The sequence below is a fragment of the Clostridium carboxidivorans P7 genome, assembly GCF_001038625.1.
Classification (GTDB): domain Bacteria; phylum Bacillota; class Clostridia; order Clostridiales; family Clostridiaceae; genus Clostridium_AM; species Clostridium_AM carboxidivorans.
The window spans coordinates 2,249,190-2,479,875 of sequence record NZ_CP011803.1; the positions used below are offsets into that span (position 1 = coordinate 2,249,190).

Below are 230,686 nucleotides of genomic sequence, written 5' to 3' on the forward strand. Positions count from 1 at the left end.
ATATACAGTTATCTTTTTTGCCAAATCACTAATATCCACAAAAGACTGGTACATGAATATTTACTTATTTTTTAATATTATGCCTATGGCAAAATTAAAGGAGGAAAGTAATGAAATTTTATGGACTTACTTATAAGGATATAAAGCAAGAAACCACAATTAATCATGAATTTTGGACTAAAAAGGAATTGATTAGCAAAATTAATGAATGTGCTCAAAAGGGATTTCCTATTATTGACGTATTTGAAAAGAACTTATATAGAGAAATTTAAATCTAAATATGTACCTAATTTTAATTATAAAGACCTTGCGCTTCTTAAAGTACAAGGTCTTTGTTTTGTATTTATTAATTTTCTTTTATCAACTTATCCTTTTGTAATATATGCTCAATAATCCAGTTAAAAACAAAAGCAAGTAAGTCTTCAAGATACTTTTGTTGGTCATTATCTATCTTGTTCAAATCTACAGAATTTATCTTTTTTATAAAAGCATCATGTTCAATTTTCTGACTTTCATATTGTTTTGAACCTATTTTTAGCATATAACCTTCTTCAGCTTTAAAATGAAACTCCGTATATTCACATAATTCTTGAATTATTTCAATAATTTTATCATACTTGTCTATATAAAAATCATTTTTTAATAATTTAACTGCTTTATTCCCTATTTCAAAAAGATGCTTATGTTGTTCATCAATTAATTCTACACCAATAGAATATTTATCCTTCCAATCTAACATTTACTATTACCCCCATTATATTAATTATTATTATGAATTTATATATTCAATTATAACATGTTTTGATAAAGCTTCCTATCATTATATAATATTTTCACATGTAAAAAATCACCATCAAAATTTATTAGATTCCAATAAAATTGACAGTGATTTTCATAACTACTATATCAAATCTTATATTATATAACTATTTACTTAGCAAGTTCGTATATTGTATGAGCATATATTTTAGCATTCATTATAAGATCATCAATTTCAATATATTCATTAGCTTGGTGATCCAAATCTGGTTTTCCTGGGAATATTGGTCCAAATCCAACTATATTAGGAAGTTCCTTAGCATAAGTTCCTCCACCTATACCATAAGCCTTTCCTTCCTCACCTGTTTGCTCACTATAAACTTTAAGAAGAGTTGTAACCAATTTACTGTCTTCTGCATAATAAAGAGGATCTTGAGCTTCAACTCTTTCTATTTTAGCACCACACTTGCCAAATTCCTTAGAAAGGGTATTCATAATTTCTTCACCTTTAGCTGTAACAGGATATCTTATATCTATCCACATATCTGCTTTTCCTTCATTAATGTCCGCAACTCCAACATTTAATGATAGTTTTCCTGATGGTTTATCTTCACATGCTATTTTAAGTGAAGTACCTTCTGTTTCTAATGCAACATTTTTGTTAAAGAAATTAACATAATCTGCAAGGCCACAACCCCCTTTAAGGATTGTTCCTAAAAACTGAAATGTATGCATTACAGCATTTTTTCCAAGTTCAGGCATACTTCCATGTGCTGATACTCCAAATGTATGTAGAACTACATCTCCATTTACAATTTCAGATTTCATGTTATATCCCATTTTATCTGCAAATTCCTTTACAGCTTTAACAACAGCTTCAGTATCCTTTGCAGCTATTATAGTTTCACATTTATCTGGAACCATATTAGGTCTTATTCCACCTTTTAGTGATTTAATACTAATATCACAATTACAAGAATTTAAAGTCTTAACAACATGGAATCTTCTTATACCTTTTTCTGCATTTATAAGTGGATACATAGCATCTGGTGTAAATCCAGCTGCTGGAGCTTTTTCCTTTTTATTGTACACATGCATTTCAGAACTTCCTGTTTCTTCATTAGTTCCAAAAATAACTCTTACTTTCTTTGAAATTGGCATATTAAGATCTTTTATAGCCTTTAATCCAAAAAGTGCTGCCATTGTTGGAGCCTTATCGTCTAATGTACCTCTTCCAAACATTTTACCATCATGAATTTCTGCTCCATATGGTGGATGAATCCAGTTATCTCCTTCTGGAACAACGTCCATATGACCAAGAACTGCTACATAATCCTCGCCTTCACCATATTCTGCATATCCATAATAGCCTTCTTCTTCCTTATATGTACGAAATCCAAGAGAAGCTGAAATTTCAAGTGCCTTATCAAGTGCTTTTGATACACCTTCACCAAAAGGCATGCCTGGCTTTCCTTCTTCTTCAATACTTTTAATTTTTACTACTTCTTGACTTGCTTTAATAAGCTCTTCCTTTAAACCATCAATTTTTTCATTGAGATTCATATTAACTCCCCCTATTCTTTAATGTTATTCATAATATAGTCATATGAAATTTTTTAAATGCAACTACTTTTAATACAAAAGTAATCCATACTTTTTTTCATAAATTAATATTGCATTTAACATGATTATATTGTATACCGGTTATTATATTTTTTCAATAGTTATGAATTTTTTATTGAATTTATATTTCTATAATGATAATTTTCATTCAATTTTGTATCAAAATATTTTGTAGAAATTTTATTCTAAACAAAAAAATTGTAACATGTTTAAAATATTGTAGTATAATGTAAATGATATAAAAATATGTCATAATTAATATAAAATTGAATTATGTTAAATTCATAACTTGTACAATAACCTAGATTATTGTATAATTAATGTAATAAATTATGAAATTTCATATTATACTTAATTTTTCATTAATTTTATATTATCAGTATTGTCTAAAAATATTGTTTTTAACCGAAATATATACTAATACTGATAACGCTAAATTAGACTATGCTTGGAGGTTGATAACTATGGATTCTAAAAATGATTTTGATTTTACTATAAGTTCTCTTATTGATTTAAAATTATTACAACAATTTCAAGACAATTTTGCAAAAGCAATGGGTATGGCCAGTATTTCAGTAGATAATAAGGAAGGTAATGTTACATCTCCTAGTAATTTTTCAGACTTTTGTATGAAATATACCAGAGGATCAGTAGAAGGCAATAAAAGATGTATAAATTGTGATATTGAAGGTGGAAGAACAGCTTCAAAAACTAACAAACCTGCTATTTACAGCTGTCATGCTGGTTTAGTGGATTTTGCAGCACCTATTGTTGTAGATGGTGTGCAAATAGGCTCTATAGTGGGTGGACAAGTATTGGATGCTCCTCCTGAGGAAGAAAAATTTAGAAAAATAGCTAGAGAAATAGGTGTTAATGAAGATGAATACATAAATGCACTAAGAAAAATCCCAATTGTACCAAGGGATAAAATAGAATCTGCAGCAAACTTAATTTTTATATTTGCCAATGCTCTATCAAGAATGGGTTATGATAAAAAAATAAATATTATGAAATCAGACAAATTCAAAAATATAGCTAAAGATTTAATAAAAAACATAGAAGCATTATCTGATGGAATTCATAATTTATCATCACAAGTAAATTCTCTTGTAGAAACTTCTGGTTCCTTGCTTGAATCTTCTTCTAAATCAAAGGAAAAGGTTAACGAAACTGATGATATATTGAGTTTCATAAGAACTGTAGCAAACCAAACCAATTTACTTGGTTTAAATGCTGCCATAGAAGCAGCAAGAGCAGGTGAACAAGGTAAGGGATTTTCTGTAGTTGCTAACGAAGTAAGAAAATTAGCTTCAGTAAGTGTGGATTCTGCAAAAAAAATAGAAGTTATATTAAATAGTATAAGAAACGGAATGGAATCAGTAGAAGATGGCGTTAGTAAAACTGGTGTAGTAATAGAAAATCATAAACAATATATAGACGATATTATGAAAAAAATAGATGCATCATTAGAACTAGCTGAATCTTTGAACTCAAGTATATAATGTTCTTATAATTTCTTTGTAGTTCACTAAAAAAGAGCTTATCAAAATGCACATATGCATTATGACAAACTCTTTTTAATATATCTAAATCATAACTTTGTTTTTAAAGACATTATTTGAAAAAATACTGTATTATTTTACATTAATCATTGTGAGGTTTTCTTTTATTGCTGAAAATATAAAGCATTATTATAAAGATAACTACAGCAGCACTTATAAAGCCTCCAATTATAAGTCCAGGCGTAACAAAACTCATTTCTATATTATGAGAACCAGGCTCTAAAACTAGGCCCATAAGAACTCCATTCACCTTAATTAACTCTTGTTTTTTTCCATCTACCTTAGCTGACCAGCCTTTATTAAATGGTATATTAAAGGCCATTATTCCCTTTTCATTATTTTTTATTGTTCCTTTAACTTTTCCGCCGTCTACATATAGGTTTTCCATATTATACTTGTTTCTTGCATTTACCCAGTCTGTATAAGATTCATATGAATTAAACCATACATGTGAATTAGTAATTTTATATTTCCCTTTTGAAATACTTAATTTCAACATATCAGTATTTCCATCAAATGTGAAGGTATATTGATAAATGGGATATACATAAGGATATTGTTCTTCTGATTTAATTGTAATTTTATTATTAACCATTAATCTAAATTCCTGTCCATTTTCAGGTTTCAAATTCATTGAAAATAATATTTCACCATTAACATTCTGCTTATAATTTTTAATTGGAATATTCATAGTTGCATTATCTGAAGCTTCTATGACTCCATCTTTATACTTCATATTTTTAGTAGTTGCATTTTCCCAATCCAATTTGAGCTCATCTACTGAATTATCAATTGAAGAACTTTTTAACCCAGATACATTTTTATCAACCACAGCTGTTTGAAGAAGTACTGAATCTTTTTGTGCAACATTCATATTATTATAAGTATTTTTGTCCATGGTAGTGTTGTACCACAAATCAAAGCCCACATCGTTCTTATTTTCATACACATTATAATTATCTGTTTGTTTAACAAGCGAGTATCCATAAGGATTAAAGGGAGTATCATATTTATTGTCAACTATATACTTGCTTCCAAAAAAGGTTCCTAAAAATAATCTATCATCAAAATTTTTATATGCACTAGGAGTTACAAAGGTACTTAAAATATTATGATCAACCTTTAACCATTTATGAAGATTTCCATCAACCATGCTGTTATATGTACTTGTACCATAATAATCATAACTCATAGGTGCATTTTCTTGAGCTGCATTTCTAAAAATTGCTCTATAAAATTCATTTTTAGATGGAGTCAATTTGCTAAATATTCGCTGTTCTTCTTCATTGTCCATGCAAGAATTTTTTAATGCTTCACCTGTCATATCAGGTTTTGAAATACTTAAGTAACTATTACTATTGGTTATAAGACCAACCATTACGCACAAAACTATAATACAGTTTAAAATAAGCTTTACATATTTTTTTGAAACATACTTCTTTAAAGCTACTGCTAAAAGGCATATAAGCCCTACAGACAAAATTAGAATATTTATTTTATCAGTTATTTCTCTGCTTTGAATGTTAAAATCAAATCCCTTTAACTGTTTTGAATGATAAAGTACTATTGATAATACAGCAATAGCAGAAAAGAAAACTAAACCTACACTCTTAAATTTATCATTTTCCTCCAGCCAATCTGGAATTGCATAAGCTACTGCAAATATAAATAAATAAAACCATCTATCAGAAGAATATGAAAGTCCATTAAAAAACGCTCCAGAATAAGGAGTTAAAAACATAAGAAAAAATATACCTACAAGCACTGTTTTTCTTTTAGTCATCCACGAAAACTTTTTCCATGGCAGTGCAAAAATAATTAGCATAATTAGTGGAAATCCTAAAACACTAGCATAAAAAAAGAATCTATCAGGGATTGTGAGCATATAGTTAAGGGTATGAAACAAAGGAGTCTTAGTTTCAGTTGAAAAACGATCTGTTTTTAAAAATGCTAAAACAGAAGGAATAAATGCCACAGCTGATAATCCTACAGCCATTGCAGCAAATACAGCATATTTTAAAATACTACTAAAAAATGAACTTATTCTTTCTCTAATATTCTTTCCATGAATCTTAGTAAATACAATAATAAATATTATGTAAAAAATAAAACTAATAAATCCAAAGTAAAAGCTATTAGCTACAGTTAATGCTGCACTAATAACAAGAAGATACCACTTTTTAGTATTTTCATACATCCTCAATCCTAAAATAGTAAGAGGCAGCCATACATAGGAATCTGCCATAAAATCAAAGAAGAGAGAAAACCATATAAAACTAATGCATCCACCATATGTAGCAGCTCCTATTAAAGATGTATATGTACTTTTTTTCTCATACTTTAATAATAAATAAAAAATTGCCATAGCTAAAAATTGCCTGAATATACTAAAAATCAACCTCCAGTGAACAGTACCACCTAAAGTCAAGGTCCCAATACCTAATTTTCTAAATATGAGCATTAAATAAAAAAATGGACTTGTAGTATAGTAATAAGTAAATTCACCAAGAATATCTCCTCCAAGTCCATAACTCCATGACCAAAAATGCTGTCCGGAAATAAAAGACTTTTGCAGGAATGTAACAAAGTACATAAGCTGAGAAGCATTATCTAAGCCTATCTTTCCAAACAGCTTTCCATTTTGATAAATATATAAATGACATCCTAAAGAAAAAAGAAATAAAATAACAAGTGCAAACAAATTTTTAATTATATATATATGAAGTTTTTTTTCATTTCGTGCATCTGAATTCAATATTTTATGTGTCATTATAAATGTTATTGGTATTGGAAGTATGGACGCTAAAAGTGCCGCAATTGAAGGACTTACTTTTAAAATTCTAACCAACAAAACTAAAGAAAATGTAGAAATTAAATAATTAGCAAGTGTAGTTAGTGGATACTTAATAAACTTTTTTAAAGTTGGCTTTACCTTAAAGGTAAAGAAACAATTAAGAAAATATGATCCAATCATACTCAAAGTAAAGGCAATAGTATGGCTTACAACATATGGAACTGTCACCCATAATAAAAGAAGATACCATATATAATAATGAACTGTATTAATTACTCCAATTATACCAAATCGTAAAAAATTGCAAATATTGCTGTCTTTATTTACCAAATTCTTAAAGCATTGCTTTATCTTATGCCTCATATTTGTCCTCCCAGTAGCGCTTTTGTTTTACTCTTTCAATATTTGTTTCTTCTATAAGAAAATGTGGACGTTTTTTTACTTCATAATAAATTCTACCAATGTATTCACCTATTACACCAATTGATAAAAGCTGCGCACCTCCCATAATTAAAATTGCTGATATTATAGTAAAATATCCTGGAGTATCAATTCCAACTACTAAAACACGGATCAAGGAATACAGTATATACGCTATTCCTAAAACCACCATTATAAAACCTAAATACAATGTTGATCTCAAAGGTTTATTATTGAATGATAATATACCATCGATTCCATACTGAACAAGTTTTGTAAAACTCCACTTACTTGTCCCTGTAACTCTTTGTTGATTTTCGTATTCAATTACTTTTACATTAAAGCCGATCCACGAAAACATACCCTTTGAAAATCTATTGTATTCATGCATGGACAGTAAAGCTTTTACAGCTCTTCTACTTAAAAGACGAAAATCTCCTACGCCATCCTCAAGCTTTACATCCACTAAATGATTAACCATTTTGTAATATAATTTAGAGAAAAGTGTTTTTGATTTTGAATCTCCAGTTCTGTTTCGTTTTGCAACTACTTGATCATATCCCTCAATATAATACTCCAACATTTTAGGAATTAATTCTGGGGGATGCTGTAAATCTGCATCCATTAAAATCACTGCATCACCACTGGAATAAGCAAGCCCTGCTAAAATACCAGCTTCTTTGCCAAAATTTCTAGTAAAAGATATATATTTAACGTGAGTATCAAATCTTTGAAACTGCTTAATCACATTTAGAGTATCATCCCTGCTGCCATCATCAACAAAAATAAATTCATAATCATACTTTTGTGTTAAACAATAGCTCTTCAATATATCCTTTAATTTTTCATAAGTTAATCTTATAGCACTGCCTTCATTATAAGAAGGTACAACCACAGTTAATTTCATAACTTACCCTCCTCTTCTAATACATTTTATTACAAAAACATATTTAATTCATTGAAAAATAATTGACAAATTTAAGTTATACTTGTTTATTTAAATACATGCGATCCATATATTATATACTTACATTATACCATCTAAACTTCCATTATTGTAAATTTGCATACACATTATATCATATTCATCTACATTTTTTAAGCTTGTTGTCATTTTTAGTTTATTTATTAATTTTACAAGGTTAAAAAACAATTATATTTTTATAATGTGCAAAACTTATAAAAAGTAAAAGCATCTAAATTAAAAATATAACTTAGATGCTTTTATATAAATTTTAATCTTCCATCTTCAACTTTTAATATTTTAGTACTTGCCAAACTCCTTATCGCTTAGTGCAATCTTAGGTTTATTTGATGAAAACGCTGCTTCTTTAAAAGATAAATTCATTTGTCCACTTTGCGGCTGTCTATTTTTATGTGAATTTACTTCTTTTCTAAATAAATTCATATTGACACCTCTAAGTTTGAATTTAGAAACCATATCTTTAAGAATTTCTGCCTGGCTTGAAAGTTCTTCACTTGCTGCTGCACTTTCTTCTGCTGTTGCTGAATTGGTCTGAACCACCTGTGATACTTGTTCAAGTCCTAAATTTATCTGAGAAATACCAGTATCCTGCTCATTAGAAGATGCTGCTATTTCTGCTATTAGAGTGGTTACCTTTGATACACCATCTACTATTTCATACAGAGCTTTTGCTGTATCATTTGCAATTTCAGTTCCTTTTTCAGCCTTATCTATTGAACCTTCAATAAGTGCTGTAGTTTCCTTAGCTGCATTTGCACTTCTTGCTGCAAGATTTCTTACTTCTTCAGCAACTACAGCAAAGCCTTTACCATGCTGACCTGCCCTTGCTGCTTCTACTGCTGCATTAAGTGCTAATATATTAGTTTGGAAAGCTATTTCATCTATTACTTTTATTATTTTTGAAATATTAGCTGAAGATTCATTTATCTCTGCCATGGATTTAAGCATTTCAGACATTGCTACATTGCCTTGTTCTGCATTCTCTTTTACCTTTAGAGATAACTGATTTGCTTCATTTGCATTAATAGCATTTTCTTTAGTTTGTGATGCAATTTCAGTTACAGAAGAAGTTAACTCTTCAATAGCACTAGCTTGTTCTGTAGCTCCTTGTGATAATGCTTGACTGCCATCTGAAACCTGACTAGAACCTGTGGATACCTGTTCTGAAGCAGTATTCATTTCACCAATTACATCATTTAAAGAATCTAATATTGTATTTAATGAATTAGAAATACTTACATAATCTCCTTTAAATTCTCTTACATGATCAATAGCAAGATTGCCCTCAGCTATTTGTTCTATAATACCTGATATTTCTTCAATGACATGCCTCAAATCTACAGCTGTACTATTTACAGATTGTGCTAATAGTAAAAATTCTCCTTTGTAATCTCCATTAACAGAAACATCTAAATTACCCTTTGAAATTTCACTCATAACATTAGTAACTTCTTTAATAGGTTTTACTACAGCTTCAACTAGATGATTTATGCCATCTACTATTTTCTTGAAATCTCCTCCATGTTTTTCAGCATCTGCTCTAGTATCTAATTTACCTTCAAGAGCTGCATTAGATAACATTGAAGCATCAGATATAAGTTCATCAACTGCACTTTTAACATCTTTTAAACTGTTATTTATTCCTTCAAACTGTTTATTAACTTCTGCAGTATACTTATCTGCTTCTTCAATATTAAGATCAAAGCTAGTGTTTCCTTGTGACAGTAATTTTAAGTTTTCTTCAAGCCTATTGACTTCATTTTTTGTATAATTACTAACCCTTATAATAGGCGTTAAATCTGTTACAACTTCAACATATCCAACATTTTCACCTTTTTTATTTTTTAAGTATGAAGTATCTTGTTTATTATTCATGCCGCACCAGTCAAAGAAGCTTTCTGGATTGCCTCTAAGTAACTGCTTTATTCCACATTTTTCAGTATTACAAATAGTAGCACCTGCATGACTACATGCTAGTCCATAACCTGACTTACGATCCCTAACAACTCCTTGTTCAATCATTAGCTTTTCAAAAGCTCTATTCATGTATGTCCAGTTCATATCATTATCCGTTACATGAATTGGGAAAGGAATTGCATCTATAATAGCCTCATACCATACAACCTTATCAACTACTGTATCTAAAGTTCCATTTATACCATCTATGACTTTTTTGAAATCACCATGATGTTTCACTGCTTCTGCCCTTGTCTCAAATCTACCCTCTATAGCCTCTTCTGCCAACATATTTACATCTTTTAATAATAAAGTTACATTATCTATACAGTTATTTAAACTATTCTTTATTTCATTAAAATCTCCTGAATAATCATCTGTTATCTTGGATGGTACATCACCTTTACCTATTCTATCTACATAGGTTGCTGCAACATTTAATGGTCCTATTACTGAATCAAGAGTAGAATTTACTCCTTCTACTATTTTTTTAAAGTCTCCATGATGTTTTTCAGCATCTGCTCTAGTATTTAATTTACCTTGAAGAGCTGCATCAGATAACATTGACGCATCAGCTGCAAGTCCATCAACTGCACTCTTAACATCTTTTAAGCTGTTATTTATTCCTTCAAACTGTTTATTAACTTCTACAGTATATTTATCTGCTTCCTTGATGTTAAAATCAAAATTAGTATTTCCCTTTGATAACAATTTTAAATTTTCTTCAAGTCTCTTAACTTCATTTTTTGTATAATCAGAAACTTTAATAATAGGTGTTAAATCTGTTACAACTTCAACATATCCAACATTTTCGCCCTTTTTATTTTTTAAATATGAGGTATCTTGTTTATTATTCATGCCGCACCAGTCAAAGAAGCTTTCTGCTTTACCTCTAAGCAGCTGCTTTATTCCACAATTTTCTGTATTACAAATATTGGCACCTGCATGACTGCACGCTAATCCATAACCTGAGTTACGCTCCCTAATAACTCCTTGTTCAATCATAAGCTTTTCAAAAGACTTATTCATATATGTCCATTTCATATCATTATCCGTTACATGAATTGGGAAAGGAATAGCATCTATAATAGCCTCATACCATACAACCTTATCAATTACTGTGTCTAAGGTTCCATTTACCCCTTCTATAACTTTCTTATAATCTCCTTGATGTCTGGATTCATTTGCTCTTACCTCAAATTTACCTTCCAAAGAAGCCTGTGATAACATATTTACATCTTGTACTAAAGATTTTATAGATTCTACAGTTTTCTTTAAAGCTGGAGATATTTCATCCTTTTTATTTTTTTCAATTATGTCCATACTCATATCTCCTTGAGAGATACTATTCATTACTCCAATAACCTTTGTTTGTAATTCATCTGCAAAATTATCCATTGCTTTAGATATTTGTCCTATTTCATCATTGGAATCTATTTTCACTCTTTCACTAAGATGTCCCTGGTCCATTTCTTGAATTACATATAATATTTTTTTAAGTGGAATTGCAATTGATCTTGAAATAAAAAATCCAATTAGCATGGACATTATAATGACAAAGATAATCATTCCAATCATTGTCATCATGGTTCTATTGACATCAACAGCACCATGATTTGAAGAAGGACTTAATTGATTAATAGCATAAATCCCACTCATTGTATACATTAATGCTACTACTATAAAACCAAACATCAATTTTGTACTAATTTTTAAATTAGAAAACCATTTCATTACTATACCTCCCTAATTTTTGCAAAATTTATTTTGTACTGTATTTTCAAGTGGTATATTTATAATTTATCAAGTTCCTATCATTGTTAACACTTCCTATCTTTAACTATTAAAAATGTTTTATGGAATTCCAGAGTATAATCATGCTAAAAGTATAAATTATATATCCTTAACTGACTTACTCAAAATTAAAAATTGATATTTTATGCTTAACTGGTAGGATAAGCCCTGATATGCATATTCAAAAGCTGTAATAAGTTTGAGATGATTTAAATAACAAAATTATATTTAAATACAATATTTTTTATTATTTACTTATATAGTATTTTTTCGATGCCTTTTTCATTTACTTTACTATTGTTTTTAAAAGATTATTGCATGTATTGAAATTAACTATTCAATATTTCTTTATTACGCAATATTCTGAATTATAATTATCTACTTACTATTATACTAAATTACAACAAAATTTCAACATTTACATTTTTATGTATTATATTAAGTTATTTTATCATTAACTTTGACAAATAATTGCTAATTATATTATAAAAAGCTTCAATGGGTTGATGTCACTTAGATATTTAGTAACGCTTATTAAAAAGCTTATCTACCCATTGAAGCAAAATTTATAAAACATAACAGAGCCTTTCAAAAATTTCCAATTAAAAAATCATATTTGTCAACAATTAATTTAAATTTTATCCAAATGATTTTCCTAATACTTTTTCAATAAATACATTTATAAGCTTTGGATCAAATTGAGTGCCTGCATTGGATTTTAATTCATTTATGGCAATTTTCTCTGATAAAGCCTTTCTATAGCTTCTCTCACTTGTCATTGCATCATAAGAATCAGCTATAGCTATAATTCTTGACTGAAGTGGTATTGCTTCTTTCATTAATCCTTTAGGATACCCACTTCCATCCCATCTTTCATGATGGTGCAATACATATTCAGACATTTCCGACATATGATTTACTGTACTGAGTATTCTATATCCTACTTCTGAGTGTTTTTTTATTTGTTCCCATTCTTCATCTGTAAGTTTTCCTTTTTTATTCAGGATGCATTCTCCTATTGCTATTTTACCTATATCATGAAGTAATCCAGCTATTTTAAGTTCTTCCATATCTCCCTTAGGCATACCTATAGCTTCTCCAAGCTGCTTACATAGTTCTGAAACCCTACGCGAATGTTCTTGTTCTCTTTTATTTTTTTCATATAAGGTACTAATTATAGTATTTATTGTCTTACTTCTCATGCTAGGACTTTCAAAAAGCTTTTTCTTATACATACTGTCTTCTGCAATTTTAAGTATCTCATCAATGGTTTCTTCAGTACTTTTTCTAGTTGCATATCCAAAAGAAACAGATATGTCAACTGATTCTACCTTTTCTTTTAATGCCATATCATTAATACCATTAATAATCTGTTCTGCTTCATCCATTTCAGTATTTGGCATTAAAATAACAAATTCATCTCCCCCTAGTCTAATAACAGAATCCTTATCCCTGCATCCTTTTATCATTATTTCTGCTACCTTCTTTATGAGCTTATCTCCTACAGCATGTCCAAAAGAATCATTTACCAGCTTTAATCCATTCATATCGGCCATAGCAACAGTTAACGGAATACTATTTTCATTATCTATTCGATTTAATTCTTCATCAAAATATCGCCTGTTATATAGACCTGTCAATTGATCATGATAACTTAAATATATAATATCTTCTTCTGATTTCTTACGTTTAGTAATGTCCATAAAAGTTATTACTGCACCAATAATTTTACCCTCACGATACTGCGGATAGGAGTAATATTCCACAGGAAAGCAAGTTCCATCTGATCTCCAAAGCACTTCATCATCTACATGTGTACACTCACCTTTAGTAAATGCATTAAAAACCTTACACTCATCCACAGGGGAGTTTGTTCCATCTGAATTTTTAGCATGGACTAACAAGTGCATATTTTTCCCAATTAATTCTTCTTCATTTTCATATCCAAGCATTCTTAAACAGCTGACATTGCAAAAAGTACAATTTCCATTTGTATCAATACCATATATAGCTTCAGCAGTAGAATCCAAAAGAAGACGTATGCTTCTCTCCTTATCTTTCAATATAATATTTGTTTTTTCTAATTCTGTTGTTCTTTCTTTCACCTTTTCCTCAAGTTTGTTTATAAGTATATATAATTGTTCTGCCATATTATTAAATGAACTTGATAATCTTCCAATTTCATCATTTTTGTAAATCTTTGCTCTGTAAGAAAAATCTCCTTTTGAAAACTTTTCTGTAGCATCTATTAAATTATAAATTGGTTTAAGCACATTTCCTGTACTTTTAATATATATTAATATTGATAAAATAAGAATAATAGTTGACAATAACATGAAGGCATTAATATTTGTTGACATTACAGCTGTAAATTGACTTTCAGGAAGGGAAGTTATAATTATCCAATCTATACCTTCTTTTTTATAATCAGTAAATGTAACATGAAATTTATCCTTTTTAGTATTTATTAAAAAATCACTTTTTAAACCCTTTTTATAATTTGCATAGGATTCTGTTATTGGCTTGTTACTAATTTCTTCAACATTTATTCTTTTTATTTTGTTATCTCCTAAATTTTTAAAATTAGGTTGTTCAACTGAATTTGCAACTAATTGTCCTGTGCTTCTCTCTAAAATGTAAATATCTGCATTTTTATTCTTAGCAATTTCCCTCAAATGATTGTTTATTTCTGAAAGAATAATATGTGTTCCTAAAACTCCTTGTAAAATACCATCTTTATCATAAATAGGATATGCTGCCGAAATAGCTAAATCATTCATTACAAAATGCTTATAAATTGGTGAAAATACTGATTTTTGTTTTTCTTTTGCAGCTTTATACCAATCTCTTGTACGTGGATCAAATTTTTCAGTTTCATCTACTAGTTTTCCCGAAGTTAAATCATTTGTAACAGAATAGTATCGTGATTTACCATCTGTTTCAGAATTATTTTCAATGATTTCAATTTGATTTTTATTATTTCTTCGTGCTCCATAGTATTCTCCATCTTCTGTACCATAGCTAAAGCTATATACCTGGTCGTTGCTTGACTTAATTACTCCTGAAAAATACCTTTCACGTTCTTTTTTATCTTTAAGATTTACTGTACCGCTTTGAATTAAATTATGATTTGTTTCATTAATATATAATGGATTGTTTATAAAATTCTCTACATTATTTAGTATATCTTTATTTGTATCATTATTAATTTTGGTAAGAATATTTTCTTTAGCCGATTTCCAACTGGAACCACCAAAGTAAGCTATTAAACTAAAGGTAATTATTATAAGTATAATAAATGAAATATTAATAGCAAATCTCATTGAATATTTCTTCTTTTCCACGTTTACCACCACCTTACATAGTAATGAAATTATTACACTTTATTTTCATATAATGAGAGATAATCATAATAAAAATCTATCCATGCAAAGAAACTTTTCGAAATATTTATAATTTTACATATTTTCTAACTTATCTATATTATATAACTTATACTTACAAATATCTATTTAAAATTTAAATAATACGCATAATACGACACAACTTTTCAGAGGACAATTGACAGAGGACAGAGGACAATGAATGTGAGTTTTTCTCCTTGCGTCAAAAAACTAATATAAATTTAAAGCTTGTTCTGATAATGCAAAATAATCTTTAAATTTATATTAGTCAGCAATGTTTCGGTTTAGCGAAACGAGTCATCAAAAATCTAATTAAAGATTTTTTGTAGTGTAACGGAGAAAAATCATCCTTCACTGTCCTCTGTCAATTGTCATCTGTCCTCTGAAAAAGTTGTGTAGCATTGTGCTTATTACATTAACTTAAAATTTTGCACGTACTAAAGTTGAATACTTAGTAATCATACTTACATACTTGAAATAATAAATGTTAATTTTCCATTGATTTCAAAATTGTTATAGCCAAATGGCAATATAAAATTATCACCTTTTTCTATTTTTTCATTATCTAAAGTTCCACTTCCATCTAATACAGTAACTAATGCAAAGGAACTCTTATATTCTAAATGTGCACCTTCATCTACATGAAATTTTACAGTTTTAAAATATTTTGAATTTACATATTCAGTTCTTGTATATCCATCCTTCTCTTCAACTAATGGAATTATGCTGCCTTTACATTCATCAGGTACTTTTATTACATCTATAGCCTTTTCTATATGAAGCTGTCTCTTTTCACCAGTCTTCTTGTCTACTCTATCATAATCATAAACACGATAAGTTACATCTGAAGATTGTTGTATTTCATATATAAGTGTATTCTTGCATATTGCATGAACTGTACCTGAAGTTATATAGAAAAAGTCTCCTCTTTTTATTTTATGGAAATTTAATAATTCCTTCCACTTTCCATTATAAATATAATCATGCAATTGTTCTTTTGTCTTTGCATTATGTCCATATTCTAATAAAGTATCTTCATTACAATCTATAACATACCATGCCTCTGTTTTTCCCATCTCTCCATTTTCCATGGAATTTGCATATTTATCATCTGGATGTACCTGTATTGATAAATCATTAGATGCATCTATCAACTTTACTAAAAGAGGAAATTCTTTATCTTCAATACCACCAAAATACTCTCTATGATTTTCATATAACCATGACAAAGTTTTTCCTTTAAATTCCCCATTTTTTATAGTACAATCACCATTTTTATGACCTGAAATAGCCCAGCATTCCCCTATCTGATCTGTTGGTAAATCATATCCAAAATATTCTTTTAGCCTGGTGCCTCCCCATACTCTGTCTTTAAAAATAGAATTTAATTTTATAATTTCTTTCATCTTTACATCCTCCTTGTAGCGTCAAAACTTAATCTAAATCACTTGTAAAAATATTACAATCACATACTTTGCATTCCATTTCAGTATACAATTTGTATTTAAAAATATCTATCTAAAATCTAAGCATTGAAAAATAAACTACTTTACTTTTGTATTAAATTGTTACTTTACCCTTCAATTTTCTAATTTTTTTATCTCTATACATAAGCTTGTCTATATAACTAATATACTCATCAGCAGTCATATGTTTATTAAAATCATAAAGTTCATAACCACAACTTAAATTTAATTCATAATCTAAACCTGAATTTTTATTATACTTATCTAAAGAATCATAAATTTTATTAATTATTTCTTCTACTTCTTGTTCACTATCCACATTAAGAAATAGAACAAATTCATCTCCACCATATCGAGTAATAAAATCCTCTTTCTTCAATATATCTTTAATTATATGCACTACATTTATTAAAGCATTATCTCCTTCATTATGGCCAAAAGTATCATTTATCTTCTTAAAATCATTGAGATCTATAAATGCTATTGAAAAATTTTTCGGTTTTTTCTGCTTAATTCTATAGTTTAAATAATTATAAAATTTCTCACGTGTCCACGCTCCAGTCAAATGGTCAATATGTATCATCTGCTGTTGTATATACAAATAAAGAATAATCAAAGCAAAGGCAATTGAACTCCACATAAGCAAAGGTCCATAAAACATTATCTGAATAAGGCTAGCTATTGATGGAAATACTCCAAACAAAAATAAAGGTAAAAATTCTATTCTACTAAGCTTATTTCTATTAGCATAAATAATTATAAAACCACAAAACAAATAGAAATACGATATAACAGGAGGAACAAAAAACAAAAAACCTCTTTGATATACATTAAAATTATTAATATAAAATTCTAATTTAAAAAATGGACTTAAAATCGCTAGAAGAGTATTTATAGCTATAGGCAATAAAAAGATTATGTTATTTTTCCATTTATAGTTTGTGTTTTTATTTATCCACAAGTTAGCAAAGACATACCACATATATGTAACTATAGGTCCTAATATGTATAAAAAAATATGTAGTATGGAACTTATAGGTATCAGCCATGTATAGGGCTGTCTATTTATTATGCAGGTTAATGTTTCATCAATGAGTTGTATAGTATTTATCATAAAAATAGCAACAAAAATTCTATTTTTTGTCTCCTTTTTATCAAGAGAATTTGTTATATTTTTCAAAAATATAATAGATACAACAATTGCAACAATATTGTTGTCTATTCTTAAAAATAAATTCAATATAATTCCACTCCAATCAAGGGATCCTTAGACTCAGGTAGAATTTGCTTATGAGGAATGCTTCTTTCCAGAGCAGAAGTTTATAAAATGCTATTTAGAGACTTTATCCTCTGAGTCTTAGAAGACCTTATCCATATGCATACCAGCCATTATATAACAACACAAGAACTTTAAACTTCAAAATTCCTAATATCCGCCAATTAAATAATATAGCAATCTTACGAATGATAGTCATTGGATAAATAAACTTACACATTATGGTATTCAATGCTACACTATATATGTCTTATTTTATCATGTTTTTTTAATATTTCAATGTGTCATTTTGAATGAAAATAGTTTTATGGTTTATTTTGGATTAATCATTAGTAATATGGATAATTGGACGATAAAATAAATAACAGTAAAAAAATAAGGGGGTAATTATTAAATGGATATTACAGGAGTTAAAAGTATTAACACATCAATTTACACTGCTAAAAATGATACTAAAAAAACAGACAGCAAAAGTAGTGATTCTGAAAAAACTGAAGATAAGGCACAAAATTTAGGAACTGATAAGTTTGTTAAATCCACAGAAAGTAATACAGAACCTTCAACTTACAAACCAACAAAGCAAAAACTTTCTACAGATGAAATTGCAGCTCTAAAGGAAAATGAGCAAAATTCTAAAGCAGAGCTTATAAAAAAATTTATAAATGATACAATATCTAATCAAAATAAACTTCTTGGAAAATCTACTGAAAGTGGAGTCCCTGGAATGTCAAAGACAACTTCAGACCTGCTTACTAAAATATTTGGGTCTATAGAAAATGCATATCCACCACTAGCAACAACCCCAGAAGGTGCTCAAAAGGCAATATCAGAAGGAGGACCATATTCTGTAAATGCAGTAGCAGATCGTATTATGACTATGGCAAAAGCTCTAGCTGGAGATGATCCTAACAAACTACAGCAAATGAGAACTGCAGTGGAAAAAGGCTTTAAAGAAGCAGGATTTGATTTTAAAAAAGCAACAAATAGTGATTTACCTCAAATTTGCCAGGATACCTGCAAAGAAGTCATGAGAAGATTTGATGAATTACAAAGCAAAGCTAGTAGTACCAACGATACTACTAAATCTGATACTAAGGATAGTAAAGATTCCAAATAAGCATAATTCAAAGCAAGGTGCAGTGAAAGTTTGGATTTTAACTTTTATTCCGTGATATATGGTAAGTGGGTCATCACGGCTAAATGTATTAAGCAGAGAGCCAAAATCTACGATTTTGTGCGAATCGCTTACTCCTCTGAGGAAACGAAGAGGAGTTTCCAATTTAAAATAAAGCTCGAAGATTTGGAAAACCTAAGAACTTTGTCAAACTCGGTTCCCTCAAACAGGACTAAAGTTCTAAGGCTTTCCAAATCTTCGGGCTAAGAATAATATTAAAACAATTTAGCTAATGTGATGACCCACTTACCATATATCACTTCATAAAGGTTAAAATTCAAACTAGTAACTTCAAGCATACAAATGCAATTACATTGTCATAGCTAATTTTATTTTTAATGCAATGAATAATCAATAAGTTTGCTACGTTTTTTTATTGAGAGCTAAATAATAATGTACTATAAGCAATTTTTCATATTAGAATTACAATAGTTACTACACAACTTTTTAGGTGGAGGGAGCTTTGAATATATGGTGTATAAAAGCTTTTGAGAGAATTTAGGAGGTCTTATGTCTAAAATTCAAAAAATCTCGTAATTTGAATCAGGACGATTCAAGCCGCGAAAGTCCCAGGACGGGACATTTGAGCGGGTAGAGATTTTTTAAATTTTAGGCATTAGAGCTCCTTAATAAACGGTTGGCTTTTATACACCATATATTCAATGCGGACTCCACCTAAAAAGTTGTGTCGCAATATTTTTAAATTGCAAAATATAAGCTGCACTAAATTAGTATTCGCATTACCAAACTGCTATTTGCCCATCTGTTCTTCTCTCAGTTCCACCACATAACACATTATTATCATCCTTAAGTATTATTTCTCCTCTTCCAAACAAGCCACTTTGAAGTTCTATTTGTACATCGTGGCCTTTCCTTGCTAGCTCTTTTGCTAGATTCTTAGAACATTCATGTTCAAGCAGTATCTTCTTATCTAAAATCCACTGCCATCTTGGTGCATCAAGTGCTTCTTGAGGATTCATATGAAAATCTATCATATTCATAACTACTTGTACATGTCCTTGAGGCTGCATAAAACCTCCCATAACTCCAAATGGACCAACAGGCTTATGATTTCTTGTTATAAATCCTGGAATAATAGTGTTATATGGACGCTTTCTACTTCCAACACAATTGATATTCATAGGATCAGTTGAAAAACAATTACCACGGTTAGCTAGTGCTATTCCAGTATCTGGTACTACCAAACCAGAACCAAAGTCCATGTAATTACTTTGAATAAAGGAGACCATATTACCTTCCCCATCTGCTGTACATAAATAGACTGTGCCACCTTTTAAATTTCTCATTTTTTTATTAGGTTCAGGTATAATAGCAGCATCCTGTATAAGCTTTCTTCTTTCATTTCCATATTCATCTGACAAAAACTTTTCTATTTCTATATTAGCTTTATCCCCAACTATATCTTGAGCATCTGCAAAGGCTATTTTTATTGCCTCCAATTGTTTATGATAGGTTTCTGCACTTTCTCTTTCTTTAAATTCATATCCTTTTAATATGTTTAATGCCATTAAAGGTACAATGCCCTGTCCATTTGGAGGCAGTTCCCATATGTCATATCCTTTATAATTAATACTTATTGGCTGTACCCATTCAGGCTTAAAAAGCTGTAAATCTTCTTTTCTTATATAACCACCATATTTTCTTGAAAAAACATCTATTTTTTCTGCTATTTCTCCATTATAAAATTCATCTCCATTAGTTTCTGCAATACTCTTTAAAGTTTTTGCATGATATGGAAGCTTCATAATTTCACCAGCGTGAGGTGACCTACCATCTATTGTAAAAGTTTTAAACCAATATTTAAATTCATCTCCTTTACAAGCTGAATAGTTACCTACAGCATATTTCCAAAACTCAGATGTACCAGGTGCAACTGGATAACCATTTTCAGCATAATAAATGGCTGGTTTTAACACTTCTGTAAGTGGCAATTTTCCAAACCTTTTGGATAACTCACACCATGCTTTAGGAATACCCGGTACAGTAACAGGAAACCAGCCATATTTAGGAACTTTATCATATCCCCTTTTATTTAATTCATCTAATGATATTCCTTTAGGTGATGGACCACTTGAATTTAACCCATACATTTTGTTATCAATCCATACAATTGCAAATGCATCACCACCAAATCCATTTGCTGTAGGCTCCACCACTGTTAAACATGCAGCAGTAGCTATGGCAGCATCAACTGCATTTCCACCTTTTTTTAATATTTCAAGACCTGCCTGTGCAGCAAGCGGTTGTCCAGTAGCAACCATTCCTCTATTTCCATATATTACATTCCTGTTGGATGGATACCGATAACTTAGAGCATCATAATCCATTTTTTATTCCCCCTTTGTTAAACCAAATTTACATCATGTCTATTAAATGTAATTCTAATATATTTCATACTGTATAAATATAAACATTCTACATAAATGTCAGATTTCCTTGAAAATATTTGAAAAATTGTATTTTCATAATATAAATTGCTATTATCCTATACTAATATATATAGTCTATATTAAAATCGTATATTACAAAAACAAAGCATCTTTTAGGATGTCTTTTTTATACACTGTACCCACTTACAAATTACCTCTTGTAATATTTCACGCAAACCTTAAATTCCTTTATTTTAAATGCCTGACAGCTTATTTTTTTGAGTAAAAATTTTTTAAATTTCTAGTAAATTAAAAAGAAAGCTACATATTATTAAATATATATAGCTTTCTTAATTCGTTGTATAATGATATTTAAACTTAGCTTTGTTTCAAAAGGAAAAACATTAAGATTTATTAAGATTTTTCTTAGGTAATTCAATATTAAAACCAATTATATTACCACTACATTCTGCCCAAATTCTTCCTCCATGGAGCTCTATAATTTTCTTTGAAATAGGAAGTCCTAGCCCAGAGCCTTCAATTTCAGCATTTCTAGATTTATCAATTCTATACATTTCATCAAATATTTTCATCAAATCATCTTCACCTATATTATCACTTTCATTAATAAAAGAAAGTCTAATATTCTGATCTTCTTCCCACATTCTGATTATAAAAGTTGAATTTCTATAACTATATTTTTCAACATTTTTTATCAAATTCTCAATAACTCTAATAAACTTCTGCACATCAATTTCACACACTAATTCATTTTTAGTGCATTCAATTTTGGCCTCTATATTTTTTTCAGATAAAAATAAAATATGCTCCCCTAATATCTGATTTACTAAAACAGCTATATTAAATGGAACTTTATCTAATTTTATATAATTATTTGAAAGCTTTGTATATTCAAAAAGCTCATCAATTAATTTTTTTAAATCTTTACTTTTTTTATAAGCTACTTCTAAAAACTCCTGTTGATCTTTTTCTAAAGCCCCCTTTTTATCATTAAGAAGTTCTAAATACCCAATTATAGATGTTAAAGGCGTTTTTAAGTCATGTGAAACGGCCACAATTAATTCATTTTTAGCTTCTTCCTGCTTCTTCTCTTTTTCATAATTTTCTTTAAGCCTTTCAGACATGATATTTATGTCTTTAGCTAACTGAGCAATTTCATCACTGCCTTTTACATTTATAGGATTTAAATATTTTTGAGTTTTTATATTAGTCACACTTTTACTTATATATTTCAAATACCTCATTCTTCCATTAATTCCAATGAGAAAAATAGTTACAAAAATTATTAATTCTAGTATAAAAGCTGGAATTGCTATATAAGGTCCATATTTAGCAAAAAAATCGGGTTTTAAGTTATATATACCAACTATTTTGCCTAATATACTTGCAAAAAGCACGAGAGCAAGATAACTAAGTATCATATCAATAGGAATCAAAATCAATAGTTTGACTCCTATCTTATTCATTATTATTTTCTTCATATTTTATATCCAACTCCCCAAACAGTCTTTACATACTTTGGTCTTTTAGGATCTATCTCGATTTTTTGTCTAAGATTCGTTATATGAACCACAATGGAAGTGTCCGATACTACAAATTCTTCTTTCCAAATAATCTCATATAATTTCTGAACTGAAAATACCATGCCTCTGTTCCTAGCCAAACATTCTAATATATCAAATTCCTTTGGTGTAAGCTTAACTTTATCACCTCTCACTGTAACTTCGTGAGTATCAAAATTAATAGTTAAATCTTCAATAGTAACAATACTGCTATTTTGGGGTTCCACATTAAACTTTTTATACCTTCTAAGCTGAGCTTTTACTCTAGCTATAAGCTCCATAGAACCAAAAGGTTTAGAAACATAATCATCAGCACCTACTGTTAACCCTTGTATTTTATCAATTTCTTCGTCTTTTGCTGATAAAAATATTATGGGCATGGTATAGTTTTCTCTAATTTTTATACAGGCACTTATACCATCTAAAATTGGCATCATAACATCCAAAATAACTAAATCAAAGTCATTTTCATTAATCATAACTAATGCTTCAGCTCCATTAGAGGCCTCCAAAATATTATATCCTTCATTTTCAAGATAAACCTTGATTAAATTACGAATATTCTTATCATCATCTACAACTAAAATATTTATATTCATACACACATTCCTTTTCCATGATTAATTATCCTTTTTAAATAATCAACAAATTTTCCATCTAAAGACTATAGCTTTAATAGAAATATGTTTTGTTTATTCATTATAATATATCTGAATCTTACCATGCAAATACCACTAAACTCTCCTATTCTCAAAATTGAAAAAACAAAAATACTTTTGTCTAGTTTTTACACTTTAAAACATAAGCCGGTGGTAGATTTAAAAGTACCTTTTTTATTTTTATTTTATCAAAATATGTTCTAAAAAGCTTCATTTTAAATAAAGTATATTGAAAAGTTATAAACTCTCCTTTGTCTTTTAATATTTCTTTTGTAACTGATAATATTTTTCTGCTCATATCATGTGGTAAGCTTGCAAATGGAAGACCTGAAACTATATAGTCAACCTTATCAATACTATACTTATCTAAATATTCTTTCAAGTTCTCTGCTGAATCATTTATAAGTATGAAATTTGTCTTATCTTTAAACTTGTCTTTTAGAATTTTATAAAAATCCACATTATATTCTATAACTATAAATATGGTGCTATCCTTCTTTCTATTTAATATTTTTTCTGTAAAAACCCCTGTCCCTGGTCCATATTCAACAATGCAGGAAGCATTTAAAAAATCAATGTCCTCAACCATTCTATATGCTAATTTCTCCGAGCTCGGTGCTATGGCTCCCACTGTTTTTGGATTTCTTATATATTGTTTTATAAAATTACTAATTTCCATTTTATCTTCCCCCTATGTTAATATAAGACAAGTATAAAATGGAAATATTAAGCTTTTACACAAAAAAATATTAAGAATTCTTAAGAATTTTAAATTTCTACTAAATAAAAAAGAGACACTAACTATAAGTGTCTCTAAATAAACTTTTCTGTTTTTATTTGTATAAGCAGAGATATGCTGTTTCTTCTTCTACCTTTACTCCAAATTTTTTATTTGCTGCTACAGTAAAAGTTTCATTTTGTTTAAATTGCTTCCACTCTTCACTTTCTGGAAGCTTTATCATCATACTTCCACTGGTTACTGTCATAATTTCTATAGTTGAGGTCCCAAATTCATATTCCCCTATTGCCATAACTCCTATGGTTGCAGGACCTTCTGCTGTATTAAATGCTACAGACTTCACTTTTCCTTCAAAGTATTCATTTGTTTTAAACATAAGCTTTCTCCTCTACACACATCAAAATATTTAAAGTAGCTTTTTCAATTAATAATTAAACGTAATTTTACTTTGACATTTCCTTAGATTTTTTTGTGCAGCTCTTCATAGCAGCCATAACTGCAGCTCTTAAGCCTTTTTCCTCCAACACTTCTACTGCTTCTATAGTAGTTCCTCCTGGAGAACAAACCATATCTTTTAGTGCTCCTGGATGCATTCCTGTTTCTAAAACCATTTTTGCTGAACCAAGTACTGATTGTGCTGCAAATTTATAAGCTTGAGCTCTTGGCATGCCATCTAGTACAGCTGCATCTGCCATGGCTTCAATGAACATATATACATAAGCTGGTGATGAACCACTTACTGATGTTACAGCATCCATTAATTTTTCAGGTATTATTTCCGCTTTACCAAAGCTTTCAAAAATACTAACTATTTCTCCTATTTCTTCTTTAGTTACCACTTCATTTGGACACAATGCAGCCATTCCTTCTCCTACTAAAGCTGGAGTATTTGGCATTACTCTAACTACCTTTAGCTTTCTTCCAAAAGCTTCTTCAGTACCACTTATAACCTTTCCTGCTGCAATTGTCACTATTATTACATCTTCCTTTACCTTATCTTTTATTTGTTCAATTACCACTGGATATAAATTAGGCTTTATTGACAAAATTAAAATATCAGAAACTTTAGCTACTTCATTATTATCTGTAGTAGTTTTTATGCCATATTTTTCTGCACATGCTTCTAAACTCTTTTCATTCAAATCTCCTACTATTACACTATCTGGGGAAGATATATTTGCTTTAATTATTCCACCTATCATTGCTCCCCCCATATTTCCACAACCTATAAAACCTATAACTTTATTCATAACTTATTTTTAGTAAGAAAACATACTATAATGTCAATTTCCTACTAAAATTCACTTCCTTTCCCAATTATATTAAACTAGCAAACAGCACAACCATCAAATGATTGTTCAGTTCTTTCTATTATCTCTCCTTGTAATACCTTGTCAAGATTATTAAAATAATCACTGTATCCTGCAACACGAACTATAAGATCTCTATAGTCATCAGGATTTTTTTGAGCTGCCAAAAGGGTTTCTCTACTTACTATATTAAACTGAATATGATGTCCATCTAGTGTAAAATATGATCTTACCAAGCTTGCCAAATTATTTAATCCTTCTTCTCCTTGTACTACACTTGGATCAAATTTCTGATTTAATAAAGTTCCTCCAGTTCTCAAATGATCCATCTTGGATGCTGATTTAACTACTGCTGTAGGTCCATTTACATCTGCACCCTTTTCAGGTGAAATACCTTCTGAAACTGGAACATGAGCTTTTCTTCCATTAGCACTAGCTCCCATAACTGAACCAAAGTAAACATGACATGTGGTTGGAAGCATATCTATTCTATGAACTCCACCTCTTCCATTTTTTCTGCCATTTACTTCATTATAGTAAGCATCAAATATTGTTCTCATTACACCATCTGCATAATCATCATCATTGCCATATTTAGGAGTCTTATTCTTCACTAAATTTAAAATATCTTCATGTCCTTCAAAGTCATTCTTTAATGCTTCCATTAATTCCTTCATAGTTATATTCTTTTTATCAAACACCTGATATTTTATAGCTGATAAGCTGTCAGTAATAGTTCCTATACCAACTCCCTGAATGTAGCTGGTATTATATCTTGCACCGCCTGCATTATAATCCTTTCCCTTTGAAATACAATCATCTGTTATTATAGAAAGGAATGGAACTGGCATTAATGTAGCATATAGCTTTTCAATTACCCTGTTACCTTTAACTTTTATATCGATAAAGTGCTTAAGCTGTTTCTTAAAAGCATCAAATATTTGTTCATAACTTTCAAATTTTGTAACGTCTCCTGTTTCAATGCCAAGCTTTTTACCTGTCATTATATCAATACCATTATTTAATGTTATTTCAAGTATCTTTGGAAGATTAAAGTATCCAGTTAAAATATAAGCTTCTTTACCAAAGGCTCCTGCTTCAACACATCCGCTAGTTCCTCCGGATCTAGCATCCTCTATAGTTTTACCTGCTCTAACTAACTCTTGAACTACAGCATCAGCATTAAACATTGATGGTTGACCCCATCCTTTTCTTGAAACTTCGCAAGCTCTCTTCACAAATTTTTGTGGACTCTTCTTACTTATCTGTACATTAGAGCTTGGTTGTAATAATCTCATTTCATCTATTATATCAAGTAAAAGATAACTTACATCATTAACCCCGTCCAAGCCATCTGGTCTTACTCCACCTACATTAATGTTGGCAAAATCCGTATAGGTTCCACTTTCCTTTAAAGTTACTCCAACCTTAGGAGGTGCTGGTTGATTATTAAATTTAACCCAGAAGCACTGTAACAATTCTTCTGCCTTTTCACGAGTTAAAGTACCTTCTTCCACTTCCTTTTCATAAAATGGAATTAAATGTTGATCTAATCTTCCTGGATTATAAGCATCCCATGGATTTAATTCTGATATAACACATAAATGAGCAAACCAATACATCTGGAGAGCTTCTCTAAAGTTTTTTGGAGCATTTGCTGGTACATTACTACATATTTCTGAAATCTCCAAAAGTTCTTTTTTCCTTTGCTCATTCTTTTCATTTTGTGCTAATTCTTTAGCATACTCTGAATAGCGCTTACCTAAAATCATTATTGCATCACAAGCTATGCTCATAGCTTCCAATTGATTTTTCTTATCTAAAGCTTCATCATCCTCATAATAATCAAGCTTTGAAATAGCCTCTTCAATATCCTTTTTAAAATCTAAAAATCCCTTCTTATATATCTTTCCATCTCCTGCAGTATGGCCTGGACCCCTTTGTTCCATAAATTCTGTAAATAATCCTGCTGCATAGCAATCCTTCCATTCTTCAGACATACTGTTTAAAATTTTATATCTCATAGATCTTTCTTTCCAATATGGAATTATAACTTCTTCTTGTATCTTTTTAGCTTCTTCATCTACCTTGAAGGATATCTTTTCTCTCATGTCCATTATGTCAAAATCCTCTAGAGTATGACAACAAAGTTCTGGATAAGTTGAAGTTGCTGCAGGTTCTTCTCCTCTTTCTCCAACTATTAATTCTCCATCATTAATATAAAGTTTTTTCTTGCTCATTAGTTCTTTTAAAACCAATGCTCTAAGTACTGGAATAGACACTTTACCTTCATATTTTTTGTAAACTTCACTTTCAATTTGTGCTCTCTCCATAGAAATACGTGGAACTGCATTTAAACTCTGCTGTCTTAATTTTTTTACTCTTTCAGTGATCATAATTAATTATCCCCCTATCTTAATTTTTATTCCAGATTTTTTGAATTTATTTGATATTTCCTCCATAACTTTGTCAGATGGCTTTTCATTACCAGATAACTTATAAGTCATTTTAAGTCTTCTATATTTATCCATACCCATTTTATGATATGGTAATAAATTAACCTGTTCTGCATTTATATGTGATAAAAATTCAATAGCTGAATCTATATGATAGGCATCATCATTAACCCCTGCAACAATTGGCATTCTAACAAATATTCTACATCCCTTATCTGAAAGCTTTTTTAAGTTTTCAAGAATATTAGTATTTTCTGAGCCAATGTATTTAATATGTTTTTCATTGTCCATAAATTTTATATCATACAAAAATAAATCTACTTTATCTAATATCTTCTCCAAGCTTTCCCAAGGCACACAACCGCTGGTATCCACTGTAGTATGAATTCCTTTTTCCTTACACTTTTTTAAAACCTCATTTAAAAAATCTATATGAATCAGTGGTTCTCCTCCTGAAAATGTAACACCTCCACCAGATTCATCATAAAATACTTCATCTTTCATTATTTCCTTCATGAGTTCTGATACTGTAACATCCTTGCCTACATACTCTCTTGCAGTATTCGGACAAAAATCAGTACACTTTCCACAAAGAGCACACTTTTCTTCATCAACAACAGAATGACCTTCCTTGATTGAAATGGCATTTTGCGGACACCTTTTTGCACAAATACCACATCCTGTACACCTTTCTTCAAAGAACATTATTTCATGTTTGGGATTTTGAGTTTCAGGATTATGACACCACCAACATTTAAGTGGACATCCTTTAAAAAAAATTGTGGTTCTAATGCCTGGACCATCATGTATAGAGTATTTTTGAATATTTATTATAGTACTTGAGTTCACATCCATCCCCTCCCTTATATAATGCATTACTTTATAAAAAACTAATCCTCAGTCTCCTTTTTAAACATATTCGGAGTATGTACTGTAAGCAGCTTAACTGTTTTACTTGTGTAGTTTGCCCAATTATGAACAAGATTTGAATCATAATGAGCACTATCTCCAGGAAACAATTCTTGCTGCTCATTATTGATAAGTAATGTAAGAATTCCTTCTAAAACATAAACAAATTCTTCACCTTTGTGCTGATAGGAAGTTAAAGGTTCCTTACTACTAGTTGGAAGTATTTCTATTAATCTTGGTAGAAGATTTTTATTTTCTATATCATTAGTTAAATGATAATGTATGAATTGATTATTTTCCACTTGAAATACTTCTTTTTCGTAACTTCTAAGTATAATTTTTTTATTGTGATTTGCTTCATTAATGAAGTATGATAAATTAACATCTAAAGCCTTTGCAATATTGTTTAAAGAATCTATAGCTACTGCTGTCAGTCCTCTCTCCAATTGTGATAAAAATCCAATAGATAAATTAGTTTTCGTACTCAATTCCTTTAAGGTCAAATTTTTATTAGTTCTAAGTTCTTTTATTTTTTTACCTACATCTTCTGTCATAATATTGCCTCATTTCTTTTTAACCATAAAAAATAAAAATATTATTTAACTTTCTTATCCATCATAATTTTCTTAATATTTACAATAATATTATAATATATACTTGTTAAAAAGTCTACTCTATTTTTTAATATATTAAAAAAATTTTCATGCTTATAAATAAATAAAGTAGTATATAGCCTATGTATTCATTTACATCGAAAATTTCGTCTTAAAATTTCATATATATGAAACCAGAAAATAAAATTTTCACACAAAATAAGTCATATAAAAAAAGTGATGATAGTTATAACCATCATCACTTTTTCAGGCTGTTGATAAACATATTTTGTCAGCAGCCTTTTAAATTTTTAGCCCGATAGGGCTTTTTTTTAATTCAAAAAGGATTTTAAGATTTTGTGTAGAATTAATATAATATCAGATTTTTTAAGGAGTTAACTATTATGATTAAAGAAAATAATTCTGCACAGCAACAATTAGAGTTAGTATATATAGAAAATTTAGTTCCCAAAGATCATATCTTAAGGAAAATTGATAAATATATAGATTTTTCATTTATAAGAGATTTAACTAAGGACTTCTATTGTCCTGATAATGGACGACCAGCAATTCAGCCAGTAGTTTTATTCAAAATGTTATTTATAGGTTACTTATTTGCAATAAGATCAGAGCGACAGCTCGTGAAAGAAATTGAAGTAAATGTAGCTTATCGCTGGTTTTTAGGATTTTCATTAACAGATAAAATCCCAAGTCATTCTACTATAAGCCAAAATAGAATAACAAGATTTAAGGATACAAATATATACCAAGAAATCTTCGATAATATTGTATTTCAAGCAATAAATAAAAAATTGGTAGATGGTAAAATTCTATATACAGATTCTACACATTTGAAAGCTAACGCTAATAAAAACAAGTTTACAAAAGAACAAATTACACAATCAACCAAAGACTATTTTAATGAGTTAGAAGAAGACATTAATAAGGATAGAGTAGCTCATGGAAAACAACCTCTAAAAAAAAAGATAAAATAGAAAAAACTAAAGAAATTAAGACCAGTACTACAGACCCTGATAGTGGCTATATGCATAGGGATGGAAAACCAAAAGGATTTTTTTATTTAGATCATAGAACTGTAGATGGAAAGTATAACATAATAACAGATGTTTATGTAACGCCTGGTAACATAAATGATGTAGATCCTTATATAGAAAGACTAGATGTTCAAATTAAAAAGTTTAATTTGCAAACTAAATATGTTGGAGCCGATGCTGGTTATTCTACTAATAATATTTGTAAACAAATATTTGAACGAGAACTAAAAGCAGTTATGGGCTATAGACGTAGTCCTCATGTAAAAGGTAAATTTACTAAATTTAGATTCCAATATGTTAAAGAACAAGATGTATATTATTGTCCAGATTTAAGAGCATTAGAATATAGAACTACTAACCGTGATGGTTATAGAGAATATGTATGTAAAATCGAGTACTGCAGCCAATGCAATAAAAAAGAAAATTGCTTATCAGATAAAAGCAAAAGAAAAGTTGTTTATCGCCATGTCTGGGAAGATTACAAGGATGAAGTAATCAAATTTACTAAGACTGATAAAGGAAAATGGCTATATAAAAGAAGAAAAGAAACTATCGAGCGTAGCTTTGCAGATTCAAAAAATCTCCATGGTCTGCGCTATTGTCGCATGCGTGGAATTAAAAAAGTTTCTGAACAATGTTTGTTAACAGCAGCAGTTCAGAATATGAAAAAGATAGCCAGGGTGCTATCGCACCTATTTTTGCAATTTTTAAAGAATTCACTAACCAATTTATGGATAACATTCTCTTTTTATATGCTACCGCATAAATATTTAAGACAAAATTAAACCCAGCACTTTAAAAATGCTGGGTTTATGAACAATCTGAAAAAGTGATGATAGTTATAACCATCATCACTTTTTCTATTAAATTAAATCTTATTTTGCTAAATCAAATACTTCTAGCTTTTCATCTTTTATGCCTTTGATTTTGACATCTACCATTGCTTTAAGAGTATCTAACGCTGTTACTACTCCTATATTTCTTTCAATAGCAGCTCTTCTTATATGGAAACCATCCCTTTTTGAATCATTTCCTTTAGTTGGAGTATTTACTACTAAATCCACTTCTCCATTTTTGATAGCATCTATTATATTAGGATGTTCTTCTGAAAGCTTTCTAACTTCTTTAACCTTTAAACCTGCGTTTCTTAAAAGCTTTGCTGTATTTTTAGTTGCCACAAATTTAACTCCTAATTTGTGCATTTCTTTTGCTATGGCTAAGAATTCCTTCTTATCATGATCATTTATAGTAGCAAGTACAGTAATCTTTTCTTCTTTAGCAAGCATATTAGCTGCTTCAAACCCTTTGTATAGAGCCTCTTCTATTGTCCTTCCAACTCCTAAGACCTCTCCTGTAGATCTCATTTCAGGTCCTAAACAAACTTCAACATTTGGAAGCTTTTGAGTTGAGAATACTGGAACCTTTACAGATATAATTTCTGGTTCCTTATAAATATCCACACCATAACCTAAATCCTTTAATTGTTCTCCAAGCATTACTCTAGTTGCCAAATCCACTATAGGAACTTTACTTACTTTACTTATATATGGTACAGTTCTTGATGCTCTAGGGTTAACTTCTATTACATAAAGATTTCCTTCAAATTCTATGAACTGTATATTGATCATACCTTTAATACCTATTTCCAAAGCAATTTTTTTAGTATAATCAAGTATTTTTCCTTTCATTTCAGCACTTATATTCTGACTTGGATACATAGTTATACTATCTCCAGAATGCACTCCTGCTCTCTCCAAGTGCTCCATTATGCCTGGTATTAATACATCTTTTCCATCTGATATAGCATCTACTTCTATTTCTCTTCCCATTAAATATTTATCAATAAGTATTGGATTTTTCTTGTCTTTTTCAAAAGCATTTGATAAATAGTATATAAGCTCTTTTTCATCATGAGTAATTTCCATACCCTGACCTCCAATTACATAGGAAGGTCTTACAAGTACAGGGAAGCCTAATTTTTTAGCTTCTTCCAATCCTTCTTCCGTGTTCCAAATTCCTTTTCCTTTAGGTCTTGATATTCCTAACTTTTCAAGTAATTCATCAAATCTTTCTCTATCTTCTGCCATATCTATTTGATCTGCAGTAGTTCCAAGAGTTAGTATATTCTTTTCCTTTAAGAATTTGGCAAGCTTAATAGCTGTTTGTCCACCAAACTGTAGGATTACACCATTTGGCTTTTCCTTTTCTATTATATTTAAAACATCTTCTTCTGTAAGAGGTTCAAAGTATAACTTATCAGACACATTAAAATCTGTACTAACAGTTTCAGGATTATTATTCACTATTATTGTTTCTATGCCTAATTTTTTAAGTGCCATTACACAATGTACTGAAGCATAGTCAAATTCTATACCCTGTCCTATTCTTATTGGTCCTGATCCTATAACCATTACCTTCTTTTCATAGGAAACTTTTACTTCATCATAAGTGTCATAAGTTGAATAATAATATGGTGAGCGAGCTTCAAACTCTCCTCCACAAGTATCTACCATTTTATAAACTGGTTTTATTCCCCATACACTTCTAAGTTTATATATATCATCAGGACTTACCTTAAGCATATCTGCTATACCTTTATCAGAAAATCCCTTTTGCTTTAATTTGTGGAACCATTCTTTATCCAAATCGCCTATTTTACTAAGCTTTAATCTTTGTTCTTCTTCAACAATCCACTTAAATTTTTCAATAAAGAATTTATCTATACCTGTTATTTGAACAATCATATCTACTCTATACTCACGTCTAAGCATTTCTGCTAAAGCAAATATTCTTTCATCATCAGGAGACATAACTCTTTCCTTTAGTTCTGCCATACTAAATTCTTTAAATTTTTTATGATCTAATGAATATTTTCCTATTTCTAGAGATCTTATGCCTTTTAAAAATGCTGCTTCAAAATTGCTTCCTATAGCCATAATTTCACCAGTAGCCATCATTTTAGTTCCAAGTACTCTATCTGCTCCCTGGAATTTATCAAAAGGCCACTTTGGAATTTTAACTACTACATAATCCAATGATGGTTCAAAGCAAGCATATGTCATTTGAGTAACTGCATTCAATATTTCATCTAAACCATATCCTAAAGCTATCTTTGCTGCTACTTTAGCTATTGGATAACCAGTTGCCTTAGAAGCTAGTGCTGAAGAACGGCTTACTCTTGGATTTATTTCTATTACTGCATATTCAAAGGAATGTGGATTAAGTGCAAGCTGAACATTACATCCACCTTCTATACCTACAGCATTTATTATATCTATAGATGCAGATCGAAGCATCTGATATTCTTTATCTGATAAAGTTTGGCTTGGAGCTACTACTATACTGTCACCTGTATGAATACCTACTGGGTCTATATTTTCCATGTTACATACTGTGATACAATTTCCAAAGCTGTCTCTCATTACTTCATACTCTATTTCTTTCCATCCCTTAACACTTTTTTCAAGAAGTACTTGACCTATAGAGCTCAATTGAAGTCCAGATTCCAATATTTCTTCTAGTTCTTCTTCATTTTCTGCTATTCCACCGCCAGTACCGCCTAGAGTATAAGCTGGTCTAACTATAACTGGATATCCTATTTTACTTGCAAAAGCCATGCCGCTTTCCATATCAGTTATTATTTCACTTTCAATAACTGGCTGACCTATTCTATTCATCATATTTCTAAAGAGTTCTCTATCTTCACCCTCTTTTATTGATTCTATAGATGTACCAATTACCTTTACATTATATTTATCAAGTATTCCTTTATCATAAAGTTCTACTGCTAAATTTAATCCCGTCTGTCCTCCCATACCTGCAAGCAAGCTGTCTGGTCTTTCTTCTTTTATAACCTTTTCCACGAATTCCAATGTTAATGGCTCTAAATAAACTTTATCCGCTGTTTCCTTATCTGTCATTATCGTAGCTGGATTACTGTTTATTAATACAACCTCTATTCCTTCTTCTCTCAATGCTTCACAAGCTTGAGTTCCAGAATAATCAAATTCTGCTGCTTGTCCTATAACTATTGGACCTGAACCTATAACTAAAACTTTTTTTATATTTTTATTTAATGGCATATCTGCTACCTCCCAAAATTACGTATTTAAATACAACCTATACTTTTTACTCTGCGTACTTCATAAATCTATCAAATATATAATCGCTGTCCTTAGGTCCTGGACATGCTTCTGGATGGAATTGTACTGAGAATATAGGTAAACTTTTGTGTTTCATTCCTTCTATAGTTCCATCATTAACACTTACATGAGTTACTTCCATATCTTGTGGAAGCATGTCTACATAATACCCATGATTTTGAGAAGTTATATGAACTTTATTTTCTTCTAAATCTTTAACTGGATGATTACAGCCTCTATGTCCAAATTTAAGCTTGCCTGTTTTTCCACCAAAGCTTAAAGCTAAAAGCTGATGTCCTAAACATATTCCTACAATTGGCTTCTTGCCTACAAGCTGCTTTATATTTTCTATAACATCTTTTAAATCCTCAGGATCTCCAGGTCCATTAGATAGAAAAATCAAATCTGGATTTAATTTTAAAATTTCCTCTGCTTTTGTATTGGAAGGTAAAACAGTTACCTTACATCCTCTCTTTACAAAGGATCTTACTATATTTTGCTTTATTCCAAAATCCATAATAGCTACATGTTTGCCTTTTCCTTCTATTACATACTTTTCTTTAACAGTCACACTTTGAACTGCTCCCTTATTGGAAAAAGCTTTTATCTTACTTTTAATCTCACCATAATCAACATCTTCTAGTGTAATTATGCCTTTCATGGTTCCACTATCTCTTAAAATTTTAGTTAAAGCTCTTGTATCTATTCCTTCTAAACCTATAATATTATTTTGTTTTAAGTAATCTTCTAATTCTAATTCAGATCTAAAATTGCTTGAAGCATTACATTTTTCTCTAACTATAAACCCCTTAACCTTTGGTGTTTTAGATTCCATATCTTCTAGGTTTATGCCATAGTTACCTATAAGCGGGTATGTCATTGTTACAATTTGACCATAATAAGATGGGTCTGTAAGAATCTCTTGATATCCTGTCATTCCAGTGTTAAATACAACTTCTCCAACACTATCCTTTAAGCATCCAAATGCATTACCATAAAATGTTGTTCCATTTTCTAATATAAGTTTTGCTTTCATATAATAGACCTCCCTTAATTTTTGTCTCGTAAAAATACACTTTTGAATAAAATATTCTTTGATGAAGGCCTTGCAACCCCTTTTAAACGAAAAGGGTAATAAAAAGATTACACATTAAAATACAATCTCCCTATTACCCTTGTAAATACTATTAAAATATAAATTTATCCATTTTTTTTCTGCACAATAAAAACACATCATCATACCTCTTTCTGGCCTCTCTGGACCAATTTAAAGTGTATTTTTTTACTTTAATTCTTTTTCACTCATAATTCTAATTTATAATTTTAAATATGTCAAGGATAAAATTAAGCATTTCTAATCTTTCTACCAGCCTTTAGCTATTTCAAGTACTTCATCTGGAATATCACCTCTTAAATATTCAACTATTGAAGCTTCAATAATATTAAGTGCTTTATCCATTTGTTCCCTAGTTATTACAAGCGGTGGTTGAATACGCAGTACATTATTTGCAAAGAACGTAAGTAGCACACCTTTTTCCCAGCATCTATAACAAATCTTTGCTGCTGCTTCCTTATCCCTCTCTTTTGTACTTCTATCTTTAACTAAATCAACCCCAATACTTAAACCTACGCCTCTTACATCCCCGATTAATGGATATTTAGCTTTCATGTCATTAAAACGTTCTATAGTATATTTACCTAGCTTTCTGCTATATTCCAAAAGTCCCTCTTCTTTTATAACCTTAATTGTTGCAAGTGCTGCTTTGCAACATATTGGATTACCCATAGTTGTAAAAGCATGTGCAGGAGGTCCTAAGGTTTCCATAATTTCCGATCTTGCTATAATAGCACTCATTGGCATTCCAGATGCTATTGATTTTCCCACAACTATTATGTCAGGTTCCACATTAAAATTTTCTATACCAAACCACTTGCCTGTTCTTCCAAAGCCTTGCTGTACTTCATCAACAGCAAACAAAATCCCTTTATCCTTACATATACTATATAACTTTTTAACATACTTTTCAGGCGGCACAATAAGTCCTGCATCTCCTTGTATAGCCTCCATTACTACTGCTGCTACTTCTTCTTCAGGTATATAGTTTTTAAAGCTATCTTCTAATTCTTGAATACACTCTAAATTACAACTTTCTTCCTTCTTACCAAATTTGCAGCGATAACAATGAGGATAATTTATATAGTGAACATCAGGAACTAATGGTCCAATCTTACGGCGCATATTCAAACTTATAGCCGAAATTGAAAGGGAACCATAGGTAGAACCATGATATGCTCCAACAAAGGAAATTATTTTGCTTCTTCCTGTATAAGCTCTAGCCAATTTTATCATTCCATCATTGGAATCAGAACCTGTAAGACCAAATATCACTTTCTTTTTGAAATTTCCTGGTGTGATTTCTGTTAACTCTTTAGCCAACTCAACAAGAGACTCCTGATATGTGTAAACTGGTGTGTAATGTATAATTTCCTTAGCTTGTTCCGTTATAGCCTCTACAACCTTTGGATGACAATGTCCTATATTAGTTGCTGCTGCACTGGACAGCATATCTATATACTCATTGCCATCCTCATCTTCAATTATTGCTCCCCTGCCACGCTTTATAACCAATGGATAATAAGGAACTCTACAAGCAGCCCCAACTACTTCATTATCTTGTTTCACAATATTCTTACATCTTTTTATATTTGCCCCCACAATAACCCCTCCTAAAAAAATATTAATTATTTATTATTTTTTTAAGTATTACTTAATAGCTATTTACTAACTATTCTATTATATGCCAAGTATTTTTTCAAGTATTTATTAATTTTTTAAGTTATACTTATTTTTTGCAAAATAAAAAACTGTACTCTTTTTCAAGAATACAGCCTTTAATTAGTATATTGGTGGGCACATACTACTAATTCCTATAACCCTTTTAGACGTTGGATTATAAAATTTATGCGGTATATTTTCCTGTATATAAATACTATCACCTTTATTTAGAGTGTATTTTTCTTGTGCTAAATACAATTCTATGGTACCTTCGATTATGAATATACATTCATCTGCTGGATGTATCATAAATTCATCACTACTCCAGCTGCAAGGTTCCAATTGAAAGTGTATAATCTCCATTTTTGAATTTATTTCCTTATCCGATGCCATAGGTGTAATAAATTCATATACGATACTTGAATTAGGGAGCTCCAATTTTTTTCTTTTATCACTTTTAATAAGCACCTTTTGCTTTTTTTCATCAGTTAAAAATGTATAAATTGGTACTTCTAGTGACAAAGAAATCTTTCTTAAGGATGAAAGAGAAGGATCAATAATATTTCTTTCAATTTGAGAAAGATAGCTAGCTGTAAGTCCTGTTTTATCAGCTAATTCATTTAAGGTTAATCCTTTTTCTTGTCTTATTTCTCTAATTTTAGGTCCTAACAAAAGTAACTCCTCCCTGTCTATCCAACGTGTTGTTTTATAGTAATTAAACTTTTTAAGTGCTTTAACACACCAAGTTCATCATACTTTATTTTATATTATTTTTTTGTAATAGTAAATAAAATTAAGCTTTAACAATATTTAATTATTTTTCTATATATTTATTGCAAGTTTTTTTGCTATCAAAATATAAATTTAATACTCCAAAGACTAATAAACAAGCTGCCCATATACAAAGAATTGCCATTTTTACATTTGAGGAAAAGTCATCTGTTACTACAAGTATTCCTATTGTGCAAAAATCCAAAACAGCTATAGCTAAAACAAATTTGCTATTTCCTCCTATATAACTATAAGAAGCCATCCATAGAATAGTCAATGAAAATAAGAATAACACATAAGCAATTTGTTTAAATATAATATTAATTGAATTAGCTTTTGATTCTGTAAGTTTATATAAATTCTCCAAATTCTTTTCTCTTTGAGAATCTGTTTCTTTATAGTAAATTCCAATATCACCTTTGATCAATTTATCTTCATAATTATTTTTAATCATATTTTCAGATACATCTTTTTTATACTCATACTCTGTATTTTTCAATTTTTCTATTCTCAAATAATATAATCCATTATCATTTTTCTTATTAAACTCATCTAAATATTTGTCAATTTCATCTTTTTTGATATTATTCTTTTCATTTATTTCTTTAAATATAGCATTTATTGTATATTCTGAATTACTATTTACATATTTTTTATCATTATTTTTATAAAATACGCTTATAGCCATAAATAAGCATGCAATTATAAATGTAACAATGGCACCTTTCAAAATAAATATTGAAAATTCATTTTTCTTCTTCCAAATAGTATTCATTTCGTTTACCACATTGTTTTCTTTTCCAAAAGCATTTAATGCCTTTTCCATGCTTTCTTCTTCACTAAACCCTTGTTTTTTTAATTCTTCCACTTCTTCATATAAATGAGCTTTCATTTCTTCTTTAATATTCTCTATTTCTTCATCTGATTCATTAAAATTATCACAAATCTTATCAACATAGGCATCAATTTTACTCATTAAAATGCACCTCCATAAAATTATTTAATAATTTTTTTAATAAATTCCACTCATTTACCTTTTCTTTAAAAAATTCTTCACCCTCTTTTGTAATTCTATAGTACCGTCTTCTACCTCCACCAGTACCTTTATCATCATTCCAGTATCCTTCTAAATAATTTTTCTTTTCAAGTCTTTTTAAAGATACATATAATGTTGCTTCTTTCATTTCAAAGTTTTCATTTGTCTTTTCCTTTATTGTCTTTGCAATTTCATAACCATACATAGGCTTTTCCTGTAAAACTGATACTATAATTATGTCAATATATCCTTTCAGTATTTCCTTCTGAAATTCCACTATATTTTCTCCTTTCACAATATTTTATTTAACGAAGTACTTTATATTATTAAGTACACCTATATAATAACATAAATTACTTAATATTATCAAGTAGTTTATGTAAAATAATTCTATTTAATTTCCAAATAAAGTATTAATAAATTCCAATATGAATAACTAAAACCTGCAAATTGACTAAAAAATATTCATAAAATCTAATAATTATTTGTTTTTTTCAGATTAACTCATCTATATATAGAATTAATTCCATCATTACAATTTGAAATTTATACAAAATTTATAGAAGGATTTTCCACAATATTATATTTACTCCAAAGTTAATTTTTATAAAAACGTTTTTATAAAAATATATCAATTACCAACAACTACTATGTGAATAAAAATATTCATTAATTTACACTTTCCACAATAAATTTCATGTAAATATGTAATTATTTATATAAAATATACTTTTTTTAATAAAAATTGAATAATTTCATGATTAAATATGCATTTTTGAAATAATTAATTTTATTTTTATATTTTTGACATAATATAAAATCTTATTTCAAAAATCATGAATTTTTTAATATATAGATACAATAATAGCTTATTTTTATTCATTAAATTATTTTTATCGTATTTAACATTTAAAAATAATTTAATTTCCACTATTCTAACTTAAGCATGATTCTTGCTAATGTTATGTATACTATAAATAATTTATGAAAAATCGTTTGTTATTATGGGGCTTTAACATTCATTTTTATAAATCCTATCATTAGTAAAAAATACAAGCTTGTACTTTTGATATTAAATTAAAAATAAATAAGGGGGCAATTTAATGAAATTTAGCGTAATTGAATGTTTTTTTATCGTAATGTTAATTATGGTTATAGGACAAATAGCATCTAATAAAACAAAAGCTTTTGTTCCTTCCGTATTTGTATCCGCAGTTTTATTTATTATAGGTTTTTGGACAATCTTGCCTAAAGATATAGTTGCACAAGCATCTTTTGGTCCAAGCTTCGTTTCAGTAACTATGAGTTTACTGTTAGTTCATCTTGGAACATTAATGAGTTTAAGAAAGTTAATTGATCAATGGAAATCAGTTACAGTATCTATAGCCGGTGTGTGTGGAATAATGCTTCTAACTATGACTGTAGGTAAAGCTTTATTTGGATGGCATACTGTTGTAGCAGCAACTCCTCCGTTAACAGGTGGAATTGTAGCAGCTTTATTAATGTCAGAAGCTGTTAAAGCAAAAGGTTTGATGGATCTAGCTGTACTTCCTATAGCAATGTATATAATGCATGGTTTTGTAGGATATCCTCTCACTTCCTATTGTTTGAAAAAAGAAAGCAACAGGCTTTTAAATGACTTCAGAAAAAATGGGGCTAATGAAGATTTATTGAAAAGCAGTAATGAAGTTGCAGTTGCACATGAGGAAACTCAAAGGAAAAAACTTATCCCTCCACTACCTGAAAAATATCAGACAACATATATTATACTTTTAAAGGTTATGCTAGTTGGAATACTTGCAAATTTTGTTTCAAACTTAACTAATCAAGCTGTAAATCAGTATATAATATGCTTAATTTTTGGTGTTGTATTCTGTGAACTAGGCTTCTTAGAAGAAACTGCACTAGTTAAAGCTGGAGTTTTTGGATGGCTTATAACTGGATTAATGGCCTATATTTTCTCAGGACTTTCATCCGTTACTCCTCAGGCACTTGAAAAAATGATATTGCCTTTAATAACATTAATCATATTAGGTGTACTAGGAATGTTCATAATGTCAATGATTGTTGGAAAATTCATGGGTTTTACCAAAGAAATGGGCTTTGCCTGTGCTTTAACAGCATTGTTCGGCTTTCCTGCAGACTATATTTTAACTAATGAAGCATGTAAATCAGTATGTAAAACTGATGCTGAAAAAAATTATATACTAGATATCATTCTTCCTAGAATGTTAGTTGGTGGATTTACCACTGTATCTATAGCTTCAGTAGTTATAGCAGGTATATTTGTAAAGTTGTTGTAATATGATTATCTGAATTTTTTGATTATAAATATAGAGGAGGACTTTTGATGAATACATTAGAAAAAGCAAAAAATATACAGGATTGGGTTTTAAAATTTAGAAGGGATTTTCATAGACATCCTGAACCATCCTTTAAGGAATTTAGAACTTCTAAAATTATTGCAGAAGAATTAACTAACCTTGGAATAGAGGTATCTCATATAGGTGAAACCGGTGTTGTAGGTACATTAAAGGGAGAAAAAGAAGGAAAGGTTATAGCATTACGTGCTGACATGGATGGATTATCTGTTACTGAGGATACAGGTCTTCCATTTACTTCAGAAAATCCAGGCTTTATGCATGGATGTGGGCATGACTGTCATGTTTCAATGCTTCTTGGAGCAGCTAAACTTTTATCTGAAATGAGAGCTGAGTTAAAAGGAACTGTTAAATTTATATTTCAGCCTGCAGAAGAAGTAGCTGATGGAGCTAACCAAATGATTAAAGGTGGAGTTTTAAAAAATCCTGATGTAGATTTTATATTTGGAATGCATATATGGTCAGATGTACCTGTAGGAAAAGTTTCCATTAAGGAAGGTCCAATGATGGCTTCTGGAGACATATGGAATCTTACTATAAAAGGTAAATCATGTCACGGTTCATCTCCATGGCAGGGAGTAGATGCAGTAACTTGCGCTGCAGCTGTTATACAAGGTGTTCAAACCTTGGTAAGTAGAGTTAATGACGTTAGATCACCAATTGTAATCAACATTGGTACTATAAAAGGAGGAGAGCGTTTTAATGTAACTCCTGGTACTGTAGAAATGACTGGAATGAATAGGGCTTTTAGTGCTGATAACCGCAAAAAAATGCCTGAATGGATTGAAGATATGGTTAAGAACATATGCAAAGGCTATAATTGTGATTATGAATTTAGCTATGATTTTATCTGCGCACCTACAATAAATGATGTAAAATCGGCAAGGTTGGTTAAAAATTCTGTAACCAAATTAATAGGAGAAGAAAATATTCCTGAATTTGAAAAAGTTATGGGATCAGAAGATTTTTCCGCATACCTTGAACAAATTCCTGGAGCTCTATTACTTCTAGGATGCCGTAATGAAGCTAAGGATTGCTGTTATTCACATCATTCTAATCATTTTAAAATTGATGAAGATGCTTTGCCTATAGGTGTTGCTGCTTATGTTCAAGTAGCATTAGATTATTTAAAGTAAATTAAAAATAGCTCTGCACAAATGAGTTTAAGTGCAGAGCTATTTTTAATATAGTTCCTTTGATTTTTCGCCAATACATATATAATATTCGCTATTATCCTCAGTGTATATTGTATTAAATCCATGTTCATTCATAATTTTAGAAGTTTCATTTACTTCTACAAGATCATTAGAATGAATATGATCTTCTATATCATTATGTCTGCTGTTTATTTTTTGTCTGCTTTCAATATGAGCAATAACTGCTTTTCCACCTTTCTTAAGAAGAGAATTTGCTTTTTTAAAAAAAGCTTCTCTATCATTAAAATGAGGATAACATGAATAAGCTATTATACAATCATATTTTTCCAAAGGATTATAAAGATTAAAATCTCCCACATAAAAGTTCAAATTTTTATAATCATTCTTTTTCTTGGATACTTCTATCATTTTTTCGGACAAATCTAAAGCTACCAATTTTCCACTTTCACCAATTTCTTTTTCAATATAAGGTATAATTATACCTGTGCCACTTCCTATATCAAGGACATGGTTTCCTTTTTCTAATTCAATTTTGTCAAAAACATGATTAACTTTTTCTTCTGGATGACAACACATGCTGTCCCACTTTTCTGCTAGGTTATTGAAAAATTCCCTATTATCCATAACATCTTCTCCTTCTCAAGTGATTTTATCCATAGGTTTTTTTCATCCTTTTCAATATATTATAAAGCATAATACCTGAAATTAAAATCAAGATTAAATTTACAATAACATAATTTAAATTATTATACATTTGAATTACTTTTTCAAAATCTCCACTACTATAATTAATTTTCGAAAATCCTCTAAGCATTATGACATAAATAAACCAAACACTTACATTTGCTATAACACTATGAATTGTTCCTCTTTTATAGAAAAAGTAAAGTGCAATACAATAGGATATTAAAAGTGGAGAAAGCCAGGTTAAAATTAAAAAAGTCCACATGTTAACCTGCCACATTATATAATTAATAACCACCATAGTAGTTACAAAAGCTATGTTATATACAAGTATTATAACAGTTCTTGCTAATGTAATCTCATACAGTGAATATTTACAGGCCATTTCCATTTCAAGCACATTATAATAACTACCTCTGTACAAATAATATATAGATAACATAGAAACTATAGGTGCTATAAGCATAAAACTGAATCCTTCAGGATTTCTTAAAATTATATATCCTAATACCAATACAATAAATGAAGCTAGCCAAAATCTTTCATCGAAAAGTGAAATTTGATGTCTTATATTAAATAGCAATTTTTTTATGCTTATACATGCATTTTCCTTACTATATGTCTCTACTTGAATGTTTTCTTCTTCATACTTAAGCTCTACTGCCTCCATTATATTATTAAACAAGTTCTTTGGTGGTTCTATTTCAGTCTTTGTACTAAAAAAAGCTTCAATGTCCTCAATATCCTGTAAACTTATTTCTTCATCTATATTTTCATGCTCTATATCCTCTAAAATATCTTTATTGAGATTTTGCTTCATCTAAACCACCTCCTACTTTGTTCAGTCTGCTCTTTATTAACTTTACACCTTGATATAACCTGCTTTTTACTGTATTTATGTTACTATCAGTAATAATGGCAATATCCTCAATGGATAACTGCTCACAAAATCTAAGCTTAACTACTTCCTTTTGAGCATCACTAAGTCCTTCAAGCATATCATCTATATTGTTATTAAAAAGTTTATACTCAATAACATTAGTTTTTTCTTTCATATTCTCATCTAAAACCGTAACTTTATTTCTGTTCTTATAAGTTTTTCCTCTAGTATAATCAATAATGGAATTATATGCAATTTTATATAACCAAGGCTTAAATAAATATTCTCTTGAATAACTTTTTCTTTTTTCATAAATCTTGCAAAACACTTCCTGACACAAATCTTGTGCCATATGATAATCATTTATCTTATTGTATATATATCTAAAAATAATTTTGTAATAACGTGCTACAATAGATTCCATATTTTGATTTTTGCCTTCTTTAATTTCTTCAAATAGCTCTTCATCACTTATAGAATCCATAATTTATTTTTAGCGATGTAGCCAAGTACCAGACCTTCACTAAAATTCACTTCCTTTCTTTTCATGTTCTTTCTTATTTATATACTAATCCCCATTTAATTTAAACTCCATACGTGTACTTTTGGGTTTTAGTCCAATGGCTCCTTCATTAACTTCCACCTGATTCTATGCTTTTATAAATATGAAATCCTAACAAATATAAAATGACATTTTGAACTAAAAAAGTAGCTAGTCCAATTTTTATATTATAAGTAGGCTCTCCTCTTATGTACGACTCACTTACATAATAAAACGAAATAAAAAAATATTTGGAAAAACCTATTCCATTTTCTATGGTGAAATAAAAAGGAGCTGCATTAATTACCATTAATGCTCCTATTATATAGGAAGTTACAACATCTCTAGCAACTGTTGAAATAAAAATAAACATTACTGCTGCTGATGCACAAATTATAACTCCAAAAGCAATCTTTAATAATAATAATTCCTTTATACTTCTCTCTACCACTGCATCTCCATACTCTAGTATAGATCTCATAGAACCAGATAAATCCGAAAATCCCATTAAGCACCCACTAAAAATAAAGGAAAATAGTAAATTAGAAAGAAATATCAAACCCATTGCTGTGAACACAGCCATATATTTTGAATGATATAAAGTATGTTTGCCTACATATGAAGAAAACTGCATTTCTATAATGTTTCTTTTTCTTTCAATACATACAATATCACAGCAAAACAAAAGCATTATAGGAAGCCAATAATAATAATCGAAAATACACTTATATAAAACGCAAGAAAAATCTTTTTTAGGTGATGGAATTTTATGATTTTTATAAAATTGTAAATTAAACTCATTTATATACTTCTCCATTTTAAGTTCACTAGGCGTTCCTCTATTATAAAACTCCGAATAATAAACTCCACTATTTAACTGCTCTAAGTTTTTTTTACATTCATCAATTTTAGCACTATATGCCTTCTTATTAGCCTCATATATGAAGTTGTAATTTGGAAATTTTTTATATTCACTTAAAATATTATAGGATGATAAAATAAGTATTGCTATTAAAACCAGTTTGAATCTGTAGGATGTTATTATTTTATAAAGTTCAGCTTTATATACACTTAAAAACATTACATTTCTCCTAATTAAAACTATTATCTAATGGCTACCTTCTTTAACACTTTATTTGATAATAATAAGTATAAACATCTTCTAAATTTGGCTCCACCATTGTTGACTTTTCTTCTGGTTTATCACCTAATATCCTAACTGCTATACCATCTTTTTTGTTCATGCTGTGACTTACAATGTATTTCTTTTTTAGCTTAGGTACCATTTCCAAACTTGTCAATACTTCATAAACTTTATCTTCTAATTCTGATAAAGCTTCTTCAGGTGATATATATGAAATAACTTGTCCTTCCCTCATAAATACTATATCTGTAGCTGCTGCTTCTAAATCTGATACAATATGAGTTGATAAAATAACCAATCTGCTTTTGCTTATTGTAATTAAAAAATCCCTAAATTTTATCCTCTCATCTGGATCTAAAGAAGCTGTAGGTTCATCCAATATTAATACTTTAGGATCATTTAAAAGCGCTTGTGCAATTCCTATTCTCTTTTTCATACCTCCTGAAAATGTCTTTAATTTCTTTTTCTTTACATGTGAAAGAGATACAATGTCCAAAATTTCATCTATTTTATAATCTATTTTTTCTTTACTTATTCCTTTTAAAACAGCAAAATACCTCAAAAATTTCTCTGCAGTTTGATTAGGATATACCCCAAAATCCTGAGGTAAATATCCTATAATATCTCTATAACTTTTTCCCATTTCAAATATATCTTTTCCATTAAAATATATATTTCCACTGTCTGGAGTACTTATAGTAGCTAAAATTCTAAGAAGCGTAGTTTTACCAGCTCCATTAGGTGCTAAAATTCCTGTAATCCCATTTTTTAATGTTAAGGATATATTATTTAAAGCAGCCTTTTTACCATAATTCTTATTAAGATTTTTTATTTCAAGTTCCAACAATATCACTTCCTATACCTTTGTACACTTATTTGATTTATTTTTCTATACATAACTTTTTTGAGAGGACAATGAAGGTGAGTTTTCCTCCTTACGTCAGAAAACTAATTTATCTGATAGCTACGCCCCTAGATAATTCATCTAAACTTAGTGGGGTAAACAAAGCTCTAAAGAAAAAGCGATTCACTTTAAATCAAAGATTTAAGTTCTCTGCTTTTCCCACTAAGTAGGATTCATTGATTTTTAAAGCTTGTTTTGCTAATGCAAAACATCGCTTAAGCAGGCATATAAAATCTATGATTTTCAGATAATTGCTTGCTCAGAAAGTACTTCCTAGAAACAAAAAAACGTGAGTTTCTTTTAAATTAAAGATTTTTCGTAGTACAGCGGAGAAAAATCCTCCTTCACTGTCCTCTGTCAATTGTCCTCTGTCCTCTCAAAAAATTGCTTCGCATTATTTTTGAACTGCAAAAGTTGAGTTAACTAATTGTATTATTCACTTCTTATATTAATCCCCTTCTACTACTCCTCTGTTATTATAATACTTTTGATGATAAATTTTAACTTCATTGTAAATTTTCAAAACTTCATCTACAGAATTACTCTTATAATACTTCTTTATAATATTTTCTATATCATCATAAGAAACACTTTTTTCACTGTGCTGTACATCTTTTAGAAGTTTTATCATGTTTTCGTGATTTTCCTTATCTAGTTCATACAATAAAACCTTGGATATAGTATCTAAACTATAGAGACCATGTTTTTCTTTTTCATTTTCTTTAAAATTTTTCAAATCCTCTTCCATTTGTTTTTCATACTCTTCTTTAGTTAAATATATAGGTTGAACAATCATAGTATTTTCTTTCAGTTTACCTTCTATATTAGGACTTATATATAAACTATAAATATAATTTTCCCATGCATCTTTTAATATTTCATTTTCCTTAGTGTTTTTAACATTTCTAAATACTGGTTCCATTAAAATTTTACCTATACTTTCATACCAATACTCTCCTTCATAATCAACATTATTAAAGGACTTTAAAGATTTTATAGGCATTATATATGCATTATTCATATAACTTTTTTCCAACGAGTTTTTTTGTTTTACATTAAATGTATAAAAATCTCTAAAACATACCTCCTCATGAAAAACATTTTCAAGACTTGCTGCTTCTGCATTACATGTTCTTAATAATTCTTCTCCACGCTTGTTATCCAAATTTTTATAGTGCAGATTGATATTACCTCCCTGTAAAATTTTCCAGTTGTTATCCTTCCAAAACTCCATTTTTGAAAAAAAGTAATTATATGAAAATAAGCAAATTAAAGAGATTATAATTACTGCTGATGTACCTTTATATATAAGACTTTTTCTTAAATGCTCACCTTTACTTATAAGAAAAAGATTTAAAATCATAAATATAAGTATTAGTACAATCATAAATAATATATTGGACCAAACTTGAACTGACTTTTCCAATAAATTTATATTAAGTGCTAACAGCGGATGACTTTCGTGCCAGTTAATATTTAACAGCATCTCCAAATACCATAAGCTTAAAGCTGCACCATAACCAACTAAAGTTTTTCCTGTAATATTACTAAATAGAAGGGCTATTAAACTTAATATAGTTGAATATAATATTAAAGCCATAAGTCCAAAGAAAGATTTTTCAAAGCCCATAATCACAGCAGATACATATATAACAGCAAGTACAATTTCGGATACTACCCAAGTTGATATATATTTTTGTATCAATATCTTATATTTAGGAGTCCTTGATGTAAAAATGAGGAAATCTGTTCCATTTTCAATTTCACTAGAAAAAATATTTCCAGAAAAAAATACAGGTAAAAGAGCTATTATAGAATTCATCACATACCATTCTTTAACCATATTACACAGATTAAATACTAAAACTATTAGCATAAATGTTGCTGCAAGCCCAAACATAATCCTGGACTGCTGCTTTAAATGATATTTTAAAATCATAAAATCACCTTCTATTCATTAATTTTTCAGTAGAAAATTTTAATATGGAAATTATAATTAATACGAAAGCCAAAATTATTATAAAAATTCTGTTTGTCATAATGATATTTATAGTTTCTGGTGAAAGAGCCTTTCCTATATATAAATTATCCATATAAATTCCAGATATCATTAAACTAATTTTAGGAGTATTGTCACCGCTTAAAGATAAAAATAAAATCATGGGAATAAATATGGTTAAAGGCTTAATATTAAACATAATGTCAATGAAATACGCAAAAGCAACCATTGCCAAATACGAAGCTGCTGAATAAAGTATAAAATACTTAAAAAATGGAATTGGTGAATATGGTGTTTGCTTAAAATATAAAGGCATTAACATCCATATTACATTTTCTAAAATGCAGAAAAATAAGCAATAGCAGTAAGCCCCTAAAAACTTACCTACAGCATATATTTTTCCTGTAATATGCTGTGAAAAAATTATTACTGGCATTTCTGTTATTTCATCCTTATAGTAAATTGACATAACTATAATAGGTATAACCATAACACCTAAAATAACTAATGCATGATTACACTGATATGCCGCATATAGAACATTCCATTGTTCATTTCTTTCAATGGGACTATATACAAAAATAGGTGCTATTAATAATGCAATAATGCAAATAATTGTAATCCAATTTTTTAAAAGACTTTTGAATTCCTGTTTTGCTATTACAAAAATCTGTTTAAACATAATTCTTTTCTCCTTTTCCATATTTCATAAAATACATATAGGCGTCTTCTAGATTGGGCTCCATATCTATTCCATAACCCTCCTCTTGAAAATCCTCTCCTACAACCCTTAAAAATTTTCCAGAGGATGTCCTTTTTACAGAAATAACTTCATATTTATCCTTTAATTTTAGTATTTCTTCATCACTTAAAACTTTAAATTCTCTTACTTTTCCCTTAGCTTTTAAAATAAAATCTATTGGAGATCCTAAATATTCTATACTGCCTTTATTAAGAAGTCCTATTCTTTCACAAGAACTTGATATATCCTCAACAATATGAGTTGATAAAATAATACATTTTTGTTTACTCAGCTCCACAAGAAGCATTCTAAAACGAACTCTTTCTTCAGGGTCAAGACCTGCAGTTGGTTCATCTACAATCAAAATTTTAGGATCTTTTAATATAGCATTGGCAATACCAAGTCTTCTCTTCATTCCACCTGAAAAACCTCCAACCTTTTTATTTCTTGCCTCCCAAAGATTTACCTTATTCAATACTTCTTCTATCTTTCTGTTTCTAGTTTTCCTGCTGCCTATATTATTAATTTGACCCATATAATCTAAAAATTCCAATGCAGTTAAATTAGGATATATTGAAAAATCCTGCGGCAAGTATCCTACTATATCCCTAACCTCCAGCGAATGAGTTCTTGTGTCATAACCATCCACCATGACCCTGCCTTTATCTGGTATAATAAGTGTAATAAGACTTTTCATAAGTGTACTTTTTCCTGCACCATTAGGGCCTAAAAGTCCAAACATTCCTTCTCCAATTTTTAAATTTACATTATTTAATGCATAAAATTTCTTGTTGTATATTTTACATACATTTTCAAAAGCAATTATATCTTTCATTTACTATATCCTCCTAAATCAAATAATTTTTTGTATCTCAATTATTTAATACGAAAAAAATAAGCTAAAAGTTTTAAAAAAAATTTTTCTTTTTTTGCGAACATTTAGTATGTTTCATTCATCTAATAAGTGTAAAGTTCCTTATCTAAGGGAAACAGACAAAAGGAGGTAAAGACGTGGAATTAGTTTCAAAAATGGATTCTAGTAAAGATATAAAAACGTATATAAAACTGGCTAAAAATGGATCTTAATATAAAGAGTATAAAGATGCTTTCCAAAGATATTTCAGGAAACTGGGATTTTAAATTTAAAGTATCCAATGAAAAAATTAAGACTAATGTAAAATCCATAAAACCCAATATAGATTTATCTTCTTTAAGACCAGGACTAAAAGTAAATGAAATTTTAATAACCCCAATAAATACAGCTTTAAGAACTTCAGAAACAGAAGATAATGATTTTAACGACTGCTATCTGGTTTTTGATGACAAAGGTAGAGCTTTAACAAATAAAGGCAACAACACAAGTGGTTCAGCAAATACTCATACTTATTATTCACAAATTCTTTTTAGAAATGCATATGAGGACAGCAAAACTTTAACTTTTATTCCCTATGTTGTCAGTTCAAAAGAATTTTTAAAATGGAAAAATAGCCATAGCAAGGGAATGTTTCATTTTGTCACTAAAGAAACTCCATTAAATTTAAATGGCACTACTACTCTATCCGAAGGAAAAATAGGTGAATATAAAATAACTGGAGTAGAATTTTTAAATGACAAAACATTGCTTCATTATGAATGTACTAATCTTCTTTCTGCAATATCTCCTTATGGAATAGACTTAATAGATTCTAATGGTAAAGAGTATAATCTAACTAAGGATATTGTAAAAGAAGTAGATCCTTTAAATCATAAATATACAGCACAATTGCCTGTTTTGAATAAAAATGACCAATTTAAATTAAAAGCTGTTGATCTTGAAAAGAAATATACAATTAAGAAAGATATGAAATTTACTGTTAAAATTAAATAACATAAAAATTATGCGGCACAAGAATGCAGTAGAAGTTTGAATTTTAACTTTTACTGCATGATATATGATAAATGTGTTATTATATATAATTCTAGTAAATTGAAATTGTATTTAAAAAGCTATGAAATCAAGTTAACACCTTAATTTCATAGCTTTTAATTATATACATTATTTATCTTTTATATAATCCCTTTATTATTACCCCATATATATTTTTAAAACTATCCCTTTTTTATGATTACCCTACTTTTTATATTTACCCCATTTTTAATAATCCGCTTTTTAAACTATCCCATTTTCTATGATTATCCTACTTTTTTAAAATTACTTTATTCAACTTTCGCAATTTTAAAATAACACAGCATAATTTAGTTGGCAGTTAACAAATTGACAGTTGATAGTTAAATTTGATTTTTCCCAGCTAAACTGTGAGAAATCTAAAATAATATAAAGATCTATAAACTTAACTCAGTTTATCTTATATCCAAATTAAGATTCTTTTATGTCAGCACAAAATCTGCATTTACTGTCAGCTTTTCACTGCGAATTGTCAATTACTCTCATATTGTATTATTTTTATATAAAATTAAAATTTTGCATATGCGAAAGTTAAATTATTTATCCGTACTTTTTTATAATCTTCTCCGCCAGTACATCCATAGATATACAATAATCCATACTTTTTTTTCTTAAATATTTATAAGCTTCATTTTCTGAAACTCTCAATTTCTCCATGACTATTCCCTTAGCTTTATCTATCTTTTTTCTATTTACTAATTCAGTTTCCAAATGCTGAATTTTTTCTTGAAGACTATTGACCTTATCAATGTTATTTATACTAAATTCTACAGTTTGATATAATTGTTCTGGATTTATGGGTTTAACTATATATGCAAAAATATTCATTGTCTTCAATTTTTCATAAAACGCAGAATCAATATTATTTGCAGAAAATATAACACTAGATATTCTATCTTCTTCTATTATTTTAGCTGTTTTATATCCATTAATCCCCAATAAATTAATATCCATAATTACTAAATGCGGATATATTCTTCTACTAACTCTTAAAACTTCACCGCCATCGCCTGCTTGATAAACATTGTATCCTCTCTTTTTTAGGAGTTCACTAATAAGCTTTCTACATGTACTATCACTATCAGCAACTACTATCTTATAATTATTCATAACATCACTCCGAAAAGAACTAATCTATTATGATAGCCAATTTAAAATTTTCTTAAATATCTATCAAGCTCCCACTGAGATACATATTTAGAATATTCATTCCATTCGTATAATGCTGCCTCAGCAAATCTCTTGTAAGCATACTGTCCAAGTGAGGATTTTATTACTTCATCCTTAGACAAGGCTTTTATAGCTTCATGTAAATCAGTAGGCAACAATTCTATGCCTCTTTCTTTAATTTCTTCATTTTCCATTTCATAAGCATTGCTAGTAACTTGCTCTGGTGGCTCTATTTTATTTTTTATTCCATCTAATCCTGATTTCAAAGTAGCAGCTAAAGCTAAATATGGATTAGCACAAGGGTCAGGACTTCTAAGTTCAATTCTTGTACCTTCCCCTCTTTCTGCTGGTATTCTGATTAGTGGACTTCTATTGCTTGCAGACCAAGCAATTATTACTGGTGCTTCATACCCCGGAACCAATCTTTTATAGGAATTCACTGTAGGATTAGTTAAAGCCGTAAAAGCTTTAGCATGTTTCATTAATCCACCTAAGAAATAATAAGCACTATTTGAAAGTTCCAACTTATTCTTTTCATCATAAAAAGCATTTTTAGAATCCAGTGTAGATAGAGACATATTAAGATGCATACCTGAACCACTAATACCATACTTAGGCTTTGGCATAAATGTAGCATGAAGTCCATGTCTTTGAGCAATAATTCTAACCACCATTTTAAAGGTCATTATGTTATCTGCTGTTACTAGTGCATCATCATATTTAAAATCTATTTCATGCTGTCCTGGTGCTACCTCATGATGAGATGTTTCAATTTTAAACCCCATTTCTTGAAGTGCCATAGTAATCTCATTTCTTGCATTCCCCCCCAAATCTATAGGCGCAAGATCAAAGTACCCTGCATCATCATGAGTTTCAAGTGATGGATTCCCTTTTTCATCTGTATGAAATAAGAAAAACTCACATTCCGGTCCAACCTGCATTTTATATCCCATATCTTTAGCTTCTCTTATCAATTTCTTTAATACATTTCTAGGACATCCCTCAAAAGGAGTACCATCAATATTGTATATATCACATATTAATCGTGCTTCCTTATGGATATTAGTCCATGGAAAAACAGTAAAAGTTGATAAATCAGGACTCAGATACATATCTGACTCTTCAATTCTTACAAAACCATCTATTGAAGAGCCATCAAACATTACCTTATCATTCAATGCTTTTTCCAGTTGATCTGATGTAATAGATACATTTTTCATAGCCCCCATTATATCTGTAAATTGTAAATGTATAAATTTCACATCAAGTTCTTCAACTTTTCTTAAAAGTTCTTCTCTTTCAGATTGCTTATTCAAGGCTTTTTCTCCTTCTTTCATATTCCTAATCTTCATTATACTGTAGAGCATCTCTTCCTTCTGCTCCATTACTTATACGTATAACATTTGCTACATCATAAATAAATATTTTTCCATCCCCAAAATTACCTGTGTGAAGCACTTTTTTTGCAGTTTCAACTACAGTTTCCACTGGAACCTCACAAACTACAATTTCTATCTTTATTTTTTGTAGTAAATTGATATCTACAGTTCTTCCCCTGTAAAATTCTTTATGACCTTTTTGCATTCCACAGCCTAATACATTAGAAACCGTCATACCTGCAATACCTATTTTGCTTAATTCTTCTTTTAAATCTTCGAACTTGCTTGGAGAAGTAATAATATCAATTTTAGTTAATTTTTTATCCATTTATATTCCTCCTCTTTTTTTATTATTATACCATATACTTAAGCTAAAAATTAATGTATAAAAATTATAGAACTAAAATTGTGAACTTACAGAACCATAAGCTTCCTCTCCATGTATTGAAACATCTAAGCCGCTCTTTTCATCTTCTTCACTTACTCTTATCTTTAAGAACTTGTCTATTACTTTTAGTATTACAAATGTCATAACTGCAGCATATGCAATAGTTGCTGCAATAGCTATTACCTGAATTAATAGTAACTTTGGATTTCCATGTAATAATCCATTTGCTCCAGCTGGATTTATTCCTGTTGTAGCAAATATTCCAGTAGCTATTCCTCCCCAGATTCCTCCAACTCCATGACAACCAAAAGCATCTAATGAATCATCATATTTAAATTTCTGTTTAACAAATGTTACAGCACAGAAGCATATACATCCTCCTACTGCACCTATTACTATTGAAGCTAATGGAGTTACAAAACCTGCTCCTGGTGTTATAGCTACAAGTCCTGCTACAGCTCCACTTACAAGTCCAAGTGATGTTATCTTCTTTCTGTATAAGTATTCACAAAGACTCCAGCATATAGCTGATGCTGCTGCAGAAGTATTAGTAGTTACAAAAGCATTTAATGCTATATCATTAACTGCTAATGCACTTCCTACATTAAATCCAAACCAACCAAACCAAAGAAGTGCTGCTCCTAAAATGGTCATTGGTATATGATGAGGTGTAATACTATCCAATTTTCTTCTCTTTCCAAGCATTATGGCTGCAACTAATGCCGATATACCTGAACTAATGTGAACAACATCTCCTCCTGCAAAATCTAAAGCACCTAAGTTTCTTATCCAACCACCAACTCCCCATACCCAGTGTGCAAGTGGATCATAAACTAATGTTGACCATGCTAAGAGGAATATTACAAATGCAGAAAATTTCATTCTTTCAGCAATTGATCCTGATATTAAAGCAGGTGTTATTATTGCAAACATAAGCTGAAACAACATAAATAATTGATGAGGTATAGTAGCTGAATAATCTGCATTAGGACTAAAGCCTACTCCCTTTAATCCTGCCCATTGGAAATTTCCTAAAAGTCCTCCAATGTCACCTCCAAAGCTCAAGCTATATCCAATTAATATCCATTGTATTGATATTACTGCTATTGCTATATAGCTTTGCATTGTTGTACTCAAAACATTCTTTCGTCTAACCATCCCCCCGTAAAATAAAGCTAGCCCTGGTGTCATTAACATAACTAATGTAGTTGCAAAAATCATAAAACCTGTATCTGCTGCGTTTATATTGTTCATTGCCAAGCCCCCTTTAAATTTTTATTTTGAAATCAATTTAAATCTTGTAAAAGTCAAATAACAAATAAAACTAAAAGGCGTCTATAAATAAGAGAAATTAAAATTCCCATTATTTAAGACGCCATTGCCTTTCAAAACTATTAACTTTTACTTTTATAATTTAAGATTATATTACCTTTATTGATAAATGTCAATATGATTTTTTGATAATTTTTCATTTAAACCATTACAAAAATAACAAATTCGTAAAATTCTAAAAAAATCAATTTTTTTACTATAGTTAAATAACTGTAGCATTTTAATTAAGCTTGAATAAAATGTATTAGCAGTATAAAAATCCAACATCAAAATATGAAGATGATAAAAGGAGAAGCATATTATGAGTGATAAATTACATTTTAGTAAAAAGCGTGCTAAAGAAGTAGGTGAAATACTAAGAATAGACTGGAGAAAAATAGACTTTGAACAATTTTACATGGGAATAAATGTTGAATTGGAACACGGTTCAAGATTTGGATGTACAACTAATGTATCCAGCGATAGTGCTGTAATATCAGGAAGAATTGCTCTTGCTCATTTGTTTGAAATACCAGATTATTATACTAGATTAGATGCTATGGAAGAAAAAGCAAAGAAAGAAATGCGTAAGAATAAAAAAAGGCATAAATAACAAGTAACCCTTAGCAGATTGTGCGAAAATATAACCACTTGTAAATTACCATTCAAAGTATTTACAAGTGGTTTATTATATATATTATCAAAATCTTAAAATATGATAATTTTTTTACACAACAGGAAACACCACAAAATTCAAATTGAATAATGTGGTGCATTAATTTTACTTTGAACAATACTTTTCTCTGTACCAATCTATAATTTCTCTTGCTATACTCATTTTAGATGGCAATTCAATGGTATCAAGCTCCTTAAACCAGCCTGCTTTAGTTATTTCCTTACCATCAACGCATATTTCACCGCTTTCATATTCAGCCACAAAGCCTACCATTAAAGAATTTGGGAAAGGCCAAGGCTGGCTTGAAAAGTATTTTATATTTTTAACTTTTATTCCTACTTCTTCAGATATCTCTCTTCTAACACATTCTTCAAGGGTTTCACCAGGTTCTACAAAGCCAGCAATAATACTGTGTCTGTTCCCTGGAAAAGACTTGTTATGTGCCATAAGTATTTGTCCATCTTTTATTACTGCTGTTATTACTGCTGGTGAAATACGAGGATAACTTATAAAACCGCATTTAGGACAAACCTTGCCATATTCCCCTTCCATTGTATCTGTAAGACTTCCACATCTTCCACAGTATTTGTGAGTTTCATCCCATTTAATAATCTGCAGAGCTTTTCCTGATAATAAAAATATATCCTCATCTAAATAGTCATATAAGGATTTTAGTGGTTTAAAACTCATGCTATTATCCTGTAATTCAATAGAACTTGTATTTACAGCATAACAATTATGTTCATTTAAAGTTCCCATGTAATGTATACTTGTAAAAGGAATATTTAATTCTTCTACACTTATTGCAGTGGGTATAGCAACCTCATTATTGTCTATTGTCTTTACTAAAAGTTTATCAGAATTGAATATAAACCAATATGTATTATCATCATTTGCTATAACTTGTTGAAATTTAGGTATATATCTTTTGTAAATACTCTCTCTTTTCATTATTTATTGCACTTCCACCTTTCTTAAACTATTATTCATATGTAAAATAGTTATTAATATATGTCACTTAATTTCAATATTTTTCATTAATTGATTATTCTGCTCTTACTCTATAAAAATTACAACATATTTATTATATTAAACAAATTTTTCATAGAAAGCAAATATAACTAAATAATTAACAATTTAATGCGATAATTGAATAGCTTTCAATTTTAATTCATTGTAAAATTATCTTATAAAGTAAAAAAACGGAGGAATGTTGCTTATGAAAAAATGGAAATTAAATAATATTAAGCTGAGTGTAAAAATGATATTTAGTCTAATAGTTCCTATTGCTTCACTAATATTGATTTCATGTATTTCTATAAAATACATAAACCAAATTCACAATGGATTGATAAAAAATATATATGAAGAAACACACATGAGCGAATATTGGCTGCTTAATGCGGATAGAGATTTTTATCAAGCATTAACTGCTCAAATGGGAATGGAAAATACCTCAGACCCAAAAGCTTTAAAGGATGCAAAATCCTCTTATTTAGAAAATCAAAAACAAACTATTGATAGAGTCCATAAAGCACGAGACATAATATATAGTGACAAAACTAAGTTTGAAAATATGAAGCATAAAGATTCAAAGTTAACATTAATTCAATTATTTGATTCCTTCGATAAAGATTTTTCCAATTGGTCAAATCTTTTTGATCCTGATAAAAATGTATTAACCAACAAAGCAGAATATCTTAAAAATTTTGATATGGCAAGAGAAAGAATAAATCAAATTGAAGAAATAATGGATGATTACAATTCCAGAGTAATTAGTGAAAATCGCTCCCTAGTAAATTCTATTACAAATATAGTAATTATTGTTTCATTATGTACAATTTTTCTTTCAATTTTGCTAGGATTGTATTTAATTATCAACATAAAGAAAAGAACTAATGTATCCATAGCATTGATGAAAAAGACAGCAAAATTTGATTTGAAATATGATAAAAGTTATGAAAAATATTTATCAGAAAAAGATGAATTTGCAGAAATTATCAATGCAGAATCAAGTATCAGAAGGGAATTTAGCAGTATTATAAAGAAAGTTACTGAAGAAACTATAGTCTTAAACGATGCTATTAAAATAGTAAATGAAAATATATTTTCTCTTAAAGATGAAATAGAAGATATATCCTCCACCACAGAAGAACTGTCTGCTGTCATGGAAGAAACAGCCGCATCTACTCAAGAAACAACAGCTGCTAGTTCTGAAATAGAGAAACATATTGAAGATATTTCTAGCAAAGCTGTGTTAGGTTCAAAATCAGTTGAAAGTATAAATGAAAGAGCTTCTAAATTAAAAAATGATTTTTCAATATCTCACAATAATACTTTAGAAATGCTTAATATGGTAAAAGAAAAATTAAAGAAGTCTTTGACACAATCTAAATCTGTAAATCAAATTAATGAATTATCTAATTCCATACTAGAAATAACTTCGCAAACAAACCTATTAGCACTTAACGCTTCTATAGAAGCTGCAAGAGCTGGTGAAGCAGGAAAAGGTTTTGCTGTTGTTGCTGATGAAATAAGAAATCTTGCAGAAACTTCAAGAACATCAGTTAATCAGATTCAAGAAATAACAAAAGTAGTTATTGATTGTGTAGAAAGTTTAACCAATAATTCAAATGAACTGCTTAAATTTGTAGAAACCGATGTTACCTGTGACTACAAAACAATGTTAGATGCCACAGATCAATATAAACTTGATGCTGACCTAGTCAATGATTTAGTAGACAACTTTAGTTCAACCTCTAAAGAGTTAGTATCATCCGTTGAAAATATAGTAACAACTATGAGCGGTATAGCCGAAGCCACAAATGAAGGTGCACTTGGTACAAGCAATATTGCTGAAAAAGTATCCTCTGTAGTAAGTAAGGCAAATGAAATAAAAGAAAGTATTAATTCCACTGAAGAAGGTTTTAAAGCTCTCAATGATATGATTTCAAAATTCAATGTATAAGATAAATTTAATATAGTATTCTAATAAAGAAGGTTGCTTTAAATACACAAATCAGCCTTCTTGACATAATTAAACACATCAATCTAATTGAAGAGCTATAAATTTATACCCTTCCAATCCATTTAAAATTTCTGTCTTTCTGCCATCAGTTTCACCAAGTTTTACTTCTTTTAACTCAAAATCATCTCCTGTTTTAATTTCTGTCTGATTCTTCTTAGATACCCATATATATTTTTTCCCATCATTTCCGTTTTTAACACACTTGTTCTTTATGTAATAAGCATTATCATTGCCAGGTAGATAAATTGTAGCCTGCATGTTTGTGTCTTCAGTTACCTTTACACTAGAAATAGTTGAAGTACCCTGCTGTGTAGAAGAAGCATTTGTGTCACTTTTTGCATTAGTATTTGTTGAGGATGCCTGAAAATTATCAGCTTTTTCTTCCTCAAGAGCAACTTCTATACTGCAGATATCGCTATTTCCACTGTTTTTGGCATCAGGAATATTTTTTACTTTACCAGTTAGTGCAATTTGTTTTTCTGCATTTAATAATTTAACAGAATATCCTTCCTTAACTTTCGATAAGTCTTTAGTATCAATTTCCACTGTCATAGTATTTTTGTTAGGCTCAGCTTTTCCACTGCCATACACTCCAAGACCTGAGCCTTTTGAAATTGGAATAGGGCTGAAGCTTTTAGGTCTTTTAATACCATAAGTTTTGGTATTAGACTCACTTTGTGTTGAAGTATTAACTTGCTGTGGAGCTTTGCTTCTGCATCCTATACATACAGTGGAAATAAGTAATATGAACATTATAATTATAGATAATCTTAACTTTTTCATTTAAAATCCTCCCAATTATTTTATTTTTTATTTGATATGATACATAAATATGCAAATAGTAAGATCCCAATTGCTATAAAAGTCAATCTGCTTATTATCATGCTGCCAGGAATTAAAAATGGTACATCTCCTAATAGATTTATTTTAATTGAAAAGAGGTAATTCTCTATAAAATTATTGCAAAACAAATCTAACTCTAAGGGAATTTTATAATTCACATTTCCTATAAAATATACAACAGGCATTAGTATAAAAATTAGAAATTCATTTATGCTGCCAAGAACCATTGCCAATCCAAATATAAAGATGGCAGGTGGCAGGAGAAAAAGCAATATAGGTACAATAAAATCCTGAAAGCTATAAAATTTAAATACTAATGCATAAAATATTAAACTTAATCCAATTGTTACTGCAGCAGTAATAGCGTAGGCAAAAAATATTGATGCACCTTTAATCAGATAATATTTTGCAGTTGACATTGGTGTAGTCATAGTGATAGTTCTTACACGAAATTCCTTTTTTGAAAAAGTATAGGTACAGAAGAACAGGAGTATAATCAGCAAAAAAGGATTTATCTCACAAATAAATTTAGAATAGCTCCACTTGGAAAAGGGCGCTGTATCACCTGTACCAAGTATTACATTATTGGTCAATATGTGATATGTAAACAATATAGTTGTTATGAACATCAGTACATATATTTTAGAAAAAATAAGTCTTTGTATTTCATATTTTATCATTCTTATATTATTCAACAGATATCTCCTCCTTAGCAAGTCCACATTCTCTTAAAAAGTCATCATAACTTAAGTTTGCTTTATACCTTCGGAACAACTTTGCAAGAATTGATTCAAACTTTTTTTCTCCTACTATTTGTTCAGCTTTATAAATTTGTAGAGGCACCAAACTATAGCTTCTGGTAGAGTTTAGACTAGCAAGTACATTAAAAAGATATTTTTCTGGAATAACATCCATATAAGATGGATTACGATAGTAAAAATTTCTTTTTAAAGATTCTAATCCTTCCTTCCAATGTTTAACATCAGCAGTGTAAGCATATTTTGCACCATATTTATACTGTAAAAACTTATATGTGCTGTATACTGTAATCCCTTCTGGAGACCAGGAAGATTGTATTTCAACTGGAAGCTTTACATTTATTCCCCACCATTGGTGACATATTTCATGAACAAGAGTTTCTACACTATTTCCATTAAGACCATTTTCGATTTTTGAAGGATTAAAGAAACCATCCTTTTCAAAAGTATCTTCTGAAATATTGCATATATTTTTTATAGCATTTCCGCCTCCAACTCCAGCATTTATTACTATATTTAAAGGAATGTCCTTTGAGTACCCCAACTTACCATATTTATCTGTAAAATAGTCCATTGATTCTTTAATAATTTGTACTGCACCTATCTTGTCTATAACAGCTTTTTGCTTAGGACTATAGTAAAATTCAACATTTATACCACCTGCATCAATTTCTTTACATTCATATTTTCCTGCCAACACAACCTCTTTTTCTTTACCTAAAAAACTCCAGGATGCTAAATGTTTCTGAGAATTTTCAGATACTTTTACAGCTTTACTCCCGGCAGCTATTACTTTGAGATTTGCTGGTAAAGTAATATGTCCTGAAATAGTATTTTCTTCGCCATCACTTCCGCCTGAATGAACTATAGGTGATGGTATTAGTGCACAACCAGCAAGACTTATATAATCATCACTTATAATATTTGACTCACTAAGTGTATATTTAAATTGAAGAATACGATTTTGACGAATCTTACCTGAATAAATTATATCCATAAAAAGCTTTTTATCTTCAGGAAGATCAATTTTTATAAACTTTTCATTATTCTCTGTTTCCTTTGTATCTTTAAAAGAAACAGATTTTCCATTTATCTTAACTGATGTAATATTGTAACCTGGATTTATGGCTATAGTCATATCTTTTGATTTTTGCTCTAAATTTTCTAGATAATAAGATGCATTTCCTATAATTGATTCATTTTTAACATCAATATTTATATCACAAAAAGTTTTTAGCATATTTATTGAATTATCAGGATCCTTTTTTTTCAACACACTTATGGATATTGCTGATTTGGAATCCTTGTTGGCAATCATTTCCTGATTTATATCTGGTGTATTATCATAATAAGGTTCATACCTAAAAAACACATAGCACATTAATAATACTGCCATTGTACAAAATACAAGATATGGTCTTAAGAAATTCATAAGTAATGAAGAAAAAATGTTTTTTTCGTATCTTCTGGTACAGATAATTCCTAGTAACAAAAGTGCTATGGAGATTAAAAACCATAGAAGTCTGTTCCAAAGTATAATATTTATCTGAAAACTATTCTCAAAACAATCTGTATATGCCGGAACTGATGTTTGAATCCACACTGCAAGATATTTATCTGCGTTTAGACTAATAAATACTAAACCTATATACAATAAGAAACTTATATCCATACGTCTTGTTATCATATAGAATCCTGCAGAAATCATTATGCTGAATACTAAAGCAGGAAGCATAATAAAACAGTAACTTTTAAGATACAAAAGAAAATTAAATAAGTTTGATAATTTAAACATAGAGTATGGCAAATATAATATAAAAGCTAAGATTACTGAAATCACTGCAGCAGTAATTATAGAAATTACTTTTGCAGTATTTAATCTTTGCATATCTGCATATGCTTCAAAAAATCCAAGCATATTATACCTAATAATTCTATCCATTTCGTAAATTGTAAATATTGCAAAGAAAATAGCTCCCAAAAGGGCACCCATTTTAACTGGAGACAAGATAGTTAGTGTATTTGCTGTTCCTGAACTTACCAATATATCTGGATGATAATGAAAACCTAAAACTGGAGACATTGCTGCAAGTATTATGAAAATCCATGTAATGCAGGAGCTTTTTAACTTTTTTAGTTCATTCCATATAAGTCTTGAAAAATTCATGCCTTCACCTCTTCTTTTAGCATGAGAAACATATATGCATCTTCTAGGGAGGGAGAAACTAAATTAATACCATCAGGTAAAACTTCTCCTACTATTCTATAATTCAAACCTTTAGCAGTAGAAATTCTTGATGTAATTTTAAAGTTTTTTTCTACTAATATATCAGCCATGCTCTCACCAATGCAGGTGGCAACGTGACCTTCTGCATTTTTTATAAGTTTTTCTGGTGTTCCATCAAAAAGAATGGTTCCTTTATCAATAACTATTAACCTGTTACATATGGACTCCACATCATCTATAATATGAGTTGATAATATTACAATTTTATTACTGGAAGCTTTAGAAAACATATTACGAAAGTTGATTCTTTCTTCAGGATCTAAACCAACAGTGGGCTCATCTAGGATTAAAAGCTCAGGATTTCCAAGCATAGCTTGAGCTATTCCCACTCTTTGCTTTTGTCCACCAGACAGTGTACTTATTTTTGAATTTCTTTTATCCATAAGATTTGTATCTAAAATTATATTCTCAATAATATTTTTTTTATCCCCTTCTAATCCCTTTAGTGCTGCAATATAATCAAGAAAGTTATAAACTGTGAGTTCATCATACAACCCAAAATCCTGTGGAAGATAACCTAGCTTATTTTTTATATATTTTTCATTGCCATAAAGCTTTTGACCATCCACTGTAACAGTTCCTGATGTCTGCAGAAGCCTAGTTACTAAAATTTTCATGAGTGTGCTCTTACCGGCACCATTTGGACCTACAAGGCCAATAAGACTTGGACTTTTTAATTGTAAATTCACATTTTTTAATGCTTCTTTACCTGTCTTGTATACCATACATAAATTACTCATATGTATTTCCATAGAAAAACCTCCTTATGTTTTTGATTCATGAATTATAATAAAGTAAAAACTTGTGGTTAACGTGTTTTTTATGTGTGTTTTGTGTGTTTTTTTACAAAATAAAAAGGACTTACTTCCAAATTATATGGAAATAAATCCTATACTAAGTATATTTTATTATTCGAAATCAGCTTTAAGTTAATATTATCTAGTTGAATAAATTAATTGACTATATATTATATGTAGTAAAAATAGCATTGAATTTTACTCCATCATCCGTATTTTCAATTTTATATTTTATGTTATGTAATTCAAAAACCATTTTAACAATGTATAATCCTAAACCACTTCCACCTGTTTTTCTGCTTCGAGATTTATCCACCCGATAAAAGGCATCAAAAATTTTTAAAATTTCTTTTTCTTCAATACGAACATCTGAATTTTTCACTTCAAATATTATTGTACTATCTACTTTTTTAAGATTAACTTTAACAACTGAATTGTTTGGTGAATGTGTAATTGCATTACCTATAATGTTGGAAAATGCCTTATAGATAAGTTTTCCATTAACTTGTGCTATTACATTATCTTCAATATTAGAAATAAGCTTAATATTTTTTTGTTCTGCCATAAAAGATATGTTTTGAATACAGTTATTTACCATTTTATTTAAACAAATATCCTGAAGATCAATAGAATTTTTCATAAAGTTCATTGATTCCATTTTGCATATATTCAGAAACTCAATGACCAATTCACCCATATTATCAACAACCTGCAATGAATGTTTAAGGTATTTTTCCCTATCTTTATAAATTCCAACATTATAAATCATTCCTTCAAGTTGACCTTTAAGTACAGTAATAGGTGTTTTTAGTTCATGTGAAATAGTAGCAAGGAATTCACGTCGCCTACCTTCAATTTCACGTTCTCTATCTATATCACTTTTAAGTTTTTTATTACTTTCTTTTAAATCATTCATGGATTTCTCAAGATTAACTGTTAGCACGTTTAAGCTTTGAGCAAGCTCCCCAATCTCATCCTTGCTGCCAACCTTACATTTTAATGCAAAATTCATATTTACCATTTCTTTAGCTATCTTATTTATTTCAATCAAAGGTTTTGAAATAATTTTTGCATAAAGTACTGCACCAATCATTGCTATGAAAAATATACAAATCAAGATATATGGCAGCAGCTTTAGTAAAACCTTTGATGCTTCACTTACTGGTTGAAGGCTAGCACTTAGGCAGAGATAATAAGTTGATGAATCATTTTTAAATTTCACTTCTTTTTTGATACTAAAGGAAGTGAGATTATTATTCTCAGCTATTGTTGTAACTGCAGTATTGGTATTTGATTTGTTAGGCGTTTTTTCTTCTGATTTATAAGGACCAAAAATCACATTTGAATTTTTTATAGAAGCAAAGCTTTCTTTTTGGAAATCCGTAACCTGAATGTCAACATTATTTTTAACTGCAAAATCTTGAATAACCCCTAGAGAATCATTAAGTGGTACACTTTTTAATTGATCTACAAGTTGATTTAAACCTTTATTTATAGTATCTTTTTTATAACTAGTATAGTAAACTGGCATGATAAAAACAATAATTACATAAATTAGTAAAGTAGAAATAAGAAGCAAAGCACTCGTAATAGCAAAAATCTTCGTAATTATGCTGTTTTTTCTAATTACCTTCAAGTTTATACCCTACCTTTCGTATGGTTTGGATATAATCCACTCCTAATTTTCTTCGTAAATTTTTAATGTGGGTATCCACTACACGTTCATCCCCATAAAAATCATATCCCCATAACTTATTCAAAATTACCTCTCTTGTAAGCACTATTCCTTTATTTTCTATAAGCATATTCAAAAGTTCAAATTCCTTTGCAGTTAATTCTAATTCTTTTGAAGCTACAAAAGCTTTTGCAGCATTTTTATCCAATTTTATATCCTTGTAAGCAACAACTGTATTATCTAAATTTGCAAAGGATTCGTTGAATCTTCTAAGAACAGCCTCTACTCTTTTTAATAAAATTTGAGGAGAAAAAGGTTTGGAAATATAATCGTCAGCCATTAAATCAAATCCTTTTATTTGATTCTGATCATCATCAAGCGCTGTTAAAATAATTATAGGAACATGAGATTCCTTACGAATCATTTCACAAACAGCAAAACCACTTATTTTGGGAAGCATAATATCTAATATTATAAGATCATATGTTGAAAGTTTGAATTTTTCAAATCCTTCTATGCCATCATTGGATGTATCCACTTCATAGCAGGCATCTTCTAAAAATGCCTTAATAATGTTTTGAATATCTATTTCATCTTCAACTACTAAAATTTTCTTCATAATATCACCTAACTGAATTATACATGGAAATTGTGTATTTCTTGTGAAGTTTAATTAAATTTTCAACTTAGACATCATAGATTTACCTTTTTCACTATAGCTAGTATCATTTACAGATTCAACCTTGAAAGTTCCATTTTCATATACAACTTCAGATATACTAGAGTTATCCAAAGCTCGCAGAGCAAAACTCTTGTCAAGGTAATCAATAATCAATCTAATTACTCCTCCATGAGCTACTACAAGTACATTTCCTCCATTGTCCTTTGAATTTTCCTCACATATATCCTTTAAGCTATTCATTACCCTTTTTATTATAATGTCATAACTTTCAGCTTCTTCTGTTTCATCCAGAGCAGCGCATGCATTACAATATTCTTTTTGAAAGTCATATTTTGCTTCTGCTTCTTTAATTGAGCTTACATTAAGATACTTAAGTATGTCACTAAACATTATATTTTGAAATTCTCCTTCGTACTTTCCAAAATAAACCTCTCTTAAGCCTTCAAGTTCTTTCAATTTCAAATTTGTACTTGCCTTATTTTCACTTATAACAATTTTTGCAGTTTTTACCGCTCTGCCTAAATCACTACTGTAAGCTGCTTTAAAATTTACATTACTAAGTCCCAATCCAGTGTTTACAGCTACCTCTATACCTTCCTTAGTAAGAACACCATCACACCAGCCTTGAGTTCTCTCAGCTTTATTTAAAATAGTTTGTCCATGTCTCATTAAATATAAAATAACTTTTCCTTTATTTTTATCTGTCATATTTTCCTCCACAACTATACATGAAATTTATCCCAATATTCTACATCATGATTATTATAACCTATATTTAAAATCATTTCATTATATAGTGATATGAATTTAAAAATTTTACAAAGTATACATCTCATAGATTTTATAGGGTATTGACAGTATAATTAATATAAGGTATTTTAAATAATGGATTTTTACAATTGAGTTTGAAATTAATTTATAGTAAAGAAGGTGTAAAATGTTTAAAAAAAGCAAACAAAATTTATCTAATGGTAACTCTTTGTTAACCATATTAAAACAATCATTTCAAGTTAGAAAAGGACCTTTTCCCTGGACCAAAGCTATAGGTGCTGCCGTATGTGCAGGATTTCCAGTAATAATGGGATTGTTATTCGGTGAGCTGCATTTAGGTCTATTAGGTGCAATAGGAAGTTTTTCATATTTATATACTTTTAACGAACCCTATGCTCAGCGTGCAAAAAAAATATTTTTTGTTGCAGCTGGCATAAGTCTCTCAGTTGCTTTAGGAACATTAATGTCACCTTATCCTATGCTGGTCATATTCACTGTAGGTATAATTGGAGCTGCTGCAACTTTTATATTTGGTGTACTTAAAATACCAGGTCCAGCAGCAATATTTTTTGTATTAAGTTTTTTAATGACAACAGGAATGACTATTGATCCATCATCAGCACCTATACGTACTGCTGTAGTTTTTGCTAGTGGCTGTTTTTCATGGATAGTTAGTATGATAGGTTGGTTTCGTAATCCACATAATCCTGAAATAAAAGCACTTAAGGAATTATACTTATCTTTAGCAGAATTTAGTGAAGCCATTGGCAGTGATAATATCAATAACGCCAGGCAGCGTGCTGTTAATGCTTTAAAAGAATCAGAAGAAACCCTTTTAACAGGTTATATTCCATGGAAAAACTCATTCTTTTTTAATAGATTAGTTCTTCTAAATGAACAAGCCAACAAGTTATTTTTGGAAATGCTTGAATTGTGCTCTAATAAAAATACTAAATTGCCAAAAGAATTTAGTGAGCTCATAAGAAAACTATATACGGGAATTGAATTGGTAGATGGAGATGTAATTAAACTAGACCCAATATCTAATGAGATGGATAAAGATTATCATAACTTTTTAGAGACAATTTATGATATCGAAGCTATTATTAATATACCATTAGAATATATTGGACATAGTATCAAAATTTCAAAACCTTCGTTAAAAATGAAGCTTATTAAAGCCTGTAATAAAGATTCAATAGTATTTGTCAATGCAGTTAGATTTGGATTTATTCTTTCAATATCAACTATGATAGCTTTTAAATTTTCATTTACAAGACCTTATTGGATTACATTATCCTGTGCCTCTGTTATGCTTGGTTCAACTATTTTGTCTACCTTTCATAGGTCAATTCAACGTTCCTGTGGTACTATTGCTGGAATAATGATAGCCCTTGTTATTTTTAAGCTGCAGCCCCAAGGTTTCATGATAGTTATAATCAATATGTGTCTAACAGCATTGACAGAACTTTTTATTGCTAAAAATTATGCCTTAGCTGCAGTATTCATCACACCAAATGCACTGCTTATAGCAGAAACTTCAACCCAAATACATAATGTTTCTTATTTTGCAGCTGCACGTATTACAGATATACTTATTGGATCTGTAATTGGGCTTATCGGTACTTACATCATTGGACACCATTCAGCTTCCAGTAGACTGCCAGATTTAATGGTAAAGTTAATACGCAGTCAAGCTAGAGTACTAGTTCGTTTAGCATCTAAAGCTGCAGAAAACAGTGAGAATAATACAGAGTGGATAAAGGAAAAAATGAAAATAAATCTTATGAATTTTAAAATGGCCTATAACACAGCATTAGGTGAAATTCCTAACGATGAGGAAATGCTTCAAATGATGTGGCCTGCAGTTTTTTCATTAGAACATATCAGTTATATACTTGAATATGGCTCCATAGTAAATAGATCTTTGAAGATATCTGATGAAAATTTAGCACAATTGCTCCTTGTATTTGAAACAATGGCAACAGCTATTGAACAAAGACTACCTGTACAACCTAAAAAAGTTCCTATTATGGAGGAACTTCCAAAAATTTGTAAGGAAATTAATATACTTCAAGAAGCACTAAGTATCAAGTGATTCTTAGGTTAAAATAAAGGATGACTTTCATATTAAAAATTATGCTCTGTGTAAGAATGCAGTGGAAGTTTGGATTTTAACTTTTACTCCGTGATATATGATAAGTATTATGAAAGCTGCGATTTGTATCATAATGTATTATAAGCAATTCTTAATATTAGAATTACAATAATTACTACACAACTTTTTAGGTGAAGGGAGCTTTGAATATATGGTGGATAAAAGCTTTTGAGTGAATTTAAGAGCTCTTATGCCTAAAATTTAAAAAATTTCGTAATTTGAATCAGGACGATTCAAGCCGCGAAAGTCCCAGGAAGGGACATTTGAGCGGGTAGGAATTTTTTAAATTTTAGACATTAGAGCTCCTTAATGAACGGTTAGCTTTTATACATCATATATTCAATGCGGACTTCACCTAAAAAGTTGTGTCGCAATGTATTTATTTATGTAATTCATTATCCCAGGGCATAACATCGCCATCCTCTTTGAGATAGTCCAGTATTTGCCATACTCCTTCATTAGTATAGGAACTTACATAAAAGATTTTCTCACAACCAGCAAGCTTTAACCATTCTTCTGCTCGTTTGGGATTACCTTCAGGTTGATCTATTTGTGTTACTATACCTATGACTTCTCGTGTTACACAAGGTACAATGTTAGGCGCAAATAGTGAATAAGGTTCTATAGAACTAATTACTAAACCCACTACATCCGCTTCATAGGAATACAGTGCAAGAGCAGATGCTAAAGATCTATTTTCTGCATATTCTCCTGGTGTATCAATAATTACATCAAAATGATTAATATATTGAGTTTTATGATATGAAATTTTTTCACCTCGTAGCGCCTGCGTGAGAGTAGTCTTTCCACATTCACTTCTACCAAATAAGATTATTTTCTTCATATATTATCACCTACGTTCTTGTCAATTCACATACGGTAAAGAGAAGGTTGTCCCTACAATAATCTATAATAGATTTCATTGCAGATTCAACTTCAGAAAGACCACCTGTTATAATCAACGTTCCACTAAATCTATCTACAAATCCTAAATCTATATTAGCAGTCTTAGTAGCTATATCTCCTGCAATAATTGTAGTTTCGCTAGGACACATAGTCATAATGCCAATAGCTGCTCTTTTATAATCAACAGTAGGATTTAATCCCAATTTCTTATATATAATTTCATCAGGACTAGCAATTATATGTGCAATGGTAATTTGTTTTCCTGGAACCATTTCCTGAATAGCTCTTATTTTACCTTCTTGATCTAGAGCATTTTTGAAATCCATATTCTCATCTCCATTCGACTTAATTTTCTGTCAATAATTCAATGATACGTTATTGCCAAATGGCTGTCAACTTGATGTCTAATTCCACCTAAAACTCGTAAAAAAATTACTAAATTTATGAGCTATTTATTAAATTAAAGCTTAAGGCATCTTCAAATTTTACACTTTAAACTTTGAAACTGTATTTACTAAGGAATCAGATTTTTCTTTTGCCTTTTCAGTTAATTCCACAACATGTCCTGACATTCTAGTTATGTAAGAAGTTTCACCTGCAATATTTTGAGCTCCACTTGCTTGTTCATTTCCACTATCAGATATTTCCTCCATCAATTTTGATACATTTTGAACTGATGAAAGAAGCTCATGAGAAGTAGTACTAAAGTCTGTTACCATGTCACTTATATCTGAAAAATTCTTACTGGATTTTTCATGAGATACTACAATTTCATTATAATCAGGCAAAATCTTTTTATCTATAAATTCCAATATTTCATAAGCACCAGATGATAAATTTCCTACAGCTTCTAAAATATTTTTAGTAACCTCCTGTATTCTACCTACAGTGTCTTTGGAATCATCAGAAAGACTCCTTATTTCATCTGCTACAACTGCAAACCCCTTACCTGCTTCTCCTGCTCTTGCAGCTTCAATAGATGCATTTAATGCTAGTAAATTAGTATTTTCCATAATATCAAGAATTGCTGAAGATAATTCATTGATCTTGGAAACCTCTTTTGACTCTTTAATAGCATTTTCCAAACTTTCTTTTGTGTTTTTGTATATACTCATTATACTCTCTCTAGATTTTATGGCCTTTTGCTTCATTTCTTCTGACATATTACTTGCTTTTGAAACACTTTCAGAACTATGCTCAGCCTTTTGTGATATAGATTCTGCATTATTTTCTATTGTCTTTGATATGTCATTTATTTCTTCAGCAGATTCAGCAGTTTTCTCTGTTGTATCCGATAACTGTTCTGTAGTTGCTGATATCTCTTCTATACTTTTATTAAGATTCTCCATTTCCATATTGATTTGTTTCATATTTTCAGTTACATTTGAAGATTGTTCTATTATATTTTTAATTATGTTTCCCTGGCTTTCCTGCATATCCTTTACTGCAGTGGCAAGTATCCCGGATTCATCTTCCATTTTTAACAATTTTTCAGGTACTGGTATCGTAAAATCACCAGATGCTACTATTTTTAAATGCTTTGTAATTGCATTTATAGGTTTTGCTATAAGTGAAGTAATAAAAAATGCTATTAATACACCTATTAATACGAATATAATAGTAGTGGCTGTCTCCAGTATTTCATTTTTCGTAAGGCTTTCCATAACTTCAGATTTAGGTACAGATATTCCTAATGACCAATTGGTACCTTTTACAGGCGCATAACCAATATATTTTTTTGTTCCATCTCTATATGTATAACCAGCTGCACCACTCTTGCCTTCCATCATATAACCTTCAAATTTCATGAGCTCCTGCAAGCTTGGATCGCTTTTACTTTTCTCAATTACATTTTCCATTTTACGTACAAGGGATATATCATTATTTGCTACATTATGTCCACTTTTGCTTATCATAAAAGTTGTTCCAGTTTTACCATACTTAATATTTTGCGTTAATTTGCTCAATTCACTTCCATCACGAGTAGCAATTAAAACTCCTTTAACTTTTCCACCATCCTTAATTGGAACGGCATAAGACATAACAAGTCTATTATCAGCTTTACCCAAAACAGGATCTGAAACTGAGCTCTTACCTTGAAGTGCTTGTTTATAGTTTTCCCTATCATATAAATTTGCCTTTACTCCATCTGTAAAGATAACATTACCACTAACATCACCTATGCCCATGCTTATATGACCACTTCTCTGCACTTCATCTTTTAAAATATTTAGCTTTTGATCTACAGGCAAGGTATCACTCTTTATATAGTAATTTCCTGCCAATGCCTCCATTGCATCTAATTGTCCTTCAACTTTAGTCTCAACAAACTTTGCAGATTGCTCTGCCATTTGAAATAAAGACTCAGTAGCATTAGAAGCTAATGTGTTATAAGATTCTATAAAAGATACTGTTCCAAGTCCTATACAAATAATTAAAATCAACACTCCAAAGGATATAGCCATTTTTGTCTTAATACTCTTAAACTTCAATTTAATTCCTCCCATTCCTCTTGCTATCAATTTATTGAAATTATGTATCAAATGATAACTGTTGTTATTTATATTTTACACTATATTAATTATTTTTCAACATTAATTATTTTTTAACATACATTTTAAACATATAAATCTTTAATACAACCTGCATAAATAGTTTTTAATTTTTTATATTATATACAAAAATCACCAGAAACTATTTATTACTTCATATGTATTTATTTCTATGCTAAAAAAAGCAGAGTTGAAAACCAATAAAACTAGGTATACAATGTCATTTGCGTAACTAATTTTATTTATACATTACACATATTTAAAAAGGAGACAGTATAACTCATGAAAAGCATTAAACAAAACATAACATTAATTATCTCATCTATATGCATACTAAGTTTATTGGTATTAGCTTCAGTAAGTTATTTTATATCTTACAATTTAATAATGAATGAATCTAAAGGTAAAATTATTGCACAATCAGGTAAATATTCTGAAATGATTAATGGATGGATGGATGGTCAAGGAAAAATAGTTAAAGAAATTGGCGGAAGCATTGAAGAAATGGATGTAAATGATAATAATAAGATTTTAGAATATTTACAAAAAAAGACAAAGGATAATCCTAACACTGCAGGTGCATATATAGGTTTCAAAGACAAACGATATTTAGACGGATCTGGATGGGTACCTGACAAAGATTTTGATTGTACTCAAAGGGATTGGTATAAAGATGCTGTCAAGAAAAATGGACTAGTTTATTCCCAGCCTTATTTAGATGAACTTACAAAGAAAATAGTAGTTTCTATATCTAAACCTATAGTAAAAAATAATGAAATAATTGGAGTTGTAAGTTGTGATATTAAATTAGATACAATTACAAATACATTAGAAAAATCAAAAACTATAAATAACAGCTATGCATTTTTATTAGATAACAAAAATAATTTTATAGTTCACCCTAATAAAGATTTTCAACCTGCTAAAGACAAAAGTAAAAACATTAGCACAATTATGAATGGAAGATTTTCTAAAATATTAAACAATCAAATAACTTTATTAAAGGATTTTGATAACAAAGAGAAATATTTTGTCAATAGTAAAATTGATTCTTGTAATTGGATTGTTGGTATTGCAGTACCTAAAAGTGAATTAGAAAAACCCTTACACTCATTACTTATAGGATTTATTTTAGTAATAATTACAGTATTAGTACTTTCAATTTTATTTTCTTTATACATAGGAGGAAAAATTGCAAATCCAATAATATCTTTAACAAAATCGGTAAATAAAACTTCTAATCTGGATTTAACTTCTGATAATAGCTGCGATTATTTATTAGGAAGAAAAGATGAAATAGGACAACTTGCTAATGCTGCAATTTCAATGAAAAGTTCAATTATAGAATTAATAAAACAAGTAAAAGATGAATCATATATAATAGAAATTATAGTAAATAATATAAAAGAGAAAATGTCAAATTTAAATGAAGATGTAACCGAAGTATCCTCAAATACAGAAGAATTATCAGCAGGTATGGAAGAAACTACTGCCTCCGCTGAAGAAATGTCAGCTGCAGCACAAGAAATAGGTCAAGCTACTCATATTATAGCTGAAAAATCCCAACAAGGTGCAGTGCAAGCTGAAAAAATAAATGAAAGAGCAGCTAAAACTAAAGAAAATATACAAATATCTCAGAAAAAAGGTTTTGAAATATTTGCAAATACAACAAAAGAACTTGAAATTTCTATAAAAAATTCAAGTGTTGCAGAAGAAATAAACGTACTTTCAGATACTATTATGGAAATAACAGAACAAACAGGTCTTTTAGCTTTAAATGCATCCATTGAAGCTGCAAGAGCAGGAGAATCAGGAAAAGGATTTGCAGTAGTTGCTGAAGAAATTAAAGAACTTGCAGAAAAATCAAAAGATGCAGCTTCTAAAATACAAAATATAACTAATAAGGTAATTGAAGCAGTAAAAAACCTTTCTCAAAATTCCACTAATATTTTAAAGTTTATGGAGACTGATGTAATTAATGATTATAAATCAATGATTACGGTGGCAGATGAATATAGTAATGATGCTAAATTTGTAGAAAGTTTAGTAGTAGGTTTTAGTTCTACCTCACAGGAACTTTTAGCATCAATTAGTGATGTACTCAAAACTATAGATGGTGTAACACAGTCTGCAAGTGAAGGAACAAATGAAGTAGTAAATATTTCAGATAAAGTACTTGGAATTAACGATAATTCAAATTATATATTAGAACAAGTGCTTAAAGCAAAAGAGTGTTCTGATAAATTAAAAATCCAAATTTCTAAATTTAAAATTTAAGCAAATTTTTAAAAACAGCAATTATAAGATTTCTTCTAATCTAATTTTAAAAATGTGGCTGCTGCATTAAGAATAATTGTGTGTAAATTTCTTAGTGCAGCAGCCGCATTTTTTACATAATATAACATTGAACATATTATAAAATTGTTATTTCTTTATTCTTGTTTTTAGCAGGACAACAAATCTTTTATCTTATAAGTATCCCATAAAAAATAATATCTATTAATTCTTCAATTCCCTTATTCAAACTCATATTGTTTTCTTGAAGGAACTCATCACTTAATAAGGCTAATGTAACTTTATCAAGTACATAATTTATAATTTGCGGGTTTATCTTTTTTGACACTTCACCACTTTTTATTCCTTCATCTAATATATTCCTTACCATTTTAAGTTTAAAATTTCTCTGTTCCTCTAATGCACTCCATAATTCTGGATACATTTTTCTAATTTCCTCTAAAAGCTCTAAAGGTATATTATATTTATGGTATGAAATCATTGCAGCTGTTAGTTTTTCTTTAAGTTCATGAGCTTCTGCAACAGCCGCTTCAGTTAGATTTTTATTATCTTCTAAGCTGCTTCTTACAAGTTCTATCATTAATTCATCTTTACTTTTGAAATATGTGTATATAGTCTGTTTTCCTATATGGAGCTCTTTTGAAATATCATTCATAGTAAAGCCATTTATACCCTTAACTTTAACAAGCCTATAAACAGCATCAAGTATTCTTTCTTTCAAGCTATTCCCTCCTTATTTTACATTGATATTATAACATGAATAAGTTTTAATCATAATCCTAACTTTTTAAAATTCTGCTGCTACTATACCCTGTAAGAAGTTTATATATAGCATCTGTACCAAACTTAAGTGCTTTTATTGGTATTCTTTCATTTGCTGAATGTATAAGCTTAGAATAATCTACACCCTTTTCAAAATACATTGGTGTAAAACCATAAGTCTGTATTCCAAGTTTTGAAAAATGTCTTGCATCTGTTACCCCGCTTGCAAAATAAGGTATTGGTGCACCCTCATTATCCTTTTCCTTTAAAATGTCTCCTAAAAATTTATAAAGTCCCATATTAAGCTTATTGGGTCCTTTCACAAAGTTTGTAATTTCCATGTTAACTTCTTTTCCAAGTAATGTTTTTATTTCTTTCTTAAGATTATCTGAACCATACCCAGGCAGTATTCTACCATCAAACTCAAGAGTTATTTCTTGTGGTATAACATTAATTTTCTTTCCTCCCCTTACAATTGTAGGAGTAATTGTATTGTGAAGCAGTGGCTCGAAAAATCTCCCTTTACCCTTTAAAAGCTTAAGTGTCTTATTGCAGGTAATAGGATTCATCAGTGATTTAAAAATAATTTTATATGGAGATGGCAGTACGGCTGAAAGCTCAGATAACATCAGTTTTACTTCAGGTATAATGTGACAAGGCAAGTACTTTTTATCCATTGTATTCAGAACGTATCCAAGCTGCCCCATTGCTCCTCCCCTAACAGGCATAGAACCATGGCCGCCTTCACCCTTAAATGTCATTTTCACATCACATTTTTGCTTTTCTCCTATCATTATGGGATAAACTTTCCTTTCTCCAAAATACATAGTAAATCCACCAATTTCTCCAATAGCATATTTTACATCTTTAAAAAGTCCTGCATATTCATCACATACATATTTTGCCCCTTGTATTCCACCATTTTCTTCATCACACACAATCATTAAAATAATATCTCCAGAAGGCTTTTTTCCTTCCCTTTTCATTTTTATAAGCGCTGAACACATCATTGCAACTGCACCCTTCATATCCAGAGTACCTCTTCCCCAAATACATCCATCACTTATTTTTCCTGTAAACGGACCATGCTTCCAATTTTCACCTTCTGTTGTGACAACATCAACATGACCATACATAAGTAAAGGAGGTGCTTCGCTTTTTCCTTCATAACAAACATATAAATTAAGTCTCTCATCATTTTTGCCTATGATTTGAGTTTTAAATCCTTCACTCTTAAAAATGCCTTCAAGAAATAATATACATTCTCTCTCCTTTCCTGGAGGATTTGTAGTGTTAAAGCCTATAAGCCTTTGAAGTAAATTTATACTAAAATCATCAATATTAATCCCCATACTTATTCCCCCTATTTATTTCACAAGTAAATTACCATGTTCCTTTGGAAGCAGGCATTTATATAAATATTTTTTAAGTCTTTTTAATTCTTCAATTTCCTTATCATTAAAATCGTATAAATTTTCACCACTTTCAAGCTGCTTTAAAAGTTTTTCAAATCTTAAAAATTTAAATGTGTTACAGTAATTATTTTGAAATCCTGTGTAGATGTATATTGGTAAAACTTTAAGACCTGTAATCAAAGTAACCTGTTTTTCTTTTAAAATGCCTTTTGAAATTTCAAGACCAATTATCCAGGAAAGCTTTGTATTTTTCGTATATTTATGATAAGCTACAAAATCTCCAAGAGAATATATAATAAATCCATTCTTTGCTTCACCTGTAAAAGGATCTTTAAATTCATATTTTTCCATAGGCTGTACAACATGAGGATGACCACCAAGAATGATATCAATTCCACATTCCATAATTTTATGCCCCATATCAATTACATTTTGAATAGGATAGGTTTCAAATTCAATACTCCAATGAAGCACTGCCACAACAATATCTGCTCCCTTTTTCCTAGCACTAGCAGCATGTTTTTTTATAATTTCAATATCCGTATCAGGTTTATTTAATCTAATATAATTTGTAAGATATTCTTTTTCCTTTGTCGTTTCTCTTCCATTAAGACTATAAGTATAAGATAAAAAAGCAATTTTAATACCGTTCTTTTCTATTATAGGTGTATCATCCTGTTCTTCTTTTGATCTTGACGTACCAACATGTGGATATCCCTTAGAATCAAGGAAATCAAGATTTTCAATTAAACCATCCTCACCTTGGTCAAGACAATGATTATTAGCTGTAGAAAAAAAATTTATACCTTTTCCATTTAAGCAAAACCTTTCAAACATTTCAGGACTTGTATTTAAAGCAGGTGGGGATGTAAATTCTGTAGGCACACCCTTTGAAGAATGTTTAGGATTTAATGGTGCTTCCAAATTTGCCACAACAATATCTCCAGAAAAATAAAAATCACCTACATCTTCCCACATGTTTTTTGTATTATCTGGTCTTATATGAGCCGATGCATTTAAATCACCTGCAGCAGTTAAAAACAAGCTGCTCTTTTTAACAAAATCCTTTGGTGGATTGTAATTCAAATTTTGATATAAAAAATATTCTTCAATATTCTTTCCTCTTTCCCCCATATCAGGCTGTTTAATAAAAAATTTATATCCCCACCAAAGCTTTTCTCTCCAATCCATGTATTTGAAATTATCTTCATATTCCTGTGAATACTTATATTTTTTATAATTTATTAAACCAGCTGTTTTTAATACTGTTTTTATCATACCTGTTTTAATACTCAATACACTCCCACCCTTAAATCTTTTTAAAAACTATAAATACGTTTTGGGTTTTTATAGTCTTAAAGTTATTATAGGACTACAGAAAATTTCTGTCAATAACAAAATGGGAAAGTGCATGGACCATTCCAAATATGATCATAGTTAATACTGCCGGAATACAGTCAAGCCAAAATGCTGTACAAATAAGACAACATACAGGAAAAATGAAATAATCCTAAATATATTTTCAATAGTCCCTATAAATCTCATACTACTTCCAAGGGTATCAGGAATGTCTGTTGGTGGTGATATAAAATAAACAATGTTAGGCAGCATAAGCAATGTGAATATAATGACTGCTTTATAGGAAAAGGTAAACTTATAAGATCATTATTAGATTATATCAAATCGTAAAATTCGATTAAATTGATTAAAATAATCGACTTATCATTGTATATGTTTTATGATACACTGATGTAAAATACAATTTAAGTTAAAATTCAAACTTCCGCTGCATCTCGCAGTACATTATGCTTAATTGGTGTATTAATTAAAAAGAGAGGATTGAATAAATTTATGGATAGTAATTATATAAAAAAATTAGCTTACTCCTTTGGTGCTGATGTATGTGGAATTGGGAGTATAGATAGATTTAAAGATGCTCCAAAGGGTTTTCATCCACTGGATATTTATCCTGAAGCAAAATCAGTTATATCCATTGGTAAACACTTTCCAGCAAGCTTATTTGCTGCAAATACAAAAGCTCCTTATACTCTTGTAAAAAATAAATCAGTTCAATTATTAGATGACATTGCCATTAAACTGACTTTTCATATTGAAGATCAAGGTTACAAGGCAATTCCAATTCCATCTGACGAACCTTATGAATATTGGGATTCAGAAAACAAACATGGCAGGGGAATATTGTCACTAAAGCATGCAGCTCAAGCTTGTGGTGTAGGATGTATTGGAAAAAACACATTATTGGTAAATGAAAAATACGGCAACAGGCTTTATCTTGGAGCAGTGATTACAAATATAGAATTAGCTTCAGATGCTTTATCACGTAATTTATGTATTGAAAGCTGCAATCTTTGTTTAAAATCCTGTCCTCAATCTGCACTAGATGGCACTACAATAATTCAAAAGAAATGTAGACAATCCTGTATCTCCTCAACTCCTGGTGGTGGCTTTATATATTCCTGCTATACTTGTAGAGAAGTATGTCCTTTTTCAAAAATATCAAGTGATTCTTAAGTTCAGATGGAGTTTGCTTACAAGAATGACTTTCTCCTGAGCAAAGCTAGTTAAATGTCATTTAGACATTTAACCCAGCTGAACCTGAACTTAAGAAGAACTTATCCAGGCGCGTAGCAGTGATTATCCACCACTTTGATAGAAAAGCATATATCCCAAATCTTCGATTTGGTGATAGTCGCTTTCACTGTGTGCGATGGGGTGTTAGCAATGGTAGCGATCGGATAAAAATAAAGTTCCATTAAAGCTTATATTTTAAAGCTTTAATGGAACTTTATTTTTTAATTCATTTTTCTATTTGATAGTAAAGCTATCCATTATTTGAAAGTTCATTCTAAAACCTTTGAAAGAAGAGTTATCAGTACCATTTATTTTATTTGTTATAAAAATGTAATAATTTTGCCCAAGTTCATATGGTTTATATGGAGTTATACTTATAGATTTTTTATCTTCCAACAAACGTACTGCTGTTGGAATTATATTTCCATTGCTATCTGTCACATAAACATTTGAACCATTTACATTTTGTTCTTTAAGCTGTTGATTAAAGCATATTTTCCACTGCTTATTTTGAGAAACATTTGAGTAATTCTTTAAATCCTGCCAGTTTTTGTCCTTTAACCAATTGATATCTACAGGTAAATTTATTTTACTTAAAGGAAATGCGGATTTTTCATTATATTTTTGCGGAGTTCCCAGTGCATATTGTACACTTACATTACTATTTAATTTTAAATCCTTTATTTTGTTCTTCCATTGATCATTGTTATTAACATAAAACAGCTCTGATTCATTACTTTCATTTTGAATTTCTAAAAATATAAAATCATTTGTGGTATATATATTTTTTAACTGACCCAAAATGAAAGAGGAACCTATTATTGGATTATCATCATCTTTTTTAGCACCTAGCAAATCATAAACTTTTCCAGAAGAATTTTTTACGCTTATGTTTGGAGATGATACTTGAGTCTTTATTATAGTATAAGGATAAGTTACCATTTGATTTACTAATGAATTTTTATCTGGCTTTGTTTCTTCTACCAATATATTTGCTTTTCCATTTGCATCTTCTACAGAATCTACTTTAATACTGTAACCACCAGTAGGTTTTTCTCCTGACATAACAGCCACATATAAATTATTTGAAGTACTGTCTAAATAATAAACAAATCCTTCAGTATTCTTATAGGTATCTATTGCTTTTGTTAAAGCGTCTGGAGCATCATTATATGTTATCACCTGAAAGTTAACTTTATTATAAACTTCTGGCTGCTGGCTAACATAGTTTGTAACCTGAGTTACCCCAGCTCCCTTTGCTGAAATAGGTGCCCATATCACTCCTGCAGCTAGCACAATACATATAGGTATTAATTTTTTTCTAATCATTTATAAATCTCCCCCTAATTATATAGTTTCTACTATTTCACACATAATTCATTTTCACTACTTAGACGTATAAAAAACAAAATGCGCTCCATATTTTTTTGTAAATATTATTTTATGGATTTAGCTATATCTATCAAAGAGTTTTCAGGCAAATTACCACTTAAAGTATATTGTATATCACTGCTTATCCAGCTGATTTTTGTATCTGTGTCATTTTGACTTTCATATGCCTTATTGTTTCCAACTGATATAATTTTATCTTCTTTCAAATTGGATAAATTTTTGCTTTGCAATATTTCAAAATAGGAAGAATCAGAGCTATAACTCAATTTAACACATTTTTCATTATGATCTGGAATAGATATATTAGTAAGAGCAAACCCTTGTGGAACATAAGAAGGAAGTAAAATCTTACCTTCAAAATAATTTTCAGCAGTTTCTATGTCTAAAGGTCTTTCCGAACAACTTAAATTAGCTCTTTCAGGAACACTCCTATCAATATCCTTATCAACATCCTTTTTAGCATTCATTTGATCTTTAGAAGTATCTTTAGATGGATTTAATGGCTTATTATTAGTACCATTTGAACTTTGTGAAGTTGTGTCTGCTTTTTTAATTATTGTATTAGTATTAGTTGTTAAATTAGAATTTTCAGTTATTGTATTAGAATTTAAATTTTTATTTTGTGCTTCAGAATTATGCTTTTTTTCATTATTTAAAGCTAAATCTTTAGAATCATCTACTTTGTTGTTTTCTGCAATTTTAGGAAGATCCTTATTTTTCTTTATAGTACTTTTATCCTCATGTTTTACCGAATTATAAGCAACATTAGTATTATGTGAAAAATGATTATATATTCCAAAAGTAACTATTAAAGCAGCAGCTGAAACAGTAGAAACAATTAATGGGTTTAATTTAAAAAATCTTTTATTATTGCATTTTTCTAAAGTTTTTCTTTCTAATTCATCAGTTACATAAATATCTTCAAGAATTTCATCTGATATTTGTTTGAAATTTTCCAAATTATCTTTCATATTCAATCTTCCCACCTATATTAGATTTTAACACAGTTCTAGCACGAAAAAGCCGGCTGCGTACAGTTCCTTCTGGTATTTTCAACATGCTGCTTATATCACCAGTGGACAGTCCTTCATAATAATAAAGAATTATAAGTTCCTTATATTTACGGGGTAAATTCATAACTTCTTTTAACAATTTTTCATTTTCAATTTTATTTATAACTTTAGTATCTACATTTTCACAAGCATCTGGCAGTGAATCATCACTAATATCCTTAAACATGACAACTTTTTTAAACCAGGAAATTCTAAGCATATCCTTACAGGTATTCATAGTAATAGTTATAATCCAGGTTTTTTCACTACTCTGATTTTTGAATTTATCAAAATTTTTATAAACCTTGATAAATACCTCCTGAAAAGCATCTTCTGCTAAATACCTATCTTTTAAATATATATAAGCAATTCGCAGCACATCATTTCCATAGCTGCGTATTAACCTTTTTATTTCTTCATTCATATTTTAACAATATCTCATTCAAGATATTTTTCCCTCCATCAAGTAATTGTTAATACTAAATAAGCTTTCTAAAATTAGACGTATAGAATTTTAATTACGCTTCATAAATAAATAAAAAATATACTACTTTTCTTATAAACATAAGATCAGCATTTTGAAACTGATAATCTATTATTTACAAAATATGTTACAATTGTTTTATAATATTGAATTACGAATATTTTTCACAAAGAAAGTGAGGATTTTTATGAATATAATTGATTTGACACATACTATTTCAGAAAACATGCCAGTTTATCCAGGTACAGATGGACCTAAATTAGACGTTGCAAGTACCTATGAAAAAAATGGCTTTAAGGAAACTTTACTTACAATGTTTTCTCACACAGGAACTCATATGGACTCACCTGCACATTTATTTTCCAAAAGAACTACTCTGGACTCATTTTCTGCAGAACAATTTGTAGGAAAAGGTTTAGTTATTGATTGTAGTGATTTAAAAGAAGGCGAAAAAATCACCATAAAATATATTGAAGCTGTAAAGGAAAAGGCAGATAAAGCACAATTTATTCTTTTTCACACTGGCTGGGATAAATATTGGGGCACAAGCTCCTATTTTGGAGAATACCCTTATATCACAGAAGAAGTTGCTGAATACTTATTAGGAAGCAGTAAGAAAGGTGTAGGTTTGGATGTTATAGGTATTGATCCTATTTCAGATGAAAACTTAACAATTCACAAAAAACTTTTAGCAAAAAGTGATATAGTTATCATTGAAAACTTAACCTGTTTGGACAAGGTTGGAGATGATTTATTTACCTTTTGTGCACTTCCACTAAAATTTAAGAATTCTGATGGAGCACCTGTTAGAGCAATTGCCATTTTAGACGATAACAAACAAAACTTTAACTTAATATAATAAGCAAGGCTTGGCAAGTTAAGAATTAATAATGAAGAGTTAATAGTTGAAACATTAGTGTTGATAATAAGACATTTTTAAGGGAACTCTTAAAAAGAGTCCCCTTAAATCGTATTTTAAAAAAAATTACTCATTATCCTAATTTGTCACCTTTTTTAACAGGTTGCTGAGGTTGTATTAATACCACTCCTTGTTTAGCATAAATTCCTAATACTAATACCTCTGACATAAAATCAGCAATTTGTCTTGGTGGAAAGTTTACCACTCCTAAAACTTGCTTACCTATAAGTTCTTCTTTTTTATAACATTCAGTAATCTGAGCACTCGATTTTTTTATCCCAATTTCATTACCAAAATCAACCCATAATTTATAAGCAGGTTTTTTTGCTTTTTCAAAAAACTCCACCTCAGTAATTTCTCCAACTCTAATATCTAATTTCATAAAATCCTCAAAAGTAGCCAAACTAAATTCCTCCTTGCATAAAAATATTGTTAAAATTCAATTGCATATTTGTTCAATTATATATCAAGTGAATGAAAAATTACAAGTTTTTAACATAAACTATTAGTTCTTCACCCTTAGCTATTAACTAAAAATATTGCTTCTCAATATTTTTAAACTATGAAAATTAAATTCTTTATTATTTGAATTCTGTTATTTTAATTTAGATTCCTTTCACCTCAATTTTAGATTTTCCTAAAGCTATCCAGCCAACTAATGCAAGGAAGGTAGCTCCAATTAAAATAATTCCCATACCTACTACCACGTTACTCCAACCTAAAGTACCAAGCAGCATACCTCCACTTCCAAAAATCGTACCTACGGCATTTATTAGTGAGCTGGCAGAGCCTGTGTCTTTTTTTTGCTGCTCTAATAAAATACTAGTACTTAGTGGACGAATAGCACCTTCAATAAGAGTAAATGGTAAAAATGAAATTAAGAATAACCATGGTGAATATGTGCCTGCTGTTATTAAAGAAATTCCGCTTAGCAAAGTTAGCAAAAAGCATACATTAGAAAACTTTTTTACTGTAGTTTTGCATGCTATTTTTAAATAAACAACAGGTCCTAACATGGCAAAGAAAGAATTAGCAGCAAAGAAATAACTATAAATCTGTGCACTTAAATGAAAATATTTAACATATACATAGGATGATACTGATATATAAGCCATATATGGTGCCATATATAGAGAAAATATAATTAATACACTTGTAAAACCTGGATTTCTTCCTACCACAAGCAAACGAGTTATGGATCCTTTTATAGTACCCTCATATCGTTCCTCTTCTGGCAGAGTTTCTTCAAATAATATTGCTGCAATTAGATTTAAAATTCCTATAATCATCAATACCCAAAATGTATCTCTCCAGTTACCAAACTTCAATATAATTGCTCCCACTATAGGCGCAACCATTGGCGCTATAACAGACATACCTTGAACTACAGCTAATATAGTATCCCTGGTTTCTCCACTGAAACAATCTTTAATTAGTGCCATTGAAACTACTATAATACTGCCTGCACCTAAGGCTTGAATGATACGAAATGCGATTAATTGATAAATACTGGTTGATACAGCACAAAGTCCGCTGGCAATAGTGTAAATTAAAATTCCAATAATCAAAATAGGTTTACGTCCATATTTATCACTAAAAGGTCCAAAAATAAAAATTCCTACTGCAAAGAAAAAGAAAAAACAAACTAATGTTAAATTTACAATAGAAGATGATACCTTAAAATACTCCCCCATAGTAGGTAATGATGGTAAATATAAATCAATAGATAAAGGAATAAACATATTCATAACTGCAATAAATATAATAAGTCCGTTAACTCCCAAATACTTCTGCGTTCCACGAATAACTGTTTTCGTCATTTGTCTTCCCCCTTATATAAAAAAACCAGATAAGAAATCAAATCTCTTATCCAGTTACATAAACCCTCCGAGTTATTTTGAATATAACATTTTTATAAACAGTTGTCAATCTTTGCCTACCAATACTAATCATCTATTTTCTCAATGCGGAAAACATTTATTACATCCACATCAGAGCAACAAAAACGAAAATCTCCCTCTTTACATGGAGGCAAAGTTCCACCATAACGTAAAATATCAATATATGGGAATGCTACATGCATTGCCATTGGACAAAGCTTTCCCCTATCTTCATCATAATCAAAGACATCACCAATACGATGTCCTCTGTGACATGCACATGGACCTTTTCGATCCACTAATGTAATTTTTATTTTTGGCCTCTTGCTCATGTAACTTCCTCCTTAAGCTTTATAAAATCATAATTATATTATAATAGATATGAATTTTCTTCGATGTGTCCGTTATAACACTTTTCCAATTTTTTATAGCAGAAATACTTACTTTTAAGAAAACCATATTTGCTTTATACCAGTTAATATAGAAATTTTTCATATGTATTAAAATAATATTTCCAAAGACAACAGCATGTGAATATAGTAAAATATATCTATGGAATAACCATAGAATGTGGAGGTATTACTTATGAAAAACATGTTCTGCTATGAAACAAAAATCGGTAAAATAAGCATTGTTGAAAATGGCTCAGCTATTACTCACCTGCATCTTGGGGAAATTACTTTTCCTGACGCAAACATAGTTGAAACCCCATTAATAAAAGAAGCATTTAAACAGCTTCAGGAATATCTGAATGGAAATAGAAAAAATTTTGATTTGCCCCTGTCACCTGAAGGAACAGAATTTCAACAAAGAGTATGGAATGCATTGCAGCAAATTCCCTATGGTAAAACCTATAGTTACAAGGATATAGCCAAAAATATAGGTAATATAAAAGCTTGCCGTGCAGTTGGCATGGCAAATAACAGAAACCCCATTGCTATTTTTATTCCCTGCCATCGCGTTATTGGTGCTAATGGCAATTTAGTTGGTTATGCAGGTGGTTTAGAGATGAAAGAGCAGCTTTTAAACTTAGAAAAGCAAAATGTGGACAAGTAATCTAGAGCATAATTATATCATATTCCTAATTTTATTACATTATATTTCTTTACTATAACTATAAAAGCACTGTAAAATTCAATCGAATAGTACAGTGCCTTCTTATTATAAATATTACTATTTTTTCTTTGCATTTTAAAATATATATCTGGCCTTCAACATATAGAATACTTTATACCATCTTTTCAAAGCTATCTTTAGTTACTCCACAAATTGGACAAAACCAATTATCTGGTATATCTTCAAATAAAGTTCCTGGTAAGATGCCTGCATCAGGATCTCCAACAGATGGGTCATAAATATATCCGCATACTGTACATTTATATTTCGGAGTATCCTTTGATAGCTTTATAGGCTCAGTTTTATTTTCATTCTGGGATACTGGAGTTTTAGATATTTTACCACGTTTTATATCTTGATAATATTGATATGTCATGGAATCTACATCCTTAAGTAATTCTGCATTTAACACTTTACAAATAAATATTGTATGAGTAAAAACATCTACTTCCTTTTCAACCTGCAATTCAAAATAAGATGCTGCAGTATCTTCAATTATTGGTACACCACTTTCCCCTAATTTATATGATATACCTTCAAATTTATCGGTATCTCTTCCTGACCTAAATCCAAATCTTGCTACTTGATCCATAGGTGTTTCCACTGATAAGGCAGAAACTCCTATCAATTTACTTTTTTGTATATATTCATGAGTAAGATTTTGTTTATTAATACTCACTGCAACCATAGCTGGATCTGATGTTATTTGAAAAACTGAATTAGCAATTTGTGCATTTAATTTACCATCCGAAATAGAACTTACTATATATAATCCATAGCTTAATTTATAAAATGCTTTATTATCAATCATATACTTATTTATGCTTACATATCAAAAATGATTTTATAAGCATGTCCCCCTTCCTTAATGCAATATCATTATAAAAAGTTCACTTATATGTTACTTCATCTTTAACTTACATGTATTATCCACGGAGCATTTCCGTACAAAACCACATTTGTAAGTTTGGCTCACTTTTATTACCCCCTTGCATAATTTTGTAACGTTGAATAAATTATAACATTAACTGCCCCAAAAATAAATATAATTTTCCAAAAATAATATGTTTTATTATTAAATATTAATTATTCATTTTTTTATTTCTCATGTCCATCAAAGTGAGTAATTGTCATAAACTTATATTGAATATATGTCTGAAAATTCAACGTTTATCATTTGAATTTTATTGTTTATTTGCTTATTTTTTTCAATAGCCTTTGAGCTTTTTATAATTCGTGCAGGAAGCTCTACTTTAAATATGCTGCCTTTTCCAACTTCACTAGCAACACTTATTTTCCCACCATGCATTTCAACAATTGATTTTACCAATGATAGTCCAATTCCACTTCCTTCAACATTACGAGAAAGAGATTTATCAACTTGTTGAAATCTTCCAAAAATATTATCCAAATACTTTTTTTCAATGCCTATACCTGTATCTTCTACAGATATTTCAACAATGCCACCTTTATCAAGTACATTGACAAATATGCTTCCTCCTGAATTAGAAAACTTAATTGCATTAGAAATAAGGTTTAAAATAATTCTTTCAATCTTTTCAGGATCACAAGCAATAATCTTTTCTTCTGTATTTGTATCAAAAATAATATTTATTTCTTTTCTTTTAATATATTCTGAGACTGACTGAACAATATTCTCGGTAACTTCAACTATGTTTTCATTGGATAAGTTTAATTTAAAAAATCCAGATTCTATCTTTGATAAATCCACTATATTATTTATAAGCTTTGTTAATCTGTAACAATTTTGTTTAATAATATCAACATCTCTAAAAACCTTTTCTTTATTAACTTCTACTAATCCTTTTTTTAAATATAATTCCATTAACTGATTTGTACTAAAAATTACATTCAAAGGAGTTTTTAGTTCATGTGATACATTTGCAAATAATTCTTCATGAATTTGAAAGATTTTTTTCATTTCATTTTTTGCTTTTACTTCATCTGTAATATCTGTTGAAATATCAATTATTTCAACAGCTTTACCATTAATTCCAACTAAAGGTTGATGTATTAATTTTAAAAATCTTTCTTCTCCTGATAAATAAAATTTATGATAATTAAAATTAGAATTAACCTTTTTATCTACTATATTTTGAATGTTCTTTCTAAATTCAGCTTCTTCATCCTTAGTAAAATTAAATGCACTAAACAAATTTTTCCCTATTATAGATAATACATTACCCACACCAGGATTAATTTGCTTTAAATCATCATAGGTCTTATTGTTAATTTCTATGATTTTATATTCTGGATATGAATATCTTACAAAGCCTACCTTAAGATTAGCTATCATATTATTAAAAAAATTTAATTGAGTTTTTAATAATCTGTTTTCTTCAGCTTTTATTTTATCTGTAACATTCCGTACAATTATTATGCCTGAATCAAAATCACCCTTATTATCATAAATAGGACTTCCACTAATATCAAAATTGTGCATTTCATCTTTCATACCACATGTAATTCTAAATTCCTTTACCTTTTCACCTTTTAATACCTTAGTTATAGGTAATTCTTTGACTGGTATTAAGTTACCAAGCGAATCATAATATTTGATATAACTAAGTGAATCTCCTACACTTTTCAAAGGATGAAAATTGAACATAAATTCTCTGGCACTGTTATTCAACAGAGTATACTTATAATGTTTATCTATCACAAATAATCCATCAAACATATTCTCCATGATTATTTCTAATTTTTCTTTCTGCTTATTAATGATTTTAGCTTGTTCCTGACTACTTTTTCTTAATAATACTTTTTCCGTTACATCTTCTCCAATTAGAACAATGTATTTTACTTTACCTTTTTCTATAACAGGTATTATGTTACCGTCTATATAAAGTTCTTTCCAATTTTGATTGTATTCTTTCATTTCTTTTCTCAAAAAAGATTGTCCTGTATTTATAACATTTGTTACTATCTCTTTCCATTCACTATTTTCCCATAGGTATATAAAATCACTTGCCTTTTTACCAATAGCAGTTTCTTTTGTATTATAAGGCTTACCTAATAAATTTAAATAGTATTGATTTGCTTTAAGAAGTGTCAAATTAGGTACATTATAAATTGCCACACCAACATTATTATCAAGCAGAAGCTTATTAATGATTGAAAATTTATTTTCAATACGTAAGTTTGTTTTCTCTTTAAAAAAATAAACTTTTTCATTTTCTATCTCTAATGTTTTACAAGTTATTGATACCCATCTTTCATCATATTCCTTAGTAAATATATAAAAGCCACATCCATTTTTAATATTTTCAAGAGAAAATTTAGAATCAATTCTAAGCATATAACCTATTTTTAAAAGTGATTTACCTATCAACTCATCTCTTGAATAGCCAGTAAAATTTATAAATTCATTATTCATTTCAATAATCACACTATTTTTAGTATAAAAAAATGGTTCTTCAGTCCCCTCATTTAACGCATAATACATTATTTAATCCTCCGTTACCAATTCATAATATATTTACTATTTTATCACATTATGTATTTTTTTTGAATATTTGCCACAAATACAAATAAACACACCATAGAATTCAAAATGAACAATACAGTGTGTTTTATTATTATAATTGCCATACTATTTAATTTTCAGTCATTCTGTCACATATTTAATTTCAATAACTCCATATCTAAATTTTAAATTGAACTAAAAAAATACTCCCCTTTCCACTATCAGATTTTCAATCTGTATACTTTATGGGGAGAATTTTTTAATAAAATAAAATAATAGGGTATTTATATTTTAATTGGATTTTACTAAATTAAAAACTGTCATTAAAATCAGCTATTGCTTCCTGATCACAATAGACTTACATCAAATATCTATTTTCATCTCTTATATTTACTTTACGACATATTCTACCATAAAACAATTCACATTATAGATAAATTTGTTATATTAATTTATTCATGATGTGTATATTGTTTGCTAATTGAATTAAAAAGCATCATTTATTTTCCACAATGAATCAATTATGCTATAATATGTTTGAAATGATTTTAAATAAACTTGATGGGTTAGAATTTGAGGTAATTAAAATAACCCTTATTTGCAATAAAAGCAGTTTTATAAAAAGAGTATCAAAAGATATAAAAAATAATTTAAGAGAAAAAGAAGCTTTGGATGCTGGTTTAAACCGCATCCCCCTATATGAAAACATGAATACCATAAAAATTGATACAAGCGATATTTCCATTTCAGAAACAGCCGATAAAATTATTGAAATTATAAAAAATGACACTATCAAATAGATTGCGTCTTTTCTATTTTGAAGGAAGCATAACTTTCCCTCACATTACCTAATATACTATGAACCAGGTTAATGCAGATAGCAATACAAATATCAATATCTCTCCTAAATAATATTTGATATCTGATGGTTCAATTATTCTTTGTTCCATTACTTTCTTCCTCCTTTACAAAATGAAATAACCTTACACTAAGCAGCATATTCGTTTTGTCGAATTTTATATATTTTTTTCGACAATTTATTTGTATTTCTATAATACACTGTATTGTAGAAAAATGCAAAGGAAGAAAATAATAGAAATCGATTCATTTTGTTAACAAACAATTAATAAAGTTCCACATTAAATTTAAAGGTTAGGAAAACCTAACCTTTGAATGACTATTTTTCTTCATTATGTATTATTCTCATTAGATTATCTTTATGTCTAAATATCATTAAAATACACGCAAATAATGCAGAAACTGCTATAGAAATAGACAGATTCATAATAATACACATAACAGGTATTGTAACACCTATTGCAATTGATCTAATAGACACTATTTTCGTAAATAAGCGCAATATAAAATGAACTACTACTCCAATTAACGTTGGAAGTGGTGCTACAAAAATAAATGCACCAACAGTTGTATTTACTCCTTTACCACCTTTAAATTTAAGAAAAGGAGTAAAATCATGTCCTAAAACTACTACTATTGCAATAATAGAAAGATATTCATTTGTGGGTATTGGTAATTTTGTAGTTTTTGCCAAATACATAGCTAAAATTATAGGAATTATTCCTTTAGTTATATCTACTATTTGAGTAAGGATTGATAATTTAGTTCCTACAATTCTTTTTACATTTGTGGAGCCTATATTTCCACTACCTTTAGTTCTTATATCAACTCCACGAAATTTTTTAGTAATTAAATATCCTGTTGGGATTGAACCACATAAAAAGGAAATTATAATTGTAATTATCATCATCATTTACTTCACCTTAAAATCATTCCTGTTTAATTTCGTAATCTATTTTATATAAATCTGTTCTCCTATGCTTAAGCAAAGGTAGTGATTCTCTAACTTCATCTATATAATCTAAATTTATACTTTGTACTAGTATTCCTTCCTTTTCATCCAGCTTATTTATTATTTTCCCCCAAGGATCAACTACTAAGGAATTTCCATATGCTACATAAGAATAATTCACATTTCTAGCTGGTGATACTCCTACCATATAAATTTGATTATCTAAAGCTCTAGCTCTAAATGAAAGATCCCAATGTACAGGACCTGTAGTCATATTAAATGCAGCAGGTATAAATACTACCTTAGCACCTTCAAGTGCCATAATTCTTATAAGTTCTGGAAATCTTATATCGTAACAAATAGCCACACCCATTTTTCCCCACTTAGTGTCTATAATTGTGGCCTTATTCCCTGGTGTTAATACTTCTGATTCTTTAAATTTGACGCCATTCTTAATATCTATATCAAATAGATGCATTTTTCTATGCTTACCAATCAATTTTCCTTCATTATTAAATATAAAAGATGAATTGTATACTTTATCTTCGTAAAGCTCAGGAATAGAGCCACCTACTAAATATATATTTTTCTCCTTAGAAACTTCTGAAAGCATACTTATAGTTTCATCCTTTAAGGAACTTTCTCCATATTCCCTAAAATGTTTGTTGTTATATGGACAGTTAAACATCTCTGGAAGCACTACAATCTCAGCGCCTTGATCTACTGCACTATTTATCATATTTCTAGCCTTTTTAACATTATCTTGTTTAGAAGTCTTCTCTACCATCATCTGACACAAACCTATTTTAACTTCATTCATTGTTTAACTTTAGTGAGAGAGTGTATAATAAGTACTAAACTCTCACTAAAACTCACCTCTTTCCTTTTTATACTCTTTTCTGTATATAATATATTAATAACTTTGTTAGATTCATATACCAAACGTGATTTATCTCTATTTGAGTTTAGAGTCATCATGGCTTAATAATTGCTTAGATTCTCCATTAGCCCCTTTAAAGTTATACTCCTTACCATCTATTATAATTTTTTCTTCTATAAATAAAACTCTTTATTATTAGTAAAGTAAATTGTATTGTTATAGGTAATTTTAGTAAGCCAAAATTATATTTATCTATATCTATAATACATTATGTGTGAATGTAATGTACTAAGAAGTAACTTTGGTATACATAAAATTTATTTTAATAATTTAATTATAATTTATTGGATTATGAAAATAAATCCTATTTAAAAATTAACTAAAAATATTTTGACTAAATAGTGAGTTGTATTATTGACATTTATTCATAGTATTATATACTATCAAGTGAAACTGAATTCACATATGTTCAAATATAACATGAATATTAGTTTAGTTAACTTATACCCCATGCCGTAATCTATAATCAAAGGAGCTTAAATAAAATGAAACAACATTCACTTTCAAGAACAGAATTATTAATAGGACGTGATTCTTTAGAAAAGCTAAAAAATAGTACTGTAGTTATTTTAGGATTAGGTGGAGTAGGAAGCTTTTCTTTTGAAGCCTTGGTAAGAGGTGGCATCGGACATCTTATATTAGTAGATGATGATACTGTTTGTCTAACTAATTTAAATAGACAAATACATGCCAATTTTGATACCATAGGTAAACCTAAAGTTGAAGTTATAAAAGAAAGAGCTTTAAAGATAAATCCAGAATGCAAAGTAGAAATCCATCAAACTTTTATAAAAGAGGATAATATAGAAGACATAATACCTTTAGATGCAGATTATGTAGTTGATGCTATTGACACAGTTTCATCAAAATTATCCTTAATAGTATGGTGTAAAAATCATAACATAGATATAATAAGCTGCATGGGTACAGGAAACAAATTAGATCCTACCCAATTTAAAATAGCTGATATATATGATACAAAAATATGTCCTTTAGCAAAGGTTATGAGATATGAACTTAGGAAAAGAGGTATTAAGGACTTAAAAGTTCTTTATTCAGAAGAAGTTCCTATAAAACCTAATTATGAAGAAGTTGTAACTTGCAAAGAAGGCTGTGTTTGCACTGGAGGCACAAAAAAATGTGCAGCCAAAAGACAAATACCAGGAAGCATTTCTTTTGTTCCACCAGTAGCAGGTATGATAATAGGTGGAGAAGTTATTAAGGATATGCTAAATATAAATTCTAAATAGTTAAATTAATGTAAGCATAATGCAAAGCAGATACAGTTGAAGTTTGAATTTTAACTTTTACTACGTGATATAGGGTAAGTGTGGCATCACGGCTAAATGTTTTAATTATTCTAAAGCTCGAAGTTTTTGAAAGCCTAAGAACTTTGTCAAACTCGGTTCCCTCAAACAAGACTAAAGTTCTAAGGCTTTCAAAAACTTCGGGCTAAGAATAATATTAAAACAATTTAGCTAATGTGATACCACACTTACCCTATATCACTACATAAAAGTTAAAATTCAAACTAGTAACTTTATGTGTACACATTTAGCTATCATTGTTAAAGATAGGTCTATTAAATTGAAATTGTTTTAACATATTGTTTAACGCTTAAAAATTAAGGCAGAACCTGATAATACCTTGAGATATTAAATTGGGAAAATCAATTCTTTTCTACTTTATAGAAGCATATCAAAAGACTGATGATTTAGATTATTAAAGATTCTAACCTCCACACACACGAATATTCTAGATACAATTAATAATCAATAAATTTACTATTTTTACGAAGCGCTATATCATAATAAATTATAAGCAGTTCATTATAATTAGAAGTCTTAAATTTACTACACAACTTTTTAGGAGGAGGTAGCATACTAGATTTTTCAACAATGCAAATGCTCAATCTCCTTTCGAGATATTTCTATAAAATAGAAAGCAACTGATTTTAAACTTAATTATTAATATAACAGCAGGCTTCGCCTTTATGATTAAACATAATTTTGAATCACTAAAATAAACTATGACAATTTAATTATATGTGTACACTTGAAGTTACTAGTTTTTATTTTAACTTTTGCGTAGGGATATAAGATAAGTGTTCCATCACATTAGCTAAATTGTTTTTTCATTATTCTTAGTGAAAATTTTAGGAAAGTCTTAGAACTTTAGCCCTGTTTGAGCCAAAGCGAGTTTGGCAAAGTTCTTAGGCTTTCCTAAAATTTGAGCTTAGAATAATTAAAAACATTTAGCCGTGATGGAACACTTATCTTATATCTCGTAGTAAAAGTTAAAATCAAAACTACCACTGCACTTTACATCGCATAATTTTAAACTTCAAAGTTTCGATTAACTAGGAAGCTCCTTGTTTTTCACATTATCTTCAAAAAGCTTGCTCACCTTTTCCTTTTCAAAATTCAAAACAGTCCATTCCTTATTTAACACCATTTTTTCCTTTTGAATTTTAATTAAAAGTGAATTTTGCTTTTCTTTGGACCACTGCCAATCTATAATTTCACTCCATTTAGTAAAATTATAATAGGAATTACTATAAAAACTTTTCTGTCCTATCCCCTTAGAAGTTATAATTTTCATTTTACTAAAATCATATATACTTAAAAGAAAATACATTACTATAAGTATTCCTAATACTGAAAAATTATTTTTTATAATAACATAGACAAAATAAATACATATACCAATAAGTAATGCTGCTAAAAACTTTCTTTTAAACATATCCATATTCAATTTAAGCAGCATATCCCCATAGTTGTCTTCTCTGCTTCTTCCTTTAATAAAAGATAAATAAAATTGAATGATAGATGCAAAAATTAAAGCTATTGTTAAAATATTTTCAAACTTCAAATGTATACCTCCTCTACAGTTACATACTACTTATTATAATATACAGTAAATGTTTTTTCATTATAAATTTTAAAAAATAACATTTTCCACTGTCATGTGAAAAATATTGCGTCTCATTATTTTCAAATTGTGAAAGTTAAGTTACATATTTAACAATATTTTATTTGTCGATTTTTGCACATATTACATTTGAATTCCTTTTCATTTGCGTTTTTTGTATAATTTAATACTTTTTTTGAAAAATTTTATATAGTTTTTTAAAAAAATCTCTTTATTTTTTTAAAAAGTTTGATATAATTTAAACATATAGAAAAAATATATACATTCAGAGGGGGTATACCTTAGTGTGTTGTGATAATTTAGAAAAGCAATATTTTAACGAACTCGAACAATTCATAGATAACCTTGAAGAAAAAAAAGGATCATTAATCTCAGTTCTCCATAAAGCTCAAAATCTATTTGGATATTTATCAAAAGATGTACAAAAATTTGTAGCTAAAAAACTAGATATACCTGTTTCCAAGGTTAATGGTGTTGTTACATTTTATTCTTACTTCACCGAAGAACCAACTGGAAAATACGTTATAAATATATGTATGGGAACTGCATGCTTTGTTAAAGGCTCAGGGGATGTACTTGAAGAATTTGAAAGAAAATTAGACATTGAAGTTGGCGAAACCACATCAGATGGAAAATTTACTATCCAGGTTTTAAGATGTGTAGGTGCTTGTGGACTTGCTCCTGTAGTAACTGTTAATGATAAAGTTTACGGTCATTTTACTAAACAAATGGTAGATAAAATTTTAGATGAATATAAGGAATAGGGGGAAGGGACATTGAATAAAATCAATTCTTATGAAGAACTCCAAAAAGCATGTTTAAAGTATTCAGAAAATTTAAAAATAAGAGAATCATCTGAAGAAGAAGAAGCTGCTGTTGAAAATAAAAGGTGTAAACGTTACATTACTGTTTGCGGCGGAACAGGCTGTAAATCTGCAGAAGGTGATGTGATTGTATCCAATTTAAAAGCAGAAGTTGAAAAAGCTGGTCTTTCAGAAGAAGTTACTGTTGAAATTGCAGGATGCTTTGGTTTCTGTGAAAAAGGACCTATTGTTAAAATAAGCCCTGACAATGTATTTTATGTTCATGTTACACCTGAAGACACTCAGGATATAGTTAATGAACATTTATTAAAAGGAAAAATACTAGAAAATCTTTTATATGAAGAACCATCTGTAAAAGAAAAAGTAAAAAGACAAGATGAAATGTCCTTCTATAAAAAGCAGCACAGAATTGCACTTAGAAATTGTGGATTTATAAATCCTGAAGATATAACTGAAAGTATTGCAACTAAAGGATATTTAGCACTTGGAAAATGTATCACAGAAATGAGTGCTGATGATGTTGTAAAATTAATTATAGATTCAGGCTTAAGAGGTAGAGGAGGCGGTGGTTTCCCTACAGGTAAAAAATGGTCTTTTGCTAAAGCATATGATGCTGATCAAAAGTATATAATTTGTAATGCTGATGAAGGAGATCCTGGTGCATTTATGGATCGTTCCATATTAGAAGGCGACCCTCATAGTGTATTAGAAGCTATGGCTATTGCAGGATATGCTATAGGTGCTTCAAAGGGAGTTATATATATAAGAGCAGAATATCCTCTTGCAGTTAGCAGACTTAAAACAGCTATCGACCAAGCTCTTGAATGCGGTGTTTTAGGTAATAATATTTTAGGATCAGAATTCAGTTTCAATATAGATATAAGATATGGAGCTGGAGCTTTTGTGTGCGGTGAAGAAACAGCCTTAATTCATTCTGTAGAAGGCTGCCGTGGTGAACCTACAAATAAACCACCATTCCCTGCTGAAAGCGGACTTTGGGATAAGCCAACTTGCGTAAACAATGTTGAAACCTTAGCAAATATTCCAGCTATAATAAATAATGGTGCTGAGTGGTACAGTTCTATAGGTACTGCAACTTCTAAAGGAACAAAGGTTTTTGCACTAGCTGGTAAGATAAATAATGTAGGTCTTGTAGAAGTTCCTATGGGTACAACTCTAAGAGAAATAATTTATGACATAGGCGGCGGCATTAAAAATGGACGTAAATTTAAATCAGTACAAACTGGAGGACCTTCTGGCGGATGTATACCTGCTTCAAATTTAGATATTCCTATAGATTATGAATCCTTAACCTCCATAGGCTCTATGATGGGTTCTGGTGGAATGATTGTTATGGATGAAGATAACTGTATGGTTGATATAGCTAAATTCTATTTGGAATTTACTGTAGAAGAATCCTGTGGAAAATGTACACCTTGCAGAATTGGAAATAAACGTTTATTAGAAATATTGACAAAGATAACTAACGGACAAGGTACTGAAGATGACTTAGAAAAGTTAAAAGAGTTAGCACAAACTATAAAAGATACTTCTCTTTGTGGTCTTGGACAAACTGCACCTAACCCTATATTAAGTACAATGAAATACTTTGCTGACGAATATGAAGCTCACGTAAAAGAAAAATCTTGTCCAGCAGGAGTTTGTAAGAACTTACTTAAATATGAAATTACAGATAAATGTATCGGATGTACTAAGTGCTTAAGAAACTGTCCTGTAAATTGTATTAATGGAAAGGTTAAACAAGTTCACACTATAGATCAAAGCAAGTGTATAAAATGTGGAGCTTGCTGTAGTGGATGTCCTGTAGATGCTATAGTAAAAAAATAATTGTGCAAAAATTTTGAGAAAGAGGTGGAAGTTTTGAGTTTGATTACTCTTACTATAAATAATAAACAAGTGCAAGTGGAAAAAGGCGCTACTATACTACAAGCTGCAAAACTGCTTGAAATAGAAATACCTACTTTGTGCCATTTAAAACTTCACGACGGATTTGAAAACAAGCCTGGTTCCTGTAGAGTTTGTGTGGTAGAAGTAGAAGGCAGAAGAAATCTTGCCCCTGCATGTACTACTCCTGTAACTGAAGGTATGGTAGTAAAAACTAATTCCATAAAAGCAATAAAGGCTCGTAGAAATGTAGTAGAACTTATTCTTTCAGACCACCCACAAAACTGCTTGCTTTGTGAAAAGAGCACTAACTGTGAACTTCAAGCTTTAGCAGCTGATATGGGAATACATGAAATTAAGTATAAGGGTGAAATGTCAACTTATGCAAAGGATACTTCTAGTCCTTCCATAGTTCGTGATTTAGATAAATGTATACTATGTAGAAGATGTGAAACTGTATGCAGCGAAATCCAAACTGTTTCTGCATTATCTGCAGTAAGCAGAGGTTTTGACACTATTGTATCTCCTGCTTTTGGTACTGCAATGGTAGAAACGAACTGTACCTTCTGTGGTCAATGTGTGGCAGTGTGTCCAACAGGTGCTTTAGCAGAAGTTAATAACACAACTAAAGTTTGGGATGCATTAAACACTGAAGGTAAGCTTGTTATAGTACAAACTGCACCAGCTGTAAGAGCAGCTCTTGGAGAAGAATTTGGTTTAGAATATGGAAAACCAGTTACAGGTAAAATGGTTGCAGCACTTCGTTCTTTAGGCTTTGATAAAGTTTTTGATACAGATTTTGCTGCTGATTTAACTATAATGGAAGAAGCAACAGAGCTTATGGGTAGAATCACAAATGGAGGCAAGCTTCCAATGCTTACAAGCTGCTGTCCTGGATGGATAAACTTTATTGAACATGAATTTAGTGATTTACTTGATTCTCCATCCAGCTGTAAGTCACCTCAACAAATGTTTGGTGCTGTAGCTAAGACTTATTTTGCTGAAAAAATGAATATGGACCCTAAGGACATCATATTGGTTTCAGTTATGCCTTGCCTTGCTAAAAAATATGAAGCTGCAAGACCTGAAATGAATAGTGATGTGGATATTGTTATAAGTACTAGAGAGCTTGCAAAAATGATTAAAGAAGCAGGCATAAACTTTGAAAAGCTTCAAGATGAAGATTTTGACAGTCTTCTTGGTGAATCAACTGGTGCTGCTGTTATATTTGGAGTAACAGGTGGTGTTATGGAAGCTGCTCTTCGTACAGCTTATGAATGGATTACTGGAGAAACTTTAGATAATGTAGATTTTGAAGTTGTTCGTGGTTTAGATGGAATAAAGGAAGCTTCAATAAAAATAAAAGACTTAGAAGTAAAAGCTGCTATTGTAAGTGGTCTTGGAAATGCACGTAAACTTCTAAACAAGATTAGAGAAGGAAAAGCTGATTATCAAATAATCGAAATAATGGCTTGCCCTGGTGGATGTATTGATGGTGGCGGTCAACCATATATCCATGGAAAATACGAAATTTTAAAAGACAGAATGAATGCTTTATATGAAGAAGATAAAAATAAAACTTTAAGAAAATCTCATGAAAATCCAGCTATAATTAAGCTGTATGAGGAATTCTTAGGTAAACCAAATAGTGAAAAAGCACACAAATTACTTCATACTAAATATACTAATAAAGAGTGCTAAAATATTAAATTGCTACCCTAAACCCTAAAGATTTATATAAAAGTCAAGGATACATTAAATTCCCCAATTTAATGTATCCTTGCTTTTTTATTTTAAATTAAAGCAAAAGGACAAATCACATATTTATGGCAAGAAGAATAGCCTATTAATAAAGTGTTTTTATTAATGGAGGTATTTCCATGGAATATTATGTTCTAGTAGAGCCAAATGTAAAAATTTATGTACAGGATCTTAATCCCGAGGGCAAGAAAACAATTTTATTTCTACACGGTTGGCCTGGAAGTCATAAGCTGTTTGAATATCAGTTTGATAAGCTTCCTAAGATGGGCTTCAGATGCATCGGAATAGATACTAGAGGATTTGGCAATTCAGATAAACCTTATGGAGGTTACGACTACAATAGGTTGTCAGACGATGTTAGATGTGTGGTTAATGCATTAAATTTAAATGATTTTACACTAGCAGGACATTCAACTGGTGGAGCTATAGCTATTCGATACATGTCTCGTTATAAAGGATACGGAGTATCTAAACTTGCTCTTTTTGCCGCAGCAGCTCCTAGTCTTATCAAACGCCCAAATTTCCCATATGGTTTAGAAAAGGAGTCCGTAACTAAAATTATTGAGGGAACATACACAGATCGTCCTAAAATGCTCAGTGATTTCGGTGATATTTTTTTCTTTAAACATATAACCAAATCATTCTCTGATTGGTTCTTTCAATTAGGTTTACAGGCAGCAGGTTGGGCAACTGCATCCATTGCAAATACTTGGATAAAAGAAGTACTATTTTCTGACCTATCAGCAATAAATGTTCCAACCTTAATTATTCATGGCATTCATGACAAAGTCGTTCCATTTTCACTAGCTAAAATACAAAACCAAAACATTAAAAATTCAAAACTTGTGCCCTTTGAATTCAGTGGTCATGGGTCGTTCTATGATGAACAAGATAAATTTAACGAAGAATTGATGAAATTTATTGGAGAATGAAGTTTGAAAAAATCACTGTTTTATTAGAAAATGCATAAAAATAGCCGGTATTAACCGGCTAAAAATTGTAATTCTTAAATTCAAATTTATAAAAAACATTAACGTATGAAATTTGTCCAAACAGCTTTTTCTGTTTTAGGAATACCAATGCCATGTTTCTTACCTAGTTGAATACACTTAAGAAGCCATGCCATATTTTTGCCAATGTTACGCATAGTTTGCAATCCTTCCAAATCCTTCTTAACATCTTCAGGTGTAGATCCATGCACCATATTCCAATAAGTAGATGATACAACTGGCATTTCTGCAATAGTAAAATACTTATTAAGTACATCTATAGATGCTGTAGTTCCAGCACGTCTTGCTGATGCAATGGCAGCAGCCGGTTTGTGTCTAAATACACCTGAACCCGCATAAAACAATCTATCCAAAACAGATAGCAAACGTCCACTAGGATGTGCATAATAAACAGGTGTACCAAATATGAAACCATCTGCACTTTCTGCCTTCTTCAATAACTCATTTATACTATCATCCTCAAATACACAAGCATTGTGTAAATCTCCACATTTATTGCAACCAATACAATCACGAATTGGTTGATTACCAATATGCACAATCTCACATTCAATTTGTTCTTCTTTTAAAACTTTTGTAATTTCTTCTAATGCTGTATAAGTACATCCATTAGTTCTTGAACTACCATTTAATAATAAAACTTTCATTTTTATTTTTCCTCCTTATTCTATATGCTCATACTATCAGTGAAAAATAGTATATTGCTATATAATTATATTTTCCATGTTGAAATAGCCATATTCTAAGTAAATTGACATTCCTTCTTGCCTCAACTATAATTATATCGTAAATAAGCAACTTAGCAATAATGCACTTTTTTGTTATATAATATACTTTTAGTTATATACTATACTTTTTGATAGTAAGGAGATTTAATATGGATAGAGCTAAATTAGAAAGTTATCACTGTACAGTAGAAGCCGCAATGGATATTGTTGGTGGGAAGTATAAAGCCATTATAATATATGAACTCATTGATAAGACGCTTCGATATAATGAAATACAAAAACGTATTCCACAGGCAACGCCAAGAATGCTCAGTCGTCAGCTGAAAGAACTGGAAATCGATGGCATCGTCAATCGTGTTCTTTATCCTGTAGTTCCACCTAAGACAGAATACTCACTTACTGAGCTGGGCAATACATTTGTTCCTATAGTAAAGCTACTTTGTAAGTGGGGAGAAGACTATTTTAAATTAAATGATGTACCAACACCTTGTAATAAATCAGAATAACTTAAGAAAAGATAGGTGTTTAAAATTACTCAAAAAAGTAATTTTAAACACCTTCTCATATAAAAAACTCACCTTCATTGTCCCCTCAAAAAAGCTGTGCAGGCAATATGTCAAATAACACTTTAACAAAGAATATGGCTAATACAGTCATAATAATAGGTCGTACTATTCTTGCCCCTTTTTTGGTAAAATAACCAGCACCAATGTAATTTCCTGCAATATTAAATAAGCCTGCAACTAATCCTAAAATAAGAATTACCTTTCCATTTATCATAAAGGTAATTAATGCTGCCACATTTGAAGATAAGTTAATAGCTTTCGTGGTTCCTGTTGACAGGTTTAAACCCAAATGTGCAACACCTGTAAGTAACAATAGTAGAAATGTTCCTGCTCCAGGTCCATAAAAACCATCGTACATTCCTACCAAAAACGCTATAAGCATACAAATTAAATAGGTTTTAGCATTTGATAATGTTTTAATGTCTTCACTTTCTTCAAAATTACGTTTGCGCAAAACATAAAAAGCAGTGATTGGTAATATAGCTAGCATTAAAACTTTAAAGTAAAAATCATTAATTTTTAAAGCAATTGCAGCACCAATTGATGATCCCATCAATGCACAAACAGCACTACAGGCTGCCAATTTCAATTTGATATAGCCATTTTTAGCATAGCGATATGTAGCTATAGTTGTACCCATACTTGAACTCAATTTATTTGTACCAATAGCCAGATGAACTGGGACTCCAGAAATCATAAAGGCTGGAATGGATATAAGCCCTCCACCACCTGCAATTGCATCTACAAAACCGGCAAAAAAAACCAATGGACATACGATAATATACTCAATCATTTTCAATCTCCTTATAAGCTTTATTGATGAGTTGATATTATCATTGTTTTGTTATATAATCAAATTTATATATTTTACTATATATATAAATTTAATTTATACTGAGGTGATAAAATTGTTTCAAAACATGCATTATGTTTATGAAGTATACAAGTCTGGAAGCTTCTCAAAGGCAGCAGAAAACTTGCATATGACACAGCCAGCTTTAAGTATTGCAATTCGTAAATTGGAACAGGAAATTGGTCAACCTTTATTTGAACGAAGAACATCCCCACTAAAGTTAACAGCTGCGGGACACATATACATAGATAAAGTGGAAAAGATTGTATCAATAGAACAAGAATGTGCTGACTGCTTTGAAAACTTAAATGAAGTTAAAGTTGGAAAAATTACAATTGGTGGTGCTATCATATCTATGACCTATTTGCTTCCTGAACTTATTGTTGAATTTTCAAATCAGTATCCGGGAATAGAAATTGCTGCAAAGGAAGCACCTCTTCCTGTACTTAAAAATATGCTGACAGAAGGAAGCATTGACTTAATTTTAGATACTGATTGGTTTGAAGAAGAAGTCTTCCAATCTGTTCCTTTATTTGAAAATCAAATTTTACTGGGTATACCTTTGAATATTACTGTAGATGCAAAAATTTTTGCTTGCGGTATGACATCTGAGGAAATCAAAAAAAATAAGCATCTTTCTCAAAACCAACCCGCTATTGGACTATACGGTATGGAAAATTTGCCTTTCCTATTGCTAGAGCCCACAAATGAAATTTTTGGAAGATCAAAGGCTATTTTTGATTATTATCACATTAACCCATTAGTAAAGATGTCCTTTAATCAACAAATGACTTCTTTTGAGTTTGCTTCAAAAGGACTTGGAGCTGTTTTCATTTCCGACACCCTTATAAAATGTTCTCCTGATGCAGAAAATCTCCGTTTTTACAAATTGAAATGTCCTATGCCAAAGCGTGGAGTTGCTATTGCTTACAATAAAAAGAGATATGTTACTAAAGCCACTAAACGTTTTATTGATTACACTGCAGAATTTTATAAAAATAAACTTATTCCTTGAACTTGCTGAAAAATGTATAAAAAGGGAGCTGCTTAACTAGTCAATTTATCTACAATATGGTGTTTTATAAATTAAAAACTAACATGACATATTGTAGTATGTATTCCTAGTGTGACAGCTCCAAAAAGATTATTTTCTGTAACTATATTGCCATCTATTTACTTTTAATATATTCAATATATTTATCTCCCCAAATTCTGAACTCTTTTAACACTGGTCTAAATGCTTTTCCTAAATCAGTTAACGAATACTCCACTTTAGGTGGAATTTCCGAATAAACATGTCGGCTAACCAGTCCAAAGTCTTCCAACATCCTCAATTGCTTTGTTAATGTAGCTTGTGTGATATCATCCATTCTTCTTTGTAGTTCCCCATAACGCAGTGGCCCTTCATTTAAATGATACATAATTAAAATTGACCATTTTCCCGAAAATACTTTTTGTGCTGTAAAATATGGACATTTTCCAAAAAGACTATTGGTATTCTCCATTATATTTCCTCCCATAGTATCTTTTGTATACTTACATTACCGAAAAATCGTACTTGTTATTATTATTGTACATGGTATTATTATTGCATAATCAATTTTAACATACATATATGAGAGGAGCAATAACTATGAAAAAAGCATTAGAATTTTTAAAAGAAAGTGGTACTTTTTACCTAGCAACTAACGAAGGAGATCAACCAAGAGTAAGACCTTTTGGTGCTGTATTTGAATATGAAGGAAAACTATATATTGTCTCAAATAATACAAAAAAATGTTTTAAACAAATGATGGAAAACCCTAAGGTTGAAATCAGTGCTATGAACAAAAAAGGTCAATGGATTCGTATTACTGGAGAAATTGCAAATGATGATAGACGTGAAGTAAAAGAATTAGCACTTGAAGCTGTTCCATCTTTAAAATCCATGTACAGCGTTGATGATGGAATTTTTGCAACATTGTACTTTACTAAAGGAACAGCTACTATTTCTTCTTTCACTGCTGAACCTGAAACATTTTCACTATAATCCTAACTAAATTTCTATTTAATACTTAACTTTTGTAGTCTAAAAATTATACATTGTAAAAATGCAGTGGAAGTTTGGATTTTAACTTTTACTCCGTGATATATGATAAGTGTGTCATCACGGCTAAATGTTTTAATTATTCTAAAGCTCGAAATTTTTGAAAGCCTAAGAACTTTGTCAAACTCGGTTCCCTCAGACAGGACTAAAGTTCTAAGACTTTCAAAAATTTTAAGCTAAGAATAATACTAAAACAATTTAGCTAATGTGATGACACACTTATCATATATCACTGTATAAAAGTTAAAATCCAAACTAGTAACTTCAAACGTACCCATATAATTAAATTGTCATAAGTCATTTTAGTAATTCAAAATTATATTTATCAATACCTTTAAGGCAAATAGTTGGGTATTATGAAAGCTACGCTTTATATCATAGTGTATTATAAGCAATTTTTTATATTAAAATTACAATAGTTACTACACAGCTTTTTAGGTGGAGGGAGCTTTGAATATATGGTGCATAAAAGCTTTTGAGTAAATTTAGAAGCTCTTATGACTAAAATTTTAAAAATCCCGTAATTTGAATCAAGACGATTCAAGCCGCGAAAGTCCCAGGAAGGGACATTTGAGCGGGTAGGGATTTTTAAATTTTAGGCATTTAGAGCTCCTTAATGAACGGTTGGCTTTTATACACCATATATTCAACGCGGACTCCGCCTAAAAAGCTGTGTCGCAATGTACTTATTATATATTCTTACATTTTTCTTTCAGCCTTAACACTGCGAACTAAACTGTTGGCAGCTAATTTTCCGGTGGATAGAGCCCCCTGCATCCAACCATGGGTTGCAGAGGTATGTTCTCCTGCAAAGAACACCCTATTATCGTATTCTGGTTTTAAAATATTATGTGAAAAAATTCTTTTTTGTTCTGGTGTAAAAAATGCCACGGCTCCTCTAAACCATTCTTCATTATTCCAATGGATAAATTTTGACTGTGTTACTATAGAATCTAGATAATTTCTAGGAAGACCATGAACTTGCTCAACCTGTCTTTTAACTTGCTGGAAGTGTGCATCTCCCTTTATAGCCCCTATATGTGTAGCATATTTGTTTAAATTGTATGAACCTATTAATACTCCTGGTTCATTTGGGTTAGCTCCAGTCATAACATGATCTGAAGGATATAATATATTTGTTATAGATAGGTCAGTATTAGACACGCCACCTACAATCCTTCCGTAATCCGCATTTTCTTCCCAAAAACGCTTTTTGCATAGTAGTAGAGTTCTATGTCCATCCACATAATTTATTTCTCTTATTGCCTGCATTTTTCTATTACTAAAGAAAGGTGCAATATCCATAGTTGAAAGTGTTGTAAATGGGATGGCACAAATAACATAGTCAAATCCTTCTGTAGTTTCTCCTTTAATATTATTTCCTTGATATCTCAATACAACCTTTTTTTCATTTTCAGTTTTATATATTCCCAATACCTGACTGCCGCCTTTCCAGGTCACCTTTCCCAGTTCATTCTGAGGAATTCTATATTCTTTAGGTACTTTAGATGTTAGAGACTTGTAAAATGCAATTGGCAAGTTTACATTGCCACCAGCAACTCTGTAAAGATAAGAAAAATTTTCTGGATAATCTTCCTGCAGTACTTCATTGTAGGATAAATCAATTAGTGCACCTGTAAATGCATCAACACTTGCTATCATATCTATAGCATCAGGACTAAGCCCCAGCATTTCAAAATTTTGACGGATGCTAATATTAAGTAAAGTATTATAACTTGGATTATATTTAGGAAGAATTTTTAAAATTTCAGCTCTTATTTCTGGACGCAGCTTATTCATAAAAAAATGCACTGCATATTCATAAAGTTTGGGCCAGGTTGTATTTTTTTCTATTTGTCTTAAATTATATTTTGGATATATTTTTTTTTCAATGCTTTTAGGATCTCTTCTAGCTCTTGTTTCTTGTACATATACAAAGTTATTAGGATTGTTTTGAATAAATGGCTGCGTAGCAAGTCCAAAAAGATTAATATAATGCCAGGTAGTTTCATGTGCTACTGGAATTCTAATTGGACCAAGTTCCCCATAAAACTTTTTATCTTCATCAAAATAGTAAGTATATACTCTTCCACCCACTCTATCTTTTAGAGCATCAAACACTGTTATGTCAAACCCAAGTTTTCTAAGTTCAAAAGCTGCTGACATACCAGCAAGACCTCCACCTATAATACCTACCTTAATTTTCTTAAATTCACCTGGATATGCATAATTTAAAATATCCGGCGGAGGACCTAAAAGCTTAATAATGTTATTAAAGTCACCTAGTCTACCTGACTTGCGTAATGCATTTTTTAACAATGCATATCTTTGCTCATTAGATGGATTGAATGGTTGAATATCAGCTCTATATACTTCCATAAGTTACTACAACTCCTAAAAATATTCCTTAATAACATGTATATTCAATGTTATATATCTAATTCCAACTAAGTTAACTTTCTAATTGAATCTGTAAATTATATTTTTAATAGTATTCCTGGAAGCACCATAACTTAAATATCCTTCTGAAACATCAACTGCTTCAAACGCATTTTTAATAAAATCATCTACTGAAGTTTTCATTTTATTTGAATTATAGTAATAATCTATTTCTTCATCTAATTGATCTAAGCAGCTGATTGATATATTAACTTTATACTTTAAGCCTTTTGCATTTAACAAATCATTTTGTATTGTTTTTGCTAAAAGGTCAAGGTCTAGTAAACCAAATCTTAATGTGTCTTGATAAGGATTTGGCACATTAGTTAAATCCTCTATTTTTTCATAGGGTTTTGCTTCTAATTCAGTTGGAAATGGACCAACTCCATGCCTTGTCATATAAGCTCTTGTTGCATATACAATTTCTGTATTTTCCATACTATATCCAGCTTCTTTTATTAATTTACTTACATTTTTCATTCCTGTGTTAGATCGTGTAACATGAGGAAAAAATTCATGATTTTGGTCAAGCAAAAGCCCTTGAGCACCTTCAAATAATACACTATCATATGAATCCAACATTTTTAAATTTGTAATAGTTATGGTATTAATCATATTTTTAATGTCTAACAAATAATTTTCAACTATCTCTTTACTTGAAATGATATCTAAAAACATATCTGGAACATTATCTACTCCTAATTCCATCAATCTTTTTTCTAAATATAAGTCTTTAATATTTTTTAGCACTTTTCTAACTAGCGTTTCATTTTTCAAATCCTTAACTGTTAATTTGAAACAATTTTTAGATATGCTGCGTTGAATAGTTTCATTGAACCCTAATCCACAGCTTCCGTGTTTATTCCTGCCGCGAAACATTTCAGCTATTTGATTTATCATCATGTCATATGGTGTTGTAACATAACAATCCTTATCCATAAATATAACAGATTTTACATTTTTGCTCTTTAAGCTGTTAAGTTCTTTAATATAAGTTATAGGATTAACTACAAAGAATCTGCTTAAATAGGTTGGTAAGCCTAAAAACGAGCCTGAACCAAAATGTCCAAAAACATGCCTGTCTCCATTTGGAGTTACAACAGTATGACCTGCCTGAGCACCTCCATTAAATCTTACAACTATCCCATTATTTAAAGTAGATGAAAGATAATCCGTCATCAGCCCCTTACCTTCATCTCCAAAATTTGCACCAATAACAACTTTGATATTTTTCATTTACAACACCTTCTTTTTAAAAAATTAGAACCTTACAATACCATCATTTGATTTAGCATTATTGTCTAATGCTTTAATAGCTTTTTCCACTACAAGTGCTGTAGAGCCATCCCAACTTGATATTACAGTATCAGTATTTGCACCATTTACCACCTGTAAAGTTGAAACAATAACTTCACTCATTTTTTTATAATCTGAAAGTAATATAGCTCTCTGACCAAGGAGGTTTCTCCATTTTCTTATAACTTCCTCTCTGCCATAACGCATGTGGTGTCCTTCTTCTACAATCAAATGAAATACTTCATACTGTCTGCTTACCATAGTCAGTAATTGTTCTGCTGACAATTCTTTAAATTGAGGATTATATCCAAATACCCTTTCAATGTGAGAAGCCAATAAGTTAGGTGTTGGTTCTTCATCACCTATTGTAAACAAGAAACCTTTTTTCTTTCTTTTTTCAAAGCTGTCTATTCTCGTATGCATTGAAGCAAAATACCATGCGAGAATATACCCTTCAAAACTATTTCCTCCTCCTCTTCCTTCAAGATAAATTTTAGCTAATTGTTTTGCAATCCTAATATCTGCTTCAAATTGTGTAACCTGCAGTGGTGCCCTATCTCCTGCGTGTACATCGCCAATACCCATGAACATTATATGTGGATCAGGTACAGGCTTTCTATCATATATTTCTGTTGCAAGAGTAACTAACCCATCTCTTGCCATTGATTCAGCAATGCAGCCCATTGAACCTGTTTCATCCAAGCCTATGATTATAGGTGTTGAATTTGGATTACTTGGCGAATCACAAGATTCCCTCATCTTAATATTTTTAGGGTCTAATTCATCCACAATAGACCTAGATGTGTATATATCTGCTGCACTCTTTGCTTTTGATACAGTATCCTTTGCATAATTTTTCCAATCACTATAATTAAATCTACCAGTTCCCATAATTAATACCTCCTAAAATTTTTTTATTTTTTCATATAGCTGAGTATCATTTAAATTCATTATTGTAAATTTTCTTTCTCCAAAACTGTCATATAAACATTTCATCCAGTTTTCATAATCTTCCACTGCTTTTGGATAAGAAACGCCCCTAACCCAATTTATCATTGGAGCAGGTATAAAACTTTTGGAATTAAGATTAGTACCATTTTTATCACCTAAAAGCTCTCTTCCAATCAGCCTAATTGATTCTAAGTCTGTAGAAATATCACCAACTTTTGTATTTTTAACTTGTGGTGACATAATTGAATAAGTTTCTTCAGTAACTCCAAGCATTTTTTCTCCTTGAGGTACTGCATACCACCACCCCCCTAATAAAGCACCACTATGACATTCAGGTGAAACAAAATAGTTTTTTAATGATATTGAATTATGTGACAGCTTTGCATAGTCTAAGTAGCATACAAGGTTATATAAACTGCTTAATATCCAAGCTGTATGTTTTTCAGGAATATTCCCATCAAAGTAATCCAATACATCCTTTAATAAAAACAAATCAGATGTTTTTTGTATCACAATTCCCAGCTTATTATCTTTTGTTTCAAATTTACCAAGTATCATAGGTAAATACTTTGATACTTCTTCTTTCATTCCTAAATCAGCATAAGTAAAATTATCAATGATTTTAACAGCATTTTCATATAAATCTTTATTGTTTTCATCTACTAGATACAAAACAGCAGTGTTTCCTATATACATAGTACCTAATTCAAAATCATGAGAAATACGATATTTAAGTTCGTACACTTTATTATCTTTTCCAGATAGTCTTATGAAACCATCTGCTTTCCAGCTTCCATTTTTTATTAGGTCTAATCCTTTAAAATACAATTCATTAACTTTAGCCATAACATCCTGAGATTCTTTAGAATTGAAATTGAAGTCTGGATGCCAGTATTTTGTTAGTTTGTGATATTGTTCTTTTATTGTTTTACTGTTAGAAAACAAGTCTCCAGGTTCTTTCATTGTTAATATTTCATTTACAGTAAACATCAGTTACCCCTCCCCTCTTACAAAATTCATCTGTTTAGCAATGATACTATTTGATCACTCTAAGTTTTACAATTTATTACGATACATCCACAAGATTAATATTATTTATTTGTTATTATCAATTTGTTATTATCATTATATACATATTAAATTTTTATGTCAAAAAGCAAATAGCAGAGTATAACTTTGTATTTATTAGCAATAAGCATTTAATTCATTTTTAAAGCTAATAATTGGTATAAATCATAAATTTTTTGAGAATTTCTAAGAAAGCAATTTTTTTAGCTAATAGTTAAGGAAGAAAACTCACCTTCACTGTCCTCTAAAATAGCGAAATCAGATTAAATAAAAATGGAACTATATTAAGCTATAGCTCCATTTTCATTTCTACCTTTTTCTTTTTTGCTTATTGTTTCCTTTAATTTTTTTAATATCAACATGTGGTATTTCCTTTTTTAGTGTTTCAGTTATATGTTTTATCTCTTTATATTTATGCTTACTAACTGAAACATCCTCTAAAGTTACTGGTTCCTTGTGTATATCAATACGTTCTTTACTGATAGGTATTCTAATAGTCTCAGTGTGGGCCTTTGATTCATCATGGGATTGTGGATCAAAAACCTTTTTTTCAATAACTAGCTCTTCCTGTTTTACAGGTACAGTAATATTTTCCTCTTTGGTTAAAACTTCTTTGTGAATGGATACCTCTCCAGTTTGTATTTTGTCCTTGGATATTTTCATTTGCTCTTTACGAAGCTGCATTTTCACATCAGTGCTCACATCATGAGAAGTCTCCTTTAAAATGGTTTCATCTCTGTTCTTATATGTGCTGCTTTGAGCTATTAGTCCACCTATAACTATTCCAATAACAATACCTAATATAGTTCCAGTTATCATAGGATCAATTGCTGTAACTGCAAATATAGTTATAAATCCAGGTATAGCTAAAATAGAAAACTTGTACAAAATAGCAATTATAAAACCAATTATTCCACCAACGAAAGCACTTGTTAAATATTGAACATTTCTTTTATTAGGTACATCTTTATTTAACATACCTCATCCTCCTAAAAAACACCTCTTGAATTTGAGAGGTGTTTTTCTAATTTATTTTATCCCATCGCTGCCATTGCTAATACCCAACCTGAGTCTAAGAATAACTGGATAAATTTCTTAATGGAAACCATCATCTGAATTTTTATCTATTATCTCTGCATCACCATTTGTGTTTATACGAGCTTCTTCTCTTTTTAATTTCTCATCAACATGTTCTGTTTCTTCAACTTCACGCTTATGAGCAGACACTTCTCCAGTTATCACAGTGTGTTTATCTACATTGATCTTTTCTTCACTTACTGGAATACGTATTGTTTCTTCATCACTAATAGGCGTATCACTAGCTTCATTGTCTATTGATCTTCTTTCAATGACAACTTCTTCATGAGTCACTGGAACATCCACTGTTTTTTGCTCTTCAACAATTTCTTTGCTTAATTCAACTTCACCCTTTTGAACCCTACTTTTATTTATATCAAGCTCTTCCTTATGAAGTGTAAGTCTTCCTTCATCTTTATCCTTCTTCTTATCATCGTCATTGCCTAAAATATTATCAAATATCCCCATAATAAGTTACCTCCTACAAGTACATATTTTTGAATTCATTAATATTTTATCCTTGCTGAAGTAATATATCCTTTGGGAAATATGGAGTTAAAGTAAATGACTTACAACAAATAAGTGTTATTTTCATGTATCTATATACATTTTTAACATTTACCGTAAACTTTAATTTAGCTGACAAAATTTATTTCAATACCTCATTAATTTTGTCAATATATGCCTTGATGGAAGCATCCTCCTCATTAACTCCTTTGTACCATACTGATTTATCGCCATTAGCAAAATATTTAGCTTTTAAAATAATTTCTGGTCTGTATTCAAAATGTAAAATATCAAAATGTCCCCATTTTCCGCCCCATATAAAGTTGTTTTTTTCAAAGGCTTCAACTACTTCTCTAGAATATGAATTTAAGCGTTCTTCTCCTTGTTTAGGCGAGGACCATTTCCAATAATCTCTTTTATCACTTGCAAGATCTATAGCAATACCAAAAGAATGAGGACTTAATCGATTAGTGCCTGCAACTAATCTATAGTTAAAAGTACCCATACAAGGGAATAAACATCTTCTAACAGCTTCATTTTCCCTTGAAAGAGGTATGAGATTTTGCATAGTGCTTTCAAGTGCTTCAGCTGCTTTATTATTATTGTTAAAAAGAACATGTGTGTATTTTAAATTTACACTTTTCAAATTTCCTTCTATCTGCTGCTTAGAAGAACCATAAATTTCTTTTAATAATTCATAGGATCTATATCTTCCAGGATCATAATTTTTATCCATTAGTTTTGAAATATTAGTCAAAGGATAAATCTGCTCCATAGTATCCTGCAAATCTGCATTTTCAAGTTTTTCCTCAGGAGTTTTTACTTTTTTATCATCATATAAAATTTTTTTGCCAGATTTCATTATTAGATATACATAATTGTTGTCATCACAATTGATATCCTTTATATATTCTGGATAAGCCATCATCAAACATAATAAATCCTGCTTCATTTTAATATCATACTCATTGGCATTTAAACTTGCAGCATTAATATCAATATTAGACGCTTTAGCTATATATGTTGAGTTAATCAATAGAAAAAATGTTATTATATAAATAAATGTTTTCTTCATAACACACTCACCTTTCTTACTTATAATTTAATTTCTCTGATTTTCAATATAATTATTCACTGGACAATTCCATTTACATATATAACTTCACAGTATAATTTTCAATCAAAAAAATTTAAAGCTTGTTTTGGATTAGCAAAACAAGCTTTAAAATAAAATGGATACTTAATCATAACGTTCAACAAAGGTTTTTAACTGTTCTGTAATATTGTTTATATATTCTAAATTTGAAGATATTTCCTGTGTTGATGCAGCTTGCTCCTGGCTAATGCTTCCTGAACATTCTATTGATTTATTAATTTCAGAAACTGCATCATTCATTTCCTGTAGAATAGCTTGAATTTTTTTTGCCGATTGATTAGATTGTTCTGCAAGTTTTCTTATCTCATTAGCAACAACTGCAAAACCTCTACCATGTTCACCTGCTCTTGCAGCCTCAATTGAAGCATTTAATCCTAAAAGATTTGTTTGCGCTGCTACACTTTTAATAAATTCCAAAATCATAGAAGTATCTCGATGCTTATCTGTTAAATCATGTGCTAGGTTTATTGACTGCTGCCCAGATTCTGAAAGCTCCACTGCACTTTGTGCTATTTGTTCAACATTTATTGATACTTGATTTATAGAGGAAGATAACTGTTTAACACTTTCTACCAAATTATGATTATCGTTCAAATCAATACCTGAACTTAAAGTTCCTATAATCTTTTTATCAACTCCATAAATTGGTGTGAATACTGTCTTTATAGGTCGTCCATATACTTCGGTTGGAATATCATCAAAAGTATCCTTGCCTGTTTTGATACATTCCTCTATAGTACTTATTCCACTAATTGGCTTACCTGCAGGTAAATCAAGCTCAAACTCCCTTGCTCGATAATAGGATAAGTATTCTTTTAAATCGGTCAAACCAACAGCCATGTCTTCACGAACAATCCTATTAATATAGGGAAGGACTAATTTAAATGCTTCTAAAATCGACTCATTTGTTTGAAATTCATTTGATTTTAGCATTTTGAATTTTACCTCCTTATAGTACACATTTTATAACTACCGTTTATTTTTAATGATATTATATCATATTATTCTATTTTATATACAGTAATTTTTGTAATATTAACAATTTTCTAAATATTGTGTAACTATATTTTTAAGGACCATTCGTATATTTAAAATTCAAGCTGTGGATAATTACAATAAGTCTAACTTTGAATCTTTTTCTGTAATCATTCTTATTGGCTTACATGGATTACCATATGCAATATAGTTATCTGGTATATCTTTTGTAACAACACTACCTGCCCCTATAACTACATTGTTTCCAATATTGACACCTCCGCAAACTACAACATTACAAGCAATCCAAACATTATTTCCAATATGAATTTCCTTTGCGTACTCAGACACAGACACATGTCCATCCTCATACTTCATAGCAGTTCTCTCTTCTGCAATAAGTGGATGTGAACTTGCCATAAGGGAAACATTGGGGCCAATCATTACATTATCACCAATATAAATTTTACCATCATCTAAAATTGTGGTATTGAAATTGGCAGCAAAGTTTTCACCAATGAACGTATGACATCCATAGTTAAATTGTATAGGTCCTTGAAAGTGATATCTTTTTCCTATTTTTCCGATAAATTCTTTTATGATTGTTGGACGGCTTTCATCATACTCATCAAGCTGATTAAATTTCCTGCACAGCTCATGTGTCTTATGCTTAATATCTCTAAGTTCTTTCTTAGCAGCATCAAATAATCTACCTTCAAATATTCTTTCCTCTTCTTTCATAACTTAACCTCCTGAAATTTTACTCAAATAGTATTTGTACTATGTTTAAAGTGTAAAATATTAAAGTATTTAAAACAATTGTTAAAATATCAATGTGGGCTGGTACAGATTTATAGAAGAATTTATTTTGACAAGATATGAAGCAATAAAGGAATTAATACTTTCCTTAAAGTGCAGCACGAAAAAAACACTGTAAAATTCAAGTTTGAATAATACAGTGTTAAGGTAAATTGTTTATTTTTTTAATTGTTATATTATTTCAAATGACTTTTTTTAAGTTTCTTTAAAGCCTTCTTGGACCCTCTTTCTATATCCCTTTCAAGCTTTCTTTCCTTGAAACTAACAAATAGTTGATTTAAATCATACCCTTCTGGATATAGCTTAGAAGCCTTAATTTCCAATTTTAATCTTTTGCAATTTACATCAACAAATTCTTTATTAAATAAAATAGTTACATTATTGTATATATCTCTTTCTTTGTAAACAATGGCACTTTCATTCTTATCCATCCAAAGAACCTTATCTCCTACAACAAATTCATAACTTTCACCTTTGTCTTCTTGAATATCCTTTTTCTTCATAATTTTACTATCTCTTATTAATTCATAATTATAATTCTTACTTTCTATATATCTTCTAGTTCTTTCAATTATATTATCTGAAATACCCATTTTCTTTGATATATAAAGAGCATTACTATCCCCTGTCTTTCCTATATTAAGCTTATATAATGGGTCCAATGTGTCACATCTAAACTCCATAGCTGCATTTTCAAAGTCTGGATGCTGCTCTGAGAAGTTTTTAATCTCTCCATAATGGGTGGTTGCTACTGTTATACAGCCCTTATAATACACTTCTTCTAAAATAGCTATTGCTAAGGCTGCACCTTCATTGGGTTCTGTTCCACTTCCAATTTCATCAAATAACAATAATGTTGACTTATTACTTTCCTTTATTATATATGCTAAATTTTTCACGTGGGATGAAAAAGTACTTAAAGCATTTTCTACACTTTGATTATCACCTATATCTACAAATATTTTGTTAAATACAGCAATTTCTGTGCCTTGTTCAGCCTTTATATGAAACCCTGCTTGAACTGCAAGGGTTAACATTCCTAAAGTTTTTAATACTATAGTTTTTCCTCCCGCATTAGGTCCTGTAATTATTAACGACCTATAATCCTTTCCTATTTCAAAATCTAAGGGTACCCCATTTTTAATTAAAGGATAGCCTCCTTTAACTATTTTTATATAACCATGCTCATTTAGTTTAGGTTTTATTCCTTTTATGTCGCTGCTGTATTTTGCTTTTGCCCAAATCATATCATACTCAGCTATTACCTCAATATTTATTTTAATTTCTCTTATTCTTTCATATAGCATTTCCGTTAAAGTAGCTAATATTTTATATTCCTCTACAGATTCTTCAACTTTTAAAGTTGCTAGCTCAGAAGTGTATTTAACTATTACATTTGGCTCTATAAATACAGTACTGCCCTTTAATGAAGTTTCAACAATTTCACCCTGAACTTGATTTTTAAAGGCAGCTTTTATAGGTATTGTATACTTCCCATTTCTTTGACTTACAAAAAATTCTTGTATATACTCTTTATTTGAAGGGTTTTTCAGAAATTTTTCAAGCCTTCCTTTTATTTGACCTTCACATACATCAATTTGCCTTCTTATTTTTTTTAGCTCCTTTGAAGCATTGGAATCCACTCTATTTCCTGATATTGATATATTTATTTCTTCTTCTATATAACTTAAATCTGTTATATTTAAGCTATAGGAACTTAAAGTAGGAGCATAACCTTCCTTATCCTTCATGAATAATTTAAGTTTTCTACATCCTCTTAAAAAGTTTTCCATGGTACTTAATTCCTCTGGATCTAATGCTGCACCCTTTTCCATTTTCTCTATAAGTGGATTTACATTAAATATTCCATCAAAGGGTATATGATAAGAAGCATCTAAAAGTGCCCTTCCTTCAGAGGTTTCATCTAATCTTCTATTTACCACCTTTATATTTGTACTTGGCTCTAATTTATCTATTAAGGATTTACCCAAGCCACTTGCGCAATATCCTTTTACTATTTCTTTTAATTCATAATAATGTAATTTTTCTAATGTTGTATTATCCATTTTAAAATTCCTTCCTCAACTTTATTCAAGCCGACGAAACCTAGATAGATTTCTAGTATTAATTGTAAAATAAAAAAGCCATGGATACTCCACAGCTTCAATTGCAAACTTAATAAAGGTTATTAAACCCCAAAGTAGTTTCGTGGACTTGTATCTATAAATAGTAATTAATTCCATAACAATTAAAGGTATTGCACCTTCAATTTTAGAATCAATATTAAATTACCTATTTTAGATACTAAACACTCACAAAAATACCTCTCTTTTTTTGAAATCTATCTATATATTAAATATTATATACCAAAATATATGACTTATCAACTTTATTTAAAAGTTTCGACTTTTCTGTATAAAATGTTGACATTACCCTATATTACACCTCAATAATAGATGGTGTATGCTCCACAAATGGCAAAAAATCATTAATGATTTGTGTTGTTCTAAGCTTCATATAACCAGTAGTTGTACCATCACTACACCCATACCATTCTTCAGCCAAAACGTCTTTGTCAAAAATAATTTGTACATCATTATTTTTGTCAAGTATGGCACTGAAAACAGTTGCTGCTCCAATTTTAGCTCCCAGCATCTTTTCCATTAAATCTGCAGGAGCAAATGAAACGCGAGCTATCCCTAATGCATTGCTGAAGTTCTTTGACTTGAACGGTTTATCGCCTGTAGTAATGAACAGATAAAAAACTGTTTGCTGTCGATTACAAAGAAACAGAGTTTTTACCATCTTCATATCTAACTTTTTATTAATCTGAACACAATCTTCCATGGTAATCGCTTCATCTGTATCAACACGTTTAAATGGAATATGTAAGTTTTGTAATACCCTATACGTTTCCTTTTGTAATGGAGTATTAAACTTGTCTGGCGATGTTGTATAAATATCACTTACAAAAAACATTGTTTATTTCATCCTTTCTCTTGAAAACTCTATGGGCATAGTTTATCATAAATTTATAAATTACAAAAGCGAATATTAATCATAATAAAGATGACAAAATCAGATATATGTGAGGTGAACATAGTTATGGATATGAACATTCAAAAATATATGGCATTTGTTAAGACAGTTGAATATGGGAGTTTCACAAAGACCGCAGAGATTTTGAACTATTCTCAGTCTGGTATTGGCCGTATGATTAATGATTTAGAAAAAGAATGGGGTGTATCACTTCTTGAACGTGGACGCTCTGGTGTACGATTAACTTCCGACGGTTTGAAATTATTGCCACTTGCTAAAAATGTATGTAATGAATATGAAAAATTACAAACGCAAGTTGAAGAATTGAACGGATTGCAATCTGGACTTATCCGAATAGGTACCTTTTCAAGCGTAGCTACTCATTGGCTTCCAAATATCATTAAAGAATTTCAAAAGGATTATCCTAATATTGATTATGAGTTGCTATTGGGGGACTATATAGAAATAGAAAACTGGATTTTAGAAGGACGTGTAGATTGCGGCTTTCTTCGGCTTCCTACACTTCCAGAGTTTGAAACAATTTTTTTAGAACGGGATAAACTACTTGTGGTTTTACCCCAAAATCATCCGCTTGCAGATTTGAAATATTTTCCAATAGAGGCATTATGTGATTATCCTTTTATGCTCTTGGAAAAAGGTGCAAAAGCAGAGGTTTCAGAGATATTTGAACGATATAATATTTCCCCTAAAATTCATTTTACAACATGGGATGACTATGCCATCATGTCCATGGTAGAAAATGGGCTTGGAATCAGTATATTACCCGAATTGATTTTGCAGCGTATTCCTTATCAAATTGTAGTAAAAGAACTTGAAATTCCTTGCTTTAGAAATATTGGTGTTGCTATGAGAGATCAAAAATCAATTTCTCTTGCAACCAAGCGATTTTTAGAATACTTGCAATATAGAAAGAGAAAGTAAATTTTTACCTCAAGGCCCTTGATATCAACCTACTCTTCTCTATAAGTATAACTGTCTCCTGGTGTGCTGTTTTGGAAAAGCGAATAATAAACAATTAGTGTGCTATTCATACATACTATATCCTTTTTATTGGCCTATCTTATGTAAATAGCATGAATATTTATTAATTTATAATAATAAAATATAGTTATGAAAACAATTGGAAAGGTTAATAAAAAATGCCCAAAGAATATTCTAAATTATCCATTGTAAATTCACCAATTGGAAAAAAGAATATAGATTGTAGTGGATCAGCAATCTCTGGAGTTAGAATGAATCCATCAAAGGCTTATGGTGAAATACCCAGTTTGCTGCAGAAATTCATCAACGAAAAAGATAATACAGCTTGGAATAACCTAACAAGTAAAATAGACTATATTTATTATAATTTAGATTATACCTTATCAGGACTTAATAAAGAGACTTCCTTTGGAAATAAGGTGAAATCAGAGCTAAGACTTGGAAAGAAATTGTTATTCAAGCCAAACCTTGTATTTCCAGCCAACATAGATGAAAAAACACACGGTAGAGCAGTAGGAACTCCTATCCTTACTGAATGGGTCTTAATAGCTGCATTAATGAGATGGTTCCATGATAAACTAAAAATAAGCTATTATGAAATGTCCTTAGGCGAAGCTTCCACCAGCACCTTTATACTGGCAGCTATGTATAGTAAAACATCAGGTAAAAATATTACAACAGAGGCTGTCTTTGAAGGGCGAAGTGGTGATTTCTATGGCGGATGGGGCTTCTACTTTGTTAGAAAATACTTATCAGAGCGCCATGGTTCTTCACATAAGGACGATCCTATGAAGGGCTACGAGGATAGCATTAGAGGACAATTCATACCTCCAGGCAAAGCATCTGACAGACTAATGGTATATGATCTCAATAAAATTGAGGATGTTATAAATAAAGGAAGAACCATACCAGTTCCTGATGGAGCAGTCTTCAAGGAAATTACACTAAGCAAAGTAATAATAGGCGGCGATCCAAATGATAAGGATGACTTAGAAAATTATCCTGGCTGCATCCTAATAAATGTTCCAAAGCTTAAAATGCATGCTCAAGACTTGATTACTAATGCTATTAAAAATCTAGGTATAGGGCTTTATCCAAATCAGAAGTATGATTTTCCTCATACAGTTTACCCAAATCTAAAGGGAAAACTGCCGCATTCTCCTTGGGTTCTTGAAATGGATCCTGATACCCATCTACCAGTTATAGATAAAAACGGAAACTATAATGCTACAAAAACTGCAGGCTTTTCAGGAACTCAATCTGATGTTATAAAAGCAGTTCAGAATCAAAAGATATTCTTACTTCATGTAACCGATACTATAAATATTATTAATTTAAGTCACAATCCAGATGAGTGCTCGGTAAGTATTCCAGAAGGCTATATTTTTGCTTCATTAGATTGTGTAGCTCTAGATCTCTTTTGTGCTAGATACTGTTTTAAGACACTTCCAATGCTTCAGGCATCAAAACTTAAAGTACAATATAACTGGCCTACAGAGTTTGTTCATCATGTTCCCGTTGCAATAAGTCACGGAAGAAATATATCCACATCAACATGGTTTGATTCACCTCTATTTAGATATAACTTATATGGTTATGCCGAAGGAAGAGGCATAGGTCAACAGAAATATTATGTATTGGGTTATGATAGTACTACAAATTGCCCTTTGGCATCACTAAATGGTCATCTTGGCAGGATAGATAATGGAACCTTTATGGAACTTATAACAAAAACTTTGTATTATAATCCTAACACTATACTGCATGATTTGCAGCTCACCATTTTAAGTTATACAAAAGCTTGTGATACTCTAACGGGAACCTCCCTTTATAAGGAGTTTATGGATTACTTTGATGAAAATAAAGACGGTATAATAGATTATGATGAGAAAGGTAGAGGCTTTGAAACAGCAATATTCGGCATATCTTCTTATACTATTGATATTCTATTAATTGATGCTTATGGAGAAATTAAGAAAAACTTTCTTTATTCAGCCATGGTAATGAAAAATACTAATAAAAACTGGAATTCTAAAGGTCAGGATTTCGCAAAAGAAGCTTTGCTTGTAAGTTATGCTGCAACAGCTTATAAGCTCTCACAATTAGATACTGTTTATCCAGATAATTTTATTAAAGGAATGAAGTATGGTCGTGGAATGTGGCCTAGCTGGCATACAGTTATCTATTTACACACTAACGACACTATATATGGCTCTCAGTTTATTAATAATATAAGTCTTAGTTCTCTATATGGCAGCGCTTTTCAATATGCCGACAAAGTTTTAAATTCAGGCGGATACACTAAAAGTACTAATCCTATGACACTAAATTCTGGTACCATACAATATGGTGATAAAATTCTAGAACCAGTGGACCAAAAGGTAAGTGCTGCTGATTCTATAAAAAGATATTTTGAAGCTTTGTCTAAGAGCGCAGTTCCTTTGAAGTTTACTTTATATGTACCTAAGGGCTTTGGAAAATTGGAAGGCGTTAAAATACCTAATGTTGAAGAAACCAATGACCCAGAAAAGATTTTCACTGCTCACTTTCATCAAATTTGGTGATATATTTAAAGATTGTAGATGGAGGTAAAGATGTTTAAATTTGAAGAAGATAAAACCTATAGTATGCCACCATTCTTTGGAGGAACTGTATTTGATGCTAATTTCACCGCTACTGCCAATACTTTAGCGCTGAACTTCACTTTTAGCACTGACGGTAAAGAATTAGACAAATTTTTGCCTAAAGGCTTTGAACTTTTAAAGCCTGAACTCACTATCAGCTTGTCTCAGCTTAGAGGCTGCAACTGGTTTGTTGGCGGAGGCTATAATTTAATACAAGTTCAGGTTCCCGCTCGCTTCAATGGAAAACATGATAAATTAGAGGGTGTTTTTCCATTAGTTATCTGGGAAAATAATACCATTCCAATAACTGGAGGAAGGGAACAAAGTGGCCAGCCTAAAATTTTTGCTGATATAGAAGATCTTCATGCTTATGATGGCAGATATTTTACCAATGCCAGCATATTTGGAGAAACCTTTATACGTCTAGAGATGTCTGAGACAAAATTGTGGGAAAAAGGAAAGTTAGAAAAAACAAAAGCTGCAGGTCCTATACCTAATAATGTCTTTGGCTGGCGTTATATTCCTAACGTAAATGGTCCAGGAGCAGCTTTAAATGAACCTATACTTTATCCACAGTCAATTACTATTATGTCTGGATGGTACGGTAAAGGTGCTGTAGAATGGATAGCTAATGAGAAAAATGTATACAATCATATAATCAAGCAGCTGGCTGATTTACCTGTATATGGTAATGTATCTGTTAACAGTGTAAATGGTACAGTCTTTATGAATGCTTTGAAAGGGCGGATTCTTAGGTAGCAAACTACATCACAAAACCCTTGACACTTCCGTCAAGGGTTTAACTGCTTCATTACATTAACTGCATCAAATGCATCTATTGTAAATCCCCTACCAACAGGAAGAAGCAATATATCTAATTAAATTTATCTAGCTAAATAAGCTTTTGTATATAAGATAATGTATCTAAAAATTCTCTGAACTTTTCCTCACCAACTCCCTGTTCTATAACAAGTTGAGCATTGTTCCATAATGGTATAGCTTCTCTAAGTTTTACAAACCCACTCTCAGTTATAGATATATATCTCTTTCGTGAATCATCTTCTCCCTGTCTTACATCAACATACCCTTTTTTCTTTAATATTTCGATGTTTCGTGTTACAGTTGTTTGATCCATCAAAAAAATATCTGCTAACTCACCAACTGTACTACTTTCACGTGAAGAAATATCCGCCAACAGGGCAAATTGAGTGGCACGTAAACCCACTGGCTGGAAGGCTTTATCAAAATATTGCGTTACCACTCTTGTTGTCATCCTCAAATTTTTACATGCACAATCTTTCAGGTGTTCCTTGCTGCTTCTAATAGCCAAATCTAAACTACCTCCCATCTATATGTATATGCATATAATATCCTATAGCTGTTTCTGCTGTCAAGATAACATAAACCAATGCCTTGCTGCTCAGCTATTAAATTGATAACATCATAATTTACATATAGATCTCTTAAGCTGCTTTACCTAACACAGTCAAATAACTCTCTGCGAATTGAATAAGCCATTTCACGAATTTTTTCATTTTCATTTTTGCAAGCTCTCATAATATAAGGTTTATAACTATCTTTATAATTGTTACCCATAAAACACAAAACGTCAACCTTCCATTTCCAAAGGTCATCTGGGGATAAATAAAAAAACTTTGGCTGAACCTTTTCCCTATAAAAGCTTTCCTCCATATCCATGATATTTTCTGGTGTTAAAGAAGGAGCCAATTCTGACAATCCAGGAAATTCTTCAACCTCCTGCCATTTACCTTTATTCATTGGACATACATCCTGACAAATATCACATCCATAAATACATTGTCCAAAGCTTTTCCTTAAAGGTTCCTGTGGTAAATTACGCCCCCCAAAGGTTGTTAAAAAAGAAATACAGTCAGTAGGTGACATAGTATAAGGCGCAGATAGGGATTTAGTTGGACACGCTGCTACACAGGCACCACAATTCTTTGGACACTGTGGAACAGTTGGTATCTCCCTTAACTCCATTTCTCTATCTGTCAACCATGCTTCTAGATGAACCCATGACCCAGATTCTGTATAAAAGAAATTATTTCTTCTTACAATTCCAATGCCAGCTTGTAAAGCTGCCCAGCGTAACCCTACAACTCCAAACTTTTGGTTAGTAGCAACCTGAAGTCCTAGTTCTTGCATATATTTATCCATTACCTTGCTGTTCTGATATTCTTTCGTATTAGCATCCACACGTATATCGAACAAGTAGGACTTTCCTATATGACTTCTTACAGACTCTGGAACTTTATATTTGCCATATCTAGCTGCAACTACTACAATAGATTTTGCCCATGGATATTCTTCTAGTGGATTAACTAATCGCCTCTGTCTTTGGTAAAATGGCCCTGACTTTTGAACCTTTTGAATTCTCTCTTCAACCTTTTCACCATAACCATTCATAAAACTAATTGGAATAATCCCGCATTTTTCATAGCCTAATTCATAGGCCTTCTCCTGAATCTTTTGCTCTATTGTAAGCATAATCTTCTCACTCCTCTTTTATATGTATCTACATATAAATTATTAAAGTTATCTACCATCAAAATTAATCATTGTAACATCAATTAATTTAAATACAATTCAATATTATATGCATATACATATAATATTGAATTGTATAAGAAATGTCAATATTGTATTTTATATGAGCATTCATTCTAAGAACAATACACATGGAACTATTCTCTAAAATTAAACGTATTCTGCTATTATATGCTCAACCTAGAAACTTGACTCAGCTATTGGCACGTATCACCATTTACTATTGAGAATTTTGTTCTTTTTGATAACTTAATCTCAGTGATACATAAATTGAATTATTGGACCATTGAAAAACTTAGGGTTGTCAACTCATATTCAACTCGCGGGGGAAGTTCTGCATATACTATACGTTTAGATAATATCTAAACTACATTTAAAGTATAAAATATTAAAATACTTAAAACAATTTCTAAAATATTAATATGATCTAGTACAGATTTACAAGTAAAATCATTTTTACAAAATATTAAGCAATAAAAAATTCTCTACTATCTAAGTGAGCCACTTTCATTTATTTTAGCATCTACATTAACTATAAAATTAATTTTCGAAAATATTTTTTTAAGCCAATCTTCGGTAAATTCATAGGAGGGATCTATAGCCCAATATCTTGCCTGTATAGAAAATGGATCAACTCTAGATTGTTTAAACTTGTTAAATAAAGCTTCTATTTGGCCTTTTGCTAACACTTCAAGTTGTTTATGTAATTCAAAAAGATTGTTTTCCTTATAATCAGTCTCTTCAACAGCTCCCACAAGTTTTACATTTACTTGACAATCTATAGAGTTATCTTTATTTTTTATAAGCCTAATATCTGTTTTGGCATTTTTTATATTAAAGCCTATAGGATGGCTATTTTTTTCATGCTCCATTTTGAAAAAAAATGTTTTTATATGAGGCTTAATTATATTAAAAATCCTAGTTTCTTCAGGAGATAATACCATCTTCATTTTTCCTTGTTCAAATACAGCTATTTTATTTATAGAGAACTCATTGTCAACTATTTCAATTATAGGACAACAAGGTGAAAGTCCTGGTGTAATTAAATCTCTATAGGTTTCATATACTTTTACTCTTTGGATATATTGAGATTTCACACCTTGACCAAATTTAAGAAAAAGACTGTTTGATGCTATCTTTTCAGATGGAGGCTGTAATTCTAATATCTTTTTTGCACTAGGAAAACCTACTGTTGTCCAAGCTATAGTTTGAAGGTCACGTCTTCTTATAAAATAGTCAATAATCGGGTCTATAGGAGTTTCCTGTGCAAAATTCTTTCCAAAAATAATTATCTTTAAATGTGAAAAATCTGGTTCAAGAGAGGACTCCGCCTTAAATTTTCTTAAAGCATCTCCAATGGAATCAGTTTCTACAGTAAATAATTGATAATTTTTTTGATTTTCATTTCCTCCACTTCTACCTCCAATGGAGGTGGGGATTGCAGTTTTAATTATTACCTTCATTTGTTTTTGCTGCTCTCCGGAATCAATCCCCAATGCCACTACAAAAGTTCTTCTATCTATATCCTTAAAATCGCAGCTTGTCAAAGAAAGACTAAATATTAATATTAGCATTAATTTAACTATATATTTCATCTTTAAATTTTCCCCTTATCTTGGTAAATATAAAAAATATAAAACTTAGAATAAATTGAATCCAAAAGTATATTGAAATATACTTAATACCTGAATTTAAAAGGATCTTAGTATTGCTCATGAAATTAATCCAAAGGAAAAAAACTATACTGATTATAACAACAAAAAACATGTTAACATACTTGTTGTAATTTAAACTAATAAAAAGTCCCTTTGCAGTGAAAGCATAGTTTAATATATTTGAAAGCATATACAATATAAACAAAGGAAGCAACAAAAACAAAACACGTTCTATTACAAATAAATCCACTGCCATAGTATCTGCTGTTAACATATGCACAAGAAGAAGCTGTTTTACTGCTACAGGACCCCAAATTCCCACAGGAATCAATATAATCAAGGATGCTATGGGTAATCCTATAAATATAAAAACACAAACAGTCTTTATCCAGCTGATTCTTTTTAACAAAGGATTAAAAAGTGTTTGTGGATATAACCCACAGTAAATAAATGCTGATATCCCAATTAGCCACATTGTTGGAAACTTCATAGAATGTATTATACTTCCTTTAACATAGAACCAACTCATTTCTCGAAAACTTAACTCAAGCTGTAATATTGCCCATAAAGCCATAATAACAGTTATAAAGGATATGAAGTTTAAATAGGTATCATTAGAATTTTTAAATACCGTTATTATTAATAGAAGAAACACTGCACCTAAAGCTATAACTGAAGTATTGGGCAACATAAAGTTATTTATGATAACAAGCAAACCCCTGGACATAAATAAGCTCATGATAATATACAAGACTATATGAAAAAAAACAAAAATATGTCCTAAAACTTTTCCAAACAATCTAATTGAAATATCTGTAAGTGTGTAGCTCTTGAAATGGTTATACACATAAATTGTAAAATATGCATTTACTGAAGCAACCACTAATCCTATCAAAATAGCTATTGGAAAACCTTTTTCAATATTTTGAGTCAATGCGTATGGTACAAAGATCATGAACTGTGAAATGTTGGCGTTAATTATTAAAATGTAAAAATATCTAGCATTCACTATTTTTCTCCCTTTCTAAGATTAGCTTGCAATCCACTCAAACTAAAGTTGCCTATTGGATTGAAAAATGGTATTCCGAAGCATTTAATTGAGAATATGTAGGAACAGAAACCAATAAGGCCCATAAGTAATCCAAAGGTTCCAGCAGCTGATGCAAAAATAAGTACTATGTATTTCATAATTCTGATAGAAAAATTCATTGAGGCTATTGGAATCGTAAAGTTTGTTATTGCAACTACCGAAACAATTATAATCATGATATGACTTACTAAATTGGCCTGTGTAGCTGCCTGCCCAAGAATTAAACCTCCAACAGTAGTGGCTGTGGCACCTATAGTCTTGGGAAGTCTGATACTTGCTTCTATTAAAAATTCCATGACAAGAAGCATTATAATTACTTCGATAAATGCTGGATATGTTACTCCTGCCCTACTTCCTGCTATTGATAGAGCAAGCTGGACACGAAATAATTCTGGATTATATGCAGTAAAAGCAACATATAGACCTGGAAAGGCTACACTTATAAATAACCCCAAGTATCTAAGCCAAAGAAGAAATAAAGAAACTAATGGTGGTAACGAAAAGTCATCCATAGTTTGAAAAAACTCGTGAAACATTACTGGTGCAATTAAGCCTTCTGGAGTTCCTTCCATAAACAAGACAACTCTTCCATAAGCCAATGCCCGAATTGCTCTATCAGGCCTTTCAGTCACAATTAATTTAGGTATCAACCACTGCCTTTTCAACAGGTATTGCTGAAGTTCTTGCATTGTTTGTATTACAGGAACAGATATTTTGTTTATTTTATCTGAGATATTATTTACTACTTCTTCATTTGCTGTACTTGAATCATAAAGCAGTATTATTTTTTTATTAGCTTTCTTCCCCACATGAAGAGTATTTGCTATAAGTTCTGGTCGATGATATAATTGCCTGATAAGATTTATATTAACATTAATATTCTCAACAAAGCCTTCAATTGCACCATCTATGGATGCTTCTCTTTGAACCTCACCAACATTTCTACTTTCATATTTCACCGCTTCTTGAACTGAATAAATTTCCTTGTTGTAAAACGCTATAACATGACCTTTATACATTTTGTTAACAGCACTATCTATATCAATCTTACTACTTATAGTTGGAAAATACATAGGAAAGTTAACTGTTGAATTAAAATATGGCTTCTTTATATTTTCTGTAATGTATACTTCATTTACTAAGGTTTTTATATAATACAGTGTAAATTCGCTGTTAATTATTAATTTTTCTGTATCTTCGCTATTCTTTACAAGGGTATCAAGCTGTTCCTGAACATTCCTTGTTAAATCCATTAATCTCACATACCTTTCATTATTTTTTACTAATTCAATAGTTAGTTTGTTATAATTATAAAAAAATTATTCTATTAAAAAATAAATTCGAAAATCAAGGTAGCTACCCCCATATTATTTTCAATTTTACAAGTTATATCACTTCATGAAAAATATCACGCAATTACTGAATTTAAAAAGATAAGAGGCAAGTTATATACTCACCTCATTATGAAATACTTATATAGTTTTAAATAATTTTTATAGAAAATTATAACACATATTCAATATAATTACTTATATAAAATGCATCTACCTTTTGGTATCACATTATTCGATTTTCAAAGAACACTCATATCGTTAGATTAATTTATTAAATCTCAATATTTTTATATAGTGTTTCAAAACAAAAAAGTGCATACAAGTGTACTTGTCATTTTGCAAAGCATACTTGACATAACTATTGGTATATGATACCATTTAATTACTGGAGGTGTTTTCTTGGATGATAAAACTAATTTAAATAATAGACTAAAAGTTGCACGTGCTGAACTTAACATTTCGCAGCAGCAACTTGCGAATATGGCAGGAGTAAGTCGTCAAACAATAAGTTCTATAGAAACTGGTCAATACTGTCCAACTGCTAAATTAGCACTAATACTTGCAAAGTGTTTGCAAAAAAAGTTTGAAGATTTATTTTATTTAGAGGAGGAATAAAAATGTTTAAAAAAAGTAACACTCAAGGTAAAAGCACACCTATTTATGGCATTATAGATGAAAGGACAAAAGCTGTTGTATATCAAGGAGATGCTTACGCTTGTAGATTCATAATGTTTGCAATTCTCTTCGATATATTTATAAGAGGGCTGCACTTAAGTAATCCACTTATAGAATCAAACTTTGACCTAATGTTAATTGTAATAATTGGAGGTTTAATATCAACAGCTTATCAAATTAAAAGTAAGGTTATTTCTCATCATTCTGCTGCTCGTAGTTTTATTATTATTGCATTATTTTCAGCACTCGGTGCATTCTTAATAACATTTTTCTGCAAAAGATAATTATTCAAGTTAACTGGCAGCGGATATAATATCCTATATCTTACACATTCCAAGATAAAATTAACCTTAACATTTGTGACAATCTTAAAATAAACTTTAATTTGCTTAATATATATACAAAGGACTTATAGTACTAATTATAACTAGTACCATAAGTCCTCATTATAATATTTCTATAGTTTTTGCTAATTCATTAAGTTTACTTAACGTTTTCCAATTACGCACAGTTGTTGGTACATTTAATTTATAAAGATTATTAGCAAGTTTTATATGTTGTTTATTTATGGATTAATCGTATATTACATTTTTTCCTTCATCACTTAACTTTTTTAAAGATGAAAGCATATGATTTATTTCTTCATCAGAATGTCTTTCCCATGAACCTAATTCGGCTATTATTTTCAAAGGATATTTAGATCTATAAGAACGTGTTGGATTTCCAGGAAATCTTTTGTCAGTTAAGTTTGGGTCATTTTCAAATTCACCTAATGGTTCTACAATATAAATTCTTTCTTTTGATTTAGATGCCGCTAATTCAGCACCCCATTTAGCAGCATTTAATGTTGCAGTAAAATAAATATAGTTAGATTTTTTATTTTGGTAATTTGATAAGTACTTTGGTTCTAGTAAATCTCCAATTTTTAGTTCTGCTTTAGTGCCATGAAAAAAAGGACCATTATCTAAAACATCTTTTTTGTCATTCATGCTGATTCACTCCTTTTATATTTTTAAATTTAACATATCCTTTCTAGGTATAAGTGAAACAATTTTATATAAAATGATATCTACTAATCCCATAATACCCACAATAAGTGCAAATTATAAGCCTGTTATTTAACAAAACTCTTTCTTTTAATTAAAGAGATTTTTCACAGTGCAGCAGAGAAAAATCTTCCTTCACTGTCCTCTGTCAATTGTACTCTAACCTCACAAAAATACCTCTATTTTTTGAAATCTATCTATTATTGAATGTTAAACCCATAAGACATAGCATTTCTGAGTGTTTAATCACAACCTTTATATGCTTAGCATAAAATTAAATAGAGCCTTTGAAAGGGAAGAATAATATGTATAACACAAATTCTTATTACGTTAATGCTCCAATGTGTAGTTTATCCCATTGTGATAACTGCAAGAGGTTTTATTGTTCAAGATTTGTTTACATCCCCCAGGGATATTTATGAGAACAGCGAATTTGCTCATATTCCAATTGTAAACAAAATAAAAGAAGAAGACCCCGTATACTCTGCGGATTCTTCTTTATTATTTATAAAATATTTCTGTACCTTTTTCTCAAAATACAGTTCTATGCTTCTTAAATCTTTCTTCTTTTTATGGTTATCTTATTTATATATAGATAATTAATCTTTATTAGCTTATTTTTAAATACTGCCATGTTACACCATTATCTTTTGATTGGTACAAAGCTTTACAGCCTCCATTATAATCTCCATCAGATCCTTGTCCAACCAAAACATTAAGACTTCCATCTTTCTCATAAGGCATTCCAGGTAAATCAAAGGGATTATACGTTTTGCCATCATTTAATGTTACTTTCGTTTCTGGGAAATTTACCTTTTTATAAGATCCACCTCCATCCTCTGTGCGATATAATTGTCCCTTACTTCCACCGCTATAAGATAAACATAAAAATCCAAGCTTATTATTCAAAAATGTTATTCCTGCTGCAGATCCAAGGGAGCCTGAAAACGGATCTTCATTTATTGTCTTCCATGTTTGCCCACCATCGGTAGTACCAGCTAATGAATAAGATCTACTTCCCGCTGCAGCTGCCGTTACTTCTAAACGATATCCAACTTGCTTTGATAAATAAAATTGATCTGCAGCATTATTTGATTGATTAGAACTCTTTTTATTGTCTTTTGAAGGTTCTGATGTTTTAGCATTATTTAAACTATCTGTTAAGTTGTATCTAACAGGAGTATATTTGCTCTCCTTACCTGGTACAAATACAGAAACAGTATATCCTACTATTTCAGAATGGGCGTTAACAGCTGAATTTGTATTTCCCTTTGAATCAATATAAATAATACCATTTGTGTTATATCCAAAGCTTCGTTTACCAGAATAAAGAATACCATACTGTTCTTCATTCCAGTTCATCACTGTTTTCTTAAGTGGAATTACTTTCATTGTCTTAATTAATGGTTCTAAAAGTTTATCATCATTATAATTTGCATTTACATAACCTTTTAAATATACAGTTATATTCCCTGACTTTTTGCTGTTATAGCTAATTAAATAGCTTTCTAACTTACCTTTATCATTTTTTCCATAAAGATATGTATCAAAGGCTGTAATTTTTCCATTAGAATCAAAATTAAGACTAAAGTTATTTGCAACATATAATTTTTCAGGCATATGAACTTTTTTATTAATATCTGTAAATATCCCTTCTATACCACTTTCATATATATTATTAAGTTCAAACTTTACAGTTTTTTTATTTTTTAAATCACTTAAGTACCATGATAGCTTTCCATTATAATTTATTGCACTATGATATATTTTCACTCCATAAAAACATGTTATAAGAACTATAATTATTGCAACTACACAGCTCCATACAGTTTTATACCTTGAATATGATTCATATCTATCTACACTCTGCTCAGGTACAACTTCTGGCTTTTTCACAATTCTAATTATGAGAATTGTAAACCAAACCAAAAAGAATGCCATGCATCCCAATAATACAGTTATATTATTCTTGATTCTTCCAAACTTACATAAAGTATATAACTCATAAAATGAAATCCAATATACCAGTATGAATATTGAGCAGGTTACCATTGATAAAATTAATCCTCTTTTTGTAATTTGCTTGTACTTTCCCATTTTCCTCTACTCTCCATCTTGTTTTTATAGGGTTCATAATTTCTATATATTATACCGCAAATTTTCAGCTATTAGCATTATAAACTAAGATAATTAATAAAATAGTCAAATATACAAAAATGGGCCAAAATTAAACCTCAAAAAATTACAAAACTAATTTCCCATGTATTATCCTCTAGTAATTCCATAGTCTATAAATTTCTTATCGATCAAAAGCCTTTTCACTACTTATAATTTAGAAATAATTTTTTATCCTGCATTGTAAATAACTTCTCTATTAATTTTATTTCTCTTAATCATTTTCTTACTCTAACTATTTGGCCTTTATTTATCTGATGTAATACTTTTGTTGAAATTTTTGTTAATGAATAAGGTGATCCTCCACCAGTATAAATGAGCTCATTTTCCATAACTTTTGGGTCAATTAGAAATATCGCTTCATAGCCAAATGACGGTACCCCACCGCATATGTATCCAGTTTTATCCAGCACTTCTTCAGGAGTTGCAATTTGGGGAATTTCTATATTTAATGCTTTTGCTACCCTTGATGTACTTACCCTATCTTTCCCTCTAACAATAGCAACAATAAGATTGCCATCGTTATCTATTAAACATATGCTTTTTACAATATCATTTGGGGATACATGAGCAGCAGATGCAGCCTCTTCTACAGTGTGACAGGTATTCTCATAAGTATACTGTTCTGCATCTATGCTGTTTTCTATCATATACCCCCTCAATTTTTCCTCAAACTCTTTCAATTTTATCACTCCATTTCAATTTTAAATATATTTAAGATAGACACTTAAATTATACTCAGACATATGTTGAGTGTCTGGTTTGGATATCCATATTACAATCCCAATTTAGATTTCAACTAAATTGTACCACATTTTCAAAGATTCTCACAATTGTATAAAACAGTAGAAATTAAAAGCAAACAAAAAAGCACTCCATCCCAACAAGAATAGTTGTGCTTTTTATAATAATTTATACGAAATAAATTAAATCCAATAGCCCTAAAACAAAATGATACAATTAACGTACATTAAGCGGTGTTTTAGAGTTATAGCAAAATAAATTGTTAAGAATTTGTTTACGTCCCCCTGGGATATTTATGATCACAGCGAATTTGCTACTTCTTTTGGGCAATAATAGCAATCCATTCACTATCTTCTTTTAAAATTTCACCAGTAAGATTACCCAATATATTAATAATCTTAAATCCACTATTTTGAATTATCTCACTAATCGTTTTAACAGTATAATCATGAAACCAATTTCTATATACTTGAACTCCATTATTGTCTGCAACTATATATTGATCAAGCCAAATGTCGTTGTCATATTGGAACCCATTTTCTAAAACTAGATGTATCTTATCTCTCCAAAATCCACTGTTCCCAACATACCAGTTTTTCTTCAGTCCACATTTTTTTCTTAATGTAGGTGTAGAAACATCAAATATAAACAAACCATTAGGCTTTAAAGAATTCTTAACTATATTAAAAAATTTACTTCTTTCACTATCTGAAAAAGTATTTATCTCTCCATATATCTGCATAACAGTATCAAATTCTTCTGAGTAATTAAGCTCAAAAAAGTTATTGCACTTATACTTTATATTAAGTCCCTGTTTTTCTGCACTATTTTTAGCATAATTTATTGAATTTATTGAAAAATCTATGCCTGTTACTTTATATCCTCTCTGACATAACTTTTCATCATATAACCCTGGGCCACATCCTAAATCTAATATTGAACTGTTTTCTTTGAGAACATTCCTGGTAAGGAAATCTATCGTTTTGTTAATGATGACAGCTCTTCGTGATGCTCCATCAAAATTTGGATCAATATGTGCTTTAAGCATCTGATTGGCAATATATTCTTCAGTCCATATATTTCCGCATTTCTTATTAAATAAAGATGGTTTCTTACTAAATTCTTTTATTTGATTAATTATATTTTCATCAATCATAACTGAATTACTCCTTAAATTTTATTTGATTTCATATGTTAAAGCATAACTTACAACCTTTGAAATTTCCAAGATCATAGTCATTTACTATAATGTATCAATGCCTCATAAGGATTTTTATATTTAATTATTATGAATATTGTACCATATTATCCATATATTTTTGGTTGTAACTTAATTAGTATACCTTATATTTGATATAACCAAACCATAATTGGCATTGCAATATTTACTCTTAATGTAACAAACTTCTTTTATCTAATTTTGTAAGCATGCATTTTTACATTTGAGGAATAATATTATCAGTTATTTAGAAGGTACAGTATAGGAGGATAATATTATGGTAAAAAAGAATCAAGGATTGTCTTCAGGACATCTTACAATGATGGCATTAGGTTCTGTTATAGGAGGTTCATTTTTTCTGGGTACAGCTGTAGCTATTAATGCTGCTGGACCCTCTGTTATAATATCTTACATATTGGGAGGAATATTGGTTTATTTTATACTATATGCTCTATCAGAAATGACTGTGGCAAATCCTCATTCTGGTTCATTTCGTGCCTTTGCAGCACATTACTTTGGTCCAGGAACTGGATTTGTTGTTGGTTGGGTATATTGGCTTGGAATGATTCTGTCAATGTCCAGTGAAGCTACTGCTGTTTCAATCTTGATACGTAATTGGTTTCCTAAAATGTCTATTGCCTTAATGGGAAGTTTGATAATAATAATTATTACTTTACTCAATTTACTAGGAGCAAGAATGATAAGCAAATTGGCAGGTAGTCTTTCTGCTGTGAAGTTGGTAGCTATAGTCTTCTTCATTGTTATATCAGCTTTACTCATTATAGGAGCATTCCCTGGAATATCATCAGTTGGGATTGGCGAACTTGCAAGAGAATCATTTATGCCAGGAGGGATAAAGGGAATTGCAGGAAGTATGCTTATAGTTATGTTTGCCTATGCAGGTTTTGAAATAATTGGATTAGCCGCTTCTGAAACCTCTAACCCTGAAGAAACAATTCCTAAAGCAATTAGAAATACTGTCTTCGGTCTTGTAGGATTATATATACTTTCCGCTATTGCACTGCTTCCTTTAGTTCCAACATCTGCACTAAATGAAAATATAAGTCCTATGGTAGAAGCTCTTAATAGATGGGGAATGGGATGGGCTAGTACTGTTATGAACTTGGTACTTATGACAGCCATACTGTCTGCCTCTCTAGCATCCATGTTTGGAATTGGAAGAATGATGCGGTCAATTGCAGATGAAGGTCATGCACCAACATGGTTGAAGGACAAAAAAGATATACCTTACCGTGGAATGTTGTTTTCTGGATTTGTTATGCTATTAACATTATGGTTTGGATTTCTATTTCCAAGAGTGTATTTATTCCTAATAAGTGCCAGTGGATTTGCACTACTATCTACCTATGTAGTAATTCTAGCTAGCCATATAAGATTTCGTAAAATGTGTGGATGTCCCCCAAATGGGAAATGCCAAATGCCTGGATTTCCTTATGGCTCCTGGTTTACTTTAATAGGTATGGTTGTTGTTATATTCAGCATGCCCTTTATCCCTGGCCAAGAAGCAGGACTTATAGCTGGAATTGTAATGGTGGCATTTTTTTCATTAATTTATATAGTAATAAAATTTTTCAGCAAAGCTGAAGTAAAGGACACCACTGATAGAAGTATTGATATTAGAAAGCATCATGGTAGATTTACAACAGAATTCTCCAAGGAATTAGCAAGAAAAAATAAAAAGAAAGATAAATAAATATAAGAAGGAGAATCCCTATCAGCTGAGACTTCTCCCTCTTTATTATTTACGAAATATATATTTTTACATAATTACGGTACAATATTCAAGTATAATTTAATGACTGCAGGTTAAAAATATATATCTGAAAACTCTAAATTTATCATTTCAATATTTTTGCTTTTCTTGCAGGCATTAGACTCTTCTATTTTTGTATTATCAGTTTTGGCTTGTACATTTGGAAGTTCTATTATAAATTCACTACCTTCACCTAGCTCACTTACAACAGATATTTGTCCATTGTGCATTTCAACAAGTGACTTTACAAGGGATAATCCTATACCGCTGCCTTCAGTTCTTCTTGAAATAGATTTATCCACTTGAACAAATTTATCAAAAATAAGTTTTTGCATACTCTTATCTATTCCAATACCTGTATCTTTAATAGAAATTATTACTTTATCAGTAGAATCGTAAATATTTACATATATAGTTCCATTTTTAGGAGTAAACTTAACTGCATTTGAAAGTAAATTAAGCATTATTCTTTCAATTTTATCAGGATCACAGGCAATAATTTTTTCTTCTACTTCAGTATCAAAAATTAGCCTTATATTTTTATTTTCAACATATTCAACAACAGAAAGTGTAATATCTTCAGTGATTTTTACAATGTCATTATTAGATAAAGTAATTTCAAAATATCCAGCATCCATTTTTGTTATATCAATTAAGTTATTAATCAATCTAAGTAATCTATAGGAATTTTGTTTTATAGTGTGTAAATATTTATCAGTTTTAAATTGGTTATCATTATCAAGGCCAATGCGTTTAAAAATAATATCTAGCATTTGCTCAGCACAAAAAATTACATTTAAGGGTGTCCTTAGTTCATGAGAAATATTTGCAAAAAATTCTGTACGTAGTTTTTCATATTCCACAGCTTTATTTAATAGACGTTTCTTTTCCTCATATTTTATATTTGATTGTATAGCTTCAAGTTCTGCCTTATGACGAATATGTGTTTCTGCTAAAAGATTTGCATTAGCTTGTACTAAATCTGCTGTTCTTTCTTCAATAAGCTCTTCTAAGTGATTTTTATAAATTTCAAGTTCCTCTGCTTTATTTAAGATTTCACTTTTTTGAATAAAACTTTTTGCAAAGTTATAATAATTTATTATAGATAATAATATGGCAAATATCATTACCAAAAATGCATTATAAGTTTGAGGATGCAATTTGGAATTGGGGACATTTAAAAGGTATAATCCAATAATTAACAAAGCAAAATTAGTAAAAGAAATCAATATATTTTTATAGGGTTCTAATATTGAAATGATGGACAATATAAGCATGGTTGCAATGAAGGCTGTAATATCTCCTTTATATAGTTGAGCATTTACTGAAGTAAGTGTATTTAAAAATTGAATAGTAAATATAAAAATTACAAGAAAAAATTTATAAAGCTTTATCTTTCTAATTTGTTCTTTCAGACTTACCGAATTAATTATAATTAAATATAGAAGACATATAATTACTATAAGTATATTTATTAAAGTAAGATTTCTATAGGCTAAAGAAAGGTTATGGGAATGATGATGTTTGGGTCGATATAATAATATAAGCTGAAATAAAGTTAAGAATGTAAAAACAACACATATAATTGTTGCTCTTGTATTATTAGAAATTAGAACCTTTTCTGCAAGCTTTTTTTCATAATTTTTAGGAATACTATAATTTGACTTCTTCTTGCATAATGATACAAGCTTCAATACTTTAAAATTATCAATTTCCATTTCCAAATTCCACCTTATTCCATATTAAATATATTTATACAATAATTATACATGTTAATTTGCGATATTACCATATGTTATAAAAATAATAATATATTTTACAGAGAATATGTTAGAATTCTATACAAAAACTATAAGAGTCAATGGAAAATTCGCTGCACTTGTTTGGAAGACTATTAACAATTTTTTACGTCCTCCAGGGATATTTATGAACGCAGCGAATTTCTAAATGAGGTTTTTCCACTTTATTCCCCTAGGACTATTGGTGAATATTTCATCATAGTTAGGGGGTGGTATTGGATATACTAGATACACTTATAAAATGTGTTTCAATAGTTTATATTATTAGATTGGTTTTACAACATGTTATAAAAATAAACATATTTTTATAATTCACCTAGATTATGATAAGATTTAGAATACTTAAATTCTTATTAAAACTAGTCATATGAACAGTTTCAGATAAAATCTATGTTACTTATGATATTCTTCTCTGTAACAGGTATACCGCTTACTTTTTTCTATTATTAAACCATTGAATTGTTGCATTTTTGACTTCCTTAGGAAGTTTTTTATTATATACCTCATCATATAGCCATGCCAATGTCTTATTACTTAAATATTTTCTCATTTCATCTTCTGCTTCTAACATTACAACTTTTATTAAACAAGGACATTTGGTATGTGTATCAGGTAAATTATCTTTGTCTAACAATATATTATTTTGTCTAATTTCTGCACATTGAAAAAACGGTTCACTTCCTTCTACTGCTTCAACAATATTCCAAAAAGTTATATCTTCTGCATTACGAGCTAGTGCATAACCACCTTTTACACCTGGTATAGATTTTATAATTCCTGACTTACTTAATTTTGCATATACTTTTGATAAATAAGTCTCCGATATACCTTGAAATGTGGCTAAATCCCTTATTCCCACAGATTTACCTTCTTCTGAGTTTACCATATATAGCAAGCAATGAATTGCATACTCTACTCCTACTGAAAATTTCATTTTCGCACTCCTTTGATATATTATCGTTCTTTTATTAATAATATCCTATTATTAATTCTCATTCAAGATAATCGTACAGAATTAAATATATACTCTTTTACAAACTATTTTTATTGACAAAAGAAGAAAAAAATCATATTATAATTACAGACAGTATTTATCCACGATATTAATTATCCATAATTTACGAGAAAGAAGGAATATAGAATGTTTACAGAAAAATTTTTTGATGTATTAAATCATGAAGGAGTAGTTTCTATTGTAACTTGTTCAAATAATGAAGCTCACGTAGTTAATACATGGAACAGTTATTTAATTATTGTAGAAGGAAATAAAATCTTAATTCCTGCAGCTGCTATGATTAAAACAGAAGAAAATGTTAATGCTAATCCTAAAGTTAAATTAACTCTTGGTAGTAAGGAGGTAATGGGCTACCAATATCCCGGAACTGGATTTTTGCTTGAAGGAACTGCTAAATTTCTAAAAGATGGAGATAACTTCAAGATGATGAAAGAAAAGTGCCCATTTCTTACAAGAACATTAGAAGTCACAGTTACTTCATGCAAACAAACACTATAATTTTCTACATGTAAGGAGAGACTTATGCCTAGAAGAATTAATAAATCAGATTGTGTAGGTTGCGGAACTTGTGAGCGGGTATGCATTGTTGGGTCTATCGCAGAGGAGAAAGATAGAAAAAGAATAATCACTGAATCTGCTTGTGTTGACTGTGGAGCTTGCCAATTGGCTTGTCCTAGAAAATGTATTTCTGAAAAATAACTAATTTCTATAGATCTCATAGGTGATGTAAATTAGATCTAAATTTTATTTAGATCTAATTTAAGATTATTTTATATTTTATTTTTTGCCTTTGGAAAGTAACCATTCTTCATTTATATCTAACATTTTGTCTACTATTTCTCAATAACACTATTTATAAAATCTATCATTCCATCCTCAACTTCATCCCTAATGTCACGATAGTTATGGATTTCATGTCGTTTTCCAGGATAAACTTTTGTTTTTACCTTATGTCCTGTTTCTGCAAGCCAATTGGATACAGCATAAACACCTTCTCCATACTGACCAACTGGATCTTGATCTCCAGCCATATTGTAAACAGGAATTGATGTTGGTACTTTTTCTGCCCACTGTGTTCCAACAATACTGTCCATCATTTTAACAAAATGGTACAATGAACGTACATTAGGTGGTGTTTTAAAGTTATTGAATGGATCATTTGCATGGTCTGCCACCACATCAGGGTCACCACAAATCCAATCGTTTGCTGTAGTAGCATTTTCACAACGCTTTGTCATCCATCCCAAAAGCTTGTCCAAAGAGGCAAGATCAATTTCTTTACCCTTACCTTCATCTATTTCTTTTTCCAAAACAGGTACAAGTTCAGCTACATTTGGGAACACACCTGAAGTTCCGCATAAAATCAAACCATCCATTCCTTTTCCATAAGCAGCAGCATAACATCTAGCAATCATGGACCCCATACTGTGTCCATACATGAAATAAGGTAAATTAGGGTATTCTTCTTGTACAATTTTACGAAGAGTATGTTCATCTTCTGTCATTGTCATATAACCTTTATCGCCCCAATCACTCCAGTTGCCTGAATCACTGGCTGTCTTTCCATGTCCTACATGATCATCTGCTGCAACTACAAAACCTGCCTCATTCAGCTTTAATATCATATGTAAATATCTACGTGAATGTTCCCCAAAACCATGTACAAGTTGAACAATTCCACGTGGTTTACGAATTGGAGTATAAATCCATGCTTGCACTGTGTCTTGTTCATTAAATGATTTAAAACTTTTTTCTTGAAATGACATAATAACCCTCCCCTTAAATAAAGTTACATACTAATTATACCTTCTTTTTCCTATACATTCAATCGTTTACAATGTTATAAGTATTTACACATACATATTTTTAACTGGCTCAATGACAATAGTTCATAATTAATATTTTTTTAAAAGGCGCCATAGATGAGTACGGCTTATTCCAAGCTTCTGTGCAGCTAAAGTTTGATTTCCTTTACATTCTGATAAAACTTTTAAAATTTGATTTTGCTTTAAATATTCTAAAGAGCTTACCTTTTCATCTTTATAATGTATAAAATCTCCAAGCTCCTCTTTAACTAATTCATCGGTTATTTCATCTTCAGCAAGCACCACAAGTCTCTCTGTAATATTTTCCAGTTCTCTTATATTACCTGGCCAATTATATTCTTTTAATATATTTATTGCTTTTTCAGATATTTTAACTACCTTATTGAATCTGGAACACATGAGTTTTAAAAAATGCTTAAAAATAATTCCTATATCCTCTCTTCTTTCCATCAATGTAGGAACTCTCATACTTAAAATATTCAAACGATAATACAAGTCACTTCTAAAATTTCCCTTTTCAATTTCTTTAAGCAAATCTTTATTTGCAGCAGCAATTATACGAACATCAATGGGAATGACTTTGTTAGATCCTAATGGTCTAACCTCCCTTTCCTGAATGACTCTCAGTAGTCTTGCTTGAAATTCAATGGGCAGCTCTCCAATTTCATCTAAAAATATGGTTCCACCATGGGCTTCAGTAAATAATCCCATTTTACCTTTCCTGCTTGCACCAGTAAAAGCGCCTTCTTCATAACCAAATAGTTCACTTTCTATCAAGTTTCCAGGTATTGCACCGCAGTTTAAAGCTACAAAGGGGCCATTTTTTCTCTTACTAGATAAATGTATCCCTTGAGCAAACATTTCCTTACCCGTACCACTTTCACCAACAATTAACACTGTACTGTCAGTTACAGCATATTTTAAAGATTTCTTTTTAATATTTTGTATTATCTCACTTTCACCTATGATGTCTGAAAGATTGTATTTTGCTATATATCCCTTATCTCTAAGGTTACTGCGGATTTTTTGTTCATATTCTTGAATTTTCGCAGCAGCTTCAAAAGTAGATACTGCACCTACTACCTTATCATCTACAATTATGGGAATATCATTGGTAAGTATTTCAGTTTTACCTATATTGTGTAATTGACTTAGTATTGGCATTCCTGTTTTAACTACATCAATAAGCTTTGTATTTGACATAAAATTAATGATATCTTTTCCTAAAATATCTTTTTCAATAATACCAGTTATTTTCTCCGCTCCAGGATTGAAGGTAGTAACTTTACCTTCTTTATTTATGGAAATTACACCTTGATTAATGTGATTCAAAATAGCCTTGAATTGTTCAGCCTTTTCTTTTTCCTTTCGACTAACCTCAAGTATTCTTACTGCTTCCTTTATACTTTTTTCTATTGCCGCTTCCCCTGTCTCCAGATGCACAGTATGAATTCCAAACTTAGAAGCTATATTTTCAGCTACTGTTCCTCCCAAGATAGAATCTATCTTCTCCCCTGAAGCAATTATTTTTTTAATATATGACTCTCCTTCTTCTTCATGTTCAATATGGTAAGCTTTTAAGTTTATATCTAAAATAGGCCCTATTTGCTGAACTTCCTCTACTAAACTTTTAAAGCCTAAAACAACAATATTCTTTCCATATTTCTTAGCAAGAGCAATAGTACTAAATATATCATAGGAAGAAACTATCATTTCAACTAAAGCTACAGAAGGAACCTCTTCTTTTAAAATTTTAGCAGTTATTCCCCTTGATATTAAAACTTCCACACCCATATGCTCTGCTTTTTTTGCTACTTCAACAGCTTTATCTATTAATCCTAATTGAACACTAACCTCTTTATATTTTTTAGCAACTCTTTTAGATATTTTTAAAATGTCGCTGTTAGGAGCAACTATAAGAATAGGTTTCATACGTATTTCCTCCTGGATTAACAAAATCATTATTAATATATTATAGTAAAGATAATTATTTTGCAAAAAACTATTATCAATTTAACAATAACATATAAACGGGAATAACCAGTATACTAGATATAGTTGTTATAATGGTATTAATTGCAGCATAATCATAATCGGCATTATAGCTTTTTGAAACTATAGCAGTATTAGTCATAACTGGCATTGCAGCTTGAATTACAAATACTTTTTCCATAAGCAGAGGAATGTGTATAAAAATACACAACACATAAACCAGCATAGGTGAGACAAGGAATCTTCCTAAAAATATTGCCAGCATGTCAAGACTGAATTTAAATTGTTTTAAGTTGGCAAAATAAATAGTTATACCTATAAAAAGCATGGCCAAAGGTGTTGTTAAATTGCCAAAATATTTACAGGTATCTAAAATAAATTTAGGCAAATGAACATTTAATAACACAAGAGCGGCTGCTATTATAAAGCTTATCAGTGGTACGGACATAATTCTCTTTACTGTAGCAAGAGAAAAAATATCAGCTTTAACAGATTGTCCATCTTTACTAATTTCATATGCACCAATAGTCCAAAAGAAAGCAGTATTAGCTATATAATATAGAAGTACATAAGGTATACTTTTTTCTCCAAACAGGGCCATATTTACTGGAAGGCCAATAAACATTGTATTAGACACAAAAAACATTGATCTAAAAATGCCAATTCGCCCTTCTTTAACTTTAATGACCTTAGAAACCAATACAGCAACCAAATAGCAAAGTGCCATAGATGTAAATGGAACAATTAATCCTTTACTTAAACTAATCAATTTATCCTTATCAAAGTTTTCACTAAACTGAGAAATCATAAGGCAAGGAATAGCCAAATTACATACTAACTTTGAAAAAGCCTTAGAGATTTTTTCATCAAACCATCCTTTATGAGATAAAATCAATCCTGCTGAAATCATTAAAACAATGCTGAAAACACTGCCTAAGGCATTTAAAATTACCATTTTATATCCTCCTCTTTTGTAAAATATACATTATAAAAAACAGAGCAATAACTATGCCAATTGTATCTTCATACAAATATTTGCCTTCTGTGCTGTTATGTATTTGTATTATACATTGTGAAAATCAATGATATATAGCTCCTGCCGCAGAATTGTATTTGTAAAAATATTAAAACTCTCCTATAATACTTAAAAATAAAAATTGTTATATATAGTAACACAGTATTACTATATATAACAATTTATCAACTACAAATTAAATTAAAAAAGCTGCTTCTCAATGTATTGAATACTAAAATTCCTCGTTTTACAGGAAGGTCTTATAATCCTCATAATTCTTTTTCAAAAGCTCTGGAGTATTCAATCCATATGGACATTTACTCATGCATTGATTACAGTGAAGACAATCTTCAATTTTTCTCATTTTTTCCTGCCACTCTTTAGAAAGATTCATTTCCTGAGGAGCTCTACGAAGAAGAAGGCTCATCCTTGCACAGTTATTGATTTCAATTCCAACTGGACAAGGCATGCAGTAGCCGCAGCCACGGCAGAAATCTCCAGCAAGCTCTTTTCTGTCATGTTCAATTTTCTTTTTCATATCTTCAGTTAAAACAGGAGGAGTATCATTGTAGGACAAGAATTCGTCCAGTTCACTTTCCCTCTGCATTCCCCATATTGGTGCAACATTATCAAATTGTGCAAGATATGCATAAGCCGTAGCAGAATCTGTAATAAGTCCTCCTGATAAAGCTTTCATTGCAATAAAACCCATATTATTTTTCTTACAAGCTTTCACCAATTCTATGTCTGCATCACTTGCAAGATAAGAAAATGGAAATTGTAAAGTATCATATAAATTTGATTCTATAGCTTCCTTTGCTACTGATAGTCTATGATTTGTAATTCCAATAAATCTTATTTTCCCTTGTTTTTTTGCCTCTAGCATTGCATCATAAAGTCCGGATTCATCACCTGGTTTCGGACAAAAAGCTGGATTGTGGAACTGATATATATCTATGTAATCTGTCTGTAGATTCTCAAGACTCTGATTTAAATCCTTCCAAAAATCCTCTGCTGTTTGAGCTCCTGTCTTCGTACTAATAGTGATCTTGTCTCTGATGTAGCAAAAAGCAGCACCAAGCTTTTCCTCACTATCTGAATACCATCTGGCAGTATCAAAATAATTGATGCCGTTATAAAATGCTTTCTGCAGTAAATAAACAGCATCCTTCTTTGTAATACGCTGGATAGGAAGTGCTCCAAATCCATTTTTACTTACAACTAGTCCTGTTTTTCCTAATGTTACATTATCCATTTAATTTTTACCCCCTACTTAAGTTTTTTCTATTTTACATGAATAAAAAAAACTAATATATAATAATTCTAGTTTTCATTTTTGATATACTTAAGAAATCCATCTTCCATAATTAAATTGAGCTTTTCTATTTCATATAAATAATCCACATAAGATTTTAACATTCTTTCTATAACATAATATTTATATACATCATTTATACGGATATGAAATCTTTTAATGACAACCTTCATAATATCTTCTATAGTCATAGCTTCATCTATTGCTTCATATACTCTCATTGCTCTACTTTCATAAAAATCAATGTTATCGCTTATTAGTTTTTTAATATCATCATACATTCCTTTATGTGCCACCACATATTTACTGTAATTTAAGTCATAAAGCTTTGCCTTACTTTTCATATCTTCACTTAATATGTAAGCATAGGGCATCTTTGCTCCCTTCATCACTTCATAACTTATAAGAGCATCCCCCATATATGCAACATCATCAGGTGTTATAATACATATATGTGCAGGACTATGGCCAGGTGTATGGAGAATTTTAAAATTAACCCCACATATTGATACATTATCTTGATCTTCAGCTATGCTGATATCCGTTTTACAAACCATATGTCCAAAGTGTTCTTTTACTTCCTTCAAGGTTTGACTTCCATAAAAAACCTTAAGATTGACCTCAGAACTACAAATATTGGCTTCATAAGCAGCCATAGCAATTATACAATTGTATTTATTTTTTAAATATGTATTGTTTCCAATATGATCTATATGAGCATGACTGTTTAAAATAGCTCTAACCTTAAAATTATTTCTTTCCAAAACTTCCTCTATACCTTCACGTTCTCCATTTTTCCAACCCGTATCAAGCATAATAATTTCTTCATCATTAATTTTATAAAAGGGTATGTAAGTCATTCCAGTATCAATGCAGTATGTGTTTCCTTTAACTTTTAATATCTCCAATTAAATTTCTCCTTTGCAGCAAGTAATGTTATAGTTAGATTACCTCAAATTTTATTTATTTGCAATTTTTAATGCTATTTTCCATAACCTTTTCCATTAACTTTTGAAAAACATCACACTCTATATCACTTAAACCTTCTGTTATTTTACGATGCCACTGTTCTTTTATTTCCAATATTTTGGGATAGATAGTGAGTGCCTTATCTGTAGGAAAAACATTAAATGCACGCCTATCATTTGAATTTGTAATTTTAGTAATAAAGCCATTTGCTTCAAGCTGAGATAAAACCTTTGCTACAGTACTCTTATCTATAACCAATTGTTGAGATAATTCATCCTGGGTGTAACCTGGATTTTTACAAATACAAACTATATACATAAATTGCCCACTGCTAATTCCTATTTTTTCAAGTTGTTCTGTATAAAATATTTGTGAACGCCTGTGTGTCACAGAAATATATTTTGATAAATTTTTCATAATAGTTCTCCTAATTTCAGTTTTGTATGCAACTATAATTTTAAAGTAACAAAACTTTTATGTCAATTAATAGCCTAATAATAGGAGTATACCCTACTAAATATTGACACTAACATAATAGAACATTATAATAATAGTTGCATATGAAACTATTGTTAAGAATAAAATTTTCTAATTAGGAGGCATTATTAATGTTAAAGTTTAAAATAATTATAAGATATTTTATATTCATATCTGGTTTATTTTTTATGGGTTTAGGAATAAGCTTAACCTCAAAATCAGGTTTAGGAACCTCCCCCATTAACAGTTTGCCCTATGTACTTTCCATGATGTTTCCGCTTACTGTTGGACAATTTACTTTTTTATTGAGCATTTTATTTTTTCTTGTGGAAATAATTGTTTTAAGAAAAGATTTTCCCAAAGAACAATATCTTCAATTATTAGTAGGTCCATTTTTTGGTTTTTTCGTTGATTTAGGAATGAGCATTTTTGCCCTTGTAGCTCCTACTAATTATTTAGTAAAAGTACTTGTTTTACTTTCTGGCTGTTTTCTTCTTGCTTTAGGAGTGTATTTACAGGTTATTGCCAATGTAATTATAAATCCAGGAGAAGGTGTGGTAAAAGCTGTTTCTAATAAATTCAGAAAAAAATTTGGAAATATAAAAATTGCCCTTGATTCCACCCTATGTATAATTGCAATAATAATTTCACTTTTTACTTTTGGGAGTATAAAGGGAGTACGTGAAGGGACAATAATTTGTGCTGTACTTGTAGGAAATATCACAAAGATATATAGTGCTATTTTTGAATATTTTAAATCTAGAAATGCTATATGTATAAATGAAGATTCCAAAAGCAATCAGAGTGCATAATCTAATTGCTTTTAGCTCCTCTCAATTCATTTTTTAGTATAAATCTGATTTTAACTTTAGCTTTTCTTTATATTGTTCACCCCATGCCCACATGGAGTCAAGTATAGGCTTTAGGCTAAACCCGTCTTCTGTAAGTGAATATTCAACTCTTGGTGGGACTTCAGCATAAGCTTTTCGGCTAACTAATCCATCCTCTTCCATCTCTCTTAACTGCTGAGTTAACATCTTTTGACTTATGGTACCTATTGATTTCTTTAACTCACCAAAACGTTTAGTACCTTCAATAAGGTCTCTTAATATTAACACCTTCCACTTTTCACCAATGAGTAAAAGAGTAGTTTCAACAGGACAAGCAGGTAATTCTTTTTTCATAAAATTTCACTTCCTTTTTTCATATTAGGCAGCTTTACTTGCTACCTACTAATAATAAATTATGTTTTAAAGCCTTGTAATAACTAAATAGTTACCTACAGGTACTTATATTACTTGAAAGTGCTTACTTGCAAAAGTATACTATTGAATTTATTATATAATTGTAGCCGGCAAAAATCAATGAATTTAAAATTATTAACGTTAATACTAGTAATGCCTATATAAATAACTGAAATATAACGAGGAGATATTAAATATGAATGAAGTAGTAAAGTTTTTAAGTGAAAATCCAGTGCAGTATCTTGCAACAGTGGGCCGTGATGGAAAGGCAAAGTGTCGTCCTTTCATGTTTTGTTTTGAAAAGGATGGTAAACTGTGGTTCTGCACTAATAATACTAAAGATGTTTATAAAGATATGAAGGAAAACCCTTACATTGAAATTTCTGTTTCTAGTCCTTCCTATGCATGGATTCGTCTAAATGGTAAGGTTGTATTTGAAAACAATATGTCTGTAAAAGAAGGCTGCATGAACAATCCTATTGTAAAAGGTCAGTATCAAACTGCTGATAATCCAATATTTGAAGTATTCTATCTTGCAGATGCAAAAGCTGTTATAGCTGATTTTTCTGGTAATCCACCTGCAGAATATACTCTTTAATTTGGCAAAGTGGCTGTTGCATTAAGAAATTTACATACAATATATTGTAGTATTTATTCTTAGTACAACAGCCACTTTCTTAAATTCTGATGATTAGTGTAACTCTCATAATACTTAATTTATAGCTTTTAAAACTAAATCTTTTAAAATATAGTTATGTGTATCCATTGATTCTTTTATTACAGTTTCATTAATAAACTGTTTTTCATGCATATAATCATAGGCATCATATATACAAAGTAATGATGCATTTACATTACATAAAGCTTCAGTTAGGTTCTTTTCAAACTCCAAAAAATCTCTTTCTGAATTATTTCTAATGGCACATGATGGTTGTCCAATCCATCTTATTCCACTATATTCTTCAAGCTCACCACTTAAACCAATTTTTTGAATTTCTCTTTTTAACCCATCCAAACCACACTCTCTGTTTCCTTTAATCAATTCTTTTACATTTTTGAATTTAACATGTTCAATTAAAACATTATTACCTTTCAAAAACTCTAATAAGTCCTTATAAATACTTTCTTCCATGAAAAGATAAATAAGTTCATTATTTTTAAGACCTTCAAGTATATAAAAATACATATTCATAAATAGATGTTGATTTCCATAATAATAAAAAGTTGAGTGTGTTCCAAATATATTATTCAAACTTCTTTGATAATTAGATATTTCCTTTAATCTCATTTCACAAATAACACATTTATATATTAAATTATCAAGGAATTGGCTTAACTTAACAACTTCATTATCTAATAAACTGTATTTTTTTTGATTCATTACAGTTTCTAATTTTTCTCTATATTCTTCTACTTCATGACCTAAATTACAATTATCACATATAAACCTCATAATCTTCCCCCATTATGTTAAATATTAGTTTATTTATAACTATATATATATTAACATATTTCAGCTCATATTTTAGGATAAGAATCAAAATTGTCATTGTCATCAGTTAAATGTTTCTGTATAGTATCTATTACTATGGGAATACCTTTTTTAATTTTCTCCTCGTTTGTTTTACTTATGCTAATTCTAAAATAATTATCAGTTCTATATTCTCTTAAAAAACAAGTTCTTGTATCCAACAATTGTATATTTTTATTGGATAATGTACTTATTATTTTGTCATATTGCAGCTTACTATCCACATAAATACAAGCAAAATATCCTGATTTAGGCACATTGTATTTTATTTTAGATTGTTTAAGTGATGAAAGAGTATTTTTTAAACAGCTCATTCTATCTGAATACAACTTGCTTATTTTCTTTCTGTGTTTGTCAAGCATACCGCTCTTTAAATAAACTTCCAAAGCACCTTGAGACAATATTGGACTATTCATATCTAACCATTTTTTATATTCTAGAAAAGTATTTATGAGTAATTTAGGCAATATAGTTGCTGCAATTCTTAAACCAGGCATAAGAACTTTAGAATAACTTTTTAAATAAATTACCTTTGAAGAAGTGTCATAAGCAAATATTGGATCAGATTTCTTGTCTGTTTCTAAATCGGCCATAATATCATCTTCAAGAATATATACATTATATTTTTTAGCCATTTTTGCAATTGCCTCTTTTTCCTGTCTAGTATATGAATTTCCCGTTGGATTGTGAAATCTAGGAATGGTATAAAAAAATTTAATGTTACCATATTTAAACAGCTTTTCTAGTTCTTCAAGATTTATACCATTAAAACCTCTTTCAATTCCCACGCTGGGAATATTATTCAATTCCAGAGCTCTAATCATTCCATAGTAAGTTGGCTGTTCCACTAAAACCTTAGAGTTTCCATTGGGAAATGGCATATTTGTTAAAATGTTTAGTGCTTGTTGAGAACCTGTGGTTATAACAATATTTTCAGGCTTGGTAAACACTTGATATTCCTCTAGATGACTAGTCAAAATCTGTATCAATGAATTCAATCCCCTTGGATTAGAATATGTAAACAAATTTTCTTTATAAAGTTCTATGGCATTATTCAAGCAATGTTGAAATTTTTTATAAGGCAAAGACTCAATATCTGGCGATCCTGACGAGAAATCAATTAAAGGGTTATCCTGTGAATTGCTATTGGAAAGATCACTTTCTAATACATAATACCCACTTTTCGATAAAGAATAAACTATATGTTCCTTTTCAAGTTCAGTGTAAGCTTTCAAAACTGTACCAATACTGCACTGAAATAATTCAGATACCCTTCTCAGTGAAGGCAATTTTTTCTTTGCTTCTAAATTTCCGTTTGAAATTTCACTTTTAATATATTTAACAATTAGCTGATACTTTAGCAATTTAAACAGCCTCCTTGATTTTGTACTATAACAGATTGAAGTTTTATCAATTGATACTGCAATTATACTATAATATAATCAAAATATAAATCGTATAAAAATACAGAGGAGGCATTGTTATGAAACAATTAGAAAAGAATTGTAAAGTTGCTCTTGTACAAGCATCACCTGTTATGTTTAATAAAGATGCAACTATTGATAAAGTTGTTCAGGAAATTCTTGAAGCTGGAAAACAAGGTGCCAATTTAATTGTCTTTCCTGAATCTTTTATTCCTTGTTATCCATATGGAATGACCTTTGGATTTACTGTAGGCAGCCGTACTGAAGAAGGCAGAAAGGATTGGAAAGTTTATTATGATAATTCTGTCATTGTACCAAGTGCTGATACAGACTGCATTGCCAAAGCAGCTGGTGAGGCAAATGTTTATGTAAGTATTGGTATCACAGAAAGAGATATCAATACTTGCACTCTTTACTGCACTAATCTGATTTTCTCACCAGAAGGAAAACTTGTTAGCAAACATCGCAAATTAAAGCCAACTGGTGCAGAACGCTTCATTTGGGGAGATGGTTACGAAGGTGCCTTTCCTGTCATTGATACTCCATGGGGAAACATGGGCAGCTTGATTTGTTGGGAAAATTATATGCCTTTGGCACGTGCAGCTCTTTATATGAAGGGAGTCTCACTTTATCTTGCTCCTAATACAAATAACAATGAAGAATGGCAAACTACAATACGCCATATAGCAATAGAAGGACATTGTTATGTAATCAATGTAAATCAATATGTAACAAAAGATATGTATCCTGATATCTTCCATTGTCCAGATGAAATAGCAAAATTACCAGAGGGTGTTCTTACTGGGGGCAGCTGCATTGTGGACCCATTTGGACACTACGTTAAAGCCCCTGTATGGGATAAAGAAGAAATTATTTATGTAGACATCGATATGGATCAAGTTCCTCTTAGCCGTATGGAATTTGATGGCACAGGCCATTATTCACGCCCAGATATTCTAGAACTTATTATTCATGAAAACTAAAATAGTAGAAACAGGATGCATTAAGCCTCATTTAATGCATCCTCACTATTTTATTTACACATAATTTATATGCACTTTTTTTCCTAAAGCTTTCATCTGATTATACAATTCCCCTACTAATTTCAGCTTTATGCTTAAATCTGCAGGGAAATCAGGATTTTGGTGTGCTGGATTTACAGCCATTCCTATCCATAAATTTAAATGAGTACAATCTTCCATAAGAATTTTAACTAAGGAAGATACTCCATCCTTTCCATCACAATCTATATATCCCCTATCTTCAGAAGAAGGGTCCAAATATTTCTTTATTTTTTCTATAGCCATACTTAAGGTCAAAACACCTTCTGTTATTAAATCTATTCCCTCCATGGTAGCTGTAGGGGGAACATCCTTGTTAAAAAAATCCAAATTAACTTTAAGCTTTCCACCAAGTTCCCTTTCTGCAATGTTAGCAGCAGTTCCTCCACATATGACCTTTTTACCTGGACTATCCATAAAATTTTTTATGACAACACTATCCATTTCCTTATCTTTAGGAGGTCCTGTAAACACATTCACAAAAGATGGCTTTCTCACCTTAATGGAAACAACAGTAGTATCATCCCCTGGTTTGCGGCAGTATAAATCCCAGCATGCTTCCAGTAAATCTTTAGCTACAACTTGTACATTTAAATTGCTGCCAGTTCTCTTTTTCAAATAAGTTTCTACATCCTTCCACTGCCAGCCCAAGTTTAGTATTTCCCCAAGTCCTGCATGTATTACTCCATCACTTACTACAGTAAGCACATCATCTTCCTGTAAAATTAAATTACTTTCTTTTATAACTTTACCATTTATAATAGATTTCTTTTTACTTATTTCCATGCTTTCGCCATTTCTCATAGCAAAAAAAGGTGGATTATCATATTCTGCAATATATGCTTGTCCATTATTATAAATCTTGATTATTGTAAAAGTAGAATATGCAATATTTCTAACCTTACATACTGGAAGGGTATTAGCTATGGTATCTACTGTTTCATATATATTGGCACCTTCTTTAAGCATAGTACCTGCAATTTTAGAGGTTAAAGTGGCCAAAATATTAGCCTTAACACCGCTTCCAAGACCATCTGCCAGCACTATTATTGTACAATCCTCTAACCTTACCACATTCACCATATCCCCTGGCAGTTCTTCTCCATGTTTTATTAAAGTGCCGTGAGCTACTTCTATAAAAAAATCCATTAACTATCACACCCTTTTTCTTCTTCTACTACTTTTTTCAACTTAGTCAATGCAATTTTAGTTTCCGCTGTAGTCTCACCTAGTAAACTTGCTATTTCCTGTGCTACACGCATCTGTTTTTCTATTACTTCCTGTGCTGTATTTATAGTATTTTCTTTAAGCTCCACAAGCTTTCTCTTATTTTTTTCTTCTTCTGTAATATTCACCAAAGCTATCATCACTATATCCTGCTTTTCAATATATCTCACCGTTTCTATGAAATCCAGATTATAATTTGGAAAGGATACTTTTTTTCCTAATATGTCTTTTCCCGTTTCCTTTACACATCTAAAATCCTCATCGTCCATAATCAAGGATATTGGCTTATTTACTACATTTTCAGCCTTAACTGTAAATGCATTTTCTGCAGCAGGATTAATATCTTTAATTCTCATTTCTCCATCTAGAAGTATAATACAGTTTACGATATTTTCAAATATAACATTTCTTATACTTTCAGCTCTATTTCTCATATAGTGAAGACACATATTGGATTCTGCCATGCCTTCAAATATAGCTTGAGCCTTTTCCCTACAGGTATTGTAGCCACATACTCCACAATTCAATTCATCTTGAACACTGTATTTTCCCATTTCCATCATTATCTTTTCTATTTCTTTTTCTGAAGCTGCAATTTTTTCAATACTCTTATCTATAAAGGATCTGGAAAAGTCTATATCTTCATCTATGTCCAATTTTTGCTCACCCATAGAGGTATTTCTATTTATATAATTTTTAACCTTTTGAACTCTCTTGTAATAACCTTTTTCATTATTGACCATACCCGGTCCACCAATGCAGCTGCCCTTACAAGCACTAGCTTCAATAAAAGCATTAGTAACTTCTCCCTTTTCAATGCTCTTAAATAGCTCCATACATTCTTCTGTACCACTTATAGATATTACCTCTAGTTTTTTCTCCTGAATAACATCACTTACACAGCTCACTATACCTTTAAATAGCGGATATTTTCTTCCATCCTTAAAAGAATTTCTATCAAATTCACCTGGTTCTAAACCCTGTATATCCATATTTAAACCTTCTACCCAGTCTGTAAGTTCTTCAAAGGTTATTACTGCATCTAAAACATCCTTATTTATAAAGCTTTCAGACTCTATTTTTTTCCCCATACAAGGTCCAATAAATACTATGAAGCTGTCTTCTCCATAAATCTTTCTTAATACCTTTCCATGTGCAATCATAGGTGATACTGTTGGAATCATGTACTTAATCAATTGTGGAAAGTACTTTTCAATTATATAGTTAGCTGAAGGACATGCTGTTGATATATAGTTGTCCAACTTTTCTTCTTTCATATACTGCCTGTACAACTCTGAAACTACATCTGCTCCTGAAGCAGTTTCTTCTATATGAGAAAAGCCTAATTTTCTCAGTACACTTACAAACCTGCCTGGGTCTACATCAAAAACCCCTGCAAAGGAAGGTGCAATAGTTGCTATTACCTTTTTTCCTGAATTTATAGCCTCTTTAAGTCTTTCCAGATCACTTACTATATGTCTTGCCTTTTGAGGACATATTGCCATACAGTGACTGCATGCAATACATCTATCTTCTACAATTTCTGCTTGTTGATTTTTGAATTTTATAGCTTTCACAGGACATGATCGTAAACATTTGTAGCAATTTTTACAATTAGCGCTGGAAAAATTCATATATTTCATTGTTTTGTCCTCCTAATAACTTCTTCATCAAAAAACTGCTCCACATTTTTTTCATTAACTGAATATATTTTTTCTTCCTCATCAATTTTTACTGAAACCCCTTCCGTACAATGACCAAGGCAAAAGGCTCCCTTTAATTCAACTGAAGCTTCTAATTTATATTGTGAAATTAATTTTTGCAAACTATTTATAACCTTATAAGATCCTTTTAAATGACAAGCACTTCCTACACAAACACTAATAGTTACCACAATATCACTCTCCAAAAATTTTAAAATTTAATGTCGAAAATATTATACACTATAATTTTCGTCAATTATCAACTACATATGCAGGTGTATTTTTCGTTAAATTTTAATCATATTATAATACAATTTTACAACAAAAAATAAAAAAATCCTATGTTAATTTATATATAAAACCCTATTAGCTGTTAAAATTTTAATTTAAAAAACTAACATTATTGCAGCATATCCATAAAATTAATAAATTTTAATTTTTTTTAATTGCTGTTTAATTAATTTAGTATATAATTGTTACAATTCAACTTAGGAAGGATGAAAAATATGAAATCAAACAGATTATCAGCTTTAGCATTATCAACCATACTGAGCCTTTCAATAGTTTCAGGCTGTAATTTCAAAAATTCAAACAATGTTAAAGCAGCAGACGAAAATACACAATTAGAAGCTTATACTACCAATTTACCTTTTAATATGCCCAAGCTTAGTTTACCTACTTTTCAAAATAAAGACTTTAATATTACAGATTATGGTGCAGAATCAGGCAGCATAACCAAGAACACCGATGCTTTCAAAAAAGCAATTACAGAATGTAATAAAGTTGGCGGAGGAAGAGTAGTTGTACCTGCTGGTACCTGGCTTACAGGTCCTATTGAATTAAAAAGCAATGTTAATTTATATCTTGATTCCGGTGCTTTAGTAATTTTCAGCAGCAATCCTGAGGACTATAAGAAAACAGATGAAAAAAACTCCTCCTCTAATTCATATAAAAATTTAATTTCAGGCTCCAACTTAAGTAATATAGCAATAACAGGAGATGGAGTTTTAAATGGAAATGGAGCCTTCTGGAGACCTGTAAAAAAAGAAAAGGTTACTGATAGTATTTGGAAATCTTTTGTTTCAGCTGGTGGTGTCCTAGATAGTGCTGGAACAACAGTATGGCCAAATAAACAAGTAGTTAATGTAAAACGTCCAAACCTATTAAATTTGTCCAACTGTAAATCTGTACTATTAGATGGGCCTAGTTTTGAAAATTCACCCCAATTTAACATTGATATAAATTCTTCTGAAAATTTGATAGTTCGTAATACCAAAATTTTCAATGAATATTGGGCACAAAATACAGATGGAATAGATATTAGTGCTTGTAAAAACGTGCTTATATATAATGATACAGTAAATACAGGTGATGATGGTATTTGTATGAAATCTGGAAGCTCAAGTAAATCTAATAATGATGAACCAACTTTAGAAAATGTAGTAATTGAAAATTGTATAGTCAACCATGCACACGGTGGTTTTGTGGTTGGAAGCAATACAGATGGTGGTATGAAAAATATATATGTACACAATTGTAATTATATCGGAACTGACTCTGGTTTAAGATTTAAGAGTGATATTGGAAATGGCGGAAAGGTTGAAGATATATATATTGACGGAATTAACATGAAAAATATAGTCAATGATGCCATTGTTTTTGACACAAATTATGAAGCTAAAAACACTAATAATACAAGCAATAAAGTACCTAATTTTCAAAATATCCATATAAGCAATGTTTTTTGTGATGGAGCACAAGAAGCTGCTAATATTAAAGGACTGGATGCAGTACCTGTTAAAAACTTAGATTTAAAAAATATAACTATTAAATCTACAAATGGTTTTTCAGCAGAAAATACCTCTAATGTAAACTTGGACAATGTTAAAATTACTCCATCTCAAGGTTCAATTTTTACATTAAAAAACAGCAGCGGATACAATTTTAACAATGTATTATGCCCAACTGGCACAAGCACATTTATTTCTTTGGAGGGTTCTCAAACAAATAATATCAAGCTTACAAATACAAATATATCTAATGCTAAACAACCCTTTGCTTTAGATAAAAATGTAAATAGTTCTGCAATTACAATTAATAAGTAAATTTGAATTACTATTTGTATAAAAGGTTAATTTTTTATAAGCATTAAGCAGTTTAATCACACTTTACTATCATAAAACATATAATAATTTTATAAGTCTATGAAAGGAATGAATTATATGTATAATCCTTACAAAACATATCCATCTTCTTATTTTCTTAACCAACAAAGATATATGCTTAATGCTTATAGAATGTATCCATGCCCTTGTATGATGAATATGCCTATGTATGCTCAAGGCTTTTCAAATCAAGATGCTGACAGCAGATATGTTCCTTTTACTAATAATATGAATAGCAATTTAAAACCTAATTACCCAAATTCGCCTATAAACAGTAATTTAAAACCCAATTCTTTGAAACCTTCAAAGGATGAATCTCCAGCTCAGTCAAAGGATTATGGCCCAGAACCATTTGCAATTAATATTGAGGAAGCTACTAAGGAAAATAACTATTTTCGTTCTACTCTATGGACAGGAAAACATTATCAACTAACTTTAATGAGTATAGATCCAGGAGATGACATAGGATTGGAAATTCATCCTGATGTTGATCAATTCTTACGTATTGAAGAAGGTCAAGGAATTGTAAAAATGGGTAACAGTAAAAAACACTTGGATTTTCAGATGAAAGTTCATGATGGTTTTGCAATATTTGTGCCTGCTGGTACATGGCATAATTTAATCAATACAGGAAAGGGACCTATTAAATTATATTCTATTTATGCACCACCTCAACATCCACATGGTACACTTCATAAAACTAAAGCAGATGCTCAAGCTGCTGGAGATTAAGCTATTAAAATAATGGAGCTGCCGCACTAAGAGTAAATCACACAACATATTGTATGTAAATTTCTTAATGCCACAGCTCCATTTTTATATTATTTTTTTATTTTTTTATTTTTTTTATTTGCCTCAGCAATTTCCTCATCTGACAAATGATAAGGGAATGTAGACACAATTATATTATTGTTTTTAAGTAAAGTTTCTCTGATAAAGAAGCTTGTATGGTTATGTAAAACCTTACCAAAGTGTCCGTGAGTAATAAACTGCGGTACAATTACTGTCACTTTTTCATTTTCACCTGCTTTATCTGCAATTGACACTATATTTTGTAAAAGAGGAGTAATTACAGCTCTATAAGGTGAATATTTAGAAATAAGAGTAATATCTGTATCCAGCTCACTCCATCTTTGTTTTAATTTTTCCATTGCTTCCATATCTGTGGAAATATTAAGAGCAATAACATTATCACTTATACTTTGTGCATACTTAAGTGCACCAATTACAGCCTTGTTAAAACTGGCAATTGGAACTATTACAGTATGAGTATATTTTATTCTTAAATTTAACTTCTTTAAATTTAACTGACTTATACTTAAACCATTAGCAACCGTATTATAATGATGTTTAATTCTCATCTGAACTAAAATTATCATTGGAATTAGAATGGCAACTATAAATGCACCTTCACTAAATTTTTCAACTAAAATTATTATAGTTGTAAGTAATGTAACAGCAGCACCACATCCATTGATAATAGCACGTTTTATCCAACCTTTACCTCTTTCTTTTCTCCAGTGATTTACCATACCAAATTGGCCTAAAGTAAAGGATATAAATACGCCAATTGCATATAATGGAATCAGTCTATGGGTATCTGCTTTAAATATAGTAACTAAAACACAAGCTACAAATGACAAAGCACAAATTCCAACGGAAAAACTAAGTCTTTTACCCCTAATAGTAAATTGTCTTGGAGCAAAACCGTCTTTTCCAACTATATACATAAGCATTGGAAAACCTGTATATGCTGTGTTACATGCCATAAGTAAAATTACAGCAGTACTAAATTGTATTACATAATACATTATTCCATTATGGAAAACGCCAAAAGCTATTTGTGAAACAACTGTAGGACCATTGGCAATTGGTACAGCTGTGTAAAATATAGCAAGTACTGAAGTACCACCAAATATGAAAAATATTAAAGCTGCTAGTAATAACATAACAGTCTTGGCACTTTTTTGGCTAGGTTCCTGAAAATTTGGAACAGAGTTACTTACTGCTTCTACTCCTGTTAGTGCAGAACAACCTGAAGAAAAAGCTCTCAAAATAAGAAATATTGATAAATTTTCTGTGGTCCCTGCAGGAACAGCAAACATAGGTTGTGGATGTATATTTAGTACAAAATACTTAAATAAACCATAGACAATCATAAAAATCATACTAAATATAAAAATATAAGTAGGTATAGCAAAAATTTTTGAAGATTCACTTATTCCTCTTAAATTTAAAATAGTCAAAACTACAATTATAGCCACAACAAAGATAACTTTATATTCTGCTAAGCCTACAAATGCTGAAATAATAGCATCTGCCCCAGCACTAGCACTAACTGCAACAGTAAGTATATAACTGATTATAAGTCCTGCGCCTGCAGATAAGCCAGCCTTGTCTCCTATATTTTCTTTTGCTACCTTATAAGCTCCTCCACCTTGAGGATAAGCTCTTATAATTTGAATATATGCAATGGTAAGTATTATGAGCAATCCTATAATCATAAAGGAAGTCCATGTTAACCATTGATATGCAGATGCACCTAAAACTATTAATACGAAAAGAATTTCCTGTGCACCATAGGCAACAGATGATATAGCATCACTGGCCATAATTGCTAATCCAAAAGGAATATTATACTTTTCATGTTTTCCTTGCTCATTAGCTAAAGGTTCTCCAAATAAAACATCTAAAAATTTCTTATGCATTTAGTTTCTCTCCTTATGTTCTCTTTCGTTCAGTCTTTAAAAGAATGAATATAATTAATATATTAATATAATTAATATTTACACAAACATAAATTTCTCCACCGTCATGTTTTTTAGTTTTAACTTTTTATTACAATACATTACATTTTTACCTTTAAAACTAAAAAAAACGCTCACTTACAAATATACATCATAAAACATACTTTTTCAATGAAATAATTTGATAATCAGCTCTTATTTTTTTTCGGATATTCAAATGGTAATTCTAGTTAAACTTTAGCCACTCTTCATACTTGTAAATCTATTTATTCAATTACATATGTGCTAAAAAAAATACTGCATAACAAAAGAGGATTTCTTACACCAATGCTTTAGAAATCCCCTCTTAATTTAACCTATTACACCGACCCTTTGCTTATATGTTAAAAAGGCTTGAATATAATATTCTTTTTCTGTAACAATGATTTTATTTTATCTACTGCTAATTCCACAGTATCCTCTTTAGATACAAATAAATCCTCATCTATTTCAGATATTTCATTTTCTCCTACCCATACCTTTATGACTTCTTTAGAATTTACAGCAGCCTCCATTGTTTCTATATCATCCCTATTTAACTCTGATGCTGTTGCTATTAGTATACTTCCTGAATCCATCATAATATTTGATACTTCTGAAAGTCTTTTTATATGCTCTTTTTTATTATGATCTTCAGCATAAAGTGTATTATTTATACCTAAAAAGTACACCCTTCTTCCATCTGAAAATAATTTTCTTTCAAGTGCCCTTGCAATGGCCTTCTTTCTTGTATTCTCCTTACCTGTTATGCATATTAAAGCAGGTTTTTGACCAAACTTTTCTGCTCTTTCTTCTAATGTTATATAGCTTTTTTCCCATTTATAATTTTCCTTGTGAGCCTTATTTTCCTCATCTTCAAGTTCCTTTAATATAATACCTCCTCCAGCTATTTCATATTTATCAACTATTACAAATCTACTGGTTTGAGCTATTTCATGGGATAAATCAAAAGCAATAGGCTTATCTGTTTTCAAGATACACTCTGCCACTTCATGTCTATCTATCTGCTGTTTAACTTCATTATTCAAATTAGAGGCATCAATTACCTTTGTAATTTCTTCAATTTTAACTTCAACCTTGGAAGTTCCAACCTTTAGTATATACTCTTTTTCCTTTACCATTGGACTCCTGCCAAGCCAAAATAAATTAACCTTTATTCTGTTTGTAACTTTAGGTTTAATATCACCTGAAATTGCAGCCATTTCTCCTCTTTTAATATATATTTGTTCATTAAGAGTAAAACCTGCTGCATAGCCTGAGCCTATACTTTCTCTAGCTTCTCCATTAAATACTTCTATGGATTTAACTGTACTTTTCTTCCCTGAAGGGTAGAATATTACCTCATCCCCTACTTTTACTCTACCAGTTTCAATGGTTCCAGCCACAATTCTTCTGTTATCTCCATCTCTTGTAAACTTGTAAACTGCTTGCACCGGCATTCTAAAAGGCTTATCATCTGGAAGTTTCTCCTTTTCAAAGCTATCCAGCACCTCTAATACAGATTGTCCTTTATACCAAGACATTTTATTTGATGGGTCAACTATATTTTCTCCAAAGAATCCACTTACAGGTATAAAGCATTTTGGTTCTACATCTATCTTATTTAAAAACTCTGTATATTCCTTTGTAATATTTTCAAAAACTTTTTCATCATAATTCACTAAATCCATTTTATTAATAAGCACTACTACATTTTTTATTCCAAGCATTGATAACAAATATCCATGTCTTTTGGAATTTTCTTTTATTCCTTCTTCTGCATCTATAACAAGCAGTGCAACTTCAGCTCTTGAAGCTCCAGTTACCATATTCTTTAAAAATTCTATGTGGCCTGGTGCATCTATTATAATGTAGTCTCTTTTCTCAGTTTTAAAGAAACATCTAGCTGCATCTATGGTAATTCCCTGTTCTTGTTCATCCTTTAGTGCATCAAGTAAAAATGCATATTCAAAAGGCTTTGAATTTCTTCTGCATCTTTCTTTAACCTGCTCCAATTTACCTTCTGGTAAGGAATTTGTATCTGCTAATAATCTACCTATTATTGTACTTTTACCATGATCTACGTGTCCAACTATTACAATATTCATATCTTCTCTATTGAAATTCATTTAACTTCCTCCATTTCTTTAACCACTTTACATATAACCATTTTTTCTAAGCTCTTCAAGACCACCGCCATCTTCTTTATCTTGAGCTCTTCCTGCTCTTTCAGCAATATTTGCAAACTTACCGGTTTTAAGCTCTTCAACTATTTCTTCTACAGTTTTAGAAGTTGACTCTACTGGATTTGTGCAAGGCCAGCATCCAAGAGAACGGTATCTCTTTCCATTACCTTGATCAAAATATAAGGATACTATAGGAATATTTTCTCTCTGTATATATTCCCATATATCAAGCTCTGTCCAATCTAAAAGAGGATGAATTCTAACATGGGTTCCTGGTGCAAAATCTGTTTTATATTGGTTCCAAAATTCTGGAGGTTGTTCTGCAATATCCCAATCGTTATTTTTATCTCTAGGTGAAAAATATCTTTCTTTAGAACGACTTCCTTCTTCATCAGCTCTTACCCCTACAATAATTCCAGTAAAAGCCTCTGTATTTTTGTCTACTTCATACTTCCCTGTATCATGATTTAATCTATATCTTGGCCACTTACCATTTAAAGTGTTAGTTAAAGCATCTGTTTTAAGTCTCTTGCAGCACTGAAGTCTTGTAACATTACCATCTGGAAATGTTTCCTTCTTTTCAAGTGCTTCCTTATTTTCTCCATAAATCATATCAAGCTTCCATTTTAAAGCTAATCTATCCCTATATTCAATCATCTCTGCTATTTTGTAGTGTGTATCTACATGGACTAAAGGAATAGGAACATGGCCAAAAAATGCTTTTCTTGCAAGCCATAAAAGCACTGTACTATCCTTACCAATAGACCACAGCATTCCAAGGTTTTTAAATTCACTATATGCTTCTCTTAATATATGAATACTTTTATTTTCTAATTTATCTAAATGATTCAATGTAATCCCTCCACATCTTATTTCTATGTTTAAATATTGCTTAAACTATCATAAAAATTTGTCAACTTTATAAAAAGTTCTCTATACTTAAAATTTAAAAAATATTATTCCTGTATATTAAAAATGTTTTTTCCATTATTAACAATATAAAAACCCTTCTCATTTAAAGTATTTTCCCTATTATAAAGCATGTCACTAGAATCCAATTGTTTAAAGATTCCTCCTGCTTCTTCAACTATACACTGCATAGCTGCAGTATCCCATTCCGAAGTAAGTCCAAAGCGATAGTATACATCTGCCTCCCCTTTAGCTATCAAACAGCCTTTTAGAGAACTTCCTGCATTCTTTACCTCTTTAAACTTGTTCTTATTTTCTTCTATTAATTTAGACAACTGCTTAGAAGTATGTGATCTGCTTGCCACTAGGATCAAGTCATCCTTCTTATTTGAAACCTGCAGTTTGTTAAGTAAGTGTTCTGATTTCAAATAAGCACCAGAACCTTTAACAGCATAATAAAGCTCTTTTGTAACTGGAACATATATTACCCCTAAAACTGATTTATGTTTATAACTTAAGGCTATATTTACTGTAAACTCTCCATTTTTCTTAATGAATTCCTTAGTTCCATCTAAGGGGTCCACTATCCAGCACCAATCATTTTCCAATCTATCTTTAGTATCCTTTTTTTCTTCAGATAATATTGAGTATTTCGGAAAATTTTTCAATAAACTATCTACAATTATGTCATTAGCCTCTCTATCTGCTAAAGTTAAAGGGGTATTATTTTCTTTATACTCAACTTCTATAGAGCCGCTATATATCTCCATTATTTTTTCTCCTGCCCTTATAGCTGCATCTATAGACACATTTAATTCATTTATTAGTTCCATAACTTTCCTACTTCCTTAATATTTGTTTGATTCTTTTGTATTAATTTTTACCCAGTGAACTTTCCCATTACCATCTGTGATATTCCACTGCCAAAAATCTTTTCCCTTGTTTACCGTCATGGAGCCTCCTCTTCCACCTATGTCTTCTCCTAAAAAATATTTTATGGCAGAAACTCCACATTCCTTTAAGCAAGCAGTACAGCCCCAGCATTCATCCTCATATTTTATAAAAGCCTTCTTGTTTTCATCTGCATATATTAAGCTTCCTGGACAAACTTTAATGCATTTTCCGCACTTAATACATTTGTCTTTATCAATTTTAATGCTCATAAGTATCATACCTTCCAACTAAATCTCTAAAAACAATTTCCACCTTTCCATTTTTATAAATGGAATTTACATATTTAAGCCAGTTTGTATCATCCTTTTCTGGATAGTCTTCATTTTCTGCATAACATCTCCATCTTGTTTCTTTTCTTGCTTTAAGGTGTTCAATTAATACTCTGCAAACATCAAGTCTATCAATTATTTCATATATGAACATCAACTCATGCATGTTCTTTGCTTTCAATTTGTATACAGATGAGTTTAATTCCTGAATTTTTTCAAGGGCTGTTTCCAAACTCTTCATATTATATTTGTAAGCCTTAGAAATTCCTCCAGCATATTTATCCATAATGTTTTGCATAGCTTCTTCAATATCTTTTATGGAAAATGTACTTTTATTGTAGAAAAACATAGTCATTTCATGAATCTTCTGTCCAATCTCTTTATAATCTGATTTTTTTATTACCACACCTTTAACATTTTTAATAATTGATTCTGCAGCTATTTCTCCTTCAGCAAAACATCCTGTTACATATTTTTTAGGACTTCCACCTGCCGCATCACCTATTGCATATAGACGCCTTAAGGTAGTTCTTCTATCCACATCAACCCAATATCCACTAGCAGTATGTCCACCTACTATATAAGGTTCTGTACCATCTATTTCTACATTTTCTTTTGATGGTGATGTATTTTTTTCTATCCACTTTAATGTTTGAGCTGGCGCCATATTGAGATAAGCTTTAAACAAATCTTCACTTAACTCTTCAGGTATGCCCTTTGTATTTAAATAACAAGGCCCATTGCCCTTATAGTTTTCCATAACTGTTGCATACAATCTCATAGGTGTAGTAGGCTTTCCATACTTTTCAACATAAGTTTCACCATATTTATTTACCTGCTTAACCTTTACTCCCTGAGCAATGGTTCCAGTAGGAGCTATTGTATCCTTACACCTAAGTGCTATAAATCTCATTTCAAATGAGGTCATTTCTGCTCCTGCTCTTATTCCCATGGCATAACCTGCCCCTGTATTAAAGGGACTATACCACATTTTATGTTTTGAAAATCCAGGATTATTAGGTTTATATATTCCCGAAGTACCTCCAGTTGAACATACTACAAACTTGGAATGTATAACATAAATAGTGCTTTCTTCATTGGAAAATCCCATAGCACCATTGACTTCTCCATCTTTAATTAAGTAATCTATTATGTTAACCCTATTTATTACCTTAATGTTATCTCTTCTATTCACTTCATCTGCAAGTATGGGTTTAATATTCTCACCATTAATCTTTATACTTCTCTTACCTCTTTGAATATAATTACCCTTTTCCTCCTTCAGTATAGGAAGACCTAAAGCTTCAATTTTTTCTGTAACTTTATTAAGACGTTTTGCTATGCTGTATACTAAATCTTCCCTTATCACATTTTCTGAATCCTTTTTTACATAGTCAACAAAAGATTCTTCACTTTCCCCTTTGCCTATATATGCATTTAAAGCATTTACTCCTGCAGATAAGCAGCCGCTTCTTTTGATATTTGCTTTTTCTGCAATTATAACTTTCAAATTAGATTTTTCAGTAATAGAAAGAGCACTAAAACATCCTGCTGCCCCTCCTCCTATTATAAGTACATCTGCTTCTAATGTTTCTATTTTAAAGTCCAACTTGTATCTCCCTTTCATTTTTAAGTAAAACTTAAAGGCTTATAATTTAACTTCCAATCCCCACTTTTGCCTTATGCTTGCTTCTATTCTTCCAAATACCACATTATCTAAAAGTAGTCCTATGGCTATTATTACAATCATAACAGCTAAAACCTGGCTGATATCTGCTAAATCTCTTCCTATCATAAGCACTTGACCAAGCCCTTTTGTGGCCACAAGCATTTCTCCTGCCATTAAAGCCCTCCAGGCAAAGGACCAGCCCTGCTTCAAGCCTGCAATAATAGAAGGAAGAGAAGCTGGCATTACCACATTTAAATAGAGTTTAAAACCTTTAGCTCCCATTGTTTTAGCTGCTTTTATGTACAGCGGATATACATTATTAATAGCACCTTCTGTAGCTATGGAAATTGCAAAAATTGATCCCATGGCTATAACGAATATAATTGTCTTCTCACTTAATCCATACCAAAGTATTGCAAAAGGCAGCCAGCAAATACTTGGAAGAGTTTGAAGTCCTAGTATTATTGATTTGATATTTTCTCCAACATACTTATAACGAACAATTAATATTCCAAGGGGAATACCTATAATAACTGATAAAAGATAACCTATCATAAGTCTTTCCATACTGGCACCCACAGCAATTAAAAGTGTATTATCTATGGATAAAAAGTAAAGACTTTTAATTACATCAACTGGCGATGGAAATGTATAGGGCTTCCAAATTGAAAGTACATCTACACCTATCTTATATACCAATTCCCATATCATTATCAGAAGAATATAAAATGCTATTTTTTTCAATACTCCAATCGCTGTCGTACTCAGATTTTGCAACCTTCTCAACCTCCTCCTTAAGTTCCTTCATTACCTGTGCAGTAACATATGCCAAATCTACATTTTCTATATTTCTTGGCCTTCTAAGCTGTATTTTAAATTCTTTTTTAACCTTTCCTGGATTGGTGGACATTACAATTACTCTATCTCCTAAAAGAACAGCTTCTTCCACATTATGAGTAACAAATATAATGGTCTTCTTTGTCTCTATCCAAACCTTTTGAAGCTCTGTTTGAAGTATATTTTTAGTTTGACTATCCAATGCTGCAAAAGGCTCGTCCATTAAAAGTACCTCTGAATCCAAGGTAAGAGCTCTTGCAAGGGCAACTCTCTGTCTCATTCCACCTGAAAGCTCATGAACAAAAGAATTTTTGAATTTTGCCAAATGCACCATTTTAAGATAGTATAATGCTTTTTCTCTTCTTTCCTTTTTAGGAACACCTGCCATCTTCATGCCAAATTCCACATTGTCAATAACCTTTAACCATGGAAACAGTGCAGATTCCTGAAACATAACAGCTCTGTCAACTCCTACTCCGTTTATTTCTTTATCATTTAAGTAAATCTTGCCTTCACTTGGAGTTTCAAGACCAGCAATTATATTTAAAAGTGTAGATTTTCCACAACCTGAAGGTCCTAATAGGCATATAAATTCACCTTTTTTAAAGGAAAGATCTATGTTATCTAAAGTGTAAGTTTCTTTATGCTTTGATATAAATTTCTTATTAACACCTTTAATTATTAAACTCAAATTTATCACCTCTTTCTCATTTTCTAAAAATCACTTAATTTCCTGTTTTCCCTTTTCCTTAAGAACTTTATTTAATATATCTAGATTGAATAAATTCTTTAAATCCGGTCTTTCTCTTAAGAAACCAACACCAACAGATAAATCCGTCATTTCCTCTATGGACTGCTTTTCTGGATTGTTTGTTGAAGTAATTCTTTTAAAGGAACTGTTTAAAACACTCTTTTCAAGAGGTTTTTTAGTTAACTTGCCAATTTCATCATTTACAACATTTTTAGAAGCTTCTTTACTTTCATTAATATAATCCGTTATATCAACATGAGCCTTTAAAAAGTTTTCAACTACCTCTGGATGACTTTTTATAAAATCACTTCTTGCAACAATAACTGCCGTTGAATATTGTCCTTGTCTCCAAACCTCATTGTAATCAAGTACTACCCTTGCTCCTACTTCTTTTTCAAGCCTTGCTCCCCAAGGTTCTGGCACTAATGCAGCATCAATCCTATTTTGATCCAATAAGGTTTTTATATCCGGATTTTCTGCCCTAACTATTTCAACATTTCCATCCTTTGTTTTATCCTTAAGTCCATTTTCTTTTAATAATGCTCTTAAGGATAAATCCTGAGTATTTCCAAACTGAGGAATGGCCACTTTTTTACCTTGAAGGTCTTTAACCTCCTTAATACCTGCATCTTTCCTTGCAATCAGTACTGCTCCTGCATCTGATGCACCTGAAATAATTTGTATTTCTCCTTTAGACCTGGCATAACCATTTACTGCTGGACCAGGACCTACATATGCTATATCCAGCTCACCAGCAAGAAGTGCTTCAATTTCAGCTGGGCCTGCATTAAACTGTTTCCACTCAATAGGATATTTATCTCCTAACAGCTTTTGAAACTTTCCTTGATTTTTACCTATTAATGCTTGAGCATGAGTTATATTAGGGAAAAAACCAACTCTCACTTTATTATCATCACTGTTTTTATTTGAGGAACAGCCTAAAAAACCTGCTGCTGTAACAATGACCAGAAGTAAAGCTCCTATTTTTCTAAATTTCATTTCTAGCCCCCTGTATAATTTTAAGTAAAGTTCTTTAATATCTTTAAATTTGCTTTGCGATATTTCACTTTACTAAATATCCGTTATGCTCTAAAAATTTTATTATCTTTTCCACAGAATCATCTATAGACTCCTTATGGGATAATATTGTTATTTCTGGATTTTCAGGTTTTTCATAAGCTGAATCAATACCTGTAAAATCCTTTATTTTACCTTCTCTTGCTTTTTTATATAACCCTTTAGGATCTCTCTTTTCACATACTTCAATATCACAATCTATGAAAATCTCTACAAATCTGCTCTTTACTAGCTCCCTAACCTTTTGTCTATCCTCTTTAAAAGGTGATATGAAGGTAGTAATTGTTATAATACCCGCATCCACAAAAAGTTTTGATAGCTCCCTTACTCTTCTAATATTTTCTACTCTATCTTCATTTGAAAATCCTAAATCAGAATTCAAGCCATGCCTTAAATTATCTCCATCAAGCATATAAGTAAGATATTTTCTTTCATACAACTGTCTATTTAAAGCATCTGCAATGGTGGATTTTCCTGAACCAGACAATCCTGTAAACCAAAGCAGCAAGCCCTTTTGATTTATCAAATTTTCTCTATGTTCTTGTCCTATGCTCATGCTGTGCCATACTACATTATTTGATTTATTAGCTCCCATATACGACCTACCTTTTAACAATTATTTTTTAGATAAAAATTTTACATCTGAATTAAAATCATAATATGCATTTGAATCAATTCCTGTAGTTCTAAACTTCTCAATTAAAGCTTCAACTTCTGACCACTTTGCTTCTATAAATTTATCAAAATCCTCATATTTATTTTCATAAGCTAAAAGTGCCAACTCATATAAAAATTCTGGAATGTTCTTTGCTGGAATTTCTCCCTTTACTTCTCCGAATTTTGTTTGATAAACTTCTAAAGTGCCACCGTAATAAAGTGAATATGCCGGAATCATTCCTTCTTCACCTCTGATAGCCTTCCCTGAAAATGCTATCTTTCCAATTTGGTGCTGTCCACAAGAATTGTTACATCCTGATATAAATATCTTTGGTAATACTTTCTTTATCTCTTCTGGAACCTTTAAAAATCTTTCATATATAGCATTTGACAAACCTTGAGAATTACACAAACCAATTCCACAAACCTTTGCTCCTACACAGGATATAGTATTTTCAACAGGAAGCTTTGTTGTAAAGGAATCTACAATTTCAAAAAACTTATCTACATCTTTACCTTTTATATCCCTAACATAAAAACCTTGAGTATTGGTAAGTCTTATTGTAGTTTCATAATCTAAAGCTTTAAGATAATTCAATATTTTGTTTAAATCCTTTGTTTCAATATATCTGTCACTGGTGTGTATGAAAACTGAATAATATCCCTTTTGCTTTTGTTCTTTTATAATTAAACTATCTGTACTTGCTTTGCTTCCCTCATTTTCATATTCTCTATCTAGAGCTTTAATATTTAAATCCAAGTCTAAATTTTTCCTTGCTTTATTTACATAGTCTTTAAGAAGTTCTTTAAATTTATCATCACCTAATCTATATCTGATAAATCTTATTCTAGCCTTATTTCTATTTTCTCTGTCACCTTCAGCTTCAAAAAGCTCCTTCATAGCTTGTACATAGTAAAGTGCATCATTTTCATCTATGAAATCATCTATTTTTAATGATGTGGTAGATGCTCCTCCAAGTCCTCCTGCTGCATAGACTTCAAAGCCTTTTTTACCATTTTCTATTTTTGCAACAAATCCTAAATCTGCTATAGTGGCATAAGCTGTATCTAAATTATTATTAGAAAACGAAACCTTATACTTTCTTGGAAGTTTAACTGTTGATGGATCTTTTAACAAGTGATCAGCAGTTTTTACAGCATAAGGAGTAACATCAAAAATCTCATCCTTATCTACTCCTGAAAGTGGTGAACACGCTACATTTCTTGCTGAATTTCCACCTGCTCCCAAGGTATTTATACCAAATTCTAAAATTTCATTCATTATTTTCACAGTATCTTCTAGTTCTACTCCATGAAATTGAATATCCTGTCTAGTTGTAAAATGTATTCTGCCATGAGAATACTTATCAGCAATTTTGCTCACAGCTTCAAACTGCTCCAAAGTAATTATTCCTGCTGGTGTTTTCATCCTAGTCATGTACTTTTCTACCTCACGTTCTGCATAAACTCCCATAGCAGACCTTATTCCCTTAATATTAGGGTCCACATTTCCATTTTTGTAGTCAGTTATCTTGACTTTATAAAATTCAATTTCCTTTTTTATTCTTTCTAAAGTTTCCACGTTTAGTTCCTCCTCTAAAATAATTAAAACCCCTTCATGCTTTGTATGCATAAAGAGGTTTATTTAACATAATTAACCAATCTTTATCATCCAAAGCTTAAGCTTTGTTGGTATTAGCACCTTACATAAGTAGGTTGCTGTGGAGTCATAAAGCCAATCTCTCGTCCACTCTTGATAAATTCCAATTATTAAATTATATGAATATTAGTATAATTTAATAAAATTTATCTGTCAATACTTATTTTTAAATAACAAAAAACCTCCTGCCTCTGAAAAATTTCAGAGGCAGAAGGTTAACTTCCGCGGTTCCACTCTGATTAAGCAAAAATGCCCATCTTTATTCTGATACTGACATACCATATCTCTATAACGGGAGAACCCGTAAAAGCCTACTAAATTTCGGTTTTATGCTCACAGGGGCACTTCAACTATATTTCTACATAAAACTATCTCAACCATGTAGTTTCTCTCTGTATGTTCTATATAATTTACTTTTCCTATTCACAGCATTTATTTTTTTAAATATGTTTAATCAAATTTAAATAAATTATAAACCAATGTTTTGTAAAAATCAACATAAATTTTCTAAAATTAAAAAATTTACAATATATTCCTAATAAGTATTTTTAATTTTATCTGTGTTTTTTATATTATATATCACTAATGTGTAGATTTTATGAAGATACTATCTGATGAAATAAAAGTCTTAAATATCCAGTTACTCTCTATAAACATACACCTCATATATTTAAAATTTCTTCATAACTTCTTTACATGAATAATATATAATTACTTTATTAATTTAAAGGAAATTTACTGGAGGGATAAGTATGAATTGTCATAGAAATAGTAAAAATAAGCAAAATTCTCATAATCATAGTCCATTAAAGCATATGCTTCACATGGTCATTTGCTGTGGCTTACCTCTAATTTTGGTAGGATTATTGCCAGCTATATCAAGGCTTAGCCCTAGTGCCAGCCTTGTAATTGGAAAAATCACACCATTTTTATGTCCATTGATGATGATTTTTATGATACCAATGATGATTGGCAACAATAAAAAAAGTAATTGTTGTGACAATAAAAATGCTGATGTTGATAACAAGGATTTAGTATAAATTAAAAACACTTAAACCATCCTAAACTTCAGGATGGTTTAAATATTTTTATTGGGTATACACATGTAAAAATAAAGTTATGCCTGATTTTCTGGTATAAATGTTGCACAATCTGTTTCTTGAGTATCTCTTGCATTTCTAGGTTGAACTTCTATCTGTGCTGCACCACAGTGATCACCAGACATATAATAGTGACAACTATTAACAACACATTTAACTCCTTCATTTGGTCTGCTCATTTTTTCTGGTTGCATAAATGTTTCCTCCTTTTATATACAAAAATAATCAACACTACTATTCTTTCTAAAGAATATATTTTTATACTAAAAACAATTTTAGTAAATCAAAACTCTCCACTTCTATACTATTGCAAAATTTCACCAACTTTTTTGCACTTAAAATATAACCTTTTGTATCTCTTAATTTCTTCATAATTTCTTTATATAAATAATATATAATCCAATTAAATTATAATTGTTTTCTAATTAAAGTAAACACACTAGAGGGATAAGTATGAATTGTCATGGAGATAATAAAGGAAATCAGTAACTTTACATATAATTATCGTCCAGTTTCTATCTTCTAGTATGTAATAAACTTTTAAAGAAAGGTGTGTTATTATGAATATAGAAATTAATCGTGGTGTTAAAGAGTATTTAAGCGAAAAAGCTGTTCAGGATATTTATATAGAAATGGTCAATAAAGGTGCATGCTGCTCAGGTAATGTTTTTGTTCCTGTTGTTAGATTAGGAAAACCATCTTACGAGGAAAGATACAACTTTTTTGTCAAAGATGAAATCACACTTTACGTTCCTAAAAATATAAATAACGAAAAAATTGAAAACATCATAATTAAAGTTCGTAATATTTTAGGTCATAAATCTTTACTTGTAAATGGTATACTTGCATATAAACAAAAAACTTTCGAACGGAAAAAATATTAAAAATATTTTTTTCACTAATTGTTGAATTTGAACTTATTTTTAAGTAGTCTTAACTCAGTATTTGAAGAAAACTTTGTTGCTGCATTTGATGAATATGCATTTCAATTAAATTTAATTGATTTTGTATTTAGTTATCTTGATTATTCATACCATTCATATTTACCATTTCATTTAGGTCAGACATGCCTTGTATATTCTACATATTATTCATGTTTTACATGCCTTGAGTACTCTACATATTCATACCATTCATCTTCATACTATTACCTGTTGAAGTTAATTCTAAAATTTCTGCTGTAATTACAGTAATATTCTTTATTATTGGATCTGAACTTAAATCTCTAAATAATTTAGGATTTTGATTCTTTAAAAAAGCTTCCTTTATCCAAGCTGCACAAGTCATGCCTTCTATTTTTAAAATTTTACTTGTTATTTCATATCTTATCCTCAATTTCACTCTATATTAGTTTACTTTTTTACTATTCATAACTAACTTTAGACTTTAAATAAATTAGAAAAATGTATATGTTTTCTCAAAAATTAAATACTAATATAGAGTTATTTATTTTTTATATGCTAAATTAAATATTTTAACAACACCAAAATATATACAAAAAGATTATAATATGAAAGGAAGTACAATATCATGTTTAAATTTAAAAATCTAAAATTTATAGCTATCTGTTTCATATTCCCTTTAGCACTAGCTTCATGTGGTAGCAAATCTAAAAATGAACAAGCACCGCTGGATCAAGTAGGAGTAGCCGAAAAATCCTATTATTATACTGCAAATGAGGGTGGAAGTATTTCTAGAGTAAATGCATCTACAAATAAAGTATTGGATACAATTAAAGTTGATGGTTCTGCTCACAATGTACAAATTTCTCCAGATGATAAAACCGTGGGAGTTACTATAACTCCAAAAATGTCAGAAAAAGATAACTCTATGGAGATGAAAGACTCAACCATGTCAGGTTATGCATCATTTTATGATGTTGAAACCAATAAACTCATAACAAAAGTCAATGTGGGTAAGCATCCAGCCCATATAGTATTTACACCAAATGGCAAGTATGCACTAGTTACAAATAGCGGAGACAACAACGTATCAGTAATTGATGCTGGAAATCACAGTGTGGTAAATAAAATTTCTACAGGCAAAACTCCTCACGGTTTTAGAATTTCAATGGATAGTAAATTAGCTTATGTTGCTAATATGGGTGAGGATACTGTAAGTGTTTTAGACATTGAAAATTTTAAAGAAATTAAAAAAATCAAAGTTGGTAAGACACCAATAACTACTGCTGTAACAAAGGATAATAAAACACTATTAGTAACATTAAATGGCGAGAATGCTTTAGCTGTAGTTGACCTTTCCACAGATAGCATAGAAAAAATACCTGTAGGTGTAGGTCCTGCACAAGTCTACATTGAACCTGACAATAAGTTTGCTTTTGTAGCAAATCAAGGTACTGAAGCTGCTCCTTCAAATACCGTATCTAAAATTGATTTAAGTACAAAGAAAGTAGTAGCTACAATAGAAGCAGGCAAAGGTGCTCATGGAATAGTAGCCAGTGACAATAACAAATTTGTTTATGTAACTAATATGTTTGATAGTACTGTTAGTGTTATTGATAATACTAGTAATAAAGCAATTCAAACAGTTACAGTAGACAAAACACCTAATGGAATAAGTTATAAATAATAAATCCTTAAGCTTTTTATTTAACACTTAATAATTTTATAATTAAGAAAGCAGTATTTAAGTATATAGAATTCTTCTATCATACGAAAATACTGCTTTTCTTTGCTCAGCATAATTATAATATAAACTTAAATATATTGATCTTATCTTTTAGTAAATTAAAAGATATCTTAAAATTAAATGAGTGTAACTCATCCTATTGATTAGTTACACTCGTCCAATTTTACTTAATTATTAAGCTTCATATCTTTTCCTATTATGTCATTCCATGAATTAAATACTTTTCTTATTACATTTGGACCAATCTTAGATATAAATACTAATGTTGATTCTGTCTCTTTCGTATCAGAGATTTTATAATCAATTATATTATTAACTACATCTACCTGATTCCATCCATCCTCTAACTCAAAAAATCCCTTTATTCTATAACAATCAGAGCATACAGCTTTTAAAAATGCTGTCAGTTCTTCTTTTCTAACTTCACCAGTAAATGTTAAACTTATTGTTTTAGGTTTGTTCTCTACAGTATTAGTTGTATCTTCACTTTCTACCCATTGATTTTTCATTAAGTCTTCATTAATAAAATCATAATCAAATTTTCCAAATCGTGCCTCTTGAATTGTTACCTTGTTATTTATTTCTCGTATCTTTGATTTTATTTCTTCTAAGGTTTTATTATCAATTAAATCAATTTTACTTATAACAGCTAGATGACAATGTTTTAACTGCCTCTCTACTGTTTCCAAATCTTTTATTTGTTCTAAAAAATGAACTCCATCCACTATGCATATAGCACCTTTATAATCATAGACTTTACCTTTTACAGATTCTATTGCATCTAGTATTTCCCCTATATTAGAAGGATCTGCAAGTCCTGAGCTCTCAACAAATAAATATTCTATAGAACGATCTACCATTTCCATCATTGCAGAAACAAAAGATAATTTCAAACAAGAACAAAATATTGAGCCTCTATTTATTTCTACAAGTTCCATACCATCCTTTTCAATGATTGTACCGTCAATGCCTATTTTGCCAAACTCATTCATTATAACTCCCACTTTTTCATTAGATAAATCCTTCAATACATTAGTTAAAAAAGTAGTCTTTCCAGATCCTAAGAACCCTGTTAAAAGATATAAGTTAATTTTTTCTTTCATTTTCACCACTCCTTAGCTATTCAGTTTTTACTAATCTCCTTAACTATAACATTTAAATTAGGTTATTATAAAATAAAACATATACCCTGTAAACACTTAACCATATTATAATATTGAAATATACCAATATCAATACAAAATTATTCTTACAACATCAACATTGGATTATATTCTAAAGTATCCTGCTTGCCCCCACAACAACCATCTTCACATCCACAACCTTTTGAAGCATTCAAAGTAACCTTAGCATACTTTTGCGTATATGACCTTTTATTATGTATTCAACTTTTTAAATTATGTAAAAATCTTTGTCTCCTTTTCAAAAATCTATCCTATATATTAAGTGAAAGTGGATGATAAGATATGAAAAGAAATTAAATGATCCATGATACAAAATAGCCAACTTTAAAAAGTTCTGATTGAAAATAACTCAATCAGAATTTTTTTGAAATATTTTTCTCATAAAATTTATCTATATACAAAAAATTCAACACTAAAAACAGTTATGTTTCTTTCCCAATTTCAAATAATCATCATATAATGCCAACTTTTCAGCATATTGTAGAAAAAAGCTGTAAAAGTAAGTAAAATCATTTATGCAACATTTTATTCATAAATTGCAAATAAGCTATTGAAGGATTAAAAAAAAGAGCGGTAATAATATGCTTACTTACGAAACTAATTTTTAAAATTTTTTAAAAAGCAAGAAAACTAACCTTCTTTGTCCTCTGAAAAAATAAGTAAAGGATTGGTGTTAATTATGAAAAAAGTACTTTTGGAAAATGAAATCACTATGGTTTTTCAGCCTAAGCTTGCAGAAATTTTTGGAGTTACAGAAAGTATAATACTTCAACAAATCCACTACTGGCTTTTAAAGAGCACTCACATAATAGATGGCACACCCTGGATTTATAACAGCTATGAAGCCTGGCACAATCAAATAAGCTTTTTATGCAAAAGAACCATAATAAGAGCTATAAAAAAGCTTGAAACTTCAGGAGTAGTTTTAAGCTCTAATTTCAATAAATCAAAAATGGACAAGACTAAATGGTACACCATAGATTATGAAAAACTTGAAAGCCTATGTGATTCTTTTGAAAATAGTACTAATTCAATAATTGACACTAAAGGAAAGCCAGGTGAAAATTCATCTGACACTTCTGAAGATGATAAAAAACTAGAAGTTCATTACGAGTTAGAAGCAAATGAAATTTCTATAGATCAAAATATTTATTATGACAAAGATAGCACTTATGAAAATTTAGATGATGTAAATAAGTCCAGCAGTAAGTACCTTTCCACTTCTTCCATTGAGTCAAAAAGTCCTATGGATAATGCCTATTTTAATAAAGCAATACCAGAGATTACTACAGAGACTTACTTAAAAAAAGAAGAAGAAGGGTTCGCCGATGTTGTAAATTTTTACAGTGACAATATAAGCTGTGCCAGTCCTTATGAAATTGACCTGTTAAAAAATTTTATGGAGGACTTTAATTCAAAGGACTTAATTATTCTTGGAATGAAGCAGGCATTAAAAAGTAATGCCAAAAATTTGAGATATATTGAAAAAGTGCTGTACAGCTGGAAAAATAAAGGTTTAAGGGATGAAAAGGAGGTCATAAACTATTTAAATAATTATAAAAAACATAAGAATTATTATGGTTTTCATAAATTTAAAACTAACAGTGATTTTCCTGATGATTATAAAAAGCTGCAAGGAAAGGAAAGCTTTGTAAGAACATGGGGAAACTATGAAAAGAATTGGGGATATAATTCAGAGACTCAGGAAAAAGAATTTGGAAAACATGAATCTGAGGAAGAAAAAACAGAATGGTATCAAGGAGACATGGAAGGACTCATCTGAAGTTTACGCTTTAGAAAACTGCCTTCAAATACTTTAAAAGCTTTAAACAAATAAGAAATACTAGAAAAAATAGTATAGCTTTTTTGAGCAAATACTAAAATTAAAACAAAATATTTTAGATGAAGAATATTATGAAGCCTGCACACGAAAGTTCACAACAGCACAGGTTTTAATAATAGATGATCTCTATAAAGGCAAGCTTATTGAGTCAGATATGAACATAACATTTAAAATAATAAATTATAGATACATGAAGAATTTGCCTATAATAATCTCTTCTGAATTTACTGTGGAAAAACTTTTATATTTTGATGAAAGTATAGGCAGCAAATTTTAGAAATGTGCAAAAATTTCATTGTAGAAATACATGAAAAGGAAAATAACTACAGACTGAAATAAAGTCAGCTATTCTCTAGATTGTATATAATCTTATAGTAATTAAGCGCAAATTAAAGCAGCTGATGAACTAAGAATAAATCCCTTAATATATAGCCTGTTAAATGAGATACCCACATCCAAGCATTTAACCTCCAACTGATGCTTAAAAATTGTTATCTAGAGCTGGTAGTCATCGGATAAAGGATTTCCTTAAAATTTTACCCGCCGTTTTTTTATTTTCAAAATTGAAATAAAAGAAGTGCCCTTAATCCTTATATTTAAAATATTTAAAGACACCTTATTTCTAACTTCAGCTAATAAAATTCTTAGTTAATTCAAGTTAAAATTACACTTTATGTTAAAACAAAAACTTCTTTTCCTTCGAAAGCAATTCCAAGTTCTATTACATTTTTTACTCCAAGCTCAATAAGTTCTTGTTTATAATTCATAGTCTTTATTTGAACTAATGCATTTTCAGCTGCTGTATTTAAAGTTTCTTTTCTTCTTTTATTAACTTTTTTAAACTCAATTATTATACCATTTTTATTCATATCCTTTGGAATAATCATTATATCGTATCTTCCATAACCACTTTCCCTATTAGATTTCACTCTATATTCATCATTTAATGCTACTAATATTCCAAGTACAAAAGCATGATAAAAGCTCTCACTTTCATCACCTATATCAAAATAACTAAAGCTCTTAACCACATAATCTGCAAAAATATCTTCAAAGGTTTCTATATCTCCATTTGTAAGTGAATTTAACATAAGATTGAATTCATCATTATTTACGCTTTCTTTAAGCCAGCTCATTATTATTTCATTATATAAATATTTTACTTCTATATTAGGTATGGCAAGTTCACATACAAGTCTTCCATCTGCCTTTCTTGCCTTTTTTACAGTTTTCAAATATCCACTAAGAAGTAAAAAACTCCATACATTTTCTGTACTCTTATCTATTTCCTTCATTTCAATATTTTCATTTATATCTTTTGTTATACTTTTATTTTGAATTAAATCTTCCAGTTCACTTTTTAGCTGCTGACCGCCTTTTGTTATAAGGCTTTTCACTAAATCATTGCTGCTGGTATTTATCCAATATGGCTGAAGTCCTTCTTCATAATTGTTCACATAATTTAATATTGACCAAGGATTATATATTATATTTCCTCCAAATACATAGCCGTTATACCAGCTTTTAACTTCATCCAGCTTAAATTCCACTTCATAATATCTGAAAATTTTTTCTATTTCAACTTCTGAAAATCCAAAATAGCTGCTGTATTTATTCTTTAAAATACTATATACATTTAAATTATTAAGTCCTGAAAATATACTTTCCTTTGCTACTCTAAGTATACCTGTAAGAATTGCCTTTTCTAAATATATATTATCCTTCAAGCCTCCACTTAAAAAATTTCTCATGAAATTTATAATATCTTCATAGTAATCACCAGTATATCCACTTTGTATTGGTACATTATATTCATCTATAATTATTACGGCTTTTTTACTATAGTACTTAGATAAATACATACTTAAACTTAATAAGCTTTTATGGTAATATATATCCTCTGCCTTTAAGTTCATAACATCTTTGTACATTTCTTTTTCTTCATCATTCATTACATTGCTTTCAAGAAGATATTTATGTCTTTTAAATTCGCTTCCTATTACAAATTTCATCCCACTTTTACAATCTTTCCAACTTAAATATTTTTCATCCTTAAAGGTGAGATAAATAACCGGATAACTTCCTTGATTCCCCATAATATCTTTATATTTATATATATTCAATTCTTTAAAAAGAAAGCTGTTATCTTCATCAGTCTTTTCAAAGAAATACTTAAGCATACTCATATTGATAGTCTTTCCAAAACGTCTTGGCCTTGGTAATAATATAACTTCACTGCCATCCTCTAAAATTTCTTTTATTAATAAACTTTTATCCATAAAGTAATAATTTTCACTTATTAATTTTTTAAAATCACTTATACCTATAGGAATTTTTTTCACTTAACCACTTCCTTCCCTAACAATTATTTTAACACAAACAGTGCTATTTAAACATTCATAAAAATAAATGCTACTGCTGATTTATGGCAATATCATTTATTTTTAATAGTATAGTGTTTTAGTAAAGAAAAACATATATCTCTTGTTGCATTTTTCATATAATTTAAGGTTAAATATAAAAATATTATAATAAATTTCAAAATATATCATTTAGACTGTATTAGAGGCAAAGACTATACTTAGAAAAATCAGATAAAAGAATAATTCTTATCTTAAAAAATAATTTTTATTTAAAATGAAGAGTAATAATATGAACTTAAAGTATGAAAACAGGAGTATATATAAAGCAAATAGAAGAATTTAATTGATAATCAAATATAACTTTTAATTTTAAAGAAAACGGGCTATTGTAATCGTTATAGCTATAATAGTCCTGATTTTATTTTAATATATTTATGCATACAACGTCATATATCTTTTATTCGATGTAAAAAAAAGATTTTATTAAGTTAGCTAAAATTATATTTGAAAGTTTGTCTTCAAAATACATAATGAATAATTTGTTTGCGTGAAATATAAAAATCACATAATTGGAACAATTGGAAAAATTATGACAAAAACAAAACAATCATAAAATTATGTTAACATACTATTCATATCCAATAATTAATTGTCTTTATAATTTATTAATATTTTTTTGAAAGGGGCTATTTTAAATGGAAAAAGAAGAATTGACACGTGGCCTAAAAGCACGTCATATTGAATTGATTGCTTTAGGTGGCACAATTGGTGTCGGCTTGTTTATGGGATCGGCTAGTACCATCAAATGGGCAGGACCATCAGTATTATTGGCTTATGCAGTAGCAGGCATTGCTATGTATATAGTTATGAGAATAATGGGAGAAATGCTTTATCTTGAACCATTGACTGGTTCTTTTGCAACTTATGCAAATAAATATATATCTCCTTGGGCTGGCTATATGACAGCATGGTGTTATTGGTTTATGTGGATAGCTGTGGGCATGTCTGAAGTTACTGCTATCGGAATTTATATGAATTATTGGTTTCCAGCTTTGCCATCTTGGATTCCAGCTTTGGTAGGTGTAGCTATTCTTGCTGCTGCCAATATGACTTCAGTTAAATTTTATGGTGAATTTGAATTCTGGTTTTCAATGATTAAGATCATTACGATTATTGCTATGCTATTAGTTGGATTTGGTTTGATTTTCTTTGGTCTTGGTAACCACGGGACAGCCGTTGGTTTAACAAACCTTACAGCAAATGGAGGCTTCTTTGCCGGAGGTTGGAAAGGTTGGCTATTTGCTTTATGCTTGGTAACGGCATCTTATCAAGGTGTAGAACTTATTGGAATCACAGCTGGAGAAGCACAGGACCCAAAAAACACATTAAGAAAAGCAACAAAAAATATTATTTGGCGTATATTGATTTTCTACATTGGTGCTATATTTGTAATTGTGACTATTTATCCTTGGAATAAAATAAGTGCACTTGGCAGTCCATTTGTTTTAACTTTTGCTAAGGTTGGAATTTCTGCTGCTGCTGGTATTATCAATTTCGTAGTATTGACAGCTGCAATGTCTGGTTGTAACAGTGGAATTTACAGCTGTGGTCGTATGCTTTATACATTATCAAGAAATGGCCAAGCTCCTAAATTCCTAGGCAAAGTAAATAAAGAGGGTGTACCAGTTAATGCTCTTAGAACAACTTTGGCTTGTTTGCTATTATGTGTAATTTTAAATTATCTTTGCCCAAATTCTAAATTGTTTGTTTATATTTATAGTGCAAGTGTACTTCCAGGAATGATTCCATGGGTTGTTTTGTGTATCAGTCAAATAAAATTCAGAAAAGAACATGCAGCCGAAATGGAAACACATCCTTTTAAATCAAAGTTATTCCCATATGCTAACTATATTGTAGTAGTTTATCTTTGCTTAGTTTTAATCGGCATGTGCTTTAATTCAGATACACAGATTCCACTATTGGTTGGAGCTATTTTCTGTGCTATCGTTACTATCGCATATTTTGCTTTTGGTATTAACAAAAAATCTGCTTCAAAAGTAGAAGAATTTGAAGATAAAAAATTAGAAGCTAAATAAAGGATATTAGCAATGCTAACGATCGGATAAAATTATGAAAGCATCATCAAGAGTTTTATAACTCATGATGATGCTTTTGTTATGTGATTTGCATTGTCTGATAATAGTACCTAAATAGATCTAGCAATATCACACATGAATCCCAACACCATCAATCTTTCCATTTTCTAATACTCTTAACTGATGTTTTGTATATACCCCTTGAAAGAAATCCTCACTAGAAAGAGTATACTCAATGCATAAGCCCTGCTGCCTTTTTAGGGAAGCATCTGCGAATTCACAAGCTGTCACCTGTATTATATCTTGTATCTCTTTACCTTCATCTGCAAATAGCTCTTTGAAGTACTTTTCTGCTTCTTTTGTTATTTTCAATAAATCCTTTTCCATTTTATCAAATAGTACTAAGAATTTTTTCCTATCACCTTCGCTTATATCTTGAACTTCCTTATCAGAAAAAAAATCTCCTATATAAATGCCTTCCTCATAAACAATTCCGTCTTCCTGCTGTTCAATATCCATTAAAACAGCATTATCATGGCATACTTCAGCAGCCTTATATATATCAAACTGATAATCACAGGTCGTAAATTTAAATACTCCTTCTTCTTTATCAAAATTCATAAATACCCTAAAGATATAATTATCCTTTGATAAATACTCAATTGCACCATCAGTCCAAATCCTATCTGAATTCTTTAATTTTCCAATTATAACCGTTGATATTTTATATGTCTTATCCATAAGAAGTCTTTCATTAATTCTTTTCATTCCTGCATTTATTAAATCAACCTGTGTGTTAAATACCTCCATTCTCTTTAATGCCTCTTTTGATGCTCCTTTTTCATCTCCTTGCAGTACAAATAAAATTTTTTCTTTTACTGGCCAAAACCAATTATTTTTTGTGTCTTTCATAATAATTACTCTCCTATAATATAAGTCATAGAATCTAATGTGCTTAAAATGATATCAGCGAAAATCTTTTTCTCTCAGGAATTCTTCATGAGGATAAATTAATTTTAATCACGGGTTTCTTTGAAATTGCCAGTATTTATAGGAATTTCTTTTCCAAGGAATTTAGGATTAGGTTTTAATATGTTTACTGCAATAAAATCTTTATAAATAGCTAAACTCTCTCTTAGTTTATATTTTACGATATCTACATAAATATGTTTGTCCGCTTTTACTCCATAGCATTCAATTCCCATGCCTTTTGCTGAGTACACTGCCCTTTTAAGATGGTAATCCTGTGTTACTATTACAGCACTATTTACTTTAAATATATGTTTTGCCCTATAGATACTTTCATAAGTACTAAAACCTGCATGATCTAAAAATATGCTGGAACTTTTTATCCCTCTCTGCTCTAGATATTTTCTCATATTATTAACTTCATCATATTGTAAATTTCCATGATCACCAGTTACTAATATTTTAAGATTACTGTTTTCTTTATATATTTCTAGAGCAGTGTCAACCCTGTCTTTTAATATATCACTTAATCTTCCATCAGGGTATACATAAGCTCCAGGAATAATTATACACTCTACCCTCGGAACAGAATGTTTGTCTACTATGTATTTATTAGCTTTGTTTATTACCCAAAAGTCAACACATATAAATTGAAATATAAAAATTAATAGAAATATGAAAATAGGTTTAAGTATCTTTGTTTTACTAAAAACTTTTCTAATTTTTATAATATTCTCCCCCATTCAATATCAATGTTTTTGAAAGCATATAATTATGTCTTTATTATTTTTTAACATTTGCCATAAAAATACTAAAGCTACAAATGTAATCACACTAAAACAAATTATTAACTGTATATTATTAGAAATTCCCATATTCATAGCAACAATCATTAAAGAAATAATATCAATATTAGTTATTATAGCAAAAATTATCATCATAGGTGCTAGAAGATATCCTAAGCTTTTCTTTTTAATAAGGCTTATGGCAGCGATAATCATTAGTGGAAGAAAAAAAGAAAAATCCAAAGCTTGAACTGGATTTGTAGTCAAATTATCCTTAACAATACTCTCTGGTACAGTACCTGTTAAAACTGCAGGCAGTGAATCGGAAAGCCATAAAAAAACAAATACTACTGCAATTACCAGTAAAAAGCTTCCTACTGCTTTAGTAGGGGTTTTTTCATTAAACCAGCTTTTAAAGTCTTCACTAATGTGCTTAGTAAAAAAGCATAATAATGAAAAAATTGATAGTCCTAAAATGCAGCAATAAATATGAAATAAAAAGTTAAAATGTACAGCAAAGCAGTAAATAATGTAAGAATAAACATTAGTAATCATTGTTCCAAGCCAAATTATTTTAAAAGTCCTACATCCTTTTGAAGCTCCAATACCTGAAACTAAAAGAACAGGCACCACAAAAAATACATTTGAAATATCTTGTCCAATACATTGGGATAGCCAGTCTATAGTTTCTTTTGAATACAACTTTTGATGCCAAATTCCTATGCTGCTGCAAATAACCATAAGTATAGCTATAGGAATAGTAAAATATATAATATATTTATCAATCTGAAGTTTAAATTCATTTTTATCCATTTTTTCTCCACTTCTAAACATTATTATTTTTCATGTCCATTTCATCAGCATTTAATATAATTTTCTGAATAACTTTTCTTGTAGTTGTCAATTCATCTTTTCCTATACCCTTAAACAAGCTTTCAATAAAAGTATTTCCTTCTTCCCTAAGCTTTGTTAGCAGGTTATAACTGTATTCTGTCAATTTTAGCCTAGTTACACGAGCATCCTTTTCATCCTTATCTAATATTAATAAATCTTTCTCTTGCAGCTTTAACGCAACCTGTTTAACATTTTGATGAGAACTTCCCATTTCCTTTGCAGCTTCTTTTATTGTTGGTGGATTATCAAATAAATTATCAATTACAATTGATAAAAACCACTGTTTTGTTGTAATATCAAATTTTTTAAATTCTCTTCCAAGTAAAGTATCTACCTTGTTAGCAATTAGAAATAGTGCTCCAAATAAATACTGTATATCACTGGTCTTTTCAACTTTTTTCATATTTACCCCCAAATACCAAAATAAAGGTAATACATTACCTTTATAGATAATATATTACCTTTCTTACATTATGTCAATACCTCTCTTTAATTCCACTTAAAGAGCGGTTAGTCATCAAATAAAGGATTTCCTTAAAATTTTACCAAATTAACGGAATTAAACGATAATGTGTCTTTAAACAATAATCTTTATATCCTGGAAGTTCTCGTAAAAGCACTTCTTCTTCACTTTTTATTCTAAATACATTCATTGGCACAGAAAGAAGAAAAGGTATCACTGCCCAATAAGAACCAAGTGCCAAAGGAGTAAATAGAAACATTATAAGCATTCCTAAATACATTGGATGGCGAACTATAGAATATGGTCCCGTTGATATAACCTGCTGCTTGTTTTCAACCTGTATAATAGTAGAAGCATAACTGTTTTCATTAAAGACAAAGATAATAAAAATGTAGCCTGAGAGTACAATAACTCGCCTATTTTTATTTTATTCTCCATTAATCCCTCACCTTGATAATTATTATAAACCCACCCCTAAGGGGCGAGTCAATTATTTTAAAAACTTATTTGTTATCAAAATTGGATTTTTTTTCTTCTACTGAATAGCAATATATAAATAACAATGTGCCTTTCCATCTTTCGTATATTCACTAGGAACAGTACTCTCATAATCTTCAGTAAAAGCTCTCTTTATATTTCCCGATTTTTGTTCACGCCATACTTTTTCCCATGCCTTTTTTGTACATATACCTATTTCTCCATTTTCATCATATTTTTTATATAATCCTTTACTTACTGCTGTTTCTATTTTTTGAAAAAAGTCAGCTGTTACAGCCATTATGGTAAGGTCATAATCTCCACTTTCATCACTAGAATAGTTACTATATTTTGAAACTGGAGAAACGCCTTTTTGAAACATATGTTCACTATCAAAAAGAAGGGGCAGTTTTCCACTCATAATATCACCCCAAATTTCACTAATTATTTTTGTTCCTTCTTCAGAATTACTCGTTCTTATTGTTACTTCTTTCAATTTATAAGCCATAGTTTTACTCCTCTTCTATATAAATAATTATTTAATACTTTAGTATTTAGGCATTATTACTCATTATTGTGTGAGCTATACATGCTTTAGGAAGTTTTTCTTTGCAAAAATCCCACCATTGATTTTCTGTCATATTTCCTATTTTAATTTGATGCGGAAAATAATTAAAGATTACCCCAGGCACAGAAATTCCAAGAAGCATTCTAACATTGCCGCATCCCATTTCACTAGAAAACAATTCATCACATTTAGAGCGGAATTCTGAAATAACATCAATACCTATTAATTCTTTCATTTTATCTTTAATTAAAATGCAATCTTTAATTGGATAACGCAGCAATTCTACCCTGGCATCTAATATAATCATATCTGGTACAGATACATCTACTATTACTTGAATGTCATGTTGACGATCTGTTAAATGTGAGATAGTTCTCCAAATATTATCCTCCACTCCATAATAGTTAACTTCAAAATTTCTTGAATAAAGACTCTTTTCCATAAATATACCTCCGTAATTATACTCAGTACTGACTATATTAACATTTTTTTGGAACTCTTAAGAGAGTTCCTTTAATGTTTCATTTATCCATTTTAATTCAGTTTCTAAATGATATATATGATGATTAAATATACTAATACAGTAACTTCTGTAATCAGGTAACAATTTACTTACTGTATTATCTTTAGTTCTAGCTAATTCTTTCAACTTATTTTCTATATACTCTTTTTGTCTATTTAAATTTTTAATAACAGCATCCTTATCAGCAAAGTCAGAAAAATATAATACTCCATCGAAATCAAATTCTACACTATAATTTTCAGCTAAAATTTTATTAAGCAAAGAATTAAAATAAGCAATTCCTGAATCGGTAATAGAATATACTGTTTTTTCAGGCCTATTGCCATCTTTTTCGATAACAGAATTTATATAGCCTTTTTCAGCCAGTTTATCTAAATGATAATAAATTGTAGGAAGTTTGATTTTAGCAAAGGCTGCTATGTTATCTGATACTATTTGTTTTATGCTATATCCATGTTGAGGGCCATATCTCATAAGAAGCCCTAGAATATATAATTGTATTTTCATTTGTAATCTCCTTATACTCAGTACTGACTATAAGTATATCATATTTTTTGGTACTGTCAACAATATATACAAATTGTTTTATTGATAGAATTAAAACTTTTGCATATAGCGAAATGAGCTGTATCCTATAAGACAGATTCCGAAAAATTACTGTCTTACAAGGATACAGCTCATTATTTTAGAATATTTTTATTGTGCTTCAAAACTTCCACAGTCAGTACATTGTTTTGTTTTAGCCTGTGCTTCATGCTTTGTAACTTGAATTTTCTCTAATGAGCAATAATTTTCATCCTTCGCATGAAATCTACATTCAGTTACTGAACATCCTATATTATTATTAGCTTTCATAAATAATACCTCCATGTCTTTTTATTTGTAAATCAAAACTAACATTAATATTTTTGCCTTTATATTTTTGTATATCCGTGGAAATTTATTCCTTAATAAATCTATAGGACATCATTAACTTACTTATTGTTATCTTTTAAAATATTCTTATCAGGTGAAGCTATATTACAGGCCTGACCTTGATAGGAAAGTTTTACACCGAATATATATATTAGTATTCCAAGTACTAATATATATAGAATTACATACATAGTGCTAAGTAGTACTGAAGGAACAGAATTATAAATAGTAAGTGTTCCAAAGAATATAAATATAATTCCTGCCACCCATTTTATATATGCTTCAGGAATATGCTTACACATCCATGCACCACCTATTATGCCTATACCATCAGCAATTAACATACCTACAGTTGTTCCCATTAAAATAAACGCTGGATGATGACTATTTGCTGATATTGCTATTGTCATAAGCTGGGTCTTGTCACCCATTTCTGCCAAGAAAAAGGCAATTGCTACTGTAACAATTGGCCCAAATTTAGTTTTCTTTTCATCTTCATCATCAAGTTTATCCCCTCTTAAAGTCCAAAGTCCAAAGATTAGAAAGGATATTGCTGCAACAATTTTTATTGTACTCATTGGTATAAGTGAACTTAAATAATTTCCTACTGCTACAGCAAGAGCATGATTAAAAATAGTAGCTACAAGTACTCCAATCATTACTTCTTTTACCTTATACTTACTTGCCATGGCCATTGCAAGCAATTGTGTTTTATCTCCCATTTCTGCTACAACTACAAGTAATGCCGCTTTAACAAACTCTGTCATTTAGTAACCTCCTTAATAAAATTAACAAATATATATAAATAAAAAAGACCCTTAGCACAATGAAATTTTATCTTAAATTTAACTCTTTTTTAGCATAGATTATTATGCTAAAGAAAATTTAAATATAATAAAATCATTGTGTTAAAAGTCTCACTTGACTAAAATAAGCCACGATAAAGCCAGACCAAAAGGTCAGTATGTTGACTTCATCACCAATACAGGCAGTTACTCCCTCTTAACATAAGAATTTATGTATTTATTAGTATAAATATTATCATAAAATTTATTCAAATACAATAAAATATAATTTTTTCATTTTTCTTTAACTCTGGGGTATCATTATCACAAATTCGCTTCCCTCATTTATCTTACTTTCTACAACTATACTTCCATTATGCGCCTCTATGATTGATTTTGTTATTGTAAGACCTATTCCCGCTCCACCAGTCAGCTTATTTCTTGACTCATCTGCTCTATAAAATCTTTCAAATATATATTGTAAATCCACTTCAGAAATTCCTATACCTGTATCTCTTACACTCAACTTAACAAAGTGACTGTCTTCTAACAAATTGACTTCAACTTTACCATCCTTTTCAGTATATTTTAGAGCATTAGATATTAAATTTACTATTACTTGGATGATTTTGTCCTTATCTGCATAAATACTAATATCTTCAGCATTTAAGATTAATTGTACTCCTTTGTCTAAAAATTGTTTCTCAAAATTTACTGCTATATTGTTAATGACTTCTCTCATATTAAATTTAGTTTTATTTAATATAAGATTTTCTCCTTCATACTCAGCAAGTTTTTCTAAATCACCAACAAGTCTTTTTAATCTAAGTATTTCCTCGTGGCAGCTAGTTAGTCTCTCCGTAGTTGGTTCCCATACTCTGTCTATCAATGCTTCCATATGACTTTGAAGTGTTGATAGAGGTGTTCTCAATTCGTGAGAAATATCTCTAGTTAATCTTTGCCTTAACTTCTCTTGCTCACAAAGAGATGTTCCAAGGTTGTTGATTGTTGTTGCCAGCTTATCTATTTCCTCTATGTCAGACTCTATTTGAATCTTCTCACTATAATTGCCTTTGGAAATCATTTCTGCAGTATCTATAACATTCATTATAGGATTGCTAAGTCTTTTAGCCATTAAAAGCCCCAGCACTAAAGCAATACATAAGGATACTATTCCAACACATATAAGTATTTTATTTAATGCATTTATATATAATATATCATTGTCATTATAATAAAATGGTCCATAGTATCCAATTTCTACAGTTCCTACCTTATTTGAATTATTTACTATAGGATACTCGTCTTTAGTATAAACTCCTTTCCATTTTGGAAAATGTGTCTCCATATTAACTATTAAACGGTTTTTCACGGCATTACATTTGCTATTATTATAAGCTTCTGCATCCCATACTGTCTTACCAGATACATCTTTAATACTGATAAATAATCCATTTTCAATTGCATCTACACCAAGATTTTTAATTTCATCATTATTCCACTTTCCATCACCTAGATAGTACTTACTTACAGCTGAAACTATAGCCTTATTTTTTGTTTCATGGTCCTGAACAATATAGTCTTTAAACAATTCTTTTAAGAAGAAATTTGAAAGAAGACTAATAAGCAGTACACAAATTATTGTAACTAATATATAGGAAAGTGACATCTTTTTTCTAAGACTTTTTTTCATATTACTCTCCTCCAAGCCTATATCCTGTGCCATGTACAGTGATTATATATTCAGGTTCCTTAGGATTTGTTTCTAACTTTTGTCTTAGATTTTTAACATGGGTATCAATAACTCTATCATACCCATCATAGTCTTCTCCAAGAACTGCATTTATCAGCTCCTCCCTGGTAAAGGTCTTTTGAGGATACTTTAAAAGTGCCATTAAAACTTTGTATTCTGTTATTGTTAAGTTTATGTTTTCTCCTTTTTTCCTTACTTCTCTTTTAAGAACGTCCACTACTAAATCCCCATTATTTAATGACACTATATCAGAAAGTGGTACAGCCTCTTCGCTTACTCTTCTAAGTAAAGCAAATATCCTCGCCATAAGCTCTCTTGGACTAAAGGGTTTAGTAACATAATCATCTGCTCCTATGTGTAATCCAGATATTACACTTTTCTCATCAATTTTAGCAGTAAGCATTATTATTGGAACTCTAGATTTTTTTCTTATAGCTTTACATATTTCTTCTCCAGTCATATCCGGAAGCATGAGGTCCAATATTATTAGATCTGGATTGACTCTTTCAAAAGTTTCCAAAGCATTTTTTCCTTCGAAAGCCTCAAATACCTCTGCTCCATCTCTTTCTAAATATGATCTTATAACATCAACTATCTTATTCTCATCATCTATTACAAGGACCCTTTTGTTATCTAGCATTTTTTCACTCCTATCTACTGGCAATATAAATTTAAAATTAATTGTATCAGCTTTAAGCTAAAATATACTAAAAAGTTAGGAAGTTTAGTTACTAAACATTCCTAACCTAAATCAATATTATCTAATTATTTCTGAGCCTTACTTAATGCATCATTTACAGCCATCATAATACCTTTACTTGTCAATGTAGCTCCAGTAACTGCATCTACACTAGTGGTTTGTGCTGCTATAATTTCCTTAGGGATTACATTAATAGGTTCTTTTCCCTTAGGTTCATTGGCAGATACTATTTCTACACTTGCAATTTTGCTATCTTTTACTGTAACCGAAACCTTTAAGTCAGGATTTTTTCCATGTCCAATCCCTGTATAAGTTCCATCTTTATATTTATTTTCCTTAGAACTACTATCTGTTGATACATTGCTAATTTTAGCTTGCTTTAATGCATCATTTACAGCTTCCATAATTCCTTTACTTGTTAATGTAGCTCCTGTAACTGCGTCTACACTTGTTGATTGTGAACCTATAATTTCCTTTGGAACTACACTAAAAGCCTCTTTTCCTTTAGGTTCATTGGCAGATACTATTTCTACACTTGCAATTTTGCCATCTTTTATTGTAACTGAAACCTTTAAATCAGGATTTTTCCCATGTCCAATCCCTGTATAAGTTCCATCTTTGTATTTATCTTCCTTAGAACTATTATTATCTGCTGAAATATTATTTGTACTTCCCACATGAGCTGCTGAATTATTCTTGCTCATAACACTGCCTAAAGAATTTAGTCCTGTAAAAGCAGCTATTGCTACTGCACTAGGAAACAATGGATTAACCCTCTCATTTAAAATACTTGCTTGTGGATTCTTTCTATGGCATACTTCTATGCACTTAAAACAATTTATGCATTCTCCACTACTTACTTTTTCCATTTTATAAAGCCCTATTCCCATAGAACAATTATTTGTACACAATCTACAATTTCCACACTCATCCGTAGGCTTACTTATTTTGAAAATTCTAAGCTTAGACAATACCGAAAATACTGCTCCAAGAGGGCACAAATATCTACAGAAAAATCTTTCAATAAAAATTGCTCCTATGGCTATAAAAGCCAATATTATAAAACCAGCAGTGTATTGAACCACAGCTCCTGAAATATTATCCATTCCCGCAAAAGCATTCCAAGGGCTATAACTATCAAAGTAGCTGCTACCACTTGTCCAAATAACAGCTGCAATAAATAATAATACTACATATTTTATATATTTTAATTTAGAATCAATTTCTTCATTTACTCTGAATTTTATTTTAAATAGCTTGTGCGATACTAGGTATATGAAATCATTAACAGCTCCAAAGGTACAAAACCATCCGCAAAAAAATCTACCTAAAATTATCGTTAAGGTCATAATTATTATTGCTCCAATTAAATGAGGCCAAGCTTCACCAATATTAAAGTTACCTTTAACAATCATAGAATAAATTTCTTTCAATTGACTAAAAACTAAGGTAAATAACTCTGGTATAAAGATTAAAAATATAATTTGCGTAATATGTCTTATTATTTGCAGCTTAGGTATTTTTTTTATCATTTTATTATTCCTCCAATATTCTTTATCAAAACTTAATACTTTAACTTGTAAAAATAGCTTTTTTTAGTTTTACTCTTTTCTACATACAAAGTTCTCATCTACTAATTTGAACTTATTCTTAATACCTGAGGTGATATAAATTTCTCTATTCTCCGTTATAAAAATTGCATCTATGCCTTTTATAGACTCTATTAACTTAATACTCTTATCAAGCCCCATAATATAAACACCTGTAGATAAACCATCTCCATCAATTGAGTAATCTGAAATAATAGTGGAACTTATTATTTTGCTGTCAGAAGGATATCCTGTTTTGGGATCAATTATATGATGAAATCTTTTTTCATTACTGATAAAATATCTTTCATAATTTCCTGAAGTAACTACAGATTTATTTTTAACATTTATAAAACCAACAAACTCTCCTCTTTTACCAAAAGGATTTTGAATTCCAATATACCATTGTGTTCTATCTGGCTTTTTACCCAATGCATATATATTTCCTCCAAGGTTAATCAAAGCACTCTTAATATTATTCTTTATCAAAATATTCTTTACTTCATCTGCAGCATAGCCTTTAGCAATTCCACCTAAGTCAATATTTTGACCTTTGTTTCTTAACTTAATAGTTCTGTCTTTTTCATTTAGAATTATATCTTTATAATTAACAAGTTTTAGCTTTGAACCAATTTCGTTATCACCAGGAACCTTAACTTTATCCGTTCCAATACCCCATAATTCCACCACAGGTCTAATAGTTGGATCAAATCCTCCCTCTGATAATTCACTATATTTCACAGCTTCTTTTACAACAAAATAAGTATCTTTACTAACTTCTACATTAGAAATTCCAGCATTTTCATTTATCATGGAAATCTCACTATACTCTTTAAATACAGACATTTTATTATCTATATCATTCAGCCTATTTACAGCTTCCTCTACAGCTATTTTCCCATTGCTTCCATAGACTTTTAGTTGTACCACAGTGCCAAGCACATAAAATTCTCTTACAGTAAGAACTTTTTTATTTCTTGCTCTAAAAAAAGGTATAAAAAATTCTCTTTTACACATAAACTCTATCACCTCCTAAATGGCATATCTGTCTATAATCTCCCTACATTCCGGGATTTATTTTAACATTTATTTGTGTGGATTTTATGTGAATAGAACAATAAATTTTTGATTAAAAACAGATGAAATATCAAAATATACCATACTTAAATTAATCTATATATACTTTTAATCACGTTTTTCCAAATGTAACATTATTCCTAAGATACTCATATACTATTTATGTATAAATTAATCTGGAGGAATTTAAATGCCAGAACATTCCCACAGCTATTCAGGTAGAACAACATATAGTCAAGGTCACGTTCATCACTATGGTGAAATTACTGATATGGCACCAAGTGGAGTGCCTCATAACCATTTCATGCAAGGTAGTACAACTTTTAATCATGGCCATTATCATAACTATGTAACTAGAACAGGTCCAGCAACTTATCTTCCTGACGGACGTCATTATCACTATTTTCAAACTATGTTAAGGCGCGCAGATGGTCATATACATTATATAAGTGGATATACAAGCGCTGATTAATTTAAATGGAATAAAAAAATTAGCTATATATCCCATGCATCAGGATATATAGCTATTTTTCTAGAATTGTAACTTTTGTAATTGCTCTAATTGCTTATCTAAGTTATGGATTTTAGTATTTATTATTTTTTCAATAAGTAATCAACTAACGCCCTATTTCCTTCTACACATCCGCCGCATCCTGTACCAACTTTAGTAGCAGCCTGCACATCCTCAAAAGACTTAGCACCATTTTTAACAGCAGCCACTATGTCCCCTGCTGTAACCTTGAAACAACCACATACTATTTGATTTTCATCTATTTTTTTTCTAATTATTAATTTATTTACTAAATCCTTATTACCTTCCACACAGCAGCCACATCCAGTGCCAACTTTTGTAACAGCTTGTACTTCTTCAAAGGATTTAGCACCATCTTTTATAGCATTTTTTATATCCTTCTCAGTAACATTATGGCATCCACATACTACTTTATCTTCTTCTTTAGGTTTTATAAATTTTGAAATTATTGATTTAAACATCCTTTTAATCTCCTTCGTATATCAAAAATATTTATCATTTGTTTGATTGTATTATATATTTTTTCTCTTACTTAACTTGGTTAAGTCTCTCCAGTAATTTTTCAACATCAATTCCATGAACTGCAGCTGCTTGTTCAATACTTTCAGCTTGAGAAGAAGGACATCCAATGCATCCCATTCCAAAATCCATAAGTACCTGTACTGCTTCTTGTCCCATTTTTACGATATCTTTTATCAATGTTTGTTTTTCTACTTTCATTTATATATCTCCTCTCTTTTATTAATACTAATTAGTTAATTACTAATTAGTAATATAATTTTAAAATATAAGGTGTATACTTTTATACACCAGATAATTTCTTTAATAAAGTTATTAGGGCTTCCTTTTCCTCAGTTGTTAAAACACTGAAAATTTCATTTATATTCTCTACATGTCTGGGAAAAATACTTTCTATCAATTCTCTGCCTTTTTCTGTAATACTAATTAAGTTAACCCTTCTATCCTTGGCATCAACACATCTTTTAACTAAGTCTTCCTTAGCTAGATTATCTATAACGACGGTCATATTGCCACCTGTAGCTAAAGTTTTCTCAAGTATTTCACAAATTTTTAGATCGCCTTTGTGGTATAACATTTCAAGTACAGCAAATTGAGAAATCGTTAAACCTCCCTCCTTAATTGTCCTTTGTTCTTTTTTGCGAACTGTTTGACTAGTTCTGCTTAATACTATTAGTGTCTTTAAATTTAAATCACTTAATTCACCATAAGATATTTTTTCTTTACTCATGTAAATAATATATTACTAATTAGTAATATTGTCAAGTATATTTAAAATAGATTTTTTTATCAGCAGACACAATCCTTCACCTATGTTAAAATTTTCTTTAGTAGTCATAGAATAAATTTCTTTCAATTAACTAAAAACTAAGGGTAAATCTCTTTTTTCTTTGTTATAAAAATTCTTTATACCTATTATTCGGAACAAGGAGTGAAAATATGGAGGAAAAATATAACGACTTAAAGCTTGCAGAACGAGGTGCTCGTATAAGTATTATAGCTTATATTGCATTATCTTTATTAAAACTTAGTATAGGATATATATATAATTCAGAAGCCCTAATGGCAGATGGATTGAATAATACAACCGATATAATTGCTTCATTAGCTGTTCTAATTGGATTAAAGATATCAAGAAAGCCGGCAGATGAAAATCATCATTATGGTCATTTTAGAGCTGAAACTATTGCTTCACTCATTGCATCTTTTATTATGATAGCTGTAGGATTAGATGTTTTATATAATGCAGTTCATTCTATTATCTACTTTAAGTCTAAGGCCCCCGACTTAATTGCTTCTATAGCTGCTGTTGTCTGTGCATTAGCCATATACATGGTATATCGTTATAACAAAAAAATTGCTATTAAGATAAACAGCGCAGGTCTTATGGCTGCCGCTAAGGATAATCTTTCGGATGCTTGGGTAAGTATAGGTACAGCTGTAGGTATTGTAGCTTCTCAATTCGGGTTACCTTGGATAGACCCTCTAGCTGCAGTAATAGTAGGAATACTAATTATAAAGACTGGTTGGGATATCTTCAGAGAAGCATCACATAATCTCACAGACGGCTTTCATAAGGCAGAATTAGATAGAATAGCTGAGATAATAAATACCGTTCCAGGAGTAAGAAAAATCAAGTCCTTAAAGGCACGCTTTCATGGTAATAATATTCTCCTTGATGTGGTAGTAAGTGTTAGCTCTAAATTAAATGTTATAGAAGGACATGATATTACAATGAATATTGAAGAAAAATTGAGGAGTGAGCTTAATATTACAGAAGTTGTAATTCATGTAGAACCCGATATTTAAGTAATAAATATAAAATAAACTGTATCCTGTAGGACATACTCAGAAAGGCCCTTGCTTCAGGATACAGTTTATTATTTCAACATATTTTTATTGTTTCATGTTTTGTGACTTGGATTTTTTCTATTAAAATTGTGATTTTTGTAGTTCTTCCAACTGCTTATCCAAGTTATCAATAGCAGTGTTTAATGTCTTACCATCAAGTGGCTTTACCTTTACTGCTGCATTTATAGCATGTAGAGGTTCTTCTATCTTTTCATATAATTCAGGTGATTTTGCTTTTACATTATCCTCAAACTTCTTCCAGTTTATTTCTAAATATGCAGAAGTTTTTATAGTTCTTTCTTCATCATTTTGTGCAATCTTATTTTTCATTTTCTTTAAGGCATCTCTCATATTTTGAGTTCCAGTTGAAACTAAATCAGATAGTTGATACTGTTCTAACTGCTTATCTAAATTATCAATAGCGGTATTTAATGTATTAGTATCAAGTGGCTTTACCTTCACAGCTGCATTTATAGTGTGGAGAGGTTTCTCTATCTTTTCATATAATGCTGGAGATTTTACTTTCACATTATCCTCGAATTGTTTCCAATTTTCTTCTAAACCTTCTGAAGTTTTTATAGCGTTATCTTCTTCCTTATTAGATAGCTGTTCCTTCATCTTTTTTGAAACATCTCTCATATTTTGGATACCAGTTGTAGTTAAGTCTGCTAGCTTTACTTGATCTAGTTGTTTGTCCAAATTTTCCATAGCAGTATTCATAACATTTACATCAAGTGGTTTTACTTTTACTGCTGCAGTTATAGTGTGTAATGGATCCTCAACTTTTTCATATAAAGTAAAGTACTTTTCCTTAACATTATCCTCGAATATCTTCCAGTTTCCTTCTAAACCTTCTGAAGTTTTTATAACCTTGTCTTCTTCCTTATTATTAAGCTCTGTTTTCATTTGCTTAATAACCTCTTTCATGTTATTGCTTCCCTCTTGAATACTAAGAGTTTTTTGCTTTTCTGCAGAAACTTCCTGCTTAGTTTGATTTTGAGCTGAAGTTGCAGCTTGTTCAGTTTTTTGTGTGCTGCATCCTGCAAATGTTAATACTACACCTAAAGAACTTATTATAAATAATTTTTTAAAATTCATCATTATACTCTCTCCTTCTAATATTAAAACATCTAATTTTTACATTAATTAATTTTTAAACCTTTTGAATTTACTTTATTTAATATAACCATTGCAACTGCAACTATAATTAGAATCAACTGTGGAATAAAGCCTTCCCAAGTTGGATACATCCCAATCCAAGCTATGCTAGGAAGCATATCGCTAGAAGTTGCAGGCAATAATCCTGCTAATTGTAATCCATTTACGCCCATGCCAGTGAACTTTAATCCTAAATAGAAAACTAATAAGCTTGATACCATAAAAAATGGTCTCATTGGAATACGTAAACCAACCTTTAGAATGAGTAAAGCTATAATTACTAATATAGCCATACCTATTGCAATACCAATAATTAAATCTGTTAACTTAATTGATGAGGCCATACCGATATAAAATAAAACTGTTTCAGTTCCTTCTCTAAATACTGCTAAAAAGGCTAATAATCCTAAAGAAAATAAACTACCAGTAGCTATGGCTTGTGAACTCTTATCATTGACATAGCTTTGCCATGCCTTTACACTAGATTTACTATGTAACCAATAGCTAACATACATAAGCATTACTGCAGCAAATACTCCTGTCCAACCTGCAATTAAAAAATTATTATTTCCAAAGGTACCAGATGAGAATAGAACTTTTACGATCACGGCTAGTACTATACTTACCACGAAGCCTATACCAACTCCACCATATATCCAGCCTTTCTTGTCCTCATGACCTGACCTATTTAAATAACCAAGCAGTGCTATTACCACAAGCAGCGCTTCTAAACCTTCACGAAGTATTATAGTAATAACATCTATCATTGAATAAGAATTTCCACCCACAAGTGGTGACAAATATGTATGCATTTTATTAATTGCCTTTAAAGCATTATCAGTTTGTACTGGACTAGTAGAAAGATATGCTTTAGCACTAACCATGTCTTTCTCTGCATCATCATATACCTTTTTAGACTTAGTAAGAACCACTCCTTCAACATCTAACCACGAAGAGCTAAAGTTATTCATGGTTTTTAAAGCAGCTTTTGTATCTCCACTATCTATTTGGGATTTTGCTTTTTCCAAAAGTACCACTAAATCCCCAATAGTAGTGCTGCTTTGTTTATTATCTTTTGAATCTTTTTTGCTGCTTTCAATATCCTTAAACTTTCCTGAAGTAAACTCCTTATCTACATCATCTAAATCCTTAAGAGCTTGTACTAGCTTGTCCTTTTGGATTGGAGTTTGAGAAAATAAAAATGTAACCATGCCCATTTTATCCTCGATACTTCCATAAGCTTCTTTTGATTCTGCCTTAACGTTATCCTCAAAATCTCTCCAGCCTTCCTGAAAATTAGCATAAGATTCTTTAGCCTTTTCCATATCACCAGACTGAACCAGTTCAACCGCTTTTAGCACAGACTGATTTGCTTTACTTAAATCCTCTTCAGCACTGGCTGCAAAAACTGTACTAGGTAAAACAGATATAGTAATCATAACAAGTAAAAATAATGCAAAAACTTTTTTCAACTTTAATTGCTCCTTTCATTGGTTCTTTCAATAATAATAATTTTAAATTCAGATAAACGAAAACATATTTCATTTGAAACTGAAAGTTATTATCAATCACTTGCATGGTTATTATATATTAATTTTTTTGAAATATCAATATGTTAAATTTACCAATTTCATAAATAGTATAATAATTTCTAAATACCACTTATGTCGTATAACTTTACAATACATACACATATCTTTGTATTACAACGAAAAACACTGCAAAATTCAAATTTGAATTTTACAGTGTTCTGGCAAACTATTCATTTTTTCAGTTGTTACATTAAATAAAAATATTACATCTTAATTCAAGCATTGTTTTTTATAAAATGAGATAGTTATCTTATTTTTATTCAGTAATTTCTATTTTGTCAAATCATAACTCAAGTTAATTGAATTGTAGATTTCTTCAAAATGCCTCCTGAAATTACTATTTATGTTTCAGTTAATTATAGCACCCTTATTACAAACACATGAGGAATCAAGCCCCCACTTTCAATCTTTATAGTATCAATAATCTTAAGATACTTATTATCTATTAAACTTTCCTTAAGAAGATTTTTTTCTACTGTATAAAGAAATATCATTCCCCCTGGTCTTACAATACTAGGAATCCTATTTACAAATTCACTATATAATCTAGTATTAAAACTGCTAACTCCTGATTTACTTTCAAAAGGCATATTTGATATCATCTCATCAAAGCGATCTCTTGAATAGAATTCTAATATATCTTCACATTTTAATTGTATATTAACATTAGCTAGGTAAGAATTTACTTCTGCATATGCAATACCTGTGTTAAATATATCAATCCCTGTTAAACTTTTAAAATCTTTTAATTTAGCTCTTTCAATTAACATAGTTCCCGCACCACAAAACGGGTCTATAACTTTAGCATTAGGTTTTAGCCATTTTTCTATATTTTTCATTACAATAGCTGCAGTTACAGGATTTATAGATGCAGCTAGAGCTTTTTCTCTATAATCAAATCTATTATCCTTTAAGGTATATAGCTTAATGAAGGCACTACATAAATTGTTTTTCTCAACTATTCTAATCTCAATTTCATAAGAGGAAGGGCTATTTTTTAAATTTCCATCTGAAATTTCATCTAGTTCTCTAGATAAGTTTTTTACAAACTCCGATCTTTCCCTGCTGTGATCTGTAGTTTTAAATTCAACCCTATACCAAAATGGGGTATTAATATCTCCTTCATGACACTGATTTAAAAAGCTTATAATATTTGTTTTTATAATTTTATCCGCTACTACCTTATAATTAAGTTCCAGATTACTACAGGATTCTAAAGGAAAAAGAAGTTCATAAAAAGTTCTACATTCGTAGACTTTTTTTAAATCCTTTTCTTCGATATATATTCCTTCAGTCACAGTTGTGCCTTTAATTGATTTTTCTTTAAGATCCATTAAAGTAATTTGAAAATGATCATTCATAGTTGTCAATATCATAGGTACAGGATTTTTAAAGCCTGTAAACTTATGGGGCTTTGGAGGAGATAATTTAGCTATAGCCCTTGTAAGTGCACGCTTTTCTTCATTTATATGTTTCTCATCCTTTGCAGCCAAGTTTTTGTCTTTTAAAGCTTTTTCTTTAATTATTAATTCTTCAAATATTGACTTAAGCTTTTCTGCATCCGAAACTCCACCACAATTTCCTATTGCAAGTATATATGAGGATTTTACAAATAGCTGTTCCTCTGAATCATATGCACTATATAAATCCTCTAAATATTTGGAATCACCTATTTCACCAATAATACCACATACATTCTTTCTGACTTTAGGATCTGAATGTTTCAGAAAATCAGCAAGTTTTTGTTTAGAATGCCCCACAGTTCTTTTAAATATACCTCTAGGTTTTTCTTTCTTTATAATATCTCTTATAACAGAAAGTACTGCTCTTGGATTATCCTGATTTAAAGCTTCTGACCACAACATTGGCATTGCATTATTATAATCCCTGGAAAGTTTATCTATTATTTTAGCTCTCTTACTATCATCAGCACTTTTCAGATCTTCTATTAAATTTGTATAATTTATATCTTTCATTTAATTCTCCTCTTATGTTTCAATTTAACAGCTTCCATTATACCCCATATTGCAGAACACTTGCAACATTGCATTTAAATTTAATAATTTTATTAATGTAATTAAACTTTTTATAATATAAATATTGAAATGCAATTACATATTTGTTATAATGTACCGTATTGTCTTGCTTATACCAAAAACTTTGTAAATTTATTCAAATTATCATCTATATTTAATTTTAGGCAGCTGTCAAATCTTTAAAATTTATAAATTGATTAAGTTTTTAAGCAACATATATTCTAATATTTTTAGGAGGTTTTTAATGAATTCTTTAATTAATAAAAAGGAAAAACTATACTTCGCACTATGCTGCATATTTAGTGCACTTATATACTTATGTATCATAATGGCTCTTATTGCAGGTGAAGAAGATATCACACTAGAATATTCACCAACTTCTATTTTTGTGGTTTATTTAATAATAGGACTACTGATATTTTTATTCACAAGAGGTATTTTTATTGGATCACTTAAGGGTAATTCCATAAAGGTTTCTCAAACACAATTTCCTGAGTTATATAATACAGCTATTGATTTTTGTAAAAAAATGTCCATGCCTCTTCCTGACATTTATATAATGCAGTCAGGCGGAATTATTAATTCTTTTGTAACAAAATTTTTAGGAAGAAATTTTGCTGTTATTTATTCAGATGTGCTTGAATTAGCTTATGAAGATGGTCAAAATGCTGTTAATTTTGTTGTTGCTCATGAATTAGCTCATATAAAAAGAGGTCACTTAAAATGGCGCTGGCTAATTTTGCCATCATCAATTGTTCCTTTATTAAGAAAGGCTTACTCACGTGCTTGTGAGTATACTGCAGATAGCTTTGCAGCCAACCTGCAACCTGATGGAGCCGTAAATGGACTATTATTCTTAGCAGCTGGCAAAAAACTATATAAAAAAGTAAATGTAGAAGAATTTGAAAGACAAGCTTTTGAACAAACTGGTTTTTGGGTTTGGTTATCTGAAAGACATTCAAGTCATCCAAACTTAACCAAAAGAGTTAGTGCTATAAAAAACTGTAGTTCAAAGGATAACTTTAATTATTAACAAGCTGTAAGTAACAATATATAAACATAACAGTTTCTAGGTACAATTTAAAATAATAGAAAAAGGAGATTACTATGTTTAAAAAAAAAGCAATAAATATTTTGATATGTTTATTGATAATATCAATTTTATCAGGATGTTCAGGCAAGATAAGTAATAATAGTCCAAACGCATCTAGTTCTTCAGCAGATAATAAAATTGCCTTAATGTCATCTAAAATAGATGATCAAAGCAAAAGCTCTAATTATGATACAGAAAAGAAAAAGGTAAAAGATTTTCTGGATAATTATTTTAAAAAATATTATGAGTGGGGCTTTAATAATGCACCTACAAGTACATTAGACGAATTATATGTAAAAGATGCTATGCCCGCAGATATAATATCATTTGAATATATGGTTGGTAAGTATAAAGGTAACGTAAAAGATTATGATTTTGATATAGCAAAAGTTAATACTCAAGATGGAAAGATAACTTCACTGCTTGCTAAAGTCAATATGAATATTAATCTAACCTTACCAAATACTACTCAAAGCAAAGATCTTAAATTCTTATATGCAATGGAACTTATACCATATAAAGATACTTATAAGGTAAAGAGTTTTTACATTGATGCAAAAGACAATATAAAAAAGCAGCAGCAGAAAATTGAAGAAAAGCAAAATGGATATAATGATAAGACTAAGGCAAAGGATACAGTAACTGATTTTACTCCTAAAGATTCAAGCAAAATCTATGGTAATACTGGATCCAATACTGAAAAAACACTTGAGGAAATAATACAAGAAAACGATCCAAAAACAGTTGCTTTATTAGTACCAAATGGTGATAACAAATATGCTATAGGTAGTGGATTTTTTATAGCTCCTGGTATAATTGCAACAAATTATCATGTAATAAATGGCGGTTGCAATGCATTAATTAGAACAAATGATGCAAAAATTTATGAAGCAGAAGGCATTGTTGCAGCTAATAAAACAGTAGATATAGCTATTATTAAGTTAAAGCAAAAGATAGGACAACCCGTTCAATTGGGAGATGTATCAAAACTTAAAAAAGGCGAAAAAGCTACTGCAATAGGTAGTCCTAAGGGATTGTTTAATACTGTATCTACAGGAATAATATCAAACTTTTGGAATGATGGAAAAGCAAAGCAAATACAAATCTCAATTCCAATAACTCATGGTAATTCTGGTGGACCTTTATTTAATTCCAAAGGTGAAGTTGTAGGGTTAACTACTTCTGGAATAGAGGCAGAAGGAGAATTGAATTTTGCAGTTTCAATTGAACATATTTATGATATAGCAGATAAATTAAAGAAAACTGATTTTAATAGCATACCAGCTAAAAAAATATCAGATGTATTTAATAAAAAACCTATGTCCAATTTAAAATCTTTTGGTTCAAAGTTTGGAACTTGGGCTGAATAAATAAGGAGAATGATACTAATGAAAAAATTTCTTTCAATAATTATGACTGTTTTTGTACTAGCAACATTTGCTGGTTGTAAAAAACAAGTAAAAGTAGCCAATCAAGAACAAAGTAAACAGACACAAGAGGATAAAAGTAAAGATAGTACATCCGAAAATAGTAAGCTACCAGGTAAAATAAATGGTATTGATGTAGATGCAATGTTAAAAGATACATTTCCTAATGATCCTGATTATGCTTATAAAGAAAAATCAACTAAAGATTTTATTACTAAAGGTGAAGATATAAAGAAAATGCTAGGAGATAAATATAAGCAAACAGGAGATGACCAGAAAAACTTTACTAAACAAGGAAAAAAAGCTAAACTAGAGTATAATTTTTATAGAAAAAATTATAAAGATAATTTAAATGAATATAGTTTCTCACTATATTTTAATGATGAAAAAAAATGTAGAGTAATAGATTCACGTAATGAGATAAATGAAAGTGTATCTGAACAAAATGTTAAATTAGATGATATGACAAAAAACATATTAAAAAAGTTCTCTAATAATATACAATATGAAGAAGTTGAAAAGAAAATGAATCAATGTATGGCTTTGGCAAAAGAGAAAAAAAATGATTTTGTAGATGATTTGAAGGTTGATGACCATAGTACCATTACATTTATGAAATATTATGATGAGAAAAGCCAAATTGTAAAAATTACCCTTCATTTTCAAACTGAAGAATATGGCTACAAATAAAAGAAGCTTAGCTTATTTAAATATAGTATAGAAAAAATTTATGTCCCTTGGGAAAATCTAAAATTTCCTCAGGGACATTTAATTTGGAGGCTTTGATTATGCATAAAAACAAACGCAAAAATTTAAATAATACAGCCCTTCTCTTAGGTTTATTCCTAGTACTTACCAATATCGTATATTATTTTAGAATAAGCCGTACTACTTATAGATTACTTAACCTTGCTGATATGATTGCTGTTGCATTTATCCTTTATGTTCAATTTAAGGATTAAAAAATAATTAGATCACCACTTCATCGTAATCATACAATCTTTCTGATTTTCTAATTCTTTTAAAGCCACAATTCTTTCATTCTAAACAACACATTCTTATCTCCAGAAAGTATTTTTTTATAATCCTCATAAATTTTAAATTGTACCTCTGTCCTCCCCTACTCCATAAGAATATATGAAATAGGACTCATTATTATAAATGCAGGTGATAAGTGTAAAAGCACTCCATCCCAACAAGAATAGTTGTGCTTTTTCTAATAATTTATAAGTTCCATAATGAAATTTTCCCAAGATACATTGTCAATACCATTACCATATTGAAATTTATCTTTATTTTTAAAGAGTTTTAGTAAAATAATAGCGTTTTCCTGTAACAGGATAGTTTTCTAATGCAAACACTTCCTTGTATCCATGCTTTTTATAAAATTCAGGTGCTTGAAAACTAAAGGTATCTAAAAATGAATACTTACAACCACGCTCTTTCGCTGTTTTTTCTGCCTGATTTAAAATATCACTTCCTATATTACGTCTTCTTAATTCTTCACTTACCCATAGAAATTTTACAAACAACCAATTGCCATGTGTATTTCCAATTAGTCCAGCAACTTTCTTTCCTGTTTCATCTTGTAAATAAACCCCTAAATCCTTTGGGTTTTTATCTTCAATTCTCTCTAAATTATATTTTAATAAACCTTGAAAAATAATCTCCTCATCTTGCTCTTTAATTTCATCAGTAATCTCAATTTCCATTTATACCCCCAATTTATTTTTTGAGTACTCTCTGAAACTCTATAATGTTCCAATTTGCTCAATTTCTATTTTGTCAAATCATAACTCAAATTAATTAAATTGTAGATTTCTTCTTTAGGAAAAGAACTATTCAAAACAATTGTAATCCAGTGTTCCTTATTCATATGGTATGCAGGCAAAATTCCTTGTTGACCTCTTAGTATGCTTTTTAACATTGGATCACATTTTAAGTTTAATATCTCAACACTCCCTTTTCCGGTTAAACCCAATTTAATTCTTGGTACATACATGATTAGTCCATACCATTTGCCGCCATCCTCATGTCTAAACACCACATGATCTGGATATTTAAACCAAGGATATTCTGGTTCTGTACAAAACTTTTCCTTTACATAAGTAAAAACTTCTTCTCTTTCTATCATAAAAATGCCTCCTGAAATTACTATTTATCCTGTTTAACCTTAAGTAATATTGAAATTTAATATTGCCCTTATAATATTACCAATCAATTCCTATTAACTCCTCTGGCTTAGGTTTTCTTACGTGAACAACCATTTCTTGTTCACATGCTCCAAACTTTAAAAAATTCTTTTGTGCTTGGATTAAACTAACATGATTAGCTCCACCCTCATATGTTGAATCCTTCAGCTGAATTGGATCATCCTCCCAAAAGCATACTTCGCATATATCATAATTTCCATTAGGCTTTTCAGCAAATGTATAGTAACCACAACATGGGCATTTATATTTCATAACTAACTAATCTCCTTCGAATTATAATACTCTGTAATTTAACCTTGAATACTGCAGTGATCTGGCTATTTCATTTTTTATTATTGGTGTTAGTATAATATTATAGACATAATATTAGGAATACGACGAAAAAACACTGTAAAACTCAAATTTTCAAATAGCACAGTGTTTTTATGAATTATGTATTAAAATTATAAATATTATACAATTTTGGACACATTTGCCAGTGTTTCAGAGTTTGAAGTAATCTCTTGTAATGCAGCAGATATTTGTTCAGTGGCTGAAGCTTGTGATTCTGCAATCGCCCCTGTGTTATTAATTTCTTTAACAACTTCATCTATGGACTTTCTCATTTCAAGAAGTATTTGTGATATTTTACTTGCTGATTGACCACTCATTTGTGAGAGTTTTCGCATTTCATCTGCAACAACTGAAAAGCCTCTTCCTGCTTCCCCAGCCCTTGCTGCTTCGATAGCTGCATTTAAAGCTAATAGATTAGATTGAGAAGAAATGCTTGCAATAAGATTTAAGATTCCATCTGTCTCTTTTATGTTTTGTTCTGTTGATTTAGTAGAATTTATAATATTATTCATTGATAATGAGAGGTTTTGTGAATTAGCAGCAACTTCTTCCACACTTGCATTTGTTTGTTGTAATGAACTAAATATATTTTCAGATACTTCTTCTACTTTTAATTGTTTAGTTAAACTTTTTCCTATACCAACGCCGCCAATAACCTTTCCTTGTGAATCTTTAATTGGATATGTAACAGCTTTGAATGGTACACCATGTACTTCCTTTGGAACTATCTCATTGTATATTTTACCACTTTGAATTGTTTTATATATTGGTTGATCAGGAGTTAACTTTTGTCCAATTTTAAGCCTCATATCAATGGTATCACCAGCACGATAATATAGAATACTAGTTGTATCTGCTACAATTACTACCAAATCCTCCTGCATCACATCTTTTAACACTGGCATAATTTCTAAAAATGATTCAAGTATTTTTTCCATGTTTTATACGCCTCCAACTTATATTTACATTTAAAGTATTTATTCGGTAATCTATTTAAATTTTCCTTCTTTTTCAACATATTTCAAAAAATAACTATATCATGTTTACATGATATAGTTTTACTTTTTAACACCACATTATTTGGGATTTGATACTATAATGGTTTTTCAAAACATTTTAAATTTTCCCATATGACATTTTGAAAATGGAATTTTGTCGTACCTACATAAAGGTATCCAATCTTGGGATATAGAGTTCCAGCTGGAATATTGCCTTCATAAGTATCAAGGCGAATAACTTTATATCCTTGGTCCTTGGCATATTTCTCACTAAATTCCATCATTATTCTTGCTTTACCTTTACCACTTTCAGAAGGTCGAATACACAAAGTGTGAATGACCATAACTTCACTTGGTTTGGCCTTTGTAACCCACGAAATGTTGCCATATTCTTTGGGTTGAATACTATTAAGCACTACACAGCCAAATATTCCATTTTCATTTTCTCCAACAAACATTGTATTATTACGAATAGCATTTTTAGCATAATCAACTGTTGGATAAAGCCCTTTTTTCCAATTTGTATAAGACACTGTTTGTTCTTCATAATCCAAAATCTCGTTATATATTTTTTCTATTTCCAAAATATCCTCTATTGTAGCAATCCTAATCATAGTTTTCACCTCTACAAATTCAAATTGAAATTTCAAAATTACTTTTTCTTTTTTGCTTTTGGCATAGGAAGTTCTTCATACATCTCTGTAATCAGTTGATATAGCAGTTCCTTGTTGTCAACATTCTCAACCAAAAGCATTGGTTTGGCACCATCATAAGGCAATTCCTCGATTGCCTCTAACATCAACCGCCTGCTTGCTTTGGTTATCTTAACCAAAAAACGGTCATCATATATTCCTCCAAAAATCTTTCCTCGAAAATATAAAATATATTCTCCCATCATTTTTCTGAAAGAAACATTATCTAATGTGTCTAATTGCCCAATAATAAAATCTAAATATTCTTGACTAGAAGCCATATCTTATCCTCTCTTCAAATTTATTTTATTCTTTTGAACATTGGATGGTTTTCATTGAATTGAACCAAATCCCATAGGTTTCCATATAAATCTTTAAATACTGCAACCGTTCCATAATCCTGTTCTTTAGGTTCTCTAACAAATTCTATTCCTATTTTTCTCATTTCATTATAATCACGCCAAAAATCATCAGTTCCTAAGAAAAGAAATACTCTTCCCCCTGCTTGATTTCCTATGAAAGGCTTTTGCTCCGGCTTAGATGCTCTTGCAAGTAATATTGTTGTTCCATTTGAACCTGGTGGAGATACTACCACCCATCTTTTTTCTTGCTCAGGTTGATAGGTATCTTCTATTAATGTAAAATGAAGTTTCTTTGTGTAAAACTCGATTGCTTCATCATAATCTTCTACTACTAAAGCAATATGTACAACTGATTGAATCATTATTTTCCCCCTTGTTATATTAAAATTAGTAATTGTGTATCATATCTGTATTCCAACATGATCTTTTCTTCCTAAACTTACTATTTAACCTTAAATTTACACTGTTATCTCAATTTGGTTTCCCTCTATACCAATTATACAGCTTTCGTAATATCCATCACCAGTAGTTCTTGGTCCACTAATCACTTTATATCCATCTTTTTTAAGTTTTTCTGTGAGTTTATCAACTTTTTCTTTACTTCCAACACTAAAAGCAATATGAATAAGGCCAGTGCGTGTCAAAGTTTTATCTATATCTTCCATATTGGGTTTATTCATAATTTCCAAACGTGCGCCATCCTCAAATGTTAAAAAATAAGATTTAAAGCCAGTATTGTTATTATGGTATCCATCATTTGACTTTGCATTCAAGTAAGAAATAAAGAAATCTTTTGTGTTTTCCAAGTCATTTACATACATTGCAACATGTTCAATTCTCATGACCTTACCTCCTACAAATTCTGTTTTTTGTTTAAATTATATAAATCTTTTTCTTAAGTTTCAGGGTTACTGATCTGACAAGTTAATTATATCTTCTTCTGTAATCTCTCTTAATACTTTGCAAGGATTACCTACTGCAATTACCCCTGCTGGTATATCCTTATTTACCACGCTTCCTGCTCCAATAATGCTGCCTTTTCCAATAGTAACTCCACCACATACAACAGCATTTGCACCAATCCATACATCATCTTCTATTGTAATAGGCTTCGAAGTTCCAATTCCTTCTGCTCTTTGTGTTGGAACTATAGCATGTCCAGCGCATGCTAAACAAACTCCGGGAGCTATAAATGCATTTGCACCAATATTTACTGGCGATGTATCTAATATCACACAATTATGGTTAATCAAAGTAAATCCATGAGTATGTATATTGAAGCCATAATCACAATGAAATGATGGTTCAATAAATGTTAGTGGATTACAAGTTCCAAGTAATTCCTTTAAAATACTGCTTCTCTTTTCTTCTTCAGATGGTCCAGTCTGATTATATTTCCAACATAATTCTTTCGCCTTTTGTTGTAATTTTGATTGCTCATCTGTATGTTTTGAAAAATACCCTTTATTTTGTTTCATAATTTCTATAAAATCCATTATCTTATTCCTTTCAAATTGCTATTTATAACACTCAACCCTAAATTGAAATTTGTTTTATTCATTAGCCCATTTTCTACATTGTTGAATTTTTGGCTCTGGATCAAAACCTTCTGCAACTCCCATAGTAGAAAGCATCTCACATGGAAATTCTGAGCATTCTCCACAGTGATTTAAAGCTTTGTCTTCACAACATTTTTTCACACCACATTCTCCACCCCAGAATGGTTTTTCCATATTGATGCACCCTTTGCAATTCACTTTTTCTCTTCTTTCACACTTATTACAACATACTCCACATCGTGATTCAAACATAACCTTCCCTCCAATTACTTCTTATGTAAATTATAAAATTCTTTTAGTTCTGCCTTACGTTTATCTGTCAGTAATGTCTTCTTAACTCCCTGCAGTGCACCTTCTAATGCTAATAATCTATGTATGCAAGCAGATTCATCAATTTCTTGTATTCTAATCCATGCCTTTTCAGCTCCCAAACATTTCAATTCCTCATATGTGGTTATACCAACTTGATTCAACTGCCTTTCAACTTCTTTACCTATGTTGAATAACTTTGATAATTCGCCCATTATATCGCCTCACTAAATTTACTATTTATCTTTCAATTAACTATAACATATTTCATAAATATTGTAATGATTTCCAAACATCATGTGTGCATTATAGTTTTACAGTATATACAATCTTTGTATTGCGACGTAAAAACACCACAAAATTCAAATTTGAATAATGCAGTGTTCTGGTATATCGTTCATTTTTTCAGTTGTTACATTACATAAGAATTTGGTGTGAATTATGTTCATCAACTTTATTTATACATGTTATTATTTTTAAACACTTCATTATTCAATTGTAAAATAACATGTATATATCTAGCTTAAATAATTAACCATAATATATTCTTCTATATTTTCATTTATAACCTGGAATCCAACAGATATATACATTTTCAATGCATAGTTATCTTTTTGTACTGCCAGAGATGCCTTTTTATAACCATTGTTTCTCAAATATTTTATCATCTCTTTCATCAAATCAGTTCCTATTCCATATCCACGAAATTCTTTAAAAAGCGAAATTGAAAATTCCGGTGTTTCATCATCAATATTCCCATATCCAACAATATTTCTTATCCAAACAGCACCTACTATCTTTTTATCCACCTCTGCACATAAACAATAATCATCTTTCTTTTTTCCGAAATCTTCAATGTAAACTTTCAAGGCAGGTTCATTTATTATGGTTTTGGGTAATAAATTTGTTTCATCTCTTTGAAAAATAGCCTCATACAAAAAATCTTTGAGAAATGGATATTCAAATGCTTTCATTTTCCGAATTATATAATCCATAATACCCCTCTATTCAAAAGTCAATAAATACGAAAAATCCGTATTACCTGTTATATCTATAAAGTAGAATCAACATAGTTACTACAATTAGTAAAAAATAATAGCCAGTCTTATTTTTATGCCTAATTTCTCTTATTCCTAAATTTAAAAACATAAGAATCAAAAATATATTTGATACTATAGTAATATATTTGCTCGAGGATTGAGATATAAATCCATATAAATTTATAAAAATGACTATTATACTAGCTAGAAAAATCTTCATCTTATAACACAAGAACTAACCAATACTTTCATAATTATGTTCATTCCTTCAACAATTGATTATATGTATAATTTTTACTCCTCAGTTAATTACAATTAATGATACTTCTTAAAATTTATCTTGCAAATATATCATTTGTGCAATCATCATTCCATATATATTCAATATCATTAGCAATTTTTATAGCTTTATCTTTACCAAATCTATCTGAAATGAAGCCCAATGTCATATCAATTCCAGCTGAAATACCCGATGAGGTATAATACTTTCCATCAGCAACCCAACGTGCTTTTTCTATCCAATTTACTTGATCACTTACTGATTTTACCCATTCTAAGGCTTGTTTATTAGATGTAGCTTTTTTATTCTTTAAAACTCCACACTTCGCTAATGCTGCTGAACCAGTACAGATAGATAAACAATATGTAGATTTCTCTGCAATTAATTTCAATTTATCTAAAAAACATGTATTATTAACTAATTCTCTTGTACCCATTCCTCCTGGAATAACTAATATGCCACTTTCATCTGCTGAATTAATAGGCTCAGTTACAATTTTAAGCTTTTGTGCATTAGTAATAATACCTCCACCTTCTGAATAATAATGTATTTGATAGTCTTCTATTTGTCCTAGTATTTCTACTGGTCCAAATATATCTAGAGTCTCAAAATTATTAAATAGTAAAATATTAATATTCATTTATTTTTCATCTCCATTTAGTTGTTCTATAAATTGTTCAGTTTTTTCGTTAAATCTAAAAATAAGCTTCACTCTCTAACAAATAATATGGTTATTGAAAATATACCACAATATCTACATATTTTCATTACCTTATAGAAAGCATGATTATAAATATTTAATCAGGATATTTTATAAAACAATATTGACTCAAGTCTATACCATCTATTGCTATAGTTTTGACGAGCTTGAAACCAAAATGTTCGTAAATTGGTATATTATCTTGGTTAGTTGATTCTAAAATTATAGGTATATTATGTTCTTTACAATAACTTAGTGTTGGTGTAACCAATTTTCTGAAAACACCTTTACCACGATTTTCATTTGCAACAGCAATTATTTTAATGTAATAATAGTTACCTTTGATAAATTCTTTTTGCCATTTTAAATTAATAACCTTTAAAACATTTTTTATGTTGGATGAATATATCTTAACATCCTTTGTTCCCAAATCGCGAAGCATTCTAGGATTTGACATTAAAGTTAGTAGGAATATTCTAAAACTCTTATAATTCTTTTTTTCATAACCAACTATTACAGAATTAAACTTATCATCTAAGCTAAATACATCTATTGTTTTTTCCCAAATACGTAATTGATTCATAGATAGCTTTTCCAAAAATATTTCTTTATTTTCTATCCCTTTAGTCTCTATAATACTCAAGGGATCATTAATGAAGCAATTTACTAATAATCTAGCTGTGGATTCAATTTGATTTTCATTTATTCTTATCATAACAGCTCCTTTACATACAATAATATTAAAATGTTTTTTTATATTTCCAAATAGACAAATACTTGTCTATAACTTCTTTTCCATAAGATAAAATTTACCTTTTCTCCAATTTGTCTCTCCTACTTTAATGTACCCTTGTTTATAGTACATTTTTAAAGCAAATGGATTTAGTGAAAAAGCATCCAGTCGTATTGTTTCTACTCCTGCACTTTTCAAGCTTCTTTCAATATGATTTAACGTTAATGCTCCTATGCCTTGATTTTGAAATTTAGGATTTACACACATTCTATGAATTACATTATAGGTTGCATTGGGATATTTCCAATTTCCATTAATGTATTGTTCATCACAATGACTATTTATAACATACACACAAACAATTTCACTATCAATCGTTCCAATATAAAGCTGTTTCTCTTTAATATCATTTTCAAGGATATATTTATCTGGATATAATTCATCCCATTGCTGGATATTATGTTTATTCATTTCTTCAATTGCAGCAGAAAATATACTAAATATTTCTTGTAAATTTTTTTCTTCTGCAATATTAAATTCTATCCTTTTCAATTATTTCTCTCCTTTGCAAATCATATATAAATTCTGTTTCTCAGTTAATTACAATTAATGATACTTTTTACTATTTATGTTCTAGTTAATTATAACATACTTAATAAATATCATTATAATTTTTAAACATCATGTATGTATTGTAGCTTTATAATATATACATAATATTTTTGATATATAACACAAAAAACACCACAAAATTCAATTCTGAATGATGCGGTATCCTTAACTATTATTCATTTTTCATTCCTAACTTGCTTAATAAGAAAGTTATAACTCAAACACTACTATCCCAAATATTGCACAGACAATATCTCTAGTTATCATGACTCTCCTGTTTGTTCAATAGCCTTATCAATTCTATTTAAATTTTCAATCACAGCTTCAGCCTGATTTTTCCAAGTATCGTTTTTGTATAAAGTACCAATACAACTTTTTTCGTAATCAATCCTTTTTTGTATATAATAATTCATTCCTTTTGGATATGTTAACTTATTATCATGAACTTTAAGGAGCTTAATTTTTTCAATTTCAGAAAAAAACACCTTTTTATAACCTGCTGCTTGTAATTTAGGTTGTTCACGTGTTACATGTTCCATTCCCATTAGAATTAACACTTTTTTATACCCAATAACACTTTTTAATATATTTTCATTTATATAGTTGTCCCTTACAGGATTAGTTGAACTAGGTTTATTTTTATCGTCCGGAATCCACCAATCAACCCCCTTTACTGGAATACCAAGTTTATTTGCTACTAAATGGCAATAGAGCATTTCAGGAGGACCATCTGCAAAATTACCATTATTCAGTTGCTCAGGTCTACTTTCGATTAAAAGAACATCAGGTTTTAAATTTTCAATAACAGATTTTAAATTTAAATATGAATAGGGTTTTGAATCTAATGAAATTTCATGAGCTGTTCCCAAAAAATAAATTTGTTGGTTATCATTTACGTACTTTCTAAAGTGAGAATCTCTACTATAAATATCATCTATATATTGAAATTTATACATACATATTAAAAGCATTATACAAATACCAACTATACTAATATTTTTTAGTATTCTCAAGACATATTTTATATTATTCAATATAACACCTTCTATAATAAATTATAGTTATGTCTTAACTCTTATAAAAATTATACCATAAAATTCCATATTATTATATAGGTTTGAAAAACAAACTAAAAGCATCCCTATTATACTTTATTTATCTAAATCTTCTATAAGTTCATTACTTAAGGTTCCTTCAGCTATCTGCCTAACTTCCCCAGTCATCTCAATATTCCATGCAGCATCTATTCGTATTAATAATTCTCCGCCAAGCATTTTAATTTTAACTTTTTCATCAACTAAATTCATTCTTCTTAAAACACTTGCTACTGCACAAGAGGAACTACCTGATGCTAATGTAAAACCAGCACCCCTTTCCCATATTAATATTTCTGCCTAACTTCTTGATAAAACTTTTGCAAATTGAACATTAGTTCTATTAGGGAACATGCTGTGATTTTCTATAAATCTTCCATATTCTTTTATTTCATCAATACTTAATTCTTGCTTTAAAATAACGCAGTGAGGATTTCCCATAGAAACACAGTTTATTTCATATTCTCTATTGTTAACCTTCAACTTTTCTCCGCTTCAGAGCCATCTGGATTAAAGATTTTTAACCCAAAATCTGCTTTATTTGATTGTACTTTTAACAAAATTCCATCTGAACCTATTCCAAAATTAACATTACAAATTCTTTTAATTGCCTTTTGTGTCAAACTAAAATTTATCTTTTCTTCATTTAAAACAATATATTCATTCCCTAATCCATGAGTTTTTACAAAATAGTTAGTATTCATTTTTATCTCCTTCATTTATCTTTCATATCCATATATAAAATTTTATTGATATGATTGCAGTAGCTCTTTTAATTCCTTATTTTGTCCATATTTCATAACATAATCATACACAAAATCTCGTTTGACAACCTTCCTCATAAAATCTAAATCTATTTTAGGAATCACCTCTACAAGTTCTCTTTTTGTAATACTATTTATAGTCTTTAACAACTTAGTATCTCTTTGTTTTCTTATTGCATCTTGCTTTGGATACCCAATTCCAAAAGGTTCATCAAATAACTTATCTAATGTACATTGCAAATTAATTTCACCAGCCCATCCAAAATTTAATCCAAGAGGAAATGAAACTGCATTACCATTATTAATTCTTCCAAACAAATATGCATCCGGTGGATTTTCAACATATCCACATAAGACACCTGGTAAACTATTACATGCCAGCATCATTCCTTGTCCAGAAGAACACCCAGTTATCACAAAATCCACTGCCTTACTTTCCAATAAAATACTTATAAGCATTGCCGTTTCAATATAAGAATATTCAATTTCTTCATCTGGAAAAATTCCAAAATTGATAACTTCATATTTCTTATCTTTTACAGTTCTCATTACAGAGTTATATAATAAATTATTCTTAGCTTTCTGCGAACTTGCCTGAATAATTGCAACCTTCATAAAATACACACCTTCAAACTACTATTTTTTTAACATCTTTAGAGTCAATTAATTATTTTAGTTAATTATAACATATTTCACAAACATTATAATGATTCACAAACATCATGTATGTATTATAGTTTTGCAATATATAAATAATATTTTCAAAACATAACACAAAAACATCCCAAAATTCAAATTAATAATGGGATGTTCAATTAAGTAGATTTATTCTATTCATTCTACTTATCACTAAATTTAATCTCTGTTTATATTCTTGTAACCTTTTAATAGCCTGATATAATGATTTGCCTCCCTGACTACATGATCGCCAAGTAAAGGATACGCTATGGATCTAATAGTACAATTTATCAAACCTTCTGTTCCCTGTTTTTTAAAATCTCTAATTCCAACAGTAGTATCTAATGTTCTTTCACTCACCTCAGGCAACAACCCTATATTCTGTGTTAAATCTCGAGCTTCTTGAGTTAACTTATCAAATTTCGTACCATAATCATTAGCTGTATCAAATAACTTAACTTCTGTTGGATCTAATAAGCCACGTATAAATTTTGCATGTTCTGCCATAATTCTATTCCAAAAACCTTCTTGATAAACAGCCTCTCTAACTAAATCTAATTCCTCACGATTTTGTAGCTTAGTTAACATTCTTAAGTAAAACTTAGCTTCTCTTAATACATGATCTATAAGTAATGGATAGTTTGTAGTAAATGTTTTGCAAGTTAGAACATCATTTAATAATCTCGACTTAAATACAGCTATTCTTTTTGCTGCAGCCATTGCTCTATGATTTAACATAGTTACAGTTCTAACAAGTTGGTCGCTGTCATATCTATACTGCACCAAGTTTAGTTCCATTTTAGTAATATTACTATCAATTTTAATTCCCGAATAAAATTCAGTTTGCCTTTCTGAACTTAGAGTTAAATTTGTTACTAATTCTCCAGAGTTTGCTGTTTCAGGACTGATAATTCCTTCAGAAAGTCTAATAGTCTCCATAAGCAATTGAGTAAATTCATTTTTTAACATATCTGCCTGGCAAGCTAATCTATAATCTCTAGATGTTAATCCTGCTTCAAGAAAAATAGCATGCTCCTTTGCAATTCTCATAAAGAATAAATTCAATTCTAGAGATTGTCTAACAAATTCCATATTGGATAACATTATATATACTCCCTTTTATACATACTCATTTTATTTTATTCTGAAAGCATATTACATGTGCAAAAAAACTTTTAACGTAATTACCTTTTACACTAAATTATTCCGTGGAGCTTATTCTAAATATATTAATCACCACTTCTTAATTAACTGCATATAATATAAAGAAAATATTTTGTGTGGAGAGTTAGAATGGATGAATTTTTAACTGAAATGTATCAAGAATTCCCTTATCTAAATGATTTTAGACAACATGGTGGTATGCATCACGGTGGTATGATGCATCATGGCGGTATGCACCATGGTTTCCATCATGGTTTTGGTCACAATTTTGGATATCCTGGTTTTAATTTTGTATACCCTATTTACCAATATCCAATTTATCAATATCCAATTTACCAATATCCTATTTATCAATACCCTATTTATCAATACCCTATTTATGGCTATCCTGGTTTTGGTCATGGCTTCCATCATGGCTTTGGCGGTCACGGCGGTCACGGCGGTCATAGAATTTATTAGTATCAGATACAGCCAAAATACATTTAAGAACATGCCACATCATTTAACTATTAATGATGTGGCCTATTATGCATTTACTCACCCCAAAAATATTGAAACAGAGTATCATTCCATTCCAATATCATGCAACAAGCATTATCATCTGAAACTTGTCCTATGCAAAAGTTATCTTCATTGTTGCCGATCATTAACTTTTTTCTTGTAAAGTACCCGTCTTTCCAAACATTTAATCCAACTGAACGTCCCCATTTTCTTACTTCTTTCATTATATTAAATTTCACCAATATCATAATAATTTCCAAGCACCACATATGTATTATAGTTTTACAATGTGTACATAATATATTTGTTATCTACACTAAATAAAATATCAAAATATAATTAATTTCTTATAGACAATTTTTTAAAAATAAATAATTACAAAATTAACATACTATAAATTATTGATCTAAGTACTACTTATAGAGGTGTGTTTTTATGATTTTAAATATTATATTAGGTTTTATTATTCCCTGGGTAATTGTCTTAATTATTGTTCGTGAACGTAAGATTATATATTACCTTGCTCCCTTTGCTAGTGTTCTATCATTTATAGTTAACGATTTAGGGTTCTACTATTTTTGGAACCTATACCCGTTTAGACTTGTTAACCTTTCAGGAGTACCATTTAATATAGGATTGTTTTGCATTTATCCATGTATTAGTATTGAACTTATGAGAAAGTATGATGTTAGTGCCTACATTGTCTTGCCTATAACAAGTTTAATAATAGCATTATTTGAGGGATGTGGAGTATTGATTGGTAGAGTAGTTTATTATAATCATTGGAACATAGTTGCAACATACATTTCATACTTTATTTCACTACTTATATCCTACACATTCTATAAAGTTTTAAAAAGAAAAAATCTTATTTAAGTCATTACATCTTCAAAATTATAATTTGTTCAGATATCAAAATCTTCAGACTTGAAATTGCTATAATAGCGTCCTTTCTTTGCCGTAAATTTCAACACACAATAATCAGGGTCAGTTATACCTTGTTTATAGTACATAGTATCACCATCCTGCCATAATTTTTCCTTTGCTTCTGGTGTTTCAAGAATTTCTACCATTCCAACAAGGCTTACCCCTCTGAAAAAGCGTTTATTAACAAAGTATATACTTGCTTTAGGATTTTCTCGAAAATATTTCACTTTATTTGATGATGTGTTTGTTGAAAACCAAAATGTTTTAATTCCTTCACGCTGCCGTGGAGATAACATTGCCTTACTGATAGGGAATCCATCATTATCTATATAACTAATAATTGTCAGATTGCTTTTATCAATTAAATTACCAATTGTTTGTTCTGGATTTCTCATTATTAAAAATACCTCCTGCTTATATTTTCTTTTATTTTAGCAGGAATATATCTGGTTGTATATTACACACTTTTTTGTATGCATAGGTTCAAAGTAATCCTTTTTCTTTCAAGAAATCTTCTTTGCCATCCTCTTTCATAAGCTCAATTCCAATTTTCTGCATAGTAATTACAACATCTAACATTTGTTTTCCTCTTTCAGTTAACGAATACTCTACTTTCAATGGATATCCATTAAATTGCTTCTTTTGAATCATGTCAAAATCCTGCAATTCCCTCAAATGTTGAAGTAACATTTTTTGTCCAATTCCTTCTATGCTTTCTTGCAAATATACTAAAGAAGAAGCTCCTTTCCCAAGTTGCCATAATATAATCGGTTTCCATTTTCCACGAATAATATCATGAGTTAATTCTAAAGGACAAGTATACTTATTTCTTAATTTCATTATCATCCACCTCGACTGCAAATTTACTATTTATCTTTCTATTAACTATAGCATATTTCATAAATATTATAATAATTTTCAAAAAATATAAAAGAGTCTGAAATTATAAACAAACTCTTACTCTTTTATCAAAATAAGTTAATTACTACTCGAAGTATAGTTTATTGTTTTAAACTATATATAGTATTATAATTTCTGTGATAATTCCTCTAAAATCTGTGCAGTAGAACTTAGTTTATCAATAGAGGCAGTGATTTCTTCAATTGCTGAAGCCTGAGCATTAAAAACTGTATTCGATTCATTCACCTTATTAGATATATTTATTACAGACTTTTCAATTTTCTTTAATACTTCATCTATCTTTTTAATTGAATCATTACTATTACTAGATAACTTCCTTATTTCTTCAGCAACTACGCTGAAACCTCTCCCTGAATCCCCGGCTCTTGCCGCCTCGATAGCTGCATTTAACCCCAGTAAATTGGTTTGACTTGATATATTTTGAACAAACTTTAAAATATTATCAGTGCCGCTAACGTTTTCGGCAGCATCTTTTACTTCTTGTAATATATTCTCATTTGCTCCCACTACAACTTGAATTCCATACCATATAGTTCCTTAGGCACATCTTTTATAATTACGTTTCCTGTTTTCAGCGCCTCAAAGGCAGCTCCACCTGTAGGAACTGGATCACCAATGTCTGCTTTTAAAGGAAGAGCTTCACAATTTTGTATCTTTAAATACTTCTTTGTATCTATAATACTAAGAGATATATCATTATCAAAAAGTATAGGTAAATACGGAAGTACTTTATCGAAAGAATCCATAAGTTCATTTCCAGATATGTTCGCCATCATCTATTTCCTCCTATGTTAAGCCATTTTAATTATTTATTATATATTATATCATCATTCTTAAATAAATCATGTGTGCATTATAGTTTTACAATATATACATAACATTTTCACATAACACAAAAACACCCCAAAATTCAAACCAACAATGAGGTGCTTTGATAAATTGTTCATTTTTTCAGTTGTTATTTTAAATAAAAAAAATGTAACATAGAACTATAAGTTTTTCTGAAAATCCTTATACAATAAACTTGGTTGAATTCCTTTATTATTTTGATATTTACCACTAGCGTATCTATCATAATCTCCTTCTATAGAGTGATAGTATATTTGGCAAATTTCAACATCTGCATATATTTTTATAGGCTGAATACAATGAATTTCTAATGTCCAAAATCCACTAAAACCAACATCACCAAAGCCTGCTGTTACATGTATGAACAAACCAAGCCTTCCTATTGAAGACCTTCCTTCAAGCATTGGAACATAGTTGTCTGTTTTTGTGTATTCTTTAGTCCTTCCAAGATATAATTTATTTGGCTGTAAAATTATACCTTCAGTTGGTATGATAATATTTCTGAACTTATTTTCCTTTTTCATATCCAAAGTACGTTCTTCATATACAAGCAATTCGTTATGTAGTTTTAAGTTATAACTATTAGGATTTAATTGCTTTTCATTAAAAGGTTCTATTATAATATCCTTTCCTATTTTTTCTTTAATCTGTTTTCCTGATAATATCATTATGTTACCTCCTATATAGTTTTAGCAAAGTTCGTTATTGCATAATAAATTACATTTGTTATTTAATCTATATAAAACTATACCATAATATCCGTATATTTTAGTTAAAATAATTACTTTTAACTAAAAATTTAAGACTAAATATCTAAACAATTATTTTTATTAATACCATTAGCGTTCTTCGCTACTGGTTTTATAGCAAATATAAAACGTAAAAATTTGATACGCTTTATAATCTCGTATAGAAGGAAACATAATACAAAGGTTATAGTCACAATTATCACATATTTAAGTTCGGCACTTATAGTAAGCTTGATAACAAAGAAACCAACTATAGTATTTATCAACATATGAATTACATATATGGGGAATGAAGCCTTAGAAAGATATTCTAAAACCTGTGCATTCTTATTCATATAACTATTACCTAAACCAAGCAGTGCAAATACAGGCACAAGTTTAGTAGCTCTATCCATTAACCCATAAATAATCCACATTCCAGACCATAGTTCAAATCTATTTCCAATTGTAAGTCTTATATAAATAAGAATAATACTAAGCAAAAGATATATCCATTTATCCCTGTTGATAGCTTTTTGATACCTTTCATCAGTTGCAAGCAAAAAACCGATAAAAAATATTACAAAGTAAGCTAAAGGATTCTTATCACCAAGAATGTCAACAATTGAAGCAATTGCAAAAGGTACTACTGCCAAAATAAGCATTAATGGCTTTTCAAAGAAACTTGCAAGATTTGATATAAAACTATTAGAACTTTTGTCACTAAGCTTTATAAAAAGAGGCATTCCAACTAAGGAAAATGCAAAAAGAAAGATTATAAACCATAAGTGCGCAGGAGTAAATCCTCCATTTAACCCTACAAAATCTCCTGGATTTTTCGTAAAAAAATCAATAAAATGATTAATGAAGGTACTATTCTCATTTTTCGATATTAAGTATATATATGTCATTATAGGATTTAACATGATGCATCCAAATATAGCTGGAATAAGAAGCTTTTTCACACGCTCATTTATAAATTGTTTTGATGTACGCGATTGTATTGAAAAATAGACTGACATACCCGCAATCACAAAAAGCAGTGGCATATGAAATCTATCAATAATACTATCTAATATATTAAAGCTCCGTACATTAATTGTGTCTTTTATATATACAATTGACCATGGCTGCATATTAAATATTAGCAGTGAATGAAATGGAATAACCATTAATACTCCTATTGTCCTCAGCCAATCAATGTCATACCTTCTTGTTGTTTTTCCCATATTTAACCTCTTCCTTTACTTACCTATAAAACTCTACTATCCCAATTTTAATGTCAAGGGATAGTACTTGTCTCATACTTCATTAATTATTTGTGCAAAAAGCTTTCAAATTCTGCATCAACCTGTACACATTCCATATTGTTTAACTGCATAAAGTTATCGTCCCTTTTTTCCAGTTGTACTTATTATATCCATTCTTAATATTGCAATATTATCATACACATTATCATTTTTTAAAGTCTTTTCTTTAATGATAGAAGGTACATTTTCCAAATGATTTAAAATAACTTCCATCCCATACTTCTTTTCTTCAATATTTTCAACAAAAGAAATTTTACCATTGATAACAATTGAGCGATATTCATGCCCACATTCGCCCATTATGTAACCTCCATCATCTATTATTGTAGCACAAACATTAGGATTATAAGAAATAAAGTCTATCTTTAAACCTCTAAGCCCTGTATGCAAAAATAAAACATTTTGACTTTTATCATAACCATAACTTAAACTTACTATATAAGGCTCATTATCTCGACACATTGATATTACTATATATTTCCCTTGTGATAATATTTCATTTAATTCATTTTCATCATTTATTTGTCTATCTTGTCTTCTCATGTGATATTTTTTCAATGTACTTTACCTCCAAACTTATTTTCCCATATGACATTTTGAAAATGGAATTTTGTTGTACCTACATAAAGGTATCTAATCTTAGGATATAAAGTTGCAACCTAAATAAAATATATTTTATTTATTATTTGCTCATTAGACATTATTTAGTCCTTTTTTGCTCTAATAATCAAAAAATATAGCCTTATTTTACCAAACCTATCTAAAACAAATCCCAATGTCATATCAATTTCAGCTGAAATACCTGATGACATATAATACTTTCTATCAGCACCCCAACGTGCTTTTTCTATCCAGTTTACTTAGATTGATCTTTTTTAATAGACTAAGAAATGGAGACTACAATTATGGTTAAAAAGATAAAATATAAAATTAACATTATTTTGGTGCTTTTATTAATCAAAATGCATCCTCCTCAACTATATATAGTGTTATAACAATATTTAAAATGCCATAAAATTTAAGCTAATATTGATATAATCATATGATTTTCCTTAAAACTTCCCTACAAATTACTGATTTATCTTTCCATTAACCATAACATATTTCATAAATATTGTAATGATTTCCAAACATCATGTATGTATTATAGTTTTACAATATATAATATCTTTGTTTTGCGACGCAAAAAGCACTGTAAAATTCAGATTTGAATGATACAATGCTCTAAACCCCATTATTTAAGTCTTATGTCAGTTTTCTAAGTTCTCCGTTTCTGTTTGCCTATAAAATTACCTAAAAAATCAAAAAATCTACCTGCCAGCTTTTTGATAAACCCTAATGAAACATCATAATAGTAATCAGACTCAAACCAACCTTTTTCTTTAAAATAGCAATAATCCCGGTAATTTTCATTCAAAATTACGTTTATAGATTTACGGCTCATTCGGAACATCATAAGCTTGAAAAAAGATGGAATTGGTAATGTGGTACGCATAAGTTCTTTTCTAAACCTTACAGATGCCTTACTGAGTTCTTGCGTTATTTTTTTCTGTTCAAGTGCTGTTCTAGGCTCTAATGACGTCAAACAACATCCTTTTGCCACTTGAAATCCAAAGTTTTCTCCTATATTTTCTAAGTATTTTACAATAGCGGTTCCTCCGTGTATTCCTTGGACAACAATAGCCATAAACGCCTTATTGAAAAAGCGCGGTCGATGTAAAACAAAAGATAATCGATCTAAAAAATTTTTCATAATCGCCGTTACATTAAATGCGTAATTAGGTGTGGCAAAAATTATTCCATCTGAATTATTTATTTTCTCAAGTAGCAAGTCTCGATCATCTTTCAAAGGACAATATTCCTCCCCTTTGTTAAAGCATAACTTACAGCCTTTGCAACTTCCAAGGTTATAGTCACTTAAAAAAACATACTCAAAGTCAAGTTCCATTTGAGACTTGAGGTTTGTAACAAATTCTTGAACAGCCTTATAAGTTGCTTGCTTTCCTGGACTCCCGATAAAAACAGTAATTTTTTTCACTTTTAACCTCTCTAAATATAAACTTTTTTCATTAACTATGTCCCCCTCATATCTATAAAAAATATGTTGTATCTAAATTTTTTATGATATACTTCTAATAATATGATAAGGTTAGTTATTTTAATTTTCAATTATTTTATATAAGGAATGGTGCTGATATGCTTAAAATTTTAGATTTAATTAATAAATTACAAAATGAAAAAAGAGCATTTATACAAACCCATAATTTCCCTGATCATGATGCAGTAGCATCAGCATATGGATTAAGTAATCTTCTTCTAGAATTTGGAATAGAAACACATATCATATATAAAGGTGAAATTCAAAGGGATTCACTTATTAAAATGATAGAAAACCTCCAGATAAATATTAGCAAGTATGAAAATTTTGATATAAAAGAGGATGATAAAATAATTGTAGTAGATGGTTGTAAAGGAAATAGTAATGTTGAAGGGTTAAATGGTACTGAGATAGCAATAATAGATCACCATGATGTAAGTGAGCCAGAAAACATTGAGTATGTTGATATTAGAAGTAATTATGGAGCATGCTCAACTATTATCTATACATATTACAAAGAACTTAAAAAAGTTATACCAAGAAATATAGCAACTGCACTTATTATTGGATTAAATGTAGATACATCTCAGCTTACAAGGAGAGTATCGTTAGAAGATATTAATGCTTTTCATTCTTTATATATTGGAGCAGATATTCATTTCGTTAACTCAGTACTTAGAAATTATATTAAAGTGAAGGATCTTAATTTTTATAATTTTTTGCTTAATAACATAAAAATTAACTCATCCATTGCATTTTGCTATTTTAAGGATGGCTGTAATCAAAACTTACTTGGAATTCTTAGTGACTTTGTATTATCAATTGAGGAAATTGATTTTGTAATTCTATGTGCTAAAAATAATGGAGCAATAAACTTTTCCATAAGAAACGAAAAAAATGGAATAAATGCTGCTTCTATTATTCAAAAAGTGTTAAAAGGCTTAGGACTTGGTGGCGGACATGCAGACATGGCTGGCGGCGTAATAAAAGATATTGCAAAATTTGATGAACAGAAAATTTATAATCTTTTCACTGATGCAATAGAAAATACCAAAAGGTGATTCAATATACATAATATTATAAGATTGAACTGCTTATTTCTTTCAGTTCAATCTTATTTTCACTACATCCTTACATATTCATATAATCACATGCAATTATTTAACTCTTCAACAAGTTTATCCAAAAAAACTGATATTGTATTTCTGTCAGATTGCGTTCCATAAAGATTTACACTAAATGCTGCCTCATCATCAAATGTTGAAATAGCTAGTTGAAAATAGGGACTATATTTGATTGAACCCGTCATATAAGCTTTAGTAATTTCAACTTTCCCAAAAGTAAGCCTTTTTTTATCAAGTATCCCTATATTGGTGAATGCAATAAACGGATTGGCAAATTTCTCTTTTACAATGTTTCTTATCACTTTATATGGTAATATATCAAACATCTTTTCCAATAGGTTAATGCTCTTAATGCAGGCAATGTTTGATTTTTCCTTGTCCATGGTTTTTTTTACTTTAATAAGGGTTTCCTCAAATTCTGTACCAATCTCTGAACCTATATTGCAGTTAAGATTAGTAGATAAATTGCAAATACCCTCTGCTTTGCGATTGGGAAGATATTTTCTCATATCCAAAGAACAAGTTGTAGTAATAACACGACCAAATATTTGAAAAAGTACACGCATATAAGCTGTGAGGATTACATCGTTCAACGTAGCGCCATGTTTTTTAGCATAAGTTTTAATTTGACAAAAATGCTCTTTTGAAAGCGTGCGAATCTCTATAAAAGGATTGCTAAGATTTCCCTCAAGCTGAAACTCAGCTGGATCAAGAGAAAGCATATCATTTTTACTAAACATTATTTTTAACTTGTCATGCATCGAAAATACCTTCAATATTTGGCTTATCTTTCTATTACGCATTGATACTGAAGGGTAATATGAGTTTTCTTCTATATTTGAGTAAATGTCACTGATCATATAAAGATACTCTTTAAATCCAGCAGCATCACATATCATATGATTGATTAGAACACAAAGCGTATCATTTTTGTCACCTCGAACAACTGCAATTTTCAGCTGGGGACCATTTAAAGCATCAATTTCTTTACAGATAAATTCATTAACACTTTTGTCCACATTTGATGTTTCTAAAATCTTCACCATATCATTCGCTGTGTATCCTTTATCCTCCCAGTAAGATTTATTTTTAGTTTCATTAAAACTGCTTCTAATTAGCGGAAAAGAATCTGCTGAAAGGTTGACAGCTTGCTTTAAACGTTCTAAATCAAGTTTTTCTCCAAGTACTGCTACAAAATGCAAAATATGATCATTGATACTTTTAACTTTAAAAAGGTGTTGAAGCATATCCCACGCTTCAACTTTATAATTTAAAAATTGATTGTTTAGCATTTTACCGCGCCCTTCCCTAAACAAATATCAATAATAAATATACAATAGTTTTCACATTTTAAATTTTAGTAATTATTGTATTGAAAAATGTCATTTAATTTTCTTTAACGAAGATGAAATATCTTTATATAATAATGTCTGCATACTATCATCATATATGGATGCATCCGCTTTCATTAATGCTTCTCGTATGCATTCAACTAAATTTGATTTATATCTTGCAATATTCGGCAGTGCCTTAATACACTGTCTCGCTGTAATTGGTTTTTCATCTAAGATATGTTTTAAATAATCATCTATAATTTTGTCAATTTTATTTTCTGTGTCCCATTTAGCATTAACAGATATTAAAACAATGCCTCTGTTTCTTATATATGAATTGTTATTTTCAATCATTTCAACAAACCTATCAAAAAATTTATAAACATCATTAGATTTTTCACTTTCAGTTTCTAGCATCTGCAATGCTTGGTATGCAGCTTTATTATCTTTAGAACATAATCTTTCAATCAATTCTGTGACACTACACACATTTTCACCTTCTTAAATCAATATTAATAATTACAATACTCAGCTCCAAAAGTTTAATTTTGTATGTTTTAGTTAATTATAACATATTTTATAAGTATTACATTGATTTATCATTAAATCTCTTTTGAGCACAAAGCATAACAAAAACAGTCTGTTGTATGGTCGTTTACCATTCCTACTGACTGCATAAAAGAATAGCAGATTGTACTACCTACAAATTTAAATCCATCTTTTTTTAACTGTTTGCTCATTTTGTCACTTAGTTCATTTGAAGAGGGAACTTCTTCTATACTCTCCCAAGCATTAATAATAGGTGTGTTATCTACAAACTTCCATATATAATTAGAAAATGAACCATACTTATTTTGAATTTCCAAAAATGATTTAGCATTAGTAACAACACTTTCGATTTTTCGTCTATTACGAACAATACCTTTATCTTCCATTAATGACTTCAATTTTTCATCTGTATATTTAACAATCTTTTCTGCTTCAAAATTATCAAAGGCTTTCTTATAATTTTCTCTTTTTTTTAGAATAGTCCACCAACTTAATCCTGCTTGTGCTCCTTCTAAACACAGCATTTCAAATAACTTTCTATCATCATATACTGGTACTCCCCATTCTTTATCGTGATACTCAATATATAAATTTTCTTCTGTCACCCAAGCACATCTTTTGACCATTTAGAATACCATCCTTTTGCTTTATATTTTAATCTTCATCTACCTTCTTAAACTTCTTATTAATTTTTTACATTTGAGTCATTTGCTATGAATACTAAACTCATAATCTTAAATTACTTAAAATATGTTTCAAATCCATTATTAATAATATATGAACCCTTTGGAACTTGAGTTGCTATTAAACACATATTAAGACAGTCAACACATGAACCCATTGCATTTATTAAACATAGAAATATTGTGAATCCATTTACCCATCCTAAAAAACTTATAATAAAAGGTAATATAATTGATAACAAAATAAAAGGCATAGCAGAAATAATTAAAAATCTGTTCCTTTCGACTTTTTCAGTAGTGTAAACAAATCCGCAAAGAGCATTTATTCCCCAATATGTTTTATCTGATTCAAATACATTAGGTATAAAAAAAGCATGAATAAATTCATGTATAGTCATAAACATAAAAATTATAACAACATATACAAGAGTAAATAAATTTACTTTAAAAGTAATACTAAATTCATGCTGACTGAAAAAAAGTTCTTTCAATGGTGGATATAAATAATAGAAAATGCCCATAGAAATAATTCCATTTATAAACATGAAAGGTATTGATAGTAAGGTTGCTGTTCCTAAATTAGAAGGTTCTTTTAGTTTTATCCATCCCTCAGATATTAGTTTACCACTTAGTTCTTTATCTGTAGAAGGTATTTTTCTTGAATATTTCATTAATCAGACTCCTTTTTATTAAACATAACTAATTTTTATCTGATGGCTATCATCCTAAGCACTCCCATCACACTCTGCGAAAGCGATTTAGAGTGCTTAGAAAGTGCTTAACGGCTGATACTCTCCTGTATAACTTCTTCTAAAAATCACTTTATTCATCAAAAAAATCTTTATGAGAAATATCTACATTATTACGAGCATTTACGCTTATATCAAAATTACCACTTGCATTTGACCCTGCAATTTTAATAGCATATTTTCCATCTTTAGGAGTAGAAAAACTTATATTCCCTTTATCCTTCAATTCATTTTTTTTAGCTACAATATTATTTTTTGAATCCAAAACTACAATATAAAATTTACCACTATTAATTTTTGTATTATCAACAATATTTATTTCATTACCTTTATTGGATGTAAATTGTATTAAAGACCATTGACCATCAAATTTTTTAAAATCAAAACTTCTACTGTTTTTACCCATTTTGTCATTCTGATGCTGTTCAATACTTTTTTCAAGAACATTGCTTGATAAATACTGATCCGAATCAATATTATTAAAGCAGATTCTATATAGTGCTGTTCCTC

Annotated in this window: 217 protein-coding genes, 2 pseudogenes, 1 riboswitch and 1 other annotated feature (1 of these 221 running past the window's edge); of the genes and pseudogenes, 51 read left to right on the plus strand and 168 right to left on the minus strand. The window is 30.0% G+C overall.

The genetic code is table 11. From position 1 onward, the window contains the following. Window positions 1-110: 110 nt before the first annotated feature. Complete coding sequence (locus Ccar_RS27025; protein ID WP_007059710.1) at window positions 111-272, plus strand: hypothetical protein; 162 nt, start codon at window positions 111-113, stop codon at window positions 270-272. A 74-nt stretch (window positions 273-346) separates the two neighbouring features. Here Ccar_RS27025 and Ccar_RS09740 read toward each other — a convergent pair whose 3' ends face one another. Both Ccar_RS09740 and pepV read right to left on the minus strand, forming a co-directional pair. Next, complete coding sequence (locus Ccar_RS09740) at window positions 347-739, minus strand: bacteriohemerythrin (protein ID WP_007059709.1); 393 nt, start codon at window positions 737-739, stop codon at window positions 347-349. A gap of 191 nt (window positions 740-930) precedes the next feature. Next, window positions 931-2,322 (minus strand): dipeptidase PepV, encoded by a 1,392-nt coding sequence (pepV, locus tag Ccar_RS09745; protein WP_007059708.1) that lies wholly within the window; start codon window positions 2,320-2,322, stop codon window positions 931-933. A gap of 524 nt (window positions 2,323-2,846) precedes the next feature. Here pepV and Ccar_RS27555 point away from each other — a divergent pair. Next, the gene (locus Ccar_RS27555) at window positions 2,847-3,884 is read left to right on the plus strand and encodes a PocR ligand-binding domain-containing protein (RefSeq protein WP_007059707.1); all 1,038 of its coding nucleotides are present in this window, start codon (window positions 2,847-2,849) and stop codon (window positions 3,882-3,884) included. Between the two features lie 142 nt (window positions 3,885-4,026). On the opposite strand, the gene Ccar_RS09755 is transcribed toward Ccar_RS27555, so the two are convergent. From Ccar_RS09755 to Ccar_RS09780, 6 genes are all read right to left on the minus strand, one after another. Further along, window positions 4,027-7,101, minus strand: a complete 3,075-nt coding sequence (locus Ccar_RS09755) for a GtrA family protein (protein WP_007059706.1) — start codon at window positions 7,099-7,101, stop codon at window positions 4,027-4,029. Next, window positions 7,091-8,065 carry a glycosyltransferase family 2 protein gene (locus tag Ccar_RS09760; RefSeq protein ID WP_007059705.1) on the minus strand — a complete coding sequence of 325 codons (975 nt, stop codon included), beginning with the start codon at window positions 8,063-8,065 and terminating at the stop codon, window positions 7,091-7,093. Before Ccar_RS09760 ends, Ccar_RS09755 begins: the two co-directional genes overlap by 11 nt. Window positions 8,066-8,422: 357 nt before the next feature. Next, window positions 8,423-11,833: a methyl-accepting chemotaxis protein gene (locus Ccar_RS09765; protein WP_007059704.1), complete on the minus strand. Its 3,411-nt coding sequence runs from the start codon at window positions 11,831-11,833 to the stop codon at window positions 8,423-8,425. Window positions 11,834-12,531: 698 nt separating this feature from the next. Next, window positions 12,532-15,237, minus strand: a complete 2,706-nt coding sequence (locus Ccar_RS09770; protein WP_007064611.1) for an HD domain-containing phosphohydrolase — start codon at window positions 15,235-15,237, stop codon at window positions 12,532-12,534. Between the two features lie 524 nt (window positions 15,238-15,761). Continuing rightward, window positions 15,762-16,703 (minus strand): mannose-6-phosphate isomerase, class I, encoded by a 942-nt coding sequence (gene manA / locus Ccar_RS09775; RefSeq protein ID WP_007059701.1) that lies wholly within the window; start codon window positions 16,701-16,703, stop codon window positions 15,762-15,764. A 154-nt stretch (window positions 16,704-16,857) separates the two neighbouring features. Beyond that, complete coding sequence (locus Ccar_RS09780) at window positions 16,858-18,003, minus strand: GGDEF domain-containing protein (RefSeq protein WP_048030047.1); 1,146 nt, start codon at window positions 18,001-18,003, stop codon at window positions 16,858-16,860. Window positions 18,004-18,433: 430 nt separating this feature from the next. Here Ccar_RS09780 and Ccar_RS09785 point away from each other — a divergent pair, with 430 nt between their 5' ends. Next, window positions 18,434-19,156: a hypothetical protein gene (locus tag Ccar_RS09785; protein WP_007059698.1), complete on the plus strand. Its 723-nt coding sequence runs from the start codon at window positions 18,434-18,436 to the stop codon at window positions 19,154-19,156. A 797-nt stretch (window positions 19,157-19,953) separates the two neighbouring features. Here Ccar_RS09785 and Ccar_RS09790 read toward each other — a convergent pair. From Ccar_RS09790 to Ccar_RS09830, 9 genes are all read right to left on the minus strand, one after another. Next, on the minus strand, window positions 19,954-21,561 hold the full coding sequence (locus Ccar_RS09790; protein WP_007059697.1) for a gamma-glutamyltransferase family protein: 1,608 nt from the start codon (window positions 21,559-21,561) through the stop codon (window positions 19,954-19,956). A gap of 446 nt (window positions 21,562-22,007) precedes the next feature. Then, window positions 22,008-23,105, minus strand: a complete 1,098-nt coding sequence (locus Ccar_RS09795) for a HAMP domain-containing sensor histidine kinase (protein ID WP_007059696.1) — start codon at window positions 23,103-23,105, stop codon at window positions 22,008-22,010. Continuing rightward, window positions 23,102-23,785, minus strand: a complete 684-nt coding sequence (locus Ccar_RS09800; protein WP_007059695.1) for a response regulator transcription factor — start codon at window positions 23,783-23,785, stop codon at window positions 23,102-23,104. Before Ccar_RS09800 ends, Ccar_RS09795 begins: the two co-directional genes overlap by 4 nt. A gap of 181 nt (window positions 23,786-23,966) precedes the next feature. Beyond that, the gene (locus tag Ccar_RS09805) at window positions 23,967-24,524 is read right to left on the minus strand and encodes a class I SAM-dependent methyltransferase (RefSeq protein ID WP_007059694.1); all 558 of its coding nucleotides are present in this window, start codon (window positions 24,522-24,524) and stop codon (window positions 23,967-23,969) included. Window positions 24,525-24,678: 154 nt separating this feature from the next. Further along, window positions 24,679-24,960, minus strand: a complete 282-nt coding sequence (gene ppnP, locus Ccar_RS09810; protein ID WP_007059693.1) for a pyrimidine/purine nucleoside phosphorylase — start codon at window positions 24,958-24,960, stop codon at window positions 24,679-24,681. A 67-nt stretch (window positions 24,961-25,027) separates the two neighbouring features. Continuing rightward, a complete protein-coding gene (proC, locus tag Ccar_RS09815; RefSeq protein ID WP_007059692.1) occupies window positions 25,028-25,834 on the minus strand; it encodes a pyrroline-5-carboxylate reductase in 807 nt (268 codons plus the stop codon). A 77-nt stretch (window positions 25,835-25,911) separates the two neighbouring features. Further along, window positions 25,912-28,290: a trans-4-hydroxy-L-proline dehydratase gene (hypD, locus tag Ccar_RS09820; RefSeq protein ID WP_007059691.1), complete on the minus strand. Its 2,379-nt coding sequence runs from the start codon at window positions 28,288-28,290 to the stop codon at window positions 25,912-25,914. Between the two features lie 6 nt (window positions 28,291-28,296). Continuing rightward, window positions 28,297-29,199: a trans-4-hydroxy-L-proline dehydratase activase gene (locus tag Ccar_RS09825; RefSeq protein ID WP_007059690.1), complete on the minus strand. Its 903-nt coding sequence runs from the start codon at window positions 29,197-29,199 to the stop codon at window positions 28,297-28,299. A 41-nt stretch (window positions 29,200-29,240) separates the two neighbouring features. Continuing rightward, on the minus strand, window positions 29,241-29,813 hold the full coding sequence (locus Ccar_RS09830; RefSeq protein WP_007059689.1) for a helix-turn-helix domain-containing protein: 573 nt from the start codon (window positions 29,811-29,813) through the stop codon (window positions 29,241-29,243). Between the two features lie 443 nt (window positions 29,814-30,256). Between Ccar_RS09830 and Ccar_RS09835 the strand changes: the two genes are divergently transcribed. Further along, window positions 30,257-31,692, plus strand: a protein-coding gene (locus Ccar_RS09835) for an IS1182 family transposase (protein WP_416101003.1) whose coding sequence is annotated in 2 segments (ribosomal slippage) — window positions 30,257-30,839 and window positions 30,839-31,692 — 1,437 coding nt in all. Because the reading frame shifts where the segments join, the coding sequence is not laid out codon by codon here. Between the two features lie 90 nt (window positions 31,693-31,782). On the opposite strand, the gene carB is transcribed toward Ccar_RS09835, so the two are convergent. From carB to Ccar_RS09865, 6 genes are all read right to left on the minus strand, one after another. Further along, window positions 31,783-34,989: a carbamoyl-phosphate synthase large subunit gene (gene carB / locus Ccar_RS09840; RefSeq protein WP_007063989.1), complete on the minus strand. Its 3,207-nt coding sequence runs from the start codon at window positions 34,987-34,989 to the stop codon at window positions 31,783-31,785. A 46-nt stretch (window positions 34,990-35,035) separates the two neighbouring features. Further along, a complete protein-coding gene (locus tag Ccar_RS09845) occupies window positions 35,036-36,085 on the minus strand; it encodes a carbamoyl phosphate synthase small subunit (RefSeq protein ID WP_007063990.1) in 1,050 nt (349 codons plus the stop codon). A 327-nt stretch (window positions 36,086-36,412) separates the two neighbouring features. Next, on the minus strand, window positions 36,413-37,765 hold the full coding sequence (locus Ccar_RS09850; RefSeq protein WP_007063991.1) for an aspartate aminotransferase family protein: 1,353 nt from the start codon (window positions 37,763-37,765) through the stop codon (window positions 36,413-36,415). Window positions 37,766-37,945: 180 nt separating this feature from the next. Then, entirely contained in the window at window positions 37,946-38,497 is a 552-nt protein-coding gene (locus tag Ccar_RS09855) for a helix-turn-helix domain-containing protein (protein WP_053075335.1), read from the minus strand. Window positions 38,498-38,639: 142 nt separating this feature from the next. Next, window positions 38,640-39,572 (minus strand): permease prefix domain 1-containing protein, encoded by a 933-nt coding sequence (locus Ccar_RS26075; RefSeq protein WP_007063994.1) that lies wholly within the window; start codon window positions 39,570-39,572, stop codon window positions 38,640-38,642. Further along, the gene (locus Ccar_RS09865) at window positions 39,565-39,909 is read right to left on the minus strand and encodes a PadR family transcriptional regulator (RefSeq protein WP_007063995.1); all 345 of its coding nucleotides are present in this window, start codon (window positions 39,907-39,909) and stop codon (window positions 39,565-39,567) included. The genes Ccar_RS26075 and Ccar_RS09865 overlap by 8 nt, the downstream gene beginning before the upstream one ends. An 826-nt stretch (window positions 39,910-40,735) precedes the next feature. Between Ccar_RS09865 and Ccar_RS09870 the strand changes: the two genes are divergently transcribed. Further along, window positions 40,736-41,935: a hypothetical protein gene (locus Ccar_RS09870; protein WP_048030049.1), complete on the plus strand. Its 1,200-nt coding sequence runs from the start codon at window positions 40,736-40,738 to the stop codon at window positions 41,933-41,935. 47 nt (window positions 41,936-41,982) lie between these two features. Next, the gene (locus tag Ccar_RS09875) at window positions 41,983-43,149 is read left to right on the plus strand and encodes a M20 metallopeptidase family protein (RefSeq protein WP_082141592.1); all 1,167 of its coding nucleotides are present in this window, start codon (window positions 41,983-41,985) and stop codon (window positions 43,147-43,149) included. A gap of 45 nt (window positions 43,150-43,194) precedes the next feature. Here Ccar_RS09875 and Ccar_RS09880 read toward each other — a convergent pair whose 3' ends face one another. From Ccar_RS09880 to Ccar_RS09915, 8 genes are all read right to left on the minus strand, one after another. Then, window positions 43,195-43,794, minus strand: coding sequence for a class I SAM-dependent DNA methyltransferase (locus Ccar_RS09880; protein WP_007062242.1), 600 nt, complete (start codon window positions 43,792-43,794; stop codon window positions 43,195-43,197). A 25-nt stretch (window positions 43,795-43,819) separates the two neighbouring features. Beyond that, window positions 43,820-44,674 (minus strand): hypothetical protein, encoded by an 855-nt coding sequence (locus Ccar_RS09885; protein ID WP_007062241.1) that lies wholly within the window; start codon window positions 44,672-44,674, stop codon window positions 43,820-43,822. Further along, window positions 44,655-45,218, minus strand: coding sequence for an RNA polymerase sigma factor (locus Ccar_RS09890; RefSeq protein WP_007062240.1), 564 nt, complete (start codon window positions 45,216-45,218; stop codon window positions 44,655-44,657). The genes Ccar_RS09885 and Ccar_RS09890 overlap by 20 nt, the downstream gene beginning before the upstream one ends. 148 nt (window positions 45,219-45,366) lie before the next feature. Continuing rightward, on the minus strand, window positions 45,367-46,356 hold the full coding sequence (locus Ccar_RS09895) for an ABC transporter permease (RefSeq protein ID WP_007062239.1): 990 nt from the start codon (window positions 46,354-46,356) through the stop codon (window positions 45,367-45,369). Between the two features lie 43 nt (window positions 46,357-46,399). Further along, window positions 46,400-47,263 (minus strand): ABC transporter ATP-binding protein, encoded by an 864-nt coding sequence (locus Ccar_RS09900; protein ID WP_007062238.1) that lies wholly within the window; start codon window positions 47,261-47,263, stop codon window positions 46,400-46,402. A 508-nt stretch (window positions 47,264-47,771) separates the two neighbouring features. After that, the gene (locus tag Ccar_RS09905; RefSeq protein WP_007062237.1) at window positions 47,772-49,262 is read right to left on the minus strand and encodes an ABC transporter permease; all 1,491 of its coding nucleotides are present in this window, start codon (window positions 49,260-49,262) and stop codon (window positions 47,772-47,774) included. A gap of 4 nt (window positions 49,263-49,266) precedes the next feature. After that, entirely contained in the window at window positions 49,267-50,004 is a 738-nt protein-coding gene (locus Ccar_RS09910) for a hypothetical protein (protein WP_007062236.1), read from the minus strand. Continuing rightward, window positions 49,997-50,899 carry an ABC transporter ATP-binding protein gene (locus tag Ccar_RS09915; RefSeq protein WP_007062235.1) on the minus strand — a complete coding sequence of 301 codons (903 nt, stop codon included), beginning with the start codon at window positions 50,897-50,899 and terminating at the stop codon, window positions 49,997-49,999. Before Ccar_RS09915 ends, Ccar_RS09910 begins: the two co-directional genes overlap by 8 nt. A gap of 240 nt (window positions 50,900-51,139) precedes the next feature. Here Ccar_RS09915 and Ccar_RS09920 point away from each other — a divergent pair, with 240 nt between their 5' ends. Then, window positions 51,140-51,931 carry a DUF5643 domain-containing protein gene (locus tag Ccar_RS09920; RefSeq protein WP_007062234.1) on the plus strand — a complete coding sequence of 264 codons (792 nt, stop codon included), beginning with the start codon at window positions 51,140-51,142 and terminating at the stop codon, window positions 51,929-51,931. 618 nt (window positions 51,932-52,549) lie between these two features. Here the strand turns inward: Ccar_RS09920 and Ccar_RS09925 are convergent. From Ccar_RS09925 to Ccar_RS09940, 4 genes are all read right to left on the minus strand, one after another. Then, complete coding sequence (locus Ccar_RS09925; protein ID WP_007062233.1) at window positions 52,550-53,119, minus strand: ANTAR domain-containing response regulator; 570 nt, start codon at window positions 53,117-53,119, stop codon at window positions 52,550-52,552. Between the two features lie 41 nt (window positions 53,120-53,160). Next, on the minus strand, window positions 53,161-54,516 hold the full coding sequence (glnA, locus tag Ccar_RS09930; protein ID WP_007064718.1) for a type I glutamate--ammonia ligase: 1,356 nt from the start codon (window positions 54,514-54,516) through the stop codon (window positions 53,161-53,163). Window positions 54,517-54,520: 4 nt separating this feature from the next. Continuing rightward, window positions 54,521-54,886, minus strand: a complete 366-nt coding sequence (locus tag Ccar_RS09935) for a P-II family nitrogen regulator (protein WP_007062231.1) — start codon at window positions 54,884-54,886, stop codon at window positions 54,521-54,523. A 72-nt stretch (window positions 54,887-54,958) separates the two neighbouring features. Beyond that, complete coding sequence (locus Ccar_RS09940; RefSeq protein WP_007062230.1) at window positions 54,959-56,200, minus strand: ammonium transporter; 1,242 nt, start codon at window positions 56,198-56,200, stop codon at window positions 54,959-54,961. Window positions 56,201-56,579: 379 nt separating this feature from the next. On the opposite strand from Ccar_RS09940, the gene Ccar_RS09945 reads away from it, so the two are divergent. Further along, window positions 56,580-56,870, plus strand: a complete 291-nt coding sequence (locus Ccar_RS09945; RefSeq protein WP_007062229.1) for a DUF5661 family protein — start codon at window positions 56,580-56,582, stop codon at window positions 56,868-56,870. 168 nt (window positions 56,871-57,038) lie between these two features. Here Ccar_RS09945 and nudC read toward each other — a convergent pair whose 3' ends face one another. After that, window positions 57,039-57,884, minus strand: a complete 846-nt coding sequence (gene nudC, locus Ccar_RS09950) for an NAD(+) diphosphatase (RefSeq protein WP_007062228.1) — start codon at window positions 57,882-57,884, stop codon at window positions 57,039-57,041. A 268-nt stretch (window positions 57,885-58,152) separates the two neighbouring features. Here nudC and Ccar_RS09955 point away from each other — a divergent pair, with 268 nt between their 5' ends. Then, on the plus strand, window positions 58,153-59,901 hold the full coding sequence (locus tag Ccar_RS09955; RefSeq protein ID WP_007062227.1) for a methyl-accepting chemotaxis protein: 1,749 nt from the start codon (window positions 58,153-58,155) through the stop codon (window positions 59,899-59,901). A gap of 78 nt (window positions 59,902-59,979) precedes the next feature. On the opposite strand, the gene Ccar_RS09960 is transcribed toward Ccar_RS09955, so the two are convergent. The 7 genes from Ccar_RS09960 to Ccar_RS09995 all read right to left on the minus strand — a co-directional run bounded on the left by Ccar_RS09960 (window position 59,980) and on the right by Ccar_RS09995 (window position 67,711). After that, window positions 59,980-60,744: an efflux RND transporter periplasmic adaptor subunit gene (locus Ccar_RS09960; protein WP_007062226.1), complete on the minus strand. Its 765-nt coding sequence runs from the start codon at window positions 60,742-60,744 to the stop codon at window positions 59,980-59,982. Between the two features lie 20 nt (window positions 60,745-60,764). Continuing rightward, entirely contained in the window at window positions 60,765-61,499 is a 735-nt protein-coding gene (locus Ccar_RS09965; protein ID WP_007062225.1) for a hypothetical protein, read from the minus strand. After that, window positions 61,492-63,729, minus strand: coding sequence for a gluzincin family metallopeptidase (locus Ccar_RS27375; RefSeq protein ID WP_242852193.1), 2,238 nt, complete (start codon window positions 63,727-63,729; stop codon window positions 61,492-61,494). Before Ccar_RS27375 ends, Ccar_RS09965 begins: the two co-directional genes overlap by 8 nt. Further along, on the minus strand, window positions 63,726-64,601 hold the full coding sequence (locus Ccar_RS09980; protein ID WP_007062222.1) for an ATP-binding cassette domain-containing protein: 876 nt from the start codon (window positions 64,599-64,601) through the stop codon (window positions 63,726-63,728). The genes Ccar_RS27375 and Ccar_RS09980 overlap by 4 nt, the downstream gene beginning before the upstream one ends. Before the next feature lie 208 nt (window positions 64,602-64,809). Further along, window positions 64,810-66,282 (minus strand): sensor histidine kinase, encoded by a 1,473-nt coding sequence (locus tag Ccar_RS09985; protein WP_048030051.1) that lies wholly within the window; start codon window positions 66,280-66,282, stop codon window positions 64,810-64,812. After that, complete coding sequence (locus Ccar_RS09990; RefSeq protein WP_007062219.1) at window positions 66,269-66,940, minus strand: response regulator transcription factor; 672 nt, start codon at window positions 66,938-66,940, stop codon at window positions 66,269-66,271. The genes Ccar_RS09985 and Ccar_RS09990 overlap by 14 nt, the downstream gene beginning before the upstream one ends. Window positions 66,941-66,994: 54 nt before the next feature. Then, window positions 66,995-67,711 carry a histidine phosphatase family protein gene (locus Ccar_RS09995; protein WP_007062218.1) on the minus strand — a complete coding sequence of 239 codons (717 nt, stop codon included), beginning with the start codon at window positions 67,709-67,711 and terminating at the stop codon, window positions 66,995-66,997. 229 nt (window positions 67,712-67,940) lie between these two features. Here Ccar_RS09995 and Ccar_RS10000 point away from each other — a divergent pair, with 229 nt between their 5' ends. Then, on the plus strand, window positions 67,941-69,872 hold the full coding sequence (locus Ccar_RS10000) for an FUSC family protein (RefSeq protein WP_007062217.1): 1,932 nt from the start codon (window positions 67,941-67,943) through the stop codon (window positions 69,870-69,872). Between the two features lie 439 nt (window positions 69,873-70,311). Here Ccar_RS10000 and Ccar_RS10005 read toward each other — a convergent pair whose 3' ends face one another. The 3 genes from Ccar_RS10005 to Ccar_RS10015 all read right to left on the minus strand — a co-directional run bounded on the left by Ccar_RS10005 (window position 70,312) and on the right by Ccar_RS10015 (window position 73,330). Then, the gene (locus Ccar_RS10005) at window positions 70,312-70,776 is read right to left on the minus strand and encodes a EutP/PduV family microcompartment system protein (RefSeq protein WP_007062216.1); all 465 of its coding nucleotides are present in this window, start codon (window positions 70,774-70,776) and stop codon (window positions 70,312-70,314) included. 10 nt (window positions 70,777-70,786) lie between these two features. Next, window positions 70,787-71,164 carry a BMC domain-containing protein gene (locus tag Ccar_RS10010; RefSeq protein ID WP_007062215.1) on the minus strand — a complete coding sequence of 126 codons (378 nt, stop codon included), beginning with the start codon at window positions 71,162-71,164 and terminating at the stop codon, window positions 70,787-70,789. Between the two features lie 159 nt (window positions 71,165-71,323). Next, entirely contained in the window at window positions 71,324-73,330 is a 2,007-nt protein-coding gene (locus Ccar_RS10015; protein WP_007064721.1) for a methyl-accepting chemotaxis protein, read from the minus strand. A 342-nt stretch (window positions 73,331-73,672) separates the two neighbouring features. On the opposite strand from Ccar_RS10015, the gene Ccar_RS10020 reads away from it, so the two are divergent. Next, complete coding sequence (locus tag Ccar_RS10020) at window positions 73,673-75,667, plus strand: methyl-accepting chemotaxis protein (RefSeq protein ID WP_007064028.1); 1,995 nt, start codon at window positions 73,673-73,675, stop codon at window positions 75,665-75,667. Between the two features lie 187 nt (window positions 75,668-75,854). Here the strand turns inward: Ccar_RS10020 and Ccar_RS10025 are convergent, their stop codons facing one another. From Ccar_RS10025 to Ccar_RS10035, 3 genes are read right to left on the minus strand one after another with little or no spacing between them, the layout of a single operon-like run. Then, on the minus strand, window positions 75,855-76,406 hold the full coding sequence (locus tag Ccar_RS10025; RefSeq protein ID WP_007064027.1) for a TetR/AcrR family transcriptional regulator: 552 nt from the start codon (window positions 76,404-76,406) through the stop codon (window positions 75,855-75,857). 58 nt (window positions 76,407-76,464) lie between these two features. Next, a complete protein-coding gene (locus Ccar_RS10030) occupies window positions 76,465-77,799 on the minus strand; it encodes a M20/M25/M40 family metallo-hydrolase (protein WP_007064026.1) in 1,335 nt (444 codons plus the stop codon). A 15-nt stretch (window positions 77,800-77,814) separates the two neighbouring features. Further along, window positions 77,815-79,158 (minus strand): CapA family protein, encoded by a 1,344-nt coding sequence (locus tag Ccar_RS10035; protein WP_007064025.1) that lies wholly within the window; start codon window positions 79,156-79,158, stop codon window positions 77,815-77,817. 555 nt (window positions 79,159-79,713) lie between these two features. On the opposite strand from Ccar_RS10035, the gene Ccar_RS10040 reads away from it, so the two are divergent. Continuing rightward, on the plus strand, window positions 79,714-80,394 hold the full coding sequence (locus Ccar_RS10040) for an epoxyqueuosine reductase (protein ID WP_007064024.1): 681 nt from the start codon (window positions 79,714-79,716) through the stop codon (window positions 80,392-80,394). 294 nt (window positions 80,395-80,688) lie between these two features. Here the strand turns inward: Ccar_RS10040 and Ccar_RS10045 are convergent, their stop codons facing one another. The 3 genes from Ccar_RS10045 to Ccar_RS10055 all read right to left on the minus strand — a co-directional run bounded on the left by Ccar_RS10045 (window position 80,689) and on the right by Ccar_RS10055 (window position 83,322). Then, complete coding sequence (locus Ccar_RS10045) at window positions 80,689-81,783, minus strand: protease complex subunit PrcB family protein (RefSeq protein ID WP_007062611.1); 1,095 nt, start codon at window positions 81,781-81,783, stop codon at window positions 80,689-80,691. Window positions 81,784-81,890: 107 nt separating this feature from the next. Further along, complete coding sequence (locus Ccar_RS10050; RefSeq protein ID WP_007062610.1) at window positions 81,891-82,817, minus strand: DUF4367 domain-containing protein; 927 nt, start codon at window positions 82,815-82,817, stop codon at window positions 81,891-81,893. Continuing rightward, window positions 82,807-83,322, minus strand: coding sequence for a sigma-70 family RNA polymerase sigma factor (locus tag Ccar_RS10055; protein ID WP_007064724.1), 516 nt, complete (start codon window positions 83,320-83,322; stop codon window positions 82,807-82,809). Before Ccar_RS10055 ends, Ccar_RS10050 begins: the two co-directional genes overlap by 11 nt. A 247-nt stretch (window positions 83,323-83,569) precedes the next feature. Between Ccar_RS10055 and Ccar_RS10060 the strand changes: the two genes are divergently transcribed. Continuing rightward, window positions 83,570-84,241, plus strand: a complete 672-nt coding sequence (locus Ccar_RS10060) for a cyclase family protein (RefSeq protein WP_007062608.1) — start codon at window positions 83,570-83,572, stop codon at window positions 84,239-84,241. Between the two features lie 133 nt (window positions 84,242-84,374). Here the strand turns inward: Ccar_RS10060 and Ccar_RS10065 are convergent, their stop codons facing one another. The 3 genes from Ccar_RS10065 to Ccar_RS10075 form a co-directional block, all read right to left on the minus strand. Next, window positions 84,375-84,704: a tRNA-binding protein gene (locus Ccar_RS10065; protein WP_007062607.1), complete on the minus strand. Its 330-nt coding sequence runs from the start codon at window positions 84,702-84,704 to the stop codon at window positions 84,375-84,377. Window positions 84,705-84,906: 202 nt separating this feature from the next. Continuing rightward, entirely contained in the window at window positions 84,907-86,121 is a 1,215-nt protein-coding gene (locus Ccar_RS10070) for a multidrug effflux MFS transporter (RefSeq protein ID WP_007062606.1), read from the minus strand. Window positions 86,122-86,246: 125 nt separating this feature from the next. Further along, complete coding sequence (locus Ccar_RS10075; protein WP_007062605.1) at window positions 86,247-86,513, minus strand: TIGR04076 family protein; 267 nt, start codon at window positions 86,511-86,513, stop codon at window positions 86,247-86,249. A 253-nt stretch (window positions 86,514-86,766) separates the two neighbouring features. Between Ccar_RS10075 and Ccar_RS10080 the strand changes: the two genes are divergently transcribed. Beyond that, window positions 86,767-87,237 carry a methylated-DNA--[protein]-cysteine S-methyltransferase gene (locus Ccar_RS10080; RefSeq protein ID WP_007062604.1) on the plus strand — a complete coding sequence of 157 codons (471 nt, stop codon included), beginning with the start codon at window positions 86,767-86,769 and terminating at the stop codon, window positions 87,235-87,237. A gap of 172 nt (window positions 87,238-87,409) precedes the next feature. Here Ccar_RS10080 and rd read toward each other — a convergent pair whose 3' ends face one another. Both rd and Ccar_RS10090 read right to left on the minus strand, forming a co-directional pair. Next, window positions 87,410-88,108 carry a rubredoxin gene (rd, locus tag Ccar_RS10085; RefSeq protein ID WP_007062603.1) on the minus strand — a complete coding sequence of 233 codons (699 nt, stop codon included), beginning with the start codon at window positions 88,106-88,108 and terminating at the stop codon, window positions 87,410-87,412. Window positions 88,109-88,435: 327 nt separating this feature from the next. Continuing rightward, entirely contained in the window at window positions 88,436-90,763 is a 2,328-nt protein-coding gene (locus Ccar_RS10090) for an ATP-binding protein (RefSeq protein WP_007062602.1), read from the minus strand. A gap of 554 nt (window positions 90,764-91,317) precedes the next feature. Here Ccar_RS10090 and Ccar_RS10095 point away from each other — a divergent pair. Beyond that, complete coding sequence (locus Ccar_RS10095) at window positions 91,318-91,584, plus strand: hypothetical protein (RefSeq protein ID WP_007064726.1); 267 nt, start codon at window positions 91,318-91,320, stop codon at window positions 91,582-91,584. 377 nt (window positions 91,585-91,961) lie between these two features. On the opposite strand, the gene plsY is transcribed toward Ccar_RS10095, so the two are convergent. Both plsY and Ccar_RS10105 read right to left on the minus strand, forming a co-directional pair. After that, window positions 91,962-92,555 (minus strand): glycerol-3-phosphate 1-O-acyltransferase PlsY, encoded by a 594-nt coding sequence (gene plsY, locus Ccar_RS10100; RefSeq protein ID WP_007062599.1) that lies wholly within the window; start codon window positions 92,553-92,555, stop codon window positions 91,962-91,964. A gap of 16 nt (window positions 92,556-92,571) precedes the next feature. Continuing rightward, window positions 92,572-93,414, minus strand: a complete 843-nt coding sequence (locus Ccar_RS10105; RefSeq protein ID WP_007062598.1) for a carbon-nitrogen hydrolase family protein — start codon at window positions 93,412-93,414, stop codon at window positions 92,572-92,574. Between the two features lie 605 nt (window positions 93,415-94,019). Between Ccar_RS10105 and Ccar_RS10110 the strand changes: the two genes are divergently transcribed. Then, complete coding sequence (locus Ccar_RS10110; protein WP_007062597.1) at window positions 94,020-94,784, plus strand: tRNA threonylcarbamoyladenosine dehydratase; 765 nt, start codon at window positions 94,020-94,022, stop codon at window positions 94,782-94,784. 1,105 nt (window positions 94,785-95,889) lie between these two features. On the opposite strand, the gene Ccar_RS10115 is transcribed toward Ccar_RS10110, so the two are convergent. Beyond that, window positions 95,890-96,405 carry a hypothetical protein gene (locus tag Ccar_RS10115; protein ID WP_007062596.1) on the minus strand — a complete coding sequence of 172 codons (516 nt, stop codon included), beginning with the start codon at window positions 96,403-96,405 and terminating at the stop codon, window positions 95,890-95,892. 344 nt (window positions 96,406-96,749) lie between these two features. Here Ccar_RS10115 and nuoE point away from each other — a divergent pair, with 344 nt between their 5' ends. From nuoE to Ccar_RS10135, 4 genes are all read left to right on the plus strand, one after another. After that, window positions 96,750-97,229 (plus strand): NADH-quinone oxidoreductase subunit NuoE, encoded by a 480-nt coding sequence (nuoE, locus tag Ccar_RS10120; protein ID WP_007062595.1) that lies wholly within the window; start codon window positions 96,750-96,752, stop codon window positions 97,227-97,229. A gap of 12 nt (window positions 97,230-97,241) precedes the next feature. Then, window positions 97,242-99,137, plus strand: coding sequence for an NADH-quinone oxidoreductase subunit NuoF (locus Ccar_RS10125; RefSeq protein WP_007062594.1), 1,896 nt, complete (start codon window positions 97,242-97,244; stop codon window positions 99,135-99,137). A 33-nt stretch (window positions 99,138-99,170) separates the two neighbouring features. Next, window positions 99,171-100,895 carry an NADH-dependent [FeFe] hydrogenase, group A6 gene (locus Ccar_RS10130; RefSeq protein WP_007062593.1) on the plus strand — a complete coding sequence of 575 codons (1,725 nt, stop codon included), beginning with the start codon at window positions 99,171-99,173 and terminating at the stop codon, window positions 100,893-100,895. 179 nt (window positions 100,896-101,074) lie between these two features. Then, complete coding sequence (locus Ccar_RS10135) at window positions 101,075-101,887, plus strand: alpha/beta fold hydrolase (protein WP_007062592.1); 813 nt, start codon at window positions 101,075-101,077, stop codon at window positions 101,885-101,887. Window positions 101,888-101,985: 98 nt separating this feature from the next. Here the strand turns inward: Ccar_RS10135 and Ccar_RS10140 are convergent, their stop codons facing one another. Further along, window positions 101,986-102,612: a flavodoxin family protein gene (locus Ccar_RS10140; RefSeq protein WP_007062591.1), complete on the minus strand. Its 627-nt coding sequence runs from the start codon at window positions 102,610-102,612 to the stop codon at window positions 101,986-101,988. A 230-nt stretch (window positions 102,613-102,842) separates the two neighbouring features. Between Ccar_RS10140 and Ccar_RS10145 the strand changes: the two genes are divergently transcribed. Beyond that, window positions 102,843-103,199, plus strand: a complete 357-nt coding sequence (locus tag Ccar_RS10145; RefSeq protein WP_007062590.1) for a winged helix-turn-helix transcriptional regulator — start codon at window positions 102,843-102,845, stop codon at window positions 103,197-103,199. Window positions 103,200-103,284: 85 nt separating this feature from the next. Here Ccar_RS10145 and Ccar_RS10150 read toward each other — a convergent pair whose 3' ends face one another. Next, on the minus strand, window positions 103,285-104,052 hold the full coding sequence (locus Ccar_RS10150; RefSeq protein WP_007062589.1) for a sulfite exporter TauE/SafE family protein: 768 nt from the start codon (window positions 104,050-104,052) through the stop codon (window positions 103,285-103,287). Window positions 104,053-104,158: 106 nt separating this feature from the next. Between Ccar_RS10150 and Ccar_RS10155 the strand changes: the two genes are divergently transcribed. Beyond that, complete coding sequence (locus Ccar_RS10155) at window positions 104,159-105,127, plus strand: LysR family transcriptional regulator (protein WP_237737338.1); 969 nt, start codon at window positions 104,159-104,161, stop codon at window positions 105,125-105,127. Window positions 105,128-105,281: 154 nt separating this feature from the next. Here the strand turns inward: Ccar_RS10155 and Ccar_RS10160 are convergent, their stop codons facing one another. Next, a complete protein-coding gene (locus Ccar_RS10160; RefSeq protein ID WP_007062587.1) occupies window positions 105,282-105,617 on the minus strand; it encodes a winged helix-turn-helix transcriptional regulator in 336 nt (111 codons plus the stop codon). A gap of 128 nt (window positions 105,618-105,745) precedes the next feature. Here Ccar_RS10160 and Ccar_RS10165 point away from each other — a divergent pair, with 128 nt between their 5' ends. Then, window positions 105,746-106,141: a pyridoxamine 5'-phosphate oxidase family protein gene (locus tag Ccar_RS10165; RefSeq protein ID WP_007062586.1), complete on the plus strand. Its 396-nt coding sequence runs from the start codon at window positions 105,746-105,748 to the stop codon at window positions 106,139-106,141. A gap of 756 nt (window positions 106,142-106,897) precedes the next feature. On the opposite strand, the gene Ccar_RS10170 is transcribed toward Ccar_RS10165, so the two are convergent. From Ccar_RS10170 to Ccar_RS10220, 11 genes are all read right to left on the minus strand, one after another. After that, window positions 106,898-108,577: a flavin monoamine oxidase family protein gene (locus Ccar_RS10170; protein ID WP_007062564.1), complete on the minus strand. Its 1,680-nt coding sequence runs from the start codon at window positions 108,575-108,577 to the stop codon at window positions 106,898-106,900. Between the two features lie 81 nt (window positions 108,578-108,658). Then, a complete protein-coding gene (locus Ccar_RS10175) occupies window positions 108,659-109,873 on the minus strand; it encodes an adenylosuccinate synthetase (RefSeq protein WP_007062563.1) in 1,215 nt (404 codons plus the stop codon). Between the two features lie 24 nt (window positions 109,874-109,897). After that, window positions 109,898-110,824 (minus strand): hypothetical protein, encoded by a 927-nt coding sequence (locus Ccar_RS10180; RefSeq protein WP_007062562.1) that lies wholly within the window; start codon window positions 110,822-110,824, stop codon window positions 109,898-109,900. A 12-nt stretch (window positions 110,825-110,836) separates the two neighbouring features. Next, window positions 110,837-111,874: a J domain-containing protein gene (locus Ccar_RS10185; RefSeq protein WP_007062561.1), complete on the minus strand. Its 1,038-nt coding sequence runs from the start codon at window positions 111,872-111,874 to the stop codon at window positions 110,837-110,839. A 387-nt stretch (window positions 111,875-112,261) separates the two neighbouring features. After that, window positions 112,262-112,930 (minus strand): YsnF/AvaK domain-containing protein, encoded by a 669-nt coding sequence (locus Ccar_RS10190; protein ID WP_007062560.1) that lies wholly within the window; start codon window positions 112,928-112,930, stop codon window positions 112,262-112,264. Window positions 112,931-113,047: 117 nt separating this feature from the next. Beyond that, complete coding sequence (locus Ccar_RS10195) at window positions 113,048-113,497, minus strand: YsnF/AvaK domain-containing protein (RefSeq protein ID WP_007062559.1); 450 nt, start codon at window positions 113,495-113,497, stop codon at window positions 113,048-113,050. Window positions 113,498-113,678: 181 nt separating this feature from the next. After that, entirely contained in the window at window positions 113,679-114,611 is a 933-nt protein-coding gene (locus tag Ccar_RS10200; protein ID WP_007062558.1) for a M15 family metallopeptidase, read from the minus strand. Between the two features lie 165 nt (window positions 114,612-114,776). Further along, on the minus strand, window positions 114,777-115,625 hold the full coding sequence (locus Ccar_RS27560) for a methyl-accepting chemotaxis protein (protein ID WP_007062557.1): 849 nt from the start codon (window positions 115,623-115,625) through the stop codon (window positions 114,777-114,779). A 177-nt stretch (window positions 115,626-115,802) separates the two neighbouring features. Next, entirely contained in the window at window positions 115,803-116,408 is a 606-nt protein-coding gene (locus Ccar_RS10210; RefSeq protein WP_007062556.1) for a sugar O-acetyltransferase, read from the minus strand. A gap of 254 nt (window positions 116,409-116,662) precedes the next feature. Next, complete coding sequence (locus Ccar_RS10215) at window positions 116,663-118,552, minus strand: endonuclease MutS2 (RefSeq protein WP_007064729.1); 1,890 nt, start codon at window positions 118,550-118,552, stop codon at window positions 116,663-116,665. Between the two features lie 373 nt (window positions 118,553-118,925). Beyond that, window positions 118,926-119,465, minus strand: a complete 540-nt coding sequence (locus Ccar_RS10220; RefSeq protein ID WP_007062553.1) for a prolyl-tRNA synthetase associated domain-containing protein — start codon at window positions 119,463-119,465, stop codon at window positions 118,926-118,928. Window positions 119,466-119,591: 126 nt separating this feature from the next. Between Ccar_RS10220 and Ccar_RS10225 the strand changes: the two genes are divergently transcribed. The 3 genes from Ccar_RS10225 (at window position 119,592) to Ccar_RS10235 (ending at window position 123,910) form a co-directional block, all read left to right on the plus strand. Next, window positions 119,592-120,467 carry a LysR family transcriptional regulator gene (locus tag Ccar_RS10225; RefSeq protein WP_007064730.1) on the plus strand — a complete coding sequence of 292 codons (876 nt, stop codon included), beginning with the start codon at window positions 119,592-119,594 and terminating at the stop codon, window positions 120,465-120,467. A 218-nt stretch (window positions 120,468-120,685) separates the two neighbouring features. Then, entirely contained in the window at window positions 120,686-123,091 is a 2,406-nt protein-coding gene (locus tag Ccar_RS10230) for a DUF362 domain-containing protein (RefSeq protein ID WP_007064731.1), read from the plus strand. Between the two features lie 30 nt (window positions 123,092-123,121). Then, window positions 123,122-123,910: an acetoacetate decarboxylase family protein gene (locus Ccar_RS10235; protein ID WP_007064732.1), complete on the plus strand. Its 789-nt coding sequence runs from the start codon at window positions 123,122-123,124 to the stop codon at window positions 123,908-123,910. A 133-nt stretch (window positions 123,911-124,043) separates the two neighbouring features. On the opposite strand, the gene Ccar_RS10240 is transcribed toward Ccar_RS10235, so the two are convergent. From Ccar_RS10240 to Ccar_RS10260, 5 genes are all read right to left on the minus strand, one after another. Beyond that, on the minus strand, window positions 124,044-124,481 hold the full coding sequence (locus Ccar_RS10240) for a MarR family winged helix-turn-helix transcriptional regulator (protein WP_007064733.1): 438 nt from the start codon (window positions 124,479-124,481) through the stop codon (window positions 124,044-124,046). A 143-nt stretch (window positions 124,482-124,624) separates the two neighbouring features. Next, window positions 124,625-125,662 (minus strand): epoxyqueuosine reductase, encoded by a 1,038-nt coding sequence (locus tag Ccar_RS10245; RefSeq protein ID WP_007062545.1) that lies wholly within the window; start codon window positions 125,660-125,662, stop codon window positions 124,625-124,627. Between the two features lie 548 nt (window positions 125,663-126,210). Then, entirely contained in the window at window positions 126,211-127,317 is a 1,107-nt protein-coding gene (locus Ccar_RS10250) for a Ger(x)C family spore germination protein (RefSeq protein ID WP_007062544.1), read from the minus strand. Next, window positions 127,301-128,386 (minus strand): GerAB/ArcD/ProY family transporter, encoded by a 1,086-nt coding sequence (locus Ccar_RS10255; protein WP_007062543.1) that lies wholly within the window; start codon window positions 128,384-128,386, stop codon window positions 127,301-127,303. The genes Ccar_RS10250 and Ccar_RS10255 overlap by 17 nt, the downstream gene beginning before the upstream one ends. Continuing rightward, window positions 128,386-129,720 (minus strand): spore germination protein, encoded by a 1,335-nt coding sequence (locus Ccar_RS10260; RefSeq protein WP_007062542.1) that lies wholly within the window; start codon window positions 129,718-129,720, stop codon window positions 128,386-128,388. Before Ccar_RS10260 ends, Ccar_RS10255 begins: the two co-directional genes overlap by 1 nt. Before the next feature lie 480 nt (window positions 129,721-130,200). Between Ccar_RS10260 and Ccar_RS10265 the strand changes: the two genes are divergently transcribed. Then, complete coding sequence (locus tag Ccar_RS10265; protein ID WP_007062541.1) at window positions 130,201-130,416, plus strand: helix-turn-helix transcriptional regulator; 216 nt, start codon at window positions 130,201-130,203, stop codon at window positions 130,414-130,416. Window positions 130,417-130,418: 2 nt separating this feature from the next. After that, complete coding sequence (locus Ccar_RS10270; RefSeq protein WP_007062540.1) at window positions 130,419-130,760, plus strand: hypothetical protein; 342 nt, start codon at window positions 130,419-130,421, stop codon at window positions 130,758-130,760. A 288-nt stretch (window positions 130,761-131,048) separates the two neighbouring features. Here Ccar_RS10270 and arr read toward each other — a convergent pair whose 3' ends face one another. From arr to Ccar_RS10290, 4 genes are all read right to left on the minus strand, one after another. After that, window positions 131,049-131,465 carry an NAD(+)--rifampin ADP-ribosyltransferase gene (gene arr / locus Ccar_RS10275; protein ID WP_007062539.1) on the minus strand — a complete coding sequence of 139 codons (417 nt, stop codon included), beginning with the start codon at window positions 131,463-131,465 and terminating at the stop codon, window positions 131,049-131,051. Between the two features lie 666 nt (window positions 131,466-132,131). After that, window positions 132,132-133,619: a WD40/YVTN/BNR-like repeat-containing protein gene (locus Ccar_RS10280; RefSeq protein ID WP_007064735.1), complete on the minus strand. Its 1,488-nt coding sequence runs from the start codon at window positions 133,617-133,619 to the stop codon at window positions 132,132-132,134. Between the two features lie 296 nt (window positions 133,620-133,915). Next, window positions 133,916-134,380 (minus strand): aminoacyl-tRNA deacylase, encoded by a 465-nt coding sequence (locus tag Ccar_RS10285; protein ID WP_237737339.1) that lies wholly within the window; start codon window positions 134,378-134,380, stop codon window positions 133,916-133,918. Between the two features lie 374 nt (window positions 134,381-134,754). Further along, a complete protein-coding gene (locus tag Ccar_RS10290) occupies window positions 134,755-135,597 on the minus strand; it encodes a class I SAM-dependent methyltransferase (RefSeq protein WP_007064172.1) in 843 nt (280 codons plus the stop codon). A gap of 340 nt (window positions 135,598-135,937) precedes the next feature. Here Ccar_RS10290 and Ccar_RS10295 point away from each other — a divergent pair, with 340 nt between their 5' ends. Further along, window positions 135,938-137,374: an amino acid permease gene (locus Ccar_RS10295; protein ID WP_007064173.1), complete on the plus strand. Its 1,437-nt coding sequence runs from the start codon at window positions 135,938-135,940 to the stop codon at window positions 137,372-137,374. A gap of 113 nt (window positions 137,375-137,487) precedes the next feature. Here the strand turns inward: Ccar_RS10295 and Ccar_RS26325 are convergent, their stop codons facing one another. Both Ccar_RS26325 and Ccar_RS10305 read right to left on the minus strand, forming a co-directional pair. Then, a complete protein-coding gene (locus Ccar_RS26325) occupies window positions 137,488-139,152 on the minus strand; it encodes a sensor histidine kinase (RefSeq protein ID WP_007064736.1) in 1,665 nt (554 codons plus the stop codon). Between the two features lie 511 nt (window positions 139,153-139,663). After that, entirely contained in the window at window positions 139,664-140,167 is a 504-nt protein-coding gene (locus Ccar_RS10305; protein ID WP_007059431.1) for an RrF2 family transcriptional regulator, read from the minus strand. 207 nt (window positions 140,168-140,374) lie between these two features. On the opposite strand from Ccar_RS10305, the gene Ccar_RS10310 reads away from it, so the two are divergent. Together Ccar_RS10310 and Ccar_RS10315 are read left to right on the plus strand one after the other, a co-directional pair. Continuing rightward, window positions 140,375-140,746 carry a pyridoxamine 5'-phosphate oxidase family protein gene (locus Ccar_RS10310; RefSeq protein ID WP_007059430.1) on the plus strand — a complete coding sequence of 124 codons (372 nt, stop codon included), beginning with the start codon at window positions 140,375-140,377 and terminating at the stop codon, window positions 140,744-140,746. Between the two features lie 24 nt (window positions 140,747-140,770). Further along, window positions 140,771-140,947, plus strand: a complete 177-nt coding sequence (locus tag Ccar_RS10315; RefSeq protein WP_007059429.1) for a 4Fe-4S binding protein — start codon at window positions 140,771-140,773, stop codon at window positions 140,945-140,947. A 134-nt stretch (window positions 140,948-141,081) separates the two neighbouring features. On the opposite strand, the gene Ccar_RS10320 is transcribed toward Ccar_RS10315, so the two are convergent. The 6 genes from Ccar_RS10320 to Ccar_RS10345 form a co-directional block, all read right to left on the minus strand. Then, window positions 141,082-142,014 carry an alpha/beta fold hydrolase gene (locus tag Ccar_RS10320; RefSeq protein ID WP_007059428.1) on the minus strand — a complete coding sequence of 311 codons (933 nt, stop codon included), beginning with the start codon at window positions 142,012-142,014 and terminating at the stop codon, window positions 141,082-141,084. Window positions 142,015-142,143: 129 nt separating this feature from the next. Further along, window positions 142,144-144,006 (minus strand): sigma-54-dependent Fis family transcriptional regulator, encoded by a 1,863-nt coding sequence (locus Ccar_RS10325; RefSeq protein WP_007059427.1) that lies wholly within the window; start codon window positions 144,004-144,006, stop codon window positions 142,144-142,146. 76 nt (window positions 144,007-144,082) lie between these two features. After that, window positions 144,083-145,021, minus strand: a complete 939-nt coding sequence (locus Ccar_RS10330) for an AEC family transporter (RefSeq protein ID WP_007059426.1) — start codon at window positions 145,019-145,021, stop codon at window positions 144,083-144,085. 307 nt (window positions 145,022-145,328) lie between these two features. Continuing rightward, complete coding sequence (locus tag Ccar_RS10335) at window positions 145,329-146,336, minus strand: aldo/keto reductase (protein WP_007059425.1); 1,008 nt, start codon at window positions 146,334-146,336, stop codon at window positions 145,329-145,331. 68 nt (window positions 146,337-146,404) lie between these two features. Beyond that, window positions 146,405-147,304, minus strand: coding sequence for an MBL fold metallo-hydrolase (locus tag Ccar_RS10340; RefSeq protein ID WP_007059424.1), 900 nt, complete (start codon window positions 147,302-147,304; stop codon window positions 146,405-146,407). A 55-nt stretch (window positions 147,305-147,359) separates the two neighbouring features. Continuing rightward, window positions 147,360-147,782 carry a MarR family winged helix-turn-helix transcriptional regulator gene (locus Ccar_RS10345; protein WP_007059423.1) on the minus strand — a complete coding sequence of 141 codons (423 nt, stop codon included), beginning with the start codon at window positions 147,780-147,782 and terminating at the stop codon, window positions 147,360-147,362. A gap of 191 nt (window positions 147,783-147,973) precedes the next feature. Here Ccar_RS10345 and Ccar_RS10350 point away from each other — a divergent pair, with 191 nt between their 5' ends. Next, window positions 147,974-148,654, plus strand: coding sequence for a YczE/YyaS/YitT family protein (locus Ccar_RS10350; RefSeq protein ID WP_007059422.1), 681 nt, complete (start codon window positions 147,974-147,976; stop codon window positions 148,652-148,654). A gap of 33 nt (window positions 148,655-148,687) precedes the next feature. Here the strand turns inward: Ccar_RS10350 and Ccar_RS10355 are convergent, their stop codons facing one another. Next, window positions 148,688-149,026, minus strand: coding sequence for a winged helix-turn-helix transcriptional regulator (locus Ccar_RS10355; RefSeq protein ID WP_007059421.1), 339 nt, complete (start codon window positions 149,024-149,026; stop codon window positions 148,688-148,690). A 256-nt stretch (window positions 149,027-149,282) separates the two neighbouring features. Between Ccar_RS10355 and Ccar_RS10360 the strand changes: the two genes are divergently transcribed. After that, window positions 149,283-149,684, plus strand: coding sequence for a pyridoxamine 5'-phosphate oxidase family protein (locus Ccar_RS10360; protein WP_007059420.1), 402 nt, complete (start codon window positions 149,283-149,285; stop codon window positions 149,682-149,684). A gap of 114 nt (window positions 149,685-149,798) precedes the next feature. Here Ccar_RS10360 and Ccar_RS10365 read toward each other — a convergent pair whose 3' ends face one another. Both Ccar_RS10365 and Ccar_RS10370 read right to left on the minus strand, forming a co-directional pair. Further along, the gene (locus tag Ccar_RS10365) at window positions 149,799-150,539 is read right to left on the minus strand and encodes an MEDS domain-containing protein (protein WP_007059419.1); all 741 of its coding nucleotides are present in this window, start codon (window positions 150,537-150,539) and stop codon (window positions 149,799-149,801) included. Window positions 150,540-150,604: 65 nt separating this feature from the next. Next, window positions 150,605-151,981: an aminotransferase-like domain-containing protein gene (locus tag Ccar_RS10370; protein WP_007059418.1), complete on the minus strand. Its 1,377-nt coding sequence runs from the start codon at window positions 151,979-151,981 to the stop codon at window positions 150,605-150,607. Window positions 151,982-152,100: 119 nt separating this feature from the next. On the opposite strand from Ccar_RS10370, the gene Ccar_RS10375 reads away from it, so the two are divergent. Next, a complete protein-coding gene (locus Ccar_RS10375) occupies window positions 152,101-153,024 on the plus strand; it encodes a carbon-nitrogen hydrolase family protein (RefSeq protein ID WP_007059417.1) in 924 nt (307 codons plus the stop codon). A 54-nt stretch (window positions 153,025-153,078) separates the two neighbouring features. On the opposite strand, the gene Ccar_RS10380 is transcribed toward Ccar_RS10375, so the two are convergent. Genes Ccar_RS10380 through Ccar_RS10390 form a run of 3 tightly spaced genes read right to left on the minus strand, consistent with a single transcriptional unit; the run spans window position 153,079 to window position 156,223 of the window. Further along, complete coding sequence (locus Ccar_RS10380) at window positions 153,079-154,251, minus strand: SpoIIE family protein phosphatase (protein WP_007064737.1); 1,173 nt, start codon at window positions 154,249-154,251, stop codon at window positions 153,079-153,081. Beyond that, entirely contained in the window at window positions 154,251-155,972 is a 1,722-nt protein-coding gene (locus Ccar_RS10385) for a [Fe-Fe] hydrogenase large subunit C-terminal domain-containing protein (protein WP_007059414.1), read from the minus strand. Before Ccar_RS10385 ends, Ccar_RS10380 begins: the two co-directional genes overlap by 1 nt. Then, a complete protein-coding gene (locus Ccar_RS10390; RefSeq protein ID WP_007059413.1) occupies window positions 155,969-156,223 on the minus strand; it encodes a (2Fe-2S) ferredoxin domain-containing protein in 255 nt (84 codons plus the stop codon). The genes Ccar_RS10385 and Ccar_RS10390 overlap by 4 nt, the downstream gene beginning before the upstream one ends. A 315-nt stretch (window positions 156,224-156,538) precedes the next feature. Here Ccar_RS10390 and Ccar_RS10395 point away from each other — a divergent pair, with 315 nt between their 5' ends. Together Ccar_RS10395 and Ccar_RS10400 are read left to right on the plus strand one after the other, a co-directional pair. Then, the gene (locus Ccar_RS10395; RefSeq protein WP_007059412.1) at window positions 156,539-158,137 is read left to right on the plus strand and encodes a glycoside hydrolase family 28 protein; all 1,599 of its coding nucleotides are present in this window, start codon (window positions 156,539-156,541) and stop codon (window positions 158,135-158,137) included. A 117-nt stretch (window positions 158,138-158,254) separates the two neighbouring features. After that, complete coding sequence (locus Ccar_RS10400) at window positions 158,255-158,929, plus strand: cupin domain-containing protein (RefSeq protein WP_007059411.1); 675 nt, start codon at window positions 158,255-158,257, stop codon at window positions 158,927-158,929. A gap of 89 nt (window positions 158,930-159,018) precedes the next feature. On the opposite strand, the gene Ccar_RS10405 is transcribed toward Ccar_RS10400, so the two are convergent. The 11 genes from Ccar_RS10405 to Ccar_RS10455 all read right to left on the minus strand — a co-directional run bounded on the left by Ccar_RS10405 (window position 159,019) and on the right by Ccar_RS10455 (window position 171,853). Next, window positions 159,019-160,905: an APC family permease gene (locus tag Ccar_RS10405; RefSeq protein WP_007059410.1), complete on the minus strand. Its 1,887-nt coding sequence runs from the start codon at window positions 160,903-160,905 to the stop codon at window positions 159,019-159,021. Between the two features lie 422 nt (window positions 160,906-161,327). Continuing rightward, a complete protein-coding gene (locus Ccar_RS10410) occupies window positions 161,328-163,091 on the minus strand; it encodes a GTP-binding protein (RefSeq protein ID WP_007059409.1) in 1,764 nt (587 codons plus the stop codon). Between the two features lie 27 nt (window positions 163,092-163,118). Beyond that, window positions 163,119-164,000, minus strand: a complete 882-nt coding sequence (cysD, locus tag Ccar_RS10415; protein ID WP_007059408.1) for a sulfate adenylyltransferase subunit CysD — start codon at window positions 163,998-164,000, stop codon at window positions 163,119-163,121. A 104-nt stretch (window positions 164,001-164,104) separates the two neighbouring features. After that, window positions 164,105-164,890, minus strand: coding sequence for a 3'(2'),5'-bisphosphate nucleotidase CysQ (gene cysQ / locus Ccar_RS10420; RefSeq protein ID WP_007059407.1), 786 nt, complete (start codon window positions 164,888-164,890; stop codon window positions 164,105-164,107). Window positions 164,891-164,905: 15 nt separating this feature from the next. Then, window positions 164,906-165,220 carry a 4Fe-4S dicluster domain-containing protein gene (locus Ccar_RS10425; RefSeq protein ID WP_007064738.1) on the minus strand — a complete coding sequence of 105 codons (315 nt, stop codon included), beginning with the start codon at window positions 165,218-165,220 and terminating at the stop codon, window positions 164,906-164,908. Then, window positions 165,210-166,889, minus strand: a complete 1,680-nt coding sequence (locus Ccar_RS10430; RefSeq protein ID WP_007059405.1) for an adenylyl-sulfate reductase subunit alpha — start codon at window positions 166,887-166,889, stop codon at window positions 165,210-165,212. Before Ccar_RS10430 ends, Ccar_RS10425 begins: the two co-directional genes overlap by 11 nt. Window positions 166,890-166,928: 39 nt before the next feature. Then, window positions 166,929-167,660, minus strand: coding sequence for an ABC transporter permease (locus Ccar_RS10435; RefSeq protein ID WP_007059404.1), 732 nt, complete (start codon window positions 167,658-167,660; stop codon window positions 166,929-166,931). Beyond that, the gene (locus Ccar_RS10440; protein ID WP_007059403.1) at window positions 167,638-168,477 is read right to left on the minus strand and encodes an ABC transporter ATP-binding protein; all 840 of its coding nucleotides are present in this window, start codon (window positions 168,475-168,477) and stop codon (window positions 167,638-167,640) included. The genes Ccar_RS10435 and Ccar_RS10440 overlap by 23 nt, the downstream gene beginning before the upstream one ends. A gap of 30 nt (window positions 168,478-168,507) precedes the next feature. Beyond that, the gene (locus tag Ccar_RS10445; RefSeq protein ID WP_048030054.1) at window positions 168,508-169,536 is read right to left on the minus strand and encodes an aliphatic sulfonate ABC transporter substrate-binding protein; all 1,029 of its coding nucleotides are present in this window, start codon (window positions 169,534-169,536) and stop codon (window positions 168,508-168,510) included. A gap of 64 nt (window positions 169,537-169,600) precedes the next feature. Next, the gene (gene cysC / locus Ccar_RS10450) at window positions 169,601-170,209 is read right to left on the minus strand and encodes an adenylyl-sulfate kinase (protein WP_007059400.1); all 609 of its coding nucleotides are present in this window, start codon (window positions 170,207-170,209) and stop codon (window positions 169,601-169,603) included. A 21-nt stretch (window positions 170,210-170,230) separates the two neighbouring features. Continuing rightward, entirely contained in the window at window positions 170,231-171,853 is a 1,623-nt protein-coding gene (locus Ccar_RS10455) for a nitrite/sulfite reductase (protein ID WP_007059399.1), read from the minus strand. Between the two features lie 80 nt (window positions 171,854-171,933). Continuing rightward, window positions 171,934-172,034, minus strand: a riboswitch (SAM riboswitch). Window positions 172,035-172,131: 97 nt separating this feature from the next. After that, window positions 172,132-172,367: a binding site (T-box leader), on the minus strand. Window positions 172,368-172,683: 316 nt separating this feature from the next. Here Ccar_RS10455 and Ccar_RS10460 point away from each other — a divergent pair. After that, window positions 172,684-172,971, plus strand: a complete 288-nt coding sequence (locus Ccar_RS10460) for a hypothetical protein (RefSeq protein WP_007059398.1) — start codon at window positions 172,684-172,686, stop codon at window positions 172,969-172,971. A gap of 77 nt (window positions 172,972-173,048) precedes the next feature. On the opposite strand, the gene Ccar_RS26330 is transcribed toward Ccar_RS10460, so the two are convergent. Then, window positions 173,049-173,225: a DUF1540 domain-containing protein gene (locus Ccar_RS26330; protein ID WP_007059397.1), complete on the minus strand. Its 177-nt coding sequence runs from the start codon at window positions 173,223-173,225 to the stop codon at window positions 173,049-173,051. A gap of 366 nt (window positions 173,226-173,591) precedes the next feature. Between Ccar_RS26330 and Ccar_RS10465 the strand changes: the two genes are divergently transcribed. Beyond that, window positions 173,592-173,915 carry a CC/Se motif family (seleno)protein gene (locus Ccar_RS10465; RefSeq protein WP_007064743.1) on the plus strand — a complete coding sequence of 108 codons (324 nt, stop codon included), beginning with the start codon at window positions 173,592-173,594 and terminating at the stop codon, window positions 173,913-173,915. Window positions 173,916-174,147: 232 nt separating this feature from the next. On the opposite strand, the gene Ccar_RS10470 is transcribed toward Ccar_RS10465, so the two are convergent. Next, entirely contained in the window at window positions 174,148-174,366 is a 219-nt protein-coding gene (locus Ccar_RS10470) for a hypothetical protein (protein WP_007059395.1), read from the minus strand. Between the two features lie 195 nt (window positions 174,367-174,561). Here Ccar_RS10470 and Ccar_RS10475 point away from each other — a divergent pair, with 195 nt between their 5' ends. Further along, the gene (locus Ccar_RS10475; RefSeq protein ID WP_007059394.1) at window positions 174,562-175,620 is read left to right on the plus strand and encodes a YncE family protein; all 1,059 of its coding nucleotides are present in this window, start codon (window positions 174,562-174,564) and stop codon (window positions 175,618-175,620) included. 227 nt (window positions 175,621-175,847) lie between these two features. Here the strand turns inward: Ccar_RS10475 and Ccar_RS10480 are convergent, their stop codons facing one another. After that, window positions 175,848-176,783: a CobW family GTP-binding protein gene (locus Ccar_RS10480; protein WP_007059393.1), complete on the minus strand. Its 936-nt coding sequence runs from the start codon at window positions 176,781-176,783 to the stop codon at window positions 175,848-175,850. Between the two features lie 760 nt (window positions 176,784-177,543). Here Ccar_RS10480 and Ccar_RS10485 point away from each other — a divergent pair. Both Ccar_RS10485 and Ccar_RS27710 read left to right on the plus strand, forming a co-directional pair. Further along, window positions 177,544-178,647, plus strand: coding sequence for a DnaD domain-containing protein (locus Ccar_RS10485; protein ID WP_007059392.1), 1,104 nt, complete (start codon window positions 177,544-177,546; stop codon window positions 178,645-178,647). Between the two features lie 17 nt (window positions 178,648-178,664). Further along, window positions 178,665-179,046, plus strand: a pseudogene (locus tag Ccar_RS27710) (DNA replication protein); the annotation flags it as partial. Between the two features lie 332 nt (window positions 179,047-179,378). Here the strand turns inward: Ccar_RS27710 and Ccar_RS10490 are convergent. Continuing rightward, the gene (locus tag Ccar_RS10490; RefSeq protein WP_007059391.1) at window positions 179,379-181,049 is read right to left on the minus strand and encodes an AAA family ATPase; all 1,671 of its coding nucleotides are present in this window, start codon (window positions 181,047-181,049) and stop codon (window positions 179,379-179,381) included. Window positions 181,050-181,765: 716 nt separating this feature from the next. On the opposite strand from Ccar_RS10490, the gene Ccar_RS10495 reads away from it, so the two are divergent. After that, on the plus strand, window positions 181,766-183,166 hold the full coding sequence (locus tag Ccar_RS10495) for an amino acid permease (protein ID WP_007059390.1): 1,401 nt from the start codon (window positions 181,766-181,768) through the stop codon (window positions 183,164-183,166). Window positions 183,167-183,295: 129 nt separating this feature from the next. Here the strand turns inward: Ccar_RS10495 and Ccar_RS10500 are convergent, their stop codons facing one another. The 14 genes from Ccar_RS10500 to Ccar_RS10560 all read right to left on the minus strand — a co-directional run bounded on the left by Ccar_RS10500 (window position 183,296) and on the right by Ccar_RS10560 (window position 194,604). Next, window positions 183,296-184,078, minus strand: coding sequence for a hypothetical protein (locus Ccar_RS10500; protein WP_007064746.1), 783 nt, complete (start codon window positions 184,076-184,078; stop codon window positions 183,296-183,298). Window positions 184,079-184,182: 104 nt separating this feature from the next. Beyond that, window positions 184,183-184,878, minus strand: coding sequence for a SanA/YdcF family protein (locus Ccar_RS10505; RefSeq protein ID WP_007059387.1), 696 nt, complete (start codon window positions 184,876-184,878; stop codon window positions 184,183-184,185). 6 nt (window positions 184,879-184,884) lie between these two features. Then, the gene (locus Ccar_RS10510; RefSeq protein WP_007059386.1) at window positions 184,885-185,733 is read right to left on the minus strand and encodes a hypothetical protein; all 849 of its coding nucleotides are present in this window, start codon (window positions 185,731-185,733) and stop codon (window positions 184,885-184,887) included. Between the two features lie 13 nt (window positions 185,734-185,746). Then, window positions 185,747-186,217, minus strand: coding sequence for a MarR family winged helix-turn-helix transcriptional regulator (locus Ccar_RS10515; RefSeq protein WP_007059385.1), 471 nt, complete (start codon window positions 186,215-186,217; stop codon window positions 185,747-185,749). 139 nt (window positions 186,218-186,356) lie between these two features. Further along, on the minus strand, window positions 186,357-186,686 hold the full coding sequence (locus tag Ccar_RS26340; protein ID WP_416100994.1) for a methyltransferase family protein: 330 nt from the start codon (window positions 186,684-186,686) through the stop codon (window positions 186,357-186,359). Window positions 186,687-186,812: 126 nt separating this feature from the next. Next, window positions 186,813-187,262: a hypothetical protein gene (locus tag Ccar_RS10525; protein ID WP_007059383.1), complete on the minus strand. Its 450-nt coding sequence runs from the start codon at window positions 187,260-187,262 to the stop codon at window positions 186,813-186,815. A gap of 46 nt (window positions 187,263-187,308) precedes the next feature. After that, entirely contained in the window at window positions 187,309-187,764 is a 456-nt protein-coding gene (locus Ccar_RS10530) for a DUF2889 domain-containing protein (protein WP_007059382.1), read from the minus strand. A 57-nt stretch (window positions 187,765-187,821) separates the two neighbouring features. Beyond that, the gene (locus Ccar_RS10535; protein WP_007059381.1) at window positions 187,822-188,352 is read right to left on the minus strand and encodes a PadR family transcriptional regulator; all 531 of its coding nucleotides are present in this window, start codon (window positions 188,350-188,352) and stop codon (window positions 187,822-187,824) included. Window positions 188,353-188,541: 189 nt separating this feature from the next. Then, entirely contained in the window at window positions 188,542-188,700 is a 159-nt protein-coding gene (locus tag Ccar_RS26345) for a DUF1540 domain-containing protein (RefSeq protein ID WP_007059380.1), read from the minus strand. 119 nt (window positions 188,701-188,819) lie between these two features. Next, window positions 188,820-189,527, minus strand: a complete 708-nt coding sequence (locus Ccar_RS10540; RefSeq protein WP_007059379.1) for a TMEM165/GDT1 family protein — start codon at window positions 189,525-189,527, stop codon at window positions 188,820-188,822. 322 nt (window positions 189,528-189,849) lie between these two features. Further along, window positions 189,850-191,238, minus strand: coding sequence for a sensor histidine kinase (locus Ccar_RS10545; RefSeq protein ID WP_007059378.1), 1,389 nt, complete (start codon window positions 191,236-191,238; stop codon window positions 189,850-189,852). Between the two features lies 1 nt (window position 191,239). Beyond that, window positions 191,240-191,938 carry a response regulator transcription factor gene (locus Ccar_RS10550; protein ID WP_007059377.1) on the minus strand — a complete coding sequence of 233 codons (699 nt, stop codon included), beginning with the start codon at window positions 191,936-191,938 and terminating at the stop codon, window positions 191,240-191,242. A gap of 125 nt (window positions 191,939-192,063) precedes the next feature. Further along, window positions 192,064-193,530 (minus strand): FMN-binding protein, encoded by a 1,467-nt coding sequence (locus Ccar_RS10555; protein WP_007059376.1) that lies wholly within the window; start codon window positions 193,528-193,530, stop codon window positions 192,064-192,066. 69 nt (window positions 193,531-193,599) lie between these two features. Then, window positions 193,600-194,604 carry an FAD:protein FMN transferase gene (locus Ccar_RS10560; RefSeq protein WP_007059375.1) on the minus strand — a complete coding sequence of 335 codons (1,005 nt, stop codon included), beginning with the start codon at window positions 194,602-194,604 and terminating at the stop codon, window positions 193,600-193,602. 250 nt (window positions 194,605-194,854) lie between these two features. Between Ccar_RS10560 and Ccar_RS10565 the strand changes: the two genes are divergently transcribed. Beyond that, complete coding sequence (locus tag Ccar_RS10565) at window positions 194,855-195,136, plus strand: YmaF family protein (RefSeq protein ID WP_007059374.1); 282 nt, start codon at window positions 194,855-194,857, stop codon at window positions 195,134-195,136. Between the two features lie 122 nt (window positions 195,137-195,258). Here Ccar_RS10565 and Ccar_RS10570 read toward each other — a convergent pair whose 3' ends face one another. The 3 genes from Ccar_RS10570 to Ccar_RS10580 form a co-directional block, all read right to left on the minus strand. Beyond that, entirely contained in the window at window positions 195,259-195,657 is a 399-nt protein-coding gene (locus tag Ccar_RS10570; protein ID WP_007059373.1) for a (2Fe-2S)-binding protein, read from the minus strand. 67 nt (window positions 195,658-195,724) lie between these two features. Continuing rightward, window positions 195,725-195,916, minus strand: a complete 192-nt coding sequence (locus Ccar_RS10575) for a DUF1858 domain-containing protein (RefSeq protein WP_007059372.1) — start codon at window positions 195,914-195,916, stop codon at window positions 195,725-195,727. Window positions 195,917-195,998: 82 nt separating this feature from the next. Continuing rightward, window positions 195,999-196,445: a MarR family winged helix-turn-helix transcriptional regulator gene (locus Ccar_RS10580; protein ID WP_007059371.1), complete on the minus strand. Its 447-nt coding sequence runs from the start codon at window positions 196,443-196,445 to the stop codon at window positions 195,999-196,001. Between the two features lie 209 nt (window positions 196,446-196,654). Between Ccar_RS10580 and Ccar_RS10585 the strand changes: the two genes are divergently transcribed. Further along, window positions 196,655-197,524, plus strand: coding sequence for a cation diffusion facilitator family transporter (locus Ccar_RS10585; RefSeq protein WP_007059370.1), 870 nt, complete (start codon window positions 196,655-196,657; stop codon window positions 197,522-197,524). A 123-nt stretch (window positions 197,525-197,647) separates the two neighbouring features. Here the strand turns inward: Ccar_RS10585 and Ccar_RS10590 are convergent, their stop codons facing one another. The 3 genes from Ccar_RS10590 to Ccar_RS10600 form a co-directional block, all read right to left on the minus strand. Continuing rightward, window positions 197,648-198,667 carry a hypothetical protein gene (locus Ccar_RS10590; RefSeq protein WP_007059369.1) on the minus strand — a complete coding sequence of 340 codons (1,020 nt, stop codon included), beginning with the start codon at window positions 198,665-198,667 and terminating at the stop codon, window positions 197,648-197,650. Between the two features lie 41 nt (window positions 198,668-198,708). Then, window positions 198,709-200,196, minus strand: coding sequence for an FTR1 family iron permease (locus Ccar_RS10595; protein WP_007059368.1), 1,488 nt, complete (start codon window positions 200,194-200,196; stop codon window positions 198,709-198,711). A 476-nt stretch (window positions 200,197-200,672) separates the two neighbouring features. Beyond that, on the minus strand, window positions 200,673-202,292 hold the full coding sequence (locus Ccar_RS10600) for a methyltransferase domain-containing protein (protein WP_007059367.1): 1,620 nt from the start codon (window positions 202,290-202,292) through the stop codon (window positions 200,673-200,675). Between the two features lie 304 nt (window positions 202,293-202,596). On the opposite strand from Ccar_RS10600, the gene Ccar_RS10605 reads away from it, so the two are divergent. The 4 genes from Ccar_RS10605 to Ccar_RS26715 all read left to right on the plus strand — a co-directional run bounded on the left by Ccar_RS10605 (window position 202,597) and on the right by Ccar_RS26715 (window position 205,834). Further along, a complete protein-coding gene (locus Ccar_RS10605; RefSeq protein ID WP_007059366.1) occupies window positions 202,597-203,385 on the plus strand; it encodes a M48 family metallopeptidase in 789 nt (262 codons plus the stop codon). A gap of 74 nt (window positions 203,386-203,459) precedes the next feature. Beyond that, window positions 203,460-204,815 carry a S1C family serine protease gene (locus Ccar_RS10610; RefSeq protein WP_007064751.1) on the plus strand — a complete coding sequence of 452 codons (1,356 nt, stop codon included), beginning with the start codon at window positions 203,460-203,462 and terminating at the stop codon, window positions 204,813-204,815. Window positions 204,816-204,833: 18 nt separating this feature from the next. Continuing rightward, the gene (locus Ccar_RS10615; RefSeq protein WP_007059364.1) at window positions 204,834-205,562 is read left to right on the plus strand and encodes a hypothetical protein; all 729 of its coding nucleotides are present in this window, start codon (window positions 204,834-204,836) and stop codon (window positions 205,560-205,562) included. Window positions 205,563-205,660: 98 nt separating this feature from the next. Next, a complete protein-coding gene (locus tag Ccar_RS26715; protein ID WP_007059363.1) occupies window positions 205,661-205,834 on the plus strand; it encodes a hypothetical protein in 174 nt (57 codons plus the stop codon). Between the two features lie 7 nt (window positions 205,835-205,841). Here the strand turns inward: Ccar_RS26715 and Ccar_RS27755 are convergent. The 22 genes and pseudogenes from Ccar_RS27755 to Ccar_RS10720 all read right to left on the minus strand — a co-directional run. After that, window positions 205,842-205,971, minus strand: a pseudogene (locus Ccar_RS27755) (diguanylate cyclase); the annotation flags it as partial. A 199-nt stretch (window positions 205,972-206,170) separates the two neighbouring features. After that, a complete protein-coding gene (locus Ccar_RS10620) occupies window positions 206,171-206,584 on the minus strand; it encodes a GNAT family N-acetyltransferase (protein ID WP_007059362.1) in 414 nt (137 codons plus the stop codon). A gap of 65 nt (window positions 206,585-206,649) precedes the next feature. Beyond that, window positions 206,650-207,006 (minus strand): MmcQ/YjbR family DNA-binding protein, encoded by a 357-nt coding sequence (locus Ccar_RS10625; protein WP_007059361.1) that lies wholly within the window; start codon window positions 207,004-207,006, stop codon window positions 206,650-206,652. A gap of 76 nt (window positions 207,007-207,082) precedes the next feature. Then, entirely contained in the window at window positions 207,083-207,337 is a 255-nt protein-coding gene (locus tag Ccar_RS10630) for a CPCC family cysteine-rich protein (RefSeq protein WP_007059360.1), read from the minus strand. Between the two features lie 200 nt (window positions 207,338-207,537). Beyond that, on the minus strand, window positions 207,538-208,356 hold the full coding sequence (locus Ccar_RS27565; RefSeq protein WP_007059359.1) for a methyl-accepting chemotaxis protein: 819 nt from the start codon (window positions 208,354-208,356) through the stop codon (window positions 207,538-207,540). A gap of 155 nt (window positions 208,357-208,511) precedes the next feature. Then, window positions 208,512-209,030 carry a GNAT family N-acetyltransferase gene (locus Ccar_RS10640; protein ID WP_007059358.1) on the minus strand — a complete coding sequence of 173 codons (519 nt, stop codon included), beginning with the start codon at window positions 209,028-209,030 and terminating at the stop codon, window positions 208,512-208,514. Window positions 209,031-209,068: 38 nt separating this feature from the next. After that, on the minus strand, window positions 209,069-209,389 hold the full coding sequence (locus Ccar_RS10645; RefSeq protein WP_007059357.1) for a TfoX/Sxy family protein: 321 nt from the start codon (window positions 209,387-209,389) through the stop codon (window positions 209,069-209,071). A 20-nt stretch (window positions 209,390-209,409) separates the two neighbouring features. Then, window positions 209,410-209,832 (minus strand): VOC family protein, encoded by a 423-nt coding sequence (locus Ccar_RS10650; protein WP_007059356.1) that lies wholly within the window; start codon window positions 209,830-209,832, stop codon window positions 209,410-209,412. Between the two features lie 96 nt (window positions 209,833-209,928). Further along, window positions 209,929-210,312: a VOC family protein gene (locus tag Ccar_RS10655; protein WP_007059355.1), complete on the minus strand. Its 384-nt coding sequence runs from the start codon at window positions 210,310-210,312 to the stop codon at window positions 209,929-209,931. Between the two features lie 66 nt (window positions 210,313-210,378). Continuing rightward, window positions 210,379-210,966, minus strand: a complete 588-nt coding sequence (locus Ccar_RS10660; RefSeq protein WP_007059354.1) for a sugar O-acetyltransferase — start codon at window positions 210,964-210,966, stop codon at window positions 210,379-210,381. A gap of 57 nt (window positions 210,967-211,023) precedes the next feature. Beyond that, window positions 211,024-211,281 (minus strand): DUF3795 domain-containing protein, encoded by a 258-nt coding sequence (locus tag Ccar_RS10665; RefSeq protein WP_007059353.1) that lies wholly within the window; start codon window positions 211,279-211,281, stop codon window positions 211,024-211,026. A 14-nt stretch (window positions 211,282-211,295) separates the two neighbouring features. Next, window positions 211,296-211,553, minus strand: a complete 258-nt coding sequence (locus tag Ccar_RS10670; protein WP_007059352.1) for a TfoX/Sxy family protein — start codon at window positions 211,551-211,553, stop codon at window positions 211,296-211,298. Between the two features lie 303 nt (window positions 211,554-211,856). Further along, window positions 211,857-212,333 carry a GNAT family N-acetyltransferase gene (locus Ccar_RS10675; protein ID WP_007059351.1) on the minus strand — a complete coding sequence of 159 codons (477 nt, stop codon included), beginning with the start codon at window positions 212,331-212,333 and terminating at the stop codon, window positions 211,857-211,859. Window positions 212,334-212,713: 380 nt separating this feature from the next. Further along, window positions 212,714-213,298 (minus strand): DJ-1/PfpI family protein, encoded by a 585-nt coding sequence (locus tag Ccar_RS10680; protein WP_007059350.1) that lies wholly within the window; start codon window positions 213,296-213,298, stop codon window positions 212,714-212,716. A gap of 157 nt (window positions 213,299-213,455) precedes the next feature. Continuing rightward, window positions 213,456-214,073: a GNAT family N-acetyltransferase gene (locus tag Ccar_RS10685; protein ID WP_007059349.1), complete on the minus strand. Its 618-nt coding sequence runs from the start codon at window positions 214,071-214,073 to the stop codon at window positions 213,456-213,458. 66 nt (window positions 214,074-214,139) lie between these two features. Next, window positions 214,140-214,643 (minus strand): GNAT family N-acetyltransferase, encoded by a 504-nt coding sequence (locus Ccar_RS10690; protein WP_007059348.1) that lies wholly within the window; start codon window positions 214,641-214,643, stop codon window positions 214,140-214,142. Window positions 214,644-214,966: 323 nt separating this feature from the next. Continuing rightward, window positions 214,967-215,737 (minus strand): hypothetical protein, encoded by a 771-nt coding sequence (locus Ccar_RS10695; protein ID WP_007059347.1) that lies wholly within the window; start codon window positions 215,735-215,737, stop codon window positions 214,967-214,969. A 117-nt stretch (window positions 215,738-215,854) separates the two neighbouring features. Further along, window positions 215,855-216,091 carry a hypothetical protein gene (locus tag Ccar_RS27390; RefSeq protein WP_332870124.1) on the minus strand — a complete coding sequence of 79 codons (237 nt, stop codon included), beginning with the start codon at window positions 216,089-216,091 and terminating at the stop codon, window positions 215,855-215,857. A gap of 6 nt (window positions 216,092-216,097) precedes the next feature. Next, window positions 216,098-216,280, minus strand: coding sequence for a diaminopimelate epimerase (locus Ccar_RS27395; RefSeq protein ID WP_007059345.1), 183 nt, complete (start codon window positions 216,278-216,280; stop codon window positions 216,098-216,100). Beyond that, window positions 216,277-216,501, minus strand: coding sequence for a hypothetical protein (locus Ccar_RS27400; protein WP_007059344.1), 225 nt, complete (start codon window positions 216,499-216,501; stop codon window positions 216,277-216,279). The genes Ccar_RS27395 and Ccar_RS27400 overlap by 4 nt, the downstream gene beginning before the upstream one ends. Window positions 216,502-216,543: 42 nt before the next feature. Continuing rightward, window positions 216,544-217,176 carry an RpiB/LacA/LacB family sugar-phosphate isomerase gene (locus Ccar_RS10715; RefSeq protein WP_007059343.1) on the minus strand — a complete coding sequence of 211 codons (633 nt, stop codon included), beginning with the start codon at window positions 217,174-217,176 and terminating at the stop codon, window positions 216,544-216,546. A gap of 240 nt (window positions 217,177-217,416) precedes the next feature. Continuing rightward, the gene (locus Ccar_RS10720; RefSeq protein WP_007059342.1) at window positions 217,417-218,343 is read right to left on the minus strand and encodes a DUF2935 domain-containing protein; all 927 of its coding nucleotides are present in this window, start codon (window positions 218,341-218,343) and stop codon (window positions 217,417-217,419) included. 189 nt (window positions 218,344-218,532) lie between these two features. Here Ccar_RS10720 and Ccar_RS10725 point away from each other — a divergent pair, with 189 nt between their 5' ends. Beyond that, window positions 218,533-218,862, plus strand: coding sequence for a hypothetical protein (locus Ccar_RS10725; protein ID WP_007059341.1), 330 nt, complete (start codon window positions 218,533-218,535; stop codon window positions 218,860-218,862). A gap of 74 nt (window positions 218,863-218,936) precedes the next feature. Here the strand turns inward: Ccar_RS10725 and Ccar_RS10730 are convergent, their stop codons facing one another. Then, window positions 218,937-219,128, minus strand: a complete 192-nt coding sequence (locus Ccar_RS10730; RefSeq protein ID WP_007064754.1) for a hypothetical protein — start codon at window positions 219,126-219,128, stop codon at window positions 218,937-218,939. A gap of 211 nt (window positions 219,129-219,339) precedes the next feature. Here Ccar_RS10730 and Ccar_RS10735 point away from each other — a divergent pair, with 211 nt between their 5' ends. Continuing rightward, on the plus strand, window positions 219,340-219,780 hold the full coding sequence (locus Ccar_RS10735) for a hypothetical protein (protein ID WP_007059339.1): 441 nt from the start codon (window positions 219,340-219,342) through the stop codon (window positions 219,778-219,780). A gap of 29 nt (window positions 219,781-219,809) precedes the next feature. On the opposite strand, the gene Ccar_RS10740 is transcribed toward Ccar_RS10735, so the two are convergent. From Ccar_RS10740 to Ccar_RS10775, 8 genes are all read right to left on the minus strand, one after another. Further along, window positions 219,810-220,226, minus strand: coding sequence for a pyridoxamine 5'-phosphate oxidase family protein (locus tag Ccar_RS10740; RefSeq protein WP_007059338.1), 417 nt, complete (start codon window positions 220,224-220,226; stop codon window positions 219,810-219,812). Between the two features lie 88 nt (window positions 220,227-220,314). Further along, window positions 220,315-220,671, minus strand: coding sequence for a winged helix-turn-helix transcriptional regulator (locus Ccar_RS10745; protein ID WP_007059337.1), 357 nt, complete (start codon window positions 220,669-220,671; stop codon window positions 220,315-220,317). A 186-nt stretch (window positions 220,672-220,857) separates the two neighbouring features. Continuing rightward, complete coding sequence (locus tag Ccar_RS27680; protein ID WP_007059336.1) at window positions 220,858-221,259, minus strand: methyl-accepting chemotaxis protein; 402 nt, start codon at window positions 221,257-221,259, stop codon at window positions 220,858-220,860. Beyond that, the gene (locus Ccar_RS27685; RefSeq protein ID WP_007059335.1) at window positions 221,259-221,528 is read right to left on the minus strand and encodes a hypothetical protein; all 270 of its coding nucleotides are present in this window, start codon (window positions 221,526-221,528) and stop codon (window positions 221,259-221,261) included. Before Ccar_RS27685 ends, Ccar_RS27680 begins: the two co-directional genes overlap by 1 nt. 213 nt (window positions 221,529-221,741) lie before the next feature. Further along, a complete protein-coding gene (dcd, locus tag Ccar_RS10760; RefSeq protein ID WP_007059334.1) occupies window positions 221,742-222,269 on the minus strand; it encodes a dCTP deaminase in 528 nt (175 codons plus the stop codon). 137 nt (window positions 222,270-222,406) lie between these two features. Next, entirely contained in the window at window positions 222,407-223,558 is a 1,152-nt protein-coding gene (locus Ccar_RS10765; protein ID WP_007059333.1) for an acyltransferase family protein, read from the minus strand. 156 nt (window positions 223,559-223,714) lie between these two features. After that, entirely contained in the window at window positions 223,715-224,197 is a 483-nt protein-coding gene (locus Ccar_RS10770) for a pyridoxamine 5'-phosphate oxidase family protein (RefSeq protein ID WP_007059332.1), read from the minus strand. A 700-nt stretch (window positions 224,198-224,897) separates the two neighbouring features. Next, window positions 224,898-225,677: an NAD(P)H-dependent oxidoreductase gene (locus tag Ccar_RS10775; protein WP_007059331.1), complete on the minus strand. Its 780-nt coding sequence runs from the start codon at window positions 225,675-225,677 to the stop codon at window positions 224,898-224,900. A 158-nt stretch (window positions 225,678-225,835) separates the two neighbouring features. Here Ccar_RS10775 and Ccar_RS10780 point away from each other — a divergent pair, with 158 nt between their 5' ends. Beyond that, the gene (locus Ccar_RS10780) at window positions 225,836-226,798 is read left to right on the plus strand and encodes a DHH family phosphoesterase (protein ID WP_007059330.1); all 963 of its coding nucleotides are present in this window, start codon (window positions 225,836-225,838) and stop codon (window positions 226,796-226,798) included. Window positions 226,799-226,884: 86 nt separating this feature from the next. On the opposite strand, the gene Ccar_RS10785 is transcribed toward Ccar_RS10780, so the two are convergent. From Ccar_RS10785 to Ccar_RS10805, 5 genes are all read right to left on the minus strand, one after another. Beyond that, complete coding sequence (locus tag Ccar_RS10785) at window positions 226,885-228,153, minus strand: condensation domain-containing protein (RefSeq protein WP_007059329.1); 1,269 nt, start codon at window positions 228,151-228,153, stop codon at window positions 226,885-226,887. 90 nt (window positions 228,154-228,243) lie between these two features. Beyond that, entirely contained in the window at window positions 228,244-228,684 is a 441-nt protein-coding gene (locus Ccar_RS10790; RefSeq protein ID WP_007059328.1) for a hypothetical protein, read from the minus strand. A gap of 113 nt (window positions 228,685-228,797) precedes the next feature. Next, the gene (locus Ccar_RS10795; RefSeq protein ID WP_007059327.1) at window positions 228,798-229,370 is read right to left on the minus strand and encodes a DNA-3-methyladenine glycosylase I; all 573 of its coding nucleotides are present in this window, start codon (window positions 229,368-229,370) and stop codon (window positions 228,798-228,800) included. 113 nt (window positions 229,371-229,483) lie between these two features. Further along, window positions 229,484-230,098 (minus strand): DUF3267 domain-containing protein, encoded by a 615-nt coding sequence (locus tag Ccar_RS10800; RefSeq protein WP_007059326.1) that lies wholly within the window; start codon window positions 230,096-230,098, stop codon window positions 229,484-229,486. A 151-nt stretch (window positions 230,099-230,249) separates the two neighbouring features. After that, window positions 230,250-230,686, minus strand: the 3' portion of a protein-coding gene (locus Ccar_RS10805) for a hypothetical protein (protein WP_007064756.1). It continues 55 nt past the right edge of the window; 437 of the gene's 492 nt are visible here — the last part of the coding sequence; its start codon lies beyond the right edge, outside the window — the gene reads right to left on this strand; its stop codon occupies window positions 230,250-230,252.

Coding starts and splice junctions, on each gene's coding strand:
- Ccar_RS27025 (WP_007059710.1), top strand. CDS start 111: ATGAAATTTTATGGACTTACTTATAAGGATATAAAGCAAGAAACCACA.
- Ccar_RS09740 (WP_007059709.1), bottom strand. CDS start 739: ATGTTAGATTGGAAGGATAAATATTCTATTGGTGTAGAATTAATTGAT.
- pepV (WP_007059708.1), bottom strand. CDS start 2,322: ATGAATCTCAATGAAAAAATTGATGGTTTAAAGGAAGAGCTTATTAAA.
- Ccar_RS27555 (WP_007059707.1), top strand. CDS start 2,847: ATGGATTCTAAAAATGATTTTGATTTTACTATAAGTTCTCTTATTGAT.
- Ccar_RS09755 (WP_007059706.1), bottom strand. CDS start 7,101: ATGAGGCATAAGATAAAGCAATGCTTTAAGAATTTGGTAAATAAAGAC.
- Ccar_RS09760 (WP_007059705.1), bottom strand. CDS start 8,065: ATGAAATTAACTGTGGTTGTACCTTCTTATAATGAAGGCAGTGCTATA.
- Ccar_RS09765 (WP_007059704.1), bottom strand. CDS start 11,833: ATGAAATGGTTTTCTAATTTAAAAATTAGTACAAAATTGATGTTTGGT.
- manA (WP_007059701.1), bottom strand. CDS start 16,703: ATGAAAGAAATTATAAAATTAAATTCTATTTTTAAAGACAGAGTATGG.
- Ccar_RS09785 (WP_007059698.1), top strand. CDS start 18,434: ATGGATATTACAGGAGTTAAAAGTATTAACACATCAATTTACACTGCT.
- Ccar_RS09790 (WP_007059697.1), bottom strand. CDS start 21,561: ATGGATTATGATGCTCTAAGTTATCGGTATCCATCCAACAGGAATGTA.
- Ccar_RS09795 (WP_007059696.1), bottom strand. CDS start 23,105: ATGAAGAAAATAATAATGAATAAGATAGGAGTCAAACTATTGATTTTG.
- Ccar_RS09800 (WP_007059695.1), bottom strand. CDS start 23,785: ATGAATATAAATATTTTAGTTGTAGATGATGATAAGAATATTCGTAAT.
- Ccar_RS09805 (WP_007059694.1), bottom strand. CDS start 24,524: ATGGAAATTAGTAATTTTATAAAACAATATATAAGAAATCCAAAAACA.
- ppnP (WP_007059693.1), bottom strand. CDS start 24,960: ATGTTTAAAACAAATGAATACTTTGAAGGAAAAGTGAAGTCTGTAGCA.
- proC (WP_007059692.1), bottom strand. CDS start 25,834: ATGAATAAAGTTATAGGTTTTATAGGTTGTGGAAATATGGGGGGAGCA.
- hypD (WP_007059691.1), bottom strand. CDS start 28,290: ATGATCACTGAAAGAGTAAAAAAATTAAGACAGCAGAGTTTAAATGCA.
- Ccar_RS09830 (WP_007059689.1), bottom strand. CDS start 29,813: ATGACAGAAGATGTAGGTAAAAAAATAAAAGAACTTAGAACTAATAAA.
- carB (WP_007063989.1), bottom strand. CDS start 34,989: ATGCCATTAAATAAAAATATAAAAAAAGTTTTAGTTATAGGTTCAGGT.
- Ccar_RS09845 (WP_007063990.1), bottom strand. CDS start 36,085: ATGAAAGCAAAACTTATATTAGAAAATGGAACAACATTTTATGGTAAT.
- Ccar_RS26075 (WP_007063994.1), bottom strand. CDS start 39,572: ATGAGTAAAATTGATGCCTATGTTGATAAGATTTGTGATAATTTTAAT.
- Ccar_RS09870 (WP_048030049.1), top strand. CDS start 40,736: ATGAAATTTAGCGTAATTGAATGTTTTTTTATCGTAATGTTAATTATG.
- Ccar_RS09875 (WP_082141592.1), top strand. CDS start 41,983: ATGAATACATTAGAAAAAGCAAAAAATATACAGGATTGGGTTTTAAAA.
- Ccar_RS09880 (WP_007062242.1), bottom strand. CDS start 43,794: ATGGATAATAGGGAATTTTTCAATAACCTAGCAGAAAAGTGGGACAGC.
- Ccar_RS09885 (WP_007062241.1), bottom strand. CDS start 44,674: ATGAAGCAAAATCTCAATAAAGATATTTTAGAGGATATAGAGCATGAA.
- Ccar_RS09890 (WP_007062240.1), bottom strand. CDS start 45,218: ATGGATTCTATAAGTGATGAAGAGCTATTTGAAGAAATTAAAGAAGGC.
- Ccar_RS09895 (WP_007062239.1), bottom strand. CDS start 46,356: ATGTTTTTAAGTGTATATAAAGCTGAACTTTATAAAATAATAACATCC.
- Ccar_RS09905 (WP_007062237.1), bottom strand. CDS start 49,262: ATGATTTTAAAATATCATTTAAAGCAGCAGTCCAGGATTATGTTTGGG.
- Ccar_RS09910 (WP_007062236.1), bottom strand. CDS start 50,004: ATGTTTAAACAGATTTTTGTAATAGCAAAACAGGAATTCAAAAGTCTT.
- Ccar_RS09915 (WP_007062235.1), bottom strand. CDS start 50,899: ATGAAAGATATAATTGCTTTTGAAAATGTATGTAAAATATACAACAAG.
- Ccar_RS09920 (WP_007062234.1), top strand. CDS start 51,140: ATGGATCTTAATATAAAGAGTATAAAGATGCTTTCCAAAGATATTTCA.
- Ccar_RS09925 (WP_007062233.1), bottom strand. CDS start 53,119: ATGAATAATTATAAGATAGTAGTTGCTGATAGTGATAGTACATGTAGA.
- glnA (WP_007064718.1), bottom strand. CDS start 54,516: ATGAAAGAAGGAGAAAAAGCCTTGAATAAGCAATCTGAAAGAGAAGAA.
- Ccar_RS09935 (WP_007062231.1), bottom strand. CDS start 54,886: ATGGATAAAAAATTAACTAAAATTGATATTATTACTTCTCCAAGCAAG.
- Ccar_RS09940 (WP_007062230.1), bottom strand. CDS start 56,200: ATGAACAATATAAACGCAGCAGATACAGGTTTTATGATTTTTGCAACT.
- Ccar_RS09945 (WP_007062229.1), top strand. CDS start 56,580: ATGAGTGATAAATTACATTTTAGTAAAAAGCGTGCTAAAGAAGTAGGT.
- nudC (WP_007062228.1), bottom strand. CDS start 57,884: ATGAAAAGAGAGAGTATTTACAAAAGATATATACCTAAATTTCAACAA.
- Ccar_RS09955 (WP_007062227.1), top strand. CDS start 58,153: ATGAAAAAATGGAAATTAAATAATATTAAGCTGAGTGTAAAAATGATA.
- Ccar_RS09960 (WP_007062226.1), bottom strand. CDS start 60,744: ATGAAAAAGTTAAGATTATCTATAATTATAATGTTCATATTACTTATT.
- Ccar_RS27375 (WP_242852193.1), bottom strand. CDS start 63,729: ATGAATTTTTCAAGACTTATATGGAATGAACTAAAAAAGTTAAAAAGC.
- Ccar_RS09980 (WP_007062222.1), bottom strand. CDS start 64,601: ATGGAAATACATATGAGTAATTTATGTATGGTATACAAGACAGGTAAA.
- Ccar_RS09990 (WP_007062219.1), bottom strand. CDS start 66,940: ATGAAGAAAATTTTAGTAGTTGAAGATGAAATAGATATTCAAAACATT.
- Ccar_RS09995 (WP_007062218.1), bottom strand. CDS start 67,711: ATGACAGATAAAAATAAAGGAAAAGTTATTTTATATTTAATGAGACAT.
- Ccar_RS10000 (WP_007062217.1), top strand. CDS start 67,941: ATGTTTAAAAAAAGCAAACAAAATTTATCTAATGGTAACTCTTTGTTA.
- Ccar_RS10005 (WP_007062216.1), bottom strand. CDS start 70,776: ATGAAGAAAATAATCTTATTTGGTAGAAGTGAATGTGGAAAGACTACT.
- Ccar_RS10010 (WP_007062215.1), bottom strand. CDS start 71,164: ATGGATTTCAAAAATGCTCTAGATCAAGAAGGTAAAATAAGAGCTATT.
- Ccar_RS10020 (WP_007064028.1), top strand. CDS start 73,673: ATGAAAAGCATTAAACAAAACATAACATTAATTATCTCATCTATATGC.
- Ccar_RS10030 (WP_007064026.1), bottom strand. CDS start 77,799: ATGGGGATTAATATTGATGATTTTAGTATAAATTTACTTCAAAGGCTT.
- Ccar_RS10040 (WP_007064024.1), top strand. CDS start 79,714: ATGGATAGTAATTATATAAAAAAATTAGCTTACTCCTTTGGTGCTGAT.
- Ccar_RS10045 (WP_007062611.1), bottom strand. CDS start 81,783: ATGATTAGAAAAAAATTAATACCTATATGTATTGTGCTAGCTGCAGGA.
- Ccar_RS10050 (WP_007062610.1), bottom strand. CDS start 82,817: ATGAAAGATAATTTGGAAAATTTCAAACAAATATCAGATGAAATTCTT.
- Ccar_RS10055 (WP_007064724.1), bottom strand. CDS start 83,322: ATGAATGAAGAAATAAAAAGGTTAATACGCAGCTATGGAAATGATGTG.
- Ccar_RS10060 (WP_007062608.1), top strand. CDS start 83,570: ATGAATATAATTGATTTGACACATACTATTTCAGAAAACATGCCAGTT.
- Ccar_RS10070 (WP_007062606.1), bottom strand. CDS start 86,121: ATGACGAAAACAGTTATTCGTGGAACGCAGAAGTATTTGGGAGTTAAC.
- Ccar_RS10075 (WP_007062605.1), bottom strand. CDS start 86,513: ATGAGCAAGAGGCCAAAAATAAAAATTACATTAGTGGATCGAAAAGGT.
- Ccar_RS10080 (WP_007062604.1), top strand. CDS start 86,767: ATGAAAAACATGTTCTGCTATGAAACAAAAATCGGTAAAATAAGCATT.
- rd (WP_007062603.1), bottom strand. CDS start 88,108: ATGATTGATAATAAAGCATTTTATAAATTAAGCTATGGATTATATATA.
- Ccar_RS10090 (WP_007062602.1), bottom strand. CDS start 90,763: ATGTATTATGCGTTAAATGAGGGGACTGAAGAACCATTTTTTTATACT.
- Ccar_RS10095 (WP_007064726.1), top strand. CDS start 91,318: ATGTTTGAAATGATTTTAAATAAACTTGATGGGTTAGAATTTGAGGTA.
- plsY (WP_007062599.1), bottom strand. CDS start 92,555: ATGATGATGATAATTACAATTATAATTTCCTTTTTATGTGGTTCAATC.
- Ccar_RS10105 (WP_007062598.1), bottom strand. CDS start 93,414: ATGAATGAAGTTAAAATAGGTTTGTGTCAGATGATGGTAGAGAAGACT.
- Ccar_RS10110 (WP_007062597.1), top strand. CDS start 94,020: ATGAAACAACATTCACTTTCAAGAACAGAATTATTAATAGGACGTGAT.
- Ccar_RS10135 (WP_007062592.1), top strand. CDS start 101,075: ATGGAATATTATGTTCTAGTAGAGCCAAATGTAAAAATTTATGTACAG.
- Ccar_RS10140 (WP_007062591.1), bottom strand. CDS start 102,612: ATGAAAGTTTTATTATTAAATGGTAGTTCAAGAACTAATGGATGTACT.
- Ccar_RS10145 (WP_007062590.1), top strand. CDS start 102,843: ATGGATAGAGCTAAATTAGAAAGTTATCACTGTACAGTAGAAGCCGCA.
- Ccar_RS10150 (WP_007062589.1), bottom strand. CDS start 104,052: ATGATTGAGTATATTATCGTATGTCCATTGGTTTTTTTTGCCGGTTTT.
- Ccar_RS10160 (WP_007062587.1), bottom strand. CDS start 105,617: ATGGAGAATACCAATAGTCTTTTTGGAAAATGTCCATATTTTACAGCA.
- Ccar_RS10165 (WP_007062586.1), top strand. CDS start 105,746: ATGAAAAAAGCATTAGAATTTTTAAAAGAAAGTGGTACTTTTTACCTA.
- Ccar_RS10170 (WP_007062564.1), bottom strand. CDS start 108,577: ATGGAAGTATATAGAGCTGATATTCAACCATTCAATCCATCTAATGAG.
- Ccar_RS10175 (WP_007062563.1), bottom strand. CDS start 109,873: ATGAAAAATATCAAAGTTGTTATTGGTGCAAATTTTGGAGATGAAGGT.
- Ccar_RS10180 (WP_007062562.1), bottom strand. CDS start 110,824: ATGGGAACTGGTAGATTTAATTATAGTGATTGGAAAAATTATGCAAAG.
- Ccar_RS10185 (WP_007062561.1), bottom strand. CDS start 111,874: ATGTTTACTGTAAATGAAATATTAACAATGAAAGAACCTGGAGACTTG.
- Ccar_RS10190 (WP_007062560.1), bottom strand. CDS start 112,930: ATGTTAAATAAAGATGTACCTAATAAAAGAAATGTTCAATATTTAACA.
- Ccar_RS10195 (WP_007062559.1), bottom strand. CDS start 113,497: ATGGGGATATTTGATAATATTTTAGGCAATGACGATGATAAGAAGAAG.
- Ccar_RS10200 (WP_007062558.1), bottom strand. CDS start 114,611: ATGAAGAAAACATTTATTTATATAATAACATTTTTTCTATTGATTAAC.
- Ccar_RS27560 (WP_007062557.1), bottom strand. CDS start 115,625: ATGCTAAAATCAAATGAATTTCAAACAAATGAGTCGATTTTAGAAGCA.
- Ccar_RS10210 (WP_007062556.1), bottom strand. CDS start 116,408: ATGAAAGAAGAGGAAAGAATATTTGAAGGTAGATTATTTGATGCTGCT.
- Ccar_RS10215 (WP_007064729.1), bottom strand. CDS start 118,552: ATGGATAATACAACATTAGAAAAATTACATTATTATGAATTAAAAGAA.
- Ccar_RS10220 (WP_007062553.1), bottom strand. CDS start 119,465: ATGTTTTTTGTAAGTGATATTTATACAACATCGCCAGACAAGTTTAAT.
- Ccar_RS10225 (WP_007064730.1), top strand. CDS start 119,592: ATGGATATGAACATTCAAAAATATATGGCATTTGTTAAGACAGTTGAA.
- Ccar_RS10230 (WP_007064731.1), top strand. CDS start 120,686: ATGCCCAAAGAATATTCTAAATTATCCATTGTAAATTCACCAATTGGA.
- Ccar_RS10235 (WP_007064732.1), top strand. CDS start 123,122: ATGTTTAAATTTGAAGAAGATAAAACCTATAGTATGCCACCATTCTTT.
- Ccar_RS10245 (WP_007062545.1), bottom strand. CDS start 125,662: ATGCTTACAATAGAGCAAAAGATTCAGGAGAAGGCCTATGAATTAGGC.
- Ccar_RS10250 (WP_007062544.1), bottom strand. CDS start 127,317: ATGAAATATATAGTTAAATTAATGCTAATATTAATATTTAGTCTTTCT.
- Ccar_RS10260 (WP_007062542.1), bottom strand. CDS start 129,720: ATGGATTTAACAAGGAATGTTCAGGAACAGCTTGATACCCTTGTAAAG.
- Ccar_RS10270 (WP_007062540.1), top strand. CDS start 130,419: ATGTTTAAAAAAAGTAACACTCAAGGTAAAAGCACACCTATTTATGGC.
- arr (WP_007062539.1), bottom strand. CDS start 131,465: ATGAATGACAAAAAAGATGTTTTAGATAATGGTCCTTTTTTTCATGGC.
- Ccar_RS10280 (WP_007064735.1), bottom strand. CDS start 133,619: ATGGGAAAGTACAAGCAAATTACAAAAAGAGGATTAATTTTATCAATG.
- Ccar_RS10290 (WP_007064172.1), bottom strand. CDS start 135,597: ATGATTGATGAAAATATAATTAATCAAATAAAAGAATTTAGTAAGAAA.
- Ccar_RS10295 (WP_007064173.1), top strand. CDS start 135,938: ATGGTAAAAAAGAATCAAGGATTGTCTTCAGGACATCTTACAATGATG.
- Ccar_RS26325 (WP_007064736.1), bottom strand. CDS start 139,152: ATGGAAATTGATAATTTTAAAGTATTGAAGCTTGTATCATTATGCAAG.
- Ccar_RS10305 (WP_007059431.1), bottom strand. CDS start 140,167: ATGAAATTTTCAGTAGGAGTAGAGTATGCAATTCATTGCTTGCTATAT.
- Ccar_RS10310 (WP_007059430.1), top strand. CDS start 140,375: ATGTTTACAGAAAAATTTTTTGATGTATTAAATCATGAAGGAGTAGTT.
- Ccar_RS10315 (WP_007059429.1), top strand. CDS start 140,771: ATGCCTAGAAGAATTAATAAATCAGATTGTGTAGGTTGCGGAACTTGT.
- Ccar_RS10320 (WP_007059428.1), bottom strand. CDS start 142,014: ATGTCATTTCAAGAAAAAAGTTTTAAATCATTTAATGAACAAGACACA.
- Ccar_RS10325 (WP_007059427.1), bottom strand. CDS start 144,006: ATGAAACCTATTCTTATAGTTGCTCCTAACAGCGACATTTTAAAAATA.
- Ccar_RS10330 (WP_007059426.1), bottom strand. CDS start 145,021: ATGGTAATTTTAAATGCCTTAGGCAGTGTTTTCAGCATTGTTTTAATG.
- Ccar_RS10335 (WP_007059425.1), bottom strand. CDS start 146,336: ATGGATAATGTAACATTAGGAAAAACAGGACTAGTTGTAAGTAAAAAT.
- Ccar_RS10345 (WP_007059423.1), bottom strand. CDS start 147,782: ATGAAAAATTTATCAAAATATATTTCTGTGACACACAGGCGTTCACAA.
- Ccar_RS10350 (WP_007059422.1), top strand. CDS start 147,974: ATGTTAAAGTTTAAAATAATTATAAGATATTTTATATTCATATCTGGT.
- Ccar_RS10355 (WP_007059421.1), bottom strand. CDS start 149,026: ATGAAAAAAGAATTACCTGCTTGTCCTGTTGAAACTACTCTTTTACTC.
- Ccar_RS10360 (WP_007059420.1), top strand. CDS start 149,283: ATGAATGAAGTAGTAAAGTTTTTAAGTGAAAATCCAGTGCAGTATCTT.
- Ccar_RS10365 (WP_007059419.1), bottom strand. CDS start 150,539: ATGAGGTTTATATGTGATAATTGTAATTTAGGTCATGAAGTAGAAGAA.
- Ccar_RS10375 (WP_007059417.1), top strand. CDS start 152,101: ATGAAACAATTAGAAAAGAATTGTAAAGTTGCTCTTGTACAAGCATCA.
- Ccar_RS10380 (WP_007064737.1), bottom strand. CDS start 154,251: ATGGATTTTTTTATAGAAGTAGCTCACGGCACTTTAATAAAACATGGA.
- Ccar_RS10385 (WP_007059414.1), bottom strand. CDS start 155,972: ATGAAATATATGAATTTTTCCAGCGCTAATTGTAAAAATTGCTACAAA.
- Ccar_RS10395 (WP_007059412.1), top strand. CDS start 156,539: ATGAAATCAAACAGATTATCAGCTTTAGCATTATCAACCATACTGAGC.
- Ccar_RS10400 (WP_007059411.1), top strand. CDS start 158,255: ATGTATAATCCTTACAAAACATATCCATCTTCTTATTTTCTTAACCAA.
- Ccar_RS10405 (WP_007059410.1), bottom strand. CDS start 160,905: ATGCATAAGAAATTTTTAGATGTTTTATTTGGAGAACCTTTAGCTAAT.
- Ccar_RS10410 (WP_007059409.1), bottom strand. CDS start 163,091: ATGAATTTCAATAGAGAAGATATGAATATTGTAATAGTTGGACACGTA.
- cysQ (WP_007059407.1), bottom strand. CDS start 164,890: ATGGAACTAATAAATGAATTAAATGTGTCTATAGATGCAGCTATAAGG.
- Ccar_RS10425 (WP_007064738.1), bottom strand. CDS start 165,220: ATGAGCATTAAAATTGATAAAGACAAATGTATTAAGTGCGGAAAATGC.
- Ccar_RS10435 (WP_007059404.1), bottom strand. CDS start 167,660: ATGATATGGGAATTGGTATATAAGATAGGTGTAGATGTACTTTCAATT.
- Ccar_RS10445 (WP_048030054.1), bottom strand. CDS start 169,536: ATGAAATTTAGAAAAATAGGAGCTTTACTTCTGGTCATTGTTACAGCA.
- cysC (WP_007059400.1), bottom strand. CDS start 170,209: ATGGGAGCTAATAAATCAAATAATGTAGTATGGCACAGCATGAGCATA.
- Ccar_RS10460 (WP_007059398.1), top strand. CDS start 172,684: ATGAATTGTCATAGAAATAGTAAAAATAAGCAAAATTCTCATAATCAT.
- Ccar_RS26330 (WP_007059397.1), bottom strand. CDS start 173,225: ATGCAACCAGAAAAAATGAGCAGACCAAATGAAGGAGTTAAATGTGTT.
- Ccar_RS10465 (WP_007064743.1), top strand. CDS start 173,592: ATGAATATAGAAATTAATCGTGGTGTTAAAGAGTATTTAAGCGAAAAA.
- Ccar_RS10475 (WP_007059394.1), top strand. CDS start 174,562: ATGTTTAAATTTAAAAATCTAAAATTTATAGCTATCTGTTTCATATTC.
- Ccar_RS10480 (WP_007059393.1), bottom strand. CDS start 176,783: ATGAAAGAAAAAATTAACTTATATCTTTTAACAGGGTTCTTAGGATCT.
- Ccar_RS10485 (WP_007059392.1), top strand. CDS start 177,544: ATGAAAAAAGTACTTTTGGAAAATGAAATCACTATGGTTTTTCAGCCT.
- Ccar_RS10495 (WP_007059390.1), top strand. CDS start 181,766: ATGGAAAAAGAAGAATTGACACGTGGCCTAAAAGCACGTCATATTGAA.
- Ccar_RS10500 (WP_007064746.1), bottom strand. CDS start 184,078: ATGAAAGACACAAAAAATAATTGGTTTTGGCCAGTAAAAGAAAAAATT.
- Ccar_RS10505 (WP_007059387.1), bottom strand. CDS start 184,878: ATGGGGGAGAATATTATAAAAATTAGAAAAGTTTTTAGTAAAACAAAG.
- Ccar_RS10510 (WP_007059386.1), bottom strand. CDS start 185,733: ATGGATAAAAATGAATTTAAACTTCAGATTGATAAATATATTATATAT.
- Ccar_RS10515 (WP_007059385.1), bottom strand. CDS start 186,217: ATGAAAAAAGTTGAAAAGACCAGTGATATACAGTATTTATTTGGAGCA.
- Ccar_RS10525 (WP_007059383.1), bottom strand. CDS start 187,262: ATGGCTTATAAATTGAAAGAAGTAACAATAAGAACGAGTAATTCTGAA.
- Ccar_RS10530 (WP_007059382.1), bottom strand. CDS start 187,764: ATGGAAAAGAGTCTTTATTCAAGAAATTTTGAAGTTAACTATTATGGA.
- Ccar_RS10535 (WP_007059381.1), bottom strand. CDS start 188,352: ATGAAAATACAATTATATATTCTAGGGCTTCTTATGAGATATGGCCCT.
- Ccar_RS26345 (WP_007059380.1), bottom strand. CDS start 188,700: ATGAAAGCTAATAATAATATAGGATGTTCAGTAACTGAATGTAGATTT.
- Ccar_RS10540 (WP_007059379.1), bottom strand. CDS start 189,527: ATGACAGAGTTTGTTAAAGCGGCATTACTTGTAGTTGTAGCAGAAATG.
- Ccar_RS10545 (WP_007059378.1), bottom strand. CDS start 191,238: ATGAAAAAAAGTCTTAGAAAAAAGATGTCACTTTCCTATATATTAGTT.
- Ccar_RS10550 (WP_007059377.1), bottom strand. CDS start 191,938: ATGCTAGATAACAAAAGGGTCCTTGTAATAGATGATGAGAATAAGATA.
- Ccar_RS10555 (WP_007059376.1), bottom strand. CDS start 193,530: ATGATAAAAAAAATACCTAAGCTGCAAATAATAAGACATATTACGCAA.
- Ccar_RS10560 (WP_007059375.1), bottom strand. CDS start 194,604: ATGTGTAAAAGAGAATTTTTTATACCTTTTTTTAGAGCAAGAAATAAA.
- Ccar_RS10565 (WP_007059374.1), top strand. CDS start 194,855: ATGCCAGAACATTCCCACAGCTATTCAGGTAGAACAACATATAGTCAA.
- Ccar_RS10570 (WP_007059373.1), bottom strand. CDS start 195,657: ATGTTTAAATCAATAATTTCAAAATTTATAAAACCTAAAGAAGAAGAT.
- Ccar_RS10575 (WP_007059372.1), bottom strand. CDS start 195,916: ATGAAAGTAGAAAAACAAACATTGATAAAAGATATCGTAAAAATGGGA.
- Ccar_RS10580 (WP_007059371.1), bottom strand. CDS start 196,445: ATGAGTAAAGAAAAAATATCTTATGGTGAATTAAGTGATTTAAATTTA.
- Ccar_RS10585 (WP_007059370.1), top strand. CDS start 196,655: ATGGAGGAAAAATATAACGACTTAAAGCTTGCAGAACGAGGTGCTCGT.
- Ccar_RS10590 (WP_007059369.1), bottom strand. CDS start 198,667: ATGATGAATTTTAAAAAATTATTTATAATAAGTTCTTTAGGTGTAGTA.
- Ccar_RS10600 (WP_007059367.1), bottom strand. CDS start 202,292: ATGAAAGATATAAATTATACAAATTTAATAGAAGATCTGAAAAGTGCT.
- Ccar_RS10605 (WP_007059366.1), top strand. CDS start 202,597: ATGAATTCTTTAATTAATAAAAAGGAAAAACTATACTTCGCACTATGC.
- Ccar_RS10610 (WP_007064751.1), top strand. CDS start 203,460: ATGTTTAAAAAAAAAGCAATAAATATTTTGATATGTTTATTGATAATA.
- Ccar_RS10615 (WP_007059364.1), top strand. CDS start 204,834: ATGAAAAAATTTCTTTCAATAATTATGACTGTTTTTGTACTAGCAACA.
- Ccar_RS26715 (WP_007059363.1), top strand. CDS start 205,661: ATGCATAAAAACAAACGCAAAAATTTAAATAATACAGCCCTTCTCTTA.
- Ccar_RS10620 (WP_007059362.1), bottom strand. CDS start 206,584: ATGGAAATTGAGATTACTGATGAAATTAAAGAGCAAGATGAGGAGATT.
- Ccar_RS10625 (WP_007059361.1), bottom strand. CDS start 207,006: ATGATAGAAAGAGAAGAAGTTTTTACTTATGTAAAGGAAAAGTTTTGT.
- Ccar_RS10630 (WP_007059360.1), bottom strand. CDS start 207,337: ATGAAATATAAATGCCCATGTTGTGGTTACTATACATTTGCTGAAAAG.
- Ccar_RS27565 (WP_007059359.1), bottom strand. CDS start 208,356: ATGGAAAAAATACTTGAATCATTTTTAGAAATTATGCCAGTGTTAAAA.
- Ccar_RS10640 (WP_007059358.1), bottom strand. CDS start 209,030: ATGATTAGGATTGCTACAATAGAGGATATTTTGGAAATAGAAAAAATA.
- Ccar_RS10645 (WP_007059357.1), bottom strand. CDS start 209,389: ATGGCTTCTAGTCAAGAATATTTAGATTTTATTATTGGGCAATTAGAC.
- Ccar_RS10650 (WP_007059356.1), bottom strand. CDS start 209,832: ATGATTCAATCAGTTGTACATATTGCTTTAGTAGTAGAAGATTATGAT.
- Ccar_RS10655 (WP_007059355.1), bottom strand. CDS start 210,312: ATGAGAATTGAACATGTTGCAATGTATGTAAATGACTTGGAAAACACA.
- Ccar_RS10660 (WP_007059354.1), bottom strand. CDS start 210,966: ATGGATTTTATAGAAATTATGAAACAAAATAAAGGGTATTTTTCAAAA.
- Ccar_RS10665 (WP_007059353.1), bottom strand. CDS start 211,281: ATGTTTGAATCACGATGTGGAGTATGTTGTAATAAGTGTGAAAGAAGA.
- Ccar_RS10670 (WP_007059352.1), bottom strand. CDS start 211,553: ATGGGCGAATTATCAAAGTTATTCAACATAGGTAAAGAAGTTGAAAGG.
- Ccar_RS10675 (WP_007059351.1), bottom strand. CDS start 212,333: ATGGATTATATAATTCGGAAAATGAAAGCATTTGAATATCCATTTCTC.
- Ccar_RS10680 (WP_007059350.1), bottom strand. CDS start 213,298: ATGAATATTAATATTTTACTATTTAATAATTTTGAGACTCTAGATATA.
- Ccar_RS10685 (WP_007059349.1), bottom strand. CDS start 214,073: ATGATAAGAATAAATGAAAATCAAATTGAATCCACAGCTAGATTATTA.
- Ccar_RS27400 (WP_007059344.1), bottom strand. CDS start 216,501: ATGAATACTAACTATTTTGTAAAAACTCATGGATTAGGGAATGAATAT.
- Ccar_RS10715 (WP_007059343.1), bottom strand. CDS start 217,176: ATGAAGGTTGCAATTATTCAGGCAAGTTCGCAGAAAGCTAAGAATAAT.
- Ccar_RS10720 (WP_007059342.1), bottom strand. CDS start 218,343: ATGTTATCCAATATGGAATTTGTTAGACAATCTCTAGAATTGAATTTA.
- Ccar_RS10725 (WP_007059341.1), top strand. CDS start 218,533: ATGGATGAATTTTTAACTGAAATGTATCAAGAATTCCCTTATCTAAAT.
- Ccar_RS10730 (WP_007064754.1), bottom strand. CDS start 219,128: ATGAAAGAAGTAAGAAAATGGGGACGTTCAGTTGGATTAAATGTTTGG.
- Ccar_RS10735 (WP_007059339.1), top strand. CDS start 219,340: ATGATTTTAAATATTATATTAGGTTTTATTATTCCCTGGGTAATTGTC.
- Ccar_RS10740 (WP_007059338.1), bottom strand. CDS start 220,226: ATGAGAAATCCAGAACAAACAATTGGTAATTTAATTGATAAAAGCAAT.
- Ccar_RS10745 (WP_007059337.1), bottom strand. CDS start 220,671: ATGAAATTAAGAAATAAGTATACTTGTCCTTTAGAATTAACTCATGAT.
- Ccar_RS27685 (WP_007059335.1), bottom strand. CDS start 221,528: ATGATGGCGAACATATCTGGAAATGAACTTATGGATTCTTTCGATAAA.
- dcd (WP_007059334.1), bottom strand. CDS start 222,269: ATGATATTATCAGGAAAACAGATTAAAGAAAAAATAGGAAAGGATATT.
- Ccar_RS10765 (WP_007059333.1), bottom strand. CDS start 223,558: ATGGGAAAAACAACAAGAAGGTATGACATTGATTGGCTGAGGACAATA.
- Ccar_RS10780 (WP_007059330.1), top strand. CDS start 225,836: ATGCTTAAAATTTTAGATTTAATTAATAAATTACAAAATGAAAAAAGA.
- Ccar_RS10785 (WP_007059329.1), bottom strand. CDS start 228,153: ATGCTAAACAATCAATTTTTAAATTATAAAGTTGAAGCGTGGGATATG.
- Ccar_RS10795 (WP_007059327.1), bottom strand. CDS start 229,370: ATGGTCAAAAGATGTGCTTGGGTGACAGAAGAAAATTTATATATTGAG.
- Ccar_RS10800 (WP_007059326.1), bottom strand. CDS start 230,098: ATGAAATATTCAAGAAAAATACCTTCTACAGATAAAGAACTAAGTGGT.